The 226647-nt window shown below is 65.6% G+C and carries 216 protein-coding genes and 1 tRNA gene (2 of these 217 running past the window's edge); 92 read left to right on the top strand and 125 right to left on the bottom strand.

Features of this window, described 5'->3' with window-relative positions:
* Window positions 1-729 carry the end of an LCP family protein gene (locus GD627_RS13030; RefSeq protein WP_152272850.1) on the top strand. Its footprint begins 903 nt before the window's first position, so 729 of the gene's 1632 nt are visible here — the last part of the coding sequence; its start codon lies off the left edge, out of view; its stop codon occupies window positions 727-729.
* Between the two features lie 48 nt (window positions 730-777).
* On the top strand, window positions 778-2112 hold the full coding sequence (manA, locus tag GD627_RS13025) for a mannose-6-phosphate isomerase, class I (protein ID WP_152272849.1): 1335 nt from the start codon (window positions 778-780) through the stop codon (window positions 2110-2112).
* A 3-nt stretch (window positions 2113-2115) separates the two neighbouring features.
* Here manA and GD627_RS13020 read toward each other — a convergent pair whose 3' ends face one another.
* Together GD627_RS13020 and glpX are read right to left on the bottom strand one after the other, a co-directional pair.
* Complete coding sequence (locus GD627_RS13020) at window positions 2116-3144, bottom strand: lipid II:glycine glycyltransferase FemX (protein ID WP_152272848.1); 1029 nt, start codon at window positions 3142-3144, stop codon at window positions 2116-2118.
* A 239-nt stretch (window positions 3145-3383) separates the two neighbouring features.
* Window positions 3384-4424 carry a class II fructose-bisphosphatase gene (gene glpX, locus GD627_RS13015; protein WP_146363656.1) on the bottom strand — a complete coding sequence of 347 codons (1041 nt, stop codon included), beginning with the start codon at window positions 4422-4424 and terminating at the stop codon, window positions 3384-3386.
* Between the two features lie 151 nt (window positions 4425-4575).
* Here glpX and GD627_RS13010 point away from each other — a divergent pair, with 151 nt between their 5' ends.
* The 5 genes from GD627_RS13010 (at window position 4576) to GD627_RS12990 (ending at window position 9867) form a co-directional block, all read left to right on the top strand.
* Window positions 4576-5169, top strand: coding sequence for a DUF4245 domain-containing protein (locus GD627_RS13010; RefSeq protein WP_152272847.1), 594 nt, complete (start codon window positions 4576-4578; stop codon window positions 5167-5169).
* Window positions 5170-5216: 47 nt separating this feature from the next.
* Window positions 5217-5879 (top strand): carbonic anhydrase, encoded by a 663-nt coding sequence (locus GD627_RS13005; protein ID WP_246165497.1) that lies wholly within the window; start codon window positions 5217-5219, stop codon window positions 5877-5879.
* Between the two features lie 41 nt (window positions 5880-5920).
* Window positions 5921-7342 (top strand): class II fumarate hydratase, encoded by a 1422-nt coding sequence (locus GD627_RS13000; protein WP_146363660.1) that lies wholly within the window; start codon window positions 5921-5923, stop codon window positions 7340-7342.
* Window positions 7343-7501: 159 nt separating this feature from the next.
* Window positions 7502-8170, top strand: coding sequence for a TetR/AcrR family transcriptional regulator (locus tag GD627_RS12995; protein ID WP_194266050.1), 669 nt, complete (start codon window positions 7502-7504; stop codon window positions 8168-8170).
* Window positions 8167-9867, top strand: a complete 1701-nt coding sequence (locus GD627_RS12990; RefSeq protein WP_152272845.1) for an MDR family MFS transporter — start codon at window positions 8167-8169, stop codon at window positions 9865-9867. The genes GD627_RS12995 and GD627_RS12990 overlap by 4 nt, the downstream gene beginning before the upstream one ends.
* A 76-nt stretch (window positions 9868-9943) precedes the next feature.
* On the opposite strand, the gene GD627_RS12985 is transcribed toward GD627_RS12990, so the two are convergent.
* The 4 genes from GD627_RS12985 to GD627_RS12970 all read right to left on the bottom strand — a co-directional run bounded on the left by GD627_RS12985 (window position 9944) and on the right by GD627_RS12970 (window position 13279).
* The gene (locus tag GD627_RS12985; protein WP_152272844.1) at window positions 9944-10414 is read right to left on the bottom strand and encodes an NUDIX hydrolase; all 471 of its coding nucleotides are present in this window, start codon (window positions 10412-10414) and stop codon (window positions 9944-9946) included.
* Window positions 10415-10418: 4 nt separating this feature from the next.
* Complete coding sequence (locus tag GD627_RS12980) at window positions 10419-10943, bottom strand: prepilin peptidase (RefSeq protein WP_152272843.1); 525 nt, start codon at window positions 10941-10943, stop codon at window positions 10419-10421.
* A 61-nt stretch (window positions 10944-11004) separates the two neighbouring features.
* The gene (gene phoH2, locus GD627_RS12975) at window positions 11005-12327 is read right to left on the bottom strand and encodes an RNA 5'-3' helicase PhoH2 (protein WP_246165496.1); all 1323 of its coding nucleotides are present in this window, start codon (window positions 12325-12327) and stop codon (window positions 11005-11007) included.
* Between the two features lie 190 nt (window positions 12328-12517).
* Window positions 12518-13279, bottom strand: coding sequence for an isoprenyl transferase (locus tag GD627_RS12970; protein ID WP_152272842.1), 762 nt, complete (start codon window positions 13277-13279; stop codon window positions 12518-12520).
* 284 nt (window positions 13280-13563) lie between these two features.
* Here GD627_RS12970 and trhA point away from each other — a divergent pair, with 284 nt between their 5' ends.
* Window positions 13564-14211, top strand: a complete 648-nt coding sequence (gene trhA, locus GD627_RS12965; RefSeq protein ID WP_152273095.1) for a PAQR family membrane homeostasis protein TrhA — start codon at window positions 13564-13566, stop codon at window positions 14209-14211.
* A 19-nt stretch (window positions 14212-14230) separates the two neighbouring features.
* Here the strand turns inward: trhA and GD627_RS12960 are convergent, their stop codons facing one another.
* From GD627_RS12960 to mca, 3 genes are read right to left on the bottom strand one after another with little or no spacing between them, the layout of a single operon-like run.
* Entirely contained in the window at window positions 14231-16345 is a 2115-nt protein-coding gene (locus tag GD627_RS12960) for a thioredoxin domain-containing protein (protein ID WP_152272841.1), read from the bottom strand.
* Window positions 16346-16356: 11 nt separating this feature from the next.
* Window positions 16357-16689 (bottom strand): hypothetical protein, encoded by a 333-nt coding sequence (locus GD627_RS12955; RefSeq protein ID WP_246165495.1) that lies wholly within the window; start codon window positions 16687-16689, stop codon window positions 16357-16359.
* A 48-nt stretch (window positions 16690-16737) separates the two neighbouring features.
* Window positions 16738-17655, bottom strand: a complete 918-nt coding sequence (gene mca / locus GD627_RS12950; protein ID WP_152272840.1) for a mycothiol conjugate amidase Mca — start codon at window positions 17653-17655, stop codon at window positions 16738-16740.
* A gap of 56 nt (window positions 17656-17711) precedes the next feature.
* Between mca and GD627_RS12945 the strand changes: the two genes are divergently transcribed.
* Window positions 17712-18170 (top strand): DUF4307 domain-containing protein, encoded by a 459-nt coding sequence (locus tag GD627_RS12945; RefSeq protein WP_246165494.1) that lies wholly within the window; start codon window positions 17712-17714, stop codon window positions 18168-18170.
* A 224-nt stretch (window positions 18171-18394) separates the two neighbouring features.
* A complete protein-coding gene (greA, locus tag GD627_RS12940) occupies window positions 18395-18886 on the top strand; it encodes a transcription elongation factor GreA (protein WP_246165493.1) in 492 nt (163 codons plus the stop codon).
* A gap of 25 nt (window positions 18887-18911) precedes the next feature.
* Here greA and GD627_RS12935 read toward each other — a convergent pair whose 3' ends face one another.
* The 6 genes from GD627_RS12935 to GD627_RS12910 all read right to left on the bottom strand — a co-directional run bounded on the left by GD627_RS12935 (window position 18912) and on the right by GD627_RS12910 (window position 24838).
* Window positions 18912-19487 (bottom strand): rhomboid family intramembrane serine protease, encoded by a 576-nt coding sequence (locus tag GD627_RS12935; protein WP_152272839.1) that lies wholly within the window; start codon window positions 19485-19487, stop codon window positions 18912-18914.
* 3 nt (window positions 19488-19490) lie between these two features.
* Entirely contained in the window at window positions 19491-20732 is a 1242-nt protein-coding gene (ilvA, locus tag GD627_RS12930; RefSeq protein ID WP_152272838.1) for a threonine ammonia-lyase, read from the bottom strand.
* Complete coding sequence (locus tag GD627_RS12925; RefSeq protein ID WP_152272837.1) at window positions 20729-21958, bottom strand: AI-2E family transporter; 1230 nt, start codon at window positions 21956-21958, stop codon at window positions 20729-20731. Before GD627_RS12925 ends, ilvA begins: the two co-directional genes overlap by 4 nt.
* Window positions 21959-22019: 61 nt before the next feature.
* Window positions 22020-22979 (bottom strand): aldose 1-epimerase family protein, encoded by a 960-nt coding sequence (locus GD627_RS12920; RefSeq protein WP_152272836.1) that lies wholly within the window; start codon window positions 22977-22979, stop codon window positions 22020-22022.
* A gap of 32 nt (window positions 22980-23011) precedes the next feature.
* The gene (locus GD627_RS12915; protein ID WP_152272835.1) at window positions 23012-23728 is read right to left on the bottom strand and encodes an ANTAR domain-containing protein; all 717 of its coding nucleotides are present in this window, start codon (window positions 23726-23728) and stop codon (window positions 23012-23014) included.
* A gap of 270 nt (window positions 23729-23998) precedes the next feature.
* The gene (locus GD627_RS12910) at window positions 23999-24838 is read right to left on the bottom strand and encodes a Bax inhibitor-1/YccA family protein (protein ID WP_146363687.1); all 840 of its coding nucleotides are present in this window, start codon (window positions 24836-24838) and stop codon (window positions 23999-24001) included.
* A gap of 348 nt (window positions 24839-25186) precedes the next feature.
* Between GD627_RS12910 and GD627_RS12905 the strand changes: the two genes are divergently transcribed.
* From GD627_RS12905 to GD627_RS12890, 4 genes are all read left to right on the top strand, one after another.
* Window positions 25187-26494 (top strand): branched-chain amino acid ABC transporter permease, encoded by a 1308-nt coding sequence (locus GD627_RS12905; RefSeq protein WP_152273093.1) that lies wholly within the window; start codon window positions 25187-25189, stop codon window positions 26492-26494.
* A gap of 13 nt (window positions 26495-26507) precedes the next feature.
* Entirely contained in the window at window positions 26508-27488 is a 981-nt protein-coding gene (locus GD627_RS12900; RefSeq protein ID WP_152272834.1) for a branched-chain amino acid ABC transporter permease, read from the top strand.
* Between the two features lie 122 nt (window positions 27489-27610).
* Window positions 27611-28558 (top strand): ABC transporter ATP-binding protein, encoded by a 948-nt coding sequence (locus GD627_RS12895; RefSeq protein ID WP_152273092.1) that lies wholly within the window; start codon window positions 27611-27613, stop codon window positions 28556-28558.
* Entirely contained in the window at window positions 28555-29301 is a 747-nt protein-coding gene (locus tag GD627_RS12890; protein WP_152272833.1) for an ABC transporter ATP-binding protein, read from the top strand. Before GD627_RS12895 ends, GD627_RS12890 begins: the two co-directional genes overlap by 4 nt.
* A 74-nt stretch (window positions 29302-29375) precedes the next feature.
* Here GD627_RS12890 and GD627_RS12885 read toward each other — a convergent pair whose 3' ends face one another.
* On the bottom strand, window positions 29376-30773 hold the full coding sequence (locus GD627_RS12885; protein WP_152272832.1) for an ABC transporter substrate-binding protein: 1398 nt from the start codon (window positions 30771-30773) through the stop codon (window positions 29376-29378).
* 212 nt (window positions 30774-30985) lie between these two features.
* Here GD627_RS12885 and GD627_RS12880 point away from each other — a divergent pair, with 212 nt between their 5' ends.
* Window positions 30986-31543 (top strand): hypothetical protein, encoded by a 558-nt coding sequence (locus tag GD627_RS12880; protein WP_152272831.1) that lies wholly within the window; start codon window positions 30986-30988, stop codon window positions 31541-31543.
* 44 nt (window positions 31544-31587) lie between these two features.
* Here GD627_RS12880 and GD627_RS12875 read toward each other — a convergent pair.
* The 18 genes from GD627_RS12875 to GD627_RS12790 form a co-directional block, all read right to left on the bottom strand.
* A tRNA-Leu gene (locus GD627_RS12875) sits at window positions 31588-31664 on the bottom strand.
* 113 nt (window positions 31665-31777) lie between these two features.
* Window positions 31778-33163 carry an NAD(P)/FAD-dependent oxidoreductase gene (locus tag GD627_RS12870; RefSeq protein WP_152272830.1) on the bottom strand — a complete coding sequence of 462 codons (1386 nt, stop codon included), beginning with the start codon at window positions 33161-33163 and terminating at the stop codon, window positions 31778-31780.
* 70 nt (window positions 33164-33233) lie between these two features.
* Window positions 33234-34667, bottom strand: a complete 1434-nt coding sequence (locus tag GD627_RS12865) for a S8 family serine peptidase (RefSeq protein WP_425481919.1) — start codon at window positions 34665-34667, stop codon at window positions 33234-33236.
* Complete coding sequence (locus tag GD627_RS12860; protein WP_152272829.1) at window positions 34664-35641, bottom strand: Ppx/GppA phosphatase family protein; 978 nt, start codon at window positions 35639-35641, stop codon at window positions 34664-34666. The genes GD627_RS12865 and GD627_RS12860 overlap by 4 nt, the downstream gene beginning before the upstream one ends.
* Window positions 35638-36303 carry a DUF501 domain-containing protein gene (locus GD627_RS12855; protein WP_146363702.1) on the bottom strand — a complete coding sequence of 222 codons (666 nt, stop codon included), beginning with the start codon at window positions 36301-36303 and terminating at the stop codon, window positions 35638-35640. Before GD627_RS12855 ends, GD627_RS12860 begins: the two co-directional genes overlap by 4 nt.
* Before the next feature lie 62 nt (window positions 36304-36365).
* Window positions 36366-37031 carry an FtsB family cell division protein gene (locus GD627_RS16860; protein ID WP_246165492.1) on the bottom strand — a complete coding sequence of 222 codons (666 nt, stop codon included), beginning with the start codon at window positions 37029-37031 and terminating at the stop codon, window positions 36366-36368.
* 285 nt (window positions 37032-37316) lie between these two features.
* The gene (eno, locus tag GD627_RS12845; RefSeq protein ID WP_152272828.1) at window positions 37317-38600 is read right to left on the bottom strand and encodes a phosphopyruvate hydratase; all 1284 of its coding nucleotides are present in this window, start codon (window positions 38598-38600) and stop codon (window positions 37317-37319) included.
* Between the two features lie 172 nt (window positions 38601-38772).
* Window positions 38773-39456: a MazG nucleotide pyrophosphohydrolase domain-containing protein gene (locus tag GD627_RS12840; RefSeq protein WP_246165491.1), complete on the bottom strand. Its 684-nt coding sequence runs from the start codon at window positions 39454-39456 to the stop codon at window positions 38773-38775.
* Complete coding sequence (locus tag GD627_RS12835; RefSeq protein ID WP_152272826.1) at window positions 39449-40588, bottom strand: adenosine deaminase; 1140 nt, start codon at window positions 40586-40588, stop codon at window positions 39449-39451. The genes GD627_RS12840 and GD627_RS12835 overlap by 8 nt, the downstream gene beginning before the upstream one ends.
* A 19-nt stretch (window positions 40589-40607) precedes the next feature.
* Entirely contained in the window at window positions 40608-41276 is a 669-nt protein-coding gene (locus GD627_RS12830; protein ID WP_152273090.1) for a DedA family protein, read from the bottom strand.
* A gap of 161 nt (window positions 41277-41437) precedes the next feature.
* Complete coding sequence (locus tag GD627_RS12825) at window positions 41438-42727, bottom strand: thymidine phosphorylase (RefSeq protein WP_152272825.1); 1290 nt, start codon at window positions 42725-42727, stop codon at window positions 41438-41440.
* Window positions 42728-43144 (bottom strand): cytidine deaminase, encoded by a 417-nt coding sequence (locus GD627_RS12820; RefSeq protein ID WP_146363714.1) that lies wholly within the window; start codon window positions 43142-43144, stop codon window positions 42728-42730.
* Window positions 43145-43234: 90 nt separating this feature from the next.
* The gene (locus tag GD627_RS12815) at window positions 43235-44521 is read right to left on the bottom strand and encodes an ABC transporter permease (RefSeq protein WP_152272824.1); all 1287 of its coding nucleotides are present in this window, start codon (window positions 44519-44521) and stop codon (window positions 43235-43237) included.
* Window positions 44518-45864, bottom strand: coding sequence for an ABC transporter permease (locus GD627_RS12810; RefSeq protein WP_146363824.1), 1347 nt, complete (start codon window positions 45862-45864; stop codon window positions 44518-44520). The genes GD627_RS12815 and GD627_RS12810 overlap by 4 nt, the downstream gene beginning before the upstream one ends.
* Window positions 45865-45881: 17 nt before the next feature.
* Complete coding sequence (locus GD627_RS12805; protein WP_152272823.1) at window positions 45882-47426, bottom strand: ABC transporter ATP-binding protein; 1545 nt, start codon at window positions 47424-47426, stop codon at window positions 45882-45884.
* A gap of 169 nt (window positions 47427-47595) precedes the next feature.
* Entirely contained in the window at window positions 47596-48678 is a 1083-nt protein-coding gene (locus GD627_RS12800) for a BMP family lipoprotein (protein ID WP_246165490.1), read from the bottom strand.
* Window positions 48679-48935: 257 nt separating this feature from the next.
* Window positions 48936-50126, bottom strand: a complete 1191-nt coding sequence (locus tag GD627_RS12795; protein WP_246165489.1) for an amidohydrolase — start codon at window positions 50124-50126, stop codon at window positions 48936-48938.
* Window positions 50127-50226: 100 nt separating this feature from the next.
* Window positions 50227-51366, bottom strand: coding sequence for a mannose-1-phosphate guanylyltransferase (locus tag GD627_RS12790; protein ID WP_146363724.1), 1140 nt, complete (start codon window positions 51364-51366; stop codon window positions 50227-50229).
* 226 nt (window positions 51367-51592) lie between these two features.
* Between GD627_RS12790 and sdhC the strand changes: the two genes are divergently transcribed.
* The 5 genes from sdhC to GD627_RS12765 all read left to right on the top strand — a co-directional run bounded on the left by sdhC (window position 51593) and on the right by GD627_RS12765 (window position 55917).
* The gene (sdhC, locus tag GD627_RS12785; RefSeq protein ID WP_146363726.1) at window positions 51593-51970 is read left to right on the top strand and encodes a succinate dehydrogenase, cytochrome b556 subunit; all 378 of its coding nucleotides are present in this window, start codon (window positions 51593-51595) and stop codon (window positions 51968-51970) included.
* Window positions 51971-51976: 6 nt separating this feature from the next.
* Window positions 51977-52456, top strand: a complete 480-nt coding sequence (locus GD627_RS12780) for a succinate dehydrogenase hydrophobic membrane anchor subunit (RefSeq protein WP_146363728.1) — start codon at window positions 51977-51979, stop codon at window positions 52454-52456.
* A gap of 63 nt (window positions 52457-52519) precedes the next feature.
* Window positions 52520-54286, top strand: coding sequence for a succinate dehydrogenase flavoprotein subunit (gene sdhA, locus GD627_RS12775; RefSeq protein ID WP_146363730.1), 1767 nt, complete (start codon window positions 52520-52522; stop codon window positions 54284-54286).
* Complete coding sequence (locus GD627_RS12770) at window positions 54286-55062, top strand: succinate dehydrogenase iron-sulfur subunit (protein WP_146363732.1); 777 nt, start codon at window positions 54286-54288, stop codon at window positions 55060-55062. Before sdhA ends, GD627_RS12770 begins: the two co-directional genes overlap by 1 nt.
* Before the next feature lie 78 nt (window positions 55063-55140).
* The gene (locus GD627_RS12765; RefSeq protein WP_152272820.1) at window positions 55141-55917 is read left to right on the top strand and encodes an alpha/beta hydrolase family protein; all 777 of its coding nucleotides are present in this window, start codon (window positions 55141-55143) and stop codon (window positions 55915-55917) included.
* Here the strand turns inward: GD627_RS12765 and GD627_RS12760 are convergent.
* The 4 genes from GD627_RS12760 to GD627_RS12745 all read right to left on the bottom strand — a co-directional run bounded on the left by GD627_RS12760 (window position 55914) and on the right by GD627_RS12745 (window position 59006).
* On the bottom strand, window positions 55914-56510 hold the full coding sequence (locus GD627_RS12760; protein ID WP_246165488.1) for a 2'-5' RNA ligase family protein: 597 nt from the start codon (window positions 56508-56510) through the stop codon (window positions 55914-55916). The two genes, GD627_RS12765 and GD627_RS12760, sit on opposite strands and share 4 nt — an antisense overlap.
* 4 nt (window positions 56511-56514) lie before the next feature.
* Window positions 56515-57549 (bottom strand): tryptophan--tRNA ligase, encoded by a 1035-nt coding sequence (trpS, locus tag GD627_RS12755; protein WP_152272819.1) that lies wholly within the window; start codon window positions 57547-57549, stop codon window positions 56515-56517.
* A gap of 13 nt (window positions 57550-57562) precedes the next feature.
* Entirely contained in the window at window positions 57563-58426 is an 864-nt protein-coding gene (locus GD627_RS12750; RefSeq protein ID WP_146363738.1) for an exodeoxyribonuclease III, read from the bottom strand.
* Window positions 58427-58502: 76 nt separating this feature from the next.
* Window positions 58503-59006 carry a hypothetical protein gene (locus GD627_RS12745; protein ID WP_152272818.1) on the bottom strand — a complete coding sequence of 168 codons (504 nt, stop codon included), beginning with the start codon at window positions 59004-59006 and terminating at the stop codon, window positions 58503-58505.
* A 112-nt stretch (window positions 59007-59118) separates the two neighbouring features.
* Between GD627_RS12745 and GD627_RS12740 the strand changes: the two genes are divergently transcribed.
* Window positions 59119-59640 carry an O-acetyl-ADP-ribose deacetylase gene (locus GD627_RS12740; RefSeq protein ID WP_152272817.1) on the top strand — a complete coding sequence of 174 codons (522 nt, stop codon included), beginning with the start codon at window positions 59119-59121 and terminating at the stop codon, window positions 59638-59640.
* Between the two features lie 8 nt (window positions 59641-59648).
* Here the strand turns inward: GD627_RS12740 and GD627_RS12735 are convergent, their stop codons facing one another.
* The 5 genes from GD627_RS12735 to glyA form a co-directional block, all read right to left on the bottom strand.
* A complete protein-coding gene (locus tag GD627_RS12735) occupies window positions 59649-60482 on the bottom strand; it encodes an ABC transporter permease (RefSeq protein WP_152272816.1) in 834 nt (277 codons plus the stop codon).
* A complete protein-coding gene (locus GD627_RS12730; RefSeq protein ID WP_152272815.1) occupies window positions 60479-61363 on the bottom strand; it encodes an ABC transporter permease in 885 nt (294 codons plus the stop codon). The genes GD627_RS12735 and GD627_RS12730 overlap by 4 nt, the downstream gene beginning before the upstream one ends.
* Window positions 61356-62321: an ABC transporter ATP-binding protein gene (locus GD627_RS12725; RefSeq protein WP_152272814.1), complete on the bottom strand. Its 966-nt coding sequence runs from the start codon at window positions 62319-62321 to the stop codon at window positions 61356-61358. Before GD627_RS12725 ends, GD627_RS12730 begins: the two co-directional genes overlap by 8 nt.
* Before the next feature lie 80 nt (window positions 62322-62401).
* Window positions 62402-63394, bottom strand: coding sequence for a bifunctional methylenetetrahydrofolate dehydrogenase/methenyltetrahydrofolate cyclohydrolase (locus GD627_RS12720; RefSeq protein ID WP_246165487.1), 993 nt, complete (start codon window positions 63392-63394; stop codon window positions 62402-62404).
* Window positions 63395-63396: 2 nt separating this feature from the next.
* Window positions 63397-64680 carry a serine hydroxymethyltransferase gene (gene glyA / locus GD627_RS12715; protein WP_152272813.1) on the bottom strand — a complete coding sequence of 428 codons (1284 nt, stop codon included), beginning with the start codon at window positions 64678-64680 and terminating at the stop codon, window positions 63397-63399.
* 269 nt (window positions 64681-64949) lie between these two features.
* On the opposite strand from glyA, the gene GD627_RS12710 reads away from it, so the two are divergent.
* Window positions 64950-66047, top strand: coding sequence for an FAD-dependent oxidoreductase (locus GD627_RS12710; RefSeq protein ID WP_152272812.1), 1098 nt, complete (start codon window positions 64950-64952; stop codon window positions 66045-66047).
* Here GD627_RS12710 and GD627_RS12705 read toward each other — a convergent pair.
* Entirely contained in the window at window positions 66025-66561 is a 537-nt protein-coding gene (locus tag GD627_RS12705; RefSeq protein WP_146362525.1) for a GNAT family N-acetyltransferase, read from the bottom strand. The two genes, GD627_RS12710 and GD627_RS12705, sit on opposite strands and share 23 nt — an antisense overlap.
* Window positions 66562-66606: 45 nt before the next feature.
* Between GD627_RS12705 and purU the strand changes: the two genes are divergently transcribed.
* The 7 genes from purU (at window position 66607) to GD627_RS12670 (ending at window position 74835) form a co-directional block, all read left to right on the top strand.
* On the top strand, window positions 66607-67491 hold the full coding sequence (purU, locus tag GD627_RS12700; RefSeq protein WP_246165485.1) for a formyltetrahydrofolate deformylase: 885 nt from the start codon (window positions 66607-66609) through the stop codon (window positions 67489-67491).
* Window positions 67492-67521: 30 nt separating this feature from the next.
* Entirely contained in the window at window positions 67522-68049 is a 528-nt protein-coding gene (locus GD627_RS12695) for a gamma carbonic anhydrase family protein (protein WP_146362526.1), read from the top strand.
* 50 nt (window positions 68050-68099) lie between these two features.
* Window positions 68100-69314 carry an ROK family transcriptional regulator gene (locus GD627_RS12690; RefSeq protein WP_152272811.1) on the top strand — a complete coding sequence of 405 codons (1215 nt, stop codon included), beginning with the start codon at window positions 68100-68102 and terminating at the stop codon, window positions 69312-69314.
* A 237-nt stretch (window positions 69315-69551) separates the two neighbouring features.
* The gene (mmsA, locus tag GD627_RS12685; protein ID WP_152272810.1) at window positions 69552-71117 is read left to right on the top strand and encodes a multiple monosaccharide ABC transporter ATP-binding protein; all 1566 of its coding nucleotides are present in this window, start codon (window positions 69552-69554) and stop codon (window positions 71115-71117) included.
* Entirely contained in the window at window positions 71114-72397 is a 1284-nt protein-coding gene (gene mmsB, locus GD627_RS12680; protein ID WP_152272809.1) for a multiple monosaccharide ABC transporter permease, read from the top strand. The genes mmsA and mmsB overlap by 4 nt, the downstream gene beginning before the upstream one ends.
* 63 nt (window positions 72398-72460) lie before the next feature.
* Entirely contained in the window at window positions 72461-73543 is a 1083-nt protein-coding gene (locus tag GD627_RS12675; protein WP_152272808.1) for a substrate-binding domain-containing protein, read from the top strand.
* A gap of 203 nt (window positions 73544-73746) precedes the next feature.
* Window positions 73747-74835 (top strand): Gfo/Idh/MocA family protein, encoded by a 1089-nt coding sequence (locus GD627_RS12670; protein WP_152272807.1) that lies wholly within the window; start codon window positions 73747-73749, stop codon window positions 74833-74835.
* Between the two features lie 136 nt (window positions 74836-74971).
* On the opposite strand, the gene GD627_RS12665 is transcribed toward GD627_RS12670, so the two are convergent.
* From GD627_RS12665 to GD627_RS12655, 3 genes are read right to left on the bottom strand one after another with little or no spacing between them, the layout of a single operon-like run.
* Window positions 74972-75601, bottom strand: a complete 630-nt coding sequence (locus tag GD627_RS12665) for a DUF3618 domain-containing protein (protein ID WP_152272806.1) — start codon at window positions 75599-75601, stop codon at window positions 74972-74974.
* On the bottom strand, window positions 75598-76023 hold the full coding sequence (locus GD627_RS12660; RefSeq protein WP_146362533.1) for a phage holin family protein: 426 nt from the start codon (window positions 76021-76023) through the stop codon (window positions 75598-75600). The genes GD627_RS12665 and GD627_RS12660 overlap by 4 nt, the downstream gene beginning before the upstream one ends.
* Window positions 76023-76802 carry a hypothetical protein gene (locus GD627_RS12655; RefSeq protein WP_152272805.1) on the bottom strand — a complete coding sequence of 260 codons (780 nt, stop codon included), beginning with the start codon at window positions 76800-76802 and terminating at the stop codon, window positions 76023-76025. The genes GD627_RS12660 and GD627_RS12655 overlap by 1 nt, the downstream gene beginning before the upstream one ends.
* A gap of 229 nt (window positions 76803-77031) precedes the next feature.
* Here GD627_RS12655 and GD627_RS12650 point away from each other — a divergent pair, with 229 nt between their 5' ends.
* From GD627_RS12650 to GD627_RS12640, 3 genes are all read left to right on the top strand, one after another.
* A complete protein-coding gene (locus GD627_RS12650) occupies window positions 77032-77568 on the top strand; it encodes a hypothetical protein (protein ID WP_152272804.1) in 537 nt (178 codons plus the stop codon).
* Between the two features lie 9 nt (window positions 77569-77577).
* Window positions 77578-79047 (top strand): glutamate-cysteine ligase family protein, encoded by a 1470-nt coding sequence (locus GD627_RS12645; protein ID WP_152272803.1) that lies wholly within the window; start codon window positions 77578-77580, stop codon window positions 79045-79047.
* Between the two features lie 182 nt (window positions 79048-79229).
* Window positions 79230-79769: an Hsp20/alpha crystallin family protein gene (locus tag GD627_RS12640; RefSeq protein WP_152272802.1), complete on the top strand. Its 540-nt coding sequence runs from the start codon at window positions 79230-79232 to the stop codon at window positions 79767-79769.
* Between the two features lie 92 nt (window positions 79770-79861).
* On the opposite strand, the gene GD627_RS12635 is transcribed toward GD627_RS12640, so the two are convergent.
* From GD627_RS12635 to purH, 3 genes are all read right to left on the bottom strand, one after another.
* Entirely contained in the window at window positions 79862-80833 is a 972-nt protein-coding gene (locus tag GD627_RS12635; protein ID WP_152272801.1) for a bile acid:sodium symporter family protein, read from the bottom strand.
* Window positions 80834-80973: 140 nt separating this feature from the next.
* Window positions 80974-82209, bottom strand: coding sequence for an NADP-dependent isocitrate dehydrogenase (locus GD627_RS12630; protein ID WP_152272800.1), 1236 nt, complete (start codon window positions 82207-82209; stop codon window positions 80974-80976).
* Between the two features lie 163 nt (window positions 82210-82372).
* A complete protein-coding gene (gene purH, locus GD627_RS12625; protein ID WP_152272799.1) occupies window positions 82373-83986 on the bottom strand; it encodes a bifunctional phosphoribosylaminoimidazolecarboxamide formyltransferase/IMP cyclohydrolase in 1614 nt (537 codons plus the stop codon).
* Between the two features lie 262 nt (window positions 83987-84248).
* On the opposite strand from purH, the gene GD627_RS12620 reads away from it, so the two are divergent.
* A complete protein-coding gene (locus GD627_RS12620; protein WP_152272798.1) occupies window positions 84249-85601 on the top strand; it encodes an MFS transporter in 1353 nt (450 codons plus the stop codon).
* Window positions 85602-85609: 8 nt separating this feature from the next.
* Here the strand turns inward: GD627_RS12620 and purN are convergent, their stop codons facing one another.
* Window positions 85610-86188, bottom strand: coding sequence for a phosphoribosylglycinamide formyltransferase (gene purN / locus GD627_RS12615; protein ID WP_152272797.1), 579 nt, complete (start codon window positions 86186-86188; stop codon window positions 85610-85612).
* 40 nt (window positions 86189-86228) lie between these two features.
* Between purN and GD627_RS12610 the strand changes: the two genes are divergently transcribed.
* On the top strand, window positions 86229-86660 hold the full coding sequence (locus GD627_RS12610) for a hypothetical protein (protein ID WP_152272796.1): 432 nt from the start codon (window positions 86229-86231) through the stop codon (window positions 86658-86660).
* Here the strand turns inward: GD627_RS12610 and GD627_RS12605 are convergent.
* Together GD627_RS12605 and GD627_RS12600 are read right to left on the bottom strand one after the other, a co-directional pair.
* Window positions 86657-87949: a cell division protein PerM gene (locus GD627_RS12605; RefSeq protein ID WP_152272795.1), complete on the bottom strand. Its 1293-nt coding sequence runs from the start codon at window positions 87947-87949 to the stop codon at window positions 86657-86659. The genes GD627_RS12610 and GD627_RS12605 overlap by 4 nt on opposite strands.
* Window positions 87950-88022: 73 nt before the next feature.
* Complete coding sequence (locus GD627_RS12600; RefSeq protein ID WP_152272794.1) at window positions 88023-88769, bottom strand: TSUP family transporter; 747 nt, start codon at window positions 88767-88769, stop codon at window positions 88023-88025.
* A gap of 22 nt (window positions 88770-88791) precedes the next feature.
* On the opposite strand from GD627_RS12600, the gene GD627_RS12595 reads away from it, so the two are divergent.
* The 3 genes from GD627_RS12595 to GD627_RS12585 are packed head-to-tail and all read left to right on the top strand — an operon-like array spanning window position 88792 to window position 90841.
* Window positions 88792-89427 (top strand): DUF1684 domain-containing protein, encoded by a 636-nt coding sequence (locus GD627_RS12595; RefSeq protein WP_152272793.1) that lies wholly within the window; start codon window positions 88792-88794, stop codon window positions 89425-89427.
* Between the two features lie 49 nt (window positions 89428-89476).
* On the top strand, window positions 89477-90034 hold the full coding sequence (locus tag GD627_RS12590; RefSeq protein WP_152272792.1) for a GNAT family N-acetyltransferase: 558 nt from the start codon (window positions 89477-89479) through the stop codon (window positions 90032-90034).
* Between the two features lie 12 nt (window positions 90035-90046).
* A complete protein-coding gene (locus GD627_RS12585; protein ID WP_152272791.1) occupies window positions 90047-90841 on the top strand; it encodes an MSMEG_6728 family protein in 795 nt (264 codons plus the stop codon).
* Between the two features lie 112 nt (window positions 90842-90953).
* On the opposite strand, the gene GD627_RS12580 is transcribed toward GD627_RS12585, so the two are convergent.
* From GD627_RS12580 to GD627_RS12555, 6 genes are all read right to left on the bottom strand, one after another.
* On the bottom strand, window positions 90954-91529 hold the full coding sequence (locus GD627_RS12580; RefSeq protein WP_246165484.1) for a hypothetical protein: 576 nt from the start codon (window positions 91527-91529) through the stop codon (window positions 90954-90956).
* 315 nt (window positions 91530-91844) lie between these two features.
* Entirely contained in the window at window positions 91845-92441 is a 597-nt protein-coding gene (locus tag GD627_RS12575) for a DUF6318 family protein (protein ID WP_281350005.1), read from the bottom strand.
* Between the two features lie 266 nt (window positions 92442-92707).
* Window positions 92708-93283 (bottom strand): hypothetical protein, encoded by a 576-nt coding sequence (locus GD627_RS12570; RefSeq protein WP_246165482.1) that lies wholly within the window; start codon window positions 93281-93283, stop codon window positions 92708-92710.
* Window positions 93284-93614: 331 nt separating this feature from the next.
* Window positions 93615-94139, bottom strand: coding sequence for a DUF6318 family protein (locus GD627_RS12565; protein ID WP_152272790.1), 525 nt, complete (start codon window positions 94137-94139; stop codon window positions 93615-93617).
* Window positions 94140-94490: 351 nt separating this feature from the next.
* Window positions 94491-95135, bottom strand: coding sequence for a DUF6318 family protein (locus GD627_RS12560; RefSeq protein ID WP_281350004.1), 645 nt, complete (start codon window positions 95133-95135; stop codon window positions 94491-94493).
* A 207-nt stretch (window positions 95136-95342) separates the two neighbouring features.
* Window positions 95343-95963 carry a hypothetical protein gene (locus GD627_RS12555; protein WP_152272788.1) on the bottom strand — a complete coding sequence of 207 codons (621 nt, stop codon included), beginning with the start codon at window positions 95961-95963 and terminating at the stop codon, window positions 95343-95345.
* 414 nt (window positions 95964-96377) lie between these two features.
* Here GD627_RS12555 and GD627_RS12550 point away from each other — a divergent pair, with 414 nt between their 5' ends.
* Window positions 96378-97823 carry a stealth family protein gene (locus tag GD627_RS12550; RefSeq protein ID WP_152273085.1) on the top strand — a complete coding sequence of 482 codons (1446 nt, stop codon included), beginning with the start codon at window positions 96378-96380 and terminating at the stop codon, window positions 97821-97823.
* A 65-nt stretch (window positions 97824-97888) separates the two neighbouring features.
* Here the strand turns inward: GD627_RS12550 and GD627_RS12545 are convergent, their stop codons facing one another.
* Window positions 97889-99562, bottom strand: coding sequence for a catalase (locus GD627_RS12545; protein ID WP_152272787.1), 1674 nt, complete (start codon window positions 99560-99562; stop codon window positions 97889-97891).
* A 140-nt stretch (window positions 99563-99702) separates the two neighbouring features.
* Between GD627_RS12545 and GD627_RS12540 the strand changes: the two genes are divergently transcribed.
* Window positions 99703-100128, top strand: a complete 426-nt coding sequence (locus GD627_RS12540) for a pyridoxamine 5'-phosphate oxidase family protein (RefSeq protein ID WP_152272786.1) — start codon at window positions 99703-99705, stop codon at window positions 100126-100128.
* Here GD627_RS12540 and GD627_RS12535 read toward each other — a convergent pair.
* Window positions 100125-101021: a phosphodiesterase gene (locus tag GD627_RS12535; protein WP_152272785.1), complete on the bottom strand. Its 897-nt coding sequence runs from the start codon at window positions 101019-101021 to the stop codon at window positions 100125-100127. The genes GD627_RS12540 and GD627_RS12535 overlap by 4 nt on opposite strands.
* Window positions 101022-101218: 197 nt before the next feature.
* Between GD627_RS12535 and GD627_RS16980 the strand changes: the two genes are divergently transcribed.
* Window positions 101219-101851, top strand: a complete 633-nt coding sequence (locus GD627_RS16980; protein WP_343032396.1) for a hypothetical protein — start codon at window positions 101219-101221, stop codon at window positions 101849-101851.
* 12 nt (window positions 101852-101863) lie between these two features.
* On the opposite strand, the gene GD627_RS12525 is transcribed toward GD627_RS16980, so the two are convergent.
* Window positions 101864-102613, bottom strand: a complete 750-nt coding sequence (locus GD627_RS12525) for a sulfite exporter TauE/SafE family protein (RefSeq protein ID WP_152272784.1) — start codon at window positions 102611-102613, stop codon at window positions 101864-101866.
* 179 nt (window positions 102614-102792) lie between these two features.
* On the opposite strand from GD627_RS12525, the gene GD627_RS12520 reads away from it, so the two are divergent.
* Both GD627_RS12520 and GD627_RS12515 read left to right on the top strand, forming a co-directional pair.
* Window positions 102793-103515, top strand: coding sequence for an AAA family ATPase (locus tag GD627_RS12520; RefSeq protein ID WP_152272783.1), 723 nt, complete (start codon window positions 102793-102795; stop codon window positions 103513-103515).
* An 82-nt stretch (window positions 103516-103597) separates the two neighbouring features.
* Window positions 103598-104248 (top strand): NADPH-dependent F420 reductase, encoded by a 651-nt coding sequence (locus GD627_RS12515; protein ID WP_152273084.1) that lies wholly within the window; start codon window positions 103598-103600, stop codon window positions 104246-104248.
* 91 nt (window positions 104249-104339) lie between these two features.
* On the opposite strand, the gene GD627_RS12510 is transcribed toward GD627_RS12515, so the two are convergent.
* The 7 genes from GD627_RS12510 to GD627_RS12480 all read right to left on the bottom strand — a co-directional run bounded on the left by GD627_RS12510 (window position 104340) and on the right by GD627_RS12480 (window position 112536).
* On the bottom strand, window positions 104340-105356 hold the full coding sequence (locus GD627_RS12510) for a zinc-binding dehydrogenase (RefSeq protein WP_246165481.1): 1017 nt from the start codon (window positions 105354-105356) through the stop codon (window positions 104340-104342).
* A gap of 145 nt (window positions 105357-105501) precedes the next feature.
* Window positions 105502-106557: a zinc-dependent alcohol dehydrogenase family protein gene (locus tag GD627_RS12505; protein WP_152272782.1), complete on the bottom strand. Its 1056-nt coding sequence runs from the start codon at window positions 106555-106557 to the stop codon at window positions 105502-105504.
* A gap of 152 nt (window positions 106558-106709) precedes the next feature.
* Window positions 106710-107120: a YchJ family protein gene (locus GD627_RS12500; protein WP_146362578.1), complete on the bottom strand. Its 411-nt coding sequence runs from the start codon at window positions 107118-107120 to the stop codon at window positions 106710-106712.
* Between the two features lie 30 nt (window positions 107121-107150).
* Entirely contained in the window at window positions 107151-108569 is a 1419-nt protein-coding gene (locus tag GD627_RS12495) for a serine/threonine-protein kinase (RefSeq protein WP_152272781.1), read from the bottom strand.
* 183 nt (window positions 108570-108752) lie between these two features.
* The gene (locus tag GD627_RS12490) at window positions 108753-110051 is read right to left on the bottom strand and encodes an Nramp family divalent metal transporter (protein WP_152272780.1); all 1299 of its coding nucleotides are present in this window, start codon (window positions 110049-110051) and stop codon (window positions 108753-108755) included.
* Window positions 110052-110174: 123 nt separating this feature from the next.
* The gene (locus GD627_RS12485) at window positions 110175-111107 is read right to left on the bottom strand and encodes an acetamidase/formamidase family protein (RefSeq protein ID WP_152272779.1); all 933 of its coding nucleotides are present in this window, start codon (window positions 111105-111107) and stop codon (window positions 110175-110177) included.
* 4 nt (window positions 111108-111111) lie between these two features.
* Complete coding sequence (locus tag GD627_RS12480; protein ID WP_152272778.1) at window positions 111112-112536, bottom strand: APC family permease; 1425 nt, start codon at window positions 112534-112536, stop codon at window positions 111112-111114.
* 193 nt (window positions 112537-112729) lie between these two features.
* Here GD627_RS12480 and GD627_RS12475 point away from each other — a divergent pair, with 193 nt between their 5' ends.
* Window positions 112730-113533, top strand: a complete 804-nt coding sequence (locus tag GD627_RS12475; RefSeq protein WP_152272777.1) for a FadR/GntR family transcriptional regulator — start codon at window positions 112730-112732, stop codon at window positions 113531-113533.
* A 53-nt stretch (window positions 113534-113586) separates the two neighbouring features.
* Here the strand turns inward: GD627_RS12475 and GD627_RS12470 are convergent, their stop codons facing one another.
* Window positions 113587-113790 carry a cold-shock protein gene (locus tag GD627_RS12470; RefSeq protein WP_146362590.1) on the bottom strand — a complete coding sequence of 68 codons (204 nt, stop codon included), beginning with the start codon at window positions 113788-113790 and terminating at the stop codon, window positions 113587-113589.
* Between the two features lie 208 nt (window positions 113791-113998).
* Here GD627_RS12470 and glsA point away from each other — a divergent pair, with 208 nt between their 5' ends.
* Entirely contained in the window at window positions 113999-115813 is a 1815-nt protein-coding gene (gene glsA / locus GD627_RS12465) for a glutaminase A (RefSeq protein WP_152272776.1), read from the top strand.
* Window positions 115814-116081: 268 nt separating this feature from the next.
* On the opposite strand, the gene GD627_RS12460 is transcribed toward glsA, so the two are convergent.
* The 5 genes from GD627_RS12460 to GD627_RS12440 all read right to left on the bottom strand — a co-directional run bounded on the left by GD627_RS12460 (window position 116082) and on the right by GD627_RS12440 (window position 119341).
* Entirely contained in the window at window positions 116082-116285 is a 204-nt protein-coding gene (locus GD627_RS12460) for a cold-shock protein (RefSeq protein WP_146362594.1), read from the bottom strand.
* 284 nt (window positions 116286-116569) lie between these two features.
* Window positions 116570-117115 (bottom strand): DUF421 domain-containing protein, encoded by a 546-nt coding sequence (locus tag GD627_RS12455; protein WP_246165480.1) that lies wholly within the window; start codon window positions 117113-117115, stop codon window positions 116570-116572.
* 101 nt (window positions 117116-117216) lie between these two features.
* Window positions 117217-117687 (bottom strand): acyl-CoA thioesterase, encoded by a 471-nt coding sequence (locus GD627_RS12450; RefSeq protein WP_246165479.1) that lies wholly within the window; start codon window positions 117685-117687, stop codon window positions 117217-117219.
* A 48-nt stretch (window positions 117688-117735) separates the two neighbouring features.
* Window positions 117736-118725 (bottom strand): LLM class flavin-dependent oxidoreductase, encoded by a 990-nt coding sequence (locus GD627_RS12445; RefSeq protein WP_152272775.1) that lies wholly within the window; start codon window positions 118723-118725, stop codon window positions 117736-117738.
* Between the two features lie 115 nt (window positions 118726-118840).
* Window positions 118841-119341 (bottom strand): SRPBCC family protein, encoded by a 501-nt coding sequence (locus tag GD627_RS12440; protein WP_152272774.1) that lies wholly within the window; start codon window positions 119339-119341, stop codon window positions 118841-118843.
* 114 nt (window positions 119342-119455) lie between these two features.
* Between GD627_RS12440 and GD627_RS12435 the strand changes: the two genes are divergently transcribed.
* Window positions 119456-120184 (top strand): DUF72 domain-containing protein, encoded by a 729-nt coding sequence (locus GD627_RS12435; RefSeq protein WP_152272773.1) that lies wholly within the window; start codon window positions 119456-119458, stop codon window positions 120182-120184.
* Between the two features lie 63 nt (window positions 120185-120247).
* Window positions 120248-121759, top strand: coding sequence for a sodium/proline symporter PutP (putP, locus tag GD627_RS12430; RefSeq protein WP_152272772.1), 1512 nt, complete (start codon window positions 120248-120250; stop codon window positions 121757-121759).
* Here the strand turns inward: putP and GD627_RS12425 are convergent.
* From GD627_RS12425 to GD627_RS12415, 3 genes are read right to left on the bottom strand one after another with little or no spacing between them, the layout of a single operon-like run.
* Entirely contained in the window at window positions 121756-122718 is a 963-nt protein-coding gene (locus tag GD627_RS12425) for an L-lactate dehydrogenase (protein WP_152272771.1), read from the bottom strand. The two genes, putP and GD627_RS12425, sit on opposite strands and share 4 nt — an antisense overlap.
* Window positions 122719-122758: 40 nt before the next feature.
* Complete coding sequence (locus GD627_RS12420) at window positions 122759-123484, bottom strand: GntR family transcriptional regulator (RefSeq protein WP_194266048.1); 726 nt, start codon at window positions 123482-123484, stop codon at window positions 122759-122761.
* The gene (locus tag GD627_RS12415; protein WP_152272770.1) at window positions 123468-125282 is read right to left on the bottom strand and encodes a gamma-glutamyltransferase family protein; all 1815 of its coding nucleotides are present in this window, start codon (window positions 125280-125282) and stop codon (window positions 123468-123470) included. Before GD627_RS12415 ends, GD627_RS12420 begins: the two co-directional genes overlap by 17 nt.
* A gap of 126 nt (window positions 125283-125408) precedes the next feature.
* On the opposite strand from GD627_RS12415, the gene GD627_RS12410 reads away from it, so the two are divergent.
* From GD627_RS12410 to GD627_RS12400, 3 genes are all read left to right on the top strand, one after another.
* Window positions 125409-126116, top strand: coding sequence for a YoaK family protein (locus GD627_RS12410; protein ID WP_152272769.1), 708 nt, complete (start codon window positions 125409-125411; stop codon window positions 126114-126116).
* Between the two features lie 204 nt (window positions 126117-126320).
* A complete protein-coding gene (locus GD627_RS12405) occupies window positions 126321-128060 on the top strand; it encodes an L-lactate permease (RefSeq protein ID WP_146362612.1) in 1740 nt (579 codons plus the stop codon).
* A gap of 46 nt (window positions 128061-128106) precedes the next feature.
* Window positions 128107-128967, top strand: coding sequence for a methylenetetrahydrofolate reductase (locus GD627_RS12400; RefSeq protein WP_152272768.1), 861 nt, complete (start codon window positions 128107-128109; stop codon window positions 128965-128967).
* A gap of 2 nt (window positions 128968-128969) precedes the next feature.
* Here GD627_RS12400 and GD627_RS12395 read toward each other — a convergent pair whose 3' ends face one another.
* Complete coding sequence (locus GD627_RS12395) at window positions 128970-129947, bottom strand: ABC transporter substrate-binding protein (protein ID WP_152272767.1); 978 nt, start codon at window positions 129945-129947, stop codon at window positions 128970-128972.
* Window positions 129948-130254: 307 nt separating this feature from the next.
* Between GD627_RS12395 and ligM (GD627_RS12390) the strand changes: the two genes are divergently transcribed.
* The gene (ligM, locus tag GD627_RS12390; RefSeq protein ID WP_152272766.1) at window positions 130255-131658 is read left to right on the top strand and encodes a vanillate/3-O-methylgallate O-demethylase; all 1404 of its coding nucleotides are present in this window, start codon (window positions 130255-130257) and stop codon (window positions 131656-131658) included.
* Between the two features lie 320 nt (window positions 131659-131978).
* On the top strand, window positions 131979-133088 hold the full coding sequence (locus GD627_RS12385) for an alpha/beta hydrolase (RefSeq protein WP_152272765.1): 1110 nt from the start codon (window positions 131979-131981) through the stop codon (window positions 133086-133088).
* Window positions 133089-133113: 25 nt separating this feature from the next.
* On the opposite strand, the gene GD627_RS12380 is transcribed toward GD627_RS12385, so the two are convergent.
* The 3 genes from GD627_RS12380 to GD627_RS12370 are packed head-to-tail and all read right to left on the bottom strand — an operon-like array spanning window position 133114 to window position 136048.
* On the bottom strand, window positions 133114-133731 hold the full coding sequence (locus GD627_RS12380) for a LutC/YkgG family protein (RefSeq protein ID WP_152272764.1): 618 nt from the start codon (window positions 133729-133731) through the stop codon (window positions 133114-133116).
* A complete protein-coding gene (locus GD627_RS12375; RefSeq protein ID WP_152272763.1) occupies window positions 133728-135227 on the bottom strand; it encodes a LutB/LldF family L-lactate oxidation iron-sulfur protein in 1500 nt (499 codons plus the stop codon). Before GD627_RS12375 ends, GD627_RS12380 begins: the two co-directional genes overlap by 4 nt.
* Window positions 135224-136048 carry a (Fe-S)-binding protein gene (locus tag GD627_RS12370; protein ID WP_152272762.1) on the bottom strand — a complete coding sequence of 275 codons (825 nt, stop codon included), beginning with the start codon at window positions 136046-136048 and terminating at the stop codon, window positions 135224-135226. Before GD627_RS12370 ends, GD627_RS12375 begins: the two co-directional genes overlap by 4 nt.
* A gap of 169 nt (window positions 136049-136217) precedes the next feature.
* Here GD627_RS12370 and GD627_RS12365 point away from each other — a divergent pair, with 169 nt between their 5' ends.
* Entirely contained in the window at window positions 136218-136580 is a 363-nt protein-coding gene (locus GD627_RS12365) for a hypothetical protein (protein WP_152272761.1), read from the top strand.
* Window positions 136581-136613: 33 nt separating this feature from the next.
* On the opposite strand, the gene GD627_RS12360 is transcribed toward GD627_RS12365, so the two are convergent.
* From GD627_RS12360 to GD627_RS12350, 3 genes are all read right to left on the bottom strand, one after another.
* A complete protein-coding gene (locus GD627_RS12360) occupies window positions 136614-137006 on the bottom strand; it encodes a VOC family protein (RefSeq protein ID WP_194266047.1) in 393 nt (130 codons plus the stop codon).
* 75 nt (window positions 137007-137081) lie between these two features.
* Window positions 137082-138491: a vanillate/3-O-methylgallate O-demethylase gene (gene ligM, locus GD627_RS12355; protein WP_152272759.1), complete on the bottom strand. Its 1410-nt coding sequence runs from the start codon at window positions 138489-138491 to the stop codon at window positions 137082-137084.
* Window positions 138492-138515: 24 nt separating this feature from the next.
* Window positions 138516-140006 carry an aldehyde dehydrogenase family protein gene (locus GD627_RS12350; RefSeq protein ID WP_152272758.1) on the bottom strand — a complete coding sequence of 497 codons (1491 nt, stop codon included), beginning with the start codon at window positions 140004-140006 and terminating at the stop codon, window positions 138516-138518.
* Between the two features lie 266 nt (window positions 140007-140272).
* On the opposite strand from GD627_RS12350, the gene GD627_RS12345 reads away from it, so the two are divergent.
* Genes GD627_RS12345 through GD627_RS12330 form a run of 4 tightly spaced genes read left to right on the top strand, consistent with a single transcriptional unit; the run spans window position 140273 to window position 144114 of the window.
* Complete coding sequence (locus tag GD627_RS12345) at window positions 140273-141160, top strand: aldo/keto reductase (RefSeq protein ID WP_152272757.1); 888 nt, start codon at window positions 140273-140275, stop codon at window positions 141158-141160.
* Between the two features lie 53 nt (window positions 141161-141213).
* Entirely contained in the window at window positions 141214-141915 is a 702-nt protein-coding gene (locus GD627_RS12340) for a type 1 glutamine amidotransferase domain-containing protein (protein WP_146362644.1), read from the top strand.
* A gap of 4 nt (window positions 141916-141919) precedes the next feature.
* Entirely contained in the window at window positions 141920-142765 is an 846-nt protein-coding gene (locus GD627_RS12335) for an NAD-dependent epimerase/dehydratase family protein (RefSeq protein WP_152272756.1), read from the top strand.
* Window positions 142766-142800: 35 nt separating this feature from the next.
* Entirely contained in the window at window positions 142801-144114 is a 1314-nt protein-coding gene (locus GD627_RS12330; protein WP_246165478.1) for a multidrug effflux MFS transporter, read from the top strand.
* 3 nt (window positions 144115-144117) lie between these two features.
* Here the strand turns inward: GD627_RS12330 and GD627_RS12325 are convergent, their stop codons facing one another.
* The 8 genes from GD627_RS12325 to GD627_RS12290 all read right to left on the bottom strand — a co-directional run bounded on the left by GD627_RS12325 (window position 144118) and on the right by GD627_RS12290 (window position 151916).
* Complete coding sequence (locus tag GD627_RS12325) at window positions 144118-144597, bottom strand: DUF3817 domain-containing protein (RefSeq protein WP_246165477.1); 480 nt, start codon at window positions 144595-144597, stop codon at window positions 144118-144120.
* Between the two features lie 292 nt (window positions 144598-144889).
* The gene (rbsK, locus tag GD627_RS12320; protein WP_152272755.1) at window positions 144890-145822 is read right to left on the bottom strand and encodes a ribokinase; all 933 of its coding nucleotides are present in this window, start codon (window positions 145820-145822) and stop codon (window positions 144890-144892) included.
* Between the two features lie 4 nt (window positions 145823-145826).
* On the bottom strand, window positions 145827-146846 hold the full coding sequence (locus GD627_RS12315) for an aldose 1-epimerase family protein (RefSeq protein ID WP_152272754.1): 1020 nt from the start codon (window positions 146844-146846) through the stop codon (window positions 145827-145829).
* Entirely contained in the window at window positions 146833-148188 is a 1356-nt protein-coding gene (fucP, locus tag GD627_RS12310) for an L-fucose:H+ symporter permease (protein WP_152272753.1), read from the bottom strand. The genes GD627_RS12315 and fucP overlap by 14 nt, the downstream gene beginning before the upstream one ends.
* Window positions 148188-148844, bottom strand: coding sequence for a deoxyribose-phosphate aldolase (gene deoC, locus GD627_RS12305; protein WP_152272752.1), 657 nt, complete (start codon window positions 148842-148844; stop codon window positions 148188-148190). The genes fucP and deoC overlap by 1 nt, the downstream gene beginning before the upstream one ends.
* 93 nt (window positions 148845-148937) lie before the next feature.
* A complete protein-coding gene (locus tag GD627_RS12300) occupies window positions 148938-149891 on the bottom strand; it encodes a sugar-binding transcriptional regulator (RefSeq protein WP_152272751.1) in 954 nt (317 codons plus the stop codon).
* Between the two features lie 126 nt (window positions 149892-150017).
* Window positions 150018-150929, bottom strand: coding sequence for a DUF5996 family protein (locus tag GD627_RS12295; protein ID WP_152272750.1), 912 nt, complete (start codon window positions 150927-150929; stop codon window positions 150018-150020).
* 168 nt (window positions 150930-151097) lie between these two features.
* Complete coding sequence (locus tag GD627_RS12290) at window positions 151098-151916, bottom strand: glycerophosphodiester phosphodiesterase (RefSeq protein WP_152272749.1); 819 nt, start codon at window positions 151914-151916, stop codon at window positions 151098-151100.
* 236 nt (window positions 151917-152152) lie between these two features.
* Between GD627_RS12290 and GD627_RS12285 the strand changes: the two genes are divergently transcribed.
* Both GD627_RS12285 and GD627_RS12280 read left to right on the top strand, forming a co-directional pair.
* Entirely contained in the window at window positions 152153-152542 is a 390-nt protein-coding gene (locus GD627_RS12285; RefSeq protein WP_152272748.1) for a VOC family protein, read from the top strand.
* Between the two features lie 291 nt (window positions 152543-152833).
* Window positions 152834-154786 (top strand): HNH endonuclease signature motif containing protein, encoded by a 1953-nt coding sequence (locus GD627_RS12280; protein ID WP_152272747.1) that lies wholly within the window; start codon window positions 152834-152836, stop codon window positions 154784-154786.
* Window positions 154787-154989: 203 nt separating this feature from the next.
* Here GD627_RS12280 and GD627_RS12275 read toward each other — a convergent pair whose 3' ends face one another.
* Window positions 154990-156009, bottom strand: coding sequence for a LacI family DNA-binding transcriptional regulator (locus tag GD627_RS12275; protein WP_152272746.1), 1020 nt, complete (start codon window positions 156007-156009; stop codon window positions 154990-154992).
* Window positions 156010-156150: 141 nt separating this feature from the next.
* On the opposite strand from GD627_RS12275, the gene GD627_RS12270 reads away from it, so the two are divergent.
* The 5 genes from GD627_RS12270 to GD627_RS12250 are packed head-to-tail and all read left to right on the top strand — an operon-like array spanning window position 156151 to window position 162655.
* Window positions 156151-157458: an ABC transporter substrate-binding protein gene (locus GD627_RS12270; protein WP_152272745.1), complete on the top strand. Its 1308-nt coding sequence runs from the start codon at window positions 156151-156153 to the stop codon at window positions 157456-157458.
* Window positions 157459-157479: 21 nt separating this feature from the next.
* On the top strand, window positions 157480-158430 hold the full coding sequence (locus GD627_RS12265) for a carbohydrate ABC transporter permease (protein WP_152272744.1): 951 nt from the start codon (window positions 157480-157482) through the stop codon (window positions 158428-158430).
* Complete coding sequence (locus tag GD627_RS12260; RefSeq protein WP_152272743.1) at window positions 158430-159248, top strand: carbohydrate ABC transporter permease; 819 nt, start codon at window positions 158430-158432, stop codon at window positions 159246-159248. Before GD627_RS12265 ends, GD627_RS12260 begins: the two co-directional genes overlap by 1 nt.
* A gap of 2 nt (window positions 159249-159250) precedes the next feature.
* Window positions 159251-161614, top strand: coding sequence for a beta-xylosidase/alpha-l-arabinosidase (locus GD627_RS12255; protein WP_152272742.1), 2364 nt, complete (start codon window positions 159251-159253; stop codon window positions 161612-161614).
* A 48-nt stretch (window positions 161615-161662) separates the two neighbouring features.
* On the top strand, window positions 161663-162655 hold the full coding sequence (locus GD627_RS12250; protein WP_152272741.1) for an acetylxylan esterase: 993 nt from the start codon (window positions 161663-161665) through the stop codon (window positions 162653-162655).
* 507 nt (window positions 162656-163162) lie between these two features.
* On the opposite strand, the gene GD627_RS12245 is transcribed toward GD627_RS12250, so the two are convergent.
* The 4 genes from GD627_RS12245 to xylA all read right to left on the bottom strand — a co-directional run bounded on the left by GD627_RS12245 (window position 163163) and on the right by xylA (window position 168016).
* Complete coding sequence (locus GD627_RS12245) at window positions 163163-164179, bottom strand: RelA/SpoT domain-containing protein (protein WP_152272740.1); 1017 nt, start codon at window positions 164177-164179, stop codon at window positions 163163-163165.
* Between the two features lie 123 nt (window positions 164180-164302).
* Window positions 164303-165310, bottom strand: a complete 1008-nt coding sequence (locus GD627_RS12240; RefSeq protein WP_152272739.1) for an aldose-1-epimerase — start codon at window positions 165308-165310, stop codon at window positions 164303-164305.
* A gap of 10 nt (window positions 165311-165320) precedes the next feature.
* Window positions 165321-166739, bottom strand: a complete 1419-nt coding sequence (locus GD627_RS12235) for a xylulokinase (RefSeq protein ID WP_152272738.1) — start codon at window positions 166737-166739, stop codon at window positions 165321-165323.
* A 95-nt stretch (window positions 166740-166834) separates the two neighbouring features.
* Window positions 166835-168016, bottom strand: coding sequence for a xylose isomerase (gene xylA, locus GD627_RS12230; protein WP_425481918.1), 1182 nt, complete (start codon window positions 168014-168016; stop codon window positions 166835-166837).
* Window positions 168017-168231: 215 nt separating this feature from the next.
* Here xylA and GD627_RS12225 point away from each other — a divergent pair, with 215 nt between their 5' ends.
* Window positions 168232-169407: an ROK family transcriptional regulator gene (locus GD627_RS12225; RefSeq protein WP_152272736.1), complete on the top strand. Its 1176-nt coding sequence runs from the start codon at window positions 168232-168234 to the stop codon at window positions 169405-169407.
* Window positions 169408-169456: 49 nt separating this feature from the next.
* Here the strand turns inward: GD627_RS12225 and GD627_RS12220 are convergent, their stop codons facing one another.
* On the bottom strand, window positions 169457-170605 hold the full coding sequence (locus tag GD627_RS12220; RefSeq protein WP_152272735.1) for an NAD(P)/FAD-dependent oxidoreductase: 1149 nt from the start codon (window positions 170603-170605) through the stop codon (window positions 169457-169459).
* A gap of 89 nt (window positions 170606-170694) precedes the next feature.
* Here GD627_RS12220 and GD627_RS12215 point away from each other — a divergent pair, with 89 nt between their 5' ends.
* Window positions 170695-171738 carry a nucleoside hydrolase gene (locus GD627_RS12215; RefSeq protein ID WP_152272734.1) on the top strand — a complete coding sequence of 348 codons (1044 nt, stop codon included), beginning with the start codon at window positions 170695-170697 and terminating at the stop codon, window positions 171736-171738.
* Here the strand turns inward: GD627_RS12215 and GD627_RS16505 are convergent.
* From GD627_RS16505 to GD627_RS12195, 5 genes are all read right to left on the bottom strand, one after another.
* On the bottom strand, window positions 171725-171883 hold the full coding sequence (locus GD627_RS16505) for a hypothetical protein (protein ID WP_153297130.1): 159 nt from the start codon (window positions 171881-171883) through the stop codon (window positions 171725-171727). The two genes, GD627_RS12215 and GD627_RS16505, sit on opposite strands and share 14 nt — an antisense overlap.
* Entirely contained in the window at window positions 171873-172670 is a 798-nt protein-coding gene (locus tag GD627_RS12210; RefSeq protein ID WP_152272733.1) for an enoyl-CoA hydratase/isomerase family protein, read from the bottom strand. Before GD627_RS12210 ends, GD627_RS16505 begins: the two co-directional genes overlap by 11 nt.
* 53 nt (window positions 172671-172723) lie before the next feature.
* Complete coding sequence (locus GD627_RS12205; RefSeq protein ID WP_194266046.1) at window positions 172724-174850, bottom strand: DUF7937 domain-containing protein; 2127 nt, start codon at window positions 174848-174850, stop codon at window positions 172724-172726.
* 545 nt (window positions 174851-175395) lie between these two features.
* Entirely contained in the window at window positions 175396-175905 is a 510-nt protein-coding gene (locus GD627_RS12200) for a class F sortase (protein ID WP_246165476.1), read from the bottom strand.
* Between the two features lie 183 nt (window positions 175906-176088).
* The gene (locus GD627_RS12195) at window positions 176089-176865 is read right to left on the bottom strand and encodes a hypothetical protein (RefSeq protein ID WP_152272730.1); all 777 of its coding nucleotides are present in this window, start codon (window positions 176863-176865) and stop codon (window positions 176089-176091) included.
* A gap of 331 nt (window positions 176866-177196) precedes the next feature.
* Between GD627_RS12195 and GD627_RS12190 the strand changes: the two genes are divergently transcribed.
* Together GD627_RS12190 and GD627_RS12185 are read left to right on the top strand one after the other, a co-directional pair.
* On the top strand, window positions 177197-177802 hold the full coding sequence (locus GD627_RS12190) for a sigma-70 family RNA polymerase sigma factor (protein ID WP_152272729.1): 606 nt from the start codon (window positions 177197-177199) through the stop codon (window positions 177800-177802).
* Window positions 177799-178563, top strand: a complete 765-nt coding sequence (locus GD627_RS12185) for an anti-sigma factor (RefSeq protein ID WP_152272728.1) — start codon at window positions 177799-177801, stop codon at window positions 178561-178563. The genes GD627_RS12190 and GD627_RS12185 overlap by 4 nt, the downstream gene beginning before the upstream one ends.
* A 70-nt stretch (window positions 178564-178633) precedes the next feature.
* On the opposite strand, the gene GD627_RS12180 is transcribed toward GD627_RS12185, so the two are convergent.
* Window positions 178634-179782 carry a type I restriction enzyme HsdR N-terminal domain-containing protein gene (locus GD627_RS12180; RefSeq protein WP_194266045.1) on the bottom strand — a complete coding sequence of 383 codons (1149 nt, stop codon included), beginning with the start codon at window positions 179780-179782 and terminating at the stop codon, window positions 178634-178636.
* A 176-nt stretch (window positions 179783-179958) separates the two neighbouring features.
* A complete protein-coding gene (locus GD627_RS12175) occupies window positions 179959-180258 on the bottom strand; it encodes a variant leucine-rich repeat-containing protein (protein ID WP_152272726.1) in 300 nt (99 codons plus the stop codon).
* A gap of 298 nt (window positions 180259-180556) precedes the next feature.
* On the opposite strand from GD627_RS12175, the gene GD627_RS12170 reads away from it, so the two are divergent.
* From GD627_RS12170 to GD627_RS12120, 11 genes are all read left to right on the top strand, one after another.
* Window positions 180557-181666 carry a DUF475 domain-containing protein gene (locus tag GD627_RS12170; protein ID WP_152272725.1) on the top strand — a complete coding sequence of 370 codons (1110 nt, stop codon included), beginning with the start codon at window positions 180557-180559 and terminating at the stop codon, window positions 181664-181666.
* A 12-nt stretch (window positions 181667-181678) separates the two neighbouring features.
* Window positions 181679-182269, top strand: a complete 591-nt coding sequence (locus tag GD627_RS12165) for a TerD family protein (RefSeq protein ID WP_146362705.1) — start codon at window positions 181679-181681, stop codon at window positions 182267-182269.
* Between the two features lie 26 nt (window positions 182270-182295).
* On the top strand, window positions 182296-182877 hold the full coding sequence (locus GD627_RS12160) for a TerD family protein (RefSeq protein WP_146362707.1): 582 nt from the start codon (window positions 182296-182298) through the stop codon (window positions 182875-182877).
* Window positions 182878-182908: 31 nt separating this feature from the next.
* Window positions 182909-183490, top strand: coding sequence for a TerD family protein (locus GD627_RS12155; protein ID WP_146362709.1), 582 nt, complete (start codon window positions 182909-182911; stop codon window positions 183488-183490).
* A 95-nt stretch (window positions 183491-183585) separates the two neighbouring features.
* Window positions 183586-184779, top strand: a complete 1194-nt coding sequence (locus GD627_RS12150; protein ID WP_146362711.1) for a toxic anion resistance protein — start codon at window positions 183586-183588, stop codon at window positions 184777-184779.
* A 38-nt stretch (window positions 184780-184817) separates the two neighbouring features.
* Window positions 184818-185336, top strand: a complete 519-nt coding sequence (locus GD627_RS12145) for a hypothetical protein (protein ID WP_146362713.1) — start codon at window positions 184818-184820, stop codon at window positions 185334-185336.
* Complete coding sequence (locus GD627_RS12140) at window positions 185336-185887, top strand: TerD family protein (protein ID WP_146362715.1); 552 nt, start codon at window positions 185336-185338, stop codon at window positions 185885-185887. Before GD627_RS12145 ends, GD627_RS12140 begins: the two co-directional genes overlap by 1 nt.
* Window positions 185888-185890: 3 nt before the next feature.
* Window positions 185891-186835, top strand: a complete 945-nt coding sequence (locus tag GD627_RS12135) for a hypothetical protein (protein ID WP_152272724.1) — start codon at window positions 185891-185893, stop codon at window positions 186833-186835.
* Window positions 186836-186839: 4 nt separating this feature from the next.
* On the top strand, window positions 186840-188045 hold the full coding sequence (locus GD627_RS12130; protein ID WP_152272723.1) for an HpcH/HpaI aldolase/citrate lyase family protein: 1206 nt from the start codon (window positions 186840-186842) through the stop codon (window positions 188043-188045).
* Entirely contained in the window at window positions 188042-190888 is a 2847-nt protein-coding gene (locus GD627_RS12125) for a phosphoribosyltransferase domain-containing protein (RefSeq protein ID WP_194266044.1), read from the top strand. The genes GD627_RS12130 and GD627_RS12125 overlap by 4 nt, the downstream gene beginning before the upstream one ends.
* Window positions 190885-191691 carry an HAD family hydrolase gene (locus tag GD627_RS12120; RefSeq protein ID WP_152272721.1) on the top strand — a complete coding sequence of 269 codons (807 nt, stop codon included), beginning with the start codon at window positions 190885-190887 and terminating at the stop codon, window positions 191689-191691. The genes GD627_RS12125 and GD627_RS12120 overlap by 4 nt, the downstream gene beginning before the upstream one ends.
* 9 nt (window positions 191692-191700) lie before the next feature.
* On the opposite strand, the gene GD627_RS16500 is transcribed toward GD627_RS12120, so the two are convergent.
* From GD627_RS16500 to GD627_RS12105, 3 genes are all read right to left on the bottom strand, one after another.
* A complete protein-coding gene (locus GD627_RS16500) occupies window positions 191701-192132 on the bottom strand; it encodes a hypothetical protein (RefSeq protein ID WP_153297129.1) in 432 nt (143 codons plus the stop codon).
* Between the two features lie 51 nt (window positions 192133-192183).
* Window positions 192184-192795 (bottom strand): hypothetical protein, encoded by a 612-nt coding sequence (locus tag GD627_RS16495; RefSeq protein ID WP_153297128.1) that lies wholly within the window; start codon window positions 192793-192795, stop codon window positions 192184-192186.
* A 99-nt stretch (window positions 192796-192894) separates the two neighbouring features.
* On the bottom strand, window positions 192895-193287 hold the full coding sequence (locus GD627_RS12105) for a VOC family protein (RefSeq protein ID WP_152272718.1): 393 nt from the start codon (window positions 193285-193287) through the stop codon (window positions 192895-192897).
* A 341-nt stretch (window positions 193288-193628) separates the two neighbouring features.
* Here GD627_RS12105 and GD627_RS12100 point away from each other — a divergent pair, with 341 nt between their 5' ends.
* Both GD627_RS12100 and GD627_RS16955 read left to right on the top strand, forming a co-directional pair.
* Window positions 193629-194159 carry a hypothetical protein gene (locus tag GD627_RS12100; protein ID WP_146362731.1) on the top strand — a complete coding sequence of 177 codons (531 nt, stop codon included), beginning with the start codon at window positions 193629-193631 and terminating at the stop codon, window positions 194157-194159.
* Window positions 194160-194248: 89 nt separating this feature from the next.
* Window positions 194249-194377 carry a hypothetical protein gene (locus tag GD627_RS16955; RefSeq protein WP_281349995.1) on the top strand — a complete coding sequence of 43 codons (129 nt, stop codon included), beginning with the start codon at window positions 194249-194251 and terminating at the stop codon, window positions 194375-194377.
* Window positions 194378-194386: 9 nt separating this feature from the next.
* Here GD627_RS16955 and GD627_RS12095 read toward each other — a convergent pair whose 3' ends face one another.
* Entirely contained in the window at window positions 194387-195571 is a 1185-nt protein-coding gene (locus GD627_RS12095; protein ID WP_152272717.1) for a thiolase family protein, read from the bottom strand.
* Window positions 195572-195695: 124 nt separating this feature from the next.
* On the opposite strand from GD627_RS12095, the gene GD627_RS12090 reads away from it, so the two are divergent.
* Window positions 195696-196883, top strand: a complete 1188-nt coding sequence (locus GD627_RS12090; RefSeq protein ID WP_194266062.1) for an acyl-CoA dehydrogenase family protein — start codon at window positions 195696-195698, stop codon at window positions 196881-196883.
* An 84-nt stretch (window positions 196884-196967) separates the two neighbouring features.
* On the opposite strand, the gene GD627_RS12085 is transcribed toward GD627_RS12090, so the two are convergent.
* Window positions 196968-198191 (bottom strand): hypothetical protein, encoded by a 1224-nt coding sequence (locus tag GD627_RS12085; RefSeq protein ID WP_152272715.1) that lies wholly within the window; start codon window positions 198189-198191, stop codon window positions 196968-196970.
* A 172-nt stretch (window positions 198192-198363) separates the two neighbouring features.
* Window positions 198364-199275, bottom strand: a complete 912-nt coding sequence (locus tag GD627_RS16855; RefSeq protein ID WP_246165475.1) for an excalibur calcium-binding domain-containing protein — start codon at window positions 199273-199275, stop codon at window positions 198364-198366.
* Window positions 199276-199576: 301 nt separating this feature from the next.
* On the opposite strand from GD627_RS16855, the gene GD627_RS12075 reads away from it, so the two are divergent.
* Both GD627_RS12075 and GD627_RS12070 read left to right on the top strand, forming a co-directional pair.
* Window positions 199577-200977 (top strand): hypothetical protein, encoded by a 1401-nt coding sequence (locus GD627_RS12075; protein ID WP_152272714.1) that lies wholly within the window; start codon window positions 199577-199579, stop codon window positions 200975-200977.
* Window positions 200978-201094: 117 nt separating this feature from the next.
* Complete coding sequence (locus GD627_RS12070) at window positions 201095-201634, top strand: hypothetical protein (protein WP_152272713.1); 540 nt, start codon at window positions 201095-201097, stop codon at window positions 201632-201634.
* Here GD627_RS12070 and GD627_RS12065 read toward each other — a convergent pair.
* Window positions 201597-202184, bottom strand: coding sequence for a TetR/AcrR family transcriptional regulator (locus tag GD627_RS12065; RefSeq protein WP_152272712.1), 588 nt, complete (start codon window positions 202182-202184; stop codon window positions 201597-201599). The two genes, GD627_RS12070 and GD627_RS12065, sit on opposite strands and share 38 nt — an antisense overlap.
* Window positions 202185-202210: 26 nt before the next feature.
* On the opposite strand from GD627_RS12065, the gene GD627_RS12060 reads away from it, so the two are divergent.
* Window positions 202211-203437 carry an MFS transporter gene (locus GD627_RS12060; RefSeq protein ID WP_152272711.1) on the top strand — a complete coding sequence of 409 codons (1227 nt, stop codon included), beginning with the start codon at window positions 202211-202213 and terminating at the stop codon, window positions 203435-203437.
* A 48-nt stretch (window positions 203438-203485) separates the two neighbouring features.
* On the opposite strand, the gene GD627_RS12055 is transcribed toward GD627_RS12060, so the two are convergent.
* A complete protein-coding gene (locus GD627_RS12055; protein ID WP_152272710.1) occupies window positions 203486-204694 on the bottom strand; it encodes an alpha-hydroxy acid oxidase in 1209 nt (402 codons plus the stop codon).
* Between the two features lie 365 nt (window positions 204695-205059).
* Here GD627_RS12055 and GD627_RS12050 point away from each other — a divergent pair, with 365 nt between their 5' ends.
* A complete protein-coding gene (locus GD627_RS12050; protein ID WP_152272709.1) occupies window positions 205060-205515 on the top strand; it encodes an acyl-CoA thioesterase in 456 nt (151 codons plus the stop codon).
* A complete protein-coding gene (locus GD627_RS12045; RefSeq protein ID WP_152272708.1) occupies window positions 205512-206699 on the top strand; it encodes an acyl-CoA dehydrogenase family protein in 1188 nt (395 codons plus the stop codon). The genes GD627_RS12050 and GD627_RS12045 overlap by 4 nt, the downstream gene beginning before the upstream one ends.
* A gap of 79 nt (window positions 206700-206778) precedes the next feature.
* Here GD627_RS12045 and GD627_RS12040 read toward each other — a convergent pair whose 3' ends face one another.
* The 4 genes from GD627_RS12040 to GD627_RS12025 form a co-directional block, all read right to left on the bottom strand.
* Window positions 206779-207636, bottom strand: a complete 858-nt coding sequence (locus GD627_RS12040; RefSeq protein WP_152272707.1) for a 3-hydroxyacyl-CoA dehydrogenase family protein — start codon at window positions 207634-207636, stop codon at window positions 206779-206781.
* Window positions 207633-208472, bottom strand: a complete 840-nt coding sequence (locus GD627_RS12035) for an enoyl-CoA hydratase/isomerase family protein (RefSeq protein WP_246165474.1) — start codon at window positions 208470-208472, stop codon at window positions 207633-207635. The genes GD627_RS12040 and GD627_RS12035 overlap by 4 nt, the downstream gene beginning before the upstream one ends.
* Before the next feature lie 75 nt (window positions 208473-208547).
* A complete protein-coding gene (locus GD627_RS12030; RefSeq protein ID WP_152272706.1) occupies window positions 208548-209369 on the bottom strand; it encodes a CoA-transferase subunit beta in 822 nt (273 codons plus the stop codon).
* Complete coding sequence (locus GD627_RS12025; protein WP_152272705.1) at window positions 209366-210286, bottom strand: CoA transferase subunit A; 921 nt, start codon at window positions 210284-210286, stop codon at window positions 209366-209368. The genes GD627_RS12030 and GD627_RS12025 overlap by 4 nt, the downstream gene beginning before the upstream one ends.
* Window positions 210287-210414: 128 nt before the next feature.
* Between GD627_RS12025 and GD627_RS12020 the strand changes: the two genes are divergently transcribed.
* Together GD627_RS12020 and GD627_RS12015 are read left to right on the top strand one after the other, a co-directional pair.
* Complete coding sequence (locus GD627_RS12020; protein ID WP_146362757.1) at window positions 210415-211341, top strand: LysR family transcriptional regulator; 927 nt, start codon at window positions 210415-210417, stop codon at window positions 211339-211341.
* A gap of 122 nt (window positions 211342-211463) precedes the next feature.
* Window positions 211464-212843, top strand: a complete 1380-nt coding sequence (locus GD627_RS12015) for an MFS transporter (RefSeq protein ID WP_246165473.1) — start codon at window positions 211464-211466, stop codon at window positions 212841-212843.
* 177 nt (window positions 212844-213020) lie between these two features.
* Here the strand turns inward: GD627_RS12015 and GD627_RS12010 are convergent, their stop codons facing one another.
* From GD627_RS12010 to GD627_RS12000, 3 genes are all read right to left on the bottom strand, one after another.
* On the bottom strand, window positions 213021-213605 hold the full coding sequence (locus GD627_RS12010; RefSeq protein WP_152272704.1) for a hypothetical protein: 585 nt from the start codon (window positions 213603-213605) through the stop codon (window positions 213021-213023).
* Window positions 213602-214738, bottom strand: a complete 1137-nt coding sequence (locus GD627_RS12005; protein ID WP_152272703.1) for a YkvI family membrane protein — start codon at window positions 214736-214738, stop codon at window positions 213602-213604. Before GD627_RS12005 ends, GD627_RS12010 begins: the two co-directional genes overlap by 4 nt.
* Window positions 214739-214947: 209 nt before the next feature.
* Window positions 214948-215559: a phosphatase PAP2 family protein gene (locus GD627_RS12000; RefSeq protein ID WP_152272702.1), complete on the bottom strand. Its 612-nt coding sequence runs from the start codon at window positions 215557-215559 to the stop codon at window positions 214948-214950.
* Window positions 215560-215843: 284 nt separating this feature from the next.
* On the opposite strand from GD627_RS12000, the gene GD627_RS11995 reads away from it, so the two are divergent.
* Window positions 215844-216284: a hypothetical protein gene (locus GD627_RS11995; protein ID WP_152272701.1), complete on the top strand. Its 441-nt coding sequence runs from the start codon at window positions 215844-215846 to the stop codon at window positions 216282-216284.
* Between the two features lie 98 nt (window positions 216285-216382).
* Here the strand turns inward: GD627_RS11995 and GD627_RS11990 are convergent, their stop codons facing one another.
* From GD627_RS11990 to GD627_RS11975, 4 genes are all read right to left on the bottom strand, one after another.
* A complete protein-coding gene (locus tag GD627_RS11990; RefSeq protein WP_152272700.1) occupies window positions 216383-216640 on the bottom strand; it encodes a hypothetical protein in 258 nt (85 codons plus the stop codon).
* A gap of 201 nt (window positions 216641-216841) precedes the next feature.
* On the bottom strand, window positions 216842-217375 hold the full coding sequence (locus GD627_RS11985; RefSeq protein WP_152272699.1) for a hypothetical protein: 534 nt from the start codon (window positions 217373-217375) through the stop codon (window positions 216842-216844).
* Window positions 217376-217758: 383 nt separating this feature from the next.
* Window positions 217759-219207: a basic amino acid/polyamine antiporter gene (locus GD627_RS11980; RefSeq protein WP_152272698.1), complete on the bottom strand. Its 1449-nt coding sequence runs from the start codon at window positions 219205-219207 to the stop codon at window positions 217759-217761.
* 288 nt (window positions 219208-219495) lie between these two features.
* The gene (locus GD627_RS11975) at window positions 219496-220767 is read right to left on the bottom strand and encodes an arginine deiminase (protein ID WP_152272697.1); all 1272 of its coding nucleotides are present in this window, start codon (window positions 220765-220767) and stop codon (window positions 219496-219498) included.
* Window positions 220768-221228: 461 nt separating this feature from the next.
* Here GD627_RS11975 and GD627_RS11970 point away from each other — a divergent pair, with 461 nt between their 5' ends.
* The 3 genes in view from GD627_RS11970 to GD627_RS11960 are tightly spaced (each overlapping or abutting the next) and all read left to right on the top strand, a layout consistent with a single transcriptional unit that may run on beyond the window.
* A complete protein-coding gene (locus GD627_RS11970) occupies window positions 221229-222797 on the top strand; it encodes a type I restriction-modification system subunit M (protein ID WP_152272696.1) in 1569 nt (522 codons plus the stop codon).
* A complete protein-coding gene (locus GD627_RS11965) occupies window positions 222794-223978 on the top strand; it encodes a restriction endonuclease subunit S (RefSeq protein WP_152272695.1) in 1185 nt (394 codons plus the stop codon). Before GD627_RS11970 ends, GD627_RS11965 begins: the two co-directional genes overlap by 4 nt.
* Window positions 223975-226647, top strand: the 5' portion of a protein-coding gene (locus GD627_RS11960; RefSeq protein WP_152272694.1) for a type I restriction endonuclease subunit R. It continues 369 nt past the right edge of the window; the window shows 2673 of its 3042 coding nt (coding positions 1-2673); it begins with the start codon at window positions 223975-223977; its stop codon lies beyond the right edge, outside the window. The genes GD627_RS11965 and GD627_RS11960 overlap by 4 nt, the downstream gene beginning before the upstream one ends.

The following is a 226647-nucleotide window of genomic DNA, read 5'->3' as shown; positions in this document are numbered from 1 at the left end:
GCCATGGGAGGCGTCAAGATCAATTCCGGCGGCTGGGTGCCCATTACCGCCGGGGAGATCCCCGGCACCAACCGGCACTACCCGCCCGACGGCTGGATTGCCCCGGGAACCCAGACCCTCGACGGCTACCACGCGCTCTGGTACGCCCGCTCGCGTGAGTTCGTCACCGATTACCACCGGATCGCCCGGCAGCAGTGCGTCCAGCAGGCCATGATCAAGCAGATGGACCCCGCAACCCTCCTCACCCGCTTCCAGGCAATTGCCTCAGCCGGTGAAGAAATCGTGGAAACCGACCTGCCGCAGGACCAGCTCGGCGGCTTCGTGGACCTGGCGCTGAAGGCAAAAGGCCAGCCCATGGAGCGCATGACCATCGGTCCGCCGGACTTCGGCTCGGCGGCAGACAACTTCGTCACCTATCCGGACTTCGACGTGATCCATGCCCGGGTACAGGAGTTCCTCTCCGGCACGGAAGCAGCCCCGGCCGAGCCGGCGCCCGCGCCTGCTCCGGCGGAGGAAGAGGCCCCTGCCGACGAACCCGCACCTGAAGCGGTTCCGGAGGCGGGCACGGAGAGTGACGGCGAAGCTGCCGACGGCAGTCCGATCACCGAGGTCCCGCAGGAAGAGGAAACCGAAATCACGGTGGAATACCTGCAGTACCTGGCGGAAATCGCCGATGACGCCACCCTCGGCGCCCTCCTGAACAACAACGGCGAGTGCAGCCCGGGCTGATCCGCGCAGTTCCCGTCCCCTCCGATCCCCGAGTACCGAAAGAGGCCCGTGTACCTGCTCCGGAACACCCTTCGACCCTATGCGTGGGGATCCACCACGGCCATCGCCGAGCTGTTCGGCCGCGAACCGTCCGGACAGCCCGAGGCGGAACTGTGGATCGGCGCGCATTCAGGCGCGCCGTCGTCACTCGTTCCGCCGGTGGACGGCAGTGAGACCCTCGACGAGCTGATCGCTGCCGACCCCGGGCGGATGCTGGGGGCGGACACCGCCGCCCGCTTCGGCCCGGAGCTGCCCTTCCTGGCGAAGATCCTGGCGGCCGGCTCTCCCCTGTCGCTGCAGGTCCACCCCACGGCCGCGCAGGCACGGGCAGGCTACGCGGCGGAAGAGGAAGCAGGCATTGACCGCGGCGCCCGGGAACGCAATTACAAAGACGAGCACCATAAGCCGGAGATGATCTTCGCCCTGACCCCCTTTGAAGCACTCTGCGGCTTCCGGGACCCGGCCGAGGCAGCGGACCTGTTCCGTACCGTCACTGCGGCTGTTACCGCTTCCGGGCGGCCGGTTCCGGAACTGCTGGAGTGGATCGTGGCGGAGCTGTCCTCCGGCCGGCCCGCACCTGAGCGCCTGCGCACCGTCTTCAGCACCCTCATCAGCGACGGGGAACCGGTCCGGCCGACAGTGGAAGCCGCGGCCGCAGCCGCGGCAGACGCCACCGACACAGGCTTCGACCGCGAACTGGCCACCCTGGTGGAACTGAACGGCTATTACCCGGGCGATCCCGGTGTCCTGATCTCACTGCTGCTCAACCGCGCCTCCCTGCAGCCCGGCGATGCCGTCTACCTGCCGGCAGGCAACGTCCACGCCTACCTGAACGGCCTGGGCGTGGAAGTCATGGCTTCCTCCGACAACGTCCTGCGCGGCGGCCTGACACCGAAGCACGTTGACATACCCGAGCTGCTGAAAACCGTGGATTTCCGCCCTTTGGGCATCCCGTACCTGACCGCCGATGAAGCCGGCCCCGGACAGCAGGTGTTCCGGCCGCCGTTCGAGGAGTTCGCGCTCCAGCGCCTGGAACTCGCTCAGGGGCCTGCCTGCAGCCCCGGAGATACCCTCCCGGACGAAATGCCGGTGCTGCAGAACGGTCCGGCCGTGGTCATCGCCGTGCGGGGCACCGTTGTGCTGGTCTCCCCCGCCGGCAGCCTCGTGCTGGAGGCCGGGCAGAGCGCTTTCCTTCCTGCAGCGGACGCCCCGGTAACCGCCCGCCTCGCGTCGGACTCCGCCCAGCACGACGACGGCGCCCTTGCCTTCGCGGTGACCGTCGGGACGGCGCCGGACGGGGAACCGGACGCGCCGCGCCTGGATCTCGGGGCCTCGGGGGCCTGAGCCTTACCGGCCGAGCCGGCCCTTGACGGCGGCGAGTACCCCGCGGGCCTTCCGCATTCCTGTCTTGGCCAGCGGCAGCGCCGTGGAAAAGACCGGGTACAGCGGTGAGAGCGGCTTGTCCCAGGTGCCGGCGAGCTGGTCTTCGTGTTTCGCCCAGCCCATCTTGAATTTCGAGACACCGTCATTGAGCAGGCCGTTGAAGTCATAGCGGGTAATGCCGCGCTCCTTCATATCGGAGATGGCGTGCCACTTCAGGGCATAGTTCGCCCGCAGCCGTTCGCCTTCCTCCGTCATGCCCCCGTAAAGCTCAAACGAGGTGTAATCGCTGGTGGAGAGCCAGAGGAACGCGACGACGTCGTCCCCCTTGAAGGCTGCGTAGACCGGCGAGTCCTCACCCAGGTTGTCGAAGATATCCAGGTAGTAGGCATCTTCGTGGATGCCGAAGTTCGCCCGCTGGGCGGTGAGCTTGTACACGGCCAGGCACTTGGCGATTTCCGCGCGCGTCACGCGCCGGTAGGTCAGGTCCTCGCGCCCGGACTTGCGGATGTACTGGCGGTGTTTTTTGCTCATGTCCCCGGACAGGTCCTCGAGGCTGCGCTGCAGGTCCAGGATCAGTGTCCGGCCGATGAGGATGGTGTTGTCGCTGCTCCGGAAGCCGAGGCCGGGCAGCCCTGCGGCGAGCTTCCCGTCAGCGTCCCAGTCCGGTTCGATGGTCAGGGCCACGGCGGAATGCGTGCTCTTCACATAACCGCCGACGGCGTCGAGGACGTCCAGTTCGCGTCCGGGTTCACCCTGCGGTCCGCGGGGAATGTAGGCCAGCGCGCGGAAGGGGAACGGCAGCGAGCGCAGCAGGACCTGGGCACATCCGATGACGGCACCCGCCTCATCGCTCACCAGGACGCGGTCCACCCTCCAGCCGTGGTCTGCCTTGGTCTTTCCCCAGCCCCACAGCTGCTGCGGATGTCCGCGGAAGCGGTTGACGGTTTCATTCCAGGAGACGGCATCGGAGCAGGGGGTAACGCGCAGTGTCATGTCTTCCAGCCTACTTGGCTCCGCCGCTGCACTCGAAAAAGCGGCACCTCCCGCGGCCCGCGGTTTTGGGCGGAGCTGTCCCGCTTCCGCCCCTGTCTTCTTACGGTCGACTATGGGCACAGGCCCCGGACACCAAGCACACTGCGGCCTAGCGGCCGGACAGAACAGGCCAGGCGGCCGGGTTGCCCCGGCCGCCTGGCCTGTTCGCTGGTTGGCTGCGGGCTCTTTCCCGCGAGGCCTTAGTTCGTGCGGGCGTAGGACTCCCACTTGTGGGCCTGGTGCTCGCCGTCCACCACGCGGATGGTGCCGGACTTGGACCGCATCACGATGGACTGGGTCAGCACGCGGTCCTTCTTGTAGCGCACGCCGCGCAGCAGGTCGCCGTCGGTGATGCCGGTTGCGGCGAAGTAGCAGTTGTCGCTCCAGACCAGGTCATTGGTGGACATGACACGGTCCAGATCATGGCCGGCGTCGATGGCCTTCTGCTTCTCGTCATCCGAGGTGGGCCACAGCCGGCCCTGGATGACGCCGCCGAGCGTCTTGACGGCGCAGGCGGTAATGATGCCTTCCGGGGTTCCGCCGATGCCCATCAGCGCATCAACGTCGGTGCCTTCGCGGGCCGCGGCAATGCCGCCGGCGACGTCGCCGTCCATCAGCATCCGGGTGCGTGCACCGGCATCGCGGATTTCCTGGACGAGGGGCTTGTGCCGGTCGCGCTCCAGCACCATGACGTTGAGCTGGTTGATCTTCTTGCCCTTGGCCTTGGCGATCAGGTGCAGGTTCTGCTTCACCGGCAGGCGCAGGTCCACCATGTCGGCGGCCTCGGGACCCGTCACCAGTTTCTCCATGTAGAAGACGGCGGACGGGTCGAACATGGTGCCGCGCTCGGCCACGGCAAGCACGGCCAGGGCGTTGTTGATGCCCAGTGCCGTCAGGCGGGTGCCGTCAATCGGATCCACTGCGACGTCGCACAGGGCGCCGGTGCCGTCACCCACGTGCTCACCGTTGTAGAGCATGGGCGCTTCGTCCTTCTCACCCTCGCCAATGACCACGACGCCGTTGAAGTGGACGGTGGAAATGAGTGAACGCATGGCATCCACGGCAGCGCCGTCGGCGGCGTTCTTGTCGCCGAAGCCCACCCAGTGGCCGCCGGCGATGGCTGCCGCTTCGGTAACACGGACGAGCTCCAGTGCCAGGTTGCGGTCCGGCTCGGAGTCCCCGACTGCCAATGCGGGGGAAAGTGTGGAGTACTGGGCACCTTTGGACACGTCAAACCTCATCTTCGAAATTTAGCTGCACCACCCGCAACGGAGCGGATGGCCTTTGTCCGATCATAGTCTGCGTGTTCTGTCTCACCACCCCGGCATGGATTTGGTGCGGCAGCTGTTTTCCTGAGTAGGACATCGCGCCCGCATAAGAGATTATGGAAGGGTGAGTGAAACGCAGCCGGATCCCCAGCACACCGACCAGCCCGTAACCCCGGTCCTGACCAGCAAGCAGGCCAAACGGGCCAATGCCACCGTGGTGGGCATGCTGATCGCCACCGGCCTCACGCTGGCCCTTTGCCTGGTACCGGTCCTGCTGAACCCCGCCCCCAAAATGCAGGCCCGCAACGTTGATGTTGCCGCGGCGGCCAACCAGGCGGCCGGTGATGCCGGGTACCGCCCGCTGGCCGTGGAGCTTCCGGACGGCTGGAGCGCCAATTACGCCCGCTGGAACGCCGGCACCAACGACGGCGTACCCAACTGGGAAGTGGGATATCTCACTCCGGACACCGAATTCATTTCCCTGACCCAGACCAACGCCGCCAATCCCACCTGGATCTACGAGCACACCGGCAACTCCACGGTTGCCGGCGAACGGCCGGCCGGCGGCGTCGCCTGGGAACTGCGCGATTCCTCCAACGGAGAGGCAACCCTGGTCACGGAGATCGAGGGCCAGACCATCCTGCTCTCCGGTTCCGCCGACCTGGCCGAATTCGATGTCCTCGCCGAGCAGGCGGTCCGGGACCTGCGCGGCAACTGACGCCGCCCGCCGCACGGGCCGGCGCCCGAGGGAGTAATCTCTGTAGCGTGGAAACAGAGAACGAAAAAACGATCACCCCCGACCAGGCCTGGCAGAAACTCCGCGAAGGCAATGAACGTTTCGTAGCCGGCACCGCCAGGCACCCCAACCAGGACGCACCGCGCCGCAGCTCCCTGGTGGAGGGGCAGAACCCGTTCGCCGTGATCTTCGGCTGCTCGGATTCCCGGCTTGCCGCCGAAATCATCTTCGATCTTGGCCTCGGCGACGCCTTTGTGGTCCGCACGGCAGGACAGGTCATTGACGACGCCGTGCTCGGCTCCCTGGAGTACAGCGTGGGCACCCTCGGGGTTCCCCTCATCGTGGTGCTGGGCCACGACAACTGCGGCGCCGTCACTGCCGCGAAAGCCACCGTGGACACCGGGGACATGCCCAGCGGATACGTCCGCACCCTCGTGGAACGGATCACTCCGTCCGTGCTGGCGGCACAGCGCAAGGACCTGCACGAGGTCAACGACATGGTGGTGGAACACACGAAGCAGACCGCCGAGCGCCTGGTGGAAAGCTCCCGGCTCATTTCCGCGGCAGTCGACGAAGGACGCGTGGCCGTAATCGGCCTGTCCTACCGGCTGGCGGAGGGCAACGCGGAACTCGTTTCCGGTTTCGGCGCCCTGGAGCACCCGGCCGTCCTGCGCTCGGCACTGCCCAAGTAGCAGTTTCTACTGCGGCGGCTTCGCAGATTAGGCTGGGGGACATGACTTCTGACACCCCCGATTACCGCATCGAACACGACACCATGGGTGAGGTCCGGGTTCCGGCCTCCGCCCTCTACCGCGCCCAGACCCAGCGCGCGGTGGAGAACTTCCCCATTTCCGGCACCACGCTGGAAGCCTCGCACATCGAAGCGCTTGCCCGGATCAAGAAGGCCGCCGCCACCGCCAACGCTGAACTGGGCGTGCTCGACGAAGAGCGCGCCCGGGCCATCGAAAAGGCAGCCGACGCCGTCGCCGGCGGGACCTACAACGACCAGTTCCCGATCGACATCTTCCAGACCGGCTCCGGCACCTCGTCGAACATGAACACCAACGAGGTGCTGGCCGAGCTGGCCACCCGGGCGCTGAAGGACGCGGGCAGCGAGACCACCGTTCACCCGAATGACCACGTCAACGCCTCGCAGTCCTCCAACGACGTCTTCCCCACCTCGGTGCACGTGGCAGCCACCTCGGCACTGCTGAACAACCTCATCCCGGCCCTTGAGCACCTGGCCGTGTCCCTGGAGCGCAAGGCCGAGGAATTCAAGGACGTCGTCAAGTCCGGCCGCACCCACCTGATGGACGCCACCCCGGTCACCCTGGGCCAGGAGTTCGGCGGCTACGCGGCCCAGGTCCGCTACGGCATCGAACGCGTGCAGGCATCCCTGCCCCGCGTGGCCGAGGTCCCGCTCGGCGGCACCGCCGTCGGCACCGGCATCAACACCCCGGCCGGCTTCCCGCAGCGCGTGATCGAGCTGCTTGCCGCCGACACCGGCCTGCCGCTCACGGAGGCACGCGACCACTTTGAGGCGCAGGCCAACCGCGACGCCCTGGTCGAGGTTTCCGGCATGCTCCGCACCATCGCCGTCTCCTTCTCCAAGATCGCCAACGACCTGCGCTGGATGGGCTCCGGCCCCAACACCGGCCTGGGCGAAATCGCCATCCCCGATCTGCAGCCGGGCTCCTCGATCATGCCGGGCAAGGTCAACCCGGTCATCTCCGAAGCCGTCCTGCAGGTTGCTGCACAGGTAGTGGGCAACGACGCCGCCGTCGCCTGGGCCGGCACCTTCGGCTACTTTGAACTGAACGTAGGCATCCCGGTGATTGCCGCGAACCTGCTGGAGTCCATCCGCCTGCTGTCCAACTCCTCCCGCGTGATGGCGGACAAGATGATCGACGGCATTGAAGCCAATGTGGAGCGGGCACGTTACCTCGCCGAGGCTTCCCCCTCCATCGTGACCCCGCTGAACAAGTTCATCGGCTACGAGAACGCCGCCAAGATCGCCAAGTACTCCGTCAAGGAGGGCAAGACCATCCGCCAGGCCGTCGAAGACCTCGGCTACCTGGAGCGCGGCGAGCTCACCGTGGAGCAGCTGGACAAGGCACTTGACGTCCTGTCCATGACGAAGCCGCCGCAGGCGTAGTCGGACTGACTTCCCGCCACTAACACCGCACTCCTGCCGCCCCTGAAGCGGCACGACGGCGGCAGCAGGGCATCCGGCCGACGAGCCGGGTGCCCTGCTCCATATCGACACCACCGGCTTCCATTGCACTTTGTGCCCCAAGGTGCAAAACTTCACTTTGTGACCGATAGTGCATCGACAGACGGCGGGCTGCGTGAACGCAAGCGCACCGCCACCAAACTCGCCATCATTACCGCGGCCCGCATCCTGACCGCCGAACGCGGCTTCTCGGGGTACACCGTGGAGGAACTCTGCGAGAACGTCGGCATCTCCCGGCGAACGTTCTTCAACTACTTCCCGGCCAAGGAGGACGCCGTCCTGGGTTCACCCGCGGATGAAATACCCGACGATCTCGCCCGGGAATTCATTGCGCGCGGAGCGGGCTCCGACCCCGGAACCGTCTCGGACTCCCTGCTGTCCGACTTCGTGGATTTTGCCACGGAAATGATGGACCGGATGGTCATGTCCCGCGACCAAATGGTGCAGTTGAAACTGGCCGTCGCCGCCGAGCCCCGCCTCCTGGAAAAGGCCCTTCGCGGGTCCCGGGAAGCCGAGGATACGTTCGCCGGCATCCTCTCAGCACGTGAAGGCCTCGCACCCCGGGACCCGCGGATACAAGCCGCACTGACACTGTTCACCGCACTGGGTCAACGCGCCGGACCGGCCTTCTTCGCACCCGGCAACACCCGCCCCTACCGTTCCATCCTCACCGAGGCCGTCAACGCCATGCACGAAGTGATCGCCTCCTCTTCCCCCCTGACCAGCCCCTCGCCCAAGGACTCCGAATGACAACCACCGCTAAAAGCGCCTCCGGGCCGCTTTTACTGACCCAGAGACGTATCTGGATCATTTTCTCCGCGCTGATCGCCGGCATGCTGCTGTCCAGCCTCGACCAGACCATTGTTTCCACGGCCATGCCCACCATCGTCGGCGAGCTGGGCGGGGTCGAGCACCAGACCTGGATCACCACGGCGTATCTGCTGGCCACCACCATCGTGATGCCGATCTACGGGAAGTTCGGCGATGTGCTGGGCCGCCGGAATCTGTTCCTGTTCGCCATCGCCCTGTTTACGCTGGCATCCGTCGGCTGCGCCTTCGCCACTGACTTCTGGGCCTTCGTGATCTTCCGCGCCATCCAGGGCCTGGGCGGCGGCGGCCTGATGATCCTCTCGCAGGCCATCATCGCGGACATCGTGCCGGCGGACCAGCGCGGCAAGTACCTCGGTCCGCTGGGTGGCATCTTCGGCCTCTCTGCCGTGGCCGGCCCCTTGCTGGGCGGTTTCTTCGTGGACCATATGACGTGGCAGTGGGCCTTCTACGTCAACATCCCGATCGGCATCATCGCGTTCCTGATCGCCTTCTTCACGCTCACCCTGCCGACCAAGAAGGCCTCCAAGCGCATCGATATCGGCGGTGTTGTCTTCCTGTCCATCGCCACCACCTGCCTGATCTTCTTCACTGACTTCGGCGGCCGGGACGATCACGGCTGGACGGACCCGATGACGCTGCTCTTCGGTGCAGGCATGCTCGTGGCTGCCCTCACCTTCGTGATGATCGAGCGCCGCGTGGAGGACCCGATCATTCCGCTGAGCCTGTTCCGCAATCCGATCTTCGTCAACAGCACCGCCATCGGCTTCACCCTGGGCATGGGCATGTTCGCCGCACTGGCCTTCGTTCCCACGTTCCTGCAGATGTCCACCGGCACCTCCGCCGCCGTCTCCGGCCTGTTGATGCTGCCGATGATGGTGGGCATGATGGGCACCTCGATCTATTCCGGGCTGGCCATCACGAAAACCGGCAGGTACCGGAAGTACCCCATCACGGGTGCCATCCTGGTCATCGCCGCCATGCTCTGGATGACCACCCTGTCCGCCGATACTCCGGTCTGGGTCATCTGTGCCCAGCTCTTCGTGTTCGGCGCAGGTCTGGGCTTCATCATGCAGGTGGTGGTGCTGGTGGTCCAGAACTCCGTTCCCGTGGACCAGATCGGCACCGCAACCTCGAGCAACAACTATTTCCGCGAGGTCGGAGCATCCCTGGGTGTCGCGATTTTCGGCGCCATGTTCACCTCCCGGCTCGCCGAAAAGCTGGAGGAGACCTTTGCCGGTGCCGGGCTCGACGCCTCGGCCGCGGGCGAGGCGACGGCTACCCTGCAGCCGTCGGTGCTGGACACCCTTCCGGATGCCCTCCGGGACGGCATCGTCACCGCCTATGCGGATTCCCTGGCCCCGGTGTTCTGGTACCTGATCCCGTTCCTGGTCATCGCCCTGGTTCTGGCCTTCTTCCTGAAGGAGATTCCGCTGTCCGACGTCGCGGGCATGGTTGCCCGGGGCGAGGCAGTCGCCGGCCCCGAGGCGGACCGGCTGGAGGCCGAACGCCTGGCTGCCCTCAAAGGCGGCACGCCCGCGGACGCGGGCGAGGGACCGGAGCAGGCACGCGGGCAGGCCCCCGAGCGGGCTCCGGACAACCCCTACCGGGAGAAGTAACCGCTCCGCTGCTCCATCCGAAGAAGGGCCGTCCCGCTGCTGCGGGACGGCCCTTCCCTTTGCTGCAGCGGACGGCTCAGCGCTGGAAGGCCGGCACACCGTCTGCCGTCAGGGCCAGATCAATCAGCATGCGGTGCCTTTCACTCAGCGTCGGCAGGGCATCCAGGTCATACCAGCCCACGTCGGTGGATTCGTCGTCGTTCACCCGGGCGGTTCCCTCGACATACCGGCAGCTGAAGGCAAGGTTCAGGAAGGAACACACATCCTCGTTGGGAAAGGTCACCGGTCCGTGGGAGCCCACGTGGATGAGATGCACAATTTCGGCATGAACTCCCGTCTCCTCCTCCACCTCGCGCAGCGCTCCAGGGCCGGGCTCCTCCCCCGGATCCAGCATTCCGGTGATCAGCGCCCACCTCCCGTTGTCCGCCCGGCGGCCCAGCAGCACCTGCCCTTCGGCGTTGAACACCACGGCTGTGACACCGGGAAGCCAGAGGGGATCGTGCCCGATCCGTTCGCGCAGGGACAGGACAAAATCAGGGGTAGGCATGGATCTACTCTAGGCCAGGGGCCAGCATGGCCACGGCAGCGCCCAGGAGCAGGAACGGCCCGAATGCCACGGTCGATGACGCCGTACCGCGGCCCGTGAGGATGAGTCCCAGCCCCCAGAGTCCGCCGAAGACAAACGCGGCCACCGTCCCGGCCAGGACCTGCGCCGGTCCGAGGAAACCCAGGTAGAGGCCCAGCAGCCCGGCGAGCTTGACGTCCCCGAAGCCCAGCCCTGCCCGGCTCAGGAGCCGGAGGGCAAAAAACCCGGACCAGAGGACTGCTGCCCCCAGCACCGCCCCGGCACCGCGGCCCGGCTCCCCCGCACTGAACGCCGCGCCCGCCAGCAGTCCGCCGGCCACGGGATAGGACGGCAGGACCAGTGCGTTGGGCAGCCGCCGGGTGCGGACGTCGCTTACGGCCAGGCGGAGGGCCAGGACCGCAAACCAGGCCAGCGCCAGGCCGAGCAGCACCGCCGCCGCAGTGCTCCCCGCCGTGCCGTGCGCCCAGTAGCCCGCCAGTAGTCCCGCCATGGGCACCACCGTAGCCCCGGGCCGGCGGATGCAGGGGAAGGCGGATGCGGCTGTGGAAAACTCAGCCGATCTGGCCTTCCTCCAGCAGCTCGGTCACCAGGGCGGCAATGGGTGAGCGCTCCGACCGTGTGAGTGTCACGTGCCCGAACAGCGGGTGGCCCTTGAGCGTCTCGACCACCGCGGCCACGCCGTCATGCCGTCCCACCCGCAGGTTGTCCCGCTGGGCGACGTCGTGGGTCAGGACCACTTTCGAGTTCTGCCCGATCCGGGACAGGACGGTGAGCAGGACGTTCTTTTCCAGGGACTGGGCCTCGTCCACAATGACGAACGCGTCGTGGAGGGAACGGCCCCGGATATGGGTCAGGGGCAGCACCTCGAGCATGCCGCGGTCCAGGACCTCCTCCACCACCTCCACGGATACCAATGCCTCGAGGGTGTCAAAGACGGCCTGGCCCCAGGGCCCCATTTTCTCCGACTCCGTACCGGGAAGGTAGCCAAGTTCCTGCCCGCCGACGGCATAGAGCGGCCGGAAGACCATCACCTTGCGGTGTTCCCTGCGCTCGAGTACCGCTTCCAGCCCGGCACACAGTGCCAGGGCGGACTTGCCCGTGCCGGCCCGTCCGCCCAGGGAAACGATGCCTACGTCCCGGTCCATGAGCAGGTCGATGGCCAGCCGCTGCTCCGCCGAGCGGCCGTGCAGTCCGAAGACGTCGCGGTCCCCGCGGACCAGCCGCAGCCGTTTGTCGGCCCCCACACGCCCGAGTGCGGAGGCGCGTCCGGCCATCAGCACCGTGCCGGTGTTGACCGGGAGTTCCGCCGCCTCGGGGATCAGGACCGGCTGGGAGTCATAGAGCAATGCCATGTCCGCATCGGAGATTTCCAGTTCCGCCACTCCGGTCCAGCCGCTGTCCCGGACCAGTTCGCTGCGGTATTCATCCGCCGCCAGCCCCATGGCTGACGCCTTGACCCGCATCGGCAGGTCCTTGGACACCACGGTCACGTTCCGGCCGCCGTCGGAGAGATTCTTGGCGACAGCCAGGATCCTGCTGTCATTGTCGCTGCCCCGGATTCCGGCGGGCAGCACGTCCGTGGAGATATGGTTCAGCTCCACGCGCAGCGTTCCGCCGCCGGTGCCCAGGGGAATAGGCGCCCCCAGTCCCCCGTGCTGGATCCGCAGGTCATCCAGCAGCCGCAGGGCACTGCGGGCGAAATAACCCAGCTCCGGATCCTGGCGCTTGCGTTCGAGCTCGGTGATCACCACCAGCGGAAGAATCACTTCATGTTCGGCAAAGCGGAGGATCGCACGCGGATCGGACAACAGCACCGAGGTATCCAGCACAAAACTGGCCCGCTCCGGTACCTGCAGTTTCTGTTCAGCTGCCACGTGGAACTCCCGTCGGGGGCCCCAGGGTGCCCCGGTCGCTGGATCTATTCCCTTGCGTGTCCCGCCGCCCGCTTTCCGGGATTCCGTGGGACATCCCGGCCCGCACCGGCAGGCCGATAGGACCAAGGTACGCCCGCGGGAAGCGAGGCCGCAGAAGGACACGGTCCGCGGCGGTGCAGGAGATTCTCCGTCAGGATCCGAAGCGGCGCTGCCGGCTGGCGTAGTCACGCAGCGCGCGCAGGAAGTCCACCCGCCGGAAGTCCGGCCAGAGCGCCTCGCAGAAATAGAACTCGCTGTAGGCGCTCTGCCACATCAGGAAACCGGAAAGACGCTGCTCGCCGGAGGTCCTGATCACCAGTTCGGGGTCCGGCTGGCCGCGCGTATACAGGTATTCGGAAATCTTCGTGTCGCAGATTTCCTTGGCCACATCCGCAAAGTTTTTACCCTCGGCTTCGGCATCCCGCAGCAGCTCCTTGACCGCATCCACGATTTCCCGGCGCCCCCCGTAGCCGATGGCGACGTTGACATGCAGCCCTTCGGCGTCGGCGGTGCTTTCACCGAGCTCGGTCAGCTGTTTGGCCAGCCGCGAGGGAAGGATCTCCAGCGCTCCCACCGGCTGGATCCGCAGGTTGCCCTGTTCCCCCAGCCGGTCCAGGGTGTTGCCGATGATGTCCAGCAGCGGCTCCAGCTCGTCGGCATCACGGTTCAGGTTGTCGGTGGAGAGCATGTAGAGGGTCACCATCCGCACGCCGAGTTCCTGGCACCACCCCAGGAACTCCAGAATCTTGTCCGCTCCGGCCTGGTGCCCGTCACTGGTGGGTGCACCGGCCAGTTTTGCCCACCGCCGGTTTCCATCCACCATCACCCCGATGTGTTCGGGGATGCGGTCTCCAAGAAGGGACCGCCGCAGCTTACGCTCATAGTAGGCGTAGACAACACCGGGGAATTTCATTGTTTGCCTCACGTGCCTGGGATCCGGAGCGGGACCTGCCAAGGCCCGGCCTACCCGGGTCTGCCCAAAGTAGAAAAATCTTCTCCTAGGCTACCGCTAGGTCGCTGCATCGGTGCGCCGGTCCACGCGGCCGGCCGCATACCGGACCGTAAGTTACCCTAACGTAAGTTAGAATTTCCGTTATGGATTCGTCACCATCCTCCGTCCCCTCCCCGCGGGTTCCCGCCCAGCATGATCCCGAGTCGCGGACCGCGCCCGGTCCGCTGGAAAACGCCGTGGAAGCAGTGGCCGAAGAGCTGGAAATCAAGCCCCGGCTGCGCGGCTGGCTGCATGCCGGCGCCACACCGCTCGCACTCGCGGCAGGGATCGTTCTCGTGGCCCTCGCCCCTACGGCCGGCACCCGCATCGCCTCGGCAATCTACGCCTTTACCGGCGTGCTGCTGTTCGGCACCAGCGCCGTTTATCACCGCGGCAACTGGTCGCCGAAGGTCAAAGTGGTCCTGAAGCGGCTGGACCACACCAACATCATGCTGGTGATCGCCGGTTCCTACACTCCGCTGGCCTGGGCCCTCCTGCCCCGGGACAGTGCCGTGACGCTGCTCTGGATTATCTGGGCCGGGGCACTGGTGGGTGTCGCGTTCCGGCTGCTGTGGCTGCATGCACCGCGCTGGCTCTACACCCCGGTCTATATCGCGCTGGGCTGCGCGTCCCTGTTCTACATTCCGGACTTCTACGCAGCCAATCCCACAGCCGCCGTCCTCATCTGCGTCGGCGGTGCCATGTACATCGCGGGAGCCGTGATGTATGCCATGAAAAAGCCGAACCCCTCCGTGGAGTGGTTCGGCTTCCATGAGATCTTCCACGCCTTCACACTGGCCGGGTTTGCGGCGCACTACATCGCCATCCTGATGGCCGTCAGCTCGGCAGGCTAGCGTCCAGCCAGGCGTGCAGCTAGGCGTCCGCCGCCCGGAACTGCGCCGCCAGCTCCAGCGGATCGGAAACGGGCCTGCTGCAGACCATTCCCCGGCACAGGTAGGCCAGGGCTCCGCCCTCCGGCGCGGAGCGGCCGCGCAGCAGCGGAACGGCTGATTCCCCTCCGGGTCCCCCTGCCACAACGACGGCGGGACCTCCCGCGGCCCGTCCGGCCCGGAGCAGCTGCCCGGCCAGGGTCCGGTCGCTGCCGGTGACGGCCAGTTCCCGCGGCCCGTCCAGTGCCTGCGCCAGAACGGACATGGCCCAGCCGCCGGCCCTGGGTGCCCGTGCCGCCACCAGCTGCACGTGGGCAAGCAGTGCTTCCGCGAGGGCACGGTGCCGCGAGGACCCGGAATAGGCTGCGTACGTCACCAACACCCCGGCGAAAAGTGCAGTGCCGCTGGGGGCGGGACCATCCATCGGATCAGCTGCGGAGAGCGCGCCCTGTGCGGCCGCAAGCTGGTCGGTACGCACGGCGCTGTCCTGCAGGACGCCGTCCACGATGAACCGCTGCTCGGCGGCCAGCACCAGTTCCTCGCCGGCCAGGTACCACTGTTCCTCTCCGGTGGCGGCGAAGAGGGCAAACAGGCCCTCGGCTGCACCGGCATAGTCCTCCAGCAGGCCCTCGATCCCGGACGCGGCGCCCGCGTGCGACACCCGCACCAGAACGCCGTCCCGGTGATGGACCCGCAGCAGGTATCCGGCGGCGTCGCGCGCCAGGTCCAGCAGTTCCGCGGCCTTCTCCCCCGGATCCCCGGCATCGGCCAGGGCGAGGGCGGCGTCGGCCAAACCCGCTACCGCCAGGCCGTTCCAGCCCGCCACCACCTTGTCATCACGTTCGGGCTGGGGCCGCCGGTCCCGGACCGCCAGCAGGGCGTCCCGGGCGGACTGCCAGAGCTGTTCCTCCTCCGGCTCCAGGCTGCGCCCGAAGTGCAGGGTGGACTTCCCGTCCTCCATCCGGCCCGTGTCCAGGTCCAGCAGGGACAGCACTAGATCGGCATCCAGCCCCGCCCCGGCCAGGACGGTGCGGAGCTCGGCGGGAGTCCATACGTAGGTGGCCCCTTCCTCGCGTTTGCCGCCCACCAGGGTGTCGGCGTCGAGCGAGGAGGCAAATCCGCCGCCGTCCACGCGCAGCCGTTTTGCCAGCCAGTGCGCTGTGTCGGCGCTGACCCGCAGCGCCAGTTGCCGCTGGTCCGCGGTGGCAGCGCTTCGGCTCCAGTGGGCGTAGAGGCGCAGCAGCTGGGCATTGTCGTACAGCATCTTCTCGAAGTGCGGAACAGCCCAGGCCCGGTCCACGGTGTACCGCGCGAAGCCGCCCTCAAGCTGGTCATACAGACCGCTGCGGGCCATGGTTTCCAGGGTGCGCCCGGCGATGGCGGCGGCGGCACCGGCGCCCGGCCGGCCGCCGGCACCGTAGACCAGCAGGAACCGCAGCAGGGGTGACGGCGGGAACTTCGGAGCTTCGCCGAGTCCGCCGAAGCGGGAATCTTCCTGTTCGGCCACGGCCCCCACTGCGGCCTCCAGCACGTCGCCGGAGAGCGGCTGCGTCCCGGCGGCGAGCTCCAGGGTGCCGATCAGCCGTCGGTTTCCGTCCTGCGCGGAGGCCAGGTGCGCCGCAATCTGGGCGGCACTTGCCTCGACCTCGTCCGGACGGTCCCGCCAGGCGGAGGAGACCGCTTCCAGCACCTGCCGGAAGGAAGGAAGTCCGTGCAGCTGGCGGGGCGGGAAATACGTGCCGGCGTAGAAGGTGCGGCCGTCCGGAAGGGTGAAGACACTCATCGGCCAGCCGCCCTGACCGGTGAGGGCCTGCGTAGCGGCCATGTAGACGGCGTCGACGTCGGGGCGTTCCTCGCGGTCCACCTTGATCGAGACGAAGCGCTCATTCAGGTAGTGTGCAACGCCGGCATCTTCAAAGGACTCGTGCGCCATGACATGGCACCAGTGGCAGGCGGCATAGCCCACCGAAATGAAGACCGGGACATTCCGACGCCGCGCCTCGGCGAAGGCTTCCTCACCGAATGGCCACCAGTCCACGGGATTGTCCGCATGCTGGCGCAGGTAGGCCGAGGCCTGGTTCCGCAGTCTCTCAGCCATGGGTTGCCCCGCTACCGCAGGTGGTCCCAGGTGGTGTCGCGCTTCTCCGGATCCTTGACCGACCTATCCATGGCAAGCGCCGTCCGGGACGAGTCCGGCTCGGCTTCCGTGCCGGAGGCTTCGCGGTCGGCTGCTTCCTGCTCCGCCAACACCTGCTCGCGGTAGCGGACCCGGCGGATCCGCTTGGTCATGTCGCGGATCAGCAAGATGATCGCAATCACCATGAAAAGCGTAAAGAGGAAGCCCAGCAGACCCGGGGTCACGTCTTCGGCGGCAACTCCCGGGGCGAGGGTTTCGTCCGGTGCCGGGGTGACGGCGGTAGCCAGGCTGTACAGGAAGTTCACGGTATTTCTCTCTTGTAGATACTGCGGCGGAACCGGGGTCCCCGTGTTCTATCGTATGCCAGCGAACAGGTCGGTTTCCGGGAGTTCGGTTTCCACGCGGGACTCGATCAGGGAGTAGTCCTCCCAGGGCCAGACCTTGCGCTGCATGTCCGGGCTGACGGCGAAGAAGAAGCCCTCCGGGTCAACCTGCGTGCGGTGGCTGCGCAGCGCCTCATCCCGGACTTCGAAGAAATCCCCGCACTCGATCTGGGTGGTGGTGGCGTGCAGTGGTACGGGCGGCTGGTGGCCTTCCGTATCGGTTTCCTGCCAGGCGGCAATCCGTTCGGCGTACGGGGACTGCAGGCCCGCCTCTTCGAGCGCGAAGTGCAGGGCACGGAAGCGTTCGGGGTTGAACGCGCGGTCATAGTAGAGCTTCAGCGGCTCCCACGGGGTACCGGTTCCGGGGTACCGCTCCGGGTCCCCGGCGGCAGCGAAGGCCTCCACGGCGACCTTGTGGGCCATGATGTGGTCCGGGTGCGGATAGCCGCCGTTTTCGTCATAGCTGATGATGACGTGCGGACGGAAGGCGCGCACCAGCTGCACCAGGGGTGCCGCAGCCCGTTCCAGCGGCTGCAGGGCAAAGCAGCCAAAAGGCAGGTCCGGCAGGGGGTCCCCTTCGGGCAGGCCGGAATCGGCGAACCCCAGCCAGCGGTGCCGGATGCCCAGCGCGGCCTGGGCCGCGGCCATTTCCTGCCGGCGCAGTCCGGCCAGATCCCGCTTGCCGTGAGGATCGTCTGCGGCTCCGGGGTTGAGGATGGATCCCCGCTCCCCGCCGGTGCAGGTGGCTACCATGACGTCGACGCCGGCAGCAGCGTAGGACGCCATCATTGCCGCGCCCTTGCTGGCCTCGTCATCGGGGTGGGCGTGCACCGCAAGCAGGCGCAGCGGTTCGGTGGTCCGGGATTCGGTGCTTTCGCGGGCAGACAAGGCAACTCCAGAGGTAAGCGGATTATCGCGGTGGATTCGACGGCTAAAATAGGGGTGTGAGCACTTCGGAAGGCCAGCACGAGACGCCGACGCCCCAGCAGCCGGACGTTTCCACGTCCGAGTCCAGATTAGCCAATCGTTACGGCGCTCCCAAGCGGGGCCTGTCCCGGCGTGCGCGGATCGTTGCGGTGTCTGCCGCGGTGGTGCTGGGCGCAGTGGGAGTGGCGTGGGCAAGCTTCCCGTCCTCCACCGGAACAGTGACCTCCAAGGACGTGGGTTTCACCTTTCCGGAAGACGGCCTCGTCGCGGTGGATTTCCAAGTCGATAAGTCGGCCGGGAGCACCGCCGCCTGCGCCGTCCAGGCACTCAACGAAAGCTACGCCGTCGTCGGGTGGAAGACGGTGGTCCTGGGCCCGGAGGCACCGGACAGCAGCACCCATCAGGTGGTGCTCCGCATAGATTCCCCGGCGGTCAACGGCGGTGTGAATACCTGCTGGATCGTGGACGGAGAGTAGCTCTCCGTGACACCTTTTTCCCGCATATTGGGTTAAGTCTGCGGGCAAACTAGTATGGAGAGCACAACATGCCCCGCCCAGGCGTCCGGCTGGTCTTTGGTAGAGATGCCAAACCAGACGGTTTCCGCCCGGCGGGGTCTTTGCTTGTCAGGCCGATCCGGCCGGCCGGCATTCAGCCATGCCGGACCAATCAGTGGTCCGGACGTTTATCTAAGGAGATACCCGTGTCAACCAACAGCGCATCTGTCGCCTGGCTCACGCAGGAGTCTTACGACCGCCTGAAGGCGGAATTGGAGCACCTGTCCGGTCCGGGCCGGACGGAGATCGTTGCCCGTATTGAGCAGGCACGGTCCGAGGGCGACCTCAAGGAGAACGGCGGCTACCACGCGGCGAAGGAAGAGCAGGGCAAGACCGAGGCCCGCATCCGCCAGCTGACGCAGCTCCTTGAAACCGCGCACGTTGGCGAAGCTCCGGCGGATGACGGAGTGGTGGAACCGGGCATGCTGGTGGAAGCACGCGTTGCCGGCGACGTCGAGACCTTCCTGCTGGGCAGCCGCGAGATTGCCGGCGACAGCAGCATTGATGTCTACAGTGAAAAGTCCCCGCTGGGTGCATCCATCCAGGGCCTCAAGGCCGGGGACAGCACCACCTACACGGCACCGAACGGCAAGAGCATTTCCGTGGAAATCATCTCCGCCAAGCCGTACGCGGCTTAATCTCTCCACCTGCGGGCGGGCTCTCCTACGGGAGGGCCCGCTTTTGCGTGGGCGCCTCCCGGCGCAGCACGACGGCGGCCAGCACTCCCCCGGCTGCCCCGAACAGGTGGGCCTGCCAGGAGACACCCCAAGAGGTGGGGAAAAGGCCCCAGAGGATGGATCCGTAGACCAGGAACAGCAGCCCGCTGAGCAGGATCTGGGCAAGGTTCCGGTTGGAGAAGCCGCGGACCATCAGATACGCGAACAGGCCGAACACCACACCCGATACCCCCACCGTCAGTCCGCTGCCGAACAGCCATACCCCGATTCCCGAGCACAGCCAGGAAATGGCCAGCACCGAGGCGAACCGTTTGACTCCTTCCAGCAGGGTGAGGAAGGAAAAGACGATCAGCGGCAGGGTGTTGCCCAGCAGATGGGAGGTGCCGGCATGCAGGAGCGGAGCGAACACCACGCCGTCGAGCCCCTCCAGCTGCCGCGGCAGGATGCCCAGCAACGGAAAAACGATCGGTTTGATCAGGAAAGTCAGCAGGTACACCGCCCACAGCACTGCGGCAAACAGAAGCGAGCCGGCGAGGGCGGTCCGTGCACGGGAAGCAGCCATGGCCTAACCCGGCAGCACTACGGGCTGGAAGCCCTCGGCGCGCAGGTTCTTCAGCACCAGTTCGCAGTGCTCATGGCCCTTGGTTTCCATGTTGATGGTGATGGCAACGTCTCCCATGCTGATGGATCCTCCTACCCTCGTGTGGTCCACTCCGGTGACGTTGGCATCCGCATCCGCAATGATCCGCGAAATGGTTGCCAGGGACCCCGGGCGGTCGTCAAGGAGGATACGGACCACCAGATAACGGCCCGCAGCCGCCAGTCCCCGCTGGATGACCTTCAGCATGAGCATCGGATCAATATTGCCGCCGGAGAGGATCACTGCCGTGGTGCCGGGATTGTCGATCTTCCCGTCCATCAAGGCTGCCACTCCCACGGCTCCTGCCGGTTCCACGACCATCTTGGCACGCTCGAGGAGGAAAATCAGGGCGCGGGCCAGGGAATCCTCGCTGACGGTCACAACGTCGTCCACCAGTTCACGGATGATCGAGAACGGCAGCTGTCCGGGACGTCCGACGGCGATGCCGTCAGCGATGGTGCTGACCCGGGTCAGCGGCACCAGGGCGTCGGCGGCCAGCGACGGCGGATAGGAGGCGGCGTTTTCCGCCTGCACCCCGATGATCCGGATCTCGCGGCCCAGCTCACGGGCGCGGGATTTGAGCGCGACGGCGACGCCGGCGAGCAGTCCCCCGCCGCCCACCCCCATGACGACGGTGTCCAGGTCCGGTATCTGGTCCAGGAGTTCGAGTCCGATGGTTCCCTGCCCGGCCACCACGTCCACGTTGTCGAACGGATGGACGAACACGGCACCCGTCCGGTCCGAGTACCGCTGGGCCTCGGCCAGGGCATCGTCCACGGTGTGTCCGTGCAGGATCACCTCGGCACCGTGACCCCGGGTGGCAGCAAGCTTGGGCAGTGCCACTCCCAGCGGCATGTAGATCCGGGCGGCGATGCCCAGCCGGGCGGCGGCCACGGCCACCCCCTGGGCGTGGTTTCCCGCGGAGGCAGCCACCACTCCCCGTGCCTTGTCCGCAGGGGACAGTTTGGCCATGCGCACGTAGGCACCGCGGACCTTGAAGGACCCTGCGCGCTGGAGGTTCTCGCATTTGAGGTAGACCGGTGAGCCGGTCTCCCGGGCCAGGGCCCGGGAGGACTCGACAGGGGTGTGCGCTATGACGCCGTCCAGGAGTTTTGCCGCCGCACGGATGTCATCCAGCGTCACGGGCAGCATCGACAGATCGGTCATGGCTGCTGCTCCTCCCCTGCAGCCGCCGCGTTCGGGGTGCCGGCGCTGCCGGCCGGTTCCCCGGGGTCCCCGCCGTCGTCGTCCTCGGTGTCCGGTTCAATGGCCAGGTCATTTTCCCAGCCGCGCGCCGCAATGTAGCGGACCACCGTGTTGAGGATAGCCAGCAGCGGCACGGAGAACAGGGCTCCGGGAACCCCGGCGGCGAGGGTGCCGCCCGTGACGGCCAGAATCACCGCCAGCGGATGGAGGGACACCGCCCGCCCCATGATCAGCGGCTGCAGGATGTGGGATTCCAGCTGCTGCACCAGCAGCACAATGCCCAGCATGATCAACGCGTTGACCGGGCCGTTGGCCACGAGCGCCAGCAGGACGGCCACGAAGCCGGTGAGGAAGGCACCAATCAGCGGAACAAACGAACCCAGGAACACCAGCACCCCGAGGGGAAGGGCCAGCGGCACTCCGATCAGGGCCGCACCCCCGGCGATGCCGATGGCATCGATAAGCGCCACCACCACCTGGACGCGCACATAGTTGACCATGGATACCCAGCCGTGGATGCCGGCTCCGTAGGCGGCAGGCCGTGCACGCCGGGGCAGCAGTCCGGTCGTGAATTCCCAGATCCGGCGCCCGTCCAGCAGGAAGAAGACCAGGGCGAACAAAGTCAGGAGGATTCCGGCGGCAAAGTGGCCGGCGCTGCTGCCCACGCTCAGCGCACCGGAAAGGATGTTCGCCGAGTTGTCCTGCAGCGTGGTGCTGGCTTCGTTGACCAAGGAATCCATGTCCCCGGCGCTGATGTTCAGCGGTCCGGAGGACAACCAGTCCTGAACCTGGCGGATCCCCTGAAGCGTCTCTCCCCAAAGGTCGCGGAATCCGAGCGCGAGCTGCCGTCCCACCAGGGCCAGGGCGGCGATAATAACGCCCAGGAACGCCACGATGGTCACTGCCACCGACAGTCCTCCGGGCAGCCGGTTCCGCCGCAGCCAGTTGGTGACCGGCGACAGCAGCCCGGCCAGCAGGGCGGCAACCATCAGCGGAATAATCAGCAGCGAGAAGTGGCTGAGGACCCAGATGAGTCCGGCCCCGACAATCAGGACAATACCCAGACGCCAGGCCCAGGCGGCGCTCACCCGCAGGGCGAAAGGAACCTCGTCATTGCTGCGGCCGGCGTTGGCAGCAGCAGCCTGCAGCGCCCGCGGCGCACCGGTGCGGCGTACATGGGGTTTCATGGGCCCATCTTTCCATAGTCTGCTGCGCCCGAACCCGCTTTTACGCGCCTGTCCGCCGCTGTTACGGCGCAGGCGACGGCCCGCCGAGAATGCCCCAGCGGGCGGAAAAGGTCCGGCCGGGCGGCAGCCAGGTCAGCGATTCCCCGGAGTTCAGCGCGTTGGCCGGCGCCGTCATCGGCTCCAGGGCCACGGCCCGGGACTGGCCGGGGAAGGTGTCGGTGACGAACACGTGGACGTAACGGCATTCGGGTCCGGTCCAGAGGCTGACCGTGCGGCCGTCAGGTGCGGTCAGGACATGCCGGTGCGCCGCCCCCTCGGGGCCGGAGTCATCCACGGCAAGGTCGGTGTAGGCACTGTCCAGCGCCAGGTCGGCCACCCGGGCGCCGCCCCGGAGGTCCGTTGCTCCGGCTGGCTCGCGCCGGCCGTTGGGGATAAGCCGGTCATCGACGGTGACTTCGGTTGATGCCGCCACGGTCAGCACCAGGTCTTCCGTCGGGACGTCGCCGAGCCGAAGAAACGGATGGGCTCCAAGGGCAACGGGAGCGTCCGCGGCGCCCAGGTTGGTCAGGCTCTGGTGCACGTGCAGGCCGCCGTCGTCGTCAAGGCTGTAGCGTGCGCGGTGCAGGAGATGGAACGGATACCCGTGCTGCGCGAATATCTCCGCCTCCAGTTCCACGGCTCCGGAAGCCTGGTCCCGGAGGGTGTACCCGGTGTTGCGCAGCAGCCCGTGGCTGGCATGCCCGCGCGACGGCTCCGTAATGTCCAGCTGCTGGGTTTGTCCGTCCAGCGTCCACCGGCCGTCCGCTACCCGGTTGGGCCAGGGCGCCAGGAGCACCCCGTTGGCGGACGGAGGGATGGCCCCGTCCGGGTAGGTCTGGACCAGGTCCACGCCGTTCACCGTGTACCGGCGGAGCGCGCCGCCCAGGGATCCGATGACGGCACGGGAGGCGCCGCGGGCGATTTCGTACTGGGTTCCGGTGGCGGGGGTGGCCTCCGCGGGTTCACTGCCGGTTGCGTTCATGCCGCCCTATCCTACCCGTGCCTGGCTGCTGCCTACTCGTCGAAATGCGTGCTCACCCGGTCGCTCACCGCGGCGACCACGCCGGCGGCGACGTTGCGGATCTTGATATTGCGGCTGTTCGAGACGCTGCGGAGGATATCGATCGCTGCCTGCTGGCTGCAGCCGTTCTGCCCCATGATGATGCCCGCGGCCAGATCCACCACGGTCCGTGACTCCAAAGCCGACTGGAGGTTCGCCGCACGGTTGGTCTGGGCATCGAGCAGCAGGGCCAGTCGGAGGGCCTTGGCCGTCTCGGCGGCAACCGCGTGTACCGCTGCCATCTCCGCCGGTCCGAACGCATACGCGGATCCCGCATAGCAGCTGAGCACCCCGCGGTCCCCCTCCAGCGGCAGGGCGACGGCGGCGAACGCCCGGATACCGTGGTCCGCTGCCCCGGACAGAGCTGTCCATCGGTGCGATGCAGCGAGGTCCGCCACGACGACGTCGGGTCCCCCGCCCAGCACAACGCCGCCGGGGCTGCCGGGTCCGTATTCCCCGCCGGCGTGCAGTCCCTCCAGGCCGCTGGTGCAGACGGCAAGAACCGGCCGGCGGCGGCGCGAAACGGCAATCGAACACCCGTCCGGCGGCGGCAGGCCCAGCCGCCGGGCGGCGGCAGCTGCCGCTTCCGCCAGGAACATCTCCGTGGACGAACCGGCCAGCAGGACAGCGACGAGTTCCTCGACCACTGACTGCGGCGGTGCTTTGACCATCGGGAACTCCCTTTCCTGCCCGGGTGCGGACGCACCGTGCCGGACCGTTTGGGACTGCTTCGGGCTGCTCGCCGTTCCCTGCTCAGACCGGCGGCGCCGGGGATCGGTCCCCCGACGCCATGCTACGTGCCCGGACCGGGGGTGCCCAGAGCATACGAGCGTACGGGTCTTCGGGAGTCTTAAACAGCGGAAGGACCGCAGGCTGTGTGCCTGGGGTCCTTCCGGTGGTGCTGCCGCCCTTCCGCGTCGGCGAAGGGGCAGCTGGGACTCTTAGTCGCTGCCGCGCAGGATGGACAGCAGACGGATGATCTCCACGTACAGCCAGACCAGCGTCACGGTCAGGCCGAACGCAGCGGTCCAGGAGTAACGCTCCGGGGTTCCTGCCTTGACGCCCTGCTCAATGGACGTGAAGTCCATGATGAGCGAGAACGCTGCCAGGCCGATGGCCAGGATGCCGATGAAGACGCCCAGCGGAATGCCGAAGATCTCCTGGCCGCGCAGGCCCCACGGATCCTGCACGCCGCCGAAGATCATCAGGCCGACGTTGAGCAGGGAGAATACGGCGTAGCCGATGATCGCGATCATAAAGAAGCGGACAGCCTTGGGGGTGGCCCGCACCTTCCCGCTGCGGAACAGCACGAGGGTGACGGCGAAGACTGCCAGTGTGCCCAGCACGGCCTGCAGGCCGACTCCCGGGTACATCCCGTCGAGGAAGGCGGTCAGCCCGCCGAGGAACATGCCTTCGAGGAACGCGTAGGCCAGGATAAGGGCCGGTACCGGTTCACGCTTGAAGGAGTTCACGAGGCCCAGGACGAACCCGCCCAGGGCGCCTAGGATCATCAGTCCGCCGCCCATTCCCGGCAGCAGGAACGTGGGGACGGCTGCGCCCACCAGGACCATCGCCAGGCAGAAGACCGTCTTCATGATGACGTCGTCATAGGTCATGCGGCCCATGTCCGACGGCTTGGCAGACGGGGCCGTGTAAAGATCCTGCAGCTGCTGCGGGGTCATGTAGCTGTTGTCAGTTGCCAGTGAACCCGAGGCGTTGCCGCCGCGGGTCTGGGAACGGAAGTTCTTTCCGTTAAAAACCGGATTTCCGCCAAGTGCCATTGAATCTGTCCTCCATCTGGGGGGCTGTTTCAGTTCAGCCTACCAAGTAGAACGTTCCGGACCGTTCGAGGATTCCCGGGATTCCAGGGCCTGCGGATAACGGTTCGGCATACCGGACCCCGTCCGGGCCCGGGCGCCTTGCGCCGGAGGCAGCCAAGTCGTTACCCGATCGCGACATGCGCAGTGCGGGAAACGTCACTCCCCGGAAACATTCAGTGGGTAGCATGTTCCCCAATCGGTGACCTTTGTCACATCTACCCGTCTGCGTGCCGCTTCGCCGGTCCCGCAGCCCTGCGTGGAGGTTTTGGAATTTTGCTAAGAACATCGGCGCTGACCCGGTATCTGGGGATGCTGGCAGCGATGGCAGCGATGTTCGCTGCACTCCTGCTCGCTTCCCCGGCCGCTTCCGCTACAACAACCACGCCCTCGGACGGTGCCTCCGCACCCGCGGCCGGTACCGGATCCACTGACGGCGCCGAATACTCCGACCGGATCAGCGGTGTCGTCCGAAACCAGGGCACGCCCATCGAAGGCGTCAGGATCACCGCCACCGGCAACGGCTACGAGGGCGAAGTGCTGACCGCAGCCAACGGCTCCTGGTCCATCGGCGTACCGGTACAGGGCGCGTACGAGGTGGAGCTGGAGGAATCCACGCTCCCGGACGGCGTCGAACTGGCCGAGGGCCAGCAGAACCCGCGCACGGTGACCTTCGCAGGAACCACCAACATCACCACCCTGTTCCTGCTCGGCGAGGGCATCGTGCTCCAGGAGGAGAGCTTCGGCTCGCTCCTCGCCGAGCGTGCGGTGGCCGGGCTGAGTTTCGGGCTGCTGCTGGCGTTGAGCGCCGTCGGACTCTCACTGATTTTCGGCACCACCGGGCTGACCAACTTTGCACACGGCGAGATGGTCACCCTCGGTGCCGTCCTGGCGTTCGCGTTCGCGGCGCTCGGGATTCCGGTCTGGCTGGCCCTGCCGCTTGCGGTAGCGGGCGGCGGCGCCTTCGGGTATGTGCAGGACGCCGGCATCTGGAGACCGCTGCGGCGGCGCGGCACCGGCCTGGTCCCCATGATGATCGTCAGTATCGGACTGGCCGTGGCCGTCCGCTACACCGTCCTGTTCTTCTTCGGCGGCGGCACCAAGCAGCTGCCCGGCGCCCAGAGCCCCCTCCTGGAGCTCGGCCCCGTCTCCATTCCGCGGAACACCCTCGTCTCCCTGATCGTGTCCCTGGCCGTCATCCTGGTGGTGGCCCTGCTGCTGCTGCGTACCCGGATCGGCAAGGCCACCCGCGCGGTGGCCGACAATCCGTCGCTGGCTGCGGCGTCCGGCATTGACGTGGACGCGGTCATCCGGCTGGTCTGGGTCATCGGCGGCGCACTGGCGGCCATGGGCGGCATCCTGTGGGCGTACTACCGCCCGGGAGTGTCGTTCAACATGGGCCAGCAGATCCTGTTGCTGATCTTCGCCGGCGTGACGCTCGGCGGACTCGGCACCGTGTTCGGCGCCCTGATCGGGTCCGTCCTGGTGGGTCTCTTTGTGGAGATCTCCACCCTTTGGCTGGAGGCGGACCTCAAGTACGTGGGCGCCCTGGTCATCATGATTCTCGTCCTGCTGGTCCGGCCGCAGGGACTCCTCGGCCGCCGCGAGCGCATAGGTTAGGGGCTTAGTTCAGATGGATTTCAGTAACATTCTTCTCGGCGCGCTGAACGAGATCATCAGCCCCACCACGGCCGCCTATGCCCTCGCCGCCCTCGGGCTCGCGGTGCACTTCGGCTATACCGGCCTGCTGAACTTCGGCCAGGCCGGCTTCATGGCCATTGGCGCCTACGGCTTCGCCATTCCCATTATTTCCTTTAACGCCCCGCTTCCCCTGGCTGTGCTGATTGCCCTGCTGAGTTCGGTGGTGTTCGCTGTCATCCTGGGCATACCCACCCTGCGCCTGCGGGCCGATTACCTGGCGATCGTCACCATCGCCGCCGCGGAGATCATCCGCTTCGTCGTGACCACCAACTCCATGACGCCGGTGACCGGATCCGCCAACGGGCTGGCCGCCTTCACCGGCAGCTTCTACGCACTCAATCCGGTGCCGCCGGGCAGCTACAACATGGGTCCGTTCGCCATGAACGAGCGCGATGTGTGGATCCGGATTGTCGCCTGGCTGCTGGTGATCGTGGCCTGCCTCCTGGTGTGGCTGCTGATCCGCAGTCCGTGGGGACGCGTGGTCAAGGGAATCCGCGAGGATGAGAACGCAGTCCGTGCACTGGGCAAGAACGTCTATGCCTACAAGATGCAGGCACTGATTATCGGCGGCCTCCTCGGCAGCCTGGCCGGCATCATCTTCACCCTCCCCCGGGACGCAGTGCAGCCGGCCAACTACGGCACGGAACTGACCTTCTACCTGTACACGGCCCTGCTCCTGGGCGGAATGTCCACCGTGCTGGGTCCGGTGATCGGCTCGATGATCTTCTGGGCCATTCTCTCGGTCACCCAGGGCCTGCTCTACGGCGCCATTGAATCGGGATACATCACCTTCATCACCACGTCCCAGGCAGGACAGATCCGCTACATCCTGGTGGGCGTGGCGCTGATGCTGCTGATGGTCTTCAGACCCCAGGGCATCCTCGGAAACAAGAAGGAGCTGGCATTCGCATGAGCCACGAGGCACACGAACCCCAAACGGCCGTACGGGCCAAGGGCGCCCATGCCGCATCCCCGGCCGGGACTCCCGCGGCCGCGGACAGTGCGGCACCGGCCGGCACCGCCGGAAATGAATACATGACGGACACGCGCCCGATAGCCGTCGGGGAAACCGGCCCGGGCTGCAGCAAACGCGATCCGATCCTGGTGGCGAAGAACGTCACCCGGACCTACGGCGGGATCAACGCCGTCGACGTCGGGCACGTGGAAATCCCGCGGCACAAGATCACGGCCCTGATCGGACCCAACGGTGCCGGCAAAACCACCCTCTTCAACCTGCTGACCGGTTTCGACACACCCCAGTCCGGCGAGTGGCAGTTCGAGGGCAAAAACCTGGCCGGGGTTTCCGCCTACAAGGTGGCCCGCCTGGGCATGGTGCGCACGTTCCAGCTGACCAAGGTCATGGGCAAGCTCACGGTGATTGAGAACATGCGCCTCGGCGCGACGTCGCAGCCCGGTGAATCCCTCTGGCGGGCATTGCTGCCGCCGCTGTGGCGCGGCCGGGAGCGTGAAATCACCGAGCAGGCGGATGTCCTGCTGGAGAAGTTCAAGCTGGACACCAAGCGCAGCGACTACGCGGCCTCGCTCTCCGGCGGCCAGCGCAAGCTGCTGGAAATGGCACGGGCCCTGATGGTCCGCCCCAAGCTGGTGATGCTGGACGAGCCGATGGCCGGTGTGAACCCGGCCCTCACTCAGTCCCTGCTGGACCACATCAAGAACCTCAAGGCCGAGGGCATGACGGTCCTGTTCGTGGAACATGACATGCACATGGTCCGGCACATCGCGGACTGGGTGGTGGTCATGGCCGAAGGCAAGGTCGTGGCCGAGGGCCCGCCCGAAGACGTCATGAAGGACCAGGCTGTCATCGACGCGTATCTGGGCGCCCACCACGATGTTGACCTCGGCGATTCCGAGGGCTTTGAGAAACTCGAGGCCGAGCTGGAGCACGACGCCGAGTCCTCGGTGGGCACTGAACCTGACGGCGTGGTCGGCAGGCGGATCGACGAACGGAAGGATCAGGCATGACCGGCGAGGCATTCGACGGGGATTCCGTCGTCAAGGTAACCGATCTGGTGGCCGGCTACATTCCCGGGGTCAACATCCTCAACGGCTGCAGCATCGAGGCACGACGCGGGGAGCTCATCGGCATTATCGGTCCCAACGGCGCCGGCAAGTCGACCCTGCTGAAGGCCATGTTCGGGCTGGTGAAGGTGCACTCCGGAACCGTGGTGGTCCGGGGCCAGGACCTCACCGGCCTGAAGGCCAACAAACTGGTGAGCCGCGGAGTGGGTTTCGTGCCGCAGAACAACAATGTCTTCCCCTCCCTCACCATCGAGGAGAACCTGCAGATGGGCGTCTACCAGGCGCCCAAGACCTTCAAGGACCGCTTCGACTTCGTCTCCGAGGTCTTCCCCGAGCTGCGGAAGCGCCGCGCCCAGCGGGCCGGTTCGCTCTCCGGCGGCGAACGCCAGATGGTTGCCATGGGCCGCGCCCTGATGATGGATCCGGCGGTGCTCCTGCTGGACGAGCCGTCCGCCGGCCTCTCCCCCGTCAAGCAGGACGAAGCCTTCCTGCGGGTCCACGAAATCAACCGTGCCGGGGTGTCGGTGATCATGGTGGAACAGAATGCACGCCGCTGCCTGCAGATCTGCGACCGTGCCTATGTCCTGGATCAGGGCAGGGACGCCTACACCGGCACGGGGCGGGAACTGATGAAGGATCCCAAGGTCATCCAGCTCTACCTGGGCACGCTGGCGGACACCGCGTAAGCCGCTGCAGAGCACCCAGCAATGGAACAGCCCCCGCCGGTACCGGCGGGGGCTGTTCCATTGCTGCTGAGGGGCTAGAGCTTGCCCTCTTCCGAGCGGCTGGGCTGCGGCACGTTATCGGCGTCGTACTGGTAGATACCGATGGATGCCTCCGTCGGGTCTCCGTTCGCATCAAACGTGATCGGTCCGGAGTAGCCGTCATAGTCAACGTCTCCGCCGTTGCGCAGGATGGTCACGCAGCCGGCGTAGTCGTAGCACTTCTCGCCCGCACCGGACACGCTCTCCAGCTGGGCGGCAATGGCTTTGCCGTCCGTGCTGCCGGCAGCCTCGGAGGCCAGGGCCAGCAGGGTCACTGCGTCGTAGCTTTCACCGGCGTAGGACCAGTCCTTCAGGGCCGGATCAACCTCAAGCAGGGAATCCTTGAAGTTGTCCGAGGCGAAGGTGCCGGGGATGGTGCCCTGCGCCCCTTCGAGGGTTCCGGCGTCCAGGTCCTTGCTGTAGTCAGACGTGTTGCCGTCCACGAAGAACAGCTGGCTGGAATCGATACCCTTGGCCGTCAGCAGCGGCACAATGCTCTTGGCCTGGTCAAAGCTGATCACCACGACGGCGTCCGGCTTTGCGGCTGCCACCGCGTCCACCTGGCTGCTGAACTGGGAGTCGCCCTCGTTGAACATCTCCTCCGCCACCACCTGGCCGCCGGCGTCTTCCACGGAGGTCTTCACGTTGCTCTGCAGCCCCGTGCCGTAGGCGTCGTTAAGCACGATCATGCCCACGGTCTGCGCGCCGCAGGACATGATGTAGTTGCCCAGGATACGGCCCTGCAGGACATCCGAGGGCGCGGTACGCCAGTACAGGCCCTTGTCGTCCCAGGTGGTGAAGTCCGGCGAGGTGTTGGCCGGGGAGAACTGGATGACGCCGGCTCCGGTGATGTTGCCAATGACTGTCTTGGAGACGCCGGAGGATGCTGCGCCGACGACGGCGCTGACGCCCTGGCTGAGCAGGTCATTGACCGACTGCGTGGCGATATCCGTGGTGGTGTCGCCGGAATCGCGGTGGACCACCTCCATGGGCTTGCCCAGGACGCCGCCGGCTGCATTGATTTCGTTGACGGCCAGGTTCACGCCGGCGATTTCAGGCGGGCCGAGGTAGGCCAGGGAGCCGGTGGTGGGCAGCAGGGAGCCGATTTTCAGCGGAGTATCCGTGGTGCCGGTGGACGCCGGGACAGCCGCGGGATCACCCTTAGCCCCCGGATCCGTGCCGGTGCCGCCCTGGCTCTCCGGGCAGGACAGGATGGAGGCCGCGGTTTCGGTTTCGGTGCCGGAGCTGGCGCTTTCCTCGGAACCCGAATCCGATCCTCCGCCGCTGCAGCCGCTGGCGAACAATGCGAGGCCCAATCCGAGGGCGGCGATCTTGGCGGTACGGGCGTAAGCGGTGCCCTGGCCGAGACCGCCGGCAGTGCGTAGTGCAGTCATAAAAGTTTCTCCCCGATCGAGAGGCGGGTGCCTTTGATGCGAATATCAGGTGTTCCTGATTAGAAGAAAAGCTAATGGAACATTGTTCCGAATATAAGAGGCTCCGGTTACAGCCTTGTAACACTCGTTCCTTTTACATATTTCCGCCCTTGCAGGAAACTGCGGGCCGGGACTATACGATGGCCGTAGAACCATTCTCCTGGGGGAAATATATGTACGTTTTGCGTCTGTCCACTGCCGCCCTGGGGGTCTCCGCCCTGCTGCTCACGGGTCCCGCTGCTCCGGCCCTGGCGCTGGAGTGCGCACCCGGCACCCGTCCCACCGTCGTGGAGGGGGTGGAGATCTGCGCCGAGGGGACATACAACCCCTCCGTTCCCGCGCCGTCCTTCAACCCGGGGGAAAGCACCTACGATCCTTCCACCGGCCACTACTCCGAGGCGGTTCCCGGCGTCCCCGTTCCGGCGCCGGTTCCCGGGACGCCGGCGGCAACAACGCCGGCACCGGCGCAGACAACTACCGCAGCGGCGGATCCCGTGCCGTCACCGGACACGGCCACCGGCGCTGCCCAGGGAAGCCCCGTCGAAGCCTCCCCCTCGGGTACACCCTCTCCCGGCCGGACATCCAGCCCCTCGCCGTCCGCCGAGCCTGCTCCCGAAGAGGAACGCGCGGGCCTGGACGCGGTGCTTCCGGCGGCTGCCGCCATTGTCATCCTGGGGGTGCTGGCCGGCGGGCTTCTGCGGCGCCATCGGAACCGGGCAGCGCGCCGCTAGGTTGGGGATGCCGGACGGGCACGGCACACCCGCTGCCTTTGTTTTGGTACCCCAGGTCGGACTCGAACCGACAACACGCGGATTTTAAGTCCGTTGCCTCTGCCAATTGGGCTACTGGGGCGCTGTGACCGCCTTCCCAAGCCTACTGGAAACGCCGGGACCGGGGAAAACACAACGACGGCGGCCCTCCCTGTGGAGGACCGCCGTCGTTGTCTACCGCCGTTGACCTATTGGCTAGGCCTTCACGGCAGTCTTCTTGGCAGGTGTTGCTGCTTCCTCGAAGCTCCGGCGCGGGTGCTTCAGGTTGCGGATGTCCGTCAGGTCGCGGCCGTAGGCCACGTTGAGCAGCCAGCCGGAAACCACGCGGAACTTACGCTCGAACATCGGCATGGCCAGGCCGTGGTAGCCACGGTGGGCCAGCCAGGCCGGGAAGCCCTTCATGCCGAAGCCCATGATGTTGGCGACGCCCTTGTACTGGCCCAGCCCGGCAACGGCACCGAGGCTCTTGTGGTTGTACTCTTCGACCTCGCCGACGCCGTAACGGGCGGCCATGATGTTCTTTGCCAGGAGCTTGGCCTGGCGCACGGCGTGCTGTGCGTTCGGGACGCAGAACCCGCCCACGCCGCCGCCGGACAGATCCGGAACAGCGGAAACGTCGCCGGCAGCCCAGGCGCCGTCGATGGGGCCGTCCTCACCGGTGATCCGCAGTTCGGCGTTGGCGCGGACACGGCCGCGCTCGTCGATCGGGAAGTCGGTGGCGCGGACCATGGGGTTGGCCTGCACGCCGGCGGTCCAGATCAGCGTGTCTGCGCCGAACTCTCCGGCCGGGGACTTATCCGCCATGTTGATCAGCTTCAGCAGGCCGCCTTCTGCGGAGGCCAGCGACGTGTTCAGCAGCACCTCGATGCCGCGCGCACGCATGCTGGAGACAACCCACTCGGCCTGGTCCGGCTTGACCTCGGGCATGACCCGGCCCATGGCCTCGATCATGACAAAGCGGAGATCTTCCTGCCGCAGCCGGTCATTGAGGCGGACCGCGTCGCGGGCCATGTCCTCAAGCTCGGTCAGGGTCTCGATGCCGGCAAAGCCGCCGCCGACGACGACGAACGTCAGTGCACGCTCGCGCTCCGGGCCTGCGGGCATCAGGGATGCCGTTTCAATGCGCTCGAGCACGTGGTTACGGGTACCCACGGCCTCTTCGATGCTCTTCATGCCGATGCCGGCCTCGGCGAGGCCCGGAATCGGGAAGGTGCGGGTGATCGAGCCTGCCGCGAGGACCACGTCCTGATACGGCAGCTCAAACGGTTCACTGCCGTCGCCCGGCTCGATGGTTGCCGTGCGGGCGGCGTGGTTGATGGAAGTCACCTTGCCGGTGATCAGCTCGGTGTTCTTCAGGTGCATGCGGTGGGATACAACGGCGTCGCGGGCTTCAATGGTGCCTGCGGCGACCTCGGGGAGGAAAGGCTGGTAGGTCATGTACGGCAGCGGGTCCACTACCGTAACAATTCCACCCTGCTCCTTTACCTTCTTCTGGAGGTCTTTGGCCACGTACAGACCGACGTAACCACCGCCGACCACCAGAACGCGGGGACGATCAGAAAACTGCTTGTTCGATGCCATACCCCAATCCTACCCGAGTTTGTGAAAGTCTTCACGAAGCATTTGACAAGATCGGCGCAGGCACCTTTGGCTACCGGACAGCGGCTTCGTCGCGGGACACGGCATCGGCGTCACGGGCTCCGCCGGCCGCTGCACCCCGGCGCCGCAGACGGGTTACATGGACGGTTCCCGCTGCGAGCACGATCACCAGAAGGCCGCTGAATCCCAGGACGACGGCGGCGGAGAGGCTGTCATCCCGGACTACGGGTTCCTGTGCCTCGGGGACTTCGGGCTCCGGCAGGTCCGGAACCGTGGGGGCGGGAATGTCCGCTTCGCCGGGTGAGGTATCCGCTACCCGCCGGTGTACCCGGATCCACTCGGCTATGGTTCCCAGCGGGTTGCTGGTGACGGATGGAACATCCGCGTTCACTGCCGCATTGGCGTCCAGGATTCCGTAACCGTAGATGGTGTCCGTGCCCGGGGCGCCTGCATCCCGCGCAGTGCTCACAATCCGGTTCACCACGTCCGCGGCACTCATCTCGGGATACGCCGCCCGGATCAGGGCCGCGACGCCGGACACCAGCGGCGCTGCCCCTGATGTGCCTTTCCAGTCCGCGTAGCGGGACGTGGTCCCGGGCAGCCCGCCGACCAGGTTCTCGGAGGGAGCGGCAACACCGATGCTGATGCCTTCCGAGGAGGAATCCCAGCTGGCCTCCCCCTGCCGGTTCAGGCCCGCAACGGTGAGGACGCCGGGGATCGTGGCGGGTGCTCCCACCTGGACCATGCCGACGCCGCGGTTGCCGGCGGCAGCAACAACCACCACGTCATTCTGCTCGGCGTAGAGGAAGGCGTCATCCCAGCTCTCCGGCCAGGCGGTCGAGGTGCTGCCCAGGGACATGTTGATGACCCGGGCACCGTTATCCACTGCCCAGCGGACGGCGGTGGGGATCTGCGAGTCGATGGGGACGCCGGCGGGATTGGTCCCGCCGATCCAGGTGGACACGGCGAGGATCTCCGCTTCCGGGGCAACCCCCATGATGCCGTCGGGGTTGCCGGCCGGCTTGTCCTGCTCCGAAGCCTCCGGATCCTTGCGCTCTTTTTGTTTCCCGTCGCCGGAGTCTTCGCCTTCCGCGGGTCCGACGGGGTTCTCGTGCCCCCGGCCCGCCAACAGCGTCGCCACCAGTGTGCCGTGGCCGGGGGTACTTCCCAGCCCCCTGGCGCCCAGCGGGTCGCCGGCTCCGGAGGCGTCGAATCCACCCGCAACCGCACCGGCCAGGTCCGGATGGGTGACGTCCACCCCGGTGTCTATGACGGCAACCAGCACCCCGGCACCCTTGGTGGTTTTCCATGCCTCGGTGACTCCGTAGTCAGCAAGCCAGTACTGCTTGTCCCGCCATTCGTCGGCCTGCGCAGGCACAGGTGCCAGCAGGGGCAGCGCCACGGCGGCGCAGAGCACGGCGGCAGCGGCGCGCAGGCGTGCAGCGCCTCCCCGGCGGCGGCCGGGGTCGGTCCCGCGGGAGCTCACGCGCTCAGGGCAATGCCGTCAAGGATGTCGTGTTCGCTGGCGAATGCCGTGGCCACGCGGCCGTCCGTCAGTTCGTCAATGCGGTCCACGATGGTCCGCCAGATCAGCGCACCGGCGCCGATAACGTCCACCCGGCCCGGATGCATGTACGGCAGGGCAGCCCGGGCTGACCGGTCCAGGTGCAGCAGGGTGTCGGCCGTGGCATCGATCTGCGCGCGGCCGAGCTCGGTTCCGTGGATCGCCTCCGGAGAGTATTCGGCCAGGTCCAGGGCAGCGGCGGTGACCGTGGTGATGGTCCCGGCCACCCCCACCAGCCGGTCTGTGTCAGCCAGCGGCACGGTAACCAGCGCGGAGGCGATCATGTCCAGAATCTCCGCCCGGGCCGCCGCGGTTTCCGCCTCGGTGGGCGGATCGGAGCGCAGGTAGCGCTCGGTGAAGCGCACGCAGCCCATATTGGTGCTCTTGGCCGCCAGGACACCGGAAGCGTCCCCGAGGACAAACTCGGTGCTGCCGCCGCCCAGGTCCACCACGAGGGTCTTGGCGCCGTTTGCTCCGGCAAAGACGCTGGCGGCGCCGGCAAAGGACAGCGCCGCTTCCTCGTCCCCGCTGATGACTTCGGGTTCAACGCCGAGCCGGTCACGAATTCCGTCCACAAACTCCTGGCGGTTTTCCGCGTCGCGGCTGGCGGAGGTGGCCACGAAGCGGATCCGCGACGCTCCGTGTTCGCGGATCAGGGCGGCGTACTCGTCCGCCGCGGCGAAGGTCCGCTCCAAAGCGTCGGGGGCCAGCCGTCCGGTGGCGTCCACTCCCTGTCCCAGCCGGTTCACCCGCATCAGGCGTACGACGTCGGTCAGCCGGGCCGCTCCCCCGCTGTCCCGGGTGATATCGGCAATAAGCAGCCGGATGGAGTTGGTGCCGCAGTCGATGGCGGCGACACGCGTGCTTTCGGCACGGCTGTCTTCCTGGCTTGTCACAGTTCCCCTTCGCTGGTTGCGGCATCAGATGCCTGCCGGCGGGCAGCCTTCTTGCTCTCGAGTTCTTCCGGGCTGAGGCCCTGGGTCTTGGTGTGGCGGCTCAGGTCCCGTGCCGGGGCGGGAGCTGCGGTGTCCCATGCACCTTCGCAGTAACAGCGGTCCGTTGTCCACCATTGCTCAATGGCGGCCAGCGCTTCGTCGCCCAGCGGATTGACCCCGGGGCCTGCGGCCAGAGAGTGGCCGACCAGCACGTGCAGGCATTTCACCCGGGTGGGCATGCCTCCGGCGGAGACACCGGCAATCTCCGGGACGGGGCCGGTACCGGTGCGCTCCCCGATTTCGTCGCGGACCCGGAGGTAGTGCTCATGGGCATCGCGGTACCGCTGCGCCAGGTCCGGGTCCTCTTCCAGCCGCAGGGACATGTCCGTCATCATTCCGGCGGCTTCGAGCCGCGAAACGGCGGCCGTGATGACCGGGTGGGTCAGGTAGTACGTGGTGGGGAAGGGGATGCCGTTGCTCAGCCGGGGGGCCGTGGTGGCTACCAGCGGGTTGCCGCAGACGCAGCGGGCGCCGATTTCGACGACGTCGCGCACCGGGCGGCCAAGCTGCCGGCTCAGGGTCTCCAGGTCTGCCTGGGTGGGGGTGAGCTGGTCCTGGGTCATGCAGGAGGTCCTTCCGTGGGGCCCGCGAGGGCCCCGGGCTGCTTCTTATATCAGCCTCCAGATTACTGTGCCGTGGCGGATTTCTTGACCGAGTCCCACAGGGAATCAACCCACGGCAGGTCTTCGGGCTCCTCTTCGGCGGCAAGCTGCTCGGCTTCTTCCACTCCGTTTTCCCCCTTCACGAGGTAGCGCTTCTCCCCCGGCATGACCAGGAAAATCCGGTCCCGGGCCTGCTGCTTGATGTAGGCCGGATCCTCCCAGCGGCCCAGCTGCACTTCCAGCTCCGCCTGTGTCGCTTCGGCTTCGGCAATTTCCGCCTTGGCCACCGCAATATCCGAGCGCTGCTGCAGGTACGTCCGCACCGAGGGGGCCAGCAGCACGGTGATGGCAACCATCACCATGGCCAGTACCAGCAGCCTCCCGGAGAACGCCTTCGCGGGTACCGGACGCAGCTCATCCTGGGTTTCGGCCACAGGCGCCTCGGCCGGGGCCTGGTCCGGTGCCGGATGGTTTTTGCGCCGGATTCCGCCGGAGAGCTGGGAACGCACTGCTGCACGGGCGTCCGACGCGGACGGCTTCCGTGAACGCGGCTTGGCGGCGGGCGCCGTTGGCTTAGGCGCCGAGATGTCCGGGGCAGCCGTCTTCGGAGCAGGAGTTTTCGGCGCCGCTGTTTTCGGCGCGGCAGGCTTCGCCGCTGCAGCGGTTTTCGGGGCAGCCGTCTTCGTCACGGCAGGCTTCGCCGAGGCAGTTTTGGAAGCAGGTTTTGCTCCTCCTGCGCCCGTGCCGCCGGCGTTCACTGGGGCCGCTGGCCTGGGAACCTTGGGGCGTCGGGTCGGCATGCGGGTCCTGTCTCTATCGGTGCTGATGCAGTAAAAAAGGTGCTGGAAAAGGTCGGGAAACGACTGCGGGCGGGTCCCCTCCTATGAGGTTACCCACCCGTGGTCCCGGATCCCGTACCGCAACGCCTGCAGTCCCGAAATCGGGTCTGCAGGCGCCGTCGGCGGACCGGTTATTTAGGCGCCGGTGAAGCGCGGGAAGGCGCTGCGTCCTGCGTAGCGTGCGGCGTCGTCCAGTTCCTCTTCGATGCGCAGCAGCTGGTTGTACTTGGCTACGCGCTCGGAACGGGCCGGAGCACCGGTCTTGATCTGCCCCGCGTTGGTGGCAACGCAGATGTCGGCGATCGTGGTGTCTTCGGTCTCGCCCGAACGGTGGGACGTGATGGTGGTGTAGCCGGCGCGCTGGGCCATGGTGATGGCGTCCAGGGTTTCGGTCAGGGTGCCGATCTGGTTGACCTTCACCAGGAGGGAGTTCGCGGCGTTGTTCTTGATGCCGGTTTCCAGGCGGGTGGGGTTGGTGACGAAGAGGTCGTCTCCCACAATCTGCACCTTGTCGCCGATGGAGGCGGTGAGTGTCTTCCAGCCGTCCCAGTCCTCTTCGTCCAGCGGGTCCTCGATGGAGACCAGCGGGTAGTCGCGGACCAGTTCCTCGTAGTACGCGGACATTTCGGCTGCGGTCCGGTTCTGCCCTTCGAAGACGTACGAGCCGTCCTTGAAGAACTCGGACGCTGCCACGTCCAGGGCCAGGGCGATGTCATTGCCGGGCACGTACCCGGCACGCTCGATGGCTTCGATGATCAGGTCCAGTGCGGCACGGTTGGAGGGCAGGTTCGGTGCGAAGCCGCCTTCGTCGCCCAGGCCGGTGGAGAGGTTCTTTTCCTTCAGCACGGACTTGAGGTTGTGGTAAACCTCAACGCCCCAGCGCAGGCCCTCGGAGTAGGTCTGTGCACCCAGGGGAACAATCATGAATTCCTGGATGTCGACGTCGGAGTCCGCGTGGGAGCCGCCGTTGAGGATGTTCATCAGGGGCACGGGCAGGATGTGCGCGTTGGGGCCGCCGAGGTAGCGATACAGCGGCAGCGCAGCGGACTCTGCCGCAGCACGGGCTACGGCCAGGGACACGCCGAGGATGGCGTTGGCGCCCAGGCCGGACTTGTTCTCGGTGCCGTCCAGGTCAATCATGGCCTGGTCGATGGCACGCTGGTCGGCTGCGTCGAATCCGAGCAGGGCCGGCTGGATCTGTTCGATCACGGCTTCCACGGCCTGCAGTACGCCCTTGCCCTGGTAACGGTTCTTCTCGCCGTCCCGGCGTTCGTTGGCCTCGAAGGCGCCCGTGGAGGCACCGGAGGGAACAGCTGCGCGGCCGAACGTGTCGTCGTCGAGCAGCACCTCCACCTCAACGGTGGGGTTGCCGCGGGAATCGAGAATCTCGCGGGCATGGATGGCATCGATGATGGCCATTGAATTGCTCCTGTTCATTGGAACGATTGGGGAGAAAACCGCAGGCCTGCTTGGGCAGCAGGTCACAGTGTCTGCTTCTTAGCCTAATAGAATCGCGGCTCCGAGTAAGGTCCGGTGGCTTGAATCACAAAGATCGGGGTGATCTGGGGCTGGTGGACCCGCGGTCTGCAGGTTAGTGCCCGGAGCCGCCGGATGTGTAGCGGCGGACCGCAGCACGAAGCGCCGCCTCCGCGTCGAGCCCCTGGTCCGAGGCACGGCGGACCAGGGTAAACAGTGCATCCCCCAGCCCGTCTTCGTCGGAGAACTCCGGGACCGCCACCGGATCGGGCAGCGGCCGGCCCGCCCGGCGGGCGCGGGACAGCGTCTTGGCGGCCAGGAGCAGGGCCGGCAGTCCGGCGGGAATCCCTTCGAAAGCCGAGGTCCGGGAGGGGGTCTCCGCCCGCTTGGCCCGGTCCCAGGCCTTTTCGATGGCAGCCAGGCCGGACTCTTCGCCGTCCTGGCGGAGGCTGCCGTCCGGGAGGAAGACGTGCGGGTTGCGGCGGATCATCTTCGCGGTGAGGGAATCGATGACGTCCGCGACGGAAAAACTGCCGGTTTCCTGCTGCAGGCGGGCGTGAAGCAGCACCTGCAGCAGCACATCCCCCAGCTCGCCGCGCAGTTCCTCCGCCCGGCCGGGACCGGTTGTTCCGCCTTCCACGGCTTCGACCAGCTCGTAGGTTTCCTCCACGAGATACTCAAGCAGGGACTCGTGGGTCAATGCCCGGGTCCACGGGCACCGCTCGCGGAGGACACCGATGACCTCGGCGAGGCGGGCGAACCGCCCGCCAAGGTCATCGGGAAGGGGAAGTTCAGCCACGGGCTCGGTTGAATCCTTCGGTGACATAGGCGGACAGTGCTGCCCGCTCGTCCAGGGGCAGGAAGGCCGCGTTGACGGCATTCATGGTCAGCTCCAGGACATCGTCCAGGTCATAGTCGAAGGTCTCCATCAGCAGTTCGAATTCGCCGGTGAGGGTCACGGAGCTCATCAGGCGGTTGTCCGTGTTGACGGTGACGGCGAAACCGGTCTGGTACAGCAGATCGATCGGATGTGTCTCGATGTCCTCGCCGAAGGAGGCCACCGCGCCGGTCTGCAGATTGGAGGACGGGCAAACCTCCAACGGGATTCCGCGGTCGCGGACCCAGTTGGCAACCCGGCCCATGCTCACGATGCCCACTTCGGCCTCGTCATCGGCGGCGGGCTCTTCGAATTCGACGTCGATGTCTTCGGCGATCCGTACGCCGTGGCCCAGCCGCAGCGCCCGTCCGTTCACGAGGGCGTCAACGATGCTTTCGATGCCGGCGGCCTCGCCCGCGTGCACCGTCACCGGGAACTGGTGTTCTGCGAGGTAGGTGAAGGCGTCCTTGAATCGCGCAGGCAGGAAACCGTCTTCGGGGCCGGCGATGTCGAAGCCAACGGCACCGGAATCGCGGTGCCGGACGGCGAGCTCGGCGATTTCCATGGAGCGGTCCGCGTGCCGCATGGCGGTGAGGAGCTGGCCCACCTGGATGAAGCGGCCTGCCGCCTCGGCGTTCACGACGCCTTCTTCGATTCCGGCCTGAACGGCTTCCACGGCTTCGTCCAGGCTCAGCCCTGCCTGCAGGTGCTGCTCGGGCGCCCAGCGGACTTCGGCGTAGACCACGCCGTCCGCGGCGAGGTCTTCGACGAATTCGCGGGCCACCCGCACCAGGCCGTCGCGCGTCTGCATGACCGCGAGGGTGTGGTCGAAGGTTTCGAGGTAGCGCGGCAGGGAACCGGAGTCAGCGGAGTCGCGGAACCACTCCCCCAGTGCGGCGGGGTCCGTGCTCGGCAGGGTATGGCCGACGGCGGCGGCCAGCTCAATGATGGTGGCCGGACGCAGGCCGCCGTCAAGGTGATCGTGCAGCGATACCTTCGGCAGGCTGCGCACGTCGAGGGAAGAGGATTCGGGGAGGTTTGTAGGCTCAGTCACACGGCAACTCTACGGTGTTTCAGGCGGCCTTCTGCGTACGCTTGTCCTCGCCGGCGTTCGGCACGGCGTCGCCCGGTGGGAGCTGTGATCCGGGTGAGGTGCCGCGGACCATGGTGATGATGCGGTCGATCAGCAGGCCCAGGATGAGGGCTCCGGCCACCCCCACCACCACGCCAAGCAGATGGTGCTCACTGAACCAGGCGCCGGCTATCGCCCCGATGGCCACGCTGTAGGCGGCCCAGACCGCCCCGGAGATAGCCGTCAGGGCGACAAACCGCCGCCGCGGGAAACCGGTGGCGCCGGCGGTGACATTCACTACCACCCGGCCGACCGGGATGAACCGGGCCACGAGGATCAGCGACATTGACCGTTTGTCGAGTTCGTGGCGTGCCCAGGCGACGGACCGGCGCATCTTCGGGGTGCGCATCCAGCCGAACCGGTCGGTACCGATCCAGCGGCCCAGCAGGTAGGCCAGGTTGTCCCCCAGGAACGCGCCCAGGGCTGCGGCCGGGATGATCAGCCAGATATTGACGCCGGCACCGCTGAGCGCCAGCGACGCCAGCGCCACCACCAGGGACTCGCTGGGGACGGGCGGGAAGAAACCGTCGATCAGGCAGCAGGCCAGGAGCCCCAGATAGACCCACGGCGAGCCCGCCGTGGAGAGGATGAAGTTGTTGATGCCGTCCACCGTGGCACTCAGAACGTCCAAGTGGTGCCGCTCCTCGAAATAGCTAAACCTGTCCATTTACAAGGATGCCATGGACGCAGCGGTGCCCCCGCAGCAAAGTGCAGCGGGGGCACCGATGGCCGGCCCGGTCCCACAGGGACCCGCAGGGCCGGAACGGAACGCTAGCTGATCCGGTCGATGATCAGCTTCCGTGCCGGACGCGATCCCTCGGGAGCCACAACGACGGCGTCCGCCAGCGCCTCGCGGGCACGGTCGAACTTCTCGGGGGTGTCGGTGAGCAGCGTCATCAGCGGCTCTCCGGCCCGGACCGTGGCGCCCGGCTTGGCGTGCATCACGACGCCGGCACCGGCCTGGACTGCGTCTTCCTTGCGGGCGCGGCCGGCACCGAGGCGCCAGGCTGCAACACCGACGGAGAGGGCATCGAGTTCCACCAGCACGCCGTCAGCCGGTGCGTAGATGGTTTCGGATTCCCGTGCCACCGGAAGCGCAGCATCGGGATCGCCGCCCTGGGCGGAGATCATCCGGCGCCAGACGTCCATTGCACGGCCGTCCTTCAGAGCAGCCTCCGGGTCGGCGTCGGGCTGTCCCGCAGCCGTGAGCATTTCGCGGGCCAGGGCCAGCGTGAGCTCGACAACATCCTCCGGGCCGCCGCCGGCGAGCACATCCACGGACTCCTGCACCTCAATGGCGTTGCCGGCGGTCAGGCCCAGCGGAGTGGACATGTCGGTGAGCAGTGCCACCGTGTTTACGCCGGCGTCCTTGCCCAGGGCCACCATCGTCTCGGCCAGTTCACGGGCGCGGGCTTCGTCCTTCATGAAGGCGCCGCTTCCCACCTTGACATCCAGCACCAGCGAACCGGTGCCTTCAGCGATCTTCTTGCTCATGATCGAGGACGCAATCAGCGGAATGGCTTCCACCGTGCCGGTGACGTCGCGCAGCGAGTACAGCTTTTTGTCCGCCGGGGCCAGGCCCGCACCCGCGGCGCAGATCACGGCGCCGACGTCGCGCAGCTGGGCCATCAGGGCGTCATTGGTCAGGGCCGCCTGCCAGCCCGGGATGGCTTCGAGCTTGTCCAGCGTGCCGCCGGTGTGGCCCAGCCCCCGGCCCGAAAGCTGCGGGACGGCGACGCCGAATACGGCCACCAGCGGGGCCAGCGGAAGGGTGATCTTGTCCCCCACCCCGCCGGTGGAGTGCTTGTCCGAGGTGGGTTTACCCAGTCCGGAGAAGTCCATCCGCTCGCCCGAGTTGATCATCGCGAGGGTCCAGCGGGAAATCTCCTCCCGGCTCATTCCGTTGAGCAGGATGGCCATGTTCAGTGCGGCCATCTGCTCATCCGCGATGGCGCCGCGGGTGTAGGCGTCGATGGTCCAGTCAATCTGATCCGGGGTCAGGGTGCCGCGGTCCCGCTTGATCCCGATGATGTCTACGGCGTCGAACTTTTCTGCGCTCATTTACTTGTCCTGCCCTTCAAGGTGCTGCGGTCCAAAGGCATCCGGCAGGACCTGGTCCATGCTCCGGATACCGCTTACGGTCATCAACTGCATTCCCGGTGCCCGGAATTCGTACAGCAGCTGCCGGCAGCGGCCGCACGGCATCAGGACGCTGCCGGTTCCGTCCACGCAGGCGAAGGCAGCGAGACGGCCGCCGCCGGTCATGCGCAGCTGGCTGATCATGGAGCATTCGGCACACAGGGTCAGCCCGTAGGACGCGTTTTCAATGTTGCAGCCGGACACAATCCGGCCGTCGTCGGTCAGCGCGGCGGCGCCGACCGGATACTTCGAGTAGGGCACGTAGGCGTGAGCCAGCGCTTCCCGGGCGGTGTCCAGGAGCAGCTCCCAGTCCACCGGGGGCGTGGTTGTCTCTGTCATGTTTTCCTTTCATTTTGGTGTCCGGCCCGCACGGACCGGAAACCACGAGGGACCTGCCGCCGGTTTCCCGGCGGCAGGTCCCCCTCAGTGCTAACCCTTGATGTACGGCACCCCGCTGGCGGCGGGGGCGCGGGACTTGCCGACCACCCCGGCGACGGCGAAGATCGTCACGATGTAGGGCAGCATGGCCAGGAACTGGTTGGGAACAGCGGTTCCCAACAGGCTCAGGACATACTGCAGGTTGGTGGCAAAGCCGAACAGCAGCGCAGCCAGCAGCGCGCCGAGCGGGTTCCAGCGGCCCAGGATGAGTGCGGCGAGGGCAATGTAGCCCTGGCCGCCGGTCATGTCACGGTTGAACGCGGAGACGGACACGAGGGTGAAGAATGCGCCGCCGACGCCGGCAACCACACCGGCGAGCAGCACGTTCATGAACCGGGTGCGGTTCACGTTCACGCCCAGGGTGTCAGCGGCCTTGGGGTGTTCGCCCACGGCACGGGTACGCAGTCCCCACTTGGAGTGGAACAGGCCGATGTAAACCGCGGCGAGGGCGATGTACATGAGGTAGCCGACAATCGACTGGTTGAAGAGGATCGGCCCGAGGATCGGGATGTCCGCCAGCAGCGGGATCCGGATCGGGGGCAGCGACGGCGGGGAGTTCCACTTCGCGGCATCCGAGGACAGCAGCGTGGAGAACAGGAATCCGGTCAGGCCGGAGACCAGCACGTTCAGCACCACGCCCACAATGACCTGGTTGACGATGTACTTGATGCTGAAGACTGCCAGCACCAGCGACACCATGGCACCGGCCACGGCCGCGGCGAACAGACCCACGAATGCGTTGCCGGAGAGCGAACCCGCCACAGCGGCAGCAAAGGCGCCGAAGAGCAGCTGGCCTTCAATGGCGATGTTGACGACGCCGGAGCGTTCACACAGCACACCCGACAGCGAACCGAAGATCAGCGGAATGGCCAGGGCAAAGGAGCCGGAGAGCAGACCGTAGAGGGCAACGTTCGGGGTGTTCGCGCTGCCCACCACCCAGGTGAGGAAGCCGATGACGAACAGCAGTCCGAAGACCGCGACAACCCAGACGGGCACCCGGCGTCCGCTGCGGGTCAGCATCAGTGCCCAGGCTGCGGCTGCAACCATCAGGACGGCGGTGAACCATCCGACAACGGGTGCGGACACCACCAGTTCGGGCAGGACAATTGCCTCGCCGGGATCGGAAAGGCGGAAGGTGACGTCATTGGACGGTGCGCCCAGGGCGAAGACGGCAAGTCCCAGCAGGGACAGGACCATCAGGATGATCGGGGTTTTCCAGCTGCGGACGCCGACCGTGGCGGCCGGTGTGGAAGCGGGAAGCGTTGTTGCGGTGCTCATGCTGCGCCTCCGGCGGTTTTCGGGTTCTTGGATGAGCGCTTGCCGGTGGTCTTGAACGCTCCCGGCGGCGGGATACGGAACAGCGACCGCACCAGGGGCGGGGCCGCAATGAAGAGGACGATCAGCGACTGCACTACCAGCACAATGTCGATGCTGGTTCCCGTGTTGGTCTGCATGGTGACGCCGCCGGCGCGGAAGGCGCCGAACAGCAGGCCGGCCGCGAAGGTTCCCCAGGGGCTCGAGCGGCCCAGCAGGGCCACGGTGATCGCGTCGAAGCCGAAGCTGGCGGCAACGCCGGAGGTCAGCACCTTTTCGGTGCCGGCCACCTGGGCCACACCGGCCAGGCCGGAGAGGGCACCGGCGATGAGCATGACAACGACGTAGCCCTTGGTGGTGCTGATGCCGGCGTTGCGTGCGGCCGACGGGTTGGCTCCCACGGCCTTGAGTTCAAAGCCGATGGTGGAGCGGTTCATCAGCCACCAGATGAAGACGGTGGCCAGCACGGCGAGGACGAAGCCCCAGTGCAGCCGGAATCCGCTGCCCAGCAGCGGCGGGAACATGGCGTTGGCATCGAGCTGCGGGCTGATCGGGTTCGAGGAGCCCGGCCGCTGGAAGGCGGGGGTGCTGAGCAGGAACAGGACCAGGTTGATGGCTACGTAGTTGAGCATGATCGTGACGATCACTTCGTGCGCGCCGGTCCGGGCCTTCAGGATGCCTGCGATGCCGGCCCAGATGGCGCCGCCGAGCATACCGGCGATGATCACCAGGAGCAGGTGCAGTCCCACCGGAAGGTGGACAGCGAAGCCCACCCACGCAGCCATGGCCGCGCCGATGATGATCTGGCCCTGGGCACCGATGTTGAACAGTCCGGTCCGGAACGCCACGGCAACACCGAGGCCGGCCAGGATCAGCGGTGTTGCCACCGTCAGGGTCTGGGTCAGCGGGTAGAAGAACCGCTGCACGCTGTCGGCTCCGAAGTTGAAGAACGCGCCCTGGAACAGGGCGGCGTAGGCTCCTGCGGCGGCGGACCAGGCTGCGGACAGCATGTCGCCGGGCCGGGAGAAGAAGTACGACGCCGTTTCGCCGACTTCCTCATCCGTGGCCGCAATCAGGATGCCGCCGACAATCAGGGCGAGCAGGACGGACAGGACCGACACCATGGCGTTCGAGGACAGCATCTGCCGCAGGGCGGACTGCCGGGAACGGTCATCGCCGAGGTCGCCGCTTTGGTGAGCCGCGGGCACGGCGGGCGGAGCCACCGTGCCGTCGGCGGTTTCCGCCGCGGCCTCGAGCCGGGTGGCTTCGGCAGCTGCGATGCTGCGCTCCCCCGGCGGGTCTTGCATGGTGGAATCCTCCGGGCTCACTTGGCCCCTCCCTTGGAATCTGTGTGCTGCGCTGTAGCTTCGTCCGCGGACATGCCGGCCATCATCTGGCCCAGCACGTCGCGGGAGGTGTCGGCGGGGACGATGCCCATCAGCCGGCCGCCGTAAAGCACGGCAATCCGGTCCGCCAGTTCAAGGACTTCGTCGAGTTCGGTGGAGACGATCATCACCGGGGTGCCGACGTCGCGCTCGGAAATGATGCGCCGGTGCAGGAATTCGATGGATCCCACGTCCACCCCGCGGGTGGGCTGGGAAGCGATGAAAAGCTGCAGCGGACGCGAGAGTTCGCGGGCCATGACAACCTTCTGCTGGTTGCCGCCGGAGAGCGTGCCTGCCGCGGTTGCCGCAGACTGGGTGCGGATATCGAATTCGGTGATTTTCTCGGCCGCGTTGGCTTCAATGACCGCCGGACGCAGGGAGACACCGCGGGCGAAGGGCGCCTGGTCGTAGCGGTTCAGGACAAGGTTCTCCGCGACGGAGAAGGTGCCCACGAGGCCGTCGACATTGCGGTCTTCGGGGACGAAGCCCACACCGCTGTTGATGATGTCCCGGGTCCGGCGGCCCACCAGTTCTTCTCCGTCGAGCCGGATGGAGCCGGTGACATGGTCCTGCAGGCCCATGATGGCCTCGGTCAGTTCGGTCTGGCCGTTGCCCTGGACGCCTGCCACGGCAAGGATTTCACCGCGCCGGATGCCGAAGCTGACGCCGTCAAGCAGGGCCGGGCCGGTCGCGGAGGCAATAGTGAGGTTCTCGACGACGAACGTCTCCTCCCCCGGAGTGGCCGGGGCCTTGTTCAGGTTCAGGCTCACGGACCGGCCGACCATCAGGGACGCCAGTTCCGTGGTGCTGGCGGAGGGATCAGCGGAGCCCACGACCTTTCCGCGGCGGATCACGGTGATCACGTCGGAGACGGCCTTGACCTCCCGCAGCTTGTGCGAAATGAAGACCACCGACTTACCGTCTTCGGTGAGCTGGCGCATGATTCCCAGCAGCTCGTCCGTTTCGCGGGGCGTCAGCACGGCGGTGGGTTCGTCAAGGATGAGGACTTCGGCGTCCCGGATCAGGGCCTTGATGATTTCCACGCGCTGCTGGACGCCTACGGGGAGGTCCTCCACCACGGCGTCGGGATCGACGTCGAACCCGTACTGGTCCGAGATCTCACGGATGCGGCGCTTCGTCTGCTCCAGGTTCAGCATGCCCGCCAGCTTGGTGGTCTCGTTTCCAAGGGCCACGTTTTCGGCCACGGTAAAGACGGGAACGAGCATGAAGTGCTGGTGCACCATGCCGATTCCTGCGGCCATGGCATCGCTGGGGCCGTTGAAGGTGACGGGACGGTCATCGACCAGGATCTCGCCTTCGGTCGGCTCGTACAGTCCGTACAGCACATTCATCAGGGTTGACTTGCCGGCGCCGTTTTCACCGAGCAGGCTGTGGACCTGGCCAGGCTCCACCACCAGGTCGATGTGGTCATTGGCCACCAGGGCGCCGAAGCGCTTGGTGATGCCCTTGAGTTCGAGTTTCAAAACCCCAACCAATCTTTTCGAGAAAACAAAACAGAGAACAGTACCTACGCATGACAAACGCCGTCTCCCCGGCCGCTGAAGGCTGCCGGGAAGACGGCGGTCACTTTAGTGCATGCGGTGCTCGCTGCGCCCGGGCAATTGCCCGGGCACAGGTACTACGTGTCAGGCGCTACTTCGGGCTGGACTCGGACTCGACCTTGATGTCACCGGAGATGATCTTGGCCTTGATGTCCTCGACGGACTTCTTCACGTCTTCCGGAACATTGGCTTCCTGGTCGTGGAACGGAGCGATGGTGACGCCGCCGTTCTCCAGGGTGCCGATGTACGGAGTGTTGTCGAAGTTGCCGTCGACGTCGGTGCTGACGACGTCCTCCACTGCTTCGCCCATGAGCTTCATGACCGAGGTGAGGATAACTTCCTTGCCCGTGCTGACCGTCTCGTAACCGTCGGAGTCGACCCAGATGACCTTGGCGTCCTTGCCCGCAGCGTTGGCTGCGACTACGGCATCAAGCGAGCCGGCGCCAACCGGACCGGCGACGGGCATGATGATGTCCGCGCCTTCGTTGAGGAAGTTCTGGGTGGTGGTCTTGCCGGCGGAGACATCGTCGAAGCTGCCGGTGAAGGAATCCATGCCGAGGACCTGGACGTCGGCGCCGTTTTCTTCGTTGAAGTAGTTCACGCCCTGCTCGAAGCCATCCATGAAGATGGTGACCGTCGGGATGTCCAGGCCGCCGTAGGTGGCAACCTTTCCGGTCTGGGACGTGCCTGCGGCAACGTAGCCCGCCAGGAACGCGGCCTGAGCCGTGTCGTAGATGATCGGCTTGACGTTGTCCGCAACGATGGAATTGTCATCGACAATCGCGAAGTGGCTGTCGGGGTTCGCCGCTGCCGCTTCCTTGGTGGTGTCGGCGAGCAGGAAGCCAACCGTGACCGTGAGGTCGCAGCCTGCCTGGACCATGCTGTCCACGTTCGGGGTGAAGTCGGTTTCGGACTGGGACTCGGCCGTCTTGACCTCGATGCCCAGGTCCTCCTTGGCCTTCATCATGCCGTTGTAGGTGGACTCATTGAACGAGTTGTCGTCGAATCCGCCGGAGTCGGAGACCATGCAGCCCAGGAAGTCAGTGGCGCCCTCAGCCGAGCCGGCTTCTTCTTCGGGGGCCGCGCCGCAGCCGGAGAGCAGGAGTGCGGAAACGCCGAGCACTGCGGCCGAAATGCCGGCATTGCGCTTAAAGCTGCGCGGGTAATTCTTCAATGTTCCTCCAGAAAAGAAATGGGATTCGCCGTACGGTGCCTCAATGGTGCAGCGCAGGCGCAGCGCTCCGTCCGTCATTGGACCGCAGCAACATAACCATAGTGTGTCGGAGGCTACACTAATTCCAAATCGGGCACAGTCCAAAAATCGTATGCAAGTTGTTACCAACGTGGCGTGCCCGGAGAGTGCGGGACTGATATCGTGGCGAATTTTTATCCCGCAGCACAGCAGGGATGCATGGGGGCGGACGTGCCGGTTTAGTGGCGCAGGCCCCTGGCGGCGCGCAGGGCGGCGGCAGCCATGACGCTGACTCCGCAGCTGATGGCGCGTTCATCGGGGTTGTAGTCCCCCCGGTGCAGGTCGAAGGTTTCGCCGCCCAGAGTCCGGGTTCCCAGCCGCATCAGCGCACCGGGCACTGCCTGCGTCATCCAGGCAAAGTCTTCCCCGCCCATGGACTGCGGGGCGAGCACCACGGCGTCCTCCCCCAGTTCGGCGCGGGCTGCTGCTTCGATCAGGCTGATTTCGGCGTCGGCGTTGATGACCGGCGGCACGCCGCGGGTGTGCTCCAGATGGACGTCGACGCCGAACGGTGCCGCGACCTCCCGAACCACCTTGTCCAGCAGTTCGCCGGAGGCATGCCAGGCCTCCGCATCAAGGCAGCGCATGGTGCCGGCCATGAACCCGTGCCCGGGGATGGCATTGGGTGCGGAACCGGCATGCATCTGTCCCCACACCACGGACACGCCGCTGCGCACATCGATCCGGCGTGAGAGCACGGCCGGAACGCTGACCGCTATCTCGGCCAGCGCGAAAACCAGGTCCTCGGTCAGGTGCGGACGGGAGGTGTGCCCGCCGCGGCCGGTGAGCTCGATCCGGATGGTATCCGAGGCGGACGTGATCGCGCCGATGCGGGTGCCTACCTGCCCCACGTCCACCCGGGGATCGCAGTGCAGGGCCAGGACGCGCGGCACGCCGTCCAGGGCCCCCTGTTCGATGACCGAAAGCGCACCGCCGGGCATCACCTCTTCGGCCGGCTGGAAGATGACCCGCACCCGGCCGCCCAGCTCCCCGGCGGCCTCGAATTCCGAGAGGACCATGGCCGCGCCCAGCATGACCGTGGCGTGGATGTCGTGGCCGCAGGCGTGGGCAATGCCGGTGTTCTCGGAGGAATACGGCAGACCCGTCTCTTCAAGCACGGGAAGGGCATCAATGTCGGCGCGCAGCGCCAGGCGGATGGGCCCGTCACCTATATCCACCACGACGCCGGTGCTTTCCAGCCGCTTGGGCTGCAGGCCTGCGTCTTCGAGGGCTTCAACGATGCGGTCGGTGGTGCGGAATTCCTTATGCGAGAGTTCGGGATGCGCGTGCAGGTCCCGGCGGAACCCGGTCAGCCCGCCGAGGAGCGGCACCACGCTTCCCCGTATCGAGGGGATGGGGTAATTGCTCAACGGGATAGTCTGCACACCCTTAAGGTTAGCCAAGTTGGGGGCTAAAGAGGGAATGCGAAGCGCCGGAAAGACGCCCCGTGACGGGTCTCGGACGTCCGGGCTACAGGACGTCCGTGTCGCCGCTGGCCTTTAAGTGTTCAACCGCCTTCTTGACTTCCTGTGCGTGTTCCTTGGTGGTGACAAGAAGGGCGTCCGGGGTGTCCACGATGACGACGTCCTCGATGCCGATCAGCGCGATCACCCGCTTGGTGTCCGAGACGACAATTCCGGTGGCGTTTTCGGAGTAGACGCGGGCACCCTCTCCCATCACGGTGATCTCGCTGTTTTCGGCTGCCGGGTTCAGCCGGCCGATCGCCGCGAAGTCGCCCACGTCGTCCCAGCTGAAGACACCCGGAATCATGGCGACGTCACCGGCGGCCGCAGCCGGTTCCGCCACTGCATAGTCAATGGCGATCTTGGGCAGGGTCGGCCAGACCCGCCGGACCACTTCCCGCCGCCGGGCGGTATCCCAGGCATCGGCGATTTCCGTCAGCCCGGCATAGAGCACCGGCTCGTTGGCTTCCAGGTGCTTGAGCATCAAATCCACCGGCGCCACGAACATGCCGGCATTCCAGCTGTAGCTCCCGCTGTCCAGGTAGGTCTGCGCCACGTCAGCCGACGGTTTCTCCACGAACTCCACCACGGAGCGCGCGCTCGGCGCGCCGGCAATGTCCAGCGGATCCCCGGCCCGGATGTAACCGAAGCCGGTGGAGGCGTGGGTGGGCTGGATGCCGATGGTGACAATGTAACCCTGCGCCGCAGTATGCACGGCTTCCCGGACGGCGGACTGGAAGACCTCCACGGGGGCAATCACCTGGTCCGCGGCGAAGGAGCCCATGATGATCTCCGGATCCCGCTTGTAAAGGATGGCAGCGGCGAGGCCGATCGCGGCGGCGGAGTCCTTCGGTTCCAGTTCCAGGATCAGGTTCTTGTTGGAGATTTCCGGCAGCTGCTGCCTCACGGCTGCCCGGTGCACCGCGCCGGTCACCACCATGACCCGGTCTCCGCTGAGCGGGCTCAGGCGCTCATAGGTGGCACGGATCAGGGTGGACCCCGAGCCGGTCAGGTCGTGGAGGAACTTCGGTGCGGCGGCACGGGAAAGCGGCCAAAGGCGCGTCCCGACGCCGCCGGCCGGGATAACCCCGTAAAAGCGGTCAAGGTCAGCGGGCGCAGGAGCGGCATGGGGCTTGTCGTTACTCATCACAGCCAAGATTAGCCCAGCCAGGAGGCGTACACGGGGAAGCGGCAGCCTGTACACGGTCCGCGGTGCCGATTCAATGTAATCAGGGTCACACCATAGGACAACCTAAATTGAAAGCCCGGTCACGCGAGCCTAGATTATGGTAGAGCTTATATCGCTGTCGCACCGGCGTCATCACTGCGTGGAACACGCGCTAACGCCGCTGCGATGCAGGGAGGAAAATTCAGTGTCGAAGTTACCAGCAGGCACTCTCTACCGTGGCCGGGAAGGCCAATGGTCGTGGGTTGTGCACCGTATCACCGGCGTGGCGATCTTCTTCTTCCTTTTGGTCCATGTTCTGGATACCTCATTGGTGCGCGTGTCACCTGAGGCCTACAACGTGGTGATCGAATCCTACAAGAACCCGATTATGGGCCTCGGCGAGCTTGGTCTCGTTGCGGCTATTGTGTTCCACGCCTTCAACGGCCTGCGTGTAGTCCTGATCGACTTCTGGAAGAAGGGGCCCAAGTACCAGCGCCAGATGCTCTGGGGCGTTGTTGCCCTGTGGGCCGTAACGGTTATCGGGTTCTCTATCCGCCACCTGCCCAACGTCTTCGGGGGTTAATAACCAATGAGCACATCTACAAACGAAGCCCACGCTCTCGAAGCACCCCGTTCCGGACGCATCGCGCCCCGTTACACCCGCAACTCCTCAGGCGGCGGCAACTTTGAAATGTTCGCCTGGCTGTTCATGCGCGTTTCCGGCGTCATCCTGGTTGTCCTGATCTTCACCCACCTGTTCGTGAACCTGGTTGTCGGCGACGGTATCCACGCCGTGGACTTCGGCTTCGTGGCAGGCAAATGGGCCAGCCCCCTCTGGCAGGTCTGGGACCTGGTCATGCTGTGGCTGGCGATGCTTCACGGCACCAACGGCGTCCGCACCATCATCAACGACTACGGAGACAAGAAAGCCACCCGCATGTGGCTCAAGACTGTCCTCTACGTCGCGACCTTCGTGATCATCGTGCTCGGCACCCTGGTCATCTTCACCTTTGATCCCTGCGTTGCAGGCGCAACGGCGGAGACCCTCCAGGAATACTGCGGGGCTTAGCGGCCGCGCGGCACCAGGGCAGCCCACGAATTTCTAGTAGTTTCAACAGAAAGAGCATCTGCTATGCAGGTCCATAAGTACGACGTCGTCATCGTCGGCGCCGGCGGCGCCGGTATGCGTGCCGCCATCGAATCAGGTCAGCGTGCGCGTACGGCGGTCCTGACCAAGCTGTACCCCACCCGCTCCCACACCGGCGCGGCGCAGGGCGGCATGTGCGCGGCACTTGCCAACGTGGAAGAAGACAACTGGGAATGGCACACCTTCGACACCGTCAAGGGTGGTGACTACCTTGTGGACCAGGATGCCGCGGAGGTCATGGCGAAGGAAGCCATCGACGCCGTGCTGGACCTGGAGAAGATGGGCCTGCCGTTCAACCGGACGCCCGAAGGCCGCATCGACCAGCGCCGCTTCGGCGGCCACACCCGTGACCACGGCAAGGCACCGGTCCGCCGCGCCTGCTACGCCGCAGACCGCACGGGCCACATGATCCTGCAGACGCTGTACCAAAACTGCGTCAAGCACAACGTTGAGTTCTACAACGAGTACTACGTCCTGGACCTCATTACCGTTGTTGACCTCAACGGCCAGAAGCGGGTGGCCGGCGTCGTTTCCTACGACCTGGCTACCGGCGAGCTGCACATCTTCCAGGCCAAGTCCGTGGTGTTTGCCTCCGGCGGTGCTGGCAAGGTCTACAAGACCACGTCCAACGCGCACACCCTGACCGGTGACGGCATGGGCATCGCCTTCCGCCGGGGCATCCCCCTGGAGGACATGGAGTTCATCCAGTTCCACCCCACCGGCCTGGCCGGCCTGGGCATCCTCCTCTCCGAGGCAGCCCGCGGCGAAGGCGCCATCCTCCGCAACTCCGAGGGTGAACGCTTCATGGAGCGGTACGCCCCGACCATTAAGGACCTGGCCCCGCGTGACATCGTGGCCCGTTCCATGGCCAACGAGGTACGCGAAGGCCGCGGCTGCGGTCCGAACAAGGATTACGTGCTGCTGGACCTGACGCACCTGGAACCGGCGCACATCGACGCGAAGCTTCCGGACATCACCGAGTTCGCCCGTACCTACCTCGGTGTGGAGCCCTACACCGAGCCGGTGCCGGTATTCCCCACGGCGCACTACGTGATGGGTGGCATCCCCACCAACATCAAGGCCGAGGTACTCCAGGACAATGACACCGTGATCCCCGGACTGTACGCAGCCGGCGAGGTCGCCTGCGTCTCCGTCCACGGCTCCAACCGACTGGGTACCAACTCCCTGCTGGACATCAACGTCTTCGGCAAGCGGGCCGGTATTTACGCTGCCGAATACGCCCTGACCGCCGATTTCGTCGACCTGCCGGAAAACGCCGAACTGGACACCGTGGCGCTGCTGGACCACGTGCGCAATTCCGAAGGCACCGAGCGTGTCTCCGAGATCCGCCGGGACCTGCAGAACACCATGGATGCGAACATGCAGGTGTTCCGCACCGCGGAGACCATCCAGCAGGTCCTCACGGACATCGCTTCCTTCGAGGAGCGGTACCAGAAGATCAGCGTCCAGGACAAGGGCAAGCGCTTCAACCTCGACCTCCTCGAGGCCGTGGAGCTGGGCTTCCTCCTGGAACTGGCGAAGGTCATGAGCGTAGCCGCCCTGCACCGCACCGAATCCCGCGGCGGACACTTCCGCGAGGACTTCCCGGAGCGCGACGACGAGAACTTCATGAAGCATTCGATGGCCTACAAGGTTGACGAAGCCGAGAACACCGAGCACACCGCCGGCATTCGGCTGGGCACCAAGCCGGTCATTTTCACGCGCTACGAGCCGATGGTGAGGAAGTACTAATGACAACCGAAATCGCCGAGCCGGCCTCGAAGGTAGAGCTCCCCGAATCAGTCGGCGGAGAGATCCCCTCGTTTGAGATCACCCTGAAGGTCCGCCGCTACAACCCCGAGGTTTCCGACGAAGCCTACTGGGATGAGTGGAAGCTGACCATGTACGGCACGGACCGCGTGCTGGACGCACTGCACAAGGTCAAGTGGGAACACGACGGCTCGGTTTCGTTCCGCCGTTCCTGCGCCCACGGTGTCTGCGGCTCCGATGCCATGCGCATTAACGGCCGTAACCGCCTGGCCTGCAAGACCCTGCTGAAGGACCTGGACACGTCCAAGCCCATCCTCGTCGAGCCCATCAAGGGCCTGCCGGTGGAAAAGGACCTCATCGTGGACATGGAGCCGTTCTTCCAGTCCTACCGCGAGATCATGCCGTTCCTTGTCACCAAGGGGCACGAACCGACGAAGGAGCGCCTGCAGTCCGCCGAGGACCGTGAGCGTTTTGACGACACCACCAAGTGCATCCTGTGCGCTGCGTGCACGTCCTCCTGCCCGGTGTTCTGGACCGACGGCCAGTACTTCGGACCCGCCGCCATCGTCAATGCACACCGTTTCATCTTCGATTCGCGTGACGACGCCGGCGACATGCGCCTGGAGATCTTGAACGACAAGGAAGGTGTGTGGCGCTGCCGCACCACCTTCAACTGCTCGGAAGCCTGCCCCCGCGGCATTCAGGTCACCAAGGCCATCTCCGAGGTCAAGCAGGCCATTCTGGCCCGCTCGCTCTAGCAGTCCCTGCACACCGAAAGGCGCCTTCCGCGGTTTCCCCGCGGCAGGCGCCTTTTGCGTCCCCGATAGAGTTGGGACATGCCTTCGTTTGAATCTGTATCTTTTCCCGGCGTCAACGGAACCACCCTGGCGGGAACCCTGGACGTTCCCGACGGCGGCGCCCGCGCCTGGGCGGTCTTCTGCCACGGCTTCACGCTGGGGAAGAACAGTGCCGCCGCGTCCCGGATTTCCAAGGCGCTGGCAGGCCACGGCATCGGCGTCCTGCGCTACGACGCCGCTGGGCTGGGCGGATCCACCGGCGACTGGGAAGACGGCAGCTTCAGCACCAAGGTGGCCGATGTCCGCAGCGCCTGCGCCTTTCTGGCCGGGTCCGGCCGGCCTGTCTCCCTGCTCATCGGGCACTCCCTCGGCGGGGCGGCCGTCCTGGCGGCAGCCTCCGAGGTGGACGGGCTGGACGCGGTGGTGACCATTGCCGCACCCTTTAGCCCTTCGCATGTGCTCCATCTCTTCGAATCGGAGCTGGACCGGATCCGCGAACAGGGCTCTGCCTCCGTTGATCTGGGCGGCGGGGAGCTGGAGATCCGCCGTCATCTGATCGAGGACCTGCGCAGCCATGACCTTACGGACAGCATCAGGGAGCTGCACCTGCCGTTGCTGGTGATGCACTCCCCCACGGATAACACCGTCGGGATAGACAATGCGAGCGAAATTTTCCGGACGGCCCGGCATCCCCGGAATTTCATTTCACTCGAGGGCAGTGACCACCTGATGGTCGAGCGGGCACAGACCAGCCGGGCAGCCGCGATCATCGCGGCGTGGGCCGGCACCTATCTGGATCTGCCGGCCGACGCCTAGCTGCGCCGGCTCCGTGTCCCCAGCCGGACATGCTCGTGCAGTTTCCACACCCCGGTGGCATCGTGTTCGTAAAGGCCCACGCTGTCCACGGAAAAGGCCGCCGAATAGCCGCGCAGCCGGTGGGCGGCCTCGTCCATGCCCTGCTCACTGATGTCGTGCGCCACCGTCACGTGCGGATGGAACGGGAAGGGAAGCTCACGAGCCAGCGGACCGCTCTGGAGTTCCTTGTGCAGGGCGGTGCACTCCTCAAAGCCCTCGGTGACGTTGAGGTAGACCACCGGCGAAACCGGCCGGAAGGACGCCGTTCCCTCCAGGGCCACTCGGAACGGCTCCTGTGCTGCAGCAACCTCCCGCACATGGCGCAGCATGGCTTCCCAGTCATCGGTCTCCGTGGTGGTCACCAGGGTGATGTGGGCCGGGATCAGCTCCGCCAGGGGGTCTCCGAAGGAGGCGCGGGCGTCCCGAAGCTCGCTGACCATCGGCTCCGGCACCGCAATCACTATCCCGACACAGCGTGCAGCGCACTCGGGAGCGCGGCTGCTGTCCAAAGCGCCGGCTGCCGTGTCCTGGTCGAGGGATTCGCTGATTTTCACGGGACTACGCGGTAACGCTGCCCAGCGGCAGGAAACCGACCTTGTTGTAGACGTCCGCGAGGGTGACAGAGGCGGATTCCCGGGCCTTGGCTGCGCCCACGGCCAGCAGCCGGTCCAGTTCCGCCGGATCGTCGAGCAGGTGCAGGGCACGTTCCCGGATGGGCCGAACGTGTTCGGTGACCACTTCGGCGAGGTCCACCTTCAGATGTCCGTACATCTTCCCCTCGTACTCCTTCTCCAGGGTTTCCACGCTGCGTCCGCTGATCAGGGAGTAAATGGACAACAGGTTCGAGATTCCGGGCTTGGCATCCCGGTCGAACCTGATTTCGCTGCCGTCATCGGTCACTGCCGACTTGATCCGCTTGGCAATGACCTTGTCCTCGTCGAGAAGGTTGATCAGCCCGGCCGGCGAGGCGGCCGACTTGGACATTTTCGCGGTCGGGTTCTGCAGGTCGTAGATTTTCGCCGCTTCCTTCTGGATGAAGACCTCGGGGACCACGAAGGTGTCGCCGAAGCGCGTATTGAAGCGCTGTGCCAGGTCCCGGCTGAGCTCCACATGCTGCCGCTGGTCTTCACCGACGGGAACGCCGTGCGGCTGGTACAGCAGGATGTCGGCGACCTGGAGGATGGGGTATGTGAACAGACCCACGCTGGCCGAGTCGGCACCGAAGCGCTGCTGCTTGTCCTTGAACTGGGTCATGCGGGAGGCTTCGCCGAAACCGGTGAGGCAGTTCAGCACCCAGGCCAGCTGGGCGTGTTCGGGCACCTGGGACTGCACGAACAACGTGGCCTTGTCGACGTCGACACCGCCTGCGATGTACTGGGCTGCGGTGACGCGGGTGCGCTGGCGCAGGTCCTCGGGATCCTGCGGCACCGTAATGGCATGCAGGTCGGGGATGAAGAAGTAGGCGTCGTACTCGTCCTGAAGCCGTACCCAGTTGACGAGGGCGCCGAGGTAGTTGCCCAGGTGCAGGGAATCGGCGGACGGCTGCATGCCCGAGAGGATGCGCCGGCGGCTCGGAGAAGACTCGGATGTCATAAAAGAAAATCCCTTAGAACTGGTAGTCGATCACTACTGGAGCGTGGTCTGAGAAGCGGGAGTCGTAGGTAGGTGCGCGGTCGACGACGGCGTGAACGGCCCGTGCCGCCAGCTCCGGGGTGGCCATATGGTAGTCAATCCGCCAGCCGGAGTCATTGTCGAAGGCCTGCCCGCGCCAGGACCACCAGGTGTAGGGGCCGTTGACCTCTCCGGCCAGGGAACGGTGCACGTCGGTGTAGCCGATCTCCTCGCCGAAGAAACGGTCGAAGTAGGCGCGTTCCTCGGGGAGGAACCCGGCACGCTTGACGTTGCCCTTCCAGTTTTTGATGTCCAGGGGCGTGTGGCCCACATTCAGGTCACCCACCACCAGCACGAAGTCGCTGGTCTGGGCCAGGGCGGGCAGCCGCGCCGCCATGGTGTCGAGGAAGCGGTACTTGTCCACCTGCTTGGGGGTGTCCACCTCGCCGGAGTGGACGTAGGCACTGACGACGGTGAGGATTTTTTCCTCGCCGTCCACGGGAATCTTGAAGTCCGCTTCGATCCAGCGGCCGGAGCGCGCGAAATACTCGTCGCCGATGTGTTCGCGGACGTCCACCGGCGCGGTGCGGGAAGCGATGGCGACGCCGGCACGGCCCTTCGCATCGAGGCATTCCGCGTGCTGGACCTGCCAGGTCTCCCCCAGGAGGTCCTTCAGGACGGCGTCGGGGGCGCGGACCTCCTGCAGGCACAGAATGTCGACATCACGGGCTGCGAGCCAATCGGCCATGCCCCGTTTGTAGGCGGCGCGGATGCCGTTGACATTCACAGACGCAATGCGCAGTGCTTTCCCGGAACTGTCTGCAGTTCCCGTTGATGCCGAACTCACGCGAATAACCATACTCCTCAGTAGCTGTTCGTCCCGAAAACGCTGCGGCGGGGCCGCTGCACTGCGGTTCCGGAACGGTGGATGGAACCTAGTCGACTATGGTGCCTTCGACCGGCCCGCCGTCGTTCTTCTTGATCATGCCACGGCCGTTATGGGCGGTGATGGAGATGGTTTCCAGGGCACGGTCGACCATTTCCCGGTTGGTATCCAGATTGTCGGTGACCACCTTGGCCTGGACCTGGATGATCTTGAAACTGTGGTCCAGCTTCTGGTCACGGACGGTGGTGCTTTCATCGACCACCTGCACTCCGCCGGCGGGAGCCAGACCGGCCGCGGCACCGGCCAGCTTTGCGGTGGCCTTGCGGGTGGCGCTCCGAACGGAGAACACCACGAAGGTGGCGAGGACCAGCCAGCCCAGGGAAACTATGACCACCGCCCAGCCGATGAAATCATTCTGGTTGGCGGCAAAAACCACCGCCACCAGGAAGACAATGAGCATCACCACGATGCCCGTGGAGCCCATCCTGCGGCTGAGGCCGCGGCCGGGTGTGGACGAGGACGACGGCATCTTGCCGTTTCGGATCGACTGCATGGTTTCATTCTCTCAAACTCCCGCAGGTGCACTGTGCCGTGTTCGCTCTGCGCGCCTGCGGTCGCCGCCGCCCGCGGTGGCCGCCCGGCCGGTGCAGTGGCAGACTGGCTCGATGCAGATCACCATCACGACCGGCGACATCACCCGCCGGGATACCGACGTCATCGTCAATGCCGCCAATTCCTCCCTGCTGGGCGGCGGCGGCGTGGACGGCGCCATCCACCGCGCCGCCGGCCCGAAGCTGCTGGCGGCCTGCCGGGAGCTACGGAGGACCTCCCTGCCGCAGGGGCTGCCCACCGGGCTGTCCGTGGCCACCGAGGCCTTCGACCTGCCCGCCCGGTGGGTGGTGCATACCGTGGGCCCCAATGCCGGGGCCGGGGAAACGGATCCGGAACTGCTGAGGTCCTGCTTCCGCACCGCCCTGGCCGCAGCCGAGGAGCTGGGCGCGGAGAGCATTTCCTTTCCGGCCGTCAGTGCCGGCGTCTACGGCTGGGATCCGGAGACCGTGGCTGATATCGGGTTGCAGGAGCTTCTGGACCATCAGCCGGGAACGCTGCAGCGCGCGGAGTTTGTGCTGTTTACTGACCATCTGGCCGGGATCTTTTCCCGCCGGTACCGGGAGCTGGCCGGCTGACCGGTTGCCTACTTCAGGAACAGGGCGCGCAGCCGGCGGGTGGTCAGGGTCAGGCCTATCGCAATCATCACCACGAAATACAGCAGGTGCCCGGCCGTTCCCCAGTTGAAGATGCCTACGCTGATCTGCCGCAGCATCTCGACGCCGTGCCAGAGCGGCAGCGCCTGGATCACGGACTGCATCGGCCCGGGATAGACACTGAGCGGATAGAAGGTGGCGGAGAGCAGGAACATGGGCAGCATGACCATGTTGACCCAGTCCAGCTGCTGGAAGGTCTTCATATAGCTGGTTACGGCCATGCCGAAGGACGCAAACCCGAAGGCAATCACCACCGCTGCGGGGATCATCAGCAGCGCCCAGGGCGAGGTGATCAGGCCCATCGCGCCCATCACGGCAGTAAAACCGGTGGCGTACATGGCGCCGCGGAGCAGGGCCAGGAAGATTTCCCCCATCGCGACGTCCAGCGGACCCAGCGGCGTGGACAGCATGCCCTCGTACAGCCGGGAGTAGTTGAGCTTGGAGAACACGTTCATGGTGGAGTCGTACACCGCGCCGTTCATCGCGGACACGGCAAGCAGGGCCGGCGCGATGTAGTTTGCGTAGCCGATCTCTTCTCCCCCGGGTCCGGTCACGGTGCCTACCAGGGCACCCAGTCCGATGCCCATGGCCACCAGATAGAGCACCGGCTCCACGAAGCCGCTGACCATGATGGACCAGTTGGTTCCCCACGTGGCTTTGAGTCCGCGGGCAATGACTGCCCGGGTATTACGGCCGTAGAGGGAGCCGAGGAAGCGGTCCCGCGGTACCAGCGAGGTAGGCGCCGTGGAATTCTGCGTGCTCATCCTGCCAGCCTCCGGGTGAAGTTGCGCCGGGCCAGGACCAGGCCGACGGCGGAGAGCACCAGCAGATAGGCCAGGTGCAGGGCGGTCATGGCCGCCGGTTCGGGATGCCCGTAGCTGAGGACCCGTCCCAGCTCGGTGGAATGCCAGAGCGGGGAGATCCAGCCGATCCAGCGCACCCCGAGCGGCAGGTTATCCAGCGGAAAGAACGTCCCAGAAAACAGGAACAATGGCATCACGACGAAGCGCTGGACCATGGTCAACTGGCCCCTGTCCTCCTTCAGCGTGGCGCTGAAGGCAAGCAACGGCATGCCGAAGGCCAGCCCGGCCAGGAGGGCAGTGAAAACCATCAGCCAGCCGGTCTCCGGTTGCGGAACGGCGCCGAACAGCAGGAGGAACAGGTAATAGATTCCGGTGGTCAGCAGGAGCCGGAACGCCTGGCCCATAACGTGCCCGGAGGCGATCTGCCCGCTGGAGAGCGGCGAGGCATTAGGGCCGTAGTAGGTGCGGTGCCACTTGAAACCGCCCATGACCGTCCAGGTATTTTCCTCGCTGGAGACCATCAGGGCGGCTGTGGCCACCAGGGCCGGGCCCAGGAACACCAGGTAGGAAACGGTGGAGCCGTTGCTGCCCGGAAAACCGGCGTCGGAGTTGGCGTCGATCAGCACCGCAAGCCCGGTGCCCATGCCCAGCAGGTAGATCAGGGGGGTGCCGACGGCGGTCATCAGCACCGTCCCCTGGTAGCCGCGCATCCGCCGGATCCACATGTCGGCGTAGTAGAAGGCACCGAAACGGCGGGCCCTGGCCGCGGTCTGGCTGGGGGTCAGCGGTGAACGCAGCCCCAGTACCGGGTGCGCGGCGGCTTCGGCGGGGAGCTTATTCAACGAGGCTCCTCCCGGTCAGGCGCAGGAACACGTCTTCCAGGGAGGACCGGCGCACCAGCGACGTGATGGGCCGCAGCCCCCGGCCGGTCACGGCTTCCAGGGCGGCTTCGCCGTCGTCGGCGTAGATCAGCACCCTGTCCGGAAGGGTCTCCAGCCGTTCCCCGATCCCTTCCAGCTCCGATGCCACGGTGGTGTTCCGGTCCGAGCCGAACCGGAGCTCCACCACCTCGCGGGTGGAATGTTCGCGGATCAGGGCCGCCGGCGAGCCTTCGGCCATGATGGCGCCCTTGTCCACCACAATCAGCCGGTCACACAGCTGTTCGGCCTCGTCCATGTAGTGGGTGGTGAGGATCAGCGTCACGCCGGCTTCCTTGAGGCGGAAGAGCCGGTCCCAGAGGATGTGCCGGGCCTGGGGATCCAGTCCGGTGGTGGGTTCGTCCAGCAGCAGGATCTTCGGATCGTTGATCAGGGACCGGGCAATGGTGAGCCGGCGCTTCATTCCGCCGGAGAGGGAGTCCACGCGGGCCTTGGCCTTGTCGGCGAGCTGCGCAAATTCCAGCAGTTCGTCCGCCTTGGGCTGCAGGTAGCTCTTGGGCAGGCCGAAGTAGCGTCCGTAGGCCAGGAGGTTGTCCCGCACCCGCAGGTCCTCGTCGAGGTTGTCCTGCTGGGGCACCACGCCCAGATGCGCGCGTACTTCGGGGCCGTACCGGTTCGGGTCCAGCCCCATGATGCTGAGCTCGCCCCCGCTGCGCTGGGAGACACCGCCGATCATTTTCATGGTGGTGGACTTACCGGCACCGTTGGGTCCGAGGAGCCCGAAGGACTCCCCCGGCGGTACGTCGAAGGAGATGCCGTTGACGGCGGTGAAATCGCCGTAGGACTTGGTTAGGTTCCGTGCGGAAATGACGAAATCGGAGCGGGTTTCGGGGACGGTTTTTGTGGATGTGATCTGCGACACTCACGACAGTGTAGTGGACGCGGAACCGGGCAGATGCACGTCTGCAGTCATCCGCCCGGTCCGCGCCGCGGAACCGGCTCCTAGACCAGGATCCCGGCCTGCCGTTCAGCCGCTTCCACCACGTTGGCCAGCAGCATGGCCCGGGTCATCGGTCCCACGCCGCCGGGGTTGGGCGAGATCCAGCCGGCGACGTCGGCCGCCGCGGGATCCACGTCGCCGGTCAGGGTGGTTTTTCCGGTCTCCGGGTCCGTGACCCGGGTGACGCCGACGTCCAGCACAATGGCTCCGGGCTTGAGCTCCTCGGCCCGGATCATTTCCGGGAAGCCGGCGGCTGCGACCACCACGTCTGCCTCGCGCAGATGCTCGAACAGGTCCACGGTCCCGGTGTGCGCCAGGGTAACCGTGGCGTTGATGGGCCGGCGGGTCAGGAGCAGCCCCAGCGGCCGTCCCACGGTGACGCCGCGCCCCACCACGAGGACCTTCTTGCCGTTCAGGGAGATGCCGTTGCGGACCAGCAGCTGCACAATCCCGTGCGGGGTGCAGGGCAGCGGGGAGGTCATGGGTTCGCTGACGTTCAGGACCAGGCGGCCCAGGTTCACCGGGTGGAGTCCGTCGGCGTCCTTGGCGGGATCGATCCGCTCCAGGATGGCGTTGGCGTCAATGTGGGCCGGCAGCGGCAGCTGGACGATGTAGCCGGTGGTGGCCGGGTCCTCGTTCAGCTCGTCGATGACCTTTTCCAGGTCTGCCTGGCTGATGTCGCCGGGGAGGTCCCGGCGGATGGAATTGATCCCCACCTGCTTGCAGTCCTTGTGCTTGCCGCCCACGTAGGAGTGGCTGGCGGGATCGTCGCCCACGAGCACCGTTCCCAGCCCCGGGGTAAGCCCGTGTTCGTCCTTCAGCACGCGCACCCGTTCCGCCAGGTCATCCTTGATGTCCCGGGCGGCGGCGCGGCCGTCCAGGATCTTCGCCGCGACGGGGGTGCCGAAGTCGGTTTTTTCCTTGACGTCCCAGCCCAGGTTCACGCTGGTGTCCTCACCGGTGACGGCGCCCTCCATATTGGTTCCTTTCTCCACGGTTACCATTCCTCCTGTCCGGGGTAAAGCGGGAAATTATCTGCGAGCGCCCGCACGCGGGTGCGCAGGGCCTCGACGTCGGGGGCCGGCTTGAGCGCGGCGGCAATGATCTCGGCAACCTCGGTGAATTCCGGGGCCCCGAAGCCGCGGGTGGCGAGCGCGGGGGTGCCGATCCTCAGGCCGGAGGTCACCATCGGCGGCCTCGGATCGAAGGGCACGGAGTTGCGGTTCACCGTGATGCCCACGGACTCCAGCAGGTCCTCGGCCTGTTTCCCGTCCAGCGCCGCACGGCGCAGGTCCACCAGGATCAGGTGCACGTCCGTGCCGCCGGTGAGCACCGAGACTCCGTGTTCCGCCACGTCGGGGGCGGTCAGGCGCTCGGCAATGATCCGCGCCCCTTCCAGCACGCGTTCCTGCCGCTCCCGGAACTCCTCGGAACCGGCGATCCGAAAGGCCACGGCCTTGGCGGCAATCACGTGCATGAGCGGACCGCCCTGCTGGCCGGGGAAGACGGCGGAGTTCAGCTTCTTTGCGTAGTCCTGCTTCGCCAGGATCATGCCCGAGCGCGGCCCGGCAAGGGTTTTGTGCACGGTGGAGGTGACGACGTCGGAGGCGGGCACGGGGTTCGGGTGCAGTCCCGCGGCCACCAGGCCGGCGAAGTGCGCCATGTCCGTCCACAGGTAGGCACCCGCTTCGTCGGCGATGGAGCGGAAGGCGTCAAAGTCCAGCTGCCGCGGATAGGCGGACCACCCGGCGACGATCACCTGCGGCCGCTCGGCCAGGGCCTGCTCGCGGACACGGTCCATGTCCACCCGGTGCGTCTGCTCATCCACCCCGTAGGCGGCCACCTCGTAGAGCTTGCCGGAGAAGTTCAGTTTCATGCCGTGGGTCAGGTGCCCGCCGTGGGCCAGGTTCAGCCCCATCAGTTTCTCGCCGGGCTGCATCAGGGCGGCGAGCGCAGCGGCGTTGGCCTGTGCTCCGGAATGCGGCTGGACGTTGGCGAACTCCGCTCCGAAGAGCGCCCGCACCCGCTCAATGGCAAGGTTCTCCGCAACGTCGACATACTCGCAGCCGCCGTAGTAGCGGCGCCCGGGATATCCCTCGGCATACTTGTTCGTCAGCACCGATCCCGCGGTTTCCAGGACCGCGCGCGGCGCGAAATTCTCTGAAGCGATCATCTCGAGGGTGCCGCGCTGGCGGGACAGTTCATCCTTCAGGACGGCCGCTATTTCGGGATCAACATCAACAAGCGGCGCGTTGGTGACGCTCTGGGTGGATACTCTCACTGGATCTCCTGGGAAGAGGTTCTCAATAGGTCAGGCTACCTGCCCTGCCGGTACCGGGTCCGGGCGGGGACCCGTGGGCATGGCACGGCAGTTTCGCTCGTAACCCTCGGCCCAGGCGTGCGATCCGGAGTCTTCCAGGCCCCCGAGGGGGCCGTGCCGCTTCCCGGTGGTGATCCACCTGACGCCAGTCGCGACGCTTTCCATCCTAGCGTCCCCGGTCCGTCGGGTGCAGAGGATGACGGAATAGCGTCGCTGCCCGGACGGTTGGGATGGGGAAAGGGAGGTCAGCGGTGGAAACGGACATTTTGGTGATTGGAGCCGGCCAGGCCGGGCTCAGTGCCGCCTACCATCTGCGCCGCCGCGGCCTCGCGCCGGGTCCCGGGTTCACTGTGCTGGACGCGAACCCCGGCCCGGGCGGAGCCTGGCGTCACCGCTGGGATTCGCTCACCTTCGGCGCGGCCCACGCCCTGCACGATCTCCCCGGCATGCCGCTGGGCACCCCTGATCCCGCTGAACCTGCCTCCGCCGTCGTCACCCGGTATTACGAACGCTACGAACGCAGGTTCGGGCTCGACGTCGTCCGCCCGGTCTCCGTGTCCGCCGTGTCTGCCGATTCCGCGGGCAGCGGCAGCCGCCTGAGTGTCCGGGCCGCGGACGGACGCGGGTGGCAGGCCCGGGTAGTCATCAATGCCACCGGCACGTGGGACCGGCCCTATTGGCCCTACTATCCCGGACGGGAATCCTTCGGCGGCAGACAGCTGCATACCCGGGACTTCCGCAGCGTGGCCGAATTTGCCGGACAGCAGGTCCTGGTGGTCGGCGGGGGCACCTCGGCCGTGCAGTTCCTGCTGCAGCTGCACCGGGCCGGCGTCGGGACGCTCTGGTCCACCCGCAGGCCACCGGAATTCACCCTTCGCCCGTTCGACGCCGAGTGGGGACGGGCCGTGGAAGCGAAGGTCAGCGCACGGACCCGTGCCGGGCTGCCGCCGTTGAGCGTTGTCTCAGCCACGGGCCTGCCGCTGACCGATGAATACCGCCGGGGCATCGAGGACTCGGTACTGATATCCCGCGGACCCATCGACCGCCTGACCGAAACCGGCGTTGTCTTCGCGGACGGGTCCGAAGAGTCCGTCGATACGGTCCTCTGGGCCACCGGATTCCGGGCCGCCCTGGACCATCTGGCACCTCTTCGCCTGCGTGAACCCGGCGGCGGGATCCGGATGGACGGCGTGCGGGTGGTCCGTGAGCCCCGGCTGCTGCTGGTGGGCTACGGGGAATCCTCCTCGACGCTGGGGGCCACCCGCGCCGGACGGGCCGCAGCGCTCGCCGCGCTGCAGCAGGTGGCTACGGAAGTTCTTCCCAGGTGAAGGTGGTCACCGTGCCGCGCTCCCAGTCACGGCGCAGGATCGCATAAATTACGGTGGCCACGCTGCGTCCGTCTTCCAGCGGCCAGTCCTCGCGGTGGTGGGCTTCCTTCAGGAAACCCGATCGGATGAGCGTTCTGCGCATGGCTATGTTGTCCTCCCGCATGCGGCCGGCGAACCGGTGTGCCTCCGGATAGTCCTCAAACACCTTCTCCGTCAGCGACTTCAGCACCGGAACCCCGTATCCGTGGCCGCGGAACTTTTCCACCAGCCTCAGGTCCAGGACCGGCGTGTTCGTGTCCAGGTCCTCCAGGATGGCCAGGCCCATCCGCTGGTTGTCCCCGAACACCCAGAAGGTACGTACGCCGTCGCCGTCGAACCGCCCCTCAATCAACAGCCGGCGCACCAGCCCCTCGGACGGTGCCTTGATGCGGTGGTACGGAAAACTGTTGGTCGTGAGGAAACGGACAAGCTCATCCTCGTCCTTGGAGGAAAAAGGCAGGAACAGGACATCCATGTGCCCACCCTAGGCCAGGGCGCTGAAACCGGTAACCTAGGCATCGTGACCTTTTCGATTCCCGAGGCCTCCCCTGCCGGCGCCACCGGCACCGCCTACACGCTGACACTGTCCTGCCCCGACCTGCCGGGCATTGTCCATGCCGTCAGCGGAGCGCTGGTGTCTGCCGGAGGCAACATCATCGAGTCCGCGCAGTTCGGCAGCCCGGAGACCGGCTCGTTCTTCATGCGGGTGGACTTCCGGTCCCCGCAATCCTATGAAGAGGTCCACGCCGGACTCGCCGCCACGGCGGAGGCGTTCAACATGACCTGGGACCTCTACCATGCCGGCCGGCGGACCCGCACCCTGATCATGGCCTCGAAGTCCGGCCACTGCCTCAATGACCTGCTCTTCCAGCAGCGCGCCGGGACACTGCCGATCGATATCCCGGCCATTGTCTCCAACCACCGTGACCTGGAGTCCCTCGCGGACTTCTACGGGGTGCCGTTCCATCACCTTCCCGTCACTGCGGACACCAAGGACCAGGCCGAGGGCCGGCTCCGCGCCCTGATGGCCGAGCTGGACATTGAACTAGTGGTCCTGGCCCGCTACATGCAGATCCTCAGCACCGACCTCTGCAACGAGCTGTCCGGGCGTGCCATCAATATCCACCATTCCTTCCTGCCCTCCTTCAAGGGGGCCCGGCCCTACCACCAGGCACATGCCCGCGGCGTGAAGCTGATCGGTGCCACGGCGCATTACGTCACCTCGGACCTGGACGAGGGCCCCATCATTGAGCAGGAAGTCATCCGGGTGGACCACGCCCGCTCCGCAGCGGAACTCGCGGCACTGGGCAGCGACGTGGAGGGCCGGGCACTGTCCAAGGCCGTTCGCTGGCATGCACAGCACCGGGTCCTGCTCGACGGCCGGCGGACCATCGTCTTCAACTGACATCCCGTCCCACGGCACTACGCTGGTGGCATGGCACACATTATTGAACTCCGGGGCAAGACCCCGGCCATTGACCCCAGCGTTTTCCTTGCACCTACCGCCTCGCTGATCGGCGACGTCACCATGGCCGCAGACTCCAGCGCCTTCTACGGCGTCTGCGTGCGCGGCGATTCCAACAGCATCAGTGTGGGCACCGGAACCAACCTCCAGGACAACGTGGTCCTGCATGCGGATCCCGGCTTTCCGACGACGGTCGGTGACCGCGTCAGCGTAGGCCACAATGCGGTGGTGCACGGCTGCACCATCGAAGACGACTGCCTGATCGGCATGAGCGCCACCGTCATGAACGGTGCCGTCATCGGCGCCGGATCCCTGGTGGCCGCCGGTGCCCTGGTCCTTGAAGGCACCGTGGTGCCTCCGCGTTCCCTGGTGGCCGGAATGCCGGCGAAGGTCCGCCGCCCCCTCACGGATGCCGAAGTCGAAGGAGTCCGGGCCAACGCCGAAAACTACCGGCAGACCGCTGCCGACCACCGTGCCGCCACCACGGCGCTGTCCTAGCCTTGCGTTCATTTCTTGACTGCAAGAGTGTGATGTAGGACTCTTAATTTATGCCAGCACATCCCTCCTCGACGCTGAGGACCGCCCGGACACCGGGAAGCTCCACCCCTAAGCCGGGCTCCCAGAGCGCCCTTCGGGAACGGAACCAACAGCGCATTGTCGAAGCCCTGCTGGCGTCCGCGCCGCTGACCCAGGCAGAGATTTCGCGCCAGACGGGGCTGTCCCGCGCCACCGTTTCCAACATTGTCGGGGCCATGAACGAGCGCCGGCTGGTGATCACCGAACCCACCACCAGCTCCGGACGCAGGGCCCTGTCCGTCCGGCTGAACGAGTCCGGCGCGGTAGCCGCGGGAATCGACATCGGCCGCCGGCACGTGCGGGTGGTGCTTGCCTCCCTCGGCCACCGGATCCTGCAGGAAGAGTCCATCCTGCTGCCGCTGGGCCACTCCGCCGCGGACGGCATGGATGCCGCCGCCTCACTCCTGGACCGGCTGCTGCGCCGCCAGGGCGTGGACCGCAGTGCAGTGCTGGGCGCCGGCGTCGGCATCCCGGGACCCATCGACCGCAGGACCGGCACGGTGGTCCAGGGCGCCATCCTGCCCGAATGGGTGGGTATCAATATGCGCGAAGATCTGGCGGACCGACTGGGCGTTCCGGTGTATGTGGACAATGACGCCAATCTCGGGGCGCTGGCGGAGGTGACCTGGGGCCCGCACGGAGGAAGCGAGAACCTGATCTTCGTCAAAGTGGCCTCCGGCATCGGCGCAGGGCTCATCATCAACGGGTCGCTGTACTACGGCAACGTCGGCATCACCGGCGAAATCGGCCACGCCACCATCTTTGACCAGGGCCTGATCTGCCGCTGCGGCAACCGCGGCTGCCTCGAAACCATTGCCTCCACCTCGATCATGATCGAGCTGCTCAGCCGCGGCTCCAGCGGCACCATCAGCACCTCGGACATTCTCTCCCGCGCCGCAGGGAAGGACCCGGCCACCCTCCGCGTCATTGACGACGCCGGTGCGGCGGTGGGCCGGGCGGCCGCCAACCTTGCCAACACCTTGAATCCCGAACTCATCATCATCGGCGGCTCGCTGACCGCGCTGGGCGACATTTTCCTGGATCCCATCCGGCGCGGCCTGCTGCGTCACGCCGTCCCCCTGGTCGGGGAAACCTCCACCGTCATGATGTCCTCCCTCGGAGACCGTGCCGAGGCCCTGGGAGCCGCGGCACTGGTCCTCCAGGCCCAGGGCGCCGCTGCCCCCTAGCCAGTCAGCCCCGGCATTCGGGCACCTCTTTGCGGGAAGCAACCCGGCCGGAATGTCGATCCTTTGCGTTCAAGAGTTGACGGCAGTGCCTGTGACCGTGTTAACTACCTTATCGACCCACCCTGTGGGCCACATCACGACAAAGAAGTCACACGGAGGCACTCATGCGAGCAGCAGCAGCAGCTCCGGCAGTAGGCGCACAGCGCGCCGCCTGCCACTACGGCAGGGATAGCGCGTATGTCGGCTAGTACCAACATTCTGGAAATGCACTCCATCACCAAGGAGTTTCCCGGCGTTAAAGCCCTGTCCGACGTCTCGCTCAAAGTCCGGGCCGGGGAAATCCACGCCATCTGCGGCGAAAACGGTGCCGGTAAATCAACACTGATGAAAGTCCTCTCCGGGGTATATCCCTACGGCACCTACACCGGAGAAATCGTCTTCTCCGGCAAAGCCGTCTCCTTCCGGGACATCCGCTCCAGCGAAGCCGCGGGAATTGTCATCATCCACCAGGAACTGGCACTGATTCCCGAACTCTCCATTGCGGAGAACATTTTCCTGGGCAACGAACCCACCCGGTTCGGCGTCATTGACTGGGACAAGGTCAACTTCGAGACCCTGGCCCTGATGGAACGCGTGGGCCTGAAGGAAGACCCCACCACCCCCATCAAGGACCTGGGCGTGGGCAAGCAGCAGCTGGTGGAAATCGCCAAGGCGCTGAGCAAGCGCGTGCAGCTGCTCATCCTCGACGAGCCCACCGCCGCGCTGAACGAGACCGATTCCCAGCACCTGCTCGGGCTGATGTCCGGACTGCGGGACAAGGGCATCTCCTGCATCATGATCTCGCACAAGCTCAACGAAATTGAGCAGATTGCGGATTCCATCACCATCATCCGCGACGGAAAATCAGTGGAGACTATCGACGTCGCCGCAGAAGGCGCGGACGAAGACCGCATCATCCGCGGCATGGTGGGACGGTCCCTGGAATCCCGGTTCCCGGACCACACCCCCACAATCGGGGAAACCTTCTTCGAAGTCCGCGGATGGACCGTAGGGCATCCGACGGTTCCGGACCGCCTGGTCTGCAAGGGCTCGGATTTCTCCGTCCGCCGCGGCGAGATTGTCGGTTTCGCCGGACTCATGGGAGCCGGGCGCACCGAACTGGTCCGTTCCATCTTCGGCCGCTCCTACGGAAACTTCATTTCCGGCCAGATCATCAAGGACGGCAAGGAAATCACCCTGCGGACCGTGCACTCCGCCATTGACCACGGCCTGGCGTACGTCACCGAGGACCGCAAGACGCTGGGCCTGAACCTGCTGGACGATATCAAGGCCACCACGGTTTCCGCAGACCTGAAAAAGATCACCCGGGGCCTGGTGGTCGACGACGACGCCGAGTTCCGCCATGCGGAGGAATACCGCAGGAGCCTGCGCACCAAGGCACCCACGGTCGATGAGGGCGTTTCCAAGCTTTCCGGCGGCAACCAGCAGAAGGTTGTCCTGGCCAAGTGGATGTTCACCGACCCGGATCTGCTGATTCTGGATGAACCCACCCGCGGCATTGATGTGGGCGCCAAGTATGAAATCTACGGAATCATCCAGCAGCTCGCGAACCAGGGCAAGGGCGTCATTGTGATCTCCTCCGAGCTCCCCGAGCTCCTGGGTCTCTCGGACCGCATCTACACCATCTTCGAAGGGGCAATCACCGGTGAGCTCTCCAAGGACGAAGCCGACCAGGAGAACCTCATGAGGCTCATGACCTCCCCCGCCAAGAAAACCTACGCCGCACAAGGAACCCTTTCATGAACGCCATCAAGCAACTCCTGGGCGGAAACAACCGCCAGTTCGGGATGATCTTCGCCCTGGGCATCCTGGTTGTCCTTTTCCAGGTCCTCACCGGGGGCAAGACGCTCACGTCCACGAACATGATCAACCTGTTCAACGGCAACTCCTACATCCTGATCCTCGCGGTGGGTATGGTCTTCGTGATCATTGCCGGGCACATCGACCTCTCCGTGGGGTCCGTCGCGGCGTTCTCCGGCATCGTCGTCGCGATGGCCATGCGGGACTGGGGGCTGCCCTGGTACGCCGGCATCCTCCTGGGCCTGCTGGTCGGCGCCGCCATCGGTGCCTGGCAGGGTTTCTGGGTGGCCTACATCGGGATCCCGGCGTTCATCGTCACCCTGGCCGGCATGCTGATCTTCCGCGGCGCCAACCAGTGGGTCGGCAAGTCCAACACCGTTCCGGTCCCCTCCGAGTTCCAGTTCATCGGTGCCGGCTACCTTCCCGAAGGCGGCCCCGTCCCCGGATATAACAACCTGACGCTGCTGCTCGGCCTCATCCTGTGCGCCGCCGTGGTCTACGGCCAGATGCGCAAGCGTTCACGCAATGCCAAGCTCGGCACCGCCAACCCGCCGGTCTGGGTGCCCGTGGTGAAGATCGGCCTGCTCTGCGCCGTGATCCTCTACGCCACGTACCTGTTCGCCACCGGCCGTCCCGGCACCTCCTTCCCCGTCTCGGGCATCATCCTGGGTGCCCTGGTCCTGTTCTACGGCTTCGTCTCCAACAAGACCATCCTGGGCCGTCATGTCTACGCCGTGGGCGGCAACCGGCACGCAGCCGAGCTCTCCGGCGTGCAGGGCAAGAAGGTGAACTTCATGGTCATGATGAACATGTCCATCCTGGCCGCCCTGGCCGGCATGATCTTCGTGGCCCGCTCCACCGCCTCCGGTCCGTTCGACGGCACCAACTGGGAGCTGGACGCCATTGCAGCCGTCTTCATCGGCGGTGCGGCCGTTTCCGGCGGCGTCGGCACCGTGGTGGGCTCCGTCGTCGGCGGCCTGGTGATGGCCGTCCTGAACAACGGCCTGCAGCTGCTGGGCGTCGGCGCCGACCTGACCTCCATGATCAAGGGACTGGTCCTGCTGATTGCCGTGGCACTGGATGTCTACAACAAGACCCAGGGCAAGCCGTCCATCACCGGACTGCTGATGCGCAACTTCGGCGGCAACAAGCCGGCGCCGGCACCCGTTGTCGACGCCGCCCCGGAAATGCCCACAGGCACAAAAACCGTCATTTCGCACTGACGCCAACACCGTTTCACCGACCAGGCACTGAGTTTCATATTCGCTATCCAGAAAGAGAACACCATGCGTAATTTCGCAAAGTCCTTCGCGGTTGTCGCCACGGTGGCAGCACTGTCGCTGTCCGCCTGCGGCCGCTCCGAAGAAACCGCTTCCGGCACCGAAGAAGGCTTCGACGAAGGGGCGTCCATCGGCGTCGCCCTGCCGCAGAAGACCTCGGAGAACTGGGTGCTGGCAGAGACCCTCTTCAACGATGGCCTCAAGGAGGCCGGCTACGACGGCCAGGTCCAGTTCGCCAACGGCGGCGTGTCCGAGCAGCAGAACCAGATCAGCTCCATGATCACCAACGGGGTTGAGGTCCTGATCGTGGGTGCCATTGACGGCAGCCAGCTCGGCTCGCAGCTGCAGGACGCCAAGGATGCCGGTATCACCGTCATTGCCTATGACCGTCTGCTGACCAACACCGAAAACGTCGACTACTACGTTGCCTATGACAACTTCAAGGTCGGCCAGCTGCAGGGCCAGGCCCTGCTGGACGGGCTGAAGGAAAAGAAGCCTGAAGGCCCCTACAACATCGAGCTGTTCGCCGGCTCCCCCGATGACGCCAACGCCCAGGTCTTCTTCGACGGGGCCATGGACGTGCTGATGCCGGAGATCGAGTCCGGGAACCTGGTGGTGGCTTCCGGCCAGACCGAGTTCAAGCAGGCCGTGACCCAGGGCTGGAAGGCCGAGAACGCCCAGAAGCGTGCGGACACCCTGCTCTCCAGCAACTACGCCACCCAGGAACTGGACGGCGTCCTCTCCCCCAATGACACCCTGGCCCGCGCCGTCCTGACCTCGGTCACCGGCGCCGGCAAGCCGCTGCCCGTCATCACCGGCCAGGACTCCGAGGTGGAGTCCGTGAAGCTGATCATGGAAGGCAAGCAGTACTCCACCATCAATAAGGACACCCGCAACCTGGTGAACCAGAGCATTGACATGGTCAAGGCACTGGGCGCCGGTGAGGAAGTCGAAATCAACGACGACGAGAGCTACGACAACGGCAAGAAGGTTGTCGAAAGCTACCTGCTGGAGCCGGTCATCGTGACCAAGGCCAACGCTGCAGAGGCCTACGCCAATGACCCCACGCTTTCCAAGCTGATCAAGTAAGCACGTAAGTACAGCCCCTCGGGGCGGAACAGCCCGGGTTTTCTCCAGCGGAGACCCGGGCTGTTCCATCTGGTTCCCCGGGCTCCCCTCCCCGGGCACCGGGGCCAGGCGCCGGAAGGACTGCGGGCCGGTCCCCTAGGCTGCGGCCTGAAGCAACCATAGAGTAGGGGTGACTCCCTGCAACGACGCGGAAGACGAGGACCATGACTGCCCTTCAACACATTCCCACCCCGCCCTGTGTACAGCCGGGGGCACCAAGCCCGGTCTCTTCCACGGGCCGGACCCTGCGGTGGGGCGTCGTCGCCACCGGCAACATTGCCGAGCGCGTCACGGAAGACATCGCCCGGCTCGAAGACGCCGTCCTGCAGGCGGTCAGCTCCCGCCGGCAGGGCACCGCCGAGGATTTCGCTGCCCGCTTCGGTTTCGCCCGGAGCTACTACGACGAGGACGGCATCCCGGGCTACGACCGGCTCTTCGCCGACCCCGACGTCGACGTGGTCTACATTGCCTCCCCGCATGCCCAGCACTATCCGATTGCCCGGCGCGCGCTGGAGGCCGGCAAACACGTCCTGTGTGAAAAGTCCCTGACCATCAATGCCCGCGAGGCCGAGGACCTGATCGAACTGGCCCGGTCCCGGAACCTCTTTCTCATGGAAGCGGTCTGGACGCGGTTCCTGCCCTGCGTCAACCGCATCTGGGAACTGATTGCCGCGGGCGAGCTTGGAGACATCAACTGGGTCCAGGCGGACCTGGGCTTCCCGGCGCCCTACGACCCGGCCAGCAGGCTCTGGGACCCGGCCGCGGGCGGCGGAGCGCTGCTTGACCTCACCGTCTACCCGCTGACCTTTGCCCTGGGTGCACTCGGCTATCCCGAGACGGTGCATGCAGTGGGCAGCATCAACCCCGACGGTGTGGATGCCCAGAACGCACTGACGCTGGGATATGCCTCCGGCGGCCTGGCTCAGCTCACCTCGTCGCTGGTCTCCGCTTCCCCGCGGACCGCCGTCATTTCCGGCACCAAGGGATGGCTTCGGACCGGGTCGCCCCTGCATAACCCGGTGGAACTGACCATCGTTCCCCAGACCGGCGAATCCCGCGTGGAGCGCTTCCCCCAGGTAGGCAACGGCTACGCATACGAGCTGCGGGAAGCAACCCGCTGCATCCAGTCGGGACTGGTGGAAAGCCCCACCATGACGTGGGCGGATTCCCTGCGGACCATGCGGCTCTTTGACGCCGTACGGGCGCAGATCGGCGTGCTGTATTCCAATGACAAGGCATCCGTCCCCCGCTAAGCGGACGCATGACCCCACGCACAAACGACGGCGGTGCCGCACCTGCGAAGGTGCGGCACCGCCGTCGTTTGCTGTCCGGGATCACCCGCAGGGGCCACAGGAACCGCCGGGGAGTGTGCCGGGCAGGTCCTGCTGCTTAGGCGTTCTTGACGTTCTGCGGAGCCTCCGAAGCGGAGTCCTTGACGTCGGATGCTGCAGCCTGGCCCTCGGACTTCACGTTCTGCGCGGCGTCGGTGGCGGTGGCCTTGATGTTCTCCACCGCTTCCTGTGCCGGCTCCTTCAGGCCCTGGGCCATTTCCTTGGCGGCTCCGGCCAGCTCATCCGTCATCGGCTGCGCGGCAGTCTTGAGGTTGTCGGCAGCAACGCGTTCCTTGTCGCTGGCGGGAATCAGGGTTGCGGCCAGCAGGCCGGCACCGAAGGCGATCAGGCCGGCGGCCACGGGGTTGCCCTGCGCCTGGCCAGCCAGCTTCGCCGGCGCACCCTGGACAGCCGAACCGGCGGCCGACATGCCGTCGGAGACGCTGGAGCCCATATCGGAGGCACTGCCGCTGATCCTGCTGCCGGTGTTGCCTGCGCTGTTACCCATTGAATCGGCCACACCCATCACCTTGTCCTTCACTCCGAATACCTTGTCCTTCATCTTGTCCGTCTGGCGCTGGACGATGTGGGAGGGGGTTACCTTGTCCGCCACTGCGTCCACGTTGGTGCCAAGGCGCCGGCGGGTTGCTTCGATGTCGGCGCGGATCTCATCCGGGTTTTCACTCATCGTGTTTCCTCGCTTGGTTTCATGGTCTGGGGAATTTCCTGCAGCGTTTCGGACGTCTGCGGCATGCCCTTGATCTTCTTGAGTTCCTTGCGCCCGCGCGAGGCCAGGATGGCGGCAACAATGGCCCAGAGTACCGCCACGATGACTGCGGACCAGCCGAAGCCGATCGCCGTTGTGCCCAGTGCGTACCAAAGGGCCACCGACAGGAACAGGAGGACAAAGTAGCCTGCTACGGCTGCTCCCCCGAGCAAGCCGGCACCCTTGCCTGCACGGGTCCCTGACTGTTTCAGCTCGACCTTTGCCAGTTCCACTTCCTGGCGCATCAGGGTGGACATGTCCTGCGTGACCTGGCCGAGGAGATCACCCAGAGAAGTGGACTCCGCCTTGGCCTGTGCGGGGGTGGGAGGGATTTCGGTACTCATCAGTGCCGACCACCGCTGTAGGGATCAGCTGCCGGAACACCAGTGGAAGGGGTGGGCGGAAGTGTCTGTGCCGAGGCCGGGCCGGTACCGGCCGGGCGGACGGGTTCGGTGCCGAAGGGGTCGGCAACGGCACCGGGAGTGCCGACCGTGGGCTGCGCTCCGGGTGCCGGCGGCACGGGAGGCACCGGCGGCACGGCCGGGGCCGTGTGCTGGCCTGCAGCTCCGGTTGCGGCGCCGCCCTGGTTCGGGAGCCCCGCGCTCAGGCCCTTGTTCAGGCGCCCGGCAAGGAAACCGGCTCCGGCTGCAATGGCGAGGAAGGCCACCGGACGCTGACGGGCAAAGCCCTTGACCTCGTCCAGCAGGGATCCCGGATCGCGCCCGTCAAGCCACGTTGCGGCGGACGAGGCACGGCTGGCTGCCTGGCCTACGAGATCGGTGGCAACGCCTGACTGGCCGGACTGTGCCATGGAATGCAGCTCATCGGCCATGGACCGGAGTCCTTCGGCCACCTTCTGCTGCTGTACGCCGGCCTGCTCGGTGAGATCGGAGCGTGCCTGCATGAACAGATCCTGAGCATTGCTCTTCACCTCGGAGGCGACGCCGGCTGCTTCGGATTTGGCGGTGTCCGCCACCTGCGCCGCGTTACCCTTGGCCTGCTGGGCGATGTCGCCTGCCTGCTGCTTGGCCGCTTCGGCCTTCGCCGAGGCGGTGGAATCACTGGTGCTTCCAGCCGGTGTTGCTGCATGGCTTCCGTCGCGCGGAGTGAAATTCTCTGTCATCATCGCTCTCTTTCGTCATTGCAACTGCTGATCAAGATTGGATGGTTCGTACACCGATAATAAGCACACTTAGTTATGAATGTGTAGCGTGTTAGAATTATAAGTGCCCTTGCTATTTACCCCTGTGCATGGTTGTCTTTTGGCACCGATTCAGTAGAGCCGCGGAGCCCGTTCCCGCCGGATTTCCGGTACGGCTGCACCCCCGGCTCACTACCCACAGGAGCATCCCTTGGCAGCAAACCTCATAGCGCGCTCTGTCCATGACCTGACGGCGGCTGCCTGGTTCGGAGGCTCCCTCATGGGTGCCGTGGGCCTGAACGGCGCTGCGGCCGAGGCCAAGGACCCGGCCGAACGGACCCGGCTTTCCGCGCTCGGCTGGAAGAAATGGGCACCCGTCCAAGCCGGCGCAATTGGCCTGCACCTCCTTGCCGGGCTGGCACTGGTGGGCGACAACAAAACGCGGGTGGCCAAGCAGGAAGGCGTCGGCGCCCTCACCGTCTACAAAACGGCGGTTACCGTGCTCGCCGCCGTAGCCACGCTGTATTCGGGCATTCTTGGCAGCAAGGTCGGGAAGCTGGCAGAGGAGGGCGGCCAGGGAGCCACGGAACCCCGCGAAGGCGCATCCAAGGAACTGAAGTCCGCCCAGCGCCAGCTGAAAATCCTGCAGTGGAGCCTCCCGGTGCTGTCCGGGGCCGTCATAGTGATGGGCGCCCAGCATGGTGAAATGCAACGCCCTGCCAATGTCCTCAAGGGCCTGAAGAACTAGTAGCGGGCCATGGGTGCAGAAGTCACGAGCAGGACTTTCAGCCGCGCGCAGCGCACAGCCTACCGGCAGCGCCTGCTGGAAAACCTCGACCACTTCGCTCATTACCTTTCCACCGCACAGTTTGCGGACACGGCCAGCATCGGCCTGGAACTTGAGCTGAACCTGACCAACCGGGACTTCTCCCCCGCCCTGCGGAACAAGGCCGTCCTCGAGCGCATTGCTGATCCGGCCTTCCAGACCGAGATCGGTGCCTTCAACATCGAAATGAACCACCCCGCGATGGCGGTGGGCCAGTTTGGGCTAAAGGAGCTGGAAGACAGCCTGCGCATGCAGTTGAACCGCGCGGATGAACGGGCAGCCCAGGAAGCCGCGGACATCATGATGGTGGGAATCCTCCCCACCTTGACCCCCCGCTTCATGGACGGCTGGGACTGGCTCAGCAGCGGCCAGCGCTATGCCGCGCTGAACACGTCAGTCCTCCAGGCGCGCGGGGAGGACGTCTTCCTGGATCTGGCAGGTCCGGAGCCCCTGTCCTTCTACGCGCAGAACATTGCCCCGGAGGCTGCATGCACTTCGGTCCAGCTGCATTTGGAAGTCTCCCCTGATCAGTTCGCGCCGGCCTGGAACGCGGCGCAGATGATCGCGGCGCCGCAGGTTGCCCTTGCCGCGAATTCCCCGATCTTCATGGAGCATCTGCTCTGGCACGAAACCCGGATCGAACTCTTCAAGCAGGCCATTGACACCCGCCCGCCGGAAATGCGCACTCAGGGCGTGCGCCCGCGCGTCTGGTTCGGGGAGCGCTGGATTACCTCGATATTCGACCTGTTCGAGGAAAACGTGCGTTATTTTCCCGCGCTGCTTCCGGAGCTTTCGGAAAACGGTGCGGACGCCACCGCCCTGGGCGCACCGCTGCTTTCCGAGCTGCGCCTGCATAACGGCACGGTTTACCGCTGGAACCGCCCGATCTACGATCCGGGCAGCGGGACACCCAACCTGCGGCTGGAGAACCGCGTCCTGCCGGCCGGTCCGTCCGTCCTGGACGTCGTGGCCAATGCTGCGTTCTACTACGGCCTCGTAGAGTACCTCCGCACGGCTGACCGCCCGCTGTGGAGCCGCGTTGCGTTCAAGACGGCATCGGACAACTTCCTCAACTGCGCCCGGCACGGGCTGGAGGCCTCGGTGTACTGGCCCGGAATCGGCGAGATTCCCGTGGCGGAACTGATTCTGCGCCATCTCGTTCCGCAGGCTGCCGAAGGGCTGAGGGAGCTAAAGGTGGATTCCTCCCTGATTGACCGTTATCTCTCCGTGGTGGCGGAGCGGGCCCGCACCGAGCAGAACGGGGCCGCCTGGCAGATCGCCACGCTGCGCCGCCTGGAAGGCACCGGGCTGCAGCGACCGGCAGCTCTGCGCGAGCTCTCGCGGCTGTACTGGGAGAACATGCACACGAATGCCGCCGTACACTCCTGGCCGCTGGGGTGACCGGAGAAAACGGGCACCGGAGGACGGAAACCGCAACCGGAACCTAGCAGTCGAAAGTGCCCGGTGCTAGCCTGAATTGCATCGTTGAGTCGGGAAGACTCAACCTTGAGCGGGCCTTTTCCAACAACAGCATTCCACCACCGGGACCCTGCCGGGTGCCGGTGCAACAGGAGTTGATGACAATGGCGATGAAGTTTGATCCATTCCGCGAGCTCGACCGGGTTGCCGGTGCCCTCCTCGATCCGAGGCAGCGGCTCCGGCTGATGCCGATAGACCTGTACCGGGAAGGCGACCACTACATCCTCAATGCGGACCTGCCGGGCATCGACCCGGGTTCGGTGGATGTGGACGTGGACGGCCAGTTGCTGACCATCCGGGCCGAACGGACCATCCAGACTTCCGAGGGTGCAACCTGGCTGACCCGTGAGCGGGAAAGCGGAAGTTTCCTGCGGCAGCTGAACCTCGGCCAGGGCATTGATATCGAGTCGATTTCCGCCAAGTATGAGAACGGCGTGCTGAGCGTGTTCATCCCGGTGAGCGAACGCTCCAAGCCCCGCAAGATCGAGGTTGCCGCGGCCTACAAGGATGACCACACCATCTCCGGCCAGTCCACGTCGGAGCCGGCGTCGGTCTCCTCCTCGGGCAGCGGCGGGTCCTCTGGCTCGGCGTCGCCCGGTTCCAGCGGCCCTTCGTCGTCCGGCGACAAGGGTGCGGGCATTTAGTTCCCACCCCTGAAAAGCACTGCGGGCCCCGGAGACCAATCTCCGGGGCCCGCGGTATGTCCTGGGCTGCCCCTCGCCGTGCGAACCGGCTGTCAGGCCGAGGGCCTGCGCTGCCAGATGGCAGCCATCAAAGCGCCCGAGACGTTGTGCCAGACCGAGAAGACCGCTGCCGGCAGGGCCGCCTCCGGGGCAAAGTACTGTTTCGCCAGTCCCGCGGCGAGCCCGGAGTTCTGCATACCCACCTCAATGGCCATCGTCCGCCGTGAGGGGATCGGCTGCCGGAACAGCTTGGCGGCACCGTAACCCAGCCCCAGGCCCAGGCCATTGTGCAGCACCACCGCCAGCAGGATCAGCCAGCCTGCGGTGAAGATGGCCTCCGCGCTTCCCGAGACCACGGCAATGACCACGAAGGTGATGGCCGCGACCGAGATCCACGGCAGCACGGGCAGGACCCGGTCCACCAGCCGGGGCACAAGTGCGCGGATCACCAGTCCCAGAATGACGGGAATCAGGACAATCTGGACGATCGACCACGCCATGGACCCGGCGTCGACCGCCATATACCGGCCGGCGAGCCAGAGCGCGAGCAGCGGCGTGAGCAGAGGGGCCAGCAGGGTGGACACGGAGGTCATCGCCACGGAGAGGGCCACGTTGCCGCGGGCAAGGTAGGTGACCACGTTCGATGCCGTGCCGCCGGGCGCGCAGCCGACCAGGATCACGCCGGCCGCGAGTTCAGGACTCAGCTGCAGTGCCCAGGCAATCCCGAAGCCCAGCAGGGGCATAATCACGAACTGGGCCACCACACCCAGCAGGACGGGCAGCGGCTGCCGGACCACCAGCGCGAAGTCCGGCAGGGTCAGGGTCAGGCCCATTCCGAACATAATGAGCATCAGACCCGGATTGATGTAGCCGGACAGGCCGGTGAAGGGCTGCGGAAAGAACAGCGCCACCGCTCCCCCGGCAACAATCAGCAGCGGGAAAACGGTAACCGCTATGCGGGCGCTTCGCTCTTCGGCGCTTTTCGCGGCGCCGGGCCCGGGCGGCGCTGTGGTGGAATTCGACATTCCCACATGGTGGCACCGCGGGTGCCCCGTGGCTATTTATTACGCGTGTGCTTCATGGACGGGGAAGCACCCGCGGTTAACGACGACGGCGCGCCGCCCCGGTAAGGGGCAGCGCGCCGTCGTCGGAAGTGCAGTAAAACCTAAGCTGCAACCTCGGCGCCCAGACGGGCCTTGAGGTTCTCGTCCAGTGCGGCGAGGAACTCTTCAGTGGTGAGGTACGGCTGCTCGGGGCCAACCAGCAGTGCCAGGTCCTTGGTCATCTTGCCGGATTCAACCGTCTTGATGACAACGTCTTCAAGGGTTTCGGCGAAGTTGATGACCTCGGGGGTGTTGTCCAGCTTGCCGCGGTGCATCAGGCCACGGGTCCACGCGAAGATCGAGGCGATCGGGTTCGTGGAGGTGGGCTTGCCCTGCTGGTGCTGGCGGTAGTGACGGGTCACCGTGCCGTGTGCAGCTTCGGCCTCGACGGTCTGGCCGTCCGGGGTCATCAGCACGGAGGTCATCAGCCCCAGTGAGCCGAAGCCCTGTGCAACGGTGTCGGACTGGACGTCGCCGTCGTAGTTCTTGCAGGCCCAGACGTAGCCGCCTTCCCACTTCATCGCGGAGGCAACCATGTCATCGATCAGGCGGTGCTCGTAGGTGAGGCCGGCTGCTTCGAACTGGTCCTTGAACTCGGCGTCGAAGACTTCCTGGAACAGATCCTTGAACTGGCCGTCGTAGGCCTTCAGGATGGTGTTCTTGGTGGAGAGGTACACCGGGTAGTTGCGCTGCAGGCCGTAGGCGAAGGACGCCCGGGCGAAGTCGCGGATCGAGTCGTTGAAGTTGTACATACCCATGGCGACGCCGCCATCTTCGTTGTACGTGACAACCTGCTGCTTGATTTCTTCGCTGCCGTCGGCCGGGGTGTAGGTCAGCGTCAGGGTGCCGGCACCGGGAACCTTGAAGTTCGTGGCCTTGTACTGGTCGCCGTGGGCGTGGCGGCCGATGATGATCGGTTTGTTCCAGCCCGGGACCAGGCGCGGGATGTTGGAGATGATGATCGGCTCGCGGAAGACCACGCCGCCCAGGATGTTGCGGATGGTTCCGTTCGGGGAGACCCACATCTTCTTCAGGCCGAATTCCTCGACGCGTGCTTCGTCCGGGGTGATGGTGGCGCACTTAACGCCCACGCCGTGTTCCTTGATGGCGTTGGCAGCGTCAATGGTGACCTGGTCATCGGTTGCATCGCGGTTCTGGATGGAGAGGTCGTAGTACTTCAGGTCTACGTCCAGGTACGGGTTGATCAGGCGGTCCTTGATGAACTGCCAGATGATGCGGGTCATCTCGTCGCCGTCGAGCTCAACGACAGAGCCCACAACCTTAATTTTCTCAGCCACACGTTCTCCTAGTGTGTTGGTGGGCACCGGAGCATGTCTTGAGGCATGACGGAACCCGTCTTTTTGGCTTGTGTTTGAGTCCAACTATGCCACAGCCCACTATCCGGGCCCTAAACAGCGGGGGCGGCGCAGTACCTGCACCGCCCCCGGGATCGGCCCCGCGTTAGTGGAAGAAGTGGCGGGCGCCGGTGAAGTACATGGTGACTCCTGCGGCTGCGGCCGCCTCCATGACTTCGGGGTCCCGAATGGACCCGCCCGGCTGCACCACGGCGCGGACGCCGGCATCGAGAAGGATCTGCAGGCCGTCCGCGAACGGGAAGAAGGCGTCGGAGGCGGCTACCGCGCCGCGGGCACGCTCCCCGCCGTCCGCGCCGAGGGTGTTGGCCCGTTCGACGGCGAGCCTGCACGAATCCACGCGGTTCACCTGTCCCATGCCCACCCCGACGGAGGCGCCGTCCCTGGCCAGCAGAATGGCGTTGGACTTCGCTGCCCGGACGGCGGACCAGGCGAAGGCCAGGTCCGCCAGCGTCGCCTCGTCCGCAGCGTCCCCCGCTACGAGGCTCCAGTTGGCCGGATTGTCGCCCTCGGCCTGCAGCCTGTCCGCCTTCTGCAACAGCACGCCGCCGGAGACCTGCCGGAATTCCGCGTCGTTGCGTCCGTAGCCGTCCGGCAGTGTGAGCAGGCGGATGTTCTTCTTCGCCGAGAGGATCTCCACCGCCTCCGGCTCGAAGTCGGGGGCGATCACCACTTCGGTGAAGATGTCCTTCACCGTCTGCGCCATGCCCGCGGTAACCGTGCGGTTCGCGGCAATTACTCCGCCGAAGGCCGAGACCGGGTCGCAGGCATGGGCCTTCGCGTGGGCGTCGGCGATCGGATCCGCGGCGCCCGGTGTGGCCACGGCAATGCCGCACGGGTTGGCGTGTTTGACCACGGCGACGGCCGGTTCCTCGAAGTCAAAGGCGGCGCGCAGGGCGGCGTCGGCATCCACATAGTTGTTGTAGGACATGGCCTTGCCGTGGAGCTGGTCGGCCTGGGCGACGCCGGGACGGGCGTTCTTGTCTACATACAACGCGGCGTCCTGGTGCGGGTTTTCGCCGTAACGCAGCACTTCGGCGCGTTCCAGGGCCAGCCCCGTGTACGCCGGCCATTTGGTTCCTTCGTCTGTGCCGTCGCCGAACTGCTCCGCGGTCCAGGTGGCAACGGCAGTGTCATAGGCGGCGGTGTGGGCGAACGCTTCGGCGGCCAGCCGGCGTCGTTCCGTCAGGCTGAACCCGCCTTCCCCAGCCGCCGTGACGACGTCGGCGTACTTGCCGGGGTCCACCACCACCGCGACCGACGGGTGGTTTTTCGCGGCTGCGCGGACCATGGACGGGCCGCCGATGTCGATCTGCTCCACCACCTCGTCCTGCCCCGCCCCGGACCGGACGGTCTCCACGAAGGGATACAGGTTCACCACCACAAGGTCGAAGGGTTCAATGTCCATTTCCTCCAGCTGGGCAATGTGGTCTTCGCGGCGGCGGTCGGCCAGGATTCCGGCGTGGACCCGGGGATGCAGCGTTTTGACGCGTCCGTCCAGGCATTCGGCGAAGCCGGTCACCTCGGACACTTCGGTGACGGCAATCCCGGCGGCGGCGATCTGCTTCGCGGTGGAACCGGTGGAGACGATGCTGACGCCGGCTGCGGCGAGGCCCTGCGCAAGTTCCGTCAGGCCGGTCTTGTTGTAGACCGAGATCAGGGCCCGGCGGATAGGAACACGGTCGAGGACGGGATTGGTCACAGCTGACACTCCAAGTAGTCGATGATCGGTGCGCAGGCCGTGCGGCCCACGAGAAGTTTATGCCTTTGCCTTCCGCCTGCCCCGGGCTGGAGGTAACAACGTGTCTTGGTGGCGGGTTTTCCGTTCCGGGGGCAGGAGGCCAGGCATGGGCTGATCTCCCCGGACACCGGAACCGGTTTGCGTGGTATCCACAGGCCGGCGCTTCCAACGGGTATCGTTTCCCCGGACCCACGCACCTCCCCTCCGAAAGGCCACATACCCGATGTCCGTTACCGACACCCTGCCCACCGGAGACCAGGTGGTCCAGAACCTGCCCTGGAGGTGGAAAGTCCAGGGCAAAATCTTCCTCATCGGCGGGCTCGGCTTTATGTTCGATGCCTGGGACGTGACCCTGAACGGCGTCCTGATTCCGCTGCTGTCCAAGGAATGGGCGCTTGCCCCGGCGCAGGCAGCGTGGATCGGAACGGCCAACCTGCTCGGCATGGCCATCGGCGCCTTCGTCTGGGGTTCCATTGCGGATGCGATCGGCCGGAAACGGGCCTTTTCCGCCACCCTGCTGGTGTTCTCGATCTTTACGGTGCTGGGTGCTTTTTCCCCGGATATCGTCTGGTTCTGCGTCTTCCGCTTTATGGCCGGCTTCGGGCTGGGCGGGTGTGTTCCCGTCGACTACGCCCTGGTAGGTGAATTCACCCCCAAAAAGCAGCGCGGACGGGTCCTGACCGGCATGGACGGCTGGTGGCCGGTGGGCGCAGCACTGTGCGGCGTCACCTCGGCCGCGATCATGGCCACCTTTGCGGACTGGCGGTACACCATGCTGATCATGGTGATCCCCGCGTTCCTGGTCTTCTGGGTCCGGCGCTCGGTTCCCGAATCTCCCCTTTACCTCGTTCGCAAGGGACGGGCCGAGGAAGCCTCAGCCGTTATTGACGATCTGGTCCGGCGCACCGGCGGAACCCAGACCAAGTGGCGCCTGCCCGAGCCCCAGGCCCCCGAGAAGCTGTCCCTGGGCACCATGGGCGCCCAGCTGGCGGACCTCTGGCGATTCAGCACGAAGACCACCATCACCGCCTGGTCCCTGTTCCTCACCATCCTGCTGGTCTACTACCTGGCCCTGCAGTGGATGCCGAAAATCCTCGTGGACGCAGGCTTCGCCGAATACCGGGCCTTCCTCACCACTTCCGGGATGGCTGCCGTCGGGCTGCTGGGCGTGATTGCTGCTGCACTGCTGGTCGAAAAAGTCGGCCGGAAATGGATCCTGGCGGTCACCGGCCCCCTGTCCGCCGGCATTCTGGTGGTGGTCGCCCTCGTGGTGGAGGTTCCCACGGCCGCGACGATCTGGCTGCTGGTGTACGGGTTTGTGGTGCAGGTGGCCATCCCGGTCCTCTACACCTATGTCTCGGAGCTTTATCCCACCAACCTGCGCGGCAGCGGCTTCGGGTGGGCATCAACGGTGTCCCGGGTCGGTGCCGGCTTCGGGCCGCTGATCTTCGTGTCGGTGCTGTGGCCGTACCTCGGGCTGCCGCTGTCCTTCGCGCTGGCCGGGGTGCTGGTTCTCCTGGCCGTGCTGTGGATGGCGAAATTTGCCCCGGAAACCAGGGGCGCGGCGCTGGAGTAACCCGGCGGTTACAGCTTCGGGATGCCCCCGCGGCTGATCCGGTCCAGGGTTTCGATCAGCAGCCGGCGTTCCTGGACCTTAATACGTTCATGCAGGGTCTCCTCGGTGTCGCCGTCGAGCACCTCGACGGCGGCCTGGGCCAGGATGGGCCCGGTGTCGACGCCGGCGTCGGCCCAGTGCACCGTGCAGCCGGTGACCTTGACTCCGTAGGCAAGTGCGTCGCGCACGCCGTGCGCGCCCGGGAAGGACGGCAGCAGCGCCGGATGGGTATTCAGGTAGCGTCCGTCGAACCGCGCGATGAAAGACTCGTCCACAATCCGCATGAAACCGGAGGAGAGCACCAGATCCGGGTCATAGGAAGCCACCTTCTCCGTGAGGTCCCGGTTCCAGTCCGCCCGGACCGGATAGTCCCGGAAGGGGACCACGAAGGTCGGGTAGCCGGCGTCGGCGGCGCGCCGGACCCCCTGCGTTCCCGGACGATCGGAGCCGACGGCGGCAATCTCGACGTCGAGCCGGCCGTCACGGACGGCATCCAGCACTGCCTGGAGGTTGGACCCGGTACCGGACACGAGGACTACGATGCGCATGCGTCCACCATAGGCGGCAGCGTCCCCTAGGCTTAAACCCATGAATGACGACGGCACCCAACACCAGACCTCCACCCTGCAGACACCAGGGGGCCGCCCGGCACCCACCGAGGAGCAGAAGCGCAGCGCGGTTCAGTTCGTCCGGATCTTCTGGCTCCTGCTGGCGGCCATGCTGCTGAGCACCGGCCTGGTCCTGCCCTGGAAGCTCTTCCCCCTCGTGCTGGGAATCGCCGCCCTCGTGATCGGCATCATCGCCCTGGTCAAGGTGGCCAGGCGCCGGGCTGGGGCACTGATGCCGGTGCTGATCTCGCTGGGCCTGGTGGTCACCTTCCTCACCACACTCGGGCTGGCCGGAATGGTCCTGCTCTGGGATGAAACCGCCACGTACGAGGCGTGCATGCAGTCAGCACTTACCCTGAGCGGCGTGGATGAATGCGAGGCGGACTACCTGCCGTTCCAGCAGGTCCGCTAAACCTCCAGCTTGGGTTCACGCTCAAGCCACGGGCCCACGGCGTACCCGATGACGACGCCGATTCCCACTTCCGCGGCCACCCACAATCCCAGCCACAGCGGGTCCGGTCCGAGGCCAACGAAGCGTCCGATGCCCAGGGATCCCCGTGCCAGCCAAGCGGCGCCGGCGGCCAGGATGCCGGAGAACACGCCAACGATCGCGCCCAGGATCAGCGTGGACACCGGTGCGGTGAACCAGCGGGCACGGATTTTGATGGAGAGCCACTCGTCAAAGTGGTTTTCCCCTTCCCGGAGGAACCACCAGCCGGCCAGGATGCCGGCCATCACCGGGATCAGCAGGGCGACGTATCCGTATTCCATGGTCCCGATGGGCAGGGAGGCCAGGACCGGAAGAGCGGGCAGCGGGCCCACCGTGGTTTCCAGCGGGCTGATGATGCTGCCGGTCCCCAGAGAGAAGCCAGCGCCTGAGGCCCAGCCCAGCGTCCACACCATGAAGTTGGGCATCAGCCCCAGTTCCACCACCGTGAGCACCGCACCGCCGAGCGCACCGGCGTCGAGCCGTTCGTAGACGGAAGTCATCTCGGCCCAGTTCAACGCCAAAGCTGCCACCAGCAGCAGGGCGGAAAGGCCCAGCGCGGCGACTGTGCCGACGGCTCCGGCCCGCAGGGCGGCCCAGACATAGGATCCCGCCCAGCGGGAATGCTGACTGGTGCGGGCAATCCAATCGGTCAGGTCCACGCCGATCAGGCGTACCCAGGACCCGGCCTCGATCCGCGCACCCACAATAAGTCCGGCACCGGCGGCGATCAGGGGTACCAGAGCGCCGGCGGCCACCGAGATCCCGACAGCGTCGGTACGGCACAGGTAGGCCGCGGCGGCGCCGATCACCGCATAGATGCCCAGGGCACCCAGCAGCGCCTGCCAGAGCTGGTCCGTGTAGGAGGCCCGGGCCAGACGCCGGCCGGCACGCCAGGAGAGGAAGAACGGAATCAGCGTCAGCCCGAGCGGGAAGAAGGACAGCAGGCCGGTGGCCGGCGCTTCGCCCAGTTCACCCGCCGGGAAGGTCAGGGACAGCGGCACTCCGTGGATCAGCAGCCACGCCTGCCCTCCGAGGCGTGCCAGGGAAGTGAAATCCCGTTCGGTGAAACCGCCGGCAAACCACACGCCCACGAGCGGCAGCAGCACCAGCAAAGCCGACAGCACCGCCGCCTGGCCCAGTTCGAAGGTTCCCTGCAGCCAGAGCGGCATGGGCGGCACACCCGGCTTCTTCGGGCGCAATAAAATTTTCATCGCTTCTATCGTGCCACCCGAGCCCGCGCCGCCCGTTGAGGCTCCGGCGTGAGTCGGGTAACTGCCGCCGGCACTAGAGGTCCACCAGGCCCTTGACCAGCGCCGCGGCGGCGCCGATGAAGGCAATAACGATCACGGCCATCCGGGCCTGGTCATCGCGGATGAAGCGCTGCAGTTTCTCACCGGCATAGATCCCGCCCACGATCATGACCCCGATCAGCGCCCACGCCCAGGGCTGGAACGGCGGCATTTGTCCCGGGTCCAGCAGCAGCTTGGAGGTCAGGGTGACGCTTGCGGTGGTGACGAAGAAGGGCTGCAGGGTGGCGGCGAACGGGCGCTGCGGCCAGCGGGCCAGCAGCGCGTACACGCTGACGGCCGGACCGCCGACACCGGCCATTGCATTGGTGATACCGGAGGCGAAGCCGGCCACGGCCTTGGGCATGTTGCCGGTCAGCACCAGGGAGGTGCGCTGCAGGAGCAGGGAGATGCTCAGGGCGGCCAGGACGACGGCGCCCACCGTCACGGCGAGCGGGGCCGAAGGCAGGAAGACCGCCGCCGCAGACGCCGGAACGCTGGCGATGACTGCAGGGATGGCAAGCCACCGGTACATCGCCCAGTCCACGTCCCGCCAGACGCGGGACAAGATGAGCAGCGAAGAGACCATCCCGCAGATATTCACCATCAGCACTCCCCCGTGGGAGCCGAGGATGATGACGAGGAACGGGGAAATCAGGAGCGCAAAGCCCAGGCCGGCGATCCGCTGGGCGATCGCGCCGATAAAGATGGCGACGAGCACCACGATGAGGAGTCCGGTAGTCACTCGAACACATTACGCTGGACGAATGGTTTCTCCTGTCACAGCCCTTGCCACCGCCGATTGGCGCCGTAACACGTTCGCCCTCTATGCGCAGGCCCGCCGTGCCGCCGAGGGGATCTCGACGCCGCACGCCCACGCCCTGTGGACCACCGGGCGGGACCGCCTCTTCGGCACCCACCCGGCGTCGCCCCTTCCCGAGGACACGCGCCGCCGCTTCCGCGGGCTGCGGACCGCCCGCTATGATCCCGCCTTCCGTTTCGAGGCAGTGATTGACGACGAGGGTGCCGGCCGGAAGATGGAGGTGGCCACGGGGACGGACGGCCTGGTTCCGTTCACCCGGCTTGGCACGGTCCGCGCCGAAGGTGTGGGGAGCCTGGCGGTATGGCATCTGGACTCCTACGGCGGCGGGATCTTCATTCCCGTCCGGGATGCCACCTCCGGCGTCGACGGCGGCAGTTACGGCGGCGGCCGGTACCTGCTGGACACCATCAAGGGTGCGGATCTCGGACAGGGCACGCTGCCCGGCAGCCTGGTGCTGGATTTCAACTTCCTCTACAACCCGTCCTGCGCGTATGACGAGTCCTGGGCCTGCCCGCTGCCGGGTCCGGACAATACCGTGGACACCGCCCTGCAGGTAGGCGAACTGTACCAACGGTACTAATCGCTGCCCTCCCTGCCGGCACCTTCCGGTGCATGCCTATGCTGGAAGGGTGCAGGCTTCCATCTCCCCCGCAGTTCCTGAAGATGTTCCCGAACTCGCCGAACTGGCCGCTGTCACTTTTCCGCTGGCCTGCCCGCCGGAAGTGACGCCGGAGGACAGTGCGGCGTTTGTCGCGGCGAATCTTTCCGCCGCACGTTTCAGCGGGTACCTGTCCGACGACACCCGGCAGGTGCTGGTGGCCCGGCAGGACGGCCGGCTTCTCGGATACTGCCTGCTGGTCCTGGAGCCGCCCGCGGATCCGGATGTGCTGGAGGCACTGGAAACGGGCAGGGCCCTGCAGCCCTCTGCTGAGCTGAGCAAGTTCTACCTGCATCCTGAGGTCCATGGCAGAGGCGTGGCCGGAGAGCTGATGGAAGCCGCCGCGGGGGAGGCTGAGTCCGCGGGGTCACGGTCCCTCTGGCTGGGCGTGAACAACGTGAATGTGCGGGCCCAGTCCTTTTACCGCAAGTCCGGGTTCCAGACTTCCGGGCGCCGGTCCTTCCGAGTGGGAGCCCAATCATTCCGGGACCTGATCATGGTGCGGCAACTGGGCAGCGTTCGGCAGTGACAGACTAGGCCCGTGCAGACCTTCCTTCCGTATCCGGAGTTCGCCCGCAGCGCCGCTGTCCTGGACCAGGCGCGGCTCGGTAAACAGCGGGTGGAAACCCTGCAGCTCCTGCGCGGACTGGTGGTGCCCGATTACGGCTGGCAGCACCACCCCGCCCTGATGATGTGGAAGGGCTTTGTCCCTGCGCTCACCACGTACGGTCTGGCCATGACGGACGAATGGATTGCCCGCGGACATGCCGATACGGTGCGGGAACAGATCCTGGAGTTCGCCCCGGAGGCTGCGGAAGGCGGCGTCGAGCTTCCGCCCTGGATCGGGGACGAGGATCTGCACCGCAGCCACCGCTCGAACCTGATTGAAAAGTCTCCGGAGGTTTACGGTCCCCTGTTTCCGGATACCGACGGCGGCCTTCCCTATGTCTGGCCCTCCCCTGCGGACATTCCCGATCCAATGGATCCGGCTCCCGGGGAGGCATTGTGGGTGGCGCGTGCTGTTCCCGACGGCGATGCTGCCGCGATTGCGCTGCCGATGCGCTCTGCCAAGGGCACTCCGATTGCGGGCAAACGCGGCCGGCAGCTGGTGCGTCTGCTGGAGGACATGGACGACGGCGACCGCGTGGCGGTTCTTTCGCCGGCTGACCGGACCCGGCTGCTGCTGGGCCGTGTGGGCCCGGTGGAACTGACAAACGATACGGCGATGCGGCAGGTGAAGCTTTCCGGGAGCATTCCGCGATCGGCGTTCGCCTATCCGGCGGTGCTGCAGGATCCCCGGACGCTGTTTGCGGTGCCGCGGCCGGAGTCCGTCTAACAGCTGTGATTTGTTGGGTCCGCCCTGCGGAGGCCGGGCGTTTGGGAGCAGCCTACGAGTCCTGCCCCGAGCAACATTATCGAGGCGGGACTCGCCAGATATTTGTGCCTGCCTAGCATCCGACACCGCCCGGGTTGATCAGGCAGTTGTCCGCAACGCTACGGGTTTCAGCACGCCAGACGCGCAGAGTCTGGGGCTCGGAAGGCACAGCTGCCCGCCCGTCAATCGGAATCATCGGCCCACCGTTCACCGAGTACGTTCCGGAGAAGTGCACCGTCGCCACCACCTGGTAATCCCCGCTGGCCGCATACCGGTGGCTGGTCTGGGTCTGCTCACCCCACCGGTCCTGATGCAGCGGCGCTCCCGGGGTGCTGGTAGGCCCGTACACCGACCCGTCCCCGTAGTTCAGTTCAAACTCCGTGGGGGTGGCAATAATTCTGATGGTCTGGTCCAGCAAGACCATTTCGAAGGTCTGCTCGGCGGCGTCAATGTAGACGTTGGTTTCCATCCCGACCAAGGTATGCGGGCTGGGCTGCAGGACCACCTTTCCGGCAGCTATCGGGCGTTCCTGGAATGCGGTGAGGATCTGCTGCTGGATCCGCTGCCCGACATCGACCGGCTCTTCCGAGTAAATGCACGACGGGGTTTCGCTGACCTTTTCCCACAACGCGGAGTCCCGAGTCTTCAAACCTCGGTACCAAAACACCAACCTCCCGTCCTCGCCAGCCGTGCAGGCCGCCTGGTTAGCTGCGAGGCATTCGACGTTTCCTGCGAGGTCGTCAAAACAGACCGGTTCAAAGCGGTATCCAAAAGGGTCGTCGGGAATTCCGACAGGCATTTGTGTCCAAGCCCCAGTCGCCGGGTCCCGCGTGTAACCTCCTGCTCGGATCTTGTCTTCGTAGAAGCCAGGGGGAAAGCCGTCATCTGCAGCGGCCCATGATGCTCCCGTCAGAATAGTCATCAGAACGCTCACACCGATTAGCACCTTGCGGATTCTCATTGTTCAAGACCAAATAGTGACTACGTCTTCGGCATACCAACCCGCGGAGGTGTAACGCGCCTCCATCATTTGTACCGCCGGCTCTGTCGTTCCATCCGCGCTAGCCGTGATGCCAGTTGGTCCGTAGTAGGACGTAGGGATTTGAGTCTGTTGCACCAGTACCTGATAGCGGCCGTCCGAGGTGAGTATGTACTCCGAGAATGCGTCCTCGACTTTGATACTGCCCCCTAGGATCCATCCAGCTTCATCAAAGCCGTAATCAACAGTGCGGTAGAAAGTGTCGCAAACAACGCATTCCGGGCCACTGATCGCCTTAATCGGCTCTACGTCGCCGGTCTCGAATCCGTAATTGATGAGGTCATACCAGTAGCGAGCAAAGGCCTCCAGCCCCTCCTTGGACTGCACCTTCGCTTCCTCCGGCATCACCGGCAGCGGAACGTTCTCCGCAGGCCCCTCCGCCGATGCAGGCTTGTACGTAGCGCTCGGGGTGGGCGTCGGAGTCGGAGTGGAAGTAGGCGTCGGCGAGGAGGTCCCACCCGTAGGCGACTCCGCCGGCCCGGGATCCCCCGCCGCCTCCGAGCACGCCGACAGGAACAGCATCGGGAAAGCAAGCATGACGGCCACAAGCTGCAACCGCCCGGAACGGCGGGAAACAAAACTTCTGCGCATTCGAAAACCCCCAAAGTCGGGTAGGCCGCGAAACACACGATCAAGCAGCCGGTTCGGCCATAGTAGTCAGGACGCTGCAGAGACTAACGACTTATCCACAGGGCACCAGCGTGGTCCGGACCACGGCTGACAACCCGACGACGGCGCACGGCCGCTTCCACTCCCGCGACGTTGTCCTACTCCGTATTTGTGCCTGCCTAGCATCCGACACCGCTCGGGTTGATCAGGCAGTTGTCCGCAACGCTGCGGGTTTCAGCGCGCCAGACGCGCAGAGTCTGGCGCTCGGAAGGCACGGCTGCCCGCCCGTCAATCGGAATCATCGGTCCGCCGTTCACCGAGTACGTTCCGGAGAAGTGCACCGTCGCCACCACCTGGTAATCCCCGCTGGCCGCATACCGGTGGCTGGTCTGGGTCTGCTCACCCCACCGGTCCTGATGCAGCGGCGCTCCCGGGGTGCTGGTAGGCCCGTACACCGACCCGTCCCCGTAGTTCAGTTCAAACTCCGTGGGGGTGGCAATAATTCTGATGGTCTGGTCCAGCAAGACCATTTCGAAGGTCTGCTCGGCGGCGTCAATGTAGACGTTGGTTTCCATCCCGACCAAGGTGTGCGGGCTGGGCTGCAGGACCACCTTTCCGGCAGCTATCGGGCGTTCCTGGAATGCGGTGAGGATCTGCTGCTGGATCCGCTGCCCGACATCGACCGGCTCTTCGGAGTAAATGCACGACGGGGTCTCACCGACCTTAGGCCAGGTACTCGGGTCGGTTGTCTTCAAACCGGAGAACCAAAACACGAGACGGCCGTCCTCCCCGGCGGTGCACGCGGCTTGGTTGGCAGCCAGACACTCCACATCTCCGGCCAGATCATCAAAACAAACCGGCTCAAAACGATAGCCGCTCAGGTTATCTGGAATTCCTACAGGCATTTGCGTCCAAACTCCTGAGGCTGGATCCTCGTGAAAAGCGGCCCCGGCTATTACTTTGTCATCTCTAAATCCCCCGTCGCCTGTGACTGCAATAGCAGTAACCGGACTCCCCAGCATCGCAATCATTAGCGACCCTATAATCCCGAAACTAAATGACTGCCAGCGTGTCATGCTCGCCTTCTTAACCCTCGATGGTTACAACGTGCTCGGCGTACCAACCATCTGCGGTGTATCGGGCCTCGATCATCTGAACTCCAGGCTCTGGATAACCCTCATGCACGCCGTAGAGGACGCCGGGACCAAAGTACTCCAGGGGTTCTTGTACGTTTTGAATCAGTACCTGATAAAGCCCTTCCGGTGTTACCACATAGTTAGAATGGACGCTTCGAACGACTAGCTCTCCTCCTTTGATCCAGTCGCTATTTTTGTAGCCGGGTCCAACAATCTGATAAAAGTTCTTGCAAACAGCGCATTCCGGCCCGCTGATCGCCTTAATCGGCTCTACATCGCCGGTCTCGAATCCGTAATTGATGAGGTTGTACCAGTACCGGGCAAAGGCCTCCAGCCCCTCCTTGGACTGCACCTTCGCCTCCGCCGGCATCACCGGCAGCGGAACGTTCTCCGCCGGCCCCTCAGCCGATGCAGGCTTGTACGTAGCGCTCGGTGTGGGCGTCGGCGTTTCGGACGGCGTAGGCGAGGAGCTCACACCCGTAGGCGACTCCGCCGGCCCTGGATCCCCCGCCGCCTCCGAGCACGCCGACAGGAACAGCATCGGGAAAGCAGCCATAACGGCCACAAGCTTCAACCACCCGGGACGGCGGGAAATAAAACTTCTGCGCATTCGAAAACCCCCAAAGTCGGGTAGGCCGCGAAACACACGATCAAGCAGCCGGTTCGGCCATAGTAGTCAGGACGCTGCAGAGACTAACGACTTATCCACAGGGCACCAGCGTGGTCCGGACTGCGGCTAGCAGTCGTGCCGCTTGTTGCACAAACAACGGCAAGTGAACCTAGGCATCCGAGAAAGATTGGTCGCTGGGGAGCCAGCGATGTCGTCTTAGCCACTGATCGTATCGACTCTCTCGGCGTACCAACCATCCGCGCGGTATCTCGCTTCGATGATCTGCACTCCCGGCTCCGGATAGCCTTCACGAGTGCCGTAAAAGACCCCGGGACCATAGTATTCCGATGCTTCTTGTGCATTTTGGATCAGCACTTGGTAGCGACCTTCGGGCGTCAGGACATATTCCGAACTGACGCCTTGAACGACCAGGGCCCCACCGCTGATCCAATCTTCATCCTTATAACCAGACGCGACCATCCTGTAGAAGTTGTCGCAAACAACGCATTCCGGCCCGCTGATCGCCTTAATCGGATCTACGTCGCCGGTCTCGAATCCGTAATTGATGAGGTCGTACCAGTACCGGGCAAAGGCCTCGAGCCCCTCCTTGGACTGCACCTTCGCTTCCTCCGGCATCACCGGCAACGGAACGTTCTCCGCCGGCCCCTCAGCCGACGCGGGTCTGTACGTCGCGCTCGGCGTGGGAGTGGGACCCACCGTTGCCGCAGCCGTGGAAGCCGGACTCGAAGGCGACTCCCCAGCTCCGGAATCACCGGAATCGCCCGAGCACGCCGAGAGGAGCAGCAACGGGACCGCAACGGAGGCGGTCGCGAGCTTCAACCGCACGGGAGGACGGAGCATTTCAGTTCTACGCATTCGAAAACCCCAAGGCTGGGTGGGCCGCGAGACAAAGGATCAAGCAGTCGGTTCCGCCATAGTAATCAGGACGCTGCCGCGCCTAACGGCTTATCCACAGGGCTCCAGCGTGGCTCACAGAAATCCGCGTTCTTATGAATGAGGCATTTGGGAGTGTCGGCTGAACGGAGTCCAGCAGCTATCCGCCCGCAGCTAGTCCGCGTTGCGCAGTGAGGTCAGCATCTCTCGAAGATCCCGGTATTCCTGTGTTTCCCGGTACCGGGAAGCCCCTTCAAGGTATTCCTCCTGCGATGCACCCGCACTGTCCGCGAACTCCCCCGCGAACCGGCCGCCGCTGGACTCCGTCAGAGTAAAGAAATCAAAGAGTCCGCACTGGCCAGCCGGCTGCTGACCGCTCACCACGGCGTAGGTCGCCTGCGCCGCCCGGCCCCCGGACGGACCCAGGGAACGGTAGACAAAACGCTGCTCGGACCCCTGTTTCGAATCCAGGTCCGGCATCGGAATGCTCTCATACTCCACGTACGCTGCCGGCTCCGCGGGATCGGTGCAGCTCAGGTCGGTGATGATGCCCGTATCCAGCTCGGCCAACACGCGTCCGCCGGCGTCGACCACCTGCAGGGACACCCCGCCCGCCGGGTCATTGGCAAGAGCCGGCAGCTCCCGAACATCCCACTCCGGCGGGTGCTCGAAGCGCAGGCTGCCGTCCGCCGTCGTATAGCTGGACCATTGCGGCGCCGACGACGTCCGGCCCTCCTCCTGCTGCGGGGCAGCACAGGAGGGTACGGTGGAGAGGAGAAGTGCTGCCGCAATCAAGCCAGTGTTACGGACGCTAATGCTACGAGGCATAGCGTTTCGGGGCGTACTGCGTCGGGCGGTGTTACGGTATCCCACATCAACTCCCGCGATGTCCGTGTCCGAACACCATGCTACTGGCGGCGTGCATGTGAGCACATAGCGCCAGGACCATCCACGGCCCATCCCGAAGTACCCGCCGGATTCCCGGCAGCAGTTCCCGTGCAGCGCCGCACTCCACTCTGCGCCTGCACTGCCGGCGCCTATCCGTCCCAGGAGGTTCCCATTACCGATACATCCGCTGTCCATGATGTCTATTTCGGAGCTCCGGAACCGGAACTCGAGCCGGCGGCGCTGCAGGCCGCTTCCCCCGCTGCCCTCCACCGGGTGGAGCAGCAGCCCGATGTGGCCCTGGTGCGCGGACGCCTGAGCCTTATGGATACCGGGCTGACTCCGCACGAGGCCATGGTGGAGGACCTGCTCTTCATCCGCCGGGTCCTGGACGACGCCGGCGTGCCCTACCTTCTGGTGCGCGGCAATGATCAGCGCCCGGTGATCGCCGTCGACCTCCGGAGGCGCCAGGAGTTGCGGAAGGCAATGGTTGAGGCCTGCCAAACCGAGCCGTTCTACTCCCGCGCGGTAGACATCAAAAAGAGCCGGACCCTGCTGATTGCAGACGGCAGCCTCACATCCAACGACAGGGCGCGGATCATCCGGGTGTACCGGCCGCGGGCGTTCACCGGCACCAACCTGCTGATATCCGTTGCCGCCGGTGTGCAGATTGAACTCTGGGACCTGGAAGGGGACAGCATCACGCTGCCGGTCGAGAACTCCCTCACCCGGCGTACCCTCCCGGCCGCGGAAGTGGTGCGGGGAACCGTGGAAAAGCACGGCCTGCTCTGGCCGACCATCGAGAACATGTTTGCCGACCACGCCACGGACATCCGGTTCGACATCGATCTGGTGTTCTCCTGGGTGGACGGCAGCTCCGCCGAATTCCAGGCCGCCCGCGCCGCCCGGATGAAGGATGCGGTGGTGGGTGAGGGCGACGACCATGAGGCCCGCTTCCGCCAGATCAACGAGCTCAAGTATGCCCTGCGCTCGGTGCATATGTTCGCGCCGTGGATCCGCCGCATCTTCATTGCCTCGGATTCCGCGCGTCCTGACTGGCTTGCCGAGCACCCGTCGGTGACGTTTGTGCCCGCCGCGGAGCACTTCAAGGACCCGTCGGTACTGCCCACCCATAATTCCCAGGCTGTCGAAGCCCAGCTGCAGCACATCCCGGGACTGGCCGAGCACTTCCTGTACTCCAATGACGACATGTTCTTCGGCCGTCCGGTGGCCCCGGACATGTTCTTCTCCCCCGGCGGGATCACCAAGTTCATCGAGGCCAGCACCCGGATCGGCCTCGGCGCCAATGATCCGGAGCGGAGCGGGTTTGAAAATGCGGCGCGGGTCAACCGGCGGCTGCTCTGGGAACGCTTCGGCCGGGTGACCACCCGCCACCTGGAACACACGGCAGCTCCCCTGCGCCGCAGCGTCCTGCTGGAGATGGAGGAGGAGTTCCCCGAAGAGTTCGCCGCCACTGCAGCGAGCACCTTCCGCGCCCAGGACAACATCTCCGTGACCAATTCGCTCTACCACTACTACGCACTGCTCACCGGCCGGGCGGTGACGCAGGAGACGGCGAAAGTGAAGTACGTGGACACCACCAGCTACGCCGGGCTGAAGCTGATGGACCGGCTGCTGGCCAAACGCCACAAGGACATGTTCTGCCTCAATGACGGAAGCTTCCCGGAGGTTCCTGCCGAGGAACGGGCCCGGCGGGTGACGGAGTTCCTGGAGAAGTACTTCCCCGTGAAGGCTCCCTGGGAAAACTAGGGGGATTAACGACGACGGCGCGGAACGCACCGAAGTGCGCCCGCGCCGTCGTCGTTAAAGCTGTTCTAGCGGGTAACCACCACGTGCTCGTTGGGCACGCAGTGGGTCATCGTCAGGCCCTCAACGTTGCGGGGACCGTTGTGGCCCAGGTTCTTCATCCGCTCGGTTTCTTCCTCGTTGAGCGTCTGGGTGGCCAGCGGGCCCAGATCCTTGATCTCGTCCAGGCTGATGCCCAGGCCCTCTCCGACGCGTGCGCCCAGCTCGTCATCGCTCATGTAGAAGTGCCAGAGCATGCGCTCCTGGACCGGGCGGACTGCCTGGCCAACGTTGGCAATGAAGTTGGCAACCAGGTCATCCTTCTCCCACTGCTCCATCAGCTGGTAGCGCTGGCCTGCCTGCATGTAGTCATTCGTGCGGGGCAGACGGGCGCGGGTCAGGCGGCCTTCCAGCTCGGGGCCGACTTCGGACTGTTCAGGCTTCGGTGCTTCCTGCAGCCCGCCGGTGATGTTCGGCTCGTAGTTCACGTGCGGGTTCTGGCCCGGTGCGAGGTCGGTGCCGTAGGACATCTGGCCGCCGCGCTGGTTGGTGGCCACGCGGGCATTCTTCGCGGAGTTCACCGGAAGCTGGAGGTAGTTCGGGCCTACGCGGTAGCGCTGCGTGTCCGAGTAGCTGAACGTACGGCCAACGAGCATCTTGTCATCGGAGAACTCGAGTCCGTCCACCAGGACACCGGTGCCGAAAGCGATCTGCTCGTTTTCGTTGTGGTGATCCGTGACGTTGCGGTTCAGGGTCATGGTGCCCACGAACTTCGGCTCGAATTCCTGCTCCGGCCAGGTCTTGGTGTCATCCAGCGGATCGAAGTCCAGTTCCGGGTGGTCGTGGTCATCCATCATCTGGACGTACAGATCCCACTTCGGGTAGTTGCCGCTCTCAATGGCCTCGTAGAGGTCCTTCGAGGCGTGGCCGAGATCGTTCGCCTGGATGTTCGCGGCGTCCTCCTCGGTCAGGGACTTCACGCCCTGCTGCGGCTGGAAGTGGTACTTCACCAGCTTGGACTCCCCCGCTGCGTTGACCCAGCGGTACGTGTTCACGCCGAAGCCCTGCATGTGGCGGTAGTCCGCGGGGATGCCGCGCGGGCTGAAGAGGTTCACCAGCATGTGCATGGCCTCGGGGGTCTGCGACATGAAGTCGAAGATGCGGGCCGGCTCCTGGCGGAAGGTGACGGGGTCCGGCTTCAGGGAGTGGATCACGTCGGGGAACTTGATGGCGTCCCGGATGAAGAAGACACCGAGGTTGTTGCCGACCAGGTCCCAGTTGCCGTCTTCGGTGTAGAACTTGATGGCGAAGCCGCGGGGGTCCCGGGCCGCTTCGGAGGAGTCCCGGCCGCCGATGACGGAGGAGAACCGGATGGCGACGTCGGTCTTCTTGCCCGGCTCGGAGAAAAGCTTGGCCCGGGTGTACTTGGCAATGGGCTCGTCGCCCCACTTGCCGGTCGCTTCGAACTCGCCGTAGGCCACGAAACCGCGGGCGTGGACTACACGCTCGGGGATCCGCTCACGGTCGAAGTGGCTGATCTTTTCGAGGAGCTGGTAGTTCTCCAAGGTTGCCGGACCACGGGCTCCCACCGTACGGGTGTTCTGGTTGTCATAGACCGGGTGTCCCTGACGGGTGGTGAGGGTCTTCGGCTCGCCGGCGTTGCTCTGTCCGGTGGCCGGATTCTGCTGTTCTGCGTCTGTCATAGAGTGCGCTCCTCGAGGATTTGGTTTATTGCTGGCTGGCAATACTACCTAGTCCACTCTCTTGCAAGGAAAGCGGCAGAGTCAAGTTGATAAGCACACTGATAGTGGCAGCCGGGGAGTGCCCTTGGCACACTGTGAGCATGACTAACGAAGAGCGGCCGCCAGTGGTTGAACTGTCCCCCGAACAAAGCTGGAAGTACCTGGAGCACACGTATCACGGCCGTCTGGCAGTGAGTGTGGCGAACCGGCCGAGCATCTATCCCATCAACTACCTGGCGCACGACGGCGTCCTCCTCCTGCGCACGGCGCCGGGCACCAAGCTGGCGGAAATGACGGTCAACACCCATGTTGCGTTTGAAGCCGACGGGGTGCACAGCGACCAGGCATGGTCCGTCATCGTGAAGGGAACCACCCGCCAGCTGGAGACCTCCGCCGAGATCGAAGCCGCGGATCAGCTTCCGCTGCAGCCCTGGGTCCGGACGGAGAAGTACCGCTACGTCGAAATTGTGCCCGAATCCGTGACCGGCCGGTTCTTCAACCTGGGTCCGGAGCCTGTCCGGTCCTAGGCCGATGTGAGCGTCTGCGGATCCGGAATCCGGAACCCGGCTTCCGCCAGCCGGGTTCCGGTTTCCGCCGGGCCCACGCGCTGCCCCACGGTGCCGCTTTCCTCCAGGGGAACCACGGAGTGCACCACCGAGTCCTCATACAGGTGCACCATGTTGTAGCTCTGGCCGGCGTCCTGGCCCCGGGTTCCCGGCGTTGCAAGGTCCTGGGTGTAGCAGGTGGCCGATGCCACGGAAACAGGAATACCGGCAAAGGTGCCGAAGGTCGAATAATGCAGGTGTCCCGCGATGATGGCCCGCACGTCGCTGCCTGCCAGGACCCGTGCGAGCCGCTGCTGTTGCCGCAGCTCCACCAGGACGGCCAGATCCTGCACGCTGGGCACCGGCGGGTGGTGCATCGCCAGGAGGGTTCCCTCCGGAGCGGCCGTCTGCAGTTCGCGGCGCAGCCAGTCCAGCTGGGCCTCACTGAGTTCACCGTGGTGGTGTCCGGGGACGGTGGTATCCAGGGTAATGATCCGCAGCCCGTCGAGATGGTGCACCTGGTCCACCGGAGACATTTCCGGTGCCTCATTCAACAGGACCTCGCGGAAGGCCGCACGGTTGTCATGGTTGCCCATCGCCCAGATCACCCGGGCTCCCATCCGTTCGGCGGCCGGAAGGACAATCTCGCGGAGCCTGGCATACGCGCGGGCCTCTCCGCGGTCTGCCAGATCGCCGGTGAAAACGATGGCTTCCGGCCTTTGTCCGCTGCCCTCGAGGCGGGTGAAGAGGGCCTGGAGATTGGCCTGGCTGTCCACTGCCCCGTACAGGCTGCGCTCACCCCCCAGCAGGTGCGTGTCGCTGAGATGGAGGAGGAAATGGCGCGGGCGCGGATGCTCGCCCGGGAGGTATTCCATCGGAACCTTCTTGTGTCGGCAACTGCTGCGGCGTACCTCCTTATAAAACCAGACAGGGCGACGGGTGAGTAACCTGTTCGGGCGCGTTTCGGAGATTTTTGCCCGGTACCGGGTCAGCGTGCGTTCCAGCGTCCACTCTGGCGCAGGCACCGCGCCGGCCGTAGGCTCGGAACTGCATCGTCTGTGAAGGGACTCCCATGAAACTCAGCCATATTCCCCTGCGTCTGACCACCGGCGCCTACATCCTCAACTCCGGTCTTAACAAGCGCAATCTGGACGCGGAAAGCGCTGCCGGGCTGCAGCAGATGGCAGCCAATGCCTTTCCGCAGGTTCAGGACATTGAACCGGTGAAGTTCGGCAAGCTCCTGAGCAACGCCGAGATCTGCGTTGGCCTGTCCCTGCTGCTCCCGTTCGTTCCTGCCCGCGTGGCGGGACTGGTTCTGGGCTGCTTCTCCGGCGGGATGATCCGGATGTACCTCATGACGCCGGGCATGACCCAGGAGGACGGAATCCGCCCGAGCCCCGACGGCACGGGCCTCGCAAAGGACGTCTGGATGGCAGGCATTGCCGCCGCATTGATCCTGGACCGGAAACGGCCGAAGACCAAGGTCAAAGTGGTCACGGTTCCGACGCCGGTGATGGGAACCGCAGTTGCTGCGGCAGGCGGCAAAGCAGCGGCGAAGGCTGCCAAAACGGCGAAGGCCGCGAAGGCTGCGAAGGCCGACAAATCGGACAAGTCGGAGAAGAAGTCCTCGAAGGCGGCCAAGGTGGCGAAGGCCGTCGCCGCTGCAGAGGTGGCTAAGTCGGTGAAGGACCACCGGAAATCCTAAAGCGCCTCCGGGTTACTGGAGGTCGAGGATCCCCTTGACCAGGGCGGAGAGGGCGCCCAGATACGCCAGGGCGACGACGATGCGGCGTGCGGTTGCCTCGGGAACGTGCGGCGCGAGCGCGCTGCCCGCCCGGAGGCCGGCGGCGGTGAGGACACAAAGAACCACCCATACCCACCAGTCCAGCCGGGGCCACGCACCCGGCTCAAGCACGGCGTGGACAAGCAGGGTGGTAGTACTTAGCGTCGCCAGGAAGGGCTGCATGGTTGCCATGAAAGACGCCTGCGGCCACCGCGCCAGCACCGCGTAGGCGCTCACCGCAGGTACCCCCGCCCCGGCCATCGAGTTGCTGATCCCCGCCACCAGGCCGGCGGCTGTTTTCGGAGTGCTTCCGCGGAGCACCATCTCCGTGCGGTTTAGCAGAAGCGATGACGTGAGTGCGGCGAGCATAAAAATGCCGACGCCTATTTCCAGCGGTCCCACCGGAAGAACGGAAGCCGTGTAGGTTCCCAGCAGCACACCGATTGCCGCCGGCACAGCCAGCGAGACGTACATGCTCCAGTCGATGCGCCGCCAGACCTGCCGGATCACGAGGCCGGCTGCCAGCGCCCCGCAGACGTTGGTGACCACCACGCCCTCATGGGGACCGAGGGCAACAATGAAGAACGGCGCAAGCAGGAGGCCGAATCCAATCCCGGCCACCCGCTGTGCGATTCCCCCGACGAAGACAGCGATCAGTATGGTCAGCAGCAGTCCGGAACTCACCGCCGAAGTCTATGGCCCAAATCTTCCCGGGCTTCAATTTTCCGCCGTCATATTCTGCAATTACGCAGCACCGCCCTGGCAACCCACGGCGGCAGGTTCCCCTCCGTCCTCAGTTCCGTGCCGCCGTCAACGTGCCGGCAGCAAAGGTGCCGGACCCCGTTCGATGGCAGAATCTCGATATGCTCACCGACCGGTACCCCCTCCGGCAGGTCCGGGAACACCCGCTGGAACCTTTGGACCGCAGGACCTGGCCCGCCACACTGCCCCCGGTGGCCCAACTGCTGGAGGCGGGACTGGACCTTGCCCCGGCTACGGTGCTCGTGGGGGAAAACGGCAGTGGGAAATCAACACTCGTGGAAGCCATCGCCTTGGCGTTCGGGCTCTCCCCCGAGGGCGGATCAACCGGCGCCCGCCACTCGACACGATCAACGGAATCGGAACTCAGCAGACATCTGCAGCTGGTACGCAATCCCGGCGGCACCAAACGGGGATATTTCCTGCGCGCGGAAACCATGCACGGGTTCTTTACGTATCTCGAGAACAACCCCTCGACGTCTCGGACGGACACGGAGTTCCATTCACTTTCACACGGAGAATCATTCCTGTCCCTGGCTGTCGACAGGTTCCGCGGCCCAGGGTTGTGGGTGCTCGACGAACCCGAATCCGCGCTTTCGTTTTCCGGCTGCCTGGCCTTGCTCGGCATCCTCAAGGATCTGGTTGCGGACGGCCGTTCCCAGGTACTGCTTTCGACGCACTCACCACTGCTCGCGGCACTCCCCGGCGCCCGGATCCTGGAGCTGGGCGCATGGGGCTTCCGGGAGCGCGGGTGGCACGAGCTGGATTTAGTCACCAACTGGAAAAGCTTCCTTGACACCCCCGAGCGGTATCTGCGCCGGTTGTGACCTGCGGACGCCATTGTGGTCAGGAATATCTGACCCTTCCTGCGGTTATGACTGTATGAGCACATCAGAGAGCACACCCCGGATTCGGACCATCGGCCTTATCGGAAGCGGCAATATCGGATCCCAGCTGGCACGCCTGGCAATAAAGCAGGGATACGACGTCGTCCTCAGCAACTCGCGGGGGCCTGAAACGCTGCAGCCACTCGTGATGGAACTGGGTGAGCACGCACGGGCAGCCACCCCTGCGGAGGCTGCCGCAGCCGGGGACCTGGTGGTGGTAACCATCCCGCTGAAGAACTACCAGCAGGTGCCGGTGGAGGAACTGCGCGGCAAGACCGTCATCGACACGATGAACTACTATCCGCAGCGGGACGGAAACATCGCCGAGCTCGACGACGAATCCACCACCACCAGCGAGCTGCTGCAGGCACACCTGCCTGACTCGCACGTGGTGAAGGCGTTCACCAACATCATGTCGGACCACCTGACCAGCCAGGGCTCCCCCGCCGGTGCGCCCAACCGCCGGGCCCTGCCCATTGCAGGCGACGATGCAGCGGCCAAGGAGCAGGTGGCCTCGCTGATTAATGAGTTCGGTTTCGACGTCATCGACGCCGGTCCGCTCGCCGAGGGGTGGCGCTGGCAGCGGGATACTCCCGCCTATGTGACCGCTCTGGATGCCAAGGGGATGGAACAGGCGCTGGCCGAGGCCGTGCGGTACGCCGATATGGCCTGACCGCCGCGTCTGGACACACAGAGGCCTCCCGCTGTAACAGCGGGAGGCCTCTGTGTGTCTCGGCGGAGACCCCGTTACGGGATCCGCACAACTACGGAATGAGCACCAGGCGGATGGGGTTGCCTTCCTTGGCATCCAGGGCCTTCACTGCTGCCTCGGCGTCGGCGAGCGGAATGCGCGCGCTGACGGACTTGGCGAAGTCCAGCCGGCCCAGGCGGGTCAGCGCAACCAGCTGCGGCACATGGTGCGCCTCGGAACCGTAATGGCCGCGGATCTGCTTGCGGGCGTAGGAGAAGCCGGTGCTGTCATTAATGGTCATAGGCTTGCCGGACAGGCCTACGAGCACGAGGCGTCCGTCCCGGCCCAGGCAGTTGATGGCCTGTGCCCGCACGGCGTCCACGCCGGCAAAATCCAGGGCTACATCCAGTCCCCTGCCGCCGGTGGCGGCCTTCATGGCGTCGGCGAAGTCCTCCGCCAGCGGATCCAGTGCAATGTCGGCGCCGAATTCCAGCGCCCGCTCCCGTGCTTCGGGAAGAGGATCAACGGCAATGACCGGGGCTGCCCCGACCAGGCGCAGGAGCTGGACGCCGTGGGCGCCGAGGCCTCCGATGCCCCAGACACCGACGGCTTCGCCGGCGCGGACGTCCGCGGTGGATGCGATGGCGCCCCACGGAGTGGAGACAGCGTCCGGAATGATGGAGGCCTGGTCGAAGGGAATATCTTCCCCCAAAGGAACCAGCACGCCGGCGGGAACCACGAGGTACTCAGCCCAGCCGCCGTCGAAATCCACGCCCATGGTGAGCGTTACGCCGTTGTACTCATACCCGGCCTGGACCACCACGCGGTCCCCGGGAGCTACGGATGTGACGCCTGCCCCGGGAAGATCCACGGTGCCGGCCACCTCGTGCCCGAGGGTGACCTCGCTGCCCTTCAGGAACTGCGGCCGCAGTAGTCCCTGGATCAGGTGGACATCGGAGAGGCAGACGCCTGCTGCTTCAACCTTGATACGGACGAATCCCGGACCCGGATCCGGGATGGGAACTTCCTTCACGGCGAAGGTGCCGGTTTCGACGTTGAGCCGTCCTGCGATCATGGTGCCGTCAGACATGAAAAACCTCTTTTAGCTCGGAACTGCGGCGGGCAGACGCGGCCGCGGTTTAATTATCTGCCCGTGCTTCCCCAGCGCAAAAAGGCGGCAGCCACGTAGCGGCTGCCGCCTTGTCTCCGCGCAGTTCCCTCAGCAGGAGGACCGGTCAGGCCTGCAGGATCACCTTGAGGGCATTGGTTTCCGCTGCCCGGGAAAAGGTGTCGTACGCCTCCATGATGTCCTGCAGCTGGTACCGGTGGCTGATGAACTCCTCCGCCGGCAGCTTGCCCTCCGCCACGAGCTTCAGCAGCATGGGCAGCGTATTGGTGTTGACCAAGCCCATGCTGATGTTGATGTTCTCGATCCAGAGCCGGTCCAGTTCCAGGCTGACAGGTTTCCCGTGCACCCCCACGTTTGCCACGTTGCCTCCGGGGCGCACAATGCTGGTGCACATCTCGAATGTTGCCGGGATGCCCACCGCTTCAACGGCCACGTCCACTCCCCACCCGTCGGTTTGGGCCATCACCTGCTCGCGCCAGTCCGCATCCCCGGAGTTCACCCCGTGCGTCGCCCCGAATTTGCGGGCCTGCTCAACACGGTTGGCGTCCAGATCCACGGCAATGACCTTGGCGGCACCATAGAGCCGTGCGGTGGAAATAACGGCCAGTCCAACCGGCCCGGCACCGATGACGGCGACCACGTCACCGGGCTTGGTCCGTCCGTACTGCACACCCATCTCGAACCCGGTGGGGAAAATGTCGCTGAGCAGCACGCCGTGCTCCGAGGACACGCTTTCCGGCAGGAGGTACAGCGAGGTGTCCGCGTAGGGGGCACGCACGTATTCCGCCTGGGTGCCGTCAATCAGGTGGCCGAAAATCCAGCCGATGCCGGCGCTGCCCTCCTCGCCAACACAGTGTGAGTACAACCCTTCCCGGCAGAAGCTGCAGGACCCGTCAGCGGAGACACAGGAGAGGATGACTTTGTCCCCCACCTTGAAGTTGCTGACGCCGCTGCCGATTTCCGTGATGGTGCCGACGCCTTCGTGGCCAAGAATCCGGCCGGGGGTCACCGCAGGGACGTCGCCCTTGAGAATGTGCAGGTCAGTGCCGCAGATGGTGGTCGTGTCGATCTTGACGATGGCATCACGCGGCTCCTGAATCCGGGGATCCGGAACGTCCTTCCAGGACTTCTGCCCGGGGCCTTCGTAAACGAGTGCTTTCATGGTTTCCTCGCCTGGTTATCCGACCTAGGTGCAGGACCCCTTGATGTGCCTGCCTTTCGGGAGCTTCCCGGAGCGTGCCTGTTGCAGAACGGCAGCCGTCGGATGCTTTCCAGCCTAGGTCCTACCGACGGCGGGGTGGAAGAAGCCGCAGCCTATCGTCCGTCCACATAGAGCCATTGGCCCCGTTCGCGGACAAAGCTGCTTCTTTCATGCTGCGTACCGCGCTGGCCGTCCTGCCGGTAGTGGGCACGGAATTCCACCGTGCCTGTGGTGTCCAGCGGGCCGCCGCCGGAGGTTGAGAGGATATCCAGGCGGCGCCATTCCATTCCCGCATCCAACTCCAGCCGGGACGGCCGGTGGTCCGGGTGCCAGGTGGCCAGCAGATAAGGCACGTTGCCGGTGGCGAAGGCACTGTACCGCGAACGCATCAGGGCCTCTGCAGTAGGGGCAGCGGCGGCACCGGAGTGGAACCGTCCGCAGCAGTTCCCGTAGGTTTCCCCGCTCAGGCACGGGCACCTGTCTTCAGCGGTAACAGCGGGCGGGACCGGCGGTGGAGTACTCATACCTTCCAGTATCCCGCGCTGCGGGTACTACTACGGGCCGACGTTGTTCTGCAGCTGTTCCAGGTTGTGCCCTATTTCCCCCGGGACAATTCCGTTGTCCTGCAACGCGCCCACACGCCCGAGCATCAAGACCACGGCTGCGGTCAGCACGGCCATCACCAGGACGGCCAGCATGGCGCGCCCGGCGGCGGACCACCTGGGCCGGGCAAGCACCTGTACCCGCGGCGTCGGCTCCGGCGCCGGCGCCGCCGCTCCCACTGTTGGCGGGACGGACGGCGGCGAGGTAAGCGGTCCGGACAAAGCAGTCTGGGACATCGGTGGAAAGACCGAGGGCAGCGGAGCCGAGGGGTGCCGGGCCTGGCCGGGATCGGTTGCCGGCTCTGTCCCTTGTATCTCTCCGGCAGCGGATGTCGCGGCAATCTCGCCGGCCGGCGCCGGCGGCCCGATCGACTCCACCGTTGCCGGCCCGCTCCAGGGATCCCACTGCTGTTCCGCGGAGCCGGGCGGGTCGGCAGAAGATGCCTGGTCGGCCGGACCGCCCTGACCGGAGACAGACAGCTGGGATACCAGTCCCGGCTGCATAATCCCCTCGGCCCAGCGGTAGTCCAGCAGGGTTGCGGAGACTTCAGCCGCCGTCGGCCGGACGCCGGGATCCCGGCTGGTCATGGCTGTGAGCAGTCCGCGCCAGTAATGCTCCAGGGACGCAGGGACCTCGGGGTCGCGGCTCAGCCGGGCAACGGCTGCCTCTATCGCGCTGCCGCTGAACTCCACCTTGCCGGTTACCGATTCGAGCAGTACCAGGCCAAGCGAGTAGATGTCGCTTGCCGCCTCTGCCCCGAGGCCTGAAGCCTGCTCCGGGCTGAGGTAGTTGGCGGTGCCAAGGGTGGCGCCGGCGGCGGTGATCCGCGCACCGTTCAGGATCAAGGCGATTCCAAAATCCGCCAGCTTGGCCCGCGGCGACGTTCCGGCGGCCATCGAGGGCAGCAGGATGTTTGCCGGCTTGATGTCCCGGTGGACTACTCCCCTGTCATGGATATACGCGAGGGCACCTGCCAGCTCGGCGCCGATGAGGGGAACATCCGTAGGCTCCAGCCCGCCACCTCGAAGCCGCCTGCGCAGATCGGGGCCGTCCACCAGCTCCATGACCAGATAGGTCCGCGGCCCGTCGTCCGCCGTGCCCCCGGGAACCGCGTCATCCTTACCTGCGTCGAACAGGGTCACCAGGCCTGGATGTGACAACGAGGCGAGGAGTCGCATCTCGTTTTCCTGCCGTCCGATGTCATCCGGAGCCACGGCACTGGAGCGGAACACCTTTACCGCAATATCGCGGCCCAGCGCTTCATCCTGGCCCCGGTAGACGGTGGCCATGCCGCCGCGTCCAATTGGTTCAATGAGTCGGTATCTGCCGGCAATGAGCCTGTCCGGGCCACTCGTTGCGCTGGTTTCCATCCTGCAACCTTCTCTCGCCGCTAATAGCGTAGCTGAGGAGAATCGCTGCGTAGATGGCCCGTAACGACTTTTCTTTTACTCTGGTTTACCCCTCGTGCAGGCCCCGCCGCTGCGCTAAACTGTCCCGCCGCCGGGGACGGCGGCGGCAGATTTCCCGGCAGGCATCCCGGCTGTTCCGTGCCCCTAGAGCACCTTGGCAATGTTGTCCCACAGCTGCTGGACGCCGAGGGCAATGAACAGCAGTGCGGTGAATCCGAGGGCAAGATTGGTATGCAGCTTGTTGGCCCACTGCTTCGGAATCCGTCGGCCGTTGAGGAGTCCCAGCAGGGTCACCGCGAGGAAGGGCATGAACAGCGAACCGAGCACACCGTAGGCAAGGATGAGGCCGATCGGCTGTCCGAGCTGGAAGAGGATCATCGGCGGGAAGGTCAGCCAGAGGACGTAGAAGCGGAAGTATTTTCCGCCGATGCGGGTGTCCGGGTGGCCGGATGCCTTGCCCCGGATGTTCCCCCAGAAGTCGGCGAACATCAGGGAGACACCGTTCCACACCCCGATGATCGAGGAGAAGGATGCAGCCCAGAACCCGATCAGGAACCCGGTGCCCACCACGTCTCCGTATCTGGCCTTCAATACGTCATAAAGATCCAGCAGCCCCTCGTCACCGCTGGCGAGGGACACGCCTGCCGCGCGGACCACTTCGGCACCGACAATAAGCATCGCCACCACGAAGATGCCGGTCATGACATAGGCCATGGAATTGTCAATGCGCATGACCCGCATCCACTTAGGCGTGTACCAGCCCTTTTCACGCAGCCAGTATCCGTAGGCGGCGAGGGTGATGGTGCCGCCCACGCCCCCGGCGAGAGCCAACGTGTAAAACACTCCGCCCGCGGGGATCATCGGAATCAGGCCCACGAACATTGCCGGAATGTTGGGTACGGCGATCACAGCCAGCCCCACCACGGTGACGAACATCAGGCCGACGAGCACCGCGGTGATCTTCTCGAAGGTGGCATATCTGCCGAACCAGACCATCACGAAGCCGGCCAGGCCCATGAGGACGGCCCAGGCCGTGAGCGGAAGGACCGGGAAGACCGCCGCCAGCGGCAAGGCGGCGGAGGACATGGCCGTGGCTCCGTAGATGAAGCCCCAGATCATGATGTAGGGACCGAAGTACCAGGTGGTCCATTTCCCCAGGGAACGCCAGCCTTCGAAGATGGTCAGGCCGGTGGCCAGGGTGAAACGGCCGGCTCCTTCCACCAGGATGATTTTCAGGACCACGCCCAGGATCACGGCCCAGAGCAATGCGTACCCGTAACGGGACCCGGCCACCAGCGTGGCCACCATATCTGCGGCACCGACCCCGGTGGCGGCGACCACCAGCCCGGGACCGACGATCTTCCATTTGGCTTCCGATCCGCCGTCGTCGTCCACGGCATCGGCGTGGTTCAGGGGTCTCTTCGGAGGGGTGTCAGCGGCCATGTGACAGTTCCTTTACTTGGGTGCGGAGGTCCGGGCCCGGCCATCTTCGCATCCCACCCCGCCTTCGGACACGGGTGTAACCGGCGCCCGGGTGGATGGCCCACCCCGGGCGCCGGGACCCAGTCAGTCCCCGGAGGCCAGCACCGCCTTGGGGAGGCGGTGGATCGTCACCGCTCCCACCGCGCTAAAGGGGTGCAGCGGGTCCGGATCGGCGGATCCGGTGGGACCTCCCAGCTGGGAGTGCCCGACGGCGCTCATCACCGCATAGGCGTCCCCGCGGTCCCAGCCGTGCCCGTCCACGAGGAACGCGAACATGTCCTCATACCCGCGGGTAATGCTCTCCTGCACCGGATTCCCCAGTCCGACGAAGATCCATTCATCCGCGGTTTCAACCCGTGGAGCCCGCAGGGCCATCCCCTTCACCACGTCCACGCTCACCACGGCAATGCCTTCGGCTTCGATGGCGACGAAGGATGATTCACCTTCAGCCATGATGGCGTGGATATCGCCGATTGACAGGTAGGCGCCCTCAACCATGACGGGCAGGTACACCGTGGATCCGGGACGGCACTGGACCAGGTCCATATTGCCGCCCTGCGGCGTCGACGGCATGATCGTCGAGTTGCTCCCCTCGGCCGGAGCCGTGCCGATGCAACCGATCATCGGACTGGGCGCGAAGGTGTGGCGGCTGGTGACGTGCACGCCGTCGTCGTCAATCGGGACGCGCCGGGTGAACATCTCCTGGCCCATAACGTGCTGAAGTGCCCCGGAGCCCGGAAGGCTGACGGACCAGCCGCGGTCCTTGAGCCGGATCTCGTGGATGGTGACAGCCAGGGCGTCGCCGGGCTGCGCCCCCTCGACGTACACCGGCCCGGTGACCGGGTTGATGCCGACGGTGAGCTTCTCCATGTCGCGGAATTCATGCAGCTGGGCGTACACCTCGTCGCTGGTTTCGAAACCGATGGTTTCCCCGGTGCCCGGAGAGATTTTCAGGGCCGGGGTTTCATTCGCGGAGAAGCCGAACCTGCCGTGGCTCTTGTCCAGAAAATGGTCCATGGTGTTATGCCTTTCGGTCTTCTGCAAGGTCGGCCAGCTCGGAATCCTCCGCCGACAATTCGGTCTTGCGCCCGGTGGCGCGGTAATAAAGGAAAACGCAGGCGCCGATGGCCAGCCACACCAGGCCGCCCACCTTGGCCTCCGTGTTTGCGTTGAACAGGACGTAGCCGATCACCAGGAACCCGGTCACCGGAACCGCCAGGTGAAGCAGGTAGTTGCGGGACTTGCGGCGCACAACGTAGAGCACGACGACGGACAGGTGCAGCAGCATGAAGCCGAACAGTGCACCGAAGTTCACCAGGGAGGAGATGAGGTCGATCTGGCCCACGAAGAACAGGACCAGCACGGCGGAAATACCGGACACCAGCAGGATGGCGTTCTGCGGCACCTGGCGCCCGTTGATCCGGTTCAGGAAAGCAGGCAGCTGACGGTCCCGGCTCATCGAGTACAAAAGGCGGGACGTTGCAGCCTGGGCGGCCATCGCGTTGGCAATACCGACGGCCACCACGTTGACTGCAAAGAATGCCGTTGCCCAGCCACTGCTGGAAGCGGCCTCCACCACGGTGAAGAACGCATTGCCTACTTCGTCATCGCTGAATGAATCCCGGCCGCCGGCCAGGGCGCTGGCCAGCCAGGTCTGCAGGATGAAACACGAAGCGACAATGAGCAGGGCCCCGACCATGGCCTTTCCTGCAGAGTTGCGGCCGCCGGTGGATTCCTCGCTCATGGTGGAGATGCCGTCAAACCCGAGGAAGCTCAGAACGGCAATGGACAGCGCGGAGGCGATCAGCGGTCCGGACACCTTCTCCGGATCCCAGAGCGGCTGCATGGTCAGCTCGGCGCCGGGAACGGTGCCGTTGTTGAGGGCCGTGACGGCGATGACCACGAAGATCACGATGAAGGCCAGTTCCACGGCAAGGAAGACGCGGTTCATGATCTTGATGGAGCTGACGCCGGAAAGATTGATCACCGTATTGATGGCCACGAAGATCAGCGCCCACAGCCAGCGCGGCGTTCCCGGGAAGATCCCCACCATCGACTCCGCGGCGAAGACATAGAGCAGTGTGGGGACAAGGAGGTAATCCAGCAGGATGGCCCAGCCGGCGAAGAACCCGGCGTTGGGATGGATGCCGCGTCCCACATACGAGAAAACGGAGCCGGCCAGCGGAATGGACTTGGCCATTTGGGCGTAGGCGAGGGCGGTGAAGATCATCGCGATCAGCCCAATGAGGTAGACCAGCGGCACCATGCCCTCGGACGCGTTGTAGACCGTTCCGAAAATCGCCCAGGGAGCGATGGGCAGCATAAAGATCAAGCCGTAAATCAGAAGATCGGCTGTCGAGACCGAGCGTCGCAGTTCCTGTTTATAGCCGAGGGATTCCAGCTCCTGCTGGGCATCCCGCTCCTCGGAGCCGGCGGATCGGTTCATGGCTTCGCACTTTCGTTAAGGGGGTTTCTACTGCAGGGCGCCCGCCGGCACGGTCCGTGCCGGGTCCGGCGAAGTCATCATTGCGGAGAAAAGGTCTCCAAACAAGACCAATAACCTCATTAGAATGTTTGTTACGTGCCGGCACCGCTCCGGTCATCGCAGACCCCGCCGCGGCGGAACCAGGAGGACGGTCATGGAAGGCAGCGTCGGTGGTCTCGACACCCCGCTCGAGATTTCCTCACGCGTGGACGACATAGCCGACCGGCTCATCACCGCGATAGCCGTGGGCGAGTATCTGCCCGGTTCCAGGCTCCCTTCGGAGCGGGACCTGGCGGCGTCCCTGCGGGTGGGACGGATGACGGTCCGCGCTGCAATTTCCCGGCTGGTGCGGGAGGGGCTGCTGCGGACCCAGCGGGGCCGGGGCGGGGGGTCTTTTGTACAGAGTTCCCTGCCGGCAGCGGCGGGGAACTCCGCCCACCCGGCCGTCCACCGCGTCCTGGGCAGCCGGTGGGAGGTACTTAAGGACACGTCCGAAGCCATTGCCCACCTGCAGGGCGCCGTGTGCCGCGCGGCCGCAGAAAACCGCTCCGAGGATGACATAGCGGTGCTGGAGCAATGTCTTGAGGCTTTCCGCCGGGCGGCCTCGGGATCGGAATCGCAGATTGCCGATGAACTACTCCACCTGGCCATCGGCGCCGCGGCGCACAACCACACGCTGTCCGCGCTCCTGCTCGATCTCGAGGCCCGGGTCAGCATCTCGGCACCCCGGCATCCCTGGGGCGATGCCGAGGGAATGCGCCGGATGGAGGAACGCGCCTTGCGCGATCATGAGAAGCTCATCGCCGCTATCACCGGGCAGCGGTCCGCCGAAGCCGGTGATCTTGGTCGCATGCATGCCCGCATTGATTTGGAGATGCTGGATAACGCACTTCGGCGTTCAGCGCCGGAAAGCACGGAGATGAATACGCGGGCAAAACAAAAGCAGGACGGGAATTAATCCCGTCCTGCTCCTGATTCAAGCCGGCCCGTGAAACGGACCATAATGTCTAGTTAGACAGCCTGGATGTTAACCGCCTGGGGACCCTTGGGGCCCTGCTCGGTGTCGAACGTGACCTTCTGGTTCTCTTCAAGAGACCGGTAGCCACTGGAGTTGATAGCGGAGTAGTGGGCGAAAACATCAGCGCTGCCATCATCGGGCTCGATGAAGCCGAAGCCCTTTTCAGCGTTGAACCATTTCACGGTACCTGTTGCCATTTTTAATCATCCTTCTGAACGAAACCTGCCCCCGACCTTCGGGGAGTTTCACGCTGCCGTGCCTTCTGTGCAAAATACAGAAAAAGCGGCTGGCCCTAGATCTGGGTTTCGCCGCTTGAACGTACAAATTGCACAACACTGCAACAAGAAAAAGTATAGCGCGGGACCCGTGGAGAGTCACCCCTCCGGCAGCACCTAGGCTTGAAGCATGGACTCCCCGATCGAGAACTACCTACGCAGGATCCACGCCGAGCTAGCCGGTTTGAAGGACGGCAAACCGTACAGCGCCATACCGGCCATGGCCAACGTCAACCCGGATTGCTTCGGGATAGCGCTGGCCACCGCGGACGGTTATGTCTACGAAGTGGGGGACACGCGCGAGGAGTTCAGTATCCAGTCCATCTCCAAGCCCTTCACCTACGCGCTGGCCCTGGCCGATCTGGGCATGGAGGCCGTGGATGCCAAAGTGGACGTGGAGCCCTCCGGGGATTCCTTCAATGAAATCTCCCTGGCCGAAGGCACCGGCCGGCCCGCCAACGCCATGATCAACGCCGGCGCCCTGACCGCCACCTCACTGGTCAAGGGATCCGGCGGCCGGTCCCGTTTCAAGCGCATCCTGGATACCTATTCCGCCTTCGCCGGACGTGACCTCGATGTGAACCAGCGCATTTACACCTCCGAGGCGAGGTCCGGACACCGCAACACCGCCCTGGGTTACCTCCTGCGTTCCTTCGGCATTATCGAAACCGATCCGGCACCGATCATCAAGGACTACTTCCGTCAGTGCTCCGTCATGGTCAATGCACGGGACCTCGCCCTGATGGCCGCCACCCTGGCCAACAGCGGCCGGCATCCCCTTTCCGGAGACGAAGTCCTTGACCTCGCTTCAGTGGAACGCGTGCTTTCGGTGATGACCACCTGCGGCATGTATGACGACGCCGGATCCTGGATCAGCAGCGTCGGCATGCCCGCCAAGTCCGGTGTGGCCGGTGGGATCCTGGCCGTCCTGCCCGGGCAGGTGGGTCTGGCGGTCTATTCCCCTCCCCTCGATGCCCACGGCAACAGCGTCCGCGGGGTGGCGGTCAGCCAACGGCTGTCCCACGACCTCGGACTGCACTTCGTGCGCGCCGCGCGGACGGGCCGCTCCGCCATCCGGGCCATTTATGACATCACCGCTGCCCCCTCAGGCATCCGGCGCACGGATGAGGCAGCCGAGATCCTGGCCGAACACGGCCACCGGGTGCAGGTGATCGAGCTCAACGGCGACCTGCTCTTCGCCGGTGCTGAATCCATGGTGCGTGCGCTGACGGAGCTTCCCGACGACGTCGAACTAGTGGTTGCCGATCTGCGCAGCGTAGACGAAGTGTCCGACGTCGCCATCAGGCTGATAGCCGAGGCAGAGGACATGCTCCGCCGGAGCGGGCGGGAGCTGGCGTTTGTGGAGCTCGAAGGGACGGTCGCCGCATCCCTGCAGGAGCTCGGCCGGGAAACGGCGTCCTTCACCACCAGGTCAGCGGCAATCGAGTGGTGTGAAAACAGGATGCTGGAAGGCCACGGCACCGAACTGGTCCTGCCGGACACCATCGAGCCTGCGGATTCCCCCGCGCTCAGCCCGCTGGATCCCGATGACGCCCAGCTGCTGCAGGACATGATGGAGGACAGGACGTACGACGACGGCGACGTGGTCCGGCGCGTGGGCCAGCGGTTCGGCGGCGTCTTCTTCATCGTCTCCGGGCAAATCATGACGTCCATACCCGGACCGGACGGCAGCAGGGTCAAACTCGCCACCCTCGGCCCGGGCATGACCTTCGGCGAAATGGCCATGGGCGAGGACAGGCGCCAGGAAACCACCGTAAAGGCGTCCGGGCCGGTGCAGGTCAAGGTGCTAACGGCGGACGCCATCGACGAGCTGGCGGAACAGGACCCGGTGCTGAGCATGAACCTGTGGAAGGCCCTGACGCAGGATGCGTACGCCCGGGTGGAGCAGTACCTGCGCGAGGCAGCAGTGCGAATCCACGACTAAGCCGGGGTACGCCGGGAATCCGGGGGATCTGGTGCGCGAGGCACCGGGTCCCCCGCCTATTGTCCGGGTCCCCCGCTGCTGGTCCGGGTTCCTGCGCCACGCAGTGCAGGGATCCGGACAAACTGACGGATCCCTCCGGTGACCGGCCGGACCGCCGGCCCCTGATGCGCGCTGGAATCCACCGGTTAAACGCAAGAGCAGGACGGGAGATCCCGTCCTGCTCTTGTGAGTATCGGCGCTAAGCGGCCGTTACAAAGTCTCTAAAAGATTAGAGGGCCTGGATGTTCGAGGCCTGCGGGCCCTTGGGGCCCTGCTCGGTGTCGAAGCTAACCTTCTGGTTCTCGTCCAGCGACTTGTAGCCGTTGGAGTTGATCGCGGAGTAGTGAGCGAAGACGTCGGCGCTGCCGTCGTCGGGCTCAATGAAGCCGAAGCCCTTTTCGGAGTTGAACCATTTCACGGTACCTGTAGCCATTTTAATATTCCTTCTGCATTCGAAACACATCCCGACTTTCGGGCGGTTTCAGTCGCGGTGTTCCTTTACCGCTTTTACAGAAAAGCAGCTAGACCGTTTGGTTTCGCCGCTTGAAATACAAAATGCGCAACACAACAACTGCGTTTCAGCCTACACGAGGTTTGCCCACATGCCTAATCCACTCCCCCGGGGCCCGTTCCGGCCGCGTCGTAGCGGCGTCGTAGCCGCCTCGTAGCGGCCTCGTAGGCCCGGCTGTCCGCCCGTCGGGCAGACAGCCGGGCCGCCTACTCCGGCATAACCAGCTCGCGCGGAATACGCAGCTGGTCCGGCACCCGCGTCAACAGCAGAGGATCAATCAGCTCACCCCGGCGCAGGACGCTTACCTCGCCGGTGGGCTCCAGGATCGCGACAGCCACTTCGGAGAGATTCCGGATTCCGGCCTGACGCAGCTTGAAGTACAGCTCCTCCTCATGAATGCGGGCCTTGCGCAGTCCGTCATGGATGATCTCGTTCCCGGCCATCAGCAGGATCGGACGGCTGGTGAGGTAGGCACCACGCCGGCTGCGGCGCAGGTAGGCCTCCAGCCGCAGCATCCCGAACATCGTCGCCAGCCCGATGATGCCGGCCGCCAGGGTGGGTGTGTATCCAAGGACAACGCGGCCGAGCACCCCGCCCAGCGCGAGCACGATGGCGTGGTCCAAGGTGGACCAGCTGGCCAGCGCACGTTGCCCGAATCCGCGGACCATCAGGGAAAAAGCCGTATAGATGCCCAGGGCGCTCACAACCACCCAGAGCGCTTCGGACGGACTGACGCCGAGGTTGTGCCACACGGTGCATCTCCTTAGACCCCGGTTCGGGGAACTGCCGGACTACCGAAGATGCTAGTGGCCGCACGGGACGGGTCACAGGGGTCGCGGCGCCGGCCCGGCCGTCAGGCGAAGACTGATGCGCCCTTGTGCGCCGCCGCCATCTCCCGCTGGGTGGCCGTCAGGCGCTGCAGCGCCCCCGTAGCGCCGTCGACGAAGGCCAGGGTGGTCTCGGCCCGCACACAGGCCTGGCCGGTGACCGGGTCATGGATGACGTAGGCCAGGGTGAGGCTGGCTCCCTTGACCGCGCTGATCCAGACGTCGACGTCGGCGGGGATGTTCCGGTAGGTCAGCTCGGCAACGTAACGGACCCGGTGCTCCACCACGAGGGACCGGGTGCCCGGCGGCACATCGCTGAACAATGGAACGGCTGGCTGCAGCCCCGGCCCTCCCGTTCCGCCGGGAGGACCAAAGGCATGCACGCGTGCTTCCTCCAGGATGCGGACAATCTCCACATTGTTGACATGCCCGTAGGCATCCATGTCCCCCCAGCGCATACCGACGGAACAATGGATGACGGAGGAGTTAGAGCTCATCCTTCATATCTAGCACAGCAGCCGCAGGCCGCCGTGCTGCAGGGCCGGTCAGGAGCGGACGGGCAGGGCGGCATCCGCGAGCAGCTGGAACGAGCGCAGCCGGGATTCCAGCGTGGCGGTCTGGGTGGCAACGATCAGCTCATCCGCCTGCGCGTGGTCGGTGAACCAGTCGAGATAGTCCCGGACTTCCCCGGGGTTGCCGACGGCGGAGTAGCGGCCCATCTGCTTGACCTGCTGGCCGCCCGGCGACTGCAGGATCGCGTCGGCTTCCTCATCCGTGAAGGTGCGGTCCCGTCCGAACAGCTGCGTGACGCGGCGGCGCTGCGAGTCGGTGAACATCTGCTGCGCTTCCTCCGTTGTGTCCGCGGCGATAACGTTCACGCCGGCGATGACATACGGCTCGGCCAGCTGGGCCGAGGGCTTGAAGTCGCGGCGGTAGATCATGACGGCGTCCTGCAGTGCCTGCGGAGCGAAGTGTGAGGCGAAGGAGTACGGCAGGCCCAGGGCAGCGGCCAGCTTGGCCCCGAAGAGGGAGGATCCAAGAATGTACAGCGGCACGTCGGTGCCGGCACCCGGCGTGGCGTTGATGCCCGGGATGAGGGTGTTGCCGGTCAGGTAGCCCTGCAGTTCCTGGACGTCCTGGGGGAAGCTGTCCGAAGACATGGGGTCGCGGCGCAGCGCGCGCATGGTTTTCTGGTCGCTGCCCGGAGCCCGGCCGAGGCCCAGGTCAATGCGGCCCGGGAAGAGCGTTTCGAGGGTGCCGAACTGCTCGGCAATGGTCAGCGGCGCATGGTTGGGCAGCATCACGCCGCCGGCGCCAAGCCGGATGCTCTCGGTGTGCGCGGCAATGTAGCCGATCAGCACGCTGGTGGCCGAGGACGCGATAGTGGGCATGTTGTGGTGTTCGGCGTACCAAATACGGGTGTAGCCGAGCTTTTCCGCGTGCTGTGCCAGCGCCAGCGAAGAGGCAAAGGAATCACGTGCCGTCTGGCCCTCATCGATGATGGCGAGATCGAGTATGGAGAGCGGAACAGTCATTGAGGCGTGCCTTTCAGTTGCTTGCACTCCGGACCTTTTTGCCCGGGCACGGTAGTAGCAACCGCGATGCAGCCTTGGTTATTTCATCCGCGGCATGCTTGGGGGGCGCCTCACGTCACTGCCGTCCGCCCCGCCTGGCCAGATAACCGGCGAGGCGGCTGAAGGACTGGTTCCAGGTGGCTTCATGCCCCCGCAGCAGCTTGTCTTCGCTGAAGGGTCCCTCCCGGAAGGTCATGCGGGTGATGGCTTCATCCTCCGGGATCTGAAGGGGTTCCAGCATCACGTTGATCACCCTTACCGGGCCCGCCGGTGAGCCGTCCGCGTGCCTCCACTGCTGCGTCACCTCGAATTGGCGCGGAGGATCGAGGATCCGGTATTCGCCGCCCCACCAGACTTCGTCACCGGTGACGGTATTGACCATGCAGGCCTGGTAGTCCCCGCCTTCGTGCTGATTGGCGGAGACCCGGTCCGGCGGAACAATAAAACCCTCGGCCCCCCACCAGGCGGTGATGCCCGCCAGGTCAATCCAGGCTGAATAAATGGCGGAGGGCCCGGACGGCAGATCCCGCACCATATGCAGGAAGTCCTCTCCGTCGTCGGGAAGCTCGTCATCCATGGATGGCTCCTAGGTGCGGGGACGGGTCTTGCGGCGGTCCTTACTCCAGTGTGGAACCGCGGCCGGGCCAGCACAATGCCGCGGCGCATGGCAGCGGGCGCTAGTTTGGACGGGATGAGCATTCATATCGGAACCTCGGGCTGGGCCTACACCCACTGGCGCAATGTGCTCTACCCCAAGGGCGTGCCCGCACGCGCGTGGCTGGAAAAGTACGCCGCTGAATTCGACACCGTGGAGCTGAACGGCAGCTTTTACCGCTGGCCCCGGGAAGAGGCGTTCGCCGCGTACCGGGAGCGGCTGCCGGAAGGCTACGTCTTTTCGGTCAAGGCTCCCCGCGGACTCACCCATGCCCGAAAGCTTCGGGATCCGGATGAATGGCTCGGACGGATCCAGCGGTGCTTTGCCGAGCTGGGGAACCGCAGCGGAGTGTTCCTGCTGCAGCTTTCCCCGGACATGGAGCGCAATGACGAGCGCCTGGATTATGTGCTGGCTGGACTGCCGGACAGCATCCGCGTGGCGGTGGAATTCCGCCACGACAGCTGGAACACCGAAGACGTCTTCCACTTGTTGGAACGCCACGGCGCCGCCTACACGGTCATGAGCGGTGCGCACCTGCCCTGCACCCTGCGCGCCACGGCCGATTTCGTGTATGTCCGCCTGCACGGGCCGGACCCCGAGCGGCTCTACGCCGGATCCTATTCGGAGCAGGACCTGCAGTGGTGGGTAGCCCGGATCGGGGAATGGAATGCCGCCGGGAAGGACGTCTATGCCTATTTCAACAACGACGGCGAGGGGCACGCGGTCCGTAACGCCCGGAGGCTCAAGGAGCTGACGCTCGTGTGACGTCTGACATACTTGATTGCCGTAAGTGACGCCCTGCACCCTACTGAACGGCAATCCAAACAAATGACGGACCAGATGTACAAAGTGATCGCCATGGCGGTCTACATGCTCGCGATGCTGGCCATCGGCTGGTGGGCCTACCGGAAAACCAACAATCTGGACGACTACATGCTGGCCGGCCGGGACCTGAAACCCGGCGTCGCTGCCCTGAGCGCCGGAGCCTCGGACATGTCCGGCTGGCTGCTGATGGGCCTGCCGGGTGCGATCTACGTTTCCGGACTGGTGGAGGGGTGGATCGCCGTCGGGCTGACCGTGGGTGCCTGGCTGAACTGGAAGTTTGTTGCCCCCCGCCTGCGGGCCTACACCTTGGTCGCGAACAACTCCATCACGGTGCCCAGCTTCCTGGAAAACCGGCTTCGGGACCGGTCACGGACGCTGCGTGTTGTCTCCGGCGTGATCATCCTGGTCTTCTTCACCTTCTATGTTTCCTCCGGCATGGTGGCCGGCGGTGTCTTCTTCGAAACCTCCTTCGGCTCCAGCTACATGGCCGGCATGTTGATCGTCGCCGTCGTCACCATTGCCTACACGCTCTTCGGCGGCTTCCTCGCTGCCAGCTACACCGACGTCGTGCAGGGCCTGATGATGGTCGCCGCCCTGGTGCTGGTGCCCGTGGTGGGCCTGACCCAGGTGGGCGGATTCGGCGGCATGGCCCAGTCCCTGCGTGAAGTGAACCCGGACATGCTGGACCCCATTGCCGGCGGCACGGCACTGGGTATTATTTCCGCGCTGGCCTGGGGCCTGGGCTATTTCGGCCAGCCGCACATCATTGTCCGCTTCATGGCGCTGCGCTCCCCCGCAGATGCCAAGGCCGGACGGCGCATCGGCGTCGGATGGATGCTGTTCAGCGTGGTCGGTGCCATCCTCACCGCACTGGTGGGAGTTGCCTATTTCCAGCAGAACGCGCTGACCCTGGACGAGCCTGAAGCCGTCTTCCTCAGCCTGGCGCAGATCTTCTTCCACCCGCTGGTGGCCGGTTTTGTCCTGGCCGCCGTGCTCGCCGCGATCATGAGCACCATTTCCTCACAGCTGATCGTGACCTCCTCCGCGCTGGTGGAGGACCTTTACAAGATTGTGCTCAAGCGCGACGCCTCACCACGCTCGATGGTGATGCTGGGCCGGCTGGGCGTCCTGGTGGTGTCCGTGATCTCCATCCTCATCGCCTTCGGCCGCAATGACACCATCCTGGACCTGGTCGGCTTCGCCTGGGCCGGCTTCGGTGCTGCTTTCGGGCCGACCATTCTGCTGGCCCTGTTCTGGCGGCGCCTGAGCACCGCCGGCGCGCTGGCGGGCATGATCGCCGGAGCCGTGACTGCGTATGTCTGGGGCAGCATCGATTCCCTGTCCGGGACGCTGTATGAGATTGTTCCCGGCTTCGCCATCAACATCATCCTGTCCGTGGTGGTCAGCATCCTGACCCACAAACCCTCGGCTGATGTGGAGGAAGAGTTCAACGAGGCGGTACGCCTGGCCAAGGAACCGGCCGCGGGCACGCCGGAAGCCTCCGTGGTCCGCTAAATTCCGAGCGAGGCCAGGGTGCTGCGCAGGGTTTCGGCAGATGCCGCCAGTTTCCCGGCCTCTTCCTCGTCCAGCGGCATCTCCAGCATCTTGTAGACGCCGTTATGTCCCACGACCGAGGGAAGGGACAGGGCGACGCCGCTGATGCCGTATTCGCCGTCCAGCATCGCCGACACGGGAAGGACGGCGTTTTCGGCGTTCAGCACCGCTTCGACGATGCGGACTCCGGCCAGGCCGATCGCATAGTTGGTGGCTCCTTTGCCCTCAATCACCTGGTAGGCGGCATTGACGACGTCGTTGGTCGCGGCGGTCAGGAATTCATCCGTGAAGACCTGCCGTCCGCTGACCTCCCATTCCCGGATGGGCACCGGCCCGATGGACGCGTTGGACCAGACCGGGAACTCCGTGTCGCCGTGTTCGCCGATGATGGTCGCGTGCACGCTGGTCATCAGGACGTGCGCCTCCCGTGCCAGCAGCAGGCGCAGCCGGGAGGTGTCCAGCACGGTGCCGGAGGAGAAGATCCGGTTGCGCGGCAGCCCGCCAATCTTCTGCGCCGCGACCGCCAGCACATCGGCCGGATTAGTGACCAGGATGTAGACGGCATCCGGGGCCTGTTCCATCAGCCGCGGTATCAGCGTCTCCAGGATGCGGACGTTGGTGCCGGCCAGGTCCAGCCTGCTTTGGCCCGGCTGCTGGCGGGCTCCGGCGGTGATCACGACGACGTCGGAGCCTGCCAGGGCTTCGATGTCGCCTCCGCCGGTGACGGTATTGGCTCCGGTGAACTGCGTGCCGTGGGCCAGGTCCAGCCCTTCGGCTTCGGCCTTGACCGCGTCGATGTCATAGATTGCGATCTCCCGGGCCGTATCCCGGATGATGGCTGCGTAGGCCAGCGAAGTGCCGACGCTTCCGGCGCCCACGATGCCGAGCTTGGTGATGGGCCGAGTGGTGATGTTGGCCATGGAAAAGCCTCGCTCACAGTAGGAGGGAACCCCTCTTGAACTATAGGCCGGTGCCTTCCTGAACGGAACGGAACGGGTGCCCGTCGGCCGGGAACGGGCCGAACCTGCTCAGGTATCCCGTGCGGGACTCCCGGACGTGGGCAGCCATCAGCTCCGCCGCAGATGCCGCGTCTCCGGCGTCGACGGCGGCCATGATCCGCCGGTGCTCGCTCCAGGAGTCTTTGCCGCGGGATGCGACGTCGGCCGCGTACAGCCATTCGATCTTGCCGGCGAGCTGACGCAGCAGCGCTGTCAGCGAGCGGCTTCCGGCCAGCTCCGCGACCGCTAGGTGGAACCGTCCGTTCAATTCCGGCAGCAGGTCCAGCCGGCGCTCCGCAACGGCGGCATCGCCGGCGTCCAAAATGCGGGCGATGCCGCGCCGCGTCTCCCACCACGATCCCTCCGGCGCTCCGGCGGCGAGCTGCCGGCCGGCGTGCTCCGCCGCGCGACGTGCTGTCGCGGCTTCCACCACTGCCCGCACGGCGAACAGGTCCCCGGCATCATCGGCCGGGATCTGAGCCACCCTGGAGCCGGCATAGGGCCGCGATTCCACGAAACCCTCCGCTTCCAGTGCCTTCAGGGCTTCACGGACAGGAACCCTGGAAACACCGTATCTCGCCGCCAGGACGGCTTCCCTCACGCGCGTTCCCGGTTCCAGCCGACCCGAAATGATGTCCCGGCGGATCGTGTCCTGGATGCGGACGGCACCGTCAGCGCCCGGCGGCATACCCCTGCGCTCCCCGTGGATTCGCCCCCGCCTGCAGCACACCGGTATCCGGGGAACGGACAACACAGGAGAGGCGGCCCAGGGCCCAGTCCCCTGCCCGCGTCACCGCGTGGCCCCGGGCTTCAAGATCCGCAATCACGTCCTCCCCCAGCCGGTCCTCCACCACCGCTCCGCCGGGGGTCCAGGTTCGTGGCCAGAAAGATCCGGGAATGGATGTGGTGTGCAGGGCGGGGGCGTCGATAGCCTGCTGCGGGGTATAGCCTCCGACGATGGTGCGCAGCAGATACAGCAGCTGCCACTGGTCCTGCTGGTCCCCGCCGGGGGATCCCAGGGCGACCACGGGCTGGCCGTCCCGCAGCACCAGCGTGGGCGTCAGCGTGGTGCGCGGGCGTTTCCCCGGTGACAGGGTGGAGGGGGCGCCCTCTTCCAGCCAGGTCATCTGCAGCCGCGAGCCCAGGCAGAACCCCAGTGCGGGGATGGTCGGGGAAGACTGCAGCCACCCTCCCGAGGGGGTGGCCGAAACCATGTTGCCCCACCGGTCCACGACGTCGATGTGGCAGGTGTCTCCGCGGGTCTCGCCGGTGGGCATCACTGTCGGTTCGCCGACGCCGGCAAAGCTGCCGCTGCCCGCTCCGGCCAGGGCGGGCGGCAGGTATTCGGTGCGCAGCGGCGGCACGAACGGGATGGAGCCGGGCACCGTGCCGGGACGGAATTTGCGGGAAGCGGTGTCGGTGATCAGCGCCCGGCGCTCCGCGGCATATTCCTCGCTGAGCAGGTAGTCCAGGGGCACCTGCGCGTCGCCGTAGTATGCCTCGCGGTCGGCGATGGCCAGCTTCTGGGCTTCCAGGATGGTGTGTGCGCCGAGGGGGGTGGAGGGGTCCAGCCGGTCGTCGTCGAAACCCGCGAGGATGGCCAGGGTCTGCAGCAGCGCCGGTCCCTGCCCCCAGGCTGCCGTCTTGGCGATGGTGTAGCCGCGGAAGTCGAACGTCACTGCGGGTTCAAACCCGGCTTCGAAGGCCGCGAAGTCCGCGGCGGTAATGACGCCGGCGTGGTCGGTGCCCGAGGAATGGCGGTGCGGCGCCGCGGCGAAATCGGCGGCCGCCCGCGCCACGAAACCCCCGCGCCATTCGCGCCGGGCGGCATCGATCCGTTCGGCCCGGCTTGCCTCGCCGGAGCCGGCCTGCACCAGCCGCTCCAGCACCCCGGCATAGGCCTCGTTGCGGAGGATGTCGCCTTCCTTGGGCACACGGCCGCCGGGCATCCACTGGGCGGCCGAGGTGGGCCAGTGCTCGGTGAACAGCTCCGCCACGGACTCGATGGTGGCGCCGACCCGGCCCAGGACGGGATGGCCGCTGCGTGCATAATCGATGGCAAACGCCAGGACATCCGCCAATTCCCAGGTGCCGTGCTCGCGCAGCAGCAGCAGCCACGCGTCAACGGCGGCCGGAACGGCTGCGGCGAGGGCACCGGCGCCGGGCACCAGCTCCAGGCCCTCGGCGAGGTAATGCTCCCGAGTGGCCCCGGCTGGGGCCGGACCCTGGCCCATCAGCACCACAGGGTCGGAAGGATTCGCCGCCGTCGCGAACACGGCGGTCATGTCTCCGCCCGGGCCGTTCAGGTGCGGTTCAACAATGTGCAGCACAAAACCGCCCGCCACGGCGGCATCAAAGGCGTTCCCCCCGCGTTCCAATACGGCCTGGGCTGAAGCCGTCGCGAGCCAGTGCGTGGAGGCGGTCATTCCGAAGGTGCCCTGCAGGGTCGGCCGCGTGGTGAAGGAGTTCGGGGCGGTGTAGGTCATGGGTAAGCTTTCGGCCGGTAACGGGTTTAGGGGAATCCTTGCATTTATCCGGACCGTTTTGAATACAATCGGACAATCTGCCACGCGTTCGTATACGCAACGGCCGTCTAAGGAGACCTCCCGCCAGTGAAGCGATTGAACGACGTACCCACCGAACGCGTGCATCTGTGGCTGATGCTGGCCCTGACCTTCTCCACCGGAGTGGTCGACGCCGTTGGCTACCTTGGCCTCGACCGCGTCTTCACCGGCAACATGACGGGCAACGTGGTGCTGCTCGGCATGGCGTTTGCCGGCGGAGCGGACCTGCCGATCCTGCGTCCCGTCCTCGCCCTGGTGTTCTTTATGCTCGGAGCCGCCCTCGCCGGGCGGATGCTGCGCAAGGGACCGGAGGGTTGGTCCTGGCGCACGTCGTTCTCCCTGGCCGTAGTGGCCGGTGTCATCACCTCGCTGGCCGTCTTTACGGCCCTGGTCGATGTGCAGGGTGACTCCGTCCTGGGCAGCATCACGACGTCGGCACTCGCCACCGCGATGGGTGTCCAGGCCGCTACCGCCAAACGGCTCAAGGTTGCCGAAATCACCACGGTCGTGGTGACCTCAACCATCACGGGACTGGCCTCCGATTCACGCCTCGCGGGGGGCGGCAGCCAGTACTGGGTCCGCCGCGCGCTGGCCATCGCCCTGATTCTCCTCGGCGCCGTTGCCGGAGCGGCAGCATTGAACGTCGGCCTCTGGCTGGGCCTGGCCGTTTCCGCCGCCATCTCGATCTGTGTGGCAGCCGCCGGATATGTCCGCCACCACCGCGAAAGCCGTGAGGCCGGGGTTACGGCCGGCTAAGCCGGGGGTGACGGCCCGGCGAAGCCAAACGGCCCATCCGGTCCGCTGCGGGCCGCGGACCCTGTCCGGGGGTTACCTGCCGGGAGTCCCGCCGTACGCTTAGTGAAACGCTTGTTCCAGCGCTTCCCCGGCAGGCCGCTGTCCGGCCCGGGCAGGGAAGCTCCATCCGTCGCAGTCAGTTCCAGACTTGACGCGGAGGTCACCATGGACAGCTTCACCCCAAGCACCAATCCTGTTCTTAGCAGCGTCGGCCTGTCCGCCCTCGTGGCGCTCCTGCCGCTGCTGACATTTTTCTTCCTGCTGGCCTTCGCCAAGACCCGTGCCTATGTTGCCGGAGCGTGGGCGCTGCTGGTGGCCCTCGCCGTCGGCGTCTTCGGTTTCGGCATGCCCCTGGGACTGGCCCTGCTGTCCGCCACCCAGGGTGCGGCGTTTGGGCTGTTCCCCGTGGTGTGGATCATTGTGATGGCGGTCTGGCTGTACCAGGTCACCGTGCTCAGCGGACGGTTCGAGGACCTCCGGCGGGTCTTCGACGCCATCGGCGGAGGAGATCTCCGCGTGCAGGCCATCCTCGTGGCCTTCTGTTTCGGCGGGCTGCTCGAGGCCCTGGCCGGATTCGGTGCGCCCGTAGCCATCACCGTCACCATGCTGCTGGCACTGGGCATCGCCCCCATCCGTGCGGCCACGGCAGTGCTCGTTGCCAACACCGCACCCGTGGCCTTCGGTGCCCTGGCCATTCCCATTACCACCGCGGCCAACCTCACCAACTACACCGGCGAGGAGATCGGTGCCGTGGTTGGACGGCAGACTCCCGTGCTGGCCCTGTTCGTCCCGCTGATCCTGCTGTTTATCCTGGACGGACGCCGCGGCCTGCGGGACTGCTGGCCCGTAGCCCTGTTCACCGGCGTCGTTTTCTCCGTCTTCCAGTTCCTCTGCTCGAACTACTTCTCCTACGAACTGACGGATATAGTCGCCTCCCTGGTGGCGATGCTGGCTGCGGTGGGATTCCTGCGCTTCTGGCGTCCGCGCCACGGAGCCGAAGCGGACCAGCGGATGAAAGCTGAATTGGCCCAGGCGCGGGCCGACGGCTGGACCCCGGCCGGTTCCGGTGCGGCGGCTGCTGTCCAGACCTCGGCGGATGATGCCGCGGAGGACCGTTTGACCGCGTCCCGGGCATGGATGGCCCTGTTTCCCTATGTAGCGGTCATCGTCATTTTCGGCTTCGTCAACCTGTGGACGCTCGGCATTGACGTTCCCGCGGCACTGGCCCGAACCACTATTGAGGTTCCGTGGCCCGTGCTGCACGAAGCCCTGCTGGACACCAACGGCCAGACCCAGTCCTCCACCATCTATTCCTTCGAGTGGCTGATCAGTCCCGGCACCCTGCTGCTGATCACCGGCCTGATCGTTGCCGTGGTCTACTCACGGTTCAACGAACACGGGCGGTATCCCCTGAGCCTCGGCGCGGCGGTGCGGGAGATCTGGACGACGGCGGTGCGGATGCGTTCCGCCGCTCTGACCATCCTGGGGGTGCTGGCCCTGGCCTACGTGATGAATTTTTCCGGGCAGACCGTGTCGATCGGCACCTGGCTGGCAGCCACCGGCGGGTTCTTTGCCTTCCTCTCCCCTGTGCTCGGCTGGATCGGTACGGCCGTCACCGGGTCAGATACCTCGGCCAACGCCCTGTTCGCCAAACTGCAGCAGACCGCCGGAATTGAAGCCGGACTGGACCCCCATCTCCTGGTGGCTGCCAACACGGGAGGCGGCGTGATGGGCAAGCTGATCAGCCCGCAGAACCTGGCCATCGGTGCCGCAGCCGTGAACATGAGCGGCCAGGAATCCGTGCTGCTGCGCAAGGTGATCGGCTGGAGCGTGCTGCTGCTCCTGGCCCTGTGCATTCTGGTCTACCTGCAGTCCACCCCCGTTCTGGAGTGGATGCTGCCGTAGCTGCAAACCGTGGACACTGGTTACCGCGCTCGCTAGGGTAACGCGCATGACTGAAGACTCTACGGAAACTCCTGCCCCTTCTGCCCCCTTACTCACTGGCTTCTCGCTCGAGATGACGGGAAAGGACATCGGCGCACTGCAGGAAGCCCAGCCGTCCATCCCCCCGGCGACGCGGATCAATGTCACCTTCCTCGGCAACGAGGACCTGCCTATGCGCGTTGCGGCCGCGGCCGCCGTCCGGGCCGGCGGGCTGGTTCCTGTTCCCCACATTTCCGCCCGGAGGCTTCAATCGCGGGAAGACCTTGGCAAGTTCCTGGAGTCCCTCGAGGAAGTGGAAGCCACCGAAGAGCTCTTTGTGGTCGGCGGAGACCCGGTTTCCCCGCTCGGGCCCTACCCTGATGCACTGTCCGTGATCCGCAGCGGAATGCTCCCCGGGCACGGGGTTCGGGCCGTGAGCATCAGCGGCTATCCGGAGGGACACCCGGACATCGATGCGGATACCCTCTGGACGGCCCTTCAAGACAAGATCTCTGCGCTGGACGAGAACGGCCTGGACGCTTCAATCACCACGCAGTTCGGCTTCGACGTCGCTCCGGTCCTGGCCTGGCTCGAGGAACTGCGCAGCCGGGGTGTCACCGCGCCCGTACGGATCGGCGTGCCCGGGCCCGCCGGCGTGAAGCGCCTCCTCGGTTACGCGCGGCGGTTCGGGGTGTCATCCTCGGCCGGAATCGCCCATAAGTACGGGTTCTCCCTGACCAACCTCCTGGGCACGGCCGGCCCGGACCGGTTTATCCAGGATCTGGCCCAGGCACTGTCGCCCGCCGTCCACGGAGACGTCCGGCTGCATTTCTACACGTTCGGCGGGATCAAGACGACGGCAGACTGGATCCGGAACTACCAGGGCTAGGGCTACTGGGACTTGGGCAGGAGTGCTTCGAGGTCGGGTTCCTCCTCGATCAGGCCGCGGTCGAGGGAAATACGCATCACCTCAGTCAGTGAGTCTTCGTTGATCTCCCCGAGGTATCGGGGCAGTGTCAGCTGCTCGATGACGTCGGGCTCAAGCGAGGTGTAACTCGGCAGGACGCCGCGCACTTTGTCGGGGTTCTGTTCAGCGAATTCCAGGGACGCGGTCATTGCACGAACAAACTTCTCGACAGTTTCGGGGTTTTCCTGGGCGTACGAATCCGAGGTGAAATACACGGCCACGGTGAGGTCCTTAATGGGCTCCGCATAGTTGGAGAACACCGGAACCGCCCCCTGTGCCGAGGTTATGGTGACAAAGGGTTCTACCGCGGCGATGGCATCCACGTTGCCGCCGGCGAGCTGGGCCGGCATATCGGGAAAGGCCATTTCAACAAACTGAATGCTTTCGTAGTCGCCGCCCGCCTGCTTCACCGCTTCGGAAATGGTGGAATCTGAAATGTTGTTCAGCGTATTCACCCCCACCCGCTTGCCGGCCAGATCCTCAATTTCCTCGATCCCGCTGTCGGGGAGCGTCATCACGGAGGCGAAGTCCGCATCCACATCCCCGGTGGTGCTGGCGCCGGGGGCCACCATCTGAATCGGCAGGCCCTTTGATTTGCCCACGATCATGGAGGTGACGTTGGAGAATCCGAAGGCCATTTGTCCCGAGGTCACAGCCGGAACAATTGCCGCGCCGCCCTGGGCCAGGGTCAGGGTCAGGTCCAGCCCTTCGTCCTCGAAAAACCCCTGCTCCACCCCCAGATAGATCGGGGCTACATCCACAATGGGAATGACCCCCACTTCGATGGGCACCAGGTCCGTGCCGCCGCTCTCGGCGGTATCGGAGGACGACGGCGAGCCGCCCCCGCATCCCGTCACGCCTAAGACCATCGCCAGAACCGCAGCAATACCGAGCTTCCTCATTGCACCCTCCAGTTTTCCTTAGCCGGAGGCGAGCCAGGTACCGGCCGCCCTGTCGGTATACGCACCCTAACCGGGTTTGGTCGGCTCGGCCAGTGAGGTTTTCCGTGGGCCGGCTGAACGCCTTCGGCAGCGGGTGCCGAATGGACAGCTCTCGACAGCAACGGCAGATGGCCCTAGGGTCAGGGACAATCCGTGGTGTATTCCATTCCGTCGGACGGGCGCTAAACAAAATGCCTCGTTCGCCGAAAGGGAATTGAGGTTCCGGAGAAAAGAGCAAGTGAAGATTCCAGAGAAGAAGAGGTTCAACGTGGCACCTAAGAATCTGCAGGAGGTCCTCGACGCGAGCGGAAATGTGGTGGACAAACTCCGCAATTCCCAGATCGGGGCGTACGTCTACCCCGTCGTCGCGCCGGAGTTCAGCAACTGGCGGAGTGAACAGCGGGCCTGGCGCGAGACGGCGGTGCTCTTTGACCAGTCCCACCACATGGACAACCTGTTCATCAAAGGCCCGGACGCCCTGAAGCTGATCTCCGATACTGCGGTCAACAGTGTCGCGAACTTCCCGGTCAACAAGGCCAAACAGTACGTTCCCACCGGCCCGTCGGGCCACGTCATCGGCGACGGCATTCTTTTCCACGAGGCCGACGACGAATACATCTACGTGGGCCGGGCACCGGCGGCCAACTGGCTGCTGTTCAATGCCGAAACCGGCGGCTACGACCTCGAAATCGAAGTAGACCGGCGCTCCCCCTCACGGCCGATGGGCCGCCCGGTATCCCGCCGCTACTGGCGGTTCCAGATCCAGGGCCCCAATGCCTGGCAGATCATCGAAAAGCTGAACGGCTCCTCGGTGGAACAGCTGAAGTTCTTCAACATGGACCACATGTCCATCGCGGGAGAGCAGGTCCGGACGCTCCGCCACGGCATGGCCGGAGCACCGGGGCTGGAAATCTGGGGCGAGTACGGGTCCTACGAAAAAGTGCGGGAGACCATCATGGAGGCGGGCGCGGAGTTTGGAATGGCCGCCGTCGGTGCCCGTGCCTATCCGTCCAACACGCTGGAATCCGGATGGATCCCGTCACCGCTGCCGGCGATCTACACCGGCGAGGAGCTGCGGCCCTACCGGGAGTGGCTGGGGGCGGACAGCTACGAAGCCTCCAACGCCATTGCGGGCAGCTTTGTCAGCCCGAACATCGAGGACTACTACCTCACCCCGTGGGAACTGGGCTACGGATCCTTCGTGAAGTTCGACCATGACTTCATTGGCCGGGATGCCCTGGAGCAGATGGACCCGGCAACCCAGCGCCGCAAGGTGACGCTGGATTGGAACGCCGAAGACCTGGGGAAGATCCTCACCTCCTCGCTGGGTACCGAGGAGCCGTACAAGTCCTTCGACCTCCCGCTGGCCAACTACGGGTCCTCCAACTATGACTCGGTCATTGACGCGGACGGCAACATCGTGGGCGTCTCCATGTTTACCGGATACTCGGCCAATGAGCGCCGCGGCCTTTCGCTGGCAACGGTTGATCCGTCGGTCCCGTTGGGCGCCGAACTCCGGGTGGTGTGGGGCGAGCCCGACGGCGGGAGCGCTAAGACCACGGTGGAGCCGCACCGGCAGCTTGATGTGCGTGCCACCGTGAGCCCGGTGCCGTTCTCTGAAACGGTCCGCAAGGAATACAAGGGCGGCTGGCGGACGGGCAGCGAAGGCTGACCGTAACTGCGCCGCGTGAAACAGGCAACGGGTCCGGGGACTCACAGTCCCGGGACCCGTTGCTGCGTCCGGGGACTCACGGTCCCGGGACCCGTTGCGGCGTCCGGGGACTCACTGTCCCGGGACCCGTTGCGGCGTCCGGCTCCGTGGATGGGTCCTGGATCCGTCCTGGATCAGTTCCACGGCATCGGCCAGGGGGCCTGCGGCAGTAACGCCGGACACTGCGTGCCATGAGATTCCCCCCACCCGCCGGCCCGGAGCCGCGCAGTGACGCGGAACCTGCAGAAAGGCGCCTGATTCCGGGGATTTAGCTTAAGGGCATGAAGCATTCCTCGCTAATTACAGCGGGGCTCCTGGCCGGTGCCGGCGCCGTTGCCGGGATAAGTGCCGCTGCCGTTCTCAAACTGGACCGCCGGGCGTCAGCGCTGCTCATCCGCGGGGTCTTCGCTGCAGCCGGCAAGGTGCCGGTGAAAAAGGTCCTGCCCCATATCCCCCGGTTTACGGTGACCGGACACCGTGGCCTGCGTTATCTGGGATCCTCCTCAAAACCCTCCCTGGATCTGTTTCTTCCGGAGGAGCCGGCGCGGAAACCGCTCCCGGTGGTGATGTGGATCCACGGCGGAGCCTGGATTTCCGGCTCCAAGGAAGATGTGGCGCCGTATCTCAGGGTCCTGGCCGGATTCGGTTACGCCGTCCTGGGGGTGGGATATTCGATCTCGCCGAAGGCCGTTTATCCGACGGCGGTGCAGGAACTGAACGCAGCTCTGGGCTGGATGCGCGAACATGCGGACCGCTACGGACTGGACCCGAACCGGATTGTGCTGGCGGGCGATTCTGCCGGAGCACAGCTGGCCGCACAGCTGGCGCTGGTCATCACCAATCCCGGGTACGCCAAGGACACAGGGGTTGTGCCGGCCGCGGATCCCGGACAGCTGCGCGGAATCCTGCTCAACTGCGGCGTGTTCGATCTTGACGCCGTGGCCCGCATGGCCGGACCGGTGGGCTGGGGGCTCAGGAAGGCGCTGTGGTCCTACACCGGCTCCAAGGATTGGGCCGGCACCGCTGCCGCGGAGCACATGTGCATTCCGAAACACGTGGACCGCCGTTTCCCGCCCACCTACATCTCCGGTGGGAACGGGGACAATCTGACCCGCACGCAGTCCCTGCCCCTGGCGGACCGGCTCCAGGACCTGGGGGTACCCGTCCGGCGCAGTTTCTGGCCGCAGGACCATAAACCGGCTCTGGGTCACGAGTACCAGTTCCAGCTCCACCGCCCCGAGGCCATGGAATCCTTGCACCGCACCGTCGCGTTCCTGGAGGAAGTCACCGGAGTAGCTGCCCTGCCCGGAATGCCGCCGGAGAAGGTCATTGCGCTGCGGGAGGATCGGCCGGAGGACATCTTCCGCAGGGACGGGCGGATCGCCGCCTAGCCAGCCCGCCCGGCCGGACCCGGGCTCACCCCCGGATGATAATCACGTCCAGCTTCCGTGGTCCGTGCACGCCTTCCACGCGCTGCAGCTCAATGTCGCTGGTGGCGCTCGGTCCGCTGATCCAGGTCAACGGATGGGTGACGTCCAGCCGGCGCACCGCTTCGGGAAGCACACCGGCAATGTCCTCTGCCTTCACCAGGCAGACGTGGTGGTCGGGAATCAGCGAGCAGGTCCGCCGGCCCTGGCCCGGGCTGCCATCCAGGATGATGGTTCCGGTCTCGGCGACCGCTGCCGCGCTGCCGGTCACGACGGCCTCGACTCCGTCCAGTTCCTCAACGCTCAGCGGTTCCTCCGGGGAATCCACCACCCGTCCCGGAGCCTGTGCCGTCCAGCGCTCGTCCAGGCCCGCCGGAACCACGTAGGACGCCCCGGCCAGCAGCTCAGCCACCCGTGCGGGCACGGAGGCTTCATCCACCACGCTGACACCGGCCTTGTAGTCGAGCAGCCTGTCGCTGAGCAGTTCAATGAGCTCTTCCCCGGTCAGGTCCGACGTGTGCCGGTAGTTCCGCGGAATCTTCGGAGCTTCCGGGGCATCGTGCAGGGCCGACCGCAGACGCTCCAAGATGTCTGTACGGGCGCTCATGCTTCCTCTTTCGACGCTGTGTCTTCGTGTTCGCGAACCCACCAGTCCCGGAAGGACTGCACGGGCGGAGCCGGGAGGTCCCGGCTCCGGGTCCACCCGGCCGCAATGCCGGGAAGCTTCTTGATTTTCCTATCCGGCCCGGCCGCCAGTTTCCCCAGGGGCAGGGCCTTCTCCACCAGGGCCATGCGCCGGCCGGAGCCCATCATCCAGGACGTGGCCTTCATTACCACGTCCATCTGCCCGGGCACCTTCCTGCGCCCGCGGCGGCTCTCCACATCTTCGGACCGCAGGTGCACCAGGATTTCCGGGATGTTGATCTTCACCGGGCAGGCGTCGTAACAGGCCCCGCACAGCGAGGACGCGTAGGGCAGGGACGCGTTCTCCTCGGAGGTGATTCCCGTGAGCAACGGCGAGAGGATGGCCCCGATAGGGCCGGGGTACGTGGACCCGTAGGCGTGCCCGCCGGTCCGCTCATAAACAGGGCATACATTCATGCAGGCACTGCAGCGAATGCAGTGCAAAGCCGACCGGCCCATCTCATCAGCGAGCGCGGCGCTGCGTCCGTTATCCAGCAGCACCAGGTGCACGTTCTGCGGCCCGTCTCCCGGCGTCACTCCGGTCCACAGCGAGGTGTAGGGGTTCATCCGCTCGCCGGTGGAGGACCGCGGCAGCAGCTGCATAAACACCTCGAGATCCGTCCAGGAGGGCAGCAGCTTCTCCACACCCATCACCGTGATCAGCGTTTCGGGCAGCGTGAGGCACATCCGGCCGTTGCCTTCGGATTCGACGACGGCGAGCGTCCCGGTGTCGGCGAGCGCAAAGTTGGCGCCGGAGACGGCCACCTTCGCGGAGAGGAACTTCCGCCGCAGGTGCCGGCGGGCAGCTTCGGCCAGACGTGCCGGGTCATCCGTAAGGTCCGGATCCGCATCCGCCATTTCGCGGAGGAAGATGTCCCGGATCTGGCTGCGGTTCTTATGGATGGCCGGAACCAGGATGTGGCTCGGCTTGTCATGGTCCAGCTGGACAATCAGTTCCGCCAGATCGGTTTCGAACGCGGCGATCCCCTGCTCTTCGAGGTATTCGTTGAGCCCGATTTCCTGCGTGGCCATGGACTTGACCTTGACCACCTCGTCCGCACCGGCGTCGCGGATCAGGTCCCGCACTATCCCGTTGGCTTCCGCGGCATCCCGTGCCCAGTGGATGATGCCCCCGTGCGCGGTGAAATTCACCTCGAACTGCTCCAGCAGCTCCGGCAGCCGCGCCATCACCGCCGTCTTGGTGGCACTGCCTGCCTCGCGCAGATCCTCCCAGTCCGGCAGTTCGGCCACCACGCGCAGCCGCTTGTCCCGGATGGTGTGTGTCGCGTGGCCGAGATTGGCGCGGAGCTGGGCGTTGCCCAGTTCCCGCCGGGCTGCCTGCGGGAAGGGCTCCGAGGCATGCAGGTTGCCTTCACCGAAGACCGGAACGCCGGGCATTCCCAGATAGGTGGAGCTCATTGTCCGGCCTTTCCCGCGATTCCCGTGGCTCTTCGGCCTGGCCGGCGGAGCGAGCCCGGCGGCGGGGCCGGGTGCTCGCGCGTGCTGGCCAGGATCTCCGCGAAGTGCAGCGTGGAGATCCTGCTGCCTTCCCGGGAAAGTCCGCCGCAGATGTGCATCAGGCAGGACGCGTCGCCGCCCGTGCACAGCTGCGCCCCGGTGGCGGTGATATTCGCGTTCTTGTCCGCCAGCATGGCGGAGGAGACCTCTGTGTTCTTGAGCGAGAAGGTTCCGCCGAAGCCGCAGCATTGATCGGCTTCGGGCAGCGGCTCCAGTTCCAGTCCCTCCACGGTCCGGAGCAGGTTAGCCTGCCGGTCCCCCAGCCGCAGCAGCCGCATCCCGTGGCAGCTGGGATGGTAGGTGATCCGGTACGGATACCAGGAGCCCAGCTGCGCCGCGGCGTCGTCCACGCCCAGGACGTCGGTCAGCAGCGACGAGAGCTCGTAGGTCCGCTCGCCGACGGCGGTGGCCCGGGTTTCCAGATCCCGGTCGCCGATGGAGCGGGCCAGCATGGCGTGCTGGTGTTTCACGGAGGCCACGCAGGACCCGGAAGGCGCCACAGCGACGTCGTACTCTGCGGCCTCGAATGCCTCCACATGGTTGCGGACTACGGGTACCGCCTCCGGGAAGTACCCGGAGTTCAGGTGCATCTGCCCGCAGCAGGCCTGACCGGCCGGGAACACGACGTCGTGCCCCAGCCGTTCGAGGATGGCCACCGTGGCGCGGGCGGTGGTGGGATACATCGCGTCCACGATGCAGGTGGCGAACAACGCAATCTTCATGGTTGCCTTTCAACGGAGCCGCAACGCTGCGGCTGCCTCGGGTGGAACCATCTTTCAATATAACGCCGCCGATTGATATGCCTGAGCCGGCGGAAAGCGGGTAATTCCTCCGCCCGACACCCCGCGCCGGGACGTGCCCGCGCCACGGCCCGGCCGCTATGGTCATGGCATGACGAATATGGGGAATTCGAAAACACTCAGCCTCAACGTGACCTCCGAGCGGGCCCGCGGCCGGGGCGAGCTGGTGGTTTCCGCACCCGCGGCTGCTCTTCCGGGTGCCGTTGAGCGTGCAGCGCCCAGGCTCCCCGGCATCACGCTCACCGGCCTCTGGCAGGAGCGGGCCGAGTTCGCGGCCGACATGACATGGAAGTCCTTCGGCATGTCCATCGTGCTTTCCTTTGAACCGGTCGACGCCGGCACTACCCGCGTGCTGGCGTCCAGCACCCCGGCGGTGCCCACCACGATGATGGACTTTGGACAGAGCAAGGCCCAGCTCAGCGAGGTCCTCGCGGCAGTAGCCGCCGAGCTCTAGAGGATCCAGGGCTGTCGCTGTCCTGCGATCAGCTCACTGTGCTTCCGACGGCAGCGTCGGCGGGATCTCCGGGAGCTGCTGCAGAGACCACTCGTTGCCGTCAGGATCGCTGAAGTACACGAACGTTCCCCAATCCAGCGGGGTGATCTCGCTGGCGGCCACGCCGTGGTCCACCAGATGCCGGCGGGCATCGGCGGCGCTGGGCACCACCACCTGGATGCGTTGCGTTCCCGGAACCATGTCGGTGGTCCCGGGGCCGATGACCACCGAGCAGGCGGATCCGGGCGGGGTCAGCTGCACAAAGCGCAGGTTCTCATCAACGCGTTCGTCAAAGTCCGCGTTGAATCCCACCTGGTCCACGTAAAAAGCCTTGGAAACATCCACGTTGGAGACGGGCACGGGCACCAGCTCAATTTTCCAGTCCATGGCCTCCACGCTAGGACCGGCGGTGACGGCACGGAACAGTGCTGCGGACAGGTACGGTCCTCGTTGGGCAGGATCCTACACAGCCACTGACTTCCTCCATCCGCCGTCCGTATACCCCTTCCGAACAACCTCGGAGAAGGGCACGGGGCTGACATCCACGCCCACGTTGTATTGCCGGTGCGGTTCCACCGAGGATTTCCGGGTGCCGCCGTCGGGCTCGCCCCAGACCACCGAGAGCCGTTCGCCGATCTCCACGTCCGGGTCCACGATGGCGAGGGACAACGGCCGCTTCTCATTCCAGCTGTAGCCGGTGAACATGGACAGGCCCACCGTCCGGCCTGATTCGTCCAGAACCGCGTCGAAATTCGAGGCACCGTAGTTGGCGTTGGGCAGGTCGAAGAACTTGTAGGGCAGGTTTTCGTTCTGGTACATCGAGGCGTGGATGGTGGCGACGTCGTCGCCGTCCCAGGCCAGCGTGACTTTCTTGCGCTGGGCGGAGGGATCCATGGCTTCCAGGGCGTCCCGGCCGATGAAGTCATGGTCGTACTTAATGAACGATCCGTAGCCCAGTTCCCAGGGAGTGGTGTAGTACCCCTCGACCGAGTCCGGCACGTAGGAACCGGCCACGGCCGAGTTGGCCTCGAAGCTGTCCGCGCCGAGCCACCGGCGGTAGCCGGCCAGCTGCTCGCCGCTGTAAATGCCGGGCAGCGGAGAGGGGATCCATCCGGACTCCAGGGTGTTGCAGGAATAGGCACGAGCACCGGCGGGCTCAAGCCCGAACTCCGCTCCGGCGGCCAGGATGGTGTCCCGGATCCGGTCATAGTCCTCGTACGGGCCCCAGAGCTCCAGGCCCGGCGCTCCCGCCATGCCGTGGCGCAGGGTGCGTACCCGGGTGCCGCCTACGGACATGTAGTCCATGGAGAAGAACTTCAGCTGTTCCAGCGGGCCGCCGTTCAATTTCTCAATGACGTCCCAGGCACGGGGTCCCTGGATCTGCAGCCGCCAGTAGTCCCGGAACACAGGTTTGCCCATGGGGCGCGACGGCGAGCGCCGGTCGGTTCTCAGTTCGACGTCGTATCCGCCCTGCTCCGCGTTGTAGAGCAGCCAGTTCACCGCCGGTGAGCGTCCCACGAAGATCAACTCGTTTTCGGCTTCTCGGAAGAGGATGCCGTCCCCGATGACGTGCCCGTAGGGGGTGACCGGAACGTACTGCTTGGCCCTGCCGACCGGAAAGTTCTCCATCGAGTTGATGGCGGTATCGGAGAGCAGCTGCAGGGCTCCGGGTCCGGAGATGCTCAGGTTGTCCATGTGGTGGGACTGGTCAAACAGCACTGCTGCTTCCCGCCAGGCCCGAACCTCGTTGCGCCAGTTGGTGAACTCCGCAGCGACCACCGGATAGACATAGGCGCCCACCTGCACGTTGCGCAGGTAATCCACGGCATTTGGGGACGCGTCCAGAACCTCTTGCAGGGACTTCGGGGACATCTTTGGTTCCTCTCGTGGGGGGGGTCAGTGCGCTGCGGCCGCGGCTGCAGCCTCGTCAAGATGGGCAATGGAACGGGTGTCCTGGAAAGCACGGACGCCCTGGATCCCCTGTTCACGGCCCATCCCGGACTGCTTCATGCCGCCGAAGGGGGCGCGGAGGTCCAGCCGGGTGGCCCCGTGGTCATTGACCCAGACGTACCCGCAGGCCAGACGGGAACCCACCGCATTGGCCCGGGCCGGATCCTCGGTCCACACCGAACCGCAGAGCCCGGCCCAGGTGTTGTTGGCCCAGGCGACGGCGTCGTCTTCGTCATCAAAGGCAATGATCGGGATGACGGGTCCGAACTGTTCCTCGGTGACCACGCGCAGTTCCGGTGACGGATCCAGGACCAGCGCCGGGCGCAGGAAGTTGCCGCCCTGCAGTTCCGGATCCGGCGGCAGGGTGCCGAACCGGCGTACGTCGGCACCGGCAGCATCCGCCTCCTGGATCAGGTCTTCCACGAAGGCTTTCTGCGCCGGGGAATGCAGCGGCCCCATGGTGGTTCCCTCGTCGAGGCCGTACCCGATCACGGCATTCTCCAGCCGGGCGGACAATCCCTGCACCAGTTCCTCCATGCGTGAGCGGTGCACGTAGATCCGCTTGGCGTTCATGCAGATCTGGCCGGTGGTGTCGAAGACCGCGGCATAAAGCCGGTCCAGCCGGGTGTCATCCAGCAGGGCATCGTCCAGGATGACGGCTGCGTCATTTCCTCCCAGCTCCAGCGTGACCCGGGTGAGGGAACCGGAGGCCATCTCCATGATGCGCTTGCCGCCGTTGACGCTGCCGGTAAAGCAGACCTTGGCAACATCCTGGTTCCGGATCAGGCCGGACATGTCAGCGTCCCGCCCCGTGACAACGTTCAGCACCCCCGGCGGCAGTTTTTCGGCAACGCGCTGCACAATCCGTGCGGTGGCCAGCGGTGCGGTGGGCGGAGGTTTGACGATGGCGGTGTTGCCCGCCAGCAGGGCGTGCGGCAGGGCAGCTCCGAGGATGGCCACCGGCCAGTTGAACGGCACAATCACGGTGACCACGCCCAGCGGCTGGTAGGCGACGGTGGTGGTCACCGGGATGCCCGGGGCAGGCTCGAGGGTTTCGTTCCGGTCCACCTGGTCGGCCAACGCCAGGGCAAGCTGCCAGCGGAGCTCGAAGACCAGGGCGTCCACCCAGCTCTCCATAAAGATCTTGCCGTTCTCCCGGGACAGGACCGCCGCGTCCTCGTCCCGTGCTTCGGCTATTCCTGCAATTGCCTCGGCCATCCGGTCCGCCCGCTCCTGCGGGGACAGCGCGGACCAGGCGGGAAACGCCGCCTTGGCTGCGCCGACGGCGTCCGCCACGTCCGCCGGCGATGCAGCCGCCGCATAACCGGCCACTGACCCGGGTTTGGCCGGATCGGCAACGGCCATGGTGTCCGCCGTCGTCCGGAACTCGCCGTTGATGTAAAGCCCGGTAACCACCTCGGTGGAAATCTCCGTCATCGCCAACACCTCTCTGTGTAGCTGTTGATCTGCCCTTGATCCTCGACCGCCCCGCAGCGGGTACCGGCAGTGGGTACAAGGTAGCCCACCTCAGGACCCCGGACAACAGGGTCCGGACGGTGGTCGCCGGGGCCTGGCGGTGCCCAACCCCAGCCCGGCCCCAGCCCGACCCCGGCCCGGACCGGGCCCCTGGCATGCGCAGGCCGCTTGCACGTAACTAAGGCTGCTGAGGAATAAACCACGCCACGGGCCGTGTTGACGCAGATATGACTGATACGACGGAAACCTCGCCCGCCCTGTCCCCCACCATCGATCTCAAGGACCTCGGCACCGTACACCGCCTGGGCTTCGGCGCCATGCGCATTGTGGGACCCGGTGTCTGGGGCGAGCCCGAGAGCCGCGGCACCGCCGTCGACGTGGTGCGCCGCGCCGTCGAGCTGGGCGTCGACTTCATCGACACCGCCGACTCCTACGGACCGAACATCAGCGAAGAGATCATCGCCGAAGCGCTCTATCCCTACCCGGACGGCGTCCGTGTAGCCACCAAGGTCGGCTTCGTCCGCACCGGACCGGACGTCTGGGTGCCGGTGGGCCGCCCCGAGTACCTGCGCCAGCAGACCGAGCTGTCGCTGCGCAAGCTGAAGGTGGACTCCCTGGACCTGCTTCAGCTGCACCGCATCGATCCCAAGGTGGACCGCGATGAGCAGTTCGCCGTGCTGCGCGACCTCCAGCAGGAGGGCAAGGTGAAGGCCCTCGGCCTGTCCCAGGTCTCCGTCGAAGATCTGGAAGCCGCCGCCAGGTTCTTCACCGTGTCTACGGTGCAGAACCGCTACAACCTCACCGACCGCTCTTCCGAGGACGTGCTGAAGTACTCCGAGGACAACGGCATCGGCTTCATCCCGTGGGCACCCATCTCCGCCGGCGAGCTGGCGAAGGAAGGCGGACCCGTGGATGAGGCCGCCAAGCGCCTGAACGCCAGCACCTCCCAGGTGGCCCTGGCCTGGCTGCTGCGCCGCTCCCCGGTCATGATGCCGATCCCGGGCACCGGCTCCATCGCGCACCTCGAAGACAACCTCGGTGCCGCAAACATCTCGCTCGACGACGCCACGTTCGCGGAGCTCGACGCCGCCGGCGCCGCTGCAGCCCGCAAATAACGCACACCTTCCACACTTTCCGCATTTCCGCCAAGCAAAGGAAAAAAGAACGCATGGCAAATATCCTGATGGTCGTATCCGCAGCAGACTCCCTCACCATGAAGGACGGCAGCGAACACCCGACCGGTTACTGGGCCGAGGAACTCGCCGAGTCCCACCGGGTGCTGCGCGAGGCCGGGCACACTGTCCGCATCGCCACCCCCGGCGGCGTCAAGCCCACGGTGGACCAGGTGTCCCTGGCCCCCGAGTCCGCGGGCAGCCCGGAAAAGGCTGCAGCCTTCACGCAGTACATCTCCTTCATTGACGCGGAACTGTCCTCACCCCTGGTGCTCGCCGACGCGGACATCTCGGAGTACGACGCCGTGGTGATGCCCGGCGGGCACGGTCCCATGGCGGACCTCGCGTTTGATAAGGACATGGGCCGGCTCCTCACCGAGGCCGACGCCGCGGGCAAGATCATTGCCCCGTTCTGCCACGGTCCGGCCGGCCTGCTGGCCGCCGAGAGCGAAGACGGCACGTTTGTCTTCGCCGGCCGCAAGCTCACCGTCTTCACCGACGAGGAAGAGCTGAACGGCGGAACCGGAGAGAACACCCCCTGGTTCGTGGAGGACGTGCTGCGCACCAAGGGTGCCGAGATTGAGACCGGCCCCGCCTGGACCAGCTACGTGGTCCGGGACCGGAACCTCATCTCCGGCCAGAACCCCCAGTCCAGCGAAGATGTGGCCAAGGCCGTCATCTCCGCCCTGGCTGAGTAATTACATGCGAGTCCTGATCGCCGGCTGCGGCGATCTGGGCACGGAAGCCGGCCTGCGGTTCGCCGCGGCCGGCTTTTCCGTGCTCGGTTGGCGGCGCACTCCGGAGAAACTGCCGGCGGAAATCACCGGGCAGGCCGTGGACCTGACCGGTGAGCTGCCGCGCATTCCGGCGGGCACCGACGTCGTCGTTATTGCCGTGGCCGCCGGGGCACGTACGGAAGAGGCCTACCGGGCTGCCTACGTGGACGGCACCGCGAACGTCCTGGCCGCGTTGGACCGCGACGGCATCCGGCCGGCGCGGATCCTGTTCGTTTCTTCAACGGCGGTATACGGCGATGCCGACGGCGGTGAGGTGGACGAGGACACCGCGCCCGCGCCGGCATCCGTTACCGGCGCCGTCATCCTGGAAGCCGAGCAGCTCCTGCATGACCGCCGCCCCGATGCCGTGGTGCTTCGGCTGTCCGGCATCTACGGACCGGGACGCACCCGGCTGATCGATTCCGTAACCTCCGGAACCGCCGTCGTACCGGACGGAAGCCAGCTGACCAACCGCATCCACCGCGATGACGCAGCGGCGGCCATAGTTCATCTGGCCACCCGGGTTTCCGCTCCGGCGCCGCTTTATGTTGGAGTGGATATGGAGCCGGTTGAACTGGCTGACGTGCTTGGTTTCCTGGCTGCCGAACTTGGCCGGGAGCTGCCGCCCGCCGGCGAAACCTCCAGCAGCCGCGGCGGCAACCGCAGGCTGAGCAACCGGCGGCTGCGCAGCACCGGATTCGAGTTCGGCTACCCCACGTACCGGGAAGGCTACCGGGCCGTGCTGGCCGGAACCGGCGTCCGGCACCCGTAGGATTTTGATACCCGACACCCGTACCAGGAGCGCCTGTGAGCGATACCCCGCCCGAAACCGGAACCCCGGTCCGCACGAGTTCGCGCGTCAGTAAGCGCACGAGCATCAAATACATCCTCATGCTCGGCGCACTGGCCGCCCTGCCCGCAGTAACCACGGACATGTACCTGCCGGCGCTGCCGCAGGTGGCTGAGGACCTGCACACCAGCGCCGCGGCAGCGCAGTTCACCCTGTCCGGCACCCTGCTGGGCGCGGCGGTGGGCCAGCTGGTGATTGGCCCGTTCTCGGACCGTTTCGGCCGAAGGCTTCCGCTGATCATCGGCATCGGAATGCATGTAGTGGTGTCACTGCTGTGCTTCATCGCCCCGAACATCGGCCTCCTGATTGCGCTCCGGATGCTGCAGGGCTTCTTCAACGCCGCCGCCGGCGTGGTGTCCCTTGCCGTAGTGCGGGACAGGTTCACCGGTTCCACCGCCGCGGCCATGCTGTCCCGGCTGATGCTGATCATCGGCCTGGCACCCCTGCTGGCGCCGTCTATCGGCGGTGCTGTTTCCGGGCTGTTCAGCTGGCGCGCAGTGTTCCTCGCCCTGGCACTGATCGGGGTTGTGCTCGGAGTCATTGTGCTGCGGTGGATGCCGGAGACGCTGCCGCCGGCACGCCGCCGCACCAAGGCCGGCGCCAGCACGTTCAGCGGTTTCCGCGTACTGCTGCGTGACCGGCAGTTCCTGGCCCACGCCATCATCCCCGGACTGGGCATGGGCGTGATCATGAGCTACGTGGTGGGCTCGCCGTTCGTCTTCCAGGAGGGCTACGGGCTGAGCCCGGCACAGTACGCGCTGGTGTTCGCCATCAACGGCGTGGGCATGGTGATTTCGGCCCAGCTCAATGCCTGGCTGGTGGGCCGCCATTCCCCCATGCGCATCCTGCGGGTGGCCGTGCTCCTGCTGCTGGGGCTGGCTGCGCTGCTGCCGGTCATCGTGCTGACGGGGCTGGGCGGAGCGGCGGGCCTGACGGCGGGACTCTGGCTGGTTCTGGCCATGCACGGCTTCATCGCCGCGAACTCCTCCATCCTGGCCCTCAGCAACTACGGGCACATGGCCGGCAGTGCCGCAGCCATGATTGGCGCTCTGCAGGTGGGACTGGCGGGGCTTATCAGCCCGTTGGTCGGCATCCTTGGGGGCAGCGCCCTGGCCATGGTCTCGGTGATCATCGGCTGTGCCGTGCTGATTGTCCTGATCCTGGCTACGGCCACGACGGCGTACCGCCGGGGCGGTTCCGACCGTCCGGGCCGGCGTCAGCTGCGTTCCGGTGCCGCTGAGCCCGCGGCCCCGCTGGCGCCGGAGTCCTAGGGCCTACCCCAGCTGAACGGGCGGGCCGAGGTAGAGCAGGACACTGAAGACCACGGCCACGGCAACCAGGGCAACGATCCCGGCGGCGACGGGACGGCGCAGCACCAGGGCGGCAATGCGGTCCACGCCGTTGGTGGGTTCTTCGCCGCCGGGGGCCATCCGCCAGCCGCCCTTCAGCATGCCGCGGCGGTCCACCGACTTCTCGAACGGAATGGTGGCCCACGGAATCACCGTGGTGGCCAGGCCGAGGATGCCGGTGCGGGCCGGCCATTTCTGGTTGGCCCAGACAAACAGGGTGACCACGCCGTAGGACAGGAACACGAAGCCGTGCAGGCCGCCGGCGATGGGCGAGAAGCGCTCGTTGTCGAAACCGTATTTGAGCACCAGGGCCGCGATCAGCAGCGTCCAGGTCACGGCCTCGGCGAGTGCCAGGGTACGAAAGAGCTTGCGGGGGGTCATGCGGGATCCACCTTCTGCAGACATTTACCAACAGTATGTCAGCATGGCCGTTTGAGGGGCGAATCCCGCACCGCCATTGGGGCGGTAATCACGACGGCGGCCGGTCAGCGGGCTGGACGGGAGAAAAGGTTCACGAGGTTCCCCCCACGCAGTCTCCCGCCGATGCCCTGCAGCGGCAAGGAACCGGCAAGCCTGCCGGCATCCCAACGCAAAAGGCTGCCGCGGCCGGCACCGAAGGGGATCGGTTCCGGCCGGCAGCAGCCTCTTCCGGACCGCGGCAATGGGGGGAAAGCCGCGGCCAAGCTGTTGGGTCGGCTCAGGCCATGGTGTCCGCCCGGCCCTGCTTCAGGCCCTGCTCGAACTGCTCGCGCGTGGCGTAGGAAGTCTGCGTCCCGCGGCGGGTGACCGAATCCGCGGCGTAGGCATTCGCTGTGGCCAGGGAACCCGGAACGTCTCCCGTGTCCACCAGGCAGTGACTGAAGCAGCCGATGAACGCATCCCCTGCCCCGGTGGTGTCCAGCGCCGCCACGGTGCGGCCTTCCACCAGGGTGGGACCGGCGGCGGAGAGCCACAGCACACCGCGCGAGCCCATGGTGACAATAACGTTCTTCACCCCGCGGTCCAGGATGGTCTGCGCTGCCGCCTGCACTTCTTCCAGCGTCTGCACCGGCATGCCGGTGAGCAGTGCCAGTTCGGTTTCATTCGGCACGAAGTAGTCGCACCGGGCCACCTGGGCGAAGTCCAGATCCGGGCTGGCCGGTGCCGGGTTGAGCAGTACGGGGATTCCGTGCCGGTTCCCGAAGTCGATCGCGGCGTAGACGGTCTCCAGGTTCACTTCCAGCTGCAGCACAATCAGTTTGCACTGCGCAATGGCCTCGGCGGCGTCCTCAATGTCCGCCGGCGTCAGGAACGCATTGGCACCCTTGGCAATGACAATCGAGTTGCGGGAATTGTCGTCCACGAAGATGGGCGCAACGCCGCTGGTGGCATCCGTGTCCAGCACATAGGTGGTGTCGATCCCGTTGGCTTCGAAGTTGCGCCGGGTGGTTTCGGCAAAGGCGTCGTTGCCCACCCGGGTCAGCATCAGCACCGAGGAGCCCATGCGGGCGGCGGCCATGGCCTGGTTGGCGCCTTTGCCGCCGCAGCCCATGGCGAAGTCCCGGGCCTCAACGGTTTCCCCTTCGTCCGGCATCCGGCTGAGGTAGGACACCAGGTCCACCATGTTGGAACCGATTACTGCAATATCCATGGGGTTATGCCTTCTCTTTGATGCCGGTGCTGACGTGGAAGGAGCGGGATGCTCCGGGTGCCAGTTCAATTAGTGTCCCTGCGGCCTTGGCTGCCAGGAAGCCCTCGGGCCGCGAGGTGCCGGGCAGGACAAACGACGCCACCTTCTGGTCCGGGTTGTGCAGCAGCCACCGGGTGGCCGTGGGGAAATCCGTCCCGGAGAACCGGGTGCAGAACGTGACGCCGTCGGTCCGCTCCAGCCGGAATTCCAGCTCCTCCCCTGCGGGCAGGTTGTCCGCAAGGAACACGATTTCCGGGTCGTAGCCCTGTGAAGCGTCCAGCACATCGGCGGGAACCTTCCCGGCGCGGATGGCCTCGTTGAGGACGGTCCATTCCGGCGTCGGGAACACGTGTGCCGGGACGGTTTCCCGCAGCCGGAACGCGCCGTCGGGCAGGGACTGCGTCATGCGGGCCCCGTCCGAGTAGGCGTAGTTCATGTGGCACATGTACTGCAGCGGCATGGTGCGGGCCGCGGACAGGTTGGTCACGGACAGGTCGATGTCGAACATGGCCGAGCCTGCGGTGAGCCGGACGGCGGGAACGGCCTCGTAATGGTCGCCGAAGCCCTTGACGTATTCGTAGCGTCCGGAGACGGCCATGGAATCGCCGGTGATTTCCAGCCACGCTTCGTCAAACTCCGCGCATGGGAACTCCCCGTGCAGCGGATGGGTGTCTTCGGGTGCGGGGCAGCCGGCGGCAAGCAGCCCGGAGTGGAAGGCGAAGCAGCCGTAGGTGTCCTCGATGAGCGTGGCGGGATAGGGCTGCCGGAAGGGCGAGTCCATCCGCAGGCTCACGCCGTCGAACTCCGCGTCCCAGACCATCTGGCCCAGGAACGGCAGGACCTCGACTCGGCCGCGGGAGTTCGCCACGGTGACGGACTCGACGCCGCTGGGATAGCGGATGGCGGTGACCGTGAATTCGGCGGATTCCACCAGCGTGGCCTTCACAGCGGAGAAGGCGCTCCGTGCCAGATTAATGCGATACATACTCAGGGGTCCTTTCCGGGGTGCCGGCCAGGGCGGAGCGGCCTTCGGTGCGGCGGAGGTGGCGGAAGTGCATAAAGACCGCCAGGAAGCAGACCAGCGAGACCATGAAGGAGAGCTGCAGGGAGCCGGTCAGGTCCGAGGCCAGGCCCTGGACCACGGGGATGACCGCGCCGCCCACAATGGCCATCACCAGCACGGCGCCGCCGGTTTCGGTGTGCCGCTTGTCCGTAATCGTGTCCAGCGTGCGGCCGAAAATGGTGGCCCAGCAGGGTCCGAAGAGACCGGAGACCAGGATGGCTGCCCAGACGGCGGTGATGTTCGGAACCAGCATGATGTACAGCAGGGCGAGGCTGCCCAGGGCGGCGAAGCCCATCAGGACCGCATTGACGTCCAGCCGGGTAATGAGGAAGTTGGCGATCACCTTGCCCAGGAAGAAGGCAATGAAGGCGAAGGCCATGTAGTTGGTGGCGCTGCGTTCATTGAGCGAATCGTCCAGGTTCAGGGCCAGCCGGATGGTGAAGGACCAGACGGCGGTCTGCATGCCCACGTACATGAACTGGGCAAAAATGCCGCGCAGGAATTCCTTGTTCCGGGCCAGGTAGGCCAGCGTCTCGCCGATCCGCGCGGTTGCTTCATGGGTCTTGTCCCGCAGCGGCTTGCAGTGCGGGAACTTCGTCAGGGCCACCACGATGAACACGACCACGAGGATCATGATGATGTATTTGTACGGCATCAGGGTGCGCTGCAGCATGTCGGCGCTGAAGGCGGTCTTTTCAGCCGCGGACATGCCTTCCATCTGGGCCTCCAGGGTGTCCCCGTCGGTGAAGACCAGGTACTTGCCCAGCAGGATGCCCAGGATGGAGCCGATGGGGGTGAAGGTCTGGGAGACGTTCAGGCGCCAGGTGGAGGTGGGCTTGGGACCAAGCAGGGTGGAGTACGTGTTGCAGGCCGTTTCCAGGAAGCTCAGGCCGATGGCAATGGCGAACAGCGCCACCAGGAACATGCTGTAGGTGGCCATGTGCGAGGCGGGGAAGAACGCCGCGCAGCCCAGGATGTAGACACCCAGGCCGATCAGGATGCCGGTCTTGTAGGTGAAGCGGCGGATGATGCGTGAGGCCGGAATGGCGATGATGAAGTAGCCGCCGTAGAACGCCGACTGGACAAACGCGGTGGCCAGGTCCGAGAGGGTGAACACGGACTTGAACTGCGTGATGAGGATGTCATTCAGGCTGGCAGCGGCGCCCCACATCGGAAAGCAGAGCGAAATGAGCAGGAACTGGAACCACGGGATACGGCTGAGGTAGCCGTCCGGCTGCTGGACGGCGGAAGTCTTGAAGAGCATCAGACGGCGCTGTCCGCGAGGATGCTTGCGCCGGCGGAAGCACCGATGCGGGTGGCGCCTGCCTCCACCATGCGGGCCAGGTCCTCAGCGGTGCGGACGCCGCCGGAAGCCTTCACGCCAAGGCCCGGACCAACCGTTTCGCGCATGATGCGGACCGCTTCCACGGTGGCACCGTGCTTGGAGAAGCCGGTGGAGGTCTTCACGAAATCTGCCCCCGCGGCAACGCTGCAGCGGGAGGCTTCCTCGGTCTGCTCGACGTCGAGCAGGCACGTTTCCAGGATGACCTTGACCAGGGCCTTGCCCCGTGCGGCCTCGACGACGGCGCGGATCTCCGCTTCGACGTCGTCCCACTGCCCGGCCAGTGCCCAGCCGATGTTGATGACCATGTCCACTTCGTCCGCGCCGTTGGCGATGGCGTCGGTGGTTTCGAAAACCTTGACGGCGGTGGTGGATGCACCCAGCGGGAAACCGACCACGGTGCAGATGCCTACCGGTGTGCCTTGGGCGGCGCGGCTGGCCAGACCAACCCATGCCGGGTTGACGCACACCGTCTTGAACTCGTGTTCAACGGCTTCCTGGACAAGGGTTTCGATCTGCGTTGCTGTTGCCGTCGGGGCAAGCAGGGTGTGATCGATGAGCTGCGAAATCTTCGACATGTGAGCCTCCTCATTGAGGGTTTTCACTCACTGTAGAAGTGGCTCGGAACACATGTCAAACCGGATATTTACAAACGTTCCATTCGTTGCGGGCTAGGACACGATCCGTCGGCGGGAGATCTGCAGCACCTGCCGCGCCGCAGCCTGGTCGATGACCAGATGGGTCGCAAAGCCTGCACGGAGGGCGGCTTCGATGGCGCTCACCTTGTGCTCCCCGCCGGCAACCATGAGGCGGGTGGGCACCGCACGGAGGTCCTCCAGCGTGATTCCGACCGTGCGTTCGTCCAGCTGCGGAAGACAGGGATTCCCGGCGTCGTCGAAAAAGCGGGAGCAGATATCGCCGACCGCATGGGCTGCGATGCCGGCCTCCTCGGTCTCGCTGAGGTAGCCCAGGTTGAAGAGCATGGCGTCGGGCCGGATGGCACCCACGGTGAACACGGCGACGTCGGATTCCCGGCCCATATCGATGACCCGCCGGATATGTTCTTCGCCTTCCACCAGCCGCTTGACCTCCACGCTGTCGAAAATCACGGGCAGCGGCAGGGTCCGGGCAAACGCACCGAAGGCGTTGCAGAACAGGGTGATGGTTTCGAAGTCATTGGTTACCCGCGTGGTGTAGGAGACGCCGCCCTTGAGCTGGATAATCTCCACTCCGCGGCGCTCCTGGCGCTGAAGATGCCGGGCCACGGAGTGCATGGTCTGGCCCCAGGTGACCCCCACGGTGTCACCGTCGCGGACATTGTCGGCCAGGAGCGCTGCTCCAACCTTGCCGAGCTCCCCCACCAGGCTGGCTCCCTCACCGGGAACGACGGCGAGGCGCACGTCCTGCAGCCCGAACCGCTCGCGCAGTTCCGTGGCCAGCGAGGATTCCTGTTCCCGCGGGTCATTGATCTCGATGGTCACATAGCCGCGGTCCTTGCCGTGCTGGATGAGCTTGGAAACCGTGGGGCGCGAGAGTCCAAGCTGTTGCGCAATCTCGCTCTGCGAAAGCCCGGACCCGTAATAGAGCTTGACCGCGTCAAGCGCCTGTTCATCCCGCGCGTCCATCGTGCCCCCTTTATGCCCCTCCCCAATGAGTTGCTCACAGGTGATTGTTCCATCTTGCGACACCAGTCACATAACGCAGGTCACATATGGCAGGGGGCCGCAGCTGGTCGGTTGCTGCAGCGTTCTTCAATCAGCGTCATAGGTCAACGGCTGGGTGATCCAGTCGATATCTCCCCACGGGTCTATCCGCTGCAGGATGTCGAAGCTCGTCCGGCAGAAGTCCGTTACTGCCCGCTGCGGATCCTCATACGAGAAAGCGTCCTTGAGGGTCAGGATGAATTCACTGGATTTGGTGAGGAAACGGGCCTTCTGCGGGGCCAGCATGACTCCGTAGCTTCCGATGTTGGACAGGAAGGGATACGGCATCACATAAAACGCAGGTTCCACGGAGGACGGATCCCCGGGCCAGAAGCCGAACTCGCAGAATCTCTCGTCAAAGCAGTTCACGGCAATCACGCCGTTGCCCGGGAACGGCTCCGACTGGCCGCTGAAAATGGTGCCGGACAGGTCCATGGTGCCGAACCAGTACGAAGGTGCGAAGACCTTTCCCCGCATTGGGCCCAGGAACTGCCCCAGGCTCCGGTGCGCGAAGTGCAGGTTGTCCAGGAACAGTTCAACGGCGTGTTTGTCATAGGTGGAATGCTTGGTGTCAGTATCAAACGGAACCGGGTCATGGAATTCTTGCGGTTGCGTGTTGATGGAGGTGGGCGCCCCGATGGAGTCCAGTGCGCCCATCAGCTGGCCGTAGAAGTCCGCCACGCTGAGGCCGTCGCTGAGCTGGAGGCGGACGCGGAGGGAGTCGCTGCCCTGGACGTCCACGTGGTGCTGGCGCAGGTTGAAAAAAATCTCGAAGTTGCTGCTCGGGCCCGGAATGATGCCGGTGCCGATCCCCTGGATGGTGAGCGGCATCCGGATGTGGCCCCATTCCGGTTCCGGATAGCTCCGCTCCAGCTTCACCTTGCCTGCCATCTGCAGATAAAGATGCAGCGTGTCGGCGGTGGCCTGCCAATCCGGATAGTTCAGGAAGTTCTTGTCCATGGGAGCACCTTCGGTCGGTGGCGGACAGCCTGGAGCAGACGTGCTGCTCCCAGTCTGAAACCTGCCCTCGAGCCGGTCAACGGTGCTCCCGGGGTCCGGTGGGCCGGCAGTCTGCCTTGTCTTGCCGGCGGGACTGCCGTGAGTTGCTAGCGGGACTGCCGGGAGTTGCTAACCGGCTGCCGGCTCCACCGAACGTCCCCGGGTTCCGCCGAGGGCTGCCCGCAGGTTTGCCGGAAAATCGGTGATCACCGCGTCAACGCCCAGTGCAAGGACCGCCGCGGTGGCTGCGGGTGAGTTGACCGTGTAGACCCACAGGCCAAGGCCAGCCGCCCGCACGGCGGCCGCGCCGTCGTCGGACAGGGACGTATGGTCGGCGACCACTCCCTCAGTCCGGGGATCCAGCCCGTCCAGGAGCACGGCATCCGGATCGGTGCCTACCAGCAGCCATGCCGGCAGGCCCAGGTCAGCTGCCTTGCGGACAGCCGCCGGGTCGAAGGAACTGACCGTTACCCGCTCGGTTTCGAGCAGCCGCAGCCAGTCATCGTGTTCGGCCAGCATCCGGGCGATGGCCTGTTCAACGCCGGGTGAGCTGGCGGGTTCCTTGACCTCAAGATTGACGCCCAGGTCATAGCCCACCGCTGCCGGCAGGTCTGCCAGGAACGTCACGCCCTCCCCTGCGTACTGCCCGCCAACGTGGCCTCCGGCATCGAGCCGCCGGAGTTCTCCTGCCGTAAACGAGGTGATCGGGTCCTTTGCCCGCAGGGGATACACCTCCGCGACGTTAGTGGTGCGGAGGCCCGTGTTGTCGTGGAAAAGGAAGAGCTCGCCGTCGGCCGTCAGGCGCACATCGGTCTCAACCATGTCTGCCCCCGCGGCCCTGGCCTCGGTGAATGCTGCTGCCGTATTCTCCGGCGCCGAACCGCTGTTTCCACGGTGCCCCACCACCAGCGGAAGGGGAAGTGCCGTCGGTCCTGTTTTGTCTGCCACCTGGCGGCTACCTCGTCACACTTCCCATAGAGTTTTCCGCGCCACCGGAACCGGGGCTCGTCCTCGTCGATCCTAGACCTGCCTCGTGGAGCCGGCCGAATTCCGTGTCAGCGGCCACCGAGGTACGTGTGCCACGCTAATTGCCCGAGTTTGCCGGTCAGTGAACGCTAGGCTGACAGGGCGTGAATACCTGTTGCGGGGGGGGGTCACTCCACATATCGATCTGGGGGGGAAATATGCGGTTGCACCATGTCCAGGTTTCAATACCTGCCGACGGCGAGGATTCGGCCCGGCGATTCTACGGCGAGGCGCTGGGGCTGACTGAGGTGCCCAAGCCGCCGTCGTTGGCCGGGAGGGGCGGCTGCTGGTTCCGGGCGTTCGACGGGGAGGCCGTGGTTGCCGAAATCCATCTGGGCATTGATTCGCCGTTTGTTCCTGCAAAGAAGGCGCATCCCGCACTCGTACTGGACTCTGCCCAGGCGCTGGAGGAGCTGGGTGCCCGGCTGCAGGCACACGGATTCGAGGTGTCCTGGACGGACCGGCACACTTTCGAGGGATACGAACGGTTCCATTGCAGGGATCCGTTCGGAAACCGGGTGGAGATTCTCTCTCCTCCGGCTGGTTGATCGCCCGCCACTGCGCCCGGTGCCGTCCCCGTTTCGCTAGCGGACACCTTGGATCCGGGACTTCCCTCGTTTACTGGGGCGTTTTCCCTGCTTGGGCTGTGTAAGCGGCGACCGTGGTGCGTCCGTGGTGCGTTTGCCGGCCCCTGATTTATAGGTGCGTGAGCGATCGTGAGGTCGGTTTTAGCGACTAGGTAGTGGTGTTTCAAAGACGAGTATTTTCGCTTTTCGGGAGGGCCGTTTTTGGCCTGTTTTCGGGCCGGAAATGTCAGTGCCGGGTGAAATCCTGAGGGTATGGATCAGCTCGGAAACACCGAACCGACAACCGAAGAACAGCATCGCGAAGACCTGCAGCCCACGGGCTCCGCTGGCGAAACGGATGCTTCGCGCACGCCCTGCACGCTGGCGGTGTATCGGGCGGTTCCGGATGTCAGCGACGACGCTGGCGACGGCACGGACTCCGACGACGACGGTGCTCAGGCCGGCGCTGACACGTCCACGGACACCGACACCAACACCGGCTATGCCTCTACCGATCCCGCCGCAACGCCGCCAGCCACCCTCTTTGATGTACCCAATCCGAGTCGCAATCCCGCATCAGATCCCATCCCGGGCCCGGAAGCAGGGTCCGCATCTGCCGCTCCTGGCTCAACGGCTTCAGCCGCCGAACCCGGACGCGTTCCAGAGGACACCACGGGCTCGCCGGCCGCTGAACCTGCGGAGCCTGCGGAGCCTGCGGATCCAGCCACTGGTGCCATCGGTGTTGATGGTTTTCCGGACGGTTTCACCGGGGTGCTGGCGATGGCGAATCTCGAGTCCTTCGACGAACACGCCACCGGTGAGGTGTTGGCCCGTCTGTCGCATTTGGTCCGGTGGACGCAGGCCCAGCAGGCCCGGGCGATCAACCATATGGAGGAACTGTTCCGCAAGGATGTGTGCAGGCACTTCGGCAGTGAAGGTCCGGGGCTCGCGTTCAGCCTCGCCGCCGCCGAATGTGCTGCGATTCTGAACGTTCCGCAGACCACCGCGCAGGGCATGATGTTCGAAGCCGGCAGGCTCTGCACCACCCATACCGCCACCCTGACGGGACTGGAAGAAGGACGCTTCTCCTATGCGCACGCGCAGGTGGTCCTGGATCAGTGCGAGAACATACCCTCCGCGGAACTTCCCGAGTTCGAGGCCGAATTGCTCGCCAAAGCCGAAGGCATAACCCGGCCACAGTTCTGCGCCAAAGCCCGCAGGCTGCGGGAGAAAACCTATCCCGAGACCATTCCCGAACGGCACCAGACAGCGTTCGAGAAACGGAAAGTGGTCCTGGAACGGGACGAGGACGGCATGTCCTGGCTGTCGGCCAATCTACGGGCCGAACATGCCCAGCAGATCTACACGGCCCTGTGTACGTCGGCTAGGGGTGAGCAGGCTGACGGGGACCTGCGGACAGCCGACCAACTGCGGGCCGACATCCTGACCCAGCTGCTCATGGGCGGCCTAGGTTCACCCCGTGCCGGCGGTTCCAACGGCGGGACCGGGAACGCCCACGGTGCCGGCGGTCGCGTTAGCCGCACCGATGGAACCGGTCGCGGGGCTGGGAAGGCTGGCAAAGCTAGCAGGCCCACCGATGCCAGTGACACGGAACCGGATGAGCCGTCCGGGCCCATGGGTGTTCTGCCTCGGGCGGAGATCATGGTGTTGATCAACGCCGAGACCCTGTTCGGTGCCGATGAGCAGCCTGCCGAGCTGCACGGTTACGGGCCGATCAGTGCCGATGCAGCCCGCAGGCTCGCACGCAACGCCACCCACTGGACCGGACTGGCTCAAGACCCACAGACCGGGGAGATCCTCGGGGTCGGGCGGCGCCGGAAGGTCCCCGCCGGACTCGCCCGCTGGCTCCGGGCACGGGACGGGACCTGCCGGTTTCCGGGCTGCCGGGTCAGTACTGCGGTCACGGAAATCGACCACACCACCGACTGGGCGAAAGGCGGCGACACCGAACACGGCAACCTGGAACACCTCTGCCGCCGGCACCACCGGTTCAAAACCCTGGGCTACTGGAAAGCCACCCAACCCACACCGGGAGTGATGGAATGGACGTCCCCGACCGGACGGGTCTACCGGACCGAACCGTTCCTCGAACTAGGGCACTTCGAACCTGGGCATCGGGAACCGAGACCTCCGGCTCGAGACCAGGACCAAAATACTCAAGGTCGGCAAAGCCAAGACGAACCGGATTCACCCCCTCCGTTCTGAACGCAGCCTCCTGTCCAGGGCCAGGTAAGCACGCCGGAGCCAGACGCCGGCGCCGGGCAAGTACGTCTAGGGGTCCGGCCCGGACTGCAGCTCGACCTCCTGCAGCCTCCGGCGCCGGCACCGGGTAATTAGATCTGCAGTGCGCCCGCACGGCCGGCCTAGCCGGCCTAGAGACCGCCTTCGACTTCAGGAGGAAATCGCCTTCAGGAGGAAACCGGAGCTGGAGCCGTGCTCTGGCGAACCACCAACGACGTCGCCAGGTCCAGACGCAGGTTATTCGGCTGGTCCCCCTCAAACAGACGCACCACCATCCGGGCAGCCTCTTCGGCCATTTCAATCAACGGCTGGTGCACGGTGGTCAGCGCAGGGCTGGACCACTGCGCCACCTGCAGATCGTCATAGCCCACAATCGAAAGCTCCTCCGGAACACTGATGCCCAACTGCCGTGCGGCGTCGAGCACCCCAAGGGCCTGCAGGTCGCTGCCGGCAAAAATCGCAGTGGGACGGTCCGGAAGGCTGAGCAGCTCCAGCGCGTGGTCGCGGCCGCCGTCGACGTGGAAGTTGCCGTACCGGATCAGGTCCTTGTCCAGCGGCAGCGCGGCAGCGTTCAGCGCCGAACGGTAGCCGTCAATCCGGGCAAGCGAGCACATCATGTCCTCGGGCCCGGTGATCGCAGCGATCCGCGTATGCCCCAGATCGAGAAGATGACGGGTAGCCATCATCCCTCCGGACCAGTTCGCCGACCCCACGGACGGCACATCCGGAGCAGGATCACCCGCAGGATCGATAATCGCAAACGGAATGGACCGCGCTTCAAGCTGCCTGCGCGAATCCTGGGCAAGATCGGAAAAGACCAGCACGACGCCGACTGGACGCCGGGCGATGACCCCTTCCACCCATTCGGGCGAGGGCGAGTGCCGCGTTCCGCTCTCGGTGAGGACAACGCTCAGTCCCTTTTCCCGGGCAATGTTTTCCACGCCCCGGATAATCTCCAGAGCCCAGGCGCTTTCGAGTTCATGGAACACCAGTTCCAGCAGCCGCGACTTGGCTCCGCCCTTGCGCCGGTAGCCGTGTTCCTCAAGCAGCGTCTCCACTTTCGCTCTGGTTTTCCGCGAAACGTCGGACCTGCCGTTGAGAACTTTCGAAACGGTGGAGAGCGAAACCTCGGCCTCGGAGGCCAGATCCGCCAGCGTGACCGGGTTCGACGGCAGTGATGACTGCATGGAGTGTCCTTCAGGGGCTTCGAGACGCAGCGGATTAGAGACTTGGAAAAAAGTATTGCGCATTACATTACGCGCAACTTATGCTGACGGCATCATGTAACTTTCGATCAATATACCGAAACTTTCGGAAGGTGTTCAACGATGAACAAACCCTCGCCCCGGACTCCGGTCCTGGCCGCCGCCAGCATGCTGGCCATCGGCCTCACACTGGCCGGCTGCGGAGGCGGCGATTCCGCCGCCTCCGACCGTCCCGAAAATGAACTCCATGTCCTGGTTTACGGCGACGCGAGCAACGACGTCGAGACCGCCATGGTCGAAAAGTTCAATGAGACCTCCGACGTCAAGGTGGTGCTGGACACCATCCCCGGCGCCGAATACCAGCAGAAGCTCCAGACGGTCATGAGCACCGACGCAGCACCGGACATCTTCTTCAACTGGGGCGGCGGCAGCATCTCCGACTTCGTGGACGCTGATCTGTTGATGCCGCTGGATGACTTCATCGAGGAGGATCCCCAGCTCAAGGACGCTTTCCTTCCCTCGGTGTTCGACGTCGCAACGGTGGACGGCACCCCGTACGGTGTGCCGATGCGCGGAACCCAGCCCGTGATGCTTTTCCACAACAAGGAAGTGCTGGCGGAAGCGGGCATCGACGAAGCCCCGGCGACCTGGGATGAGCTGCTCGAGGACGTCGATAAGCTCAAGGCGGCCGGCAAGACCCCCATCGCCCTGGGTGGCGGAGACGAATGGCCCACCCAGATGTGGTTCTCCTACGTCTACGACCGCGTGGCCGGGCCGGAACTCTTCCAGAGCGCAATTGACGGCGAGACCGACGTCTGGGAATCCGACGAAAGCAAGGAATCCCTGGGCATGCTGCGCGAGCTGGTGGATGCCGGAGCCTTCGGCACCAACTTCCAGTCCGTGAAGTTCACCGACGGCGGCTCCCCCGCACTGCTCGCCGGCGGACAGGCCGGCTTCGAACTCATGGGCTCCTGGGAGTACTCCACTATCCAGGACACCAACCCCGACTTCGTGGCAAACAGCCTGGGCTGGAGCGCCTTCCCCGCGATCGAGGGCGGCAAGGGTGACGCAGCGAACCTGGTGGGCAACACCAACAACTACTACTCCGTGCTGAAGGACACCAAGTACCCCGACGCCGCACGTGACTTCCTGAAGCTGATGTACTCGGATGAGTTCGTACAGGAGCAGATGTCCATCGGCAACCTGCCCACCACCACCAGCACGGAGCAGTTCCTGGACCAGGCCGCTGATCCGGATTACGCCCGGTTCCAGTTCGGACTGGTGCAGGATGCGCCCAACTTCCAGCTGTCCTGGGACCAGGCCTACCCGCCGGCCGCAACACCCACCATCCACAGCGCTGTTGCCGACTTCTTCGCCGGAAGCATCGACGAAGACGGCTTTATTGCCGCCATGCAGTCGCTGAAGAAGTAGCCGGACCGAAGGCCAGAGACCATGACCACTCTGCTTCCACCCCGGCCTCCGGCCGCACCGGACAACCCTGCCAAGGGTCGTCCGGTGCGGGCCGGCCGGGCCCGGCTCAACCGTCCGGGCCTTGCCTGGACCCTGCCGGCCACCATCTTCTTCCTGCTCTTCGCCGTGGTGCCGCTGATCGCCGTCGTCGTCCTGTCCTTCATGACCTGGACGGGACTCGGGGATCCCAAGTTCGTCGGCCTGGAGAACTGGCAGACGCTCGCGGGCGATTCGGTCATGCTCAAGAGCCTGTGGCTCAGCGTGCTGTTCATCGTCCTCGGTGTCGCCACGCAGACCCCGGTCAGTATCCTGCTGGGCGTCTGGGCCTCCGGCCCGCAGCGTAACCGCGCCGTCCTCAGTGCCATCTTCTTCCTGCCGCTGCTGCTCTCCTCCGCTGCCATCTCGGTGCTGTGGCGTGCCCTGCTGGACCCGAACTTCGGTGTTCCGGCCCAGCTGAAATGGCTGTTCGGGGACGGCAACCTCTTCGGCCACCAGTCCACCGCCATCGGCGTCATCATCTTCGTGGGCATGTGGCAGTTCACGCCCTTCCACACGCTGATCTACCAGGGCGCCGCCAAGTCCGTTCCCCCGGTGCTGTACCAGGCCGCGGAAATCGACGGAGCGGGCAGGGCGCGGCAGTTCTTCAGCATCACCCTCCCGCAGCTGCGCAACAGCATCATCACTTCCGTGATCCTCATGGTGGTAGGCGGGCTGACCACCTTCGAAACGGTGCTGATCCTGACCAACGGCGGGCCAGGAACGGACACCACCATCACCGCCTTCTACATGTACGAAGAGGCGTTCCGCCGCTACAACTTCGGCATGGGCTCCGCCATTGCCCTGGTTCTGGTAATCGTCGCCACCGCCATTTCCCTGATCATGGTCAAGGCTTCCGGCTACGACAAAATGCGCAGCACCATGGAGGGACTCTGATGCGTACCCGTCCCAATTACATTGCCGGCGCCGCGGTCACCGTCTGGCTCCTGATCGTGGCCCTGCCGCTGTATGTCATGGTGGCCGCCAGCGTGCAGAGCCGCACCGAGTTCAGCGCCAACGGGCCGCTGTCCGTCCCCACCAGCCTGACCTTCGAGAACTTCCTGCTGGTCTTCGACAGCGGTTTCGGCAAGTACTTCCTGAACACCTTCCTGGTCACGGCCGGCGTAGTCGGCATCGTTCTGCTGGTGGTGCCGCCCCTGTCCTACGCGATTGTGCGCAGCCAGTCCCGCGGCACCACGCTGATCTTCCGGTTCTTCCTGCTCGGGCTGGCCATTCCGGTCCAGGCAGTGATTGTGCCGATGTTCTACCTGATCAACTCGGTGGGCCTGTATGACACGCTGCTGGGCATCATCCTGCCCACGGCCGCCTTCGCGCTGCCGATCTGCACGCTGATCCTGTCCGGAACCATGCGGGACATCACCCCCGAGCTGTACGAGGCCATGTCCGTGGATGGAGCCAGCACCGCACGCACCTTCCTGCGCCTGGTACTGCCGCTGTCCAAGGGCGGACTGTCCACGATTGCGGTCTTCGCCGCGCTGCAGGGCTGGAACGGGTTCCTGCTGCCGTTGATCCTTACCCAGTCGGAGTCCACCAAGGTCATCACCCTCGGCCTCTTCAACTTCCAAACCCAGTACGGCATCAACGTGCCGGGCATCCTCGCCGCAGTGATGCTCTCCATGGTTCCGGTCCTGCTGGTGTACCTCTTTGCGCGCCGTGCGCTGGTCCAGGGCCTTATGGGCGTTGGCGGAAAGTAGACATGACAGAAACAACAGTTCAGCACCTCCCCTGGCGGGACACCTCCCTGCCCGACCGCGAGCGCGCCGCCCGGCTGGCGGAACAGATGACACTGCGGGAGAAGGTGGCCCAGCTCTTCGGCGTCTGGGTAGGCGCCTCCAGCGAAGGCGGCCAGGTAGCACCCCACCAGCACGATATGAAGGAACCCGTCCCGCTGGAGGACTTGCTGCCCTCCGGCCTGGGCCAGCTCACCCGGCCTTTCGGTACTGTTCCCGTCGACGCCGGCATGGGCGCCCTGTCCCTGATGCGCACCCAGCAGCGGATCGCCGAGTCCAACCGGTTCGGCATCCCCGCCATGGCCCACGAGGAATGCCTGGCCGGATTCGCGGCCTGGGGCGCCACGGCGTATCCGGTGCCCCTGTCCTGGGGCGCCACGTTCAACCCGGAGCTGATCGGACGGATCGGCGCCGCCATCGGCACCGACATGCGCTCGGTCGGTGTGCACCAGGGGCTTGCCCCGGTGCTCGACGTCGTCCGCGACGCCCGCTGGGGGCGGGTGGAGGAAACTATCGGCGAAGACCCCTATCTGGTGGGCAGCATCGCCTCCGCCTACATCCGCGGGCTGGAAGGCTCGGGCGTGGTGGCGACCTTGAAGCATTTCGTGGGCTATTCCGCGTCCAAGGCCGGCCGCAACCTAGCCCCGGTTTCCGTCGGTATGCGCGAGCGCGCCGATGTGCTGTTGGTGCCGTTCGAAATGGCCGTGCAGGAGTCCGGGGTGCGCTCGGTCATGCATGCCTACACGGATATCGACGGCGTTCCCTCCGCCGCCGACCGTTCCCTGCTCACCGGCCTGCTCCGCGAAACGTGGGGCTTCGACGGGACGGTAGTGGCCGATTACTTCGGCATCAGCTTCCTCATGGAACTGCACCGGGTGGCCGGCTCCCTCGGAGAGGCCGCCGCTGCGGCGCTGACCGCAGGCGTGGACGTGGAACTGCCCACCGTGGATGCCTTCGGCGACCACCTGTTGGCCGAACTCGAAGCCGGACGCCTGGACGAATCCGTGATCGACACCGCTGTACTGCGGGTCCTGACCCAGAAGATTGAACTGGGCCTGCTGGACCCGGACTGGTCCCCGGTGCCCGCGGCCCTGGCCGGACTGGATCCCGAGGATCCTGCCTCCGTGCGGGGCTCGGTGGATCTGGACCGTCCGGAAAACCGGTCCCTGGCCGCGGAGGTCGCCGAACAGGCCCTCATCCTCACCGCCAACAACGGCATCCTGCCGCTGACGGCGCCGGGACGCATCGCCGTCGTCGGACCCAATGCCGATAACCCGATGGCGTTCCTGGGCTGCTATTCCTTCCCCGCGCACGTGGGCGTGCAGCACCCGGAAGTGGCGGCCGGCATCGAGCTGCCCACCGTCGCGGCGTCGCTGCGCGCGGAGTTCCCGGACAGCTCCATCACCGTCACCGCGGGCTGCACTGTGGACGGGCCGGAGACGGACGGCTTCGCCGGCGCGGTGGCCGCCGCCCGGGACGCCGATGTGGTGGTGGCCGTGCTGGGCGACCGGTCCGGGCTGTTCGGCCGCGGCACCAGCGGCGAGGGCTGCGACACCGAGTCGCTGGTCCTGCCCGGCGTCCAGCAGCAGCTGCTGGAAACCCTGATGGATACCGGGGTCCCCGTGGTGCTGGTGCTGCTCACCGGCCGGCCGTATGCCCTGGGCCGCGCATCAGCCGACGCCGCGGCGGTTGTGCACGCGTTCTTCCCGGGCGAAGAGGGCGGCCCGGCCATCGCCGGAGTCCTGAGCGGCCGCGTCAATCCCAGCGGCCGGCTGCCGGTCAGCGTGCCGGCCTCCCCCGGCGCGCAGCCGTCCACCTATCTGGCCGCGCCGCTGGCACAGACCAGCGACGTGTCCAGCATCGACCCCACCCCCGCCTTCGCCTTCGGCCACGGGCTGTCCTACAGCAGCTTCGAGTGGTCCGGGTTTGCCCTGGAGGGTCCGGCCGAGTTCGGCGTCGACGGCGAAACATCCGTCTCCGTCACGGTGGCCAACACGGGCGCACGCGACGGCGTCGAAGTGGTCCAGCTCTATCTGCACGATCCGGTGGCGTCGGTGGTCCGCCCGATGCAGCGTCTGGCCGGATTCGCCCGGGTGCCGCTGGCTGCCGGGGCTTCCGCGCGGGTGAGCTTTGCCGTGCCCGCCGACGCCGCGTCCTTCACCGGCCGGAACGGGGTGCGGATTGTGGAACCGGGTGAACTGGAGCTGCGGCTGGGCGTCTCAAGCACTGATATCCGGGCAACGGCCGGTGTTACCCTGACCGGTACCGTGCGGGAGGTGGATCACACCAGACGGCTGCATTGCCCGGCGGAGGTGAGCCCGCTGGATTGAGCCGCACCAACCCGCACCGCCTGCACCCCTCCGACACCCGGGAGCCACATGTATTACGACCTGCCCGCCGAAGAACTTGCCACTTACCGCGGCAGCACCAGCGCTCCGGAGGACCTGGACGGGTTCTGGGCGGACACCTTGGCGGAAGCGCGCGTACATCCCCTGGAGGTGGAGGCCACCCCCTTCCCCAGCGGGCTGCAGACGGTTGAGGTCTATGACGTGGTGTTCCCTGGCTTCGGCGGTGACCCGATCCGGGCCTGGCTGCGGCTGCCTGCCCGGAGCATCCGCGGCGACGGGCAGCTGCCCGGGGTGGTGCAGTATGTGGGCTACGGCGGCGGCCGGGGCGAGGCACACGAGAGCCTGTTCTGGGCTTCGGCCGGATTCGCGCACCTGCAGATGGACACCCGCGGGCAGGGTGCCGGCTGGAGCAAGGGCACGACGCCGGATGCCGCCGGCAGCGCCGGTCCCCAGGTTCCGGGGATGATGACCCGCGGGGTGCTTAATCCGCAGACGTATTATTACCGCCGGCTGATCACCGATGCCGTCCGGGCGGTGGAGGCCATGCGTTCACTGTCCGGCAGGGGTTTGGCGCCGGTGGATCCGGACCGGGTGGCGGTGCTGGGGATGAGCCAGGGCGGCGGGCTGGCTCTGGCGGCTGCCTCGCTGTGCCCGGAGGTGGCCGCCGTCGTCGCCCTGGTGCCGTTCCTCTCGGACTTTCCGCGGGCGCTGACCGTTACCGATGCCTATCCGTACCGGGAAATCACCGATTTCCTGTCCATGCAGCGCGAGGCAGTGCAGCAGGTCATGCAGGCGCTGCGCTATTTCGACGTCGTGAACCTGGTGCCGCGTGCTTCCGCACCGGCGCTGTTCTCGGTGGGCCTGATGGATACCACCACTCCCCCGTCCACGGTGTATGCCGCCTACAACACCTATGCCGGGCCAAAGGAGCTTTCCGTCTGGCCCTTCAACCAGCACGAGGCCGGGGGCAGCGAGGACGAGCTCGCCGCGCTGGCGTTCCTGCGCAGGCAGCTGGCAGGTTAGCCAGCCAGCTATCTCGCAGACATCAGAGCTAAAGCAGACAGCCGGCTGTTGTAACCTTTCCCAGGAGTAGGCAGTTCAGCCGGTCTTCATCCCCGTGGCATATCCGGCCACAGGGATGAAGACCGGGAGCGACCACCACTCGCCTAAGTGTCAATCTCGGGGGAGCGCTTCGGCCGCTAGACCTATTACTACCAGCGGCTATTCACCGATGCGGTCAGGGCTGTGAAGGCCATGCGCTCCCTGTCAGGGACGTCGTCGTGGTGCGGGCGGAACCGGCTGTTCGCGATGGCGCTGATGAACACCATCATTCCCCCGTCCACGGTCTGCGCACGCGTACAATGCCTACGCCGGGCGAAGGAACTGAAGGTGTGGCCGTTCACTGGGGACGAGCCGGAGCCATCGAGGACGACGCCGCGGCGCTGGCGTTCCTGCAGAAGCAGTTGGCCTAAAGGAAACCCTCCGTTCCCAGTTGAAACCGAGCAAGTCGCTTCAAGCCGAAGGGACGCACTACTCCAGAGTTTCTTGAAGGACCGATACGAAGCGGGTGGTGTCGAGGAAGTAGTTGGGATAGGCGGACCGAAGCCCCGCAATCGAACCGACCGAAACCAGCACGACATCGATACTAGAATCGGACCGTGCTTCCTCTTCGTCGTACGCTGCAGCCGCGTCGTTCTGTTTCGTGTATCCAGTGATTGTGACCTTGCTGTTTGGAATGTCGAGTGTCAACAAAACAAACTTCGCCCCAGCTACATGCTGCTCGGTCTCCTGAAGTAGATTCGCATAGCCTTGAAGTCGTCCAATAACATCCAGTTCAGTCGCCAGAGTTTGGAGTTCGGCTTTAAGTACCTGCGCGCTGGTGCTTGTTCCACCGACTACAGGTTGGTTCTCTCTCAACGCAATTGCTGAACTCATTACCTGGAAGAACCTCAGCCACTTGTCCTCACCCATGCTGGACTTTAATGCCTGATTGGTGAATAGGCCAACCGTTTCAACCGCCGTTGCCCATGCGTGTTGCAATTGAGTTCGGACTTGAACTTCAACCGAGAGGTTGTTCCAAGTCTCCCCACGGTCACTGTTGTAAGCATAGACGAGGTGCACACCCCGATAGCCAGAACTCTTCGGTGTACTCAAATAATCATCTTGACGAATAAGCCGATGTTTGTGTCGAGAGACCAGAAACTTGTCTACAACTGCGTTCACGGCATCTATGTCTGCAAGGACGGCTCGACATCCCCCAAGATCCTGCATCCTCGATACGTTCATAGAGGGGTAGCGTTCGAGTTTTCCGATAATGGAGGGGAGTCGTTTTATGCGCTGTGCCACCAAAGCATTGGCGTCGACGTCTGTAGCTTTCTTTCGGAGGCTGATTTGAAGCGTGTTTAGAGGGAACCCATGTGCGGACCGCCAATTATTAACTACAGCGATAGCGTCTCGGCGTTGAGTGCTGGTCGCTGTGGGATCGATAAGAACGAACCCAGCCCGTTTGATTTCGCCTTTTGAATAATGCGGTTCAGTCCATGCCATCGACAAAGAATAGGCCAACAGGCCATTCTGGATGATCTGAACACGCCGGTCTTTGACGAATCTAAAACAGTGACTCGAGATGAAGAGGATCAAACAAGCGCAACCGGAAACAGGGGCTCCCGGTTAGAGCCCCGAAATTCCGAAGGCCAGCCGGTGTTCTTCCCCGGGTGCCAGCACAATCAGGTCCTCACCGGAATTGAAGGCATCCGGCGGGCAGGTCATCGGTTCGACGGCGACGCCGAGACGGCCCATCTGCTCGCCGGAGTAGATCTGCAGCCAGGGCGCATCCTTGCCGTCCGCGGAAAGCACGGACCCGACGCCGGTTTCCGGATCGACGAGCGACACCTGCCAGGCGCCGTCGGGCAGTCCGGTGTAGGCGTGGTCCGCAGTGCGGGAACCGATTGGTTCCGGTGCGGCGAAGGCCAGCACGGTACCCTCGGCGGCCCGCAGTTCGGCCAGATCCAGCGGACGGCCGGACTGGTCGGGACCGCCGAGCACCTGTGCCGCCGGCACCTGCAGTACGCAGCGGTCCACCGGCACCAGGTCCGCGGTGAGATAGGGATGCGCTGAAACGCCGTACGGTGCGGGCGCCACCCCTGCGTTCCGGGCGGCCAGTTCCACCCGCAGCCCGGTCTCGGCGTCGAGCGTGTATCCGGCTTCGAGCTCCAGCGGGAAGGGATATCCCGGCTGGCCCATGAGCCGGTGGCGCAGCACCACCTTCTCGGCGGAAGCCTCCGCGACGGTCCACTCGTCCCAGCAGACCAGCCCGTGCAGGGCCATTCCGGTCTCGGGCTCGTTGACCGGCACCTGGTACTCGGCCCCCTCGAAGGAGTAGCGTCCGCCGACAATCCGGTTCGGCCAGGGCATCAGCACCTTGCCGGTGTAGGCGTGCGGCACCGTGTCAGCCGGCAGGGGCAGCACCAGGTGCCGGCCGTCCCGGGTCAGGGACGCCAGCGTGGCACCCACAGGATAAATGGTGGCCCGGTAGCTGCCGGCCGCCAGCTCGATGGGGGTGCCGTTGGGGCTCAGTCTGCCGGGACTCGTGCTGTTGGGGGCTGTGCCATTGGAGAGAGCGCCGTCGTTGGAGGGAACGCCGTTGGAAGGTGCGCCGCTGAAACCGGAGTTCGTCATGGTCCAGAGCCTAGCGGGCACGAAGGGTCGGAGCCCCGGCGGCCTGCCGGTAGCGCTGCAGCACGTCGGGCGCCGGATCGGCAGTCACCACCGTGGACGCGCCGTCGTTCCAGGCCGGCCAGTCCCCGGTGAGGACGGCGGCCGCCTGGCGGGCAGCGCCGTCGGCCACGTATTCCCCCGGACTCGGCACCGTGACGGGCAGTTCGAAGACCGCGGCAATGGCCTGCTGCAGGGCTTCGGACCGGGCCGCACCGCCCACCAGGATCACCCGCCGGGCCTCGACACCGGTGTTCTTCAGGGCCGCGAATCCGTCAGCCAGGGAACATGCAATGCCTTCGACGGCGGCGCGTGCCAGATTCGCCGGGGTGTAGTTCGCCAGCGTGAGTCCGTGCAGTGAGCCGGTGGCCTCGGGCAGGTTGGGGGTCCGTTCGCCTTCAAAGTAGGGCACCAGGACGAGTCCGCCGGCGCCCGGCTCGGCGGACAGCGCCAGCTCGGTGAGCTCGGGGAGCCCGACGCCGAGCAGAGCGGCCGTGGCGTCCAGGACCCGGGAGGCGTTCAGGGTGCAGGCCAGCGGCAGGAAGTGCCCGCTGGCGTCCGCGAATCCGGCCACCAGACCGGTGGCATCGGCGGCAGGCTCGGAGGCTACGGCAAACACCGTTCCGGAGGTGCCGATGGACACCACCACGTCCCCCACGCCGGCAGCAACACCCAGTCCGGCCGCGGCGTTGTCACCGGCACCGGGGCCGATGAGGGCACCGGACGGTGTGCGTCCGCCGGCTTCCAGCGGGCCCAGCACGCGGGGCAGCATGGGAACGTGGCCCAGGGTCTGCTCCAGCACCTCGGGCAGGTATTCGCCGGTGGACGGGGACCAGTAGCCCGTGCCGGAGGCATCGGACCGGTCGGTGGTCAGTGCGGCGAGCCCCTCGGCACCGCTGCCGGGACCGAACCCGGCCAGGCGCCAGCTCAGCCAGTCATGCGGCAGGCAGACCGCAGCAGTGCGGGCGGCATTCTCCGGTTCATTTTCCGCCAGCCAGCGCAGTTTCGTTGCCGTAATCGACGCCACGGGCACCGATCCCGTGGTGTCCGCCCAGTAGCGGGCTCCGTCGGGTCCGGCGTCGGCAACGAGTTTGTCCGCTGCCGCCGCGGAACGGACGTCGTTCCAGAGCAGCGCGGGACGGACGACGGCGCCGGTCTCATCCAGGCAGACCATGCCGTGCTGCTGCCCGCCCACCGAGACGGCGTCGACGTCGTCCAGTCCGCCGGCAGCCGCTGCCGCCTCGTTGAACGCAGTCCACCATGCTTCGGGATCCACTTCGGTCCCCGCCGGGTGGCGTGCCGTGCCCTCGCGCAGCAGGGCACCCGTCTGCGCGTCGCGGATGACTATCTTGCAGGACTGGGTGGAGCTGTCGACACCGGCGACAAGGGACATGTCGAGCCTTTCAACGGGCGCTGCCGCCGGCCCTCCCCCAAGGAGAGCCGGCGGCAGCACGATTCGGTGGTGGATGCGCGGCGTGCGCAGGTAGCCTAGCGGGCACCCATCAGGTGTTCCAGTGCCAGCTGGTTCAGCTTCACGAAGCCGAAGTCGCGTTCCGCGGCAGCGTTGGCATCGAAGTCCTCGAAGGACGCGGCGTCGGCCAGGAAATCGGTGACGGACTCGCCGGCGGCCAGGGTCGGCTGCGCCAGTTCACCGATGCCGGAGTACTGCAGGGCTTCCTGCACCTCGGGGTCGGCGCGGAAGGCCAGGGCGCGTTCCTTGAGCATCAGGTACATGCCCATGTTGGCCTTGGCGGATTCCCAGACACCCTGGTAACCCTCGGTGCGGGAGGCCTTGTAGTCGAAGTGGCGCGGGCCTTCGTAACGCGGGCCGCCGTTCGGGAAGCCGTTTTCGAGCAGGTCCACCGTGAAGAAGGCGCTGCTCAGGTCGCCATGGCCGAACACCAGGTCCTGATCGAACTTGATGGACTTCTGGCCGTTGAGGTCAATGTGGAAGAGCTTGCCGGACCACAGAGCCTGGGCGATGCCGTGGGTGAAGTTCAATCCGGCCATCTGCTCGTGGCCGGTCTCCGGGTTCAGGCCGACGATGTCGCCGTTGTCCAGCTGGGCAATGAACGCCAGTGCGTGGCCGATGGTGGGCAGGAAGATGTCTCCGCGCGGCTCGTTCGGCTTCGGCTCGATGGCCAGGCGCAGGTTGTAGCCCTTTTCCTTGACGTAGCCGGCGACGGTGTCCACGCCTTCCTTCATCCGGTCGAAGGCCGCGGCGAAGTCCTTGGACCCGTCATATTCGCTGCCTTCACGGCCGCCCCACATCACGAAGGTTTCGGCGCCGAGTTCCGCGGCCAAGTCAATGTTCTTCAGGACCTTGCGCAGTGCGAAGCGGCGCATGGAGCGGTCATTGGAGGTGAAGCCGCCGTCCTTGAAGACCGGGTGGCTGAACAGGTTGGTGGTGACCATGGGAACCTTCAGGCCGGTCTCCGCCAAGGCGCCGGTGAAGTTCTTCAGGATCAGTTCCCGCTCCTGCGACGTAGCGTCGAAGGGAATCAGGTCATTGTCGTGGAAGGTCACCCCGTAGGCACCCAGTTCCGCGAGCTTGTGCATGCCCTTGATGGGGTCCAGGTCCGCGCGGGTGGGAGTGCCGAACGGATCGGTTCCGGTCCAGCCGATGGTCCAGAGGCCGAAGGTAAAACGGTCGGAAGGCGATGGCGTCATTGTCACGTTAGCTCCAGATGAAGTATTAGTTGGAACCAACAACATATTCTGGCTCCGTTCCCCTGTCAATGGTTCACCGACGTTATTTCGGTCGCTCGGACGGCGTCAGGCGGTTGCCGATAGCATTTGTTGCCTGCCCCAACGAACCGAATCCGCCGACGGGTAGGCTGGAAGACAACAGCATTTGGAAAGGAAGCGCAGACGTGGATAGCCGCATGACGAGCACCCCCTTGCCGGTGGGCCGCGGCGCGGACAACCTGCGCTCCACCAATCTCTCCCGCATCCTGACCCTGCTGCACCGGAACGGGCCGCTCTCCCGGGTGAACCTGACCCGGCTCACCGGATTCAACCGCTCCACCGTCGGCGCACTTGTGGGCGAGCTGGCCGCCATGGGACTGGCCTACGAAACGGATTCACCCGCCGGCCGCGTGGGCCGCCCCAGTCCGCTGGTCCACGCCAACGAACGCGTGGCCGCCGTCGTTATCCACCCCGACGTCGACGCCGTGACCGTAGGGCTTGTGGGCCTGGGCGGCCGGGTGCACCGGCGGGTCCGCCACGACACCGTCGCCCGGCCGAGCGTGGCGGACACCGTGAGCATCACCCGCGCGGTGCTGGCCGGGATGGCCCCCGAGCTTGCCGCCATGGACCGGATTGCCGGCGCGGGCGTTGCCGTCCCCGGGCTGACCCGCACCTCCGACGGCCAGGTACTGCTGGCACCGCACCTGGGCTGGCGGGACGAACCGCTTGCCGCTCCCCTGGCCGAGGCGCTGTCCCTGCCCGTCTTCGCGGGTAACGATGCCACGCTGGGCTCGGTGGCCGAGAGCCTCTTCGGTGCCGCCGTCGACACGGACAACACGGTGTATCTCAATGGCAGTGCGAGCGGCATCGGCGGCGGGATCATCGTTGCCGGCACCCCGCTGCGGGGAGCGGACGGCTATGCCGGGGAACTGGGGCACACCCTGGTCCGCAGCGGCGGCGAGCCGTGCCACTGCGGACGGCGCGGCTGCCTGGAAACGGAAGTGAACCTGGCCCGGCTGCTTCGGGTGCTGGGCCTGGACCGTGCGGACCAGGACACACTCGACGCCGCGGTGGCCGAGCAGCAGACGGCCGCGGTCCGCGCCGAAACGGACCGGCAGCTGGACTTCCTGGCCGTGGCTTTGACCAATTTCGTCAACATCTTCAATCCGGACGCCGTGGTCCTGGGCGGTTTCCTCGGCACGCTGTTTGCCTCGAACCCGCAGCGGCTGACCGATGAAGTTGCCACCCAGGCCATGGCCGGTCTGGGCCGGAGCGTCCAGCTGCGCCGGGCGGCGCTGCGTTCGGAGCTGCTGCTGGTCGGCGCCGCGGAACTGGCCTTCGCTCCGGTGCTGGCCGCGCCCCGCCCGGCCTAGGAGTCCCGCCCGGCCTAGGAGTCCCGCCAGGCTTAGAAGTCCCGCCGGACTAGGAATCCCAGCCGAACCCGAAGCGTTCGGCCCGAAACGGTGCCAGCAGCGGATGCCGGCGGCCTGTGAGGATCTCCCCGGCCACCAGCTCCCCCGCAATCAGGCCCAGGGTTGCCCCGGAATGGGTGAAGACCGTCCAGCAGCCGGGCAGTGCAGCCAGCTCTCCGAGCACGGGTTCGCCGTCCCCGGGGACCGGCTTCAACCCGGGATGCCAGCTTTGCGGCAGCACCTCCGGATGACCGGCCAGCACCCGGCGCGCTTCTTCTGCCAGCTCGGCCGGAATGCCCGGATCTACCTTCCAGCTGCCGTCGTCGAGGCGTTCCACCCGGTCCAGGTACCAGGAGGAATCCATCGCGAGCCGTCCGCCGGGGTGCGGGCGCAGGGAGATGCGCGGGGTGTTCAGCACGGCCCGCAGCCCGTGCTCCACCGGCTCGCTGATCACCAGCATCGCCGGGTCCGAAGCATCGGGCAGCTGGACGCCCGCTTCCCCGAGCACCGCGGGAGTGCCCGCGCCGCACGCGACGACGACGGCGTCGGCCGCGTACTCTTCCCCGCGGGCGGTGCGCAGCCCGCGCACCCGGACGCCGCCGTCGTCGGCGGTCCCCTCGCTCCAGGTCAGCGTGCACCGGCCCGCGTGTTCCAGCAGGGTGCCGCCGCGCAGCGTGAACTCCTCGGCCAGGTGCCGGACCAGATGCGGCAGGGACACCCAGCCCTCCCCGGGATTGGCCAGGACACGCTGCGGCAGCACGCCCGGCTCCACGCCGGCCGCTGTGTCCGCCACATCCGCGCGGTCCAGCATCCGGGCGTCGTAACCCTGCCGGGTCTGCTGAGCGTGCCGCTCCGCCACGGTGACCGGATCATCATCCCAGTACAGGCCTCCGTCGAAGGCCAGCCAGTCAATGCCGGGGTTCTGCGCCAGCAGCGTCCGGTAGCGGTCGATGCCAGCCAGGCGGAGCCGGTAATAGTCTTCCCCGTAACCCCCGCCGGCGTTCAGCCAGGACAGCGAGCGCCCGGAGGCTCCGCTGCCCACTTCCGCCTCCGTAACCAGCAGCACTTGGGCACCGCCGCGCAGCAGCTGGACCGCGGTGGAAAGTCCCAGCACTCCACCGCCCAGCACGGCTGCGTTTCGACGCGGGAAGGAAGGCATGGAGTCTCTCCTTGGGGAAGAATGAGAATGCTTTATTCTCTGCATACCTTCGCCGGTATTGTCCGGCACTTCAATCGAAAGACGGCGCCATGCATTCTTCCTCCGCTTCCAGCCCCCAGCGCCGCATCCCGGTGATTGCCGACGTCGACACAGGGGTGGACGATGCCCTGGCCCTGACCTTCCTGGCCCGCAGCCCGCGGATCGACCTGCGGGCCGTGACCTGCGTGGCCGGGAATACCGACGTCGACCAGGTCCTGCGCAACACCCTGGACGTGCTGGACCTGGCCGGGCGTCCGGACGTGCCGGTGGCGCGCGGGGCGGAGCGGCCGCTGATCAACGAGCCCCGCAACGCGCATGCCTTCCATGGGGCCAACGGGATCGGGGGGCTGCAGCTGCCGGCCAGCAGCACGCCGGCCTCGCCGCTGGCCGCCGTCGAACTGCTGCACCGCACCATCGAAGAGTCTCCGGAGCCGGTGACCCTGCTGGGGATCGGCCCGCTGACCAACCTGGCGGTGTTCCTGCGCGCCTACCCGCTCACCGCCAGGAAGCTGAAGCGGATCGTGTTTATGGGCGGGTCCGCCGGGATCGGCAATGCCACCTCGCACGCGGAGTTCAACGCCTGGCATGATCCGGAGGCGCTGGCCGTGGTGCTGGACAGCGGCGTACCGGTGACCATGTACGGGCTGGACGTCTTTATGCTGGCGACCCTCGATGCCCCGCAGTACCTGAAACTGGAAGCTTCATCGGATCCCGGGGCACGGCTCGTGGGCGAGCTGCTGGCGTCGGGCGCACGGACGCGGGCGGCCGGCGGGGTCATCGGCTCGGAACCGCTTCCCCGGGTGAGCGCGAATGACGGCACCCTGGATCCCATGACGATCGGCGACGCCGGTGCCGCCTGCCTGATCGCGGCGCCGGAGACCGTGGTGCTGGAGGATTATCCGGTGCGGGTGGAGCTCGCCGGGCACAGCCGCGGGCAGACCCTGGTGGACCGGCGGCTCATCGCCGGGGAGGACACGGTGCACGGACTGCTTGCTCCGGCCCCGGTCATCTCGGTAGCCATGGCCCTGGACCATCCCGCGATGGTCCGCACCTTCCTGGATACCGTGGCGCCGGACGAGGTTATTCGTACCTGAAGACCCCCTGCCCGCTCTTGCGTCCGAGCTCGCCCCGGGCCACCTTGTCCTTTGCGGCGGCGCGAAGCGCTCCCCGAGCACCTTCCTGACTGCCGCCCAGCACGCCCACCCGGTCCGGAACGGTGTCCGTGTTGCTAGGGGCCACGGGGGTTCTCCCTCCGGTCAAGGAAAGCCTGCATGCGCTCGGATTTGGCCTCGGATTCAAACAGGATGCCCTGGGCCAGATTGTCGATGAGCGGGTGGGCTTCGCGCGGGGCCCTGAAGGCTGCCTTGGTGAGGCGCAGCGCAAGCGGATCCTGCGCGGTGATGCGGTCCGCAAGCGCATGGGCGGCCGGCAGCAGGCGGGCGGGGTGGTGGAGCTCGGTTACCAGACGAACGGCCAGGGCCTCCTCACCGGACAGGATCCGTCCGGCCAGCAGCATGTCCTTGGCCAGCGGCTCCCCCACCAGTTCCTTCAACCGCCAGGTGGCACCGGCGGCCGCCATGATGCCCAGCCCTGCTTCGGGCTGGCCGATCTTGAGCCGGGGTGTGCCGAGCCGGAAATCCGCGGCGTAGGCCAGTTCAGCGCCGCCTCCCTGCGCGAAACCGTCGAGGGCGGCGATCACGGGCAGGGGCAGCGCGGCGATCCGGGCGAAGAGGCCCGAGTTGATGCCGGCCAGGGCATCATCACGGCGGCGTTCGCGCAGTTCGGCGATGTCCGCTCCGGAGGCGAAGACCCCTTTGCCGCCGGATTCGGTGCCGGAGAGGATCAGGACGCGCGGATGCCGCTCCAGCTCGGCGCAGACCTGGTGCAGTTCCGCGACCATGACGGCATCGATGGCGTTGCGGACCGCGGGCCGGTGCAGCTGGACGTGAACCCGGTCTGCACCCTCCGTCACCCGGAGCGTGGTGAGTCCTTCAAATGCCGCGGTCTGCTGCGGGGGTTCCGTCACGGTGCGTATCCTTTCGGTCCAGCCGGCAGCCGTGCCGCCGGTCGATTAGTGCCTCAGGACTGCCGCCGGCCCAGTGCTTCATTGACCGCCGGATCCCCGAGCTGGCTCAGCCAGGCCAGCAGTGCCGGGTAGGCGGACGGATTAGCTGCAACGGCTACCCGTGCACGCGGATGGGTAGCCAGTTCCTGCAGCCGGACCAGGGCAGTGGCCGGATCGGCGGCTTCGGCCAGCAGCGCGGCATCGGGATCAGCGGCCGGAGCGTGCTGGACGGTGTCCTCCGATGCCTCGCCCCCGGGAGCTTCCTGGTTCTCGGCCGGGGCCGGTCCCTGAGCGGGGATCAAGGTCTGGACGGGCTCCCGTACGGGTTCTCGGGCAGGTTCCTCAGCCGGAGCCTGCTGCGGGAAGGGCTGCTGTTGTGCGGCGCCGAGGTCCCCCGGCGTCGGAATGCCCGGAGCCTGGGCACGTGCCGGCATCCCGTCAAAGGCAAACCCGCTGCCGGAGGCACCGGAGGACGCCAGCGAGGTGAAGTGCGCACGCGCAGCCTTGTCCAGCCAGAGCACGCCCAGAACCACGAACGGGATCACCCAGGTGAGCAGCATGGCCAGGGACAAGACCGTGTCGATCGGCGTCGGTGCCGAGCTCCTCCACGCTGAGCTGAATCGGAAAAGCGCCAGAAGGATGAGCGAGAGGATAAAGACGGCACCGGCATAGACGCTGCCCGTCACGAAGACGGAACGGGCATCGCGTGCGGCAAGCTTCGGGACCGCTGCGGTAGCGGCAGCCAGCAGGAGCGCAAGAACCAGTCCCACGCCCCAGGCGGCCGCGCCGTCGTAATCCTCCACCAGCGTCTGTACCAATCCGATCACGATAAAGACGGTCAGAGCCGAGACCAGAATCAGGGTCAGGACCAGCACGGGGCGGAGGGCAGCGAGGCGGTCCGCAGGGGCTGCCGCGGTCCGCTCGGTGGTGCGGGCGACGGACGGAGCGGACGCCGCGGCGCCGAAGGCCATCCAGAAGAGCAGGGAGAACCCTGCTGCTCCGGGGAAGTAACCCTCCGCAATCGAATCCGCACCCATGAGTGCCAGGACCGAGAGGAAGGCGCTTCCCGCGCCGAGCGCTGCACCAACAAAGCGCCAGGGCTCGGAGCCGAGGAAGATCTTCAGGGCAACCAGCGCAAGGACCGCCACGGCAAGAAGTGCGGCAACCGACTGGAGAACCAGGAACATCCACCCCTCAGCGCCGGTGTAGTAGTCCTGCGCCCGCATGGGGAACTGGATTATCTGCGCAAAGGTGGTGAACGCGGCAAATCCCGCGATGCCCAGCATCACGAACAGCCAGCGGCGGTGGCGCGCGTGGTCAACGTCGCCGGGAGCAATTTCCGCCCTGCGGGGCTGTGCCGCAAGAAGGGCACCGGTGAGCCCGAACGTGACGGCGCTGCCCAGGTATCGCTGGCTATCCTCCTCGAAGCCCGACACCATGCTCAGGACGAAGTACACCAGCACCAGGAGAATGTAGGGGACGTTGGCCAGGAGCCGGATGTCCTGGATCCTCCGATAGCCGACCGTGGGACCGAAAACACCTGCACGCCACAGGTAAGTGATGCCCACGGAGAAGATGCTCAGGAAGGTGATCAGGAGGACGTCTACCCGTGCTCCGGCTTTGGTGGCTTCGTCGTAATCGCCAATGCCGATGGTCCAGGTCATGAACAGCGAAGCGAAGAGGGCCAGGACAGCCAGGCCGTCGCGGACGTAGTCACCGGCAGGAATCGCGGCGAAGGCTGACGGACGCCGGGCAGGCGTTGGCGTCTGGGCCTGGCCGTAGCCGCGGGGGCCGTTCCCCGGGTACTGCTGCCATTGACGCTGCTGCGGGTTCGGCTGGCCGTAAGGCGGCTGACCGGGCTGGCCGTACCCCTGGCCGTAAGGCGGCTGACCGGGCTGGCCGTACCCCTGGCCGTAAGGCGGCTGACCGGTCCGGGCATACCCCTGGCCGGGGCGGCCCGGCTGGCCGTACGGCGGCTGGCCGGGCGCTCCGGCTGCAGCGAACTGCCGATCCTCGGTGGGACCGTACTCCGGCGACCGTGGAGCCGAGGCTCCGGACCCGGTTCCGACGGCGTAACCGCACTCCGCACAGAACCGGGCTCCCGGTTCCTGCTGTTTGCCGCATTCGGGACAGAATTTCATAACGCCTTCCATGGATTCTTCAAAGTCTGTACTGCCGTATCTCCGGCAGCCTCGACTGCAGGCTCAACCGCCAGCCCGGACGCCTGCTCCTTCGTTGGCCGCGGCCGTGCCGCTACCAGGGCGCTCAAGGGAGTCGAGCGCGGTATCCGCGCTTGCAGCGACAAAGTTGCCGGTGGGCGCGCCGCCGCAGACGGATTGAGCACGTCGAAGACCGCGGCGGGAGCCTGCTCGGACCGGAGTATCGGCTGGTCAGCCGCGGCGGGAGGAGGTACAGCTGCGGGTGCCGGGCAGCGGGCCGTATCCGGGGCGGAAGTCCCGGGGCGGACCATGCCTGCCCGGCACCCGGCGTAGAACCGCCGGTGCGGCAGCAGCCCGGCACCGCTGGACATGCAGCGTTTCACAACTCCCCCAGTGGCCAGCCAGGACCCGGAAGGAGTACATGATGGTTCCCCCGAGCCAACAGACACGTATCGCCACCGACCCTAGCACGGGCCGTGTCCGGGCCATGTCCGGCTATCTACGGCTATCTGCGGGGACGGCCGGTGTCAGCGGCTGAGGGTCGCGTACACAACGTAGTTGTCATCGAAGGTCCCGGTGGCGGGGTCATAGCCGTCGCAGGTGATGAGGCGCAGCTGCGCATCGGCCGTGTTTCCGTATACCGCAAGCGTCGGAAAGTCATCCTTGCCGTACTGCTCCGCTCGGTCGACGGTGAAGGCGGCTGTGGTTCCGTCCTCCCGGGCGATGTCGATGCGGTCGCCGGGCTTCAGGGACCGCAGGCCCGCGAAGACTCCTTCGCCGCCGCCGGTGGCGTTGACGTGCCCCAGCAGGACAGCCGGTCCGCGCTCCCCCGGGGTGGGCGAACCGGTGTACCAGCCCGCCGGCGAGCCCGGCGGTTCGGGCGGAACCTCGAGGCTGCCGTCTTTGCGCAGTCCCAGCCGAAGCAGCTCGGATGCGGTGCCGGTGGAGGGGATGGAGAGGGACACCGGTGCCGACGGTGCCAGCACCGGGTCCTGATCCGCCGTCGGGGTGCCGGAAGGGCCGGGTGCAGGGGTCACGCTCGGCGCAACGGACGGTGACGACGCCGACGTCGTCGGGCTGGGAGGCGCTCCGGCCTCCGGGTCGGACGTTGCCGTGCACCCCGGAAGCAGGAGAAGCGCGGCCGCCGCGCAGGACAATAGTCCTGCGCGGCGGCCGTGGCTGGATACCGTCATGCGAATCGGCTTCAGCTAACAGCAGTCTTAGGCGCGGGCACGCCGGCGGATAACCATCGCCGCACCGCCCAGGGCCAGGACTCCGGCGCCGCCGGCTACGGCAATCCCGGCAGCGTTGCTGTTGCCGGCTGCTGCCTCCACACCGGTGTCAGCGCCGCCTTCGGGCATCGCCTCCATCTGCGACCCCATGAGGGTGCCGCAGGCGGCCGGAAGGGTCGCAGCGGCAGGCAGCGACGGGTCGAGGTCCGACATCTTCGCCGCGGCGGCAGCAGGCATCCGCGACGGATCCACGCCATGGACCACTACCACTGCGGAGCCGTCCTTCAGCGATGCAGCGGTCTCGGGCGTCAGGTCGAGGGTGCGCTCGTAGGTGTAGGCGGATCCGCCCGGGAAGCGCTCCACGGCCAGTGCGGAGTCTGCGCTGGTATCACCTTCGGTGGTGAGGGAGGTCCCGATCATCCCGTAGTACGGGTGGCCTTCGGTGGTGTTGACGACGCCGTCGCCGTCGGTGTCCGCGTCGGGTCCGGGGCACACGCCCTGGGCAGCGATGTGGATGTGCTGGGCATGCGGGAAGGCCCCGTCCATAAACGTCTCTGCTGCGCCGGAGACGTTGACCGTCACCTTGGCTTCCATGCCGTGCACTTCCACCATGGCCTGGCCGGTGGTGCCCGAGTTGTTAATGGTGTTCAGCGTGGCCTGGCTGGACCAGGAGTCCTCGCCGTGGGCCATGGCGGGGCCGCTCGAGAGGGCCAGTGCCGCCATGGCCAGGGTGGGAACGGCAAGCAGGCGCATCTTCTTGTTCATGATCGGTTCCTTCGTCGTGTGTCGGTGTGCACATCGAAATGCGTGCATCGGGCGTTAGACATGGAAGGTTCGGAGCCGATCCCGTCCCGGATGGGTCCCGGGGAAAAATACTTTCAAATGCCCGCCGGTTACTTGTCCGGGTAAAAGGAACACCACCCATCCGGCAGCAGCTTGGCTGCGAACAGAAGACATGGAGAAAACTTCACCGCCCCGCTCCACGGGGCGACACGTCGGTGCCGGCTGCCAAAGTGTGGCATTGTTCTCAGCGAACATATCCCCGCCCGCAGCCTGCGCGGGGGCCCGCCGCCGAAGGGATGACCTGTGGGAGCCCATGACTGATTCCGGGAGCGGCCCGGCGGAGTCCTCCGAAGCCGTGCACGAGGACCCTGCAGCCGGCCTGGCCGAACTGGTGCGCCGCTCCGGGAACGGAGACGAGGCCGGTTTCGCCGCTCTCTATGACGCCACCGCGGCCAAGGTGTACGGGGTGGCCCTGCGGGTGGTCCGGTCTCCGGAAATCGCCGCCGAAGTGGTCCAGGAGGTCTACCTCATGGCCTGGCAGCAGTCGGCGCGCTTCGACACAACCCGTGGATCGGTGCTGGGATGGTTATGCACCCTTGCCCACCGCAGGGCCGTGGACCGGGTGCGCCAGGTGGCCCGGGAACGGGACCGGGAACAAAACTACGAGGACCAGCGGAGCGGAACTCCCGTGGACCAGACATGGCAGGAGGTGGAGCAGGGCATGAAGACCAACGAAGTGCGCACCGGGCTGGGTGCTCTCACCCCGCTCCAGCGCGAAGCCGTGGCCATGGCCTACTACCAGGGATTCACCTACCAGGAGGTTGCCGCGCGCCTCGAAATACCGCTGGGCACGGCCAAGGCCCGGATCCGCGACGGTTTGAACAGGCTTCGGTCGGCACTGGGGGGAGGACAGTCATGAACGAGCAGAACCAGCACTTCGGGGAGCTCCATGATCTGGCCCCGCTGTATTCCGTTGATGCGCTTGAGCCGGATGAGCGTGCCGCCTTCGAACGTCATCTGGCGCAGTGCCCGCGCTGCCGGGCTGAGCTTGCCGGCTACGCCGACGTCACTGCCGAGCTCGCCGCCGGAACCGCGCAGGCTCCGCCGGCGGCCCTGCGTGCGTCGGTGCTGTCTGCCATCGCCGGCACGCAGCCGCTGCCTGCCCGGCCGCCCGAGGCCGCACCCGCCGTCGTCGTCTCCCTGGACGAACAACGACGACGGCGCCGGGGTCAGCGACTGCTGGCCGCCGCAGCCGCTGCCGTCCTGCTTCCGGGAATCGCCGTTGCGGGCTGGAGCCTGGGAGCGCGGTCGGAGCAGCAGCAGCAGGAACAGCTCTCGGCCCAGGAACAGGACCGGGAGAACCGGCTGCTGGCCGCACCGGACGTCACCACGCACCGCGTCGACGTCGACGGCCGGCCGGCAACGCTGGTGGTCTCCCGCGAGGAGGATGAAGCCCTCTTCGTCGCAGCGGGCCTGCCGGATCCCGGTGAAGGACGCGAATATCAGCTCTGGCTGCTGGAGGGCGATACCCCGATTCCGGATACGCACTTTTCCGGCGGGGACGTGGGCATCTGGCTGGGCGGGGACGTCGCCCGGGCCGGGGCCGTGGCCCTGACGGTGGAACCGGCGGGCGGGTCCACCACCCCCACCTTCCCCCTGGTGGCCGTCGCGGAAATCTAGGCAGGGCCGAACGGGCAGGGCGGGTCGCGCTGAGGCGGGCCCGCCCCGCAAGGACGGGTTAGTCCCAGAGCTACTTTGCGATGAGCTTCCGGTCCACTACCTCCATACGCAGCACGGTGGCCAGGTCCTGCACGGTCGTGGAAATCCCGCTATTGCGCTTGACCTCCTTCCGGATGGCGTCCAGCACGGTATCGGAAAGCAGAATGTCCAGCAGGGCTTCCGGCGACGTAGCCGCACGATGCTTCCAGAGATCATCGATCTTGCGGCGCTTGAGCGCTTCACGGTGGAGATAGAAAAGCTTTTCTGCCTTTTCTGCCACGCTTTCCGGTCCCAGTAGGTCCACTTCGAAGGCCATGTCCACCACTACGGGCAGACCGCCGGTCAAATGGTAGGCACGCCAGACCTGCCCGTTGGTGAGGATCATCCACTCGACGCCCTCGTTCACGGCGTACATCTGCACCTGCCGGAGATGGCGCTCGTTGAGCTTCTGGCTGATCCGCTTGACCTCGATGAAGCCGACCAGCTGCTTGTCGATCCGCACCCCGTAGTCCGCGAAGTCCTGCTTCACCATGTACTCGGTGGTCAGGTCCCGGAACTTGTCATACCCGAGGCCCTCGCAGAGCAGATCCGTCACGACAAGCCGGGTGTCGCCTTCGTTGGCGTCACGCTCCAAAAGGCTCTGCAGCGGCTTCGCGAATTTCTTCACCGCGGCTTTGACGCTTTCCCGCGCGTCGGATTCCCATTTGGGCATTTTGCTTTGTGCCGTCGCCGGCTTGATCTTGGCCACCACGGTCACAGTGCCTTCGGCCTCGCCTTTCTGCGCTGGCGCTACGTCCACCAGGCTGACCTCAACCTCGGGAACGGCGTCCGGCACAGCCGGGCTGGGTTCTGCAGGTGCGGCAGAAACTTCGACAGGCTCGGGTTCCCCGACGCCGGCAACCTCCACGGCCATCTCGGTGAACCCGAGAGGCTGGGCCAGTTCCACGGGCAGCTGCTGATGAGGCGCGGCAACGCCGAACGCGGCCTGCTTCAAAAGCCACTGGATTGTGGGCAGCCACGGCTCCACTGCTTGCCGGTCCACCTGGTCGGTGGAGGCATCCTTCAAGCGGCTGATGGTTTCCAGATCGGTGTCCGACGGAACCGGGTGTCCCCGATGGGCAGCCTCCCGCGCCCAGCCTGCGAGCACCGACAGCCGCGCCTCAAATTTTGGATCCGTCATCTTCTCCCCCTCAGTGCAGCACCCGAACTCCGCGTGCCTCTTCATTTCCTTCACACTATCGTTAGGCACCCTCAGAACCGGCGTCCCGGGACACGCCGCAGCAATCGACGCCCAAACGCACCATCCCGCCGCACAGACTGCGTGCAGCGGGATGTCCGGGGCAAGCCGGGGTGTGGCTAGCGGGCGCGGCGCGCCAGGGCCTCGGCCACGCCGGCGTCGCCAAGCGCTCCGAGCCACTCCAGCAGTTCCGGGCCGGCGGCCGGATTGGCGGCGACGGCGGGCCGGGCCAGCGGATGGTCAGTGGCCAGCTCCTGCAGCCGGAGGGGATCCGTGCCGGGATCCTCGGCCTCGGCCAGGACGGCAACCTCCGCGGGATCCACCTCGGCGGGTGCGGCAGCGGATGCGCCGCCGCTGACGACGTCGGCCGCCGGAATGTTCAGAACCGGTTCCGCATTCGAGTTCATTTCGTCCTGCATGCAGTCCTCCTTCAAACGGGCGCCTTACTAAGTAGGCTTTCCTTTATCCTTTCAGACCATGGACGCCGCAGCCCAATCCGGGGAACCGCGGGACCGCCGGGCCGGCCGTCTGCCCGGCCGGTGGATTGCCGTCCCGGGCCGGGATGCCCCGGTGCCGTCAGCAAAGATAGTTGCCGCTGCCCTCCGGGGTGCGACATACTGAAGCCTAATTCGTTTCGGATCTAGCCATCCTCAATCAAGTTTTTGCCCTTCCCGCCCCCACCGGCTGCGAGCAGGAACTAAAGGAGCTGCAAGCAGAGTGTTTCTGAAAACTTTCGGTTGGTCGTTTGTCATCACGGCCGCCGCGCTGGTCACAGCGTTCTTCTACGGTGGGGTAGAGGCCCTCATCCTCTGCGCCATCCTGGGCGTGCTCGAAATCAGCCTGAGCTTCGACAATGCCGTGGTCAACGCGCGCATCCTCGAAAAGATGAGCCCCTTCTGGCAGAAGATGTTCCTCACCGTGGGCATCCTCATCGCCGTCGTCGGCATGCGCATTGTCTTCCCGCTCGTGATTGTGGGCGTCACCGCCAGCATCAACCCCATCGAGGCCCTGCAGCTGGCCCTGGAGAAGGGCGATCCGAACCAGCCCGGCAGCTACGGCTACCTCCTGCATGAAGCCCACCCGCAGATCGCTGCCTTCGGCGGCCTGTTCCTGCTGATGATCTTCCTGGACTTCATGTTCGAGGAGCGCGAGATCCGCTGGCTGCGCTGGCTGGAAGCCCCGCTGGGCAAGATCGGCAAGGTCAACGGCGCGTCCCTGATCGTCGGCCTCGCCGCCCTGCTGGCCGCCGCCAGCCTGTCCGACGCCGATCACACCGTCGACATCTTCGTCGCCGGCGCTGCCGGCCTCATCACCTACCTGCTGGTCACCGGCCTCGGCGACATGTTCGACGTCGACGGCGACGAGGACTTCGATGCGGACGACGCCGAAGCGCGTGCCCCGAAGTCCGGCAACGGCGGTCTGGTCAAGGCCACCGGCAAGGCTGCCTTCATGCTCTTCCTCTACCTGGAAGTCATTGACGCCTCGTTCTCCTTCGACGGCGTTATCGGTGCCTTCGCGATCACCTCCGACCCCATCATCATCGCCCTGGGCCTCGGCCTTATCGGCGCGATCTTCGTCCGCTCCCTGACCGTCTTCCTGGTCCGCCAGGGCACGCTGGACGAGTTCGTCTACCTGGACCACGGCGCCCACTGGGCCATCGGCGCCCTGGCCGCCATCCTGCTGCTCACCATTGAGCTGGAAATCAACGAGGTCATCACCGGCCTGATCGGCGTCGTCTTCATCCTCGCCGCGCTGACCTCCTCGATTGTGCGCAACAAGCGCGTCGCCAAGTCGGACGCCGCCAAACGACCCGCATACACCAACTAACGAGGGAGAACCATGGGCCTGAGCCTGCAGAAAGGTCAGTCGCTGTCGCTGACGAAGAAGGACGGCGGATCGCTGAGCAAGACCCGTCTGGGACTGGGCTGGGATTCCGCCGCCCCGGTCAAGCGTGGATTGTTCGGCGGCAAGAAGGCCGCTGAGGTGGATCTGGATGCGTCCGCCATTTTCTTCGACGCCAACGGCAACGCCGTAGACCAGGTCTGGTATGGCCAGCTCGCGAGCAAGGACGGCTCCGCCAAGCACACCGGCGACAACCTCACCGGTGCCGGCGAGGGTGATGACGAGGTCATCCTGGTGGATCTGGCGGCGGTTTCCCCCGCTGTGCAGAACATCGTGTTCGTGATCTCCAGCTACAGCCGGCAGACCTTCGACCAGGTGGAGAACGCGTTCTGCCGCCTGGTGGACGATTCCACGCCCGGCAGCCCCGAGATTGCCCGCTACCAGCTGACCGACGCCGGCACCCACACGGCCATGATCATGGCGAAGGTGGGCCGCGAAGGGTCCGGCTGGAGCTTCAAGGCCATCGGCGAACGTGCCCAGGGGCGCACCGTCAAGGACCTGATCCCCACGGCAGCCCGCTCCCTCTAACCCCCGCCGTCCGTAAGGAGAGCACCTTGTCCAGCCTCACACTTTCCAAAGGAAGCAACCTTTCCCTGTCCAAGGCTGACCCCGGCCTGGAACGGGCCATGATCGGCCTGGGCTGGGATCCGCGCACCACCAGCGGCGATCCGTTCGATCTGGACGCTTCTGCCCTGCTGCTCGGATCCGACGGCAAGGTGCGCTCCCAGGATGACTTCATTTTCTACAACCAGCTGTCCGCCAAGGACGGTTCGGTGGTCCACCAGGGCGATAACCGCACCGGCCAGGGCGACGGCGACGACGAGCAGATCCTGATTGACCTCAGCATCCTGACCGACGACGTCGACCGCGTGGTCATTGTGGTGTCCATCGACCAGGCCGAAGCCCGGCACCAGAACTTCGGACAGGTCCGCGATGCGTACTGCCGCGTGGTCAACCAGGACACCGACTCAGAGGTGGTCCGCTACGACCTCAGCGAGGACGCCGCAGCGGAAACCTGCATGATCTTCGCCGAGATCTACCGGCACCGCGGTGAATGGAAGTTCCGCGCCATCGGCCAGGGCTACGCATCCGGGCTGTACGGGGTTGCCACCGATTTCGGCATCAACCTCGACTAATCTTCCCCACGACTACAAGGAGCTGAACAGCATGGCAGGTCTGACCCTCACCAAGGGAAGCAACCTTTCCCTCACCAAGACCGATCCCGGACTGCAGAAGGCCGTCGTCGGCCTCGGCTGGGACCCGCGCACCACCACGGGCGAGCCCTTCGACCTCGACGCTTCGGCACTGATGATCGCCGCCAACGGAAAGGTGCGGTCCTCCGACGACTTCATTTTCTACAACCAGCCCACAGCCAAGGACGGTTCCGTCACCCACCTGGGAGACAACCGTTCCGGCGACGGCGAAGGTGATGACGAGCAGATCCTCATTGACCTGACCGCCATGGCAGCCGACGTCGACCGCGTGGTCATCGTTGTCTCCATCGACCAGGCCGATGTCCGTAACCAGAACTTCGGACAGGTCCGCGGGGCGTACTGCCGCGTGGTCAACCAGGAAAACGACAGCGAGATTGTCCGCTTCGATCTCAGCGAGGACGCCGCACCGGAGACCTCCATGATCTTCGCCGAGGTGTACCGCAACAACGGCGAATGGAAGTTCAAGGCCGTGGGCCAGGGCTACGCCACCGGCCTGGCCGGCATTGCAACCGATTTCGGCGTGCAGCTGGGCTAGACTCGGCTTTCCAGTTACACCCTGCGGGGAGTGTTCCGCAGTCCGGAACACTCCCCGCATCCGTATACGAAGCTCACCCAAGAAAAGGCTGGACCATGACCACACCGCTGACACCCCCGGACGCCACCGAAGCCGCCCTGGTGCTGAACGCGCCGGAACCGCCCGCTCCGGTTGCTCCCGAGAGCGCCCCGGGAATGGTCCCGGTGCCGGAGGAACGCCGCGCCGAAATCGCAGCGCAGGCCAAGTCCTTCATGGACGAAGTCTCCAAGCTGGACGCCCGCAGCCCGGAATTCACCGCCCAGGTGGATTCCATCAACAAGCTGGCCGGTGCCGAAATGGTCCAGTCCGCCGGGTACTCCTCCCGCCTGCTGGACCGGTCCTCCACCTCCGTGGCCGGTGCGAAGAAATCCGGCAACGACGCGCAGAAGAAGGTCGCCACCACGCTGGGCGATCTGCGCACCACCGTTGAGGACCTGACCCCCAACCAGGCAAACCTGGGCACCGGGCGCAAGATCCTCGGCTTCATTCCGGGCGGCAACAAGCTGGCCAAGTACTTCCAGAAGTACGAGTCCGCCCAGGTGCAGCTGGACAAGATCATCAAGGCCCTGATGGCCGGCCAGGATGAACTGCTCAAGGACAACGCCTCCCTCGCCGGGGAAAAGGTGGAGCTGTGGAAGACCATGCAGACCCTGAGCGAATACTCCGTGCTGGCCGAGTCCCTGGACGCCGCCTGCGTGGAGAAGGTGGACAAGCTCAAGAACGCCGGGCAGATTGAACAGGCCAACGCCCTTGAGGCGGACGTGCTCTTCCCCATCCGCCAGCGCCGCCAGGACATCCTCACCCAGCTGGCCGTGTCCGTGCAGGGTTACCTGGCCATGGACCTGATCCGCAAGAACAACGTGGAATTGATCAAGGGCGTGGAGCGCGCCCGCACCACCACCATTTCCGCGCTGCGCACCGCCGTGATCGTTGCCCAGGCCCTGGCCAACCAGAAGATGGTCCTGGACCAGATCGACGCGGTGAACACCACCACGAACAACATGATCCTGAGCACCAGCGAAATGCTCAAGGACCAGACGGCCCGGATCCACCAGCAGGCCTCCACCTCCGGCGTGAGCGTGGAAACCCTGCAGAAGGCCTTCGACAACGTGTACCAGACCATGGACGCGATCGACACGTTCCGCTCCGAGGCGGCCCGCAACATGGAAGGGACGGTCAAGTCCCTGGAAACCACCATCACGCAGGCCCGGCCCTACCTCGAGCGCTCCCGCCAGAGCGAGTCCCGCTAGATGACGGACAGGACAGCTCCGGCGGAAAGGAGCCGGCCATGCCGGTAGGCAGATTCTTCGGCTCCCTGTTCGGCAACGCGCCCGAACCGGAACCGGCGCCGGAGCTGTCCGCAGCCGCATCGCCGTCGGGCCCCGACGCCGAACACCGGGAGACCATGAAGTCCCTGGTGAACCTGCGCACCGCGGTGCGCCGGGCCGGCAGTGCCCTGCCGACCCTGGTCTCCTCCATGGTCCGGCAGATCGACGACATCCTGGCGCCGCTGGGGGACTACGTGGGCAGCCACGGGGCGTCCACGGAACAGCGTGTGCTGTTCAATGCCATCATCACCAACTACCTCCCCACTCCCCTGCGTGCCTACGTGGCCCTCAGCGACCGAGAGCGGACCGAGACTTCAGAGGCCACCACATTGCTCGTTGATCAGCTGACCATCCTGGAAGGCATTGCCCGGGACCTGGAGAACCAGGTCCGCACCGGCGCCATTGCCGAACTGTCCGCCCACGGCCGGTTCCTCGATGACAAATTCTCCCCCTCCTCGCTGACCTTCGGAGAGCACTGATGGGAACCCTGGTAGCCGGCGCCAACGCCGCCCTCACCGGAGAAAACCCGGGCCTGACCTCCGTGCTGGTGGGACTGGGCTGGGATGTCATCCCCAGCCGCGGCCCCGCCTCCGAGCTGGTGCCGCTCACCCTGCTGTGCGGTGCCGACGGCCGGGTCCTCTCCGACGCGCACCTGGTGTTCTTCAACCAGATCGCCAGCCCGGAGGCCTCCGTCACCTTCCAGGGCGACGACGATACCGAGCAGATCGACGTTGACCTGTCCCGGGTGCCGGACGCCGTGTCGAAGATCGTTTTTGCCGTGTACGCGGATCCGGAAATGCGCGGACCCGGCACGTTCGCTGCCGTGCGCAGCGCCTACATCCGGGTGGCCCGGCCCGACGGCAGGGAGCTGGTGCGTTTTGACCTGCCCGCCGCGAACCGGGACACCATCACCGCAATGATGTTCGGCGAGCTGTACCGGCACCGCACCGACTGGAAGTTCCGGGCCCTGGGCCAGGGCTACACCACCGGGCTGCGCGGGCTGGCCGCCGACTTCGGATTCGATCTTTAGGCGATGGCCATAAACCGCTCGTCGGCCGTCCGCACCGACCTCCCCTTCCTGAGCCGCCGGGTCAAGCCGCGCGCTGCGGCTCCGGCGGCTCCCCCGGCCGCGGCCGCCCCGCGCACGGCACCCGCGGCGGCACCGGCAGCCCGGACGACGCCGGTTGCCCCGTCGGCACGGCGGACGACGCCGGGGACTCCCGCTGCTCCTTCCACTCCGGCCGCGCCCCGGACGGCTCCAGCGTCCCCGGCACCGGGTTCCCTCTCCCTGTCTCCGCCGCCGCGCCAGGCCGCCCCGGCTGCCTCACCGTCGCTCTCGCTCGGCCTGTCTCCCCGGGCCGAAGCGGCCAGCAGCCGTGCCGCTGCCAACGCGCCGGTCCGTCCGGCGTCGTCGTCCGGCGCGCCCGCCCCCGTGCGCGCGGAGCCCGTCCACAGCCGGCTCTTTCCGGCCCCGGGAATGGGCGATTTGCGCAGCCTGGACCGGCAGAACCCGGTGCTGCGCCTGACTCCGATGGAATCGGCGGTGGGCAGCCTCGTGGTTGCCGGAACCGTCCGTGCCGTGTGGGAAGGGGACGGGTACAGCACCGGCTCCGTCTCCTCCGGGGAGTTCCGGCCCGAAAACCTGGAGGGCGTGATGGTCTCCACTCCGGGCAACCGTCCCTTGGTCGGCTATGAGGGTGACCTGGCGCTGATCCCGCTGCGCCATGTCCGGAAGCTGCGCCGCGCGTTGTTTTTCCCGAAGCCGAAGCAGCCCCTGAGCGTGGGGCTCTACAACGGCAAGTCCGTCACCATCCCCGCCCGGGCCAGCGAGCGCAGCTTCTACGTTCTCTCGGTCATCCGCATCGGCGAGGTCCTGGAGCTGCGTGCCGAGGAACTCCCGTTCGGTATGGAATTCAAAGCAATCTGGGAGGCCTTCGGGTTCAGCATGACCACCCGCCTCCCCTATCAGGGCAGGTAAGGCCATGCGTCATTTCTCCTATCTCAGCGCGCCCGAAACCGACCGCCTGTTCCATCTGGCGCCCCAGGAGCTGAGCCTCGATTCCGATGCCTCGCTGCTGGCCGCCGCGCTCGGCGCCACGCTCTACTGCCCCGCCACCAGGCCGGACCTGGTGAAGGACATCCGCAAGCAGGCGGCCCGCGGTGCCGTGAGCATGGTCATCTGCCTGGAGGATTCCATTGCCGATGCGGACGTTCCCGCCGCGGAGACCAACCTGGTGGCAGCCCTCGCAGAGCTGCACGCGTCCCGGAATTCCGCGTCCGGCACTCCCACGTCCGGCACTCCCCCGGAGCTGATGCTCTTCGTCCGTGTCCGCACCCCCGAGCAGCTCCTGAGCCTGGCCGAGCGGTGCGGAAGGAGCCTGGATGTCCTCACCGGGTTTGTGATTCCCAAGTTCGAAAACGTGACCGGCGCCGCCCAGCGCTTCCTCGATGCCCTGCACACCGTCAATGACGCCCGCCGGGCCGCGGCTCCCGGTGCCCGCCCGCTGCGCGTCATGCCGATCCTCGAATCCCCGTTGATGATCCACGCCGAGACACGCACCTCCACCCTCACGGGCATCTTCGCCGTGCTGGAGGCTAACCGGCCGGACATCCTGGCCGTGCGGATCGGTGCCACGGACATGTCCAGCGCCTACGGGCTCCGCCGTTCCCGGGACCTCACCATTTATGACGTCAAGGTGGTCTCGGCGGTGATCGGGGACATCGTCAACCGGCTCGGCAGGCCGGACGGCTTCGTTATCAGCGGCCCGGTCTGGGAACACTACAGCTCCGGTGAACGGCTGCTGCGCCCGATGCTGCGCTCCTCCCCCTTCGCGGAAGCCGACGAGCTGGGGCTGCGCCAGCGGTTGCTGACCGCCAACCTGGACGGATTGATCCGCGAGATTGAACTGGACCAGGCCAACGGGCTGCTCGGCAAAACCGTCATCCATCCCTCCCACGTTCCCCTGGTCCACGCCATGTCCGTGATCAGCCATGAGGCGTACCTGGATGCCCTGCACATTTCCGGTGCCTCCGGGGGCGGCGCCGCGGCGTCGCCGTACCGCAACAAGATGAACGAAATGAAACCGCATCAGGCGTGGGCAGCTTCCACCCTCGTCCGGGCCGCCGCCTTCGGCGTCGCGGCCCCCGACATCACCTATGTAGATCTTCTGGAAGCGAGCATGAATTGAAGCACCACCCCTGGACCGGCGGCTTTGTGAACGAGGCGCTGGGGGTGCGGATCACCTCTGATTCCGCTGCCCTCCTGCCGGTGGAGGATCTGGTGGGGCTGGCGCTGCGCCGCAATCCGCGCCGCGCGCACCTGCTTGTGTCCCGGGTGCTGGCCAAGCACGTACCCACCGAACCGGCGCTGGTCCTGGCTGCCGGGGAGCTGCTCGGCGCCCTGGCCGGAGCGGCGCTCGGCAGCGCGGTGGAGGAAGCCGTGCTGCGCGGAGTCGCCGGGGAGCTCGCGGCCGTCCTCGAAGGTTCGGCTGAGTCCGGAGACGGCACCGGAACGAACGGTACTGGACGGCACTCGGCCCCGCGGTCGCCGCGTGCCCGGCTGCAGTATGCCCGGGAACAGCTCTGGGAGCTGCCGATTTCCCACCCCGATGTGATCACCATCGGCTACGCGGAGACCGCCACCGGGCTGGGCCGGCTGGTCGCCGACATGCTGGGCTCCTATTACATCCATTCCACCCGGCACGCTCCGGCAGGCGCGGTGGCGTACGGCGCCTTCGAGGAGGCGCACTCGCATGCCGCCTCGCACCGCCTGCTGCCCGTGGACCCGTCGGTCCTGAATACCCCGGCACCGGTGGTGCTGGTGGATGACGAGCTGAGCACCGGAGCCACCGTCATCAACACCATCACCGAACTGCATGCCGCCGCAGCGCATCCGCTCTATGTGGTGGCGTCCCTGATCGATCTCCGGTCCGACGCGGACCGTGCCCGCTTCGACGCCCTCGCCGAAGAGCTGGGCTGCAGCATCCGCGTGGTTGCGCTGGGAACGGGCAGCATCGAACTCGGGGAGGACATCCTGTCCCGTGCGCAACAGTTGATCAGCCGGCTTTCCGGTTCCCCTGCCGCGGCCGGGGCTGACGCCGCCAAGCCCGGGACTGCCGGCGCTGACGCCGGACTGCCCGCCGCGGCTGACGTTGAGCCGACTTCCGGTATCGAAGCGTCCGCCGCCGCTGCTCCCGAGCCCGGCACCGTGACCGTGCTGGATTACTCCGGCGCCGCCCCCGGTCTGCGCAGCGACCGCTTCGGCAACCGTGCCGGGATCTCCTCGGAATATCTGGGCACCCTGCCGGATGCCCTGCCCGGCGCTGTCTCCGCCGAGAGCCTGGCACTCGTTGCCACCCGGATCTCCGCCGCCCTGCCCGCTTCCGCGGGACCGGTGCTGGTGCTGGGCTGCGAGGAATTCATCCATGTACCCCTGACCATTGCCAATGCCCTGGCCGAAGCGCTGCCCGGCACCCCCGTCCGGTTCTCCACCACCACCCGGTCCCCCATTGTGCCGATCGACCGGCCGGACTACGCCATTGCCAACGCCGTGGACTTCGCCAGCCACGACGTCACCGAGGACGGCCCCGGCCCCCGGCACGCCTACAACGTGGGGCCCCGCCGGGCCGCCGGCGGCCCGGACGCGGAGACCGGCTTCGGCAGCATTGTCCTGCTGCCCGAACCCGGCACCGACCCGGCGTCCATCACCGGTCCGGGGAGCGTGACCGAGGCGCTGCGCGCAGTGACCGCCGCCGTCGTCGTTGTGCTGCTGGCCGCCGAGGTTCCTGCCGCCGAAGCGTGGGACGCACCGGTCCAGACGCCTGCCGCCGTGCCGCTGACCGGGCCGGAGTTCGGGTCCTATGCATCCGAGGACGTGACCTGGCTGCTGAAGGACCTGCGCGACGCACAGCTGGAGGCCCCGACGGCCGAGCGCGAAGCAGCCATCCAGTCCGGCGGGGCGAACTACGCCGAGTCCCTGCCCATGGAATACCTGCCCTCGGCGCAGTACCAGGACCTGTACGAGGAGGCGCTGCGCCGGTCCGCACCGCGCGTCGCATCCGCCGTCGGCACGGTCACCGAGCTGGCGCTGGCTGCCAGGAACCGCGAGCCGGTACTGGTGTCCCTCGCCCGGGCCGGAACCCCGATCGGCATCCTCATGCGCCGCTGGGCGCAGCGGATGCACGGGCTGGACCTGCCGCACTACACCATGAGCATTGTGCGCGGCGTCGGCATGGATGAAACCGCCCTGCGCTACCTGGCGCGCACCTACTCCCCCGAGCGGATCCTGTTCGTGGACGGGTGGACCGGCAAGGGCGCCATCACCCGTGAGCTGACCGCGGCGCTGGATCGGTTCGAAGCGACCGACGGCGTGCGGTTCTCGGCCGACCTGGCGGTGCTGGCCGATCCCGGCCATTCCGTGGAGCTGTTCGGCACCCGCGAGGATTACCTGATTCCCTCCGCCTGCCTGAACTCGACCGTCTCCGGGCTGGTGTCCCGCACCGTGTTCAACAAGGACCTGATTGCGCCGCACGATTTCCACGGCGCGAAGTTCTACGCCCACCTTGCCGGCGCCGATGTGTCCCGCGACTTCCTGACCGCCATCGAGCAGCACTTCGAGGAGGTCCGGCCCGAGGCGGAGGCCGCCGCGGTGAAGCTGGCGGCCGCGGACCGGACCCCCACCTGGGTGGGCTGGCAGGCAGTGGAGCGGCTCAGCGAGGAATACGGCATTCATAACGTGAACCTGGTAAAGCCCGGCGTCGGCGAGACCACGCGCGTACTGCTGCGCCGGGTGCCGTGGAAGGTGCTGGTGCATCCCGGGGCGCTGGAGGACGTGGCGCACGTGCTGCTGCTCGCCGAGCAGCGCGGCGTGCCGGTGGAGGAAGTGCCGGAGCTGCCGTTCAGCTGCGTGGGCCTGATCCATCCGCGGTTCACCGCCGGGGCCGTGGGCGCCGACGGGCGGGCCGTTGCTGCCGCCGGTGCTGGTGCATCTGCGGGTGCCGCTGCCGGTGCCGCTTCGGGGGCGGACGCGTGAAGACCCTGCTCGCGTCCGATCTGGACCGCACCCTGATCTACTCCGCCAACGCACTGTTCCTGGACACCGAGGACGCCCTGGCTCCGGCGATGGTGGTCGCCGAGGTCTACGAGGGCAAACCGCTGTCCTTCATGACCCGCGCCGCCGAGCAGCTGCTGGTCTCGGCCGCCGAAGAGTCCGTGTTTGTCCCGGTCACCACGCGGACCGTCGCACAGTACCGGCGGATCCAGCTGCCCGGGCCGGCCCCGGAGTATGCGGTCACCACCAACGGCGGCGTCATTCTGCATCACGGACAGACCGACGCGGACTGGCAGGACGCGGTCCGCGGCCTCGTCACGTCCGGATGTGCTCCGCTTGCCGAGATCGAGGCTTACCTTGGCCGTCCTGAATTCCATGAATGGATTCTGAAGCTTCGTTCCGCCGAGGATCTGTTCGCCTACGCGATTGTGGACCGGGATGCGCTCCCCGGCGAGTTTCTGCTGGCTCTGGAGGACTGGTGCGATGCGCGCGGCTGGACCGTGTCGCTGCAGGGCCGCAAGCTCTACTGCGTGCCGACGCCGGTCACCAAGCAGCAGGCCGTCGCCGAGGTGGCCCGCCGCACCGGTGCCGAGCAGGTCATCGCCGCCGGGGATTCGCTGCTGGACCGGCCGATGCTGGAGGGCGCCGACGTCGCGTTCCGCCCCGCGCACGGCGAACTGGACGACGCCGGCTACGTCGACGCCCACCTGCAGGTCACCGAAGCCCGGGGTGTGCTGGCTGGGGAAGAAATCCTGCGGCGGATGCTGGGCCTGGTACGGGCCTAGATTACCGGCCTAGATGTTGAAGAGCGGCGGTGCCGGGACGGGTCCGGTGACAGGCCTGTCGTTGCCGATCGCCCCTGCCGCGTAGCTGAGCAGTTCCTCCAGCCGCCGGTTGAACGTCTTCGGCACGCCGAAGGACTTGCCGCTGCCGAGGCGGAAGCCGTACGTGTCGCGCGCGTGGACCGCTATCCCGGTCCCGCTGCCGGATCCGGACGCCGTAAAGGTCAGAGCCAGCGGCATATTGGCGCGGCCTTCAGCCGTCATATTGCCCATCGTCCGGTACACGGAGTTTGAACCGAAACGAACCTCCACCGAGGTCTTTTCCCGCCGGACGTCCTCTCCGTGGGATGCAAAAGCCGCGGCCAGCGCGTCCAGGACCTCCTGCGGCGGCCGGCGCGACGTCCACTGCTCTTTCTTCTCCACAATCGGTTTAGTGCTGAACAACCCCATGATGATTCCCCCTGTCGAAGAAGACTGGTTTACCCGAGGTCTGGTTCACCCAAGGTCTGCGCCGCGAAAGGCCTCTGCGTACAGGGCGGCCTGCGCGTCGCCGAGCTTTCCGGATACTCGAAGCAGCACCGTTCCCTGCAGGTACTGATATTCGGCATTGAAGGCAGGCCCCAGGGCAATGTCCTCGGCCAGCGTCTGCAGGCGGGCCTGGGCTTCCGCTTCGCTCGCGAAGACTTCCACAACAGCCCCGCGCACGATGCTCTGCTCCTCGGGGACGGTAGCCGCGGCGTCGGTGATCCACGCCGCCGATATGTACTTTCCCGGCTGGCCGAGGGACCCGGTGGAATCGTTGGCTTCAGTCACCTCGGTGACCAAGGTGATGCTCGGGACCGCCGCCTGCAGCTGCTCGGCTACCCTGAGCGCGGTGACCGGCTCGGGGGCCGGAGACGGCATGGCGGAGGGCGGCGTTGCAGGGGCCGGGGCCTGGGTGGTCGTCGAGGTGGCGGCCGACGACGTCGGGCTGGCTGCGGCCGACGACGACGCGCTGGAAGAAGTGGGTGCGGAAACGGGTTCCTTGGCTGCGTCGGCGGCGGATGAGCAGCCTGCTAGTCCGAGCGAACCAACCAGCAGCAGCCCGGTGATGCTTGCCTTTTGCATTTTGTGTTTCCCCATATCCAGCTATCCAGAGACCTACTTGCGAACCGACTTGTGTGCCACAGCCTACTCCGCAGACTTACGGTTTCCGGCGCCGGACCCCTAGCCCGCCGTGCGCTCCGCCTCGCTGCGCAGGATGCAGAACTCGTTGCCCTCCGGGTCGGCCAGGACCACCCAGCCGGTTCCGTCCGGGTTCCGCCGGTCATCCACTTCCGTGGCACCTAGTTCCAGCAGCCGCTGCAGCTCCCGGTCACGTCCGCCGGCGTCGGCGGGCTGCAGGTCCAGGTGCAGCCGGTTCTTGACCTGCTTGGCGTCCGGCACGCGGATAAACAGCAGCCGCTGGGCGCCGTCGGGTGAGAAGATCATGCACTCGTCGTCGTCGGGCCGGTTGGGATCCCCGGGGTCCTCGGAGAAGCCGAGCACCCGAGCCCAGAATCTCGACTGGGCATAGGCGTCGAGGCTGTCGAACGTCGTGTGGGAGATCAGTACAGTCATGGCCTGAATGCTAGGCCGGGCTTCCCGAAGGCTGAACTTTACACGCCGGTATGTTCATTTCTCATTATTTTCGTGGCGAGCACCGAGTCGACCCCTTACCCCGCCTGTGGCCGGCTTCTCCGTTCCGTCGGCCTGCTCGTCTAACCATTCGCTCCTCCACATAACCGGCTTCCTTGCGGCCGAAGTCCAGGCCTGGGTCTCACCCACTCGGCCCGACCGGAATTCGTCAATACCCTGCCCCCCCTGTTTAACGACATTCCACCGCTCCCTTTGACCGTTCTTATCCGACTGTCGCCACTAGGATGTGGAAGACCAAACGAATAGGCGGACGGACACACTGCATGCGATACAAGGATGAAGACCAAATCAAGCAAGCCCTGGGGATTGATTCATGGAGGAACCTCTCCAAAGACAAGATGATCAGGTTCGCGGCGATGATGCCCGATATGGACACTGAGGTGGCTCTTCAGATCGTCAAGCAGTTTCCCCACTTTAAAGAATTCGCAATGAGCGCGGTGGATGCGATGGAGCAGGCTCACCAGTCCACGCTCAAAGCCAATAAGCACAGCCAAAAACGGGTCCATCAGGCTTTCCAGCAGATTAGGGAGGCCCTAATAGTTCAGCTAGAACAAGAGGGTCTGAGCTGGGAGGAAAAGAAATATCTCATCGAAAAGATTATGGAAACCGGAAACCTGCAGTTTCAAAAAGACACCGAGAATAAAGAGTTCCTGGATGGACTCTTCAAGAAAGTGCTGTTCGGAGCAGGCGCGGCGCTGGCACTGGGCGTAGCGTTTGTCGGCGGCAGGGTAATGATAGAGGGCAACGACAACCCGGAGAGCGACCAGACTATTCCGAGGGCTGACGGCCAGTAAGAGCGCAGACCCCGGACGAAGAGGTTCACCCGTAGGCTCAGGGCGAGCGTCACGTGCAGCAGATGCGTCATCGCCGATAGGGTGGCCCTATGAGCGATTCGGTCGAGATTCCCCGAGACTTTCTGGAGCCGGATGAGCGCCGGCGCCAGATCAACGCCGCGGTGGATTCCATCCTGAAGAACGATTCAGAGCTACTCGCCCGGCTCACGGACGCCTAGCCAACCTAACTACACCCGCTCCAGCAGCATCGACACACCCTGGCCGAGCCCCACGCACATGGTCACCAGGGCCTTCGACGCACCCTCGCGCTCCATCCGGTTCAGCATCGTCACCGTGAGCCGCGACCCGGAGGATCCCAGTGCATGCCCCAGAGCGATCGCCCCGCCGTCGCGGTTCACTATCGCCTCGTCCAGGTTCAGGGCCCGCATGCACGCCAGGGACTGGGCGGCAAAGGCCTCGTTCAGCTCCACCGCGTCGAGGTCGCCGAGCGACCAGCCGGCCCGGTCCAGCACCTTCTGCGTCGCCGGCACCGGGCCGATGCCCATCACCGCCGGCGCCACCCCGGCGGACGCGCCGTCGACAATCCGGGCCCGTGCGGTCAGCCCCAGCCGGCGGACGGCATCGGCACTGGCGACGACGACGGCGGACGCGCCGTCGTTCAGGGAGCTCGAGTTCCCGGCGGTCACCACGCCGTCCGGCCGGACGATGGGCCGCAGCTTCGCCAGGGCCTCGAGGCTGGTCTCCCGGCGCGGACCCTCATCCGTCTTCACTACGCCCTTCGTGGTTTCGACCGGCACAATTTCGTCGGCGAAGCGCCCCTCGTCAATGGCGGCGAGCGCGCGCTGATGCGAGCGCAGCGCAAAGGCGTCGGAATCCACGCGGGAAATACCGTCGCGGGTAGCCAGCTCCTCGGCGGTTTCCGGCATGGAGGAGGTGGTGCCAGGCAGGTCGTAGAACTTCGGGTTGGTGAACCTGGCGCCGATCGCCGAATCCGCCAGCTCGCCCGGCTTGGCGAAGGCCTTTTCCGGCTTGGCCAGCACCCACGGCGCCCGGGACATGGACTCCACTCCCCCGGCCACCACAAGGTCCGCCGCCCCGGACCGAATCATCTGCGCGGCCAGGATGATCGCACTGAGGCCGGAGGCGCACAGCCGGTTCACGGTCATGGCCGGCACCGTGACCGGGAAGCCGGCAATCAGGGTCGCCATCCGCGCCACGTTCCGGTTGTCCTCCCCGGCCTGGTTCGTGCAGCCCAGCAGCACCTCGTCGACGTCGGTGCGGGGCACCCCGGCCCGGGCCACGGCCTCGGCCAGCACCAGGGCCGCGAGATCATCGGGGCGGACGCCGGACAGGGCCCCGCCGTAGCGGCCTACGGGGGTGCGGACGCCGGACACCAGATACGCCTCAGTCATGCTGGCCATAGTACTGCGCCCGGAAATAGTACTGTGACATGGATAACAGGCGCCGATCCTCCGGTCGGCACCATCCGTTTAGTTCCGGCCGCCCCGCCGCGGCCGCAGGAGGAACCCCATGAGCATGCCCGCCACACCGGACCTGGACACCCTGCGGACGGCGTCGGACGTCCTCGGCCTGGACGGCCTGCTCACCGAGGACGAGCTGGCCCTGCGCGCCACGGTCCGGGCCTTCGTGGACGAACGCATCCGCCCGAACATCAAGGACTGGTACGAGGACGCGGTCTTCCCGGTCGAGATTGTCCGGGAGCTGGGCAGCCTCGGGCTGCTCGGCATGCATCTGGAGGGGTACGGCTGCCCGGGACGCTCCGCCGTCGAATACGGGATCGCTGCGATGGAACTGGAGGCCGGCGACTCGGGCCTGCGCACCTTCGTGTCCGTGCAGGGATCGCTGGCCATGACGGCCATCCACCGGTGGGGTTCCGAGGAGCAGAAAAACCGGTACCTGCCGGGGATGGCGCGCGGCGAGCTGATCGGCTGTTTCGGGCTCACCGAACCCACCGCCGGGTCCGATCCGTCCGCCATGAGCACGTTCGCGGAGCACGACGGCGAGGGCTGGGTGCTGCGCGGAGCCAAACGGTGGATCGGCCTGGCCTCCATTGCCGACGTCGCCGTGATCTGGGCGCAGACCGCCGACGGCGTCCGCGGCTTCCTTGTGCCCACGGACACCCCGGGCTTCTCCGCCGTACCGATTGAACCGAAGCTGTCCATGCGCGCCTCCATCCAGTGCGACGTGTCCCTAGCGGACGTGCGGCTGCCGGACTCGGCGCTGCTGCCCGGGGCGAAAGGGCTGCGGGGGCCGTTCTCCTGCCTGAACGAGGCCCGTTACGGGATTCTCTGGGGCTCGATGGGTGCAGCCCGGGACAGCTACGAGGCGGCGCTGACGTATTCGCTGGAGCGGCTGCAGTTCGACAAGCCGCTGGCCGCCTACCAGATCACCCAGGAGAAGCTGGTGAACATGCAGCTGGAAATCTCCAAGGGCGTGCTGCTGGCCATCCACACCGGCCGGCTCAAGGATGCCGGCACGCTGGAACCGGTGCAGATTTCCGTGGGCAAGCTGAACAACGTGCGTGAAGCCCTCGCGATCTGCCGGGAGGCCCGGTCCATTCTGGGCGGCAACGGCATCACCCTGGACTATTCGCCGCTGCGGCACGCCAACAACCTGGAATCGGTGCGGACCTACGAGGGCACCGACGAGGTGCACACCCTGATCCTGGGCCAGCACATCACGGGGATTTCCGCGTTCCGGTAAGAGGCGGCGACGGGGGTTTCGGGACAGGGTTTCGGGACGAGGTTTCCGGCCGGGGGCTTCCGGACGCGGGTTACCGCACGGGTTTTACCGGGCCTGAAGCGCCCGGTCTGCGAGGATGGGCGTCACGCCGGGGACGGCTGCCGGCAGCGCGGACGACGGCGGCGGGGTCGTCCGGGACGGGGACGGCGGCCCGGGCTGCACCGGGAATTCGGGCGGAAGGACCGGAAGGTCGGGATCCGGGGCAACCGGTCCCCGCGGATCCGGCTGGCCCGGAGGCGTCGGGGGAACCACGGGAGGAAACGTCGGGTCCGGGGACGGCGGCTGAGTCGGCCCCGGCGTCGGGGTCGGTGCCGGTGGCTGGATCGGCGGCTGGATCGGCGGTTCCGTGGGAGGGTCCGTTGGAGGCTGCGTGGGCGGTTTCGTGGGGTCCCCGGCAGGCGGCCCGGCTGGCGGGTCCACCGGTGCCGGTACCGCCGGCGCCGGGCTCGAAGGATCGGGCTGATTCGGCGGCTGGGCCGGCTGGTTCGGCGGCTGGGCCGGTCGGCCGCCGTCGTCCGCGCGGGCCCGCTCCTCCGCCTGGCGCGCCCTGGCCTCCTCGGCCTGGCGGTCTGCTTCGGCCTGCTGCACGGCCGCGGCCCGTTCCTCCGCCAACTGCTCTGCGTTGCTGCGCTCCAGCCAGACGAGCTCTCCGGACCGGTTGGTTGTGCAGCGGTATTCGACCTGTGCCTGCACGCGGGTGTCTCCGGGGGTTGCGCAGGCCTTATTGGCAATCGCGGCACCGAAAGCAGAGGCTCCGGCCACAGCTCCGAGCAAAGCGCTGGAATTCGACCCGTCGGCAGAACCCTCCGCCGGTTCGGCCCGGTCCGGTGCGGGCAGGTTGGGCACGGAGCCGAGCGTTGACGGTGTCGTCGGCGGGGCAAACAGGTCAGGCCGCGGGCGGAGGCCTTCGGCGTCGGCCTTCATCGCGTCCGCCACTGGCTTCGGCGTGGCGACCACTCCCGCCACCGCACCGACCACAAGCACCACCCCGCCGAGAGTCAGCGCGAATTTCCGCTGTTCCAGGGTGTAGAGGTTGGCCCAGCTGCGGCGCCGGAATCCCAGCGCGTAGATTGCGGTGAGGATCAGCAGCACTCCGGCCCCCAGCAGCCACAGAAGCACGCCGAAGCTGCCCGGCAGGGTCGCGACCCAGAGCAGGACGGCTGCCGGCACCAGCACCGCCCATGCCGACGCAGGAGTCCGGGGGCGGGGACGTCGCTGCGGCGCGGACGCATCGGAGGAAACAGCTGCCGGTGATGATTCGTACGCCATAATGCCTCAGCGGGGTGGTGCCGGGCCGGCGCCTTCGGTCCGCGGGACCTTCGCCGGCTTTGGTGCGGCAACAGCGGGCTCCTGGTTGCCGGAGCCGTTAACGAATGTTGCCCTTGGCTCCACGCTAGGCGGGTCCAGGGGCAACATCTAGGGCTTCAGCAAACTGACCGGATTACTCGCAGCCAACACCGTCGCCGTCGCGGTCCAGGTGCGTGCCGTAGCCGGGCCCTCCGGCGTAGACCGGGGCGGCACCTGCCGCCCGGGCAGCCGAGCAGTTCGGGTAGTAGGCGGCGGCGGGCGGTGCAGCCGGTGCAACGGGGGCAGGAACCACCGGGGCGGGAGGGGGCACTGCCTGCTGGCGTTGCTGTTCCTCCGCCTGCCGCTGCGCTTCCTCTGCTGCTGCCTGCTCGTCGGCCAGCCGCTGCGCCTCTGCTGCTGCTTCGTCGTCAATACGCTGTTGCTCAGCTGCGGCTTCGTCTGCGGCCTTCTTGTCCGCGGCTTCCTTCTCCGCGGCTTCCTTCTCTTCCGCTTCCTGGCGTTCGGCAACGAGTTTGTTGGAGCTGTCCTGATCCATCCAGACGAGCCGGCCGTTGTCGTTTTCCGTGCAGACGTAGACCACGGTCTGGGACGTGGGCGTGGCGGATGGTGACGCCGTGTTGGTGGACGTGGGCGTGGCGGATGGTGACGCCGTGTTGGTGGACGGGGACGACGACGGCGATGCGGACGTGGTCGTCGCGGACGGGGACGCTGAGGCTGACGCTGACGCTGAGCTCGATGACGAGGCGGTGGGAGTGGGGCTGGCGGTTCCGGCCTGTTTCTGCGTCTGGGTGGCACCCGCCGTCTTGCAGGCCTTGTTGGCAATCTGCGTGGGGGTGGGGGTGGGCGTGGGCGTCGGGGATGCCGTCGTCTTCGTCGGCGACGGAGTGGAGGTTGCGGCAGGTTCTGCCTGGTCACCGCCGCAGCCGGACAGAACGACGACGGTGCTCAGCGCAACAGCACCGAGGGTAAGCGCCCGGGAGCGGGCGGAAGGAGCGGTGCCGCGGGTCAGCGTTGACGCGGTGCGGCGGGTGGGCAAAACAGGCATAGGTCCCCCATGGACAAAAAAGACGAATATGGATGCGAATGCATCGACCCAAAGGCTACCGCACTTCCTTAGGTTCTGTTGTACGCGGATTTCCTCTACCCGGCGGGCTATGTGCTTTCTCCTCCGGCAGGCGGGATTGCTTATCCTGCAACCCCTAGTCGGCTCAGACTTTCGCCGCTGTTTATCAGGCAAATTGAGTTGATAGATAACCGTCAACTACTGTCCATAAAGACGGGTGCGCCAGTTCGACTATCAGCCGCGGGATTTTCCTTACGAGAGAACGGTAATGGACACAGAGGACATGGAAAGCATTGAACGAATCCCCGGCCCCGATGCCTTTGCCGGAGCCACGCCATTGCACGTGGCCAGCCAAGCCAGCCAGCTACTTTGTATTGCCAGGGCTTTGCGCCCGAAAGATTCAGACCAAGACCGTCTCGCTGATCAAAATGATCTGGAGGACCTGCACGACCTGGGAGAAGACGCCTGGGACCTCGGGGCGCCCCTGCCTCGCCGCGCCGGGCCAACGAGCTTGGGACTTCCTCTCAAGACACTGTTCTATTTGGCGCTAACGCCGAAGACCCAGCGCTACCCGCACAGTGAAGCGTTGGAGGGATTAGAGGGCTACGCCTACGAGATAATCACCGTGGATACCGTCGAAGATTCCAGCCTTCTCGGGAGAATACGGCGGCTCTATGAGAACATCCAGAATTTCCGGTCCGCTCGGTCCGCGTTCGCCCTTCTGTATCTGTGCACACGGAGCCCGCACGAGCTAGTACGAGCGGCGTCAGTCTCAGCGTTGTACGTCCTTCACGAAAGGAGCCGCGCTGAACTTCTACCCCTGGTCAGGGAGGCAGCAGCTTCGGGCAACCCCGAGGTGGCTCAGTTGGCAGCTGCAGCGGAATGGGCTGAAAATGAAGAACACTCTAAGTCAGACTCCCCTTCGACCCCCATCGAAGGCTCGGAAGGTCATGGCCATAGCCAGAACCTGGGAGCCGATGAGGGGCAAAAGGCTGCTGACCGCACTGCCGATCTTTCGGATCCCGGGTACCTGTCGGAGAGCGTCAGCCTTGCCATCCACGGGACCTACGCCCGCATTAAAGAGAAGGACAAAAAATGGTTCGAGCCGGACGCTAAGCTTCCGACCAGGATCAGCACCTCGTGCAGCCCTGACCTCTATAGGGAGTCAGACTATTTCCGGTGGTCTGCCGTGTTCAGCGAGCCAGACCGTGCGTTCGCAGCCTTGCAGTTGGTCGAATGGTGCAAGCGGAAAGGCATCAGCTCGCTGGACACTGTTTATGCGCATAGCCACGGCGGGAACGTCATCTTGAATGCCATCCTGAAAGAAGGCATAAAAGTAAACCTGTTAGTTCTCCTCCATGTGCCCGTGCTCCGCCGGACGAAGGACGAGTGGGCACTCATCGAAGAGAGGGTTGGCTGGATCCTGGATCTACGCACCCGTCACGATCTCGTGGTCCGCATGGACAGCATAAAGAACCGCAGCAAGAACGGGTTTGGCACAAACCTGAACTGCATAACACAACCTCAAGGCCCGCCGTACGGCAAGTGGACATTCAGCCACGGATATTTCGTCGACGACGACACATGGCAGGCGATCAACCTGCCAAATGACGTGACATACGAGCGCTCCCAAATTGCATCCAATAGGTTGAACAAGCAGCTGCCCCCGTTCACGCCTTGGTGACCCCGCCGATTCGTCACAAGGTTCATCCGGTGTCCACACTGGTGGAAACTCCAGCTCCTCTGGCCGAACCGGATTGCGGGCAAGTAGCCTTCCTGTACGTCTGGAGGGGAAGCCGCGATGGACTGGATCTGGAACGTTCTCTGGCCGGTCCTCGGGGTCCTGGCGGGATTCGCTGCCGGCTGGGGAACCAAGCGCAGCCTAAACCGGCGGGAGGAGTCCCGGGCGCTCAATGAACTGATCACGTACCTGCACCAGAAACGCACGCTGGCCCCGATCGACCCGCAGCCGTCAGCGGCCGGGCCCATGGAAGCCCGGCACCGGTCCGCCGTGCTGGATCTGCGGGAGAACCTGATGGAGACACTCGCCCGCCTCACGCCCGGCTCCTCCGCCACTGCGGTGCTGATGCGGATGTCCGCCGCCGGCAACCGCTACCTGCGCGATGCCGCCGAGGATCCGGAGCGATACCAGTTCGCCCTGATGGAACTGCGGCAGAACCTGGACGAGGACCTGCGGATCCTCACCGACGGCCGCCGCGACGTCCGGTACCTCAGCCCGGGTGAGGCGCCGGAACGCCGGCCGGGGGGACGGGGACGTACCCCGCCGTCGTCGTCCGGTGGAACTACCCGCCCGAAACGGACGCCTGGAGTCCGTCAATAACGAACCCCGCCGTGGCCCGCCCGGTGGCGGCAGCCGCTTCCGGAGATTCACCGCGCAGCAGCATGCCCAGGACGCCGGTGAAGATCAGCAACAGGTGGGCTGCCAGCGCCTCGGCCTCGTCTCCGACAACGGGCACCGAGAGTTCCCGGAAGCGGTCCGTGAGCAGCTGAGTATCCTGCGACAGGGTCTCCGCAAGCTGCTGGCCCGGATCGACGGTTTCCGCGGCGACGCCGAGCGCGGCACACCAGCGGGCGGCGGACGCACCCGAGCGGTAACTGGTGAGGGCCGGAAACACCGCCAGGAGCCGGTCCCGGTCCGTGGCGGCGGCGGCGATTTCCCGCTGCCAGGCCGCATCCCAGTTCTCCAGCCGGCGGCGCAGCGCCTCCGCGATCAAACCTTCCTTGTTGCCGAAGTGCGCGTACAGCGTCGCCGGGGCAACGTTGGCGCGCTGCAGGATCCGGTCCACCGGCGTCGCCGCGACGCCCTGCGTGAAGGCGAGTTCCTCGGCGGCGTCGAGCAGCCGGTTCCGTGCACTGGGTTGTCCAACCATGCGCCCAGCATATAACGTACGTTTCAATGAAACGACCGTTACAGCCTTCTGCTCCGACCGCCGGCCCGCTCTTCGCGGTCGCCGCGGTGACCCTCATCGCCGCGACCTACGGCCTGGCCCGGCTGGGCTACGGCCTGTTCCTGCCCGCCTTCTCCGCCTCCTTTGAGCTGACTCCGGCCGTCGGCGGACTGCTCTCCTCCGGCGCCTCGGTGATCTACTGCGTCTCGGCCGGGCTGGGCTTTGTCTATGCGCCGCGGCGTCCGCGGCTGATGACGATTCTGGCCGGCACGACGGCGGCACTGGGCTCCGCGGGGATCGCGGCAGCCCCGTCGACGGGGTTCTTTGCCGCAGCCGTACTGCTGGCCGGAATGGGCGCAGGCTTCGCCTCCCCCGCCCTGGTGGAACTGGTCCAGCGCAACACGAAGCCCATCCACGCGGCGAAACGGCAGTCGGTGGTGAATTCCGGGACCGGGTTCGGGGTGGTCGCGGCCGGGCTGCTCGCCTTGATGCTGGGGTCCTCGTGGCGGCTGGCGTGGGCGTTGATTGCCGTCATCGCGGTGGCGGGAATGCTTGGGGTGCTGCGGGCGGATGTTTCGCGGCGTCACAGCACCAAAGGCGCGGACGACGACGCCGGGCGCCGGGAACGCAGCGGAAGCCGGCAGCGGGGGTTGGGCCTGGGCGAGCTGAAATGGCCGCTCACCGCGGCCTTCCTCTACGGCGTTGGCTGCGCCGCGGTCTGGGTGTACGGCCGCACCCTGCTCGAGGATCAGGGCGGCATGCCGGTAGCCCTTTCGGCCGGGGCATGGATCGCCCTGGGTGCCGGCGGCGCCGCCGCCGTGCTGACGGCCCCGTGGCTGGCCCGACACTCGGTCCGCTTCACGTGGCCCGTCACGGTGCTGGCCACCGCCGCCGCGACCGCGGCGATGGTCCTGGCGCCGGGGAGTACGGCCCTCGCCTTTGCTGCCGCAGCGCTGTTCGGACTGGCCTACACCGCCGCGACGTCGGTCCTCATCATCTGGGCCACCGCCACGGCGAGCAGCAGTGCCGCCGGCACCTCGGCCTTGTTCATCAGCCTCATTCTGGGGCAGGCCGCCGGGGCAGCCCTGACCGGTGCCCTCATCGAAGCGTCCGGCTTCGGGCTCGCCTTTGCCGTTGCCGCAGCCGCGTGCGGAGTCAGTGCCGCCGGGGTCATTGCCCGTATCAAACCCCGCAACACGGAAGATGAACTTCGACCTTCGCGGGCCACGCCCTGATCGGAGGTTGCCGCCAGGGGTGCTGTCTCAGCCCCGGAACCCGCGGGGTCACGCGCTGCGGATATGCTCCGGACGCAGCTCGGCCACGCTCGTCACGCCGAGCAGCTGCATCACCGTCGTCATTTCGGTGCGCAGCAGCTCCAGGGCGCGCTCGGCACCCTGCCGTCCGCCAGCCATCAACCCGTACAGGTAGGCCCGGCCGATCAGGGTGAAGTCCGCGCCGGCGGCAATCGCGGCCACGATGTCGCCGCCGGACATGATGCCCGAGTCCAGGATGATCTCGGCGTTGGGTCCGACGGCGGCGCGGATGGCGGGCAGGATCCGCAGCGGCACCGGTGCCCGGTCCAGCTGCCGGCCGCCGTGGTTGGAGACCACTATGGCGTCGGCGCCGCGGGCGAAGACCTCGACGGCGTCGGCCGGGGTCTGGATGCCCTTGACGATCAGCTTCCCGGGCCAGGTCTCGCGCAGCCAGCCCAGATCCTCCATGTTCAGCGAGGGCTCGAACATGGTGTTCACGGTTTCGGCCAGGGACACCCGCTCCCCCTCGAAGTTCGCGAAGCCCAGCGGCTTGGTGGTCAGGAAGTTGAACCACCATTCGGGCCGGTAGGAGGCGTCCAGGATGGTCTTGGGCGTCAGGGTGGGCGGCATGGTCATCCCATTGCGGGTGTCGCGCAGCCGGGCACCGGCCACCGGGGTGTCCACGGTGACGATCAGCGCGCCGTAGCCGGCGGCGGCCGCCCGATGCACCAGCTCCCGCGACCTGCCCCGGTCCTTCCAGAGGTAGAGCTGGAACCACTTGGCGGCGTCGGGCGCTTCGGCAGCGAGCTCCTCGATGGAGGCGGTGCCCATGGTCGAGAGCGCAAACGGAATCCCGAACGCAGCAGCGGCCTGGGCTCCGGCGATTTCCCCTTCGGCATGCATCAGCCGGGTCAGGCCGGTAGGGCCGATTCCCACGGGCATGGCCGCCAGGGTGCCGGCGATCGTGGTACCCAGGTCCACGGTGGTGACGTCGCGCAGCACGTGCGGAACGAATTCGACGTCGTTGAACGCGGCCCGGTTGCGGTGCAGGGTCTGCTCCCCGAAGGAGCCGCCGTCCACGTAGTCGAACGCCGCCGTCGGAATCCGCCGCTTGGCGATGTCCCGCAGTTCCCAGACGTTGGTGGCCCTCGCCAGCCGCGCCCGGCGGCGGTCCAAGTCAAAGGCCTGGAACTGGACGAGGTCGCGGAGTTCTGAGTACTGCGGAAGACGGCGTTTCATGGCTGCTTTCTGGCTCGGCGTGGGGCCCAGTCTAGGACGGCGGGTCAGTCATTCCGCAGGTTTTGACCGATCATTACGCGTCCCTCCCTTTCGCCTGCCGCCCCGGCAATCTGCAGCTCGAAGCCGGCATTTGCCATTGATTGCTTTGAGGAATAAAAGACATTGGTAATAAGTATTGGATATTTATAATCCGATTTGGAAGAGTTGCAGCGGCTAGTCCTTGTGAACGGAGACGCGGTTGCTTATCGAAATCGGAACGGCAGGAAAGCGTCCTGACGCTCATCACTTCCGCGAAGGCAAGGAAGCCTTCACCCAACGCCGCGCTGCGAGGTTCTCCGGTGCCTGAAACAAGGGAGAAACCCCTGATGTCCCCATCCCTCACGACGCAGGCATTTTCCTGTGTGCTTCCGCTGCGCTGGTCGGACCAGGACCTGAACGGGCATGTGAACAACGCGCGGATCGTCACGCTGATGGAAGAGGCCAGGGTGGCCTGGCTCAACCGAACCGCCGTGAAGGAGGGGGTAGCGAGCTTCACCAACCCCAAGGTCATTGCCTCCCTCACGGTGGAGTACCGCCGCCCTGTGCACTATGCCGACGAGCTCATCATGGATCTGCGGATCAGCCGGATCGGCACCCGGTCATTCACCATCACTTACCACGCCAGCCAGCGCGGCGACACGGCCTTCACCGGCAGCACCGTCGTGGTGCCGCTGAATCCGGCCACCTCAGCCTCCCGGGACCTGCTCCCGGACGAAGTGGACTACCTGTCCCGTTACCTTTCCACCGATGAACCGACCCGCACGACAACGGAGACCCGATGACCGACACAACCGACTTCCTCCTGCTGGAAGAATCACTCACCGATGAGCAGCGCGCCGTCCAGCTGCGCGTGCGGGAGTTCGCCAACGAGCAGGTGCGCCCCATCATCAACGACTACTGGGACCGTGCCGAATTCCCGTTTGAGCTCGTACCGAAGCTGGCCCGGCTCGGCGTTGTCGGCACCACCATCGAGGGCTATGGCTGCCCCGGCATGGACCGGCTCTCCTCTGCCCTGGTCTCGATGGAGATGTCCCGGGTCGACGGCAGCGTCAACACCTTCCTGAGCGTGCAGTCCGGCCTCACCATGGGCTCCATCAACCTGCTCGGCAGCGACGAACAGAAGCAGCGCTGGCTGCCCGCCATGGCCGCCCTGGACAAGATCGGGTCCTTCGCCCTCACCGAGCCCGGACACGGCTCGGACTCCGTGGGCCTGGAAACTTCCGCCCGCCGCGACGGCGACTCCTACATCCTGAACGGCAAGAAGCGCTGGATCGGCAATGCGAGCTTCGCCGACGTCGTCGTCATCTGGGCGCGCGATGAGGCGGATGGCAAGGTCAAGGGCTTTGTGCTGGAGAAGAACGAGGACGGCACCTACCCCGCCGGGTATCAGGCCGACGTCATTACCGGCAAGGTCGGCAAGCGGGCCATCCTGCAGCCGGATATCACCATCACCGATCTGCGCATTCCGGCCGAGAACGTGCTGGTGCAGTCCAAGGGCTTCCGGGACGTCAGCCGGGTGCTCATGGCCACCCGCGGCAACGCCTCCTGGGAGGCGCTGGGCCACGGGATGGCCGCCTACGAGGCCGCTTTGGCCTATTCCCTGCAGCGGGAACAGTTCGGCAAGCCTATTGCCGGGTTCCAGCTGGTCCAGAACAAGCTCGCCAACATGCTCACGGAGCTCACCGCCATGCAGTTGATCTGCTTCCGGATCACCAATCTGCAGGAGCAGGGAAAGCTGACCGGCCCCATGTCCTCGATGGCCAAGATGCATACCGCCAAGAAGGCCCGCTGGATCTGCTCCGAGGCCCGCGACATGCTTGGCGGCAACGGCCTGCTGCTGGAATACGATGTGGCCCGGCACATGACCGACATGGAGGTGGTCTACACCTATGAGGGCACTGACTCCATCCAGTCGCTCCTGATCGGCCGCGAAATCACCGGAATCAATGCACTCAAGGGTGACTAGTCCCCACACGTAAGTCCAGGCCAAAAAGGGAAGGGCCGGAGCTGCCAAAGCTCCGGCCCTTCCCTTTGTCTACGGCGGATCAGTAGCTGAAGAATCCCCTGCCGGTCTTGCGTCCAAGTTCACCGCGGGCCACCTTGTCCCGCAGGATCTGCGGCGGCGCGAACCGGTCCCCCAGGGTTTCCTGCAGATACTCGGCGATACCCAGCCGGACATCCAGCCCCACCATGTCGGTGGTCCGCAGCGGCCCCACCGGATGCTTGTAGCCCAGAACCATCGCCGCGTCGATATCCTCCGCCGAGGCCACGCCCTCCTCAACCATGCGCATGGCTTCGAGCGCAATGGCCACGCCAAGGCGGGAGGAGGCAAAGCCCGGAGCGTCATTGACGACGACGGCGGTTTTGCCCAGTGCCGTGATCCAGCTGCGGGCCGCTGCGGCCAGCTCGTCGGCGGTTGCGCTGCCCAAAACCACTTCCACCAGCTGCGAGGACGGCACGGGATTGAAGAAGTGCAGCCCGCAAAGCCGTTCCGGGCGGGATAACTCAGCTGCCAGCCGGTCCACGGAAAGGGAGGAGGTGTTGGTGGTCAGCCAGGCGTCGGCGCCAAGCTGGGCTTCAACGGCCTTCAGCGCGGTGGATTTCAGGTCGAAGTCCTCCGGGACGGCTTCCACCACGAGCCCGCAGCCGCCAAACGAGGCGTAGTCGATGGACACGGACAGCCGGGAGGCCAGCGCCTCCAGGGTTTCGGTGCTGCTGCCGCGCTCCACGCTCTTACCCAGCGCTGTTTCAACGCGCAACCGGGCCGATTCCGCTGATTCCTGATCGCGCTCGACCACCACCACGTGCGCGCCGGCAGTCAGGAAGGCGTGGGCTATTCCGGCGCCCATTCGGCCGCCGCCCAGGACCCCTACCCGGGCCGGGACACTCTGATCGGTACTCATGCTTTTTCCTTCTGATCGGTGGGCTGCCCTTCGGCAGCGGAGTTGGTTCCCGCTTTCCGGGCCGCACTGCGGTCCAGGAAGGCTTGCATACGGTCAAACTTGGCTTCGGATTCAAAGAGGATGCCCTGAGCCAGCGTGTCAATCAGCGGATGGGCGTCCCGGGGTGCGGCGAAAACGCTCTTGGTCAGGCGCACCGCCAGCGGATCCTGCGCCGCGATCCGGTCGGCCAGGGCATGGGCGGCCGGCAGCAGGGCCTCCGGCGCATGGATTTCCGTGATCAGCCGGGCGGCAAGGGCCTCTTCAGCCCCGAGGACCCGCCCGGCCAGGAGCATCTCCTTGGCCAGCGGCTCCCCCACCAGTTCCTTCAGCCGCCAGGTGGCACCGGCGGCGGCCAGGATGCCCAGCCCGGGTTCGGGCTGGCCGATCTTGAGCGCGGGCGTGGCCAGACGGAAGTCGGCAGCGTAGGCGAGCTCCGCGCCGCCGCCGAGGGCAAAGCCGTCCAGGGCGGCGACGACCGGCATCGGCAGCTTGGCGAGGCGGGCAAAAACCGTGGAGTTGATCCCCGCCAGCGCATCGTCCCGACGCCGCTCGCGCAGCTGCCCAATGTCGGCGCCGGACGCGAACACTCCCCGGCCGCCGGATTCGCAGCCGGTCAGGATCAGGATGCGCGGGTGCTGCTCCAGGACGGCGCAGAGGGCATGCAGGTCATCCACCATTGCCTGGTCGATCGCATTGCGCACCTGGGGCCGGTTCAGTTTCACCTCCACCCGGTCATCAGCTTCGGTCACCAGGACAGTGGTGAAGGCAGCGCCTGCGAACAGGTGTGTCTGCGACAAGGAGGTCTCGCTTTCGAGTATGGAGGGAGGACTGCGTCAGGACCGGCAGCCAGCCAGCCGCCGAAGTGGCCGCGCTTAGCGCAGGTACACGCGTCCGGGATCAATTTCATGGCGCAGCAGGTGCAGCTCCTGCTCCGTGGGGGCCGGCGTCACGCTCAGGCCGGGCAGGACCTTCAACGGCCAGCCGGTGGCGGCAATCACCTGTTCCACGGTGACGCCTTCATGGACGGAGGCCAGGCAGAGCTCGCCGTCGTCGTCGGCCTTCAGGACGCCGAGGTCGCTGATCACCGTAGTGACGCCGCGCCCCTGGGCAGGGACCAGCGGATCCATCCGGCGGGCGACGGCGGGTGAGGGACTGGTGCAGAAGTCCAGTTCCAGCACAAACGAGCTGGGGTCGTGGCGGCGCATCACCACGAACACCTCCGCTGAGTTGGCCATGACTTCGGCGGCTCCGCCGGAGCCGGGCAGCCGGACGTCCGGGGCATGCCAGTCGCCGATCACGCTGGAGTTCAGGCTGCCGTAGCGGTCAATCTGGGCTGCACCGAGGAAGCCCACGTCAATCCAGCCGCCCTGCAGCACGTATCCGAACAGCACGGGCATGGTCAGGATGGCTTCCGCGCCGGTGGCCAGGGAGGCATCGGCGATGGTTTCCGGAAGCTTGGGCGGATGGGCTCCGCAGACCCCTGACTCGTAGACCTGCTCGATGTCCGGGCTGGTGGACTTCTGCGCCAGCGCCACGGCGAGGGTGGGCAGGCCGATTCCGGCGAAGACCCGCCGGGTGCCCCGCAGCTGCCGGCAGCTGACGGCGGCCAGCAGTTCGCTGGAAGTGTAGGCGGCGGTGCCTGCGCCTGAGGCTGGCAGGGTGCCTGCGGGTGGCTGGGCCGTGAGGGGGTTCATCGCACGCTTCCGTAGTTGACCGGGGTGGACATGTGGGGCTCCGGCGTCAGCGGAACAAAAAAATCGGGGCCGAGCTTGGCCAGGTAGCCGGCATGGTCGCCCGTGTCATGGACCCATTCCTGCAGCCAGGCCTCCAGCCGGTCCGGGTCCTTGCTGATCGCAGACCAGGAGCGGTAGAAGGTGTTGTCGCGGTCGTAATACCCCTGCACAAAGGAGGGGTGGGCTCCGTACGGAACCTGGACGACTGCGTCCACGGCAAAGCCCGGGATCACGGTGCGGTTCGGATCCGAGCGGATCACCTCATCGGGCACGATCTCCTCGACCAGGGCGATGGTCCGCTTGGAGGCAAACGCGGCCTCCTGCTGGGGACCGAGAATCCCCCAGCTTTGGATGTTGCCGTGCCGGTCCGCGCGCTGTGCGTGGATGATCGCGACGTCGGGATTCAGTGCCGGAACCACATAGGTCTCCACCTCGGCATCGAACGGCGAGGCAACCTTGCGCAGGTTCGGGTTGACCCCGGGCAGGCCGCTGCCGGCGTAGGAACGCACCGGCATGAAGGGGATGGACATGGCCCCGGCCTGGTAGCGGGCAAGGAGCCCGTAGTGGCTGTACTCCTCCAGCTCCAGGGTGCCCGGCCCGCCGGCTTCCACCCCGCGCCGGATGGCGTAGAGCGACCCGACCGAGCTGTTGCCGGTGAAGGCAAACACCATCTTGGTTACGGCGCCCGCGCCCACGAGCTGATCGGCCACGATATCCGGGGTCATCCGCACCAAGGTCAGGTCCCTGCGCCCCTGCCGGATGATTTCATGTCCGGCCGCAAACGGAATCAGGTGGGTGAAACCTTCCAGCGCCACGGTGTCGCCGTCTTTGACAAACTCGGCGATGGCATCGTGAAGGGAATACTGCTTATCGGTCATAGCTGATCTGCCTCCGGAACATTCATTTGCCCCATACTGGCACCGGCGATCTATAGCGGTCCAATACCTAAAACTGCCTTGTGTGATAAGTAATTGAACTCAATAGTTTTTCGAAGGCAGGAAACGTCATGGAACTGCGGCACCTCATCGGCTTCGTCGCCACCGCCGAAGAGCTTCACTTCGGGCGGGCGGCAGCACGCCTGCATACCGCCCAGCCCGCCCTCAGCCAGCAAATCCGGCAGCTGGAAAAAGAGCTCGGGGTGCAGCTCTTCCACCGGAACACGCGCTCCGTGACGCTCAGCGACGCGGGCGCGGCGCTGCTGGGCCCGGCACGCCAGGTGCTGGCCGACGTCGAGATCGCCAAGCGTGCGGCAGTGCTGGGAAGTTCGGAGATCGTGGGGCGGGTGGTGGTCGGCTTCGCCGGAGCCAGCAGCCGGGCTGCCCTGCCGAAACTGGCCCGCGCCGTCCGGGCCGCCCAGCCGGGCATCGAACTTGTCCTGCAGGGGCAAACCTATGCCGGAGCCGCACTGTCCGAGGTCAGCGCGGGCAGCCTGGACATCGGCTTCGCCCGGATGCCGGTGCGGGATTCGGCGCTGGACACCCGGATCTACGAATATGAGGAGCTGGTGGCAGCACTCCCCTCCGACCATCCGCTCGCAGCCCAGGAAACCATCCGGGCCGCGGACCTCGCCGAGGAAGCCTTTGTGACCTTTCCCGGCACCCGCGGCTCCACGGTGCGGGATGCGCTGATCCAGGTGGCCCTCAATGCGGGCTTCACCCCGCGCATCATGCAGGAGGCACCGGATTCCTACACCATCCTGGGGTTGGTGGCAGCCGGCGTGGGCGTCACCATTACCATTTCCTCCGTCCAGCACATCAGCACACCCGGACTGGTGTACCGGAATTTCAGCGACGATATTCCTCCCATGGCGGCCGTCCTGGCCTGGCGGAAAGACAATGCCTCAGCCGCCGTCCAGGCGGTATTGAAGATTGCAGAAGAAGTGCTGCCCACACCGGACGTCATCAAAAGCAGCAGCCCGATGATGATTGAGTAGGATTCCCACCGACTGTTGGTCGGATTGGTTATTGGACGCTCTCACTAAGTACTGGCAGGGTAAATGGAGCATTTACGTGTGATCCAAAACACGCACCCCCCACAACTTGTCTCGGAGCTGCTGTGAGCACTGTACAAACACCCTCGGTTGACGCCGCAACGCGCAGCCGAATGGCGAAAAAGGCCGGCTTTGCCTCTTTCGCCGGAACCACCGTCGAGTGGTATGACTTCTATGCCTACGGAACGGCCTCGGCCCTGGTCTTCGGCCAGATTTTCTTCCCCGCGGAAGATGCCGCAGTGGGCACCCTGGCGGCGTTCGCCACCTTCTGGGTGGGTTTCCTGGCCCGCCCCCTCGGCGGCGTGGTCTTCGGCCATTTCGGTGACAAGTTCGGACGTAAGAAGGCACTGGTCACCACACTGCTGATGATGGGCGTCTGCACCACCGCCGTCGGCCTGCTGCCCACCTACCAGCAGATCGGGATGTGGGCCGCCGTGATCCTGGTGTTCCTGCGCCTCATCCAAGGCATCGCCATGGGCGGCGAGTGGGGCGGCGCCGTCGTCCTGGCCGCCGAACACGCGCCCAAGGGCAAGGGCATCATCTACGGCGCCTTCGCGCAGCAGGGTTCCCCCATGGGCAACCTGCTCTCCACCCTGGTGTGGCTGGCCGTGGCCCAGCTACCCGATGAGCAGTTCCTCAGCTGGGGCTGGCGCATTCCCTTCCTGCTCTCGGCGGTCCTCGTGCTGATCGGGCTGTTCATCCGGCTGAGCATCGAGGAATCCCCGGCCATGAAGCAGCTCATGGTGACCAAGACCGTCGCCAAGACGCCGTTCACAGAGGTGCTGCGCAAGTCCAAGGGCATCGTCGTCCTGGGAATCGGCGCCTGCATCATTGCCGTCTCGGCCACCTACTTCAAGGGCACGTTCGCCTTGGCCTGGGCCGTGGACAGTGGCCTCTTTGACCGGACCACGTTCCTGACCATCATCACGATTTCCCTGGTGGTCCAGTTCTGCGTCCAGCCCTTCGGCGCCGTCATTGCCTCCAAGATGGACCTGCGTAAGGCGGTGCTGCTGCTGCTGGTACCGGAGCTGCTCTTCCTGCCGCTGATGTTCGTCATGATCGGCACCGGCGACTACCTCCTTGCCGTGGTGGGCATGGCAGTGGCAACCATCCCGCACTCGATGTACTACGCGGCGCTGGCAGGGATCCTGGCCAAATCCTTCCCGCCAAATGTCAGGTATACCGGAATCTCGCTGAGCTACCAGCTCAGTTCCACCCTGTTTGCCGGCACCGCTCCAATGATGGGCCAGTACCTGCTCAACGTCAGCGGATCGATCTACGCCGTGGTGGCGCTCGCGCTGGTCCATGTGGGGCTGACCATCGGCTGCGTGCTCGGCCTGCTCGCCCGGGCCGCCAACCAGGGCTCCGCCTACGGCAGCATGGACAGCTTCAGCACCGATGAGGAAGCCCCGGCCGAGGCCCCGGCGGCCACAGTGCGGTCCTGATTTTCCTTTCCACATGCTAAAGGCTCCCGAATCCGATTCGGGAGCCTTTTTGTGTGCCTGCCTTAGACCTCCGTGGCCACCTTCCAGGAGGAGTGGATGGTGCCGTGGATGTAGTTGACCGCGCCGGCGTCGCCAATCACGTCGACGGCGGCAGCCCGAGCGCCGTCGTCGGCCGTCTTAGTGCTGCGCCAATATGGCGAGGAAGCAGCCGAAGGTGGCCAGGCCCAGGGCCGCGCCGGACAGTGCCTCGTGCCGGGTGTGTTCGCCGAGGGACACCCGGCTGAGGATCATCAGCGGCGACAGCATCCACAGCCACGCCCAGCCCGCCCCGTAGGTCGCCGTCGTCCAGAGCACGGCGAAGGTCAGCACCGACACATGGGCCGAGACATCGAGCCAGCGTCGGAAGAAGACCAGGGCCACGTTGCCGATCAGCAGTCCGGTCACCGTTTCCGGCACCGGTGCCGGTACGGGCAGCAGGAAGCAGACGACGACGGCGGCCAGCATCAGGGCGGCCACCAGCGCGGTCCGCCGGCTGTCCGGGATGCCGCGGCGTCGGAACGCCGCCTTGGTGCCCTTGTAGATCACGCCGGGCACGCCGACCACGCCGGCCAGCAGCACTGCCACTCCCACCGGCCCCAGCCCGGCCTCGATTCCGGCCAGAGTGACCAGGACCGCCAGCACCAGGGCCGGCGGCAGGAGCCTGGAATACCAGCGCGCGGCCGGGAACAGCTGGAGGCCGGGCCGGTGTTCTGCCGTCTTCACTTCACGCGCTCGAACTCGACGGCATAGACGTCGGTCCCCCGCTTTCGGTCCCGGAGGTTTCGGATCTGCCGGATGACAATGCATCCCACCAGGACCAGTGCCAGGTAACCGGCAACCGGGTACAGGACGTTGACGAGTTCCGCGAACGGCACCTGCGCCAACAGCACCGCTGCCACCGTGGCAATGAGGGCGAACAGCTTGGCCCGGTTGCTCTTGTCATTTGTCTCGATCCGGTTGATCGCCGTCCACAGCAGCGGAACGGCGGTGGTGTAAATGCCTGCGAAGAGGACCACCGAGAAGATGCTGCCCGCGCCGGAGAAAATCTGGTTGGCAACCCACAGCAAGGGGATCTGCTTGTCATACACGTCACCGATGTTGGCCAGCAGCCCGAAAGCCACCACGGCAACCGCCGCCACAAACGTCATGGCTCCGGCCAGTCCGGCGGTGACGGCTTCCCGGTCAGTGCGGACTCGTGTGCCCAGGCTTGCAAGGAACGGGACCAGCATCAGGATCCCCAGTCCCGGGTAGTTCAATCCGGACACGGCCCAGTTCGGGGCCGCCTGCAGAACGTCGATGGCGGGAAGGGTATCCGCTGATGCCGCGATCCCCTGCGGGCTCCTGGCGATACCGATGATGCCGACGACGAGGCACAGGACGACGATGACGGGACCGAGTTTGGACACAACGCCTACCAGGCCATTCAGCCCCATCATCACGGTCAGCAGCACTGCCACCGCCATCGCCAGGATTCCCACCTGACTGTTCCAGCCCAAGTGCTCGTTGAGGGCGGCACCGGCTCCGGAGAGCATGACCGCGAACAGGCAGAAGAAGAACAAGGGCGCAAAAACGCCGAAGAATTTGCCGATGTACTTTCCGCAGTAATACTCGAAGATCGCATTTCCGGATTTCAACCGGAGGTTGCGGCCATCGCGGAGAACCACCGCGGTGACGTAGGAATAAAGGCAAAAACTAATCACCAGGGCGCCGGCGGCACCGCCCGCCCCGAAGGACGCGAAGTACTGCAGGGCCTCCTGCCCTGTGGCGAAACCGGAGCCGATCAGGTAGGCGAGAATTGCCCCCATCATGGTGATGACCGTGCCGGCACGAACTCTCTTGGATGCTGTCTGAGTCATCCGTCCACATTATGACAACCGTCACGGTGCCCCACGTAGCTTCGGGCGTCACAGCATCCAGATTCGGCTGGTTTGTCTTTCACTCATTCTTCTGTTAATTGGAACGGTCTATTAACGGCTCATTGAAGGGGCGAAAATCGTTAAGGGTTTGTAACAAGACTTATGACTGCGGGAAACGCTCTTCCGGACCGCGGATCAAGAGCCCCGGATCAGGGCAGCAGCAGGGCTGCGGCAAAGGTCAGGCAGCCGGCGATATGTCCGGCCAGGACCTGTGTGGGGGTGTGGTCGCCGAGCTTCACGCGCGACCAGCCCGTGGCCGAGGCCAGCAGCAGGGCCAGCGCCGCGCCGACCGCCGGGATGGGCGCAAGCAGGGCCAGGCCGACGTAGGCGGCGACGGCCGAATGCACCGACAGCTTCCACACCAGGTTCGCCGCCAGGCACAGCATCATGCCGATGAAGACGCCGCCGATCTCACCGAACATCGCCGCAGGGGCGTCCAGCAGGACCAGGAGCAGCGCCCCGATACCCAGGGATACCGCGGAGGCGGCCAGGATCGGTGCCCGCTGGGTCCGTACGCCCACGTGGTGGTCGGTGACCCTGCCGCGCCTTTTCAGCACCAGGATCCCGGCAAACGGGAGCCCTACGGTGAACAGCGCCGCTGTGATGCCCTGCAGCCAGGTCACGCCCGGGGTGAGCAGCGGCTGGAGCAGCAACAGGATCCCCACGAGGACCGCCGGGGCGGTGGTTTCGGTGACGATCCGCGCCAGCCGGGTGGAGGCCGTGGAGGTGCGCGGTGCGGGGTGTTGCGGGGTTTCGGGCATCCGTCGATTCTACTGGGGTGGGATTGGCACCCTTGGGTCCATGCGCAAGGCCGTCGTTAAGGCTGGGAGACCTCCGCCGCGTCGACGGTAGATTCGCTTTCCCGGCCACAACGATTGGATTACGTAGATCCACGATTTGACGTTCATGGATTCGATAGTTTAACGTGGATGCAAGAACGACGAAAGGAAGTAACATGCGGACCCATCCCCATGGCACCTTGTTGACCCGGCCCCGCAGCCGGCGGGGCGTTCAAGGAATTTTCAGGATCTGACGAAGGAACACATTGCCAGCAGCACGCAAACTCCCCGACAACACAACGCTGCGCCAGCTCAGGGCGCAGGGCATGCGACTTATCGATATTGCGGAAAAATACGGCGTCACGGAAGCCGGTGTTTGGAAGGCCCTCGAACGTGCCGGGTTTACCGAAACACGTGCCACCTATAAGGACATTCTCCCGTGGGAGATCGCCGACGAGCATAAATCCACAGCCGTCATGGACCGCTTCAGAAGCATCACCAAGCAGAAGGCCGGCGGGGAACTCTCTGCTCATGAAGCCAAGCTTCTGGAGGACTGGCTGCAGGATCTGGCTGCCAGCGACGTTGTGGTGGCCTACCACAAGGATGCACCGCCAAACTCAGCTAGCCGGAAGGGCGGCTTCTACTATGTGCCCCGGACCGAGCAGGACGAGTGGATTATCCGGGAGCCGAAGAGTCCCGGGGCCTGACGCCGTGTTTAGGCACTGGGCGGACGTTTAGCCACTGCGGCAATCAACATTGAGGGCAGGGCGTCAGTTTATTCATCTCACTGACGCCCTGCCCTTACCTAATCCTCCGGCGGGGTCCAGTCGAGTGGTTCCAGAACGGTTTTGCGTGTGGTTTTTCGGGGCAGCCGGGTCGCCTTCTGCCATTCGGGGATGTCTGCCCGCTCGGGCTTATTCTCCGCTGCCGCCACCGCATCAATGAGGGGCTTACTGTGCACGGCGCAGAGGTCCGCAGTACCGGCGACTCCCCCGCCGTCGATGGTCCATGTGATGACCCCCGGCTTACTGCAGATGACACAGGTGACTTCTTCAGAACTCATGGTCAAATACTATCGGCGCCGCCGTCGTCGTTTAGTCGATCCCGTCCCGGATGATCGGGCAGGTCATGCGGTGCCCGCCGCCCGGCCGCGTTGGTCTGGGTGTTGCGGTCATAGGTGAACACGAAGCCCGGTTGCAATGCTTCCCTCTTGGCGTTCGGAGGCGTGGGTAGGCCACAACCAGCCGCAGCGACAATCTGCTTTTCAGTTAGCACCCAGAGTCATGTCGACGGAGACAACCTCGTCGTCCAGAGCGTAGGGGGCATCCTTACGTACGGGCCACGATGCCGAGGTACCCTCCTTGGTTTCCGTGTTCGCCGCCTGCACGCTGCCGTTAGTTAGCAGTATCCAAACGCCACGTTCGGTGGTGCCGAGCGGGGTTTCGACCTCCAGGCCAACCACGGTGCCTTCGGGGTGGTCGGCGGCTGCGGAGTCGAGCACGATGTAGCCCTCGCCGTCGCCCGGGAAGCCGCTCAGGACGGTTTCGATATCGGCGGAGTCCGCGTCGTCGGCGACCTGTACGGGGACGGACTCTTTTGCGCGGGCGGGGGTTTCAGATGCCGGGTCGTGAGGTTCTGTTGAAGGGGCAGGGGCTTCCGTGGTGGCAGCGGGTGCGGGTGCTGACGTCACGGGAGCCGTAGTCTCCTCGGTGGAGGTGTTTCCTATTGCGCTTCCAATGCCGCCAACGACGGCCAGAGCTGCAATCGCGATGATTACCTTCTTCTTGTTCAGTGCCACGTGGCCTACTCCCTCAAGAGGTCATAACATCGGCCTCTACGCCGTCGGTATACAAGAGTTGTTAGAGGACTTTTCAGCGCCGGGTCAGTGAGTGTGGCGGCGACAAGTTCGTGGACGGACATAGGCGGTCCGCTCCGGTGGTCGTGACCGCCCAGACTCCCGTCACCTCATCGCCCGCGGGCAGCTCGAATCGGGACCATGGGAAAGTCCGGATAGACCCGGGAGCCAGATGCCGTGCCTTCGGTAAAGGTGATCGGCAACTAGCCTTCTGCCCCGGCCCTCATCCGCCGAATCCATATTTCCATGCTAGGGCGGATCGACAGCTTATTAAAGGTCCCCGTTGGGGGGCGGGTGCATACCGCAGGACGCGGCATGCCCTCTGCTTAGAGCACTATCCAGCCCCGGGTCAGGGCGAGCACGCCTGCAACGGCTCCTGCCAAAGTGATGAGGAAGAGAACCAGCTCCCCTCCCCGGAAAACGCGCTGCCCTTGTTCACGGCGGGCAATCACGAACAGAACGGTGGCGGGGGCGTAGAAGATCATCGAAAGCAGCACCAGGGGCAGCCCGGCGGCATAGACCAGGAACACTGAATAAATGGTGGCAATGACGGCAATGGCGAGGTCGCCCCGTCGGATGCGGCTCGGGGCTCCTTCATACGTTTCCCCGCTCCAACCCAGCTTGAGGGCGTAGAGAGCCGCGAAAAGGAGGGAAAACAACGTCAGGACCGCGGTCATGTCCAGTGCGAAGTCGAAGGCGTCCCCGGAGAAGTAGGTGATGACCATTACCAGCTGGCTGAGCAGGGTGCTCAGCAGCAGGGCGTTGACCGGGACATCGTCATCACTGACCCGGGACAGGAACCGCGGCATGTCCTTCTCCGTGGCCGCCACGAACAGGACCTCCGCTGCCATCAGGCTCCAGGCCAGGTAGGCCCCCATCACCGAAATGACCAGGCCTGCGCTGACGAACACCACCCCCCAGGTCCCCACTCCCGCTTCCAGGACACCCGCCATGGATGGTTGGCGCAGCTCGGCGAGCTGTTCCATCGGCAGGACGCCGTAGGAAACGATCGTGACCGAGGCAAAGATGGCAAAGACGCTCAGAAATCCGAGGACGGTGGCCCGGCCAACGTCCTCCCGCCGTCGAGCATGGCGCGAATACACGCTGGCACCTTCGACACCGAGGAAAACGAAGACCGTCACCAGCATCGTGTTGCTGACCTGCTCGAACAGCGGCCCCGTATAGTCCGCACCGGTAAGGTTTCCCGCGAAGACGGCGGGGTCGAACAGGAAGACAGCAAACAGCACGAAGACCAGAATGGGAACAACCTTGGCGATCGTGACTATCCGGTTAATGGCCGTGGCCTCTTTGATGCCGCGCCTGATCAGGAAGAAGAATCCCCACAGCCCGGCCGAGGACAGCACGACGGCGAGGAGGGTGTCCCCTGCGCCCAACTGCGGAAACAAGACTCCCAGCGTGGACATGGTGAGCACCCAGTAGGTGACGTTTCCCACGCAGGCACTGGCCCAGTAACCCGCTGCGGAGAAAAACCCCACGTAGTTTCCGAAGCCGGCCTTGGCGTAGGCGAAGATCCCCGCATCAAGCGCCGGCTTGCGCATGGACAGCCGCTGGAACACGAAGGCCAGCATCAGCATGCCGGAACCCGCAATCAGCCAGGCGACCAGCGCACCCCACACCCCGGTTTCCTCGGCGAAGCGCTGGGGCAGGGAAAACACCCCGGCCCCGACCATGGACCCGATCACCACAGTGGTGAGGGTCAGCAGGGAGAGTTTGGCTGCTGGAGCCTTCTCTCCCGGAGCCGACGGATTAGACATGGTTCTTTCCAATCGGGCGTGGCGGCTGAGGCCACACCGGTTAGACAACAGTGGATGGGCCGCCCGCTCCCTGCAGGGGTTCCTTTGTCGTCAGCAGCCTTACCAATATTCTCTCAGAAGGAGCCGACGGGGTCCGAATCGGCGGCCAGCGCCCGGAGGCGGTTGCCGAAGGGGTCCTTGCAGTGGAAAGGCGTGTACCCGTCACAGGCGGTGCGTTCGCTGGAGTCCACGTCGAAACCGTGGCCGGGGCCGCGGTCAAATGCCAGCCGCGGCACGCCGCCGTCGTCGTCAGTCGAGTGGATCCCGAATGATCGGGCAGGTCATGCAGTGCCCGCCGCCGCGGCCGCGGCCCAGTTCGGCCCCGACGATCGGGATGACCTCGACGCCGGCGTTCCGCAGCGCCGCATTGGTCTGGGTGTTGCGGTCATAGGTGAACACCACGCCCGGCTCCAGCGCGACGGCGTTGTTCGCGCTGTCCCACTGCTGGCGTTCGGTTGCCTGGTAATCCCCCGCGGTCTCCACTAGGCGCAGCTTTTTGTAGCCCATGGATTCGGCAACCACGTCCACGAACCGGCGGTCCCGGTGGTCCCGGATCTCCATCCCGGGGGCCTTGTCCGAGGGGTGGATAGTGAAGGGGTGGATGCCGTCCACGATGGCCGGGTGGATGGTGGCCAGGTCCCGGTCCGCGAAGGTGAACACGGTGTCCAGGTGCATGGCGGCGCGCAGCTTGGGCATGCCGGCCACCACGATCCGCTCCGCCGCTTCGTCCTGGAACAAGGCCTGCGCGAGCTGGGTGATGGCCTGCCGGGAGGTCCGCTCCCCCATGCCGAGCAGCACGGTGCCGTTGCCCACCGGCATGACGTCGCCGCCCTCCAGATAGGCCTGGCTCCAGTCCTTTTCCGCGTCGCCCCACCAGATTTTCGCGCCAACGTAGTCCGGGTGGAAGAGGTAGATGGCTTGCATCAGCAGGGTCTCGTCGTGCCGGGCCGGCCAGTACAGCGGGTTCAGGGTCAGCCCGGAGCCGATCCAGCAGGTGGTGTCCCGGGTGTAGAGGGTGTTGGGCAGCGGCGGCAGCAGGTACTCCGGCCGGCCGGTGGATTCCCGGACCAGGGCGACATAGCCGCCGAGGTAGTCATCGGGAACGTCCGACGTCGTCAGCCCGCCGATGAGGTAGCGCGCCAGCTCGGCGCCGGTCAGCGAGTCCAGGAACGCCCGCGTGCCGGACACCAGTCCCAGCCCGACCCGGTTGGCGATGATCTTGCGGTCCAGCAGCCAGGTCCGTGCCTCGGGGATATCCATGGTCTGGCCCAAGAGATCGTGGAGTTCGACAACGTCGACGCCGCGGTCGGTCATTTGGGTGACGAAGTCGGCGTGGTCGCGCTGGGCGTTCTCCACCCACATCACGTCGTCGAACAGCAGGTCTTCCCTGTTGGTGGGGGTAAGCCGTTCGTGGGCCAGGCCCGGGGCGCAGACCAGGACCTTGCGGAGTTTACCGACCTCGGAGTGGACGCCGTAGGCGGCGGCGGTGCCTTGTGGGGCGGGAGGGACGGGGGAAGGCATGGGGAACTCCTTTATCAGCAGGCTTACCAGCATCCTTGCAGACGGAGGGGCGGGGGCCGAATCGGTGACGGATGCCGCCCTCGAGGTCAGGACAGGGGCGGCGTGCTTGTCGAAATTGCGCCACTGCCCCGTAGGAACATCAAGGCACGCAGACCGCGGCGCACGGATTCCTCTTAGAGCGTGGTCAGCGAGACGTTGGGACGGCGGGTACTGAAACCCTCTGGCGCGCAGATTCCGGCCGACGTCGAATAATCTCGGGATGCAATCCAGCTCACTCAGGAACGCCTCGAAAAGCCGCGGTTGATGGCCAATCGTCGGAGGTGCGCGTCATCTGGACAAGGTCGATCTCCCCCGACAAGTAAGGGCGAGGCGGCGACGGATTGTCAGACCCCTCGATATCATTGGAAGGTAGACCCGAGTACGACCAGCCCGCTTCGCAGCATTCAGGAGAACACCAGAATATGACACCCACGACTCGAGAAGGTCAGCGCGCCGAGCTGCACAAAACCATCTGGCGCATCGCGAACGACCTGAGGGGATCGGTCGATGGGTGGGACTTCAAGAGCTATGTCCTGGGCATGCTGTTCTACCGGTTCATCTCCGAGAACCTCACCGCATACATCAATGAAGGTGAACGAGCCGCGGGCAACCCCGGCTTCAACTATGCGGTCCTGCCAGACGAGCAGGCAGAGTTCGGCCGGGACGTCACTGTCCAGGACAAGGGCTTCTATATCCTGCCCTCGGAACTGTTCCAGAACGTTCGCAGGCACGCCGCCCGTGATGAGAATCTGAACGAAACGCTCGCCCAGGTCTTCAAGAACATTGAGGGCTCGGCTGTTGGCAGCGACAGTGAATACGACCTCAAGGGCCTTTTTGACGACTTGGATGTGAACAGTTCCAAGCTTGGCAATACGGTCGCCAAGCGCAACGAGAAGCTCGTGAAGCTCCTGGACGCCATCGGGGATCTGCCGCTGGGGAACTTCGAGGATCACTCGATTGACCTGTTTGGTGACGCGTACGAGTATCTGATGCAGATGTATGCCTCCAGTGCCGGGAAGTCCGGGGGCGAGTACTACACCCCGCAGGAAGTCTCGGAGCTGCTGGCCCGCATCACCGTGGTGGGCAAGAAGTCAGTGAATAAGGTCTATGACCCTGCTGTGGGGTCGGGTTCCCTGCTGCTGAAGTTCGACAAGATTCTAGGCAAGGGAAACGTCCGCTTAGGCTTCTACGGCCAGGAAATCAACCTGACCACCTACAACCTCGCCCGGATCAACATGTTCCTGCACGACGTGAACTACGAGAAGTTCAACCTCGCCCACGGCGACACCCTCCTGGATCCTGCGCACTGGGACGATGAACCGTTTGAAGCGATCGTCTCCAACCCGCCCTACTCCACCCGTTGGGAAGGGGACGCGAACCCGCTTCTGATCAATGACCCCCGCTTCGCGCCCGCGGGGGTGTTGGCTCCGAAGTCCAAGGCCGATCTGGCATTCACCATGCACATCCTTTCCTGGCTGGCCGTGAACGGCACTGCGGCGATCGTTGAGTTCCCCGGTGTGCTTTACCGGGGTGGGGCGGAGGCGAAGATCCGCAAATACCTGATCGATAACAACTACGTCGACGCCGTGATCCAGCTGCCGCCGGACCTGTTCTTCGGCACAACTATCGCCACCTGTATCATCGTGCTCAAGAAATCCAAGAACGACAACGCCGTCCTGTTCATCGACGCCTCTGCTGAGTTCACCCGTGGCGGGAACAAGAACAAACTCACCGTTCCGCACCAGCAGAAGATCCTGGACGCCTTCACCGCCCGGGAGGATGCCGAGCACTTCGCCAGGCTCGTACCTAACGCGGATATCGCCTCTAACGCGTATAACATTGCTGTCTCGTCCTACGTCGAGGCCGAAGACACCCGCGAGGTTATCGACATCACCGAGCTGAACGCCGAAATCAAACGCATCGTCGCCCGCCAGCAGGAACTCCGCATCTCCATCGACGCAATCGTCGCTGATCTCGAAGGCACGAAATGAGCCGCATTGATGACCTGATCAAGGAGGTGTGCCCAGACGGTGTCCCGAGGCGTGAATTAGGGGTCATCGGAACCATTACTCGTGGAAAACGATTCGTCAAAGCAGACATGCGCGAGACCGGCGTTCCTTGTATCCATTACGGTGAGATTTACACCAAGTACGGAACCTCGGCTACTGAGGCCTTCTCACACCTCGAACCTACCCAAGCTAATCGTCTTCGACATGCTGAACATGGCGATGTCATAATTGCCTCTGCCGGCGAAACTATCGAAGATATTGGCAAAGCGGTTGCTTGGTTGGGTAACGAGCGTGTCGTCATCCATGATGCATGCTATGCGTTTCGAAGTGATCTTGATCCCAAATTTTCTGCGTACTATTTCCAGACGGACAATTTTCGCAACCAAATCCGGCGGAACATATCGTCATCAAAGATCTCAGCGATCTCTACTCAAAATCTAGCACGCGCGGTTATGCCGGTTCCGCCGCTTAGGGTGCAGCAGGAGATCGTGCGAATACTGGACGAGTTCACCCAGTTGGAAACGGAACTGAAGGCGGAATTGGAAGCGGAACTGGAAGCCCGCCGCCAACAATATGAGCATCACCGCACCGCACTCCTTGAAAGCAGCGGGGCGGCACCTCACTCGCAGTTGCAGGACCTAGTCGACATGCGCTCTGGCCGCTTCATTGCTGCGGCAGAGATCTCGTCGACAGCAGATCCGCTACATCCTTATCCCTGCTATGGAGGTAATGGATTGCGCGGGTATGTGGCGTTATGTAATCAAATAGGCCAAAAAGTGCTCATTGGGCGGCAGGGAGCGCTTTCCGGAAACGTTCATCGGGTAAGTGGCGAGTTCTATGCAACCGAACATGCGATCGTCGTTACTCCCCGCGAAAAGGTGGAAATAGATATCGATTGGGCTTTCCATATGCTCACTGCTATGAACCTCAATCAATATGTTTCGCAAGGCGCGCAGCCTGGTCTTGCAGTCGGCACTCTCAAAACTCTTACTGTTCCCCTGCCGCCATTAAATGAACAGAAGCACGTCGCTTCGACATTAGACAAATTGGACGCCCTCGTGAACGACCTCGGTTACGGTCTGCCAGCCGAGATTACAGCCCGCCGCAAGCAATACGAGTACTACCGCGACCGTTTGCTGACCTTCAAAGAAGCAGCCGCATGAGCGAGCCGGCACCGCGTAAGTACGCCCCGATTGCGGTCTCGAATGAGAGCACGGTTGTTGCCGAGTACGTTCCGGATGCGAAGGCTGAAAGCTCGTACCAGTCCGAGTCGGATCTGGAACGCGAACTCATCCGGTTGCTGCAGTCGCAGGCGTATGAGTATTTGCCCGTCACCTCCGAGGCACAGCTCACCGCCAACCTGCGCGCACAGCTGGAGACGCTGAATCACATCACCTTCTCTGATAGTGAGTGGGAGCAGTTCTTCTCCGAGCGTCTCGCTGGGGCGAACGAAGGCATCGTTGAGAAGACGGTGCGCATCCAGGAGGATCATGTTCAGCTGCTGACTCGCGACGACGGCTCGGTCAAGAACATCCTCCTGCTTGACAAACTGAACGTTCATAACAACCGGCTGCAGGTCATAAACCAGTACGAGACGGCTCAGGGCGCAGGCGGCGGGAACTACGCCAACCGGTATGACGTGACTGTCTTGGTCAACGGACTCCCCATGGTGCACATCGAGCTTAAACGCCGGGGCGTGGACATCCGTGAGGCCTTCAACCAGATCGACCGGTACCAGCGCGACAGCTTCTGGGCAGGCTCCGGACTCTTCCAGTACGTGCAGCTGTTCGTCATCTCAAATGGCACTCTGACGAAGTACTACTCCAACACCACCCGCCGCCAGCACATCAACGAGCTGACCGGCAAGAAGCGCGCCCGGAAAACATCCAATTCCTTCGAATTTACGTCCTGGTGGGCCGACGCACAAAACAAACCCATCCAAGACCTGACGGCCTTTGCGAAGACGTTCTTCGCAAAGCACACCCTGCTCAACATCCTGACCAAGTACTGCGTGCTCACCGCGGATCACATGCTCCTGGTCATGCGCCCGTACCAAATTGTCGGGACCGAGCGGATCCTGCAGAAGATCAAGATCTCCACCAATTACAAGCAGCTCGGCACGACGGCGGCCGGCGGGTATGTCTGGCACACCACGGGATCGGGCAAAACGCTGACATCGTTCAAGGCAGCCCAGCTGGCATCAAAGATGCCGTCGGTGGACAAGGTGCTGTTCGTCGTCGACCGCAAGGACCTCGATTACCAGACGATGCGGGAGTATGACCGGTTCGAGAAGGGCGCAGCGAACTCGAATACCTCCACAGCTGTGCTGAAGAAGCAGCTCGAGGACTCTGGCGCACGAATCATCATTACGACAATCCAGAAACTCTCCACCTTCATCAACGCCAACAAGGGTCACGCCATCTATGGCGGCCACGTGGTCATCATTTTCGATGAGTGCCACCGATCCCAGTTCGGTGACATGCACACCGCTATCACCAAGGCTTTCAAGCGCTACAACCTCTTCGGCTTCACGGGAACACCGATCTTCGCCGAGAACGCCGGCAGCGGCGGGAACCCGCGGTTGAGGACCACCGAGCAGGCATTCGGCGAGAAGCTCCACACTTACACGATCGTGGATGCCATTACAGACAAGAATGTCCTGCCATTCCGTATCGACTACGTGAACACGGTCAAGGTCGGGAACGTGGTCGACAAGCAGGTTTCCGCAATCGACACGGAGAAGGCGCTGCTCGCGCCCGAGCGGGTCCGCAAGATCGTAGAATACACGCTTGAACACTTCGACCAGAAGACGAAGCGCGCCGAGGCTTACACCCTGGGCGAGAAGCGGGTTCGCGGGTTCAACGCCCTCTTCGCTACTGCTTCAATTCCGGCGGCCCGAAAATACTACCAGGAGTTTCAGGCCCAGCAGAAGGATCTTCCGTCAGACCGGAAGCTGAAGGTTGGCCTGATTTATTCGTACGGCGCCAACGACGCCGTTGAAGACGGTGCGCTCGACGAGGAAGCGTTCGATACCGGTGCGCTCAGCAACGATGCCCGGTCTTTCCTGGAAGACGCCATCGCGGACTACAATGCGATGTTCGGGACCTCATTCGATACCAGTGCCGACCGGTTCCAGAACTACTACAAGGACCTGTCGCTGCGGCTGAAGCAGCGGGAGATCGACGTCGTTATTGTCGTGAACATGTTCCTCACGGGCTTCGACGCGACGACGATGAACACGCTCTTCGTAGATAAGAACCTTCGCGCCCACGGCCTGATTCAGGCCTTTTCTCGGACCAACCGCATCCTCAACTCCGTGAAAACCTACGGCAACATTGTCTCCTTCCGGGATCTGGAAGAGCAGACGAACGACGCCATCGCCCTCTTCGGCAACAAGGACGCCCGTGGCGTCGTACTGCTGAAGCCGTATCTGGACTACTACACCGAGTATCAGGAGAAGGTGGACGAGCTCCTCACCGCCTACCCGCTCGGGACGCCGATTGTCGGGGAATCCACACAGAAGGAATTCATCGCTCTGTTCGGCACAGTCCTGCGCCTGCAGAACATCCTGACTTCCTTCGACGAGTTCGCCGGTAACGAAATCCTGACCGACAGGCAGGGGCAGGACTACCGCAGCGTGTACCTGGACTTGTACGCGGAGTTCCGCAAGGAAAAAACTGCAGACAAGGAACAGATCAACGATGACATCGTCTTCGAAATCGAGCTGATCAAACAGGTTGAGATCAACGTCGACTACATCCTCATGCTCGTCCAGAAGTACCGCGAACAGCGCGGCGATGGCGAGGACAAGGAGATCCGGGCCGAGATCACC

Origin of the sequence: Arthrobacter yangruifuii (assembly GCF_009192775.1) — a bacterium.
GTDB classification, from domain to species: domain Bacteria; phylum Actinomycetota; class Actinomycetes; order Actinomycetales; family Micrococcaceae; genus Arthrobacter_B; species Arthrobacter_B yangruifuii.
This window is presented reverse-complemented; position numbering and strand designations above follow the sequence as displayed.

Excerpts from the sequence above, each read along its gene's own strand:
- GD627_RS12925 (WP_152272837.1), bottom strand. The coding sequence starts at position 21,958 with ATGAAACCCCATGTACGCCGCACCGGTGCGCCGCGGGCGCTGCAGGCT.
- GD627_RS12470 (WP_146362590.1), bottom strand. The coding sequence starts at position 113,790 with ATGGCAACAGGTACCGTGAAATGGTTCAACGCTGAAAAGGGCTTCGGC.
- GD627_RS12915 (WP_152272835.1), bottom strand. The coding sequence starts at position 23,728 with ATGGTCAAAGCACCGCCGCAGTCAGTGGTCGAGGAACTCGTCGCTGTC.
- GD627_RS12340 (WP_146362644.1), top strand. The coding sequence starts at position 141,214 with ATGGCAAATATCCTGATGGTCGTATCCGCAGCAGACTCCCTCACCATG.
- GD627_RS12085 (WP_152272715.1), bottom strand. The coding sequence starts at position 198,191 with ATGGCGTACGAATCATCACCGGCAGCTGTTTCCTCCGATGCGTCCGCG.
- GD627_RS12065 (WP_152272712.1), bottom strand. The coding sequence starts at position 202,184 with ATGGTTGGACAACCCAGTGCACGGAACCGGCTGCTCGACGCCGCCGAG.
- GD627_RS12415 (WP_152272770.1), bottom strand. The coding sequence starts at position 125,282 with ATGACCTACACCGCCCCGAACTCCTTCACCACGCGGCCGACCCTGCAG.
- GD627_RS12560 (WP_281350004.1), bottom strand. The coding sequence starts at position 95,135 with ATGCTCCGTCCTCCCGTGCGGTTGAAGCTCGCGACCGCCTCCGTTGCG.
- GD627_RS12050 (WP_152272709.1), top strand. The coding sequence starts at position 205,060 with ATGTCCCCATCCCTCACGACGCAGGCATTTTCCTGTGTGCTTCCGCTG.
- GD627_RS12475 (WP_152272777.1), top strand. The coding sequence starts at position 112,730 with ATGGAAGGCAGCGTCGGTGGTCTCGACACCCCGCTCGAGATTTCCTCA.
- GD627_RS12030 (WP_152272706.1), bottom strand. The coding sequence starts at position 209,369 with ATGAACCCCCTCACGGCCCAGCCACCCGCAGGCACCCTGCCAGCCTCA.
- GD627_RS12240 (WP_152272739.1), bottom strand. The coding sequence starts at position 165,310 with ATGACGAACTCCGGTTTCAGCGGCGCACCTTCCAACGGCGTTCCCTCC.
- GD627_RS12550 (WP_152273085.1), top strand. The coding sequence starts at position 96,378 with ATGGATACCGGGCTGACTCCGCACGAGGCCATGGTGGAGGACCTGCTC.
- GD627_RS12480 (WP_152272778.1), bottom strand. The coding sequence starts at position 112,536 with ATGAACCGATCCGCCGGCTCCGAGGAGCGGGATGCCCAGCAGGAGCTG.
- GD627_RS12150 (WP_146362711.1), top strand. The coding sequence starts at position 183,586 with ATGACCACACCGCTGACACCCCCGGACGCCACCGAAGCCGCCCTGGTG.
- GD627_RS12990 (WP_152272845.1), top strand. The coding sequence starts at position 8,167 with ATGACAACCACCGCTAAAAGCGCCTCCGGGCCGCTTTTACTGACCCAG.
- GD627_RS12880 (WP_152272831.1), top strand. The coding sequence starts at position 30,986 with ATGTACGTTTTGCGTCTGTCCACTGCCGCCCTGGGGGTCTCCGCCCTG.
- GD627_RS12790 (WP_146363724.1), bottom strand. The coding sequence starts at position 51,366 with ATGAGTAACGACAAGCCCCATGCCGCTCCTGCGCCCGCTGACCTTGAC.
- GD627_RS12095 (WP_152272717.1), bottom strand. The coding sequence starts at position 195,571 with ATGACTGAGGCGTATCTGGTGTCCGGCGTCCGCACCCCCGTAGGCCGC.
- GD627_RS12195 (WP_152272730.1), bottom strand. The coding sequence starts at position 176,865 with ATGAACAAGAAGATGCGCCTGCTTGCCGTTCCCACCCTGGCCATGGCG.
- rbsK (WP_152272755.1), bottom strand. The coding sequence starts at position 145,822 with ATGGATATTGCAGTAATCGGTTCCAACATGGTGGACCTGGTGTCCTAC.
- GD627_RS12545 (WP_152272787.1), bottom strand. The coding sequence starts at position 99,562 with ATGACAGACGCAGAACAGCAGAATCCGGCCACCGGACAGAGCAACGCC.
- GD627_RS11980 (WP_152272698.1), bottom strand. The coding sequence starts at position 219,207 with ATGTCTAATCCGTCGGCTCCGGGAGAGAAGGCTCCAGCAGCCAAACTC.
- GD627_RS12350 (WP_152272758.1), bottom strand. The coding sequence starts at position 140,006 with ATGACGGAGATTTCCACCGAGGTGGTTACCGGGCTTTACATCAACGGC.
- GD627_RS12025 (WP_152272705.1), bottom strand. The coding sequence starts at position 210,286 with ATGACCGATAAGCAGTATTCCCTTCACGATGCCATCGCCGAGTTTGTC.
- GD627_RS12055 (WP_152272710.1), bottom strand. The coding sequence starts at position 204,694 with ATGAAACGCCGTCTTCCGCAGTACTCAGAACTCCGCGACCTCGTCCAG.
- GD627_RS12435 (WP_152272773.1), top strand. The coding sequence starts at position 119,456 with ATGAGCATTCATATCGGAACCTCGGGCTGGGCCTACACCCACTGGCGC.
- GD627_RS12535 (WP_152272785.1), bottom strand. The coding sequence starts at position 101,021 with ATGGAATACCTCCCGGGCGAGCATCCGCGCCCGCGCCATTTCCTCCTC.
- fucP (WP_152272753.1), bottom strand. The coding sequence starts at position 148,188 with ATGCTCTTCAAGACTTCCGCCGTCCAGCAGCCGGACGGCTACCTCAGC.
- GD627_RS12205 (WP_194266046.1), bottom strand. The coding sequence starts at position 174,850 with ATGAAATTCTGTCCCGAATGCGGCAAACAGCAGGAACCGGGAGCCCGG.
- GD627_RS12105 (WP_152272718.1), bottom strand. The coding sequence starts at position 193,287 with ATGACTGTACTGATCTCCCACACGACGTTCGACAGCCTCGACGCCTAT.
- GD627_RS12280 (WP_152272747.1), top strand. The coding sequence starts at position 152,834 with ATGGATCAGCTCGGAAACACCGAACCGACAACCGAAGAACAGCATCGC.
- GD627_RS12765 (WP_152272820.1), top strand. The coding sequence starts at position 55,141 with ATGCCTTCGTTTGAATCTGTATCTTTTCCCGGCGTCAACGGAACCACC.
- GD627_RS12505 (WP_152272782.1), bottom strand. The coding sequence starts at position 106,557 with ATGAAAGCACTCGTTTACGAAGGCCCCGGGCAGAAGTCCTGGAAGGAC.
- GD627_RS12005 (WP_152272703.1), bottom strand. The coding sequence starts at position 214,738 with ATGACTCAGACAGCATCCAAGAGAGTTCGTGCCGGCACGGTCATCACC.
- GD627_RS12225 (WP_152272736.1), top strand. The coding sequence starts at position 168,232 with ATGACGAGCACCCCCTTGCCGGTGGGCCGCGGCGCGGACAACCTGCGC.
- GD627_RS12250 (WP_152272741.1), top strand. The coding sequence starts at position 161,663 with ATGTATTACGACCTGCCCGCCGAAGAACTTGCCACTTACCGCGGCAGC.
- GD627_RS12520 (WP_152272783.1), top strand. The coding sequence starts at position 102,793 with ATGCTCACCGACCGGTACCCCCTCCGGCAGGTCCGGGAACACCCGCTG.
- GD627_RS12920 (WP_152272836.1), bottom strand. The coding sequence starts at position 22,979 with ATGAACGCAACCGGCAGTGAACCCGCGGAGGCCACCCCCGCCACCGGA.
- GD627_RS12220 (WP_152272735.1), bottom strand. The coding sequence starts at position 170,605 with ATGCCTTCCTTCCCGCGTCGAAACGCAGCCGTGCTGGGCGGTGGAGTG.
- GD627_RS12595 (WP_152272793.1), top strand. The coding sequence starts at position 88,792 with ATGGTTTCTCCTGTCACAGCCCTTGCCACCGCCGATTGGCGCCGTAAC.
- GD627_RS12890 (WP_152272833.1), top strand. The coding sequence starts at position 28,555 with ATGACCGGCGAGGCATTCGACGGGGATTCCGTCGTCAAGGTAACCGAT.
- eno (WP_152272828.1), bottom strand. The coding sequence starts at position 38,600 with ATGGCCATCATCGATGCCATCCATGCCCGCGAGATTCTCGATTCCCGC.
- GD627_RS12295 (WP_152272750.1), bottom strand. The coding sequence starts at position 150,929 with ATGGACAAGAACTTCCTGAACTATCCGGATTGGCAGGCCACCGCCGAC.
- GD627_RS12750 (WP_146363738.1), bottom strand. The coding sequence starts at position 58,426 with ATGGTTATTCGCGTGAGTTCGGCATCAACGGGAACTGCAGACAGTTCC.
- GD627_RS12040 (WP_152272707.1), bottom strand. The coding sequence starts at position 207,636 with ATGAGTACCGATCAGAGTGTCCCGGCCCGGGTAGGGGTCCTGGGCGGC.
- GD627_RS11970 (WP_152272696.1), top strand. The coding sequence starts at position 221,229 with ATGACACCCACGACTCGAGAAGGTCAGCGCGCCGAGCTGCACAAAACC.
- GD627_RS13020 (WP_152272848.1), bottom strand. The coding sequence starts at position 3,144 with ATGACACTGCGCGTTACCCCCTGCTCCGATGCCGTCTCCTGGAATGAA.
- GD627_RS12460 (WP_146362594.1), bottom strand. The coding sequence starts at position 116,285 with ATGGCTACAGGTACCGTGAAATGGTTCAACTCCGAAAAGGGCTTCGGC.
- xylA (WP_425481918.1), bottom strand. The coding sequence starts at position 168,016 with ATGACGCCATCGCCTTCCGACCGTTTTACCTTCGGCCTCTGGACCATC.
- GD627_RS12130 (WP_152272723.1), top strand. The coding sequence starts at position 186,840 with ATGCGTCATTTCTCCTATCTCAGCGCGCCCGAAACCGACCGCCTGTTC.
- GD627_RS12245 (WP_152272740.1), bottom strand. The coding sequence starts at position 164,179 with ATGGCATGGACTGAACCGCATTATTCAAAAGGCGAAATCAAACGGGCT.
- GD627_RS16955 (WP_281349995.1), top strand. The coding sequence starts at position 194,249 with ATGAGCGATTCGGTCGAGATTCCCCGAGACTTTCTGGAGCCGGATGAG.
- GD627_RS12445 (WP_152272775.1), bottom strand. The coding sequence starts at position 118,725 with ATGACTGTTCCGCTCTCCATACTCGATCTCGCCATCATCGATGAGGGC.
- GD627_RS12070 (WP_152272713.1), top strand. The coding sequence starts at position 201,095 with ATGGACTGGATCTGGAACGTTCTCTGGCCGGTCCTCGGGGTCCTGGCG.
- GD627_RS12895 (WP_152273092.1), top strand. The coding sequence starts at position 27,611 with ATGACGGACACGCGCCCGATAGCCGTCGGGGAAACCGGCCCGGGCTGC.
- GD627_RS12620 (WP_152272798.1), top strand. The coding sequence starts at position 84,249 with ATGTCCGTTACCGACACCCTGCCCACCGGAGACCAGGTGGTCCAGAAC.
- GD627_RS12660 (WP_146362533.1), bottom strand. The coding sequence starts at position 76,023 with ATGAGTACCGAAATCCCTCCCACCCCCGCACAGGCCAAGGCGGAGTCC.
- GD627_RS12405 (WP_146362612.1), top strand. The coding sequence starts at position 126,321 with ATGGACAGCTTCACCCCAAGCACCAATCCTGTTCTTAGCAGCGTCGGC.
- GD627_RS12425 (WP_152272771.1), bottom strand. The coding sequence starts at position 122,718 with ATGGCCAACATCACCACTCGGCCCATCACCAAGCTCGGCATCGTGGGC.
- GD627_RS12810 (WP_146363824.1), bottom strand. The coding sequence starts at position 45,864 with ATGCAAGACCCGCCGGGGGAGCGCAGCATCGCAGCTGCCGAAGCCACC.
- GD627_RS12345 (WP_152272757.1), top strand. The coding sequence starts at position 140,273 with ATGACTGATACGACGGAAACCTCGCCCGCCCTGTCCCCCACCATCGAT.
- GD627_RS12855 (WP_146363702.1), bottom strand. The coding sequence starts at position 36,303 with ATGACCCAGGACCAGCTCACCCCCACCCAGGCAGACCTGGAGACCCTG.
- GD627_RS13000 (WP_146363660.1), top strand. The coding sequence starts at position 5,921 with ATGACTTCTGACACCCCCGATTACCGCATCGAACACGACACCATGGGT.
- GD627_RS12335 (WP_152272756.1), top strand. The coding sequence starts at position 141,920 with ATGCGAGTCCTGATCGCCGGCTGCGGCGATCTGGGCACGGAAGCCGGC.
- GD627_RS12270 (WP_152272745.1), top strand. The coding sequence starts at position 156,151 with ATGAACAAACCCTCGCCCCGGACTCCGGTCCTGGCCGCCGCCAGCATG.
- GD627_RS12300 (WP_152272751.1), bottom strand. The coding sequence starts at position 149,891 with ATGGACGCGCGGGATGAACAGGCGCTTGACGCGGTCAAGCTCTATTAC.
- GD627_RS12640 (WP_152272802.1), top strand. The coding sequence starts at position 79,230 with ATGGCGATGAAGTTTGATCCATTCCGCGAGCTCGACCGGGTTGCCGGT.
- GD627_RS12905 (WP_152273093.1), top strand. The coding sequence starts at position 25,187 with ATGCTGGCAGCGATGGCAGCGATGTTCGCTGCACTCCTGCTCGCTTCC.
- purN (WP_152272797.1), bottom strand. The coding sequence starts at position 86,188 with ATGCGCATCGTAGTCCTCGTGTCCGGTACCGGGTCCAACCTCCAGGCA.
- GD627_RS12075 (WP_152272714.1), top strand. The coding sequence starts at position 199,577 with ATGGAAAGCATTGAACGAATCCCCGGCCCCGATGCCTTTGCCGGAGCC.
- mmsB (WP_152272809.1), top strand. The coding sequence starts at position 71,114 with ATGAACGCCATCAAGCAACTCCTGGGCGGAAACAACCGCCAGTTCGGG.
- GD627_RS12185 (WP_152272728.1), top strand. The coding sequence starts at position 177,799 with ATGAACGAGCAGAACCAGCACTTCGGGGAGCTCCATGATCTGGCCCCG.
- GD627_RS12670 (WP_152272807.1), top strand. The coding sequence starts at position 73,747 with ATGACTGCCCTTCAACACATTCCCACCCCGCCCTGTGTACAGCCGGGG.
- GD627_RS11975 (WP_152272697.1), bottom strand. The coding sequence starts at position 220,767 with ATGCCTTCCCCCGTCCCTCCCGCCCCACAAGGCACCGCCGCCGCCTAC.
- GD627_RS12825 (WP_152272825.1), bottom strand. The coding sequence starts at position 42,727 with ATGAGCGCAGAAAAGTTCGACGCCGTAGACATCATCGGGATCAAGCGG.
- GD627_RS16495 (WP_153297128.1), bottom strand. The coding sequence starts at position 192,795 with ATGCAAAAGGCAAGCATCACCGGGCTGCTGCTGGTTGGTTCGCTCGGA.
- GD627_RS12970 (WP_152272842.1), bottom strand. The coding sequence starts at position 13,279 with ATGAAATTCCCCGGTGTTGTCTACGCCTACTATGAGCGTAAGCTGCGG.
- GD627_RS12265 (WP_152272744.1), top strand. The coding sequence starts at position 157,480 with ATGACCACTCTGCTTCCACCCCGGCCTCCGGCCGCACCGGACAACCCT.
- GD627_RS12380 (WP_152272764.1), bottom strand. The coding sequence starts at position 133,731 with ATGAGCGCCCGTACAGACATCTTGGAGCGTCTGCGGTCGGCCCTGCAC.
- GD627_RS12780 (WP_146363728.1), top strand. The coding sequence starts at position 51,977 with ATGAGCACATCTACAAACGAAGCCCACGCTCTCGAAGCACCCCGTTCC.
- GD627_RS12155 (WP_146362709.1), top strand. The coding sequence starts at position 182,909 with ATGGCAGGTCTGACCCTCACCAAGGGAAGCAACCTTTCCCTCACCAAG.
- GD627_RS12900 (WP_152272834.1), top strand. The coding sequence starts at position 26,508 with ATGGATTTCAGTAACATTCTTCTCGGCGCGCTGAACGAGATCATCAGC.
- GD627_RS12575 (WP_281350005.1), bottom strand. The coding sequence starts at position 92,441 with ATGCTGTTCCTGTCGGCGTGCTCGGAGGCGGCGGGGGATCCCGGGCCG.
- ligM (WP_152272759.1), bottom strand. The coding sequence starts at position 138,491 with ATGTCCCCGAAGTCCCTGCAAGAGGTTCTGGACGCGTCCCCAAATGCC.
- GD627_RS12710 (WP_152272812.1), top strand. The coding sequence starts at position 64,950 with ATGGGGAAAGGGAGGTCAGCGGTGGAAACGGACATTTTGGTGATTGGA.
- GD627_RS12635 (WP_152272801.1), bottom strand. The coding sequence starts at position 80,833 with ATGTCGAATTCCACCACAGCGCCGCCCGGGCCCGGCGCCGCGAAAAGC.
- GD627_RS12135 (WP_152272724.1), top strand. The coding sequence starts at position 185,891 with ATGGCCATAAACCGCTCGTCGGCCGTCCGCACCGACCTCCCCTTCCTG.
- GD627_RS12215 (WP_152272734.1), top strand. The coding sequence starts at position 170,695 with ATGCATTCTTCCTCCGCTTCCAGCCCCCAGCGCCGCATCCCGGTGATT.
- GD627_RS12495 (WP_152272781.1), bottom strand. The coding sequence starts at position 108,569 with ATGGAAACCAGCGCAACGAGTGGCCCGGACAGGCTCATTGCCGGCAGA.
- GD627_RS12690 (WP_152272811.1), top strand. The coding sequence starts at position 68,100 with ATGCCAGCACATCCCTCCTCGACGCTGAGGACCGCCCGGACACCGGGA.
- GD627_RS12675 (WP_152272808.1), top strand. The coding sequence starts at position 72,461 with ATGCGTAATTTCGCAAAGTCCTTCGCGGTTGTCGCCACGGTGGCAGCA.
- GD627_RS12980 (WP_152272843.1), bottom strand. The coding sequence starts at position 10,943 with ATGGCGGGACTACTGGCGGGCTACTGGGCGCACGGCACGGCGGGGAGC.
- GD627_RS12540 (WP_152272786.1), top strand. The coding sequence starts at position 99,703 with ATGACTAACGAAGAGCGGCCGCCAGTGGTTGAACTGTCCCCCGAACAA.
- GD627_RS12645 (WP_152272803.1), top strand. The coding sequence starts at position 77,578 with ATGGGTGCAGAAGTCACGAGCAGGACTTTCAGCCGCGCGCAGCGCACA.
- GD627_RS12000 (WP_152272702.1), bottom strand. The coding sequence starts at position 215,559 with ATGCCCGAAACCCCGCAACACCCCGCACCGCGCACCTCCACGGCCTCC.
- GD627_RS12770 (WP_146363732.1), top strand. The coding sequence starts at position 54,286 with ATGACAACCGAAATCGCCGAGCCGGCCTCGAAGGTAGAGCTCCCCGAA.
- GD627_RS12045 (WP_152272708.1), top strand. The coding sequence starts at position 205,512 with ATGACCGACACAACCGACTTCCTCCTGCTGGAAGAATCACTCACCGAT.
- GD627_RS12815 (WP_152272824.1), bottom strand. The coding sequence starts at position 44,521 with ATGAGCACCGCAACAACGCTTCCCGCTTCCACACCGGCCGCCACGGTC.
- GD627_RS12190 (WP_152272729.1), top strand. The coding sequence starts at position 177,197 with ATGACTGATTCCGGGAGCGGCCCGGCGGAGTCCTCCGAAGCCGTGCAC.
- GD627_RS12140 (WP_146362715.1), top strand. The coding sequence starts at position 185,336 with ATGGGAACCCTGGTAGCCGGCGCCAACGCCGCCCTCACCGGAGAAAAC.
- sdhA (WP_146363730.1), top strand. The coding sequence starts at position 52,520 with ATGCAGGTCCATAAGTACGACGTCGTCATCGTCGGCGCCGGCGGCGCC.
- glpX (WP_146363656.1), bottom strand. The coding sequence starts at position 4,424 with ATGAGGTTTGACGTGTCCAAAGGTGCCCAGTACTCCACACTTTCCCCC.
- GD627_RS12400 (WP_152272768.1), top strand. The coding sequence starts at position 128,107 with ATGACTGAAGACTCTACGGAAACTCCTGCCCCTTCTGCCCCCTTACTC.
- GD627_RS12740 (WP_152272817.1), top strand. The coding sequence starts at position 59,119 with ATGCAGATCACCATCACGACCGGCGACATCACCCGCCGGGATACCGAC.
- GD627_RS12985 (WP_152272844.1), bottom strand. The coding sequence starts at position 10,414 with ATGCCTACCCCTGATTTTGTCCTGTCCCTGCGCGAACGGATCGGGCAC.
- GD627_RS12655 (WP_152272805.1), bottom strand. The coding sequence starts at position 76,802 with ATGACAGAGAATTTCACTCCGCGCGACGGAAGCCATGCAGCAACACCG.
- GD627_RS12485 (WP_152272779.1), bottom strand. The coding sequence starts at position 111,107 with ATGGACCATTTTCTGGACAAGAGCCACGGCAGGTTCGGCTTCTCCGCG.
- GD627_RS12610 (WP_152272796.1), top strand. The coding sequence starts at position 86,229 with ATGAATGACGACGGCACCCAACACCAGACCTCCACCCTGCAGACACCA.
- GD627_RS12450 (WP_246165479.1), bottom strand. The coding sequence starts at position 117,687 with ATGAGCTCTAACTCCTCCGTCATCCATTGTTCCGTCGGTATGCGCTGG.
- GD627_RS12365 (WP_152272761.1), top strand. The coding sequence starts at position 136,218 with ATGACGAATATGGGGAATTCGAAAACACTCAGCCTCAACGTGACCTCC.
- GD627_RS12665 (WP_152272806.1), bottom strand. The coding sequence starts at position 75,601 with ATGAGTGAAAACCCGGATGAGATCCGCGCCGACATCGAAGCAACCCGC.
- GD627_RS12090 (WP_194266062.1), top strand. The coding sequence starts at position 195,696 with ATGCCCGCCACACCGGACCTGGACACCCTGCGGACGGCGTCGGACGTC.
- GD627_RS12375 (WP_152272763.1), bottom strand. The coding sequence starts at position 135,227 with ATGAGCTCCACCTATCTGGGAATGCCCGGCGTTCCGGTCTTCGGTGAA.
- GD627_RS12695 (WP_146362526.1), top strand. The coding sequence starts at position 67,522 with ATGGCACACATTATTGAACTCCGGGGCAAGACCCCGGCCATTGACCCC.
- GD627_RS12870 (WP_152272830.1), bottom strand. The coding sequence starts at position 33,163 with ATGGCATCGAACAAGCAGTTTTCTGATCGTCCCCGCGTTCTGGTGGTC.
- GD627_RS11965 (WP_152272695.1), top strand. The coding sequence starts at position 222,794 with ATGAGCCGCATTGATGACCTGATCAAGGAGGTGTGCCCAGACGGTGTC.
- GD627_RS12175 (WP_152272726.1), bottom strand. The coding sequence starts at position 180,258 with ATGCAGGACGAAATGAACTCGAATGCGGAACCGGTTCTGAACATTCCG.
- GD627_RS16980 (WP_343032396.1), top strand. The coding sequence starts at position 101,219 with ATGAAACTCAGCCATATTCCCCTGCGTCTGACCACCGGCGCCTACATC.
- GD627_RS12260 (WP_152272743.1), top strand. The coding sequence starts at position 158,430 with ATGCGTACCCGTCCCAATTACATTGCCGGCGCCGCGGTCACCGTCTGG.
- GD627_RS12285 (WP_152272748.1), top strand. The coding sequence starts at position 152,153 with ATGCGGTTGCACCATGTCCAGGTTTCAATACCTGCCGACGGCGAGGAT.
- GD627_RS12440 (WP_152272774.1), bottom strand. The coding sequence starts at position 119,341 with ATGGATGACGAGCTTCCCGACGACGGAGAGGACTTCCTGCATATGGTG.
- GD627_RS16855 (WP_246165475.1), bottom strand. The coding sequence starts at position 199,275 with ATGCCTGTTTTGCCCACCCGCCGCACCGCGTCAACGCTGACCCGCGGC.
- mmsA (WP_152272810.1), top strand. The coding sequence starts at position 69,552 with ATGTCGGCTAGTACCAACATTCTGGAAATGCACTCCATCACCAAGGAG.
- GD627_RS11990 (WP_152272700.1), bottom strand. The coding sequence starts at position 216,640 with ATGAGTTCTGAAGAAGTCACCTGTGTCATCTGCAGTAAGCCGGGGGTC.
- ilvA (WP_152272838.1), bottom strand. The coding sequence starts at position 20,732 with ATGACCGATCTGTCGATGCTGCCCGTGACGCTGGATGACATCCGTGCG.
- trpS (WP_152272819.1), bottom strand. The coding sequence starts at position 57,549 with ATGACATCCGAGTCTTCTCCGAGCCGCCGGCGCATCCTCTCGGGCATG.
- GD627_RS12910 (WP_146363687.1), bottom strand. The coding sequence starts at position 24,838 with ATGGCACTTGGCGGAAATCCGGTTTTTAACGGAAAGAACTTCCGTTCC.
- GD627_RS12500 (WP_146362578.1), bottom strand. The coding sequence starts at position 107,120 with ATGAGTACTCCACCGCCGGTCCCGCCCGCTGTTACCGCTGAAGACAGG.
- GD627_RS12745 (WP_152272818.1), bottom strand. The coding sequence starts at position 59,006 with ATGCAGTCGATCCGAAACGGCAAGATGCCGTCGTCCTCGTCCACACCC.
- GD627_RS12060 (WP_152272711.1), top strand. The coding sequence starts at position 202,211 with ATGAAACGACCGTTACAGCCTTCTGCTCCGACCGCCGGCCCGCTCTTC.
- deoC (WP_152272752.1), bottom strand. The coding sequence starts at position 148,844 with ATGTCGAAGATTTCGCAGCTCATCGATCACACCCTGCTTGCCCCGACG.
- GD627_RS12935 (WP_152272839.1), bottom strand. The coding sequence starts at position 19,487 with ATGGCTGCTTCCCGTGCACGGACCGCCCTCGCCGGCTCGCTTCTGTTT.
- GD627_RS12235 (WP_152272738.1), bottom strand. The coding sequence starts at position 166,739 with ATGTCCCTTGTCGCCGGTGTCGACAGCTCCACCCAGTCCTGCAAGATA.
- GD627_RS12370 (WP_152272762.1), bottom strand. The coding sequence starts at position 136,048 with ATGAAGATTGCGTTGTTCGCCACCTGCATCGTGGACGCGATGTATCCC.
- GD627_RS12960 (WP_152272841.1), bottom strand. The coding sequence starts at position 16,345 with ATGGCTGAGAGACTGCGGAACCAGGCCTCGGCCTACCTGCGCCAGCAT.
- GD627_RS12165 (WP_146362705.1), top strand. The coding sequence starts at position 181,679 with ATGGGCCTGAGCCTGCAGAAAGGTCAGTCGCTGTCGCTGACGAAGAAG.
- GD627_RS12100 (WP_146362731.1), top strand. The coding sequence starts at position 193,629 with ATGCGATACAAGGATGAAGACCAAATCAAGCAAGCCCTGGGGATTGAT.
- GD627_RS12315 (WP_152272754.1), bottom strand. The coding sequence starts at position 146,846 with ATGTATCGCATTAATCTGGCACGGAGCGCCTTCTCCGCTGTGAAGGCC.
- GD627_RS12735 (WP_152272816.1), bottom strand. The coding sequence starts at position 60,482 with ATGAGCACGCAGAATTCCACGGCGCCTACCTCGCTGGTACCGCGGGAC.
- GD627_RS12510 (WP_246165481.1), bottom strand. The coding sequence starts at position 105,356 with ATGTCTGACGGCACCATGATCGCAGGACGGCTCAACGTCGAAACCGGC.
- GD627_RS12020 (WP_146362757.1), top strand. The coding sequence starts at position 210,415 with ATGGAACTGCGGCACCTCATCGGCTTCGTCGCCACCGCCGAAGAGCTT.
- GD627_RS12180 (WP_194266045.1), bottom strand. The coding sequence starts at position 179,782 with ATGACGGATCCAAAATTTGAGGCGCGGCTGTCGGTGCTCGCAGGCTGG.
- GD627_RS12705 (WP_146362525.1), bottom strand. The coding sequence starts at position 66,561 with ATGGATGTCCTGTTCCTGCCTTTTTCCTCCAAGGACGAGGATGAGCTT.
- GD627_RS12395 (WP_152272767.1), bottom strand. The coding sequence starts at position 129,947 with ATGAGGAAGCTCGGTATTGCTGCGGTTCTGGCGATGGTCTTAGGCGTG.
- GD627_RS12255 (WP_152272742.1), top strand. The coding sequence starts at position 159,251 with ATGACAGAAACAACAGTTCAGCACCTCCCCTGGCGGGACACCTCCCTG.
- GD627_RS12820 (WP_146363714.1), bottom strand. The coding sequence starts at position 43,144 with ATGACAGAGACAACCACGCCCCCGGTGGACTGGGAGCTGCTCCTGGAC.
- GD627_RS12605 (WP_152272795.1), bottom strand. The coding sequence starts at position 87,949 with ATGAAAATTTTATTGCGCCCGAAGAAGCCGGGTGTGCCGCCCATGCCG.
- GD627_RS12145 (WP_146362713.1), top strand. The coding sequence starts at position 184,818 with ATGCCGGTAGGCAGATTCTTCGGCTCCCTGTTCGGCAACGCGCCCGAA.
- GD627_RS12885 (WP_152272832.1), bottom strand. The coding sequence starts at position 30,773 with ATGACTGCACTACGCACTGCCGGCGGTCTCGGCCAGGGCACCGCTTAC.
- GD627_RS12275 (WP_152272746.1), bottom strand. The coding sequence starts at position 156,009 with ATGCAGTCATCACTGCCGTCGAACCCGGTCACGCTGGCGGATCTGGCC.
- GD627_RS12360 (WP_194266047.1), bottom strand. The coding sequence starts at position 137,006 with ATGGACTGGAAAATTGAGCTGGTGCCCGTGCCCGTCTCCAACGTGGAT.
- GD627_RS12325 (WP_246165477.1), bottom strand. The coding sequence starts at position 144,597 with ATGTCTGCAGAAGGTGGATCCCGCATGACCCCCCGCAAGCTCTTTCGT.
- GD627_RS12420 (WP_194266048.1), bottom strand. The coding sequence starts at position 123,484 with ATGCCGCCGGGCGCTGACGGTGCCGTCCGCATCCAGGACACGATCCGC.
- glsA (WP_152272776.1), top strand. The coding sequence starts at position 113,999 with ATGGACTCCCCGATCGAGAACTACCTACGCAGGATCCACGCCGAGCTA.
- putP (WP_152272772.1), top strand. The coding sequence starts at position 120,248 with ATGACGGACCAGATGTACAAAGTGATCGCCATGGCGGTCTACATGCTC.
- GD627_RS12385 (WP_152272765.1), top strand. The coding sequence starts at position 131,979 with ATGAAGCATTCCTCGCTAATTACAGCGGGGCTCCTGGCCGGTGCCGGC.
- GD627_RS12490 (WP_152272780.1), bottom strand. The coding sequence starts at position 110,051 with ATGGCCGCTGACACCCCTCCGAAGAGACCCCTGAACCACGCCGATGCC.